This is a genomic window from Cupriavidus sp. H18C2 (assembly GCF_049393795.1).
Classification (GTDB): Bacteria; Pseudomonadota; Gammaproteobacteria; order Burkholderiales; family Burkholderiaceae; genus Cupriavidus; species Cupriavidus pauculus_C.
Genome location: NZ_CP186010.1, coordinates 111354 through 332800, shown reverse-complemented (window position 1 = coordinate 332800; position 221447 = coordinate 111354). Strand labels below are relative to the sequence as shown.

Below are 221447 nucleotides of genomic sequence, written 5' to 3'. Positions count from 1 at the left end.
CGCCGGCCTCCGGCTGCTGCTGAGCCCCCCGCCCCCGCAACCGCATCCCGAGGCAGCCATGTCCGACAACAAGACGTACAACGTGCTGGTGCTCTGCACCGGCAACTCCGCCCGCAGCGTGATGGCCGAGGCGCTGTTCAACGTGCTGGGCAAGGGCCGCTTCCGGGCCTACAGCGGCGGCAGCCAGCCGACCGGCCGGGTCCATCCGATGGCGGTCGACCTGTGCCGGTCCATCGGCTACGACACCGCGAACCTGCGCAGCAAGGGCTGGGACGAGTTCGCCCAGCCCGGCGCGCCGCAGATGGACTTCGTCATCACGGTCTGCGACCAGGCCGCCGGCGAGACCTGTCCGATCTGGCCCGGCACGCCGATGACCGCGCACTGGGGCTTCATGGACCCGGCCGCCATTCAGGGCTCCGACGACGAGAAGCGCAAGGTCTTCGACCAGGTCTTCCGCCAGATCCTGAACCGCGTCACGCTGTTCGTGAACCTGCCCCTGCACGTGCTGGACCGCAACGCCATCCACCGCGAGATGCGGGCCATCGGCGCACAGCCGCCCGCGGCGGGCGCGTGAGCCTGCCGCAATAAAAAAACCCCGCGAGTCGCGGGGTTCTTGTCTTTCCGTGGCAGCCGGGGCCGCTTCAGAACGGAATATCGTCGTCCATATCCTCGAAGCCGTTCGACGACTGTTGCTGGCGACGCTGGCCGCCCTGCTGGCCGCCGCTGCCACCAGCACCGCCGCCGCCCTGGCCGCGGCCGCCGCCGTAGCCGGCGCCACCGCTGCCGCCTTGCGATTCGCGGCTGTAGCCGCCGCCACCACCGCCACCGCCGCCGTAGCCGCCCTCGTCACCGCCGCCACCGCCGCCCTGGCGGGCGCCCAGCATCTGCATCTGGTCGGCGACGATTTCGGTGCTGTACTTGTCCTGGCCGGACTGGTCCTGCCACTTGCGGGTGCGGATGCGGCCTTCGATATAGACCGACGAACCCTTGCGCAGGTATTGGCCGGCGATCTCGGCCAGCTTGCCGAAGAACGCGATGCGGTGCCATTCGGTCGCTTCCTTGAACTCGCCGCTCTGCTTGTCCTTGTAGCGGTCGGTCGTCGCGAGCCGGATGTTGGTGACGGCGTCGCCGCTGGGCATGTAGCGGGTTTCCGGGTCGGCGCCCAGGTTGCCGACGAGGATGACTTTGTTGACCGATGCCATGGTGAAGATCTCCAAGGACCGCGCCCTTTCAGCGCGGCGTTAAACGTAGTGCGAGGTTCGCGGGATGAATGGCGGCGCGACGGGCGCAGGAACGCCCAGGGATGCCGCCCGTTAACGACATCACGCGCCGTCCGGAGAGACCGTCGGGCGCGTGTCGAATGCTACCGCCTGTATCGGGAAAAAGCGTTTCGGGCTGTTGCGGAGACTTTAAAAAGTGTGTCTAAGCCGCCACGGCCGGGCCGGCTTCCTGCTTGCGGGCCGGCGGCGCCTTCATGCTCCAGGCGATTATAAGCCAGAGCAGCAGCACGGCCGCGCAGCCCACGAACACTGCCGGGCGGCCTTCGTGCTTGAGCAGCCAGCCGCCCGCCACGCCGCCCAGGAACAGCCCCAGCGCCTGCGTGGTGTTGTAGATGCCCAGCGCGGCACCACGGCTGGCGGCCGCATAGCGCGACACCAGCGACGGCTGCATGGCCTCCAGCACGTTGAACGCGACGAAGAACAGCAGCAGCACGCCGGCGATCGGCCAGAGACCGTGCACGGTGGCGAACAGCAGCTGCACGGCCGTCATCAGCGCCACGGACGCCAGCAGCACCGGCCGCACCTTGCCGTAGCGCTCGGCGGCCATCATCGGCCCGAGCATCAGCAGGAACGACACCAGCACCACGGGCAGGTACACCTTCCAGTGCTGGTCCAGCGGCATCCCGGCGTCGGCCAGCATGGCCGGCACCACCATGAACATCGCCACCTGGCTGGCGTGCAGCGCCAGCACGCCCACGTTCAGGCGGATCAGGTCGGCGTTGAGCAGCACCTGCCGGAACGGCAGTTGCACCGGATGCGGCGGCGGCGGGGCTGGCACCAGGAAGATCGTCACGCCGATGGCCAGCACGCCCAGCACCGCCATCAGGCCGAAGATGCCGGGCATGCCGATGGCGTGCAGCAGCGGCGATGCAATCACCAGCGACAGCGCGAACGTCAGCCCGATGCTGCCGCCCACCATCGCCATGGCCTTGGTGCGATGGCGCTCGCGCGTCAGGTCGGCAATGCAGGCCGTGATGGCCGCCGAGATGGCGCCCATGCCCTGCAGCGCGCGGCCCACGGTGATGCCGGTCAGCGTATCGGCAAAGGCCGCCACCAGCCCGCCGGCCACGAACAGCAGCAGGCCGGCCACCATGACCGGCTTGCGGCCCACGCGGTCCGACAGCCAGCCCAGCGGGATGTGCAGGAACGCCTGCATCAGGCCGTAGATGCCCATGGCCAGGCCCACGCGCTGGGCGTCGTGCCCGTCGGGCAGCGTGCGCGCGAATTCGGCAAAGACGGGCAGGATCAGGAACAGGCCCAGCATGCGCAGGGCGAAGATGCTGGCCAGCGACAGGCTCGCGCGCAGTTCGCCGCGCGTCATGCGGTCGCGCAGGGTCTCGGCGGGGGCCGGGTCGGCGGCAAGGCTAGGAGAAGAAGGCGGGATCGACGGCATCGCGGTCGTTGGTGGAATTCTGGTCCGGTCGCCGCATCGGCAGCCCGGCAGCTTCGATCAGGCCGGTGCCCGCGAGTTGCCAGGTACCGCCATGTCTGGCGTGGCGGACATTGATCGGCCCGCCGCCGCCGTGACGCCAGCGCCGCTGGCGGCCGGGCGCCCGGGCGGGGCCGTCTGGCGCCGGGCAACCCCGGAAACCGAAGTTCGGTATATTAGCAGGTTTGCTTCTCGCGCTTTCCCGGTCACGTGCAGTGCGGGCGGGACCCGGAAAAGTGCGCGGCAGCGGGCTGGCGGCCGCGTGCGGCGGGCCATTCCAGGCGTCGGGCAAGGCACATCGAATTTCCGCGGGCACGGCCGGCATGCTGCTGGCCGCGGCCCACCGGGCGAACGAACGGGATATGGAAGAAATCAAGATCCGTGGGGCGCGCACCCACAATTTGAAGAACATCAACCTGGACCTGCCGCGCAACAAGCTGGTGGTGATCACGGGCCTGTCGGGCTCGGGCAAGTCCTCGCTGGCGTTCGACACGCTCTACGCCGAGGGCCAGCGCCGCTACGTCGAATCGCTGTCCGCCTACGCCCGCCAGTTCCTGCAACTGATGGAAAAGCCCGACGTCGACCTGATCGAGGGGCTGTCCCCGGCGATCTCGATCGAACAGAAGGCCACCAGCCACAATCCCCGCTCCACCGTCGGCACCGTCACCGAGATCCACGACTACCTGCGCCTGCTCTACGCCCGCGCCGGCACGCCCTACTGCCCCGATCACCACATCGCGCTGCAGGCCCAGAGCGTCTCGCAGATGGTGGACGCCGCGCTGGCGCTGCCCGAGGACACCAAGCTGATGATCCTGGCGCCAGTGGTCTCGGACCGCAAGGGCGAGCACACGGACCTGTTCGATGCCATGCAGGCGCAGGGCTTCGTGCGTTTTCGCATCCGCTCGGGCGGCGGCACCGCGCACGAGGCGGCCGCCAAGGTCTACGAGGTGGACAGCCTGCCCAAGCTCAAGAAGACCGAGAAGCACTCGATCGACGTGGTCGTGGACCGCGTCAAGGTGCGCGCCGACATCAAGCAGCGGCTGGCCGAATCGTTCGAAACCGCGCTGCGGCTGGCCGACGGCCGCGCCATCGCGCTGGAGATGGACACGGGCCACGAGCATGTCTTCAGCTCGCGCTTTGCCTGCCCGATCTGCTCGTATTCGTTGCAGGAGCTGGAGCCGCGGCTGTTCTCGTTCAACAACCCGATGGGCGCCTGCCCGAGCTGCGACGGGCTGGGCCAGATCACGTTCTTCGACCCGAAGCGCGTGGTGGCCTTTCCGAACCTGTCGCTGGCCTCGGGCGCCATCAAGGGCTGGGACCGCCGCAACCAGTTCTACTTCCAGATGCTGCAGAGCCTGGCGGCCTATTTCGACTTCGACACCGAGACCGCGTTCGAGGACCTGCCCGCCGAGGTGCAGCAGGTGGTGCTGCAGGGGTCGGGCGAGCAGGAAATCCCGTTCACGTACATCAACGAACGCGGCCGCACCACGGTGCGCGAGCATGCGTTCGAGGGCATCATCCCGAACCTGGAGCGCCGCTACCGCGAGACCGATTCGGCGGCCGTGCGCGAGGAACTGGCCAAGTACCAGAACAATCAGGCGTGCCCGGTCTGCCACGGCACGCGGCTGCGCACCGAGGCGCGCCACGTCAAGATTGGCGAGGACGCGCAGGCGCGGGCCATCTACGAGATCAACAGCCTGCCGCTGCGGGACGCGCTGACTTGGTTCCTGACGCTGAACCTGCACGGCGCCAAGCGCGAGATTGCCGACAAGATCGTCAAGGAGATCTCGGCGCGGCTGAACTTCCTCAATAACGTGGGGCTGGACTACCTGTCGCTGGAGCGCAGCGCCGACACACTGTCGGGCGGCGAGGCGCAGCGCATCCGGCTGGCGTCGCAGATCGGCTCGGGGCTGACCGGCGTGATGTACGTGCTGGACGAGCCGTCCATCGGCCTGCACCAGCGCGACAACGACCGCCTGATCGGCACCCTCAAGCATCTGCGCGACATCGGCAACTCGGTGCTGGTGGTGGAGCACGACGAGGACATGATCCGCGCGTGCGACTACGTCGTCGACATCGGGCCGGGTGCCGGCGTGCATGGCGGGATGATCGTGGCCGAGGGCACGCCGGCGCAGATCGAGCAGTCGCCGGCGTCACTGACGGGCCAGTACCTGTCCGGCCAGCGCACGATCGAGGTGCCGAAGCAGCGCGCCGCGCCCGACGAGGAGCGCATGCTGCGCATCGTCAACGCCACGGGCAACAACCTGCGTAACGTGTCGGCCGAGATTCCGGTCGGGCTGCTGACCTGCATTACCGGTGTCTCGGGATCGGGGAAGTCGACGCTGATCAACGACACCCTGTACAACGCCGTGGCGCGCCACCTGTACGGCTCCACGGCGGAGCCGGCGCCGCACGACCATATCGACGGGTTGGAGCATTTCGACAAGGTCATCAACGTCGACCAGAGCCCGATCGGCCGCACGCCGCGGTCGAACCCGGCCACCTACACGGGCCTGTTCACGCCGATCCGCGAGCTGTTCGCGGGCGTGCCGTCGGCCAAGGAGCGCGGCTACGACCCGGGCCGGTTCTCGTTCAACGTCAAGGGCGGGCGCTGTGAGTCGTGCCAGGGCGACGGCGTGATCAAGGTGGAGATGCACTTCCTGCCCGACGTCTACGTGCCGTGCGACGTCTGCCACGGCCAGCGCTACAACCGCGAGACGCTGGAAGTGCAGTACAAGGGGCGCAATATCTCCGAGGTGCTGGACCTGACCGTGGAACAGGCGCACGAGTTCTTCAGCGCCGTGCCCGTGGTGCGCCGCAAGCTGCAGACGCTGCTGGACGTGGGGCTGGGCTATATCCGGCTGGGCCAGTCGGCCACCACGCTGTCCGGCGGCGAGGCGCAGCGCGTGAAGCTGTCGCTCGAACTGTCCAAGCGCGACACGGGCCGCACGCTCTACATCCTCGACGAGCCGACCACCGGGCTGCACTTCCACGACATCGAGCTGCTGCTCAAGGTCATCCAGAAGCTGCGCGACCACGGCAACACGGTCGTGATCATCGAGCACAACCTCGACGTCATCAAGACCGCCGACTGGCTGATCGACATGGGCCCCGAAGGCGGCGCCGGCGGCGGCCAGGTCATCGCCAAGGGCACGCCGGAAACGGTAGCGGCCAGCAAGGCCAGCTTCACCGGGAAGTATCTGAAGCCGTTGCTGAAGCGGGGATAAGGGGGCCGCTCCAGTCCCTTCTTTCTCCCCTCTCCCGCCTGCGGGAGAGGGGTCGGGGGTGAGGGCCGGCGGTGCAAGCGTCAACTTGTCGCAATTTGCACCTCAACGCCCTCACCCCCAGCCCCTCTCCCGCGTGCGGGAGAGGGGAGCTAGTCCTCAGCCCCCCCCGCGGGGCCTACCGCACTTCCGCCACGTCCCCCACGCCGCCAGGCGTGTCTTCCTTCATCCGGCTGCGGTTCATCAGGCCCGCCTGTTCCAGCACCGGGTACGCCGTGGCGCAGAACAGCGAGTTCAGGCGCTTCAGTTCGCTGATGACGTCCAGGTGCAGCGAGCTGGTCTCGATGCTTTCGGCGGTCTGCACGGCCACGCGCTGCAAGTGCGAGCGGGCGTACTGGCGTTCCAGGTCGCGGAAGTTGGCCTTCTCGGCCATCAGCTGCTGGGCGCTGCGGATGTCGCCGGTCAGGAAGACCGACAGGCCCAGCCGCAGGTTGCCGACCACCCGCCGATGCATCTCGGCAATTTCCTCCATGCCGGCCTCGGAGAACGACAGGTTGTGCGCGATCTTCTTCTCGCGGGCGTCCATGATGACCCGCTCGATCAGGTCGCCCGCGTGCTCCAGGTTGATGGTCAGCGAGATGATCTCGGTCCAGCGCTGGCCGTCGCGCTCGTCCAGCGCCTCGGTGCTGATCTGGGTCAGGTAGAGCTTGATGGCCGTGTAGAGGTCGTCCACCTCGTTGTCGATGCGGCAGGTGGCGTTGGCCAGCTTCAGGTCGTTGGTGCGCAGCACGCGCAGCAGGTTGTCCAGCATCTGCTCGATGCGGTCGCCGATGCGCAGCACCTCGCGGGCGGCGTTGGAAAGCGCCAGCGTGGGCGTGGACAGCGCGGCGGCGTCCAGGTGGCGCGGCGTCACCTGGCTGTCGCCGGTATTGCGGCCCGGCAGGATCGCCTCGCACAGCCGCGCCAGCGGCCCGGTGGCGCCCAGCAGCAGCACGGCCAGCGCCACGTTGAACAGCAGGTGGAAGTTGACGACCAGCCGCTGCGGGTCCGTATCGACCAGCGCCAGCAGGTCCTGCGCCTGGATCAGCAGCGGCAGCGCCACCAGGCAGCCCACCAGCCGCGACAGCAGGTTGCCCAGCGTCACGCGCTTGCCGGGCTGGTTGTTGCCCGAAGTGGTCAGCAGCGCCGAGATGCCCGAGCCGAGGTTGGCCCCCAGCACCAGCGCCAGCGCCACGGGAATCGACACCACGCCCGCCTTGGCCAGCGCGCCGCAGAACAGCACCACGGCCAGGCTCGAATAGCAGAGGATGGTCAGGAAGGCGCCGATCAGCATGTCCAGCGCGGCGTCGCCGGTCAGCGTGCTGAACAGCACCTTGACCCCGGCGGCCTGCACCACCGGCCGCGTGGCGATCGAGATCAGTTCCAGCGCCAGCGTGATCAGCCCCAGGCCGATCAGCACGCGCCCCACGTGGCCGGCCTTGCTGCCCTTCCACGACAGATGCAGGATCACGCCGACGAAGATCAGCAGCGGCGACAGCCAGGACAGGTCCAGCGAGAACACCTGCACCATCAGCGCCGTGCCCACGTTGGCGCCCAGCATGATGGCCAGCGCCGGCGCCACGGCAATCAGGCCCCGGCCCACGAACGAGCTGACGATGACGGCGGTGGCGTTGCTGCTCTGCACCAGGCCGGTCACGCCCAGGCCGGCCGCGAACGCCTTGAACCGGTTGGAAACGCTGACCGACAGCACCTGGCGCAGGTTGGCGCCGTACACCCGGAGGATGCCGACCTTGACGATGTTGGTGCCCCAGACCAGGAGCGCCACGCCGGAGAGAAGATGAAGCAGTACGCCCATTGCGCGTCCCTTCGTGACCGGTGCCGGCTGGCGAGGCTTGGCAAGCGAAAAAGGGCGGCCCGCCCGGTCATCGCGATGTTATCAATGGGGCATTATGCGCCGCGCGGACATGTGGGGCAATGACACCCAGGTCTGACGGGGCCGCGGCGTTGCGTGCCGGTCAATGCCCTTCGAACTTGCAGACCGTGAACAGCGGCAGCCCGGCCGCGTGCAGCAGCTTCGAGCCGCCCAGCTCGGGCAAATCGACGATGGCCGCGCCCTCCACCACCGTGGCGCCCAGCCGCTCCAGCAGCTTGCGCCCGGCCATCATCGTGCCGCCGGTGGCAATCAGGTCGTCGATCAGCAGCACGCGGTCGCCGGCCTTGCAGGCATCGGCGTGGATCTCCACCGTGGCGCTGCCGTACTCCAGCTCGTACTCCTCGGCCACGGTCTGGAACGGCAGCTTGCCCTTCTTGCGGATCGGCACGAAGCCCAGGTTCAGCTCGTAGGCGATGATCGACCCCAGGATGAAGCCGCGCGCGTCGATGCCGGCCACGAGGTCGAGCTGCTGGTCCATGTAGCGGTGCACGAACACGTCGATCAGCACGCGCAGGGTCTTGGGGTTCTGCAGCAGCGGCGTGATGTCGCGGAACTGCACGCCGGGCTGCGGCCAGTCCGGCACGGTGCGGATGCGGTCACGCAGGTAACCGGTGACATCGCCGAGGTCGGGGGACTGGATGATGGAATCTGCCATGGGGAATCTGTAGGAAAGGATCATGCGGTAACGGGCTACCACCCGCGCCGCGCCGGGCCGCCGCACAATGGCCGGGCTGCCCGGGCGGCCGCAACCCGTAACCATACAGGAGACAGCTATGGCAAAGAAGATTCTGATGCTGGTGGGCGACTTCGCCGAGGACTACGAGACCATGGTGCCGTTCCAGGCACTCCAGATGGTGGGCCACACGGTCCACGCGGTCTGCCCGGACAAGAAGGCCGGCGACCACTGCGCCACGGCCATCCACGACTTCGAGGGCGACCAGACCTACAGCGAAAAACGCGGCCACAATTTCACGCTCAATGCCACGTTTGCCGATGTCCAGCCGGCCAGCTACGACGCGCTGGTGATCCCGGGCGGCCGGGCGCCCGAGTACCTGCGCCTGAACGACCGCGTGATCGAGATCGTGCGCCATTTCGCCCAGGCCAACAAGCCGATCGCGGCGGTCTGCCACGGCGCCCAGCTGCTGGCCGCCGCCGACGTGCTCGAAGGCCGTACCTGTTCGGCCTATCCGGCCTGCGCCCCGGAAGTGCGGCTGGCCGGCGGCACCTATGCCGACATCCCGGTCGACCAGGCCCACACCGACGGCAACCTGGTGACGGCGCCCGCCTGGCCGGCGCATCCCGCGTGGCTGGCGCAGTTTCTTGCCGTGCTGGGAACGCGGATCGTAGAGTAGAGGCTTCCGAACGCGGCCGGTCCGGCCGCTGCGCACGGGAGTGGCCGCATGTGTGAAATCTTTGTCCGGGCCAATCCGGACTCGTACCAGACCCAGTCCCGCTCGCTGCGCCTGCACGGCGTGGCTACCAGCATCCGGCTGGAAACGCTGTTCTGGGAGGTGCTGGAGGAGCTGGCCCGGCGCGACGCGATGAGCGTCAACCAGTTGCTGGCGCGCCTGCACGACGAACTGGCCGAATATCGCGGCGAGGCGTCGCTGTCTGCCAACTTCGCGTCCTTTCTGCGCGTGTGCTGCATGCGCTACCTGCTACTGCAGAACGAGGGACGCATTCCGGCTGATCCCCATGTGCCGATCCGGTCGCTCGACGCCCGCGCGGTGCTCGACAGCCTGCCGGCATCGTGGGTCGACAACGGCGGCACCCGCCGCCCCACCCCCGCAATCGCCGAGGCCCGGCGCACGGGCTCGGCCTGAGCCCGCCCGCCTACTGCTGTGACAGCCGGACTTCGGCAGACTCCAGCGCCTCGGGCGTGCCACGCAGCACGATGATGTCGCCCGGTTCCAGCACGGTCTCGGGCTGCGGATCGAACGCGCGGATGCCGCGCCGGCGCACCGCCGTCACCTCCACGCCAATCCGCTCCAGCCCCAGCGCGCCCAGCCGGCGGCCCACCGCCGTGTGCTCGGGGCCCAGCGACACCGAATGCAGCCGCACGGTATCGCGCTCGACCATGTCTTCCTCGTCGTCGCGCCCGTGGAAGTAGCCGCGCAGCAGGCTGTAGCGCGCATCGCGGGCCTGCTGGACGCCGCGCACCACGCGGCGCATCGGCACGCCCAGCAGCACCAGCGCGTGGGACGCCAGCATCAGGCTGCCCTCGATGATCTCGGGCACCACCTCGGTGGCGCCGGCCTTCTGCAGGGTGTCCAGCTCCGAATCGTCCACGGTCCGGACGATCACCGGCATGGCGGGCTCCAGTTCCTGCACGTGATGGAGCACTTTCACGGCCGACGGCGTGTTGGCGTAGGTCACCACGACCAGCGCCGCCCGGTGGATACCGGCCGCGATCAGCGATTCGCGCCGGCCGGCGTCGCCATAGACCACGGTATCGCCAGCGGCGGCGGCCTCGCGTACGCGGTCCGGGTCCAGGTCCAGCGCCACGTAGTTGATGCCCTCCCGCTCCAGCATGTGCGCCAGGTTCTGGCCGCTGCGGCCGTAGCCGCAGATGATCGCGTGCTTCTCGGTCTGCAGGCTCTGGGCGGCAATGCGCGTCATGTTCAGCGACTGCATCAGCCATTCGTTGGCGGCAAAGCGCAGCACGATGGCGTCGCTGTACTGGATCAGGAACGGCGCGGCCAGCATCGACAGCAGCATCGACGCCAGGATCACCTGGATCAGCACCGGGTCCACCAGCCCCATGCCGTCGATCTGGTTCAGCAGCACGAACCCGAACTCGCCGGCCTGCGCCAGCCCCAGGCCCGTGCGGATGGCCACCCCCTGGCGCGAGCCGAACAGCCGCGCCAGCCCGGTAATCAGCACCAGCTTGAACACGATGGGGATGACCAGCAGGCCCAGCACCAGCCAGACGTGGTCGAACACCACGCGCACGTTCAGCAGCATGCCGATGGTGACGAAGAACAGGCCCAGCAGCACGTCGCGGAACGGCTTGATGTCTTCTTCCACCTGATGGCGGTAAGGCGTCTCGGAGATCAGCATGCCCGCCATGAACGCGCCCAGCGCCATCGACAGGCCCAGCCGCTCGGTCAGCGCCGCCATGCCCAGCGTCACCAGCAGCAGGTTCAGCATGAACAGTTCCTGCGACCGGCGCGCCGCCACGATGTGGAACCAGCGGCTCATCAGGCGCTGCCCCACGAAGAAGATCAGGCTCAGCGCCACGACGATCTTGACCGTGGCCAGGCCCAGCGCGGCGGCCAGGTCGCCCGGATCGCGCGACAGGGCCGGGATGATGATCAGCAGCGGCACCACGGCCAGATCCTGGAACAGCAGCACGCTGATGATGTTGCGGCCGTGCTCGCTTTCCAGCTCCATCCGCTCGGACAGCATCTTGACGACGATGGCCGTCGACGACATGGCCAGCGCCCCGCCCAGCGCCACCGACGCCTGCCAGGACAGCGGGAACAGCCAGCTGAACAGCCAGCTCGCGGGCACCACCGCCAGCATCGACAGCGCCACCTGCGACCCGCCCAGCCCGAACACCAGCCGCTTCATCGCCCGCAGCTTGCTCAGGCTGAACTCCAGGCCGATCGAGAACATCAGGAAGACCACGCCGAATTCGGCCAGGTACTTGGTCTGGCCGGTGTCGCTGGCCAGGCCCAGCGCGTGCGGGCCGATCAGGATGCCCACCGCCAGGTAGCCCAGCATGGGCGGCAGTTGCAGCATGCGGAACGCCACCACGCCGAAGACGGCGGCGGCCAGCAGCACGAGGGTCAGTTCCAGCGGAGAATGCATTCGGCAGGCTTTGGAAACACCGGCCGGGCACGCGCCTGAGCCGGCATCGGCACCCCGCCGGCAAGAGACGGCAAGCGCGGCGGTCGTCATGGCGGCCGGGCGGATCGCCGGGCCAGACGCCATCGCATTCGTTGGTATACTCCAGCGCCATGATAGCCAATTTCGATGCGGATCGAGCACTCGCGCTCGCTCGCCACACCCTTCAGATCGAGGCCGACGCCGTTTCGGCGCTGGCCGGCCGGCTGACGCCCGCGTTCACCAAGGCGGTCGAGATGATTCTCGGCTGCACCGGGCGCGTGGTGGTCTCCGGCATCGGCAAGTCCGGCCACATCGGCCGCAAGGTGGCCGCCACGCTGGCCTCCACCGGCACGCCGTCGTTCTTCGTCCACCCGGCCGAGGCCAGCCACGGCGACCTGGGCATGATCACGCGCGACGACGTGCTGATCGCGTTCTCGAACTCGGGCGAGACCGCCGAACTGCTGTCGATCGTGCCGATCGTCAAGCGCATCGGCGCCGGCTTGATCTCGATCACCGGCAATGCCGGGTCGAACCTGGCCAAGCTGTCGGACGCCCACCTGGACGGCGCCGTCGCGCAGGAAGCCTGCCCGCTGAACCTGGCCCCTACGGCCAGCACCACGGCCGCGCTGGCCCTGGGCGACGCGCTGGCGGTGGCCGTGCTCGACGCGCGCGGCTTTGGCGAGGAGGATTTCGCCCGCTCCCATCCCGGCGGCGCGCTGGGCCGCAAGCTGCTGACCCACGTGCGCGACGTCATGCGCACCGGCAACGCGGTGCCCGAGGTGCGCGAAAGCACGCCGCTGGCCCAGGCGCTGATGGAAATCACGCGCAAGGGCATGGCCATGACCGCCGTGGTGGACCCCGATGGCCGCGCCATCGGCGTGTTCACCGACGGCGACCTGCGCCGCCTGCTGGAAACCCCGCGCGACTGGAAGACCGTGCCGATCGGGGACGTCATGCACCATAACCCGCGCACGGTAAACCAGGACCAGTTGGCCGTGGAAGCCGTGCAGATCATGGAAACGAACCGCATCAACCAGCTACTGGTCGTCGATGGCGACGGCCGCCTGGTGGGCGCGCTCCATATCCATGACCTGACGCGCGCCAAGGTCATCTGAACGATGCCGGACTTCCTGTCCAGACTCACCGGAATGGTCATGCGGCTGCTGCCGCTGCTGCTGATGGCCATCGTCGCCGGCAGCACGTTCTGGCTCGTGCAATTGAACTCACCGCGCGAGGACGCCGAGCAGTCGCGCGCCAAGCGCCACGAGCCCGACTACTGGATGGAGCGCTTCTCGGCCACCGAGCTGGCCGAGGACGGATCCACCAAGCTGCGCTTCACCGGCGTCAGGATGATCCATTTCGAGGACGACCAGACCTACGAGGTGACCACGCCGGCCATGCGCTCGTACGAGGCCGACCGGCCGCCCGTGACTGCCAATTCCGACCGCGGCGTGATGAACGCCGAGGGGTCGGTGATCGACCTGTACGGCAACGCCTTCGTCATCCGGCAGGCCGGCGCCGATCCGTCGAAGGACCCGCGCATGACCGCCGCCTCGCAATACTTCCAGTTGCTGGTCAACGACGACATCGTCAAGACCGACAAGGCCGTGGAGCTGACGCGCGGCCCGTCGGTCATGACCGCCAACGGCATGATCTTCAACAACGTCACCCGCGAAGTACAATTGCTGGGCAACGTACGCGGCACGATCATCATGAACCCGCCGCAGGGGCAGACCAGGACCCAGTGACGCCGGCAGCCGCCCACGCGGCGGCGCGCCCTGGTCGCCGTCTTCATCTCATCATTCGCCAAACATGACCGCATCCCTGACGACATCGTCCTGTCGCCGCCTCGCGCCCGCCCTGCTGGGCGCCCTTGCCGCCATCGGCCTGACGCTGGCCGCGCCGGCCTTTGCCGAACGCGCGGACCAGGGCAAGCCGCTGGTGCTGGAGGCCGACAACGCCAGCTACGATGACGTCAAGCAGATCTACACGCTCACCGGCAACGTGGTGCTGACCAAGGGCACGATGGTGCTGAAGTCGGACGCCGCCGAGCTGCGCACCGACCCCGAGGGCTACCAGTACGCCATCGCCACCGCCAAGCCGGGCCGCCAGGCGTACATCCGCCAGAAGCGCGACGGCGTGGACGAGTACATCGACGGCTGGGGCGACCGCATCGAATACGACGGCAAGTCGGAGGTCAACAAGCTGATCGGCCATGCCCGCGCGGCGCGCGTGTCTGGCGCGGGCGCGAAGATCATCGACGAGATCCGCGGCGCGGTCATCACCTACGACAGCCGCAACGAGTACTACACGGCCACGGGCGGCGACAACAACACGACCGCCGGCAACCCGTCGGGCCGCGTGCGCGCGGTGCTGTCGCCGCGCACCGATGCCAGCGCGCCCGCCGCGGCCGGCCCGCAGCTCGACCTGCGGCCGTCGGCCACGCCCGCCAAGCCCTAACGATTGACCAGCCAGTCCCTGATGAACGATACCGCCACGCTCGCCGCCGCCGCCCCGTCCTCCGCATCGGCCGTCCGCACCGACAGCAGCACGCTGGTCGTGCGCCACCTGAAGAAGCGCTACGGCACGCGCACCGTGGTCAAGGACGTGTCGCTCGACGTGAAGAGCGGCGAGGTGGTGGGCCTGCTCGGCCCCAACGGCGCGGGCAAGACCACGTCGTTCTACATGATCGTGGGGCTGGTGGCGCTGGACGAAGGCGACATCGTGCTGGACGACGTGCACATCAGCGGCCTGGCGATCCACGAGCGCGCCCGCATGGGGCTGTCGTACCTGCCGCAGGAAGCGTCGGTGTTCCGCAAGCTCAACGTCGAGGAGAACATCCGCGCGGTGCTGGAACTGCAGGTCGACAACGGCAAGCCGCTGTCCAAGGCCGAGATCGAGCGCCGGCTGGATTCGCTGCTCGACGACCTGCAGATTGCCCACCTGCGCAACAACCCGGCGCTGTCGCTGTCCGGCGGCGAGCGGCGGCGCGTGGAAATCGCCCGGGCGCTGGCGTCGTCGCCGCGCTTCATCCTGCTGGACGAGCCGTTCGCCGGCGTGGACCCGATTGCCGTGGGCGAGATCCAGCGCATCGTCAGCTTCCTGAAGGCGCGCAACATCGGCGTGCTGATCACCGACCACAACGTGCGCGAGACGCTGGGCATCTGCGACCACGCGTACATCATCAGCGAAGGCACCGTGCTGGCGGCCGGCCAGCCCGAGGAAATCATCGCCAACGAGTCGGTCCGGCGGGTCTACCTGGGCGAGAATTTCCGCATGTAAAGCGCGGCCCCGCGCCGCCCGCAGGTCATTTTTACCGCACCTGCACACGGCTTTTCCAAAGCCGTTTCCGATCAGCGAAGCCGAAACGATAGGTTCTAGCAAATTCCGTTCCAACAACGGAAAGATGCGCATAGAATAGGTCGCATGAAACCTTCGCTTCAGCTCCGACTCTCCCAGCATCTGGCCCTGACGCCGCAACTGCAGCAATCGATTCGGTTGCTGCAGCTTTCCACGCTCGAACTCCAGCAGGAGGTGGAACAGGCCCTCACGGAAAACCCGCTGCTCGAACGCGAGAACGACTGGATCGAAAGCCCGCTGCGGGTGGCCGCGGACGGGTCCGTCAACCTCCAGAGCGCCCCGGCGCCGGCCCCCGCCGAGCCCCAGGCCAACGGCGACGACCGCACCGATCGCGCCGCTGGCAGCGAGGACGAGGGTTTTGGCGATTCGGGCAGCGAGGACTACGGCAACGACTGGAGCCTGGACGACTTCGCGCGCCGCCCGCAGGGCGACGAGGACGAGAAGACGCCGATGCAGTTGCGCGACGCCGATCCCACGCTGCGCGAATACCTGATGGAGCAATTGACGCCCCTCAAGATCTCGGCGCGCGACAAGGGCCTGGCCATCTTCCTGATCGAATCGCTGGACGACGACGGCTACCTGAGTGCGTCACTCGAGGAAATCTGCAGCGAACTTCCTGAAGAACTCGAGTTCGAACACGATGAAGTGCACGCGATGCTGACGCTGCTGCAGAGCTTCGACCCGCCTGGCGTGGGCGCCCGCAATGCCGCGGAATGCCTGAGCCTGCAACTGAAGCGGCTGCAGCATCCGCAGCGCGAGCTGGCCCTGACCATCGTCAACCAGCACCTGGAACTGCTGGCCGTGCGCGACTACACGCGGCTCAAGAAAGCGCTCCAGGTGGACGAAATAGCTTTGAAGGCCGCGCACGAGCTGATCCGTTCGCTGGCGCCGTACCCGGGACATGCGTACAGTCGTCCCGAAGCGGATTTCGTGGTGCCGGACGTGTTCGTGCGCAAGAGCGGCAGCGGCTGGATCGCCCAGTTGAACCCCGACGTGATGCCGCGGCTGCGGATCAACGACATGTACGCGCAGATCCTGCGCGGCGCGAAGGGCGAGGCCGGGGCGGCCGGGCTGCAGCAGAAGCTGCAGGAAGCGCGGTGGCTCATCAAGAACATCCAGCAGCGATTCGACACGATCCTGCGGGTGGCGCAGGCAATTGTGGAGCGTCAGAAGAACTTTTTTTCGCACGGCGAAATAGCGATGCGACCCTTGGTTTTGCGGGAAATAGCCGATACACTCGGTTTACATGAGTCGACCATTTCCCGGGTGACGACGAACAAATACATGGCCACGCCGATGGGTACTTTCGAGTTGAAGTACTTCTTTGGCAGCCACGTCTCCACCGAGACGGGCGGCGCGGCCTCATCCACGGCGATCCGCGCGCTGATCAAGCAACTGATAGGAGCCGAAGACCCCAGGAATCCTCTTTCCGACAGCCGCATCGCCGAATTGCTGGGCGAACAGGGCTTTGTGGTCGCACGCCGCACGGTGGCCAAATACCGCGAAGCGCTGAAGATCCCCGCAGTGAATCTCCGCAAGTCTTTGTAGCCGAGCCGCAACCGCCTGCCTGGTGCGGCTCTTTCAGAAGGAGAAGCGCTATGAACTTCAAGATCAGTGGACACCACCTCGACATCACGCCGCCGCTGCGTGAGTATGTGGAAACGAAACTGGAGCGAATTGTCAGGCATTTCGATCAGGTCATTGGCGTGAGCGTGCTGCTATCGGTCGACAACCACAAGGAAAAGGACAGGCGTCAGTACGCGGAAATCAATCTGCATCTCAAGGGCAAGGACATCTTCGTCGAAGCGCACCATGAAGACCTGTACGCCGCGATCGACTGTCTGGTCGACAAGCTCGACCGCCAGGTGATCCGCTACAAGGACCGGGTGCAGGGACATGACCGCGAGGCGGTCAAGTACCAGATGGCCGCCGCCCAGCTGCAGCAACAATAGGCTGGCAAACCCGACTGCCCCTTGAGGCGGACGCTAGCGTCCCCGAGAGGACTGATAGGAAGAGAGCAAAGCCGCGCATCTGCGCGGCTTTTTTGATGTCCGGACCGCGCGCGCCGCGTTACCTTGGCGCCACGTCCGGCGCGCCCCGGCAGCCGGGGTGTTCGCATCCGACGCCGCTCGGTGTATGCTGCGCCATACAAGAACGACAGGCAGAACGGTCCCGGTGTACCGCACCGCATGCCGCATGGCGATCAGCCGGCGGCGCGGCGGGGCAGCCGGGTGGGCTAACCGGCCGGTTCGTCGACGGCAACGACCGCGACGCCGGCGCTGCAGTGCACAAGCGCGCTGTGGCCCTGCTCTATAATGGCCGGACGCTCCAATGCGGGCGTCCATAGCACTCGAATCCTGAATTGCCCCATTCCGGCGGGACGGCGACGACACGCCGCATCGCCACCCTGACTTCTCGTGCATCGCCCATGAATCGTTTGGCCAAATTGCTGCCACCCGGCAACATCCATCTCGACGTCACCGTCACCAGCAAGAAGCGGGTCTTCGAGCAAGCCGGGCTCCTGTTCGAGAACAACCATGGCGTTGCCCGGGCCACCGTGACGGACAACCTTTTCGCACGCGAATCGCTGGGCTCCACCGGCCTGGGCGCCGGCGTGGCCATTCCGCACGGCCGCATCAAGGGGCTCAAGCAGCCGCTGGCCGGCTTCATGCGCCTGGCCGAGCCGATTCCGTTCGAATCGCCCGACGGCAAGCCCGTGTCGCTGCTGATCTTCCTGCTGGTGCCCGAACAGGCCACCCAGCAACATCTGGAAATCCTGTCGGAAATCGCGCAGTTGCTCTCGGACCGCGAAATGCGCGAGGGCCTGGCCACGCTGCCCACGCCCGAGGCGGTGCACCAGTTGCTGACCGAATGGCACCCGTGACGACCCGCAGGCCGGCCCGGCGCGCCGCCTGAAGCCACACCCGCCCCCCAAGTAGAAAGTCATCCCGCATGGAACTCACCGGCGTCACCTCGCAGTCGATCTTCGACGACAACGCAGCCGACATCAAACTGTCGTGGGTCGCCGGTCTCGAAGGGGCCGACCGTGCCTTCGACGTCGAATTCGCCCGCGAAGCCACCTCGGCCGCCGACCTGGTCGGCCACCTGAACCTGATCCACCCGAACCGCATCCAGGTGCTGGGCAAGCCGGAGATCCAGTATTACCAGCGCCTGGACGACGAGCCGCGCAAGCGCCAGATGGGCGAGCTGATCCTGCTGGAGCCGCCGTTCCTGGTCGTGGCCGACGGCATGGAGCCCCCGCCTGACCTGGAACTGCGCTGCACGCGCTCGTCCACGCCGCTGTTCACCACGCCGGTGTCCTCGGCGGCCGTGATCGACCACCTGCGGCTCTACCTGTCCCGCATCTCCGCGCCGCGCGTGACCATGCACGGCGTGTTCCTGGACATCCTGGGCATGGGCGTGCTGATCATGGGCGAATCGGGCCTGGGCAAGAGCGAACTGGGCCTGGAGCTGATCTCGCGCGGCCACGGCCTGGTGGCCGACGACGCCGTGGACTTCGTGCGCCTGGGCCCCGATTTCATCGAAGGCCGCTGCCCGCCGCTGCTGCAGAACCTGCTGGAAGTGCGCGGCCTGGGCCTGCTCGACATCAAGACGATCTTCGGCGAGACGGCCGTGCGCCGGAAGATGAAGCTCAAGCTCGTGGTGCAACTGGTGCGCCGCAACGACGGCGAGTTCGAACGCCTGCCGCTCGATTCCCAGTACCTGGACGTGCTGGGGCTGCCGATCCACATGGTCAAGATCCAGGTGGCGGCCGGCCGCAACCTGGCCGTGCTGGTCGAAGCGGCCGTGCGCAACACGATCCTGCGCCTGCGCGGCATCGACACGCTGCGCGACTTCATGGACCGCCAGCGCGCCGCCATGCAGGCCGACGTCGTTTCCCGCAGCCAGGGCCGGCTGCTCTGACCGCCCCCCGCCTTGCCCGCCCGGACGCCCGCTGCCCAGCGGGCGTTTTCATTTGCTTACAAGCCCTGCGCGGCCGGCGTCAACGCGCTGTGGACCGTCATCGTTTTGTGCTGTAATGGGCATCGAGCCCATTTCCGCCAGCCAGACCCACGGCGCGCGGCCACGATGTGTTTCACAGAGGAGAGAAGCATGAAGAAGCTGATCGCGATGTGTGTGCTGGTGACCCCGCTGTTCGCCACGGGCGCGTTTGCCCAGAGCGCGTCGGCGCCGGCGGCCGAGAAGTCCGGCAAGACGGCCCAGCAGGAAAAGATGGCCGCCTGCGCCAAGGCCAACAAGGGCAAGAAAGGCGACGAGTACAAGAAGGCCCAGAGCGAATGCCTGTCCGGCAACGGCCCGGCCGCCGCGGCCGAGCCCAAGACGCAGCAGGACAAGATGTCGGCCTGCAGCAAGCAGAACAAGGGCAAGAAGGGCGACGAGTACAAGAAGGCGATGAGCGACTGCCTGTCGGCCAAGCCGGCGGCCTGAGCCCCGTCCCGCCGCCCCGGATCCGGCGGCTTTCCCGCGAACATGGCGAATCTCCCGTGATTCGCCATGTTCGCGTCAGCCGGCTGTCATGACGCAGCCACCATGCGGTGCTATCCTTGCGTCGCTATGCGGATCATTCTCATTACCGGAATTTCCGGCTCCGGCAAGTCTGTCGCCCTGAACGTCCTGGAAGATGCAGGCTACTACTGCGTCGACAACCTGCCCGCCCAGTTCATCCCCGATCTCACCGCCTACCTGGCCGACCAGGGCTACACGCACCTGGGCGTGGCCACCGACATTCGCAGCCGCGAGTCGCTGGCGCGGCTGCCGGACACGGTGCGCGAGCTGTCGGCGCATCACCAGGTCCAGGTGCTGTTCCTGACGGCGAATACCGACGCGCTGGTGCAGCGCTATTCGGAAACGCGCCGCCGCCATCCGCTGTCGACGCGGCTGGAATCGGGCAGCGGCGCCGAGGCGGAGGCCGCGGCCAGCACGTCGCTGATCGAGGCCATCGAGATGGAGCGCGAGCTGCTGAGCCCGCTGGCCGAATCGGCACACCGCATCGACACCAGCAACGTGCGCACCAACACGCTGCGTAGCTGGGTCAAGGAGCTGATCCGCGTGGACAGCACCAGCGGCCAGTCGCTGACGCTGCTGTTCGAATCGTTCGGCTTCAAGCACGGCGTGCCCAGCGATGCCGACCTGGTGTTCGACGTCCGCTCGCTGCCCAACCCCTACTACGACCTGGCGCTGCGCCCGCTCACCGGCCGCGACGCCCCGGTGGTCGACTTCCTGCAGAGCCAGCCGATGGTGCTGGCGATGGCGGAAGACATCCGCGCCTACGTGGAGAAGTGGCTCCCGAGTTTCATTGCCGACAACCGCAGCTACCTGACCGTGGCCATCGGCTGCACCGGCGGCCAGCACCGCTCGGTCTTCATCGCCGAACGGCTCGCCAACTATTTCCGGGCCCATGGTAATGTGCTGGTCAGACACCGCGAGTTGGCCCCGGCCGGCTGACATGCGGGCTTGAAGGGCGGCCGCCACGGCCCGCCCGCCACTGGAGCGGCCAACGCATGTCGACTCTTCCCTCCGGCACCGCACCCACCGGCACCGTCCTTGACGCGCTGCCGCTGTTCCCGCTGAATACGGTCCTGTTTCCCGACGGCCGCCTGCCCCTGCGCATCTTCGAAAAACGCTATGTCGACATGGTGCGCCAGTGCATGCGCGAGGACGCGCCGTTCGGCGTCTGCCTGCTGGCCAGCGGCGACGAGGTGGCGCGGCCCGGCGTGGATGCCGTGCCCGAGGAAATCGGCTGTCTGGCGCAGATCGTCGACTGCAACATGGAGCAGCTTGGCGTGCTGCTGATCGAAACGCGCGGGCGGCAGCGCTTTCGCGTGCTGTCCCATGCCACGCGCGACGACGGCCTGATCGTCGCCCAGGCCGAAGTCCTGCCCGACGACATCATCGACTGCAAGCTGGAGCTGCTGAGCGAGTGCCTGGACGCGCTGCGCCGCATCGTCGCCTCGCTGCACAGCGAGCAGCCCGACAAGTCCAAGCTGCCCTTTGCCGAACCCTATCTCTGGGACGACCCGAGCTGGGTGGCCAATCGCCTGTGCGAACTGCTGCCCGTGCCGCTCAAGGCCAAGCAGATGCTGATGGCACTGCCCGACGCCGGCATGCGCATCGAGATCGTGCACCGCTACATGCGGCAGCACCACATCGTCTGATCCGGGCGGCGCCGCCGCCTTCCGCTAGAACAGCCCGATGCGCGCCTGGTCTTCCAGCAGGCGCCGCACCGGCGCGGGCGTGCCCAGCGCATCCAGATCGTCCAGCGACAACCAGCGGCTGTCCGCATCGAGGCGCGGGGCCGCGGCCGTCAGGTCGACCCGGATCGCGCGGATCAGCAGCCGGAAATGCGTGAACACGTGCGTCAGCTCGCCGGCCAGGTACGCCCGGGCCGGCTCGCCAAACGGCCGCACCGCTTCCAGCGCGGCGTCCTCGGCCGCCTCGGCGTCGAACGGCACGGCGTCCAGCGCGATCTCGGGCAAGCTCCAGAGCCCGCCCCAGATGCCGCTGCCGGGCCGCAGGCGGACCAGCACGTCGCGCCCATGGCGGACGATCAGCATCACCGTGCTGCGTTCCGGAATTGCCGCGCGCGGCTTGGGCGTCGGCAGCACGGCGGTCAGGTTGTCGCGGCGCGCCACACAATCGGCCGACAGCGGGCAGTTGGCCGCATCGGCCAGGCACGCCGGCTTGCCGCGCGAGCAGATCGTGGCGCCCAGGTCCATCAGGCCCTGGGTGTAGGCAACCATGTCCTCGGCCTGATCCGGCCCGGCCGGCGGCAGCGCCTGGCCGGCCAGCGTCCACATGCGGGTCTCGATGGCGCGCTCGCCCGGGTAGCCGTGGATGCCGAACACGCGCGCGAACACGCGCTTCACGTTGCCGTCGAGGATGGGAGACCGCACGCCGGCGCTGAACGCGGCGATGGCCGCCGCCGTCGACCGGCCGATGCCCGGCAGCGTCACGAGTACGTCCGGATCGGTCGGAAACACGCCGCCGTGGTCGTCCATGACCGCCTTGGCGCAGCGATGCAGGTTGCGCGCCCGCGAGTAGTAGCCCAGCCCGGCCCACAGCGCCATGACCTGATCGGCCGGCGCCGCCGCCAGCGCGGCCACCGTGGGCAGCGCGGCAACGAACCGCTGGAAGTATTCGATCACGGCCGCCACCTGCGTCTGCTGCAGCATGATCTCCGACAGCCAGATGCGATACGGATCGCGCGTGTTCTGCCACGGCAGGTCGTGCCGCCCGTGCGTACGCTGCCACCGGACCACCCGCATGCCGAAATCGGGCGGTACGGCGATGGCTTCCGGGGTCACGGGAACGGCGGCTGGCTTGCGGGGCATTGCGGTGTCGGGAAATGAAAAACGCCGCGCGGGAGGCGGCGTGACATGATACAGCGTGCAATGGCGGCGGCCGCCGGCTGCGCGATGGTGGCGCCCCTCTCCCGCAAGCGGAAGAGGGGAAAAAACCCACCCCGCGCTCAGGCCGCCCTGACCGCCTCTTCCACCGGCGCTTCCACCAGCTTGCGCGTGAACTGCTCGATCTTTGTGCTGCGCTCGTCCAGGCCGTTGAGCACTTCCTCCAGTTCGGCGATGCGGCTTTCCAGCGTGTCGGTGGCTTCGTGGATCCGTTCGATCGAATCCACGCGGCGGCGCAGCTGCTTCTGGTGCTCGCGCACCTGGGCTTCCAGCGGCGTCATCACGGACTTGAGCCAGATCTCGATGTCGCGGTTCAGGTCGCGGAAGTTCTCCAGCACGCGGCTGGCCATCGTCGCAAACGCGTTCTGGACCAGTTGCGGGCGCGACCGCGTCAGCATGTTGACCGTGCCGAAATGGGCGTTGACCAGCGCCAGCGTCTCCTGCAGCTCGGCCGTGTAGCGCGACGTCACGAACTGCATTGGCGACGGCAGCGTGAAGCCGTGCTCGGCGTTGAAGCGGCGGTACATGCTTTCCACAAGCTGGTGCAGCTCGGCGATCTTGCGGTCGGCGTCCTGGATCAGCCCGGTCAACTGGGCGAACAGTCCTTCCATGTCCTCGCGCAGGCCGCGCGAGAAGAAGCGCTCCTTCATCTGCTCGCGGCGGTCGCGCATGGTGCGCCGCACGTCGCGCAGCTGCAGGCTCTTGATGATGTCGGCGCTATGCCGGCCGAACACCAGCCGCAGCGCCTGGAACTTGGCGATGCTCTGCTCGAACTCTTCCTTCTCGCTCTGCACGCGCATCAGCATGTGCTTGACCATCGCGTGGTTCTTGCCGCGCAGGCCGCGCAGCTCGAAAAGCTGCTCCACGATGTCGCGCCGGCGGCTCTGCAGCAGTTGCTGGGCGCCGCGCGACATGTCCTGCACCAGCCGCTGCACCTGGTCCGACACGATCTCGCGCCGCTGCGGGATCAGCTGGTCCGACAGCACGTGCTCGAACTGCATCAGGTTGCTGCGTACCAGCATCGGCTGGTCGTGCGTGACCTTGGCCACCAGACCCTTCTGCGCCGACACCGGATACACGCGGCGCTCCTCGATACCCAGCGTCTGGGCGGTCGAGCGCACCTGGCGCGCAATCTCGTCGGCAATCTCCGGCGACGACTTGAGCGGGTCCCACAGCCCGTCGATCTTGTTGAGCACGGCCAGGCAGCCGCGGCGGTGCCCGGCGCCCACGTGACTGCGCCAGAGCGCGAGGTCGCTCTTGGTCACGCCGGCGTCGGCGGCCAGCACAAAGACCACCACGTGCGCGTCCGGGATCAGCCGCAGCGTCAGTTCCGGTTCGGTACCAATCGCGTTCAGGCCCGGCGTGTCCAGGATCACCAGCCCCTGGCGCAGCAGCGGATGGGGGAAGTTGATCACCGCATGGCGCCAGCGCGAGATCTCGACCATGCCGTCGGCATCGACCGAGTAGGCGGCGTCGGGGTCGTTCTCGTTGTACAGGCCCAGCGACTCGGCCATCGACGGCGTCACGCGCGTGGTTTCCACCACGTGCTGGAACGCGGCCAGCATGCCCTCGGGCGACGACGGGTCCAGCGGCACCGTGGTCCAGTGCGATCCGGACGCGCCGGGCTCCATGAAATCGGCGGTGGATGCGTCCTGCAGCCGCGTCTCGATCGGCAGCAGCCGGATGCACGGCGGCTCGTGTTCGTCGTAGCGCAGCTCGGTCGGGCACATCGTGGTGCGGCCCGCGGACGACGGCAGGATGCGGCGGCCGTAGTCGGCAAAGAAGATCGCGTTGATCAGCTCGCTCTTGCCGCGCGAGAACTCGGCGATGAACGCCACCTTGAGCCGGTCGCTCTTGAGCACGCTCTGGATGCGTTGCGCGCGATCGTCGGCAGTGGCGTCATGGAGGTCGCACTGTTGCAGCCAGGACTGGAATTCCGCAAGGGACTGAAGGACCCCGGTTCTCCAGGCGCCATATTGTTCGAATTGATGGGCGAGGCTCGTCATGGCGGTTCGCTGTTTCGGCTCTTTATGGTTTTGGGCGCATGCCGCGCCTGTGCCGGGTGGTTCCGTTGACCCGCGGACCCGGTGTCAGGCGCCCTGCCGGCCTGCCCTGTCGAAGTGGCATAACCGGCAGTTTTTGTAACTTTTTATGTCTGCGCACACGATACAGGTTTCTGGCCGGATTTTGTGGAATTCGCGTCCCTTGGCCGGCAACTGTGTCGGGAGTGTTGCGCCGAGCCATCGGCGCAATATGGCAACGCCGTGTCGCCATCGGATTGCCATGTTCTGGCGCCTTGCGAATCGGCCGATGTGTCGTGCGATTCACCCGCCGCTCGGCGCCTTGGGCGGCGCCTCGGCGTTGGCTCAGTGCTGGCAGTGCGGACAGTAGAACGTCGACCGCTGGCCCTGCACGATCTGGCGGATCGGGGTGCCGCAGACGCGGCACGGTTCGCCGGCGCGGTCGTAGACCAGGCAGTCGAGCTGGAAGTAGCCGGTGCTGCCGTCGCTGCCCACGAAATCGCGCAGCGTGCTGCCGCCCCGGGCGATCGCCTCGGTCAGCGTCTCGCGCACGGCGGCGGCCAGTTTCTCGTAGCGCGGCAGGCTGATGCGGCCCGCCGGCGTGGTCGGCCGGATGCCGGCGCGGAACAGGCTTTCGGAACAATAGATGTTGCCCACGCCCACGACGATATCGCCGGCCAGCAGCGCCTGCTTAATCGCCACCGAGCTGCCGCGCGTGAGCCGGTGGAACCACGCGCCGTCGAAGCGCGGGTCGAACGGCTCGATGCCCAGCCGCCGCAGCAGCGGGTGCTCGGGCAGCGACGCCTCGGGCAGCGGCGTCCAGATGATGGCGCCGAAGCGGCGCGGGTCGCGGAACCGCAGCACCATGCGGGCGCCGGCGTCGGCGGAACCTGCCGGATCGGCCGGCACCAGTTCGAGGTCGAGATGGTCGTGCGCGCCGGCGGCCGGCGCATCGGGATAGACGCGCAGCGTGCCCGTCATGCCCAGATGCACGAGCAACCACCCGGGCGCGGCGTCATCGCCATCGGCATCCGGCCGGGCGTCCGCCGGCAGGCATTCCAGCAGCAGGTACTTGCCGCGCCGTTCGATGCGGCCGATCACGCGCCCGGTCAGGCGCGCCTCCAGCTCGGGCTCCACGGGCCAGCGCAGCCCGCGGTGACGCACGGTCACCCCGGCGATGCGGCGGCCCACCACATGCGGCAGCAGTCCGCGCCGCGTGACTTCGACTTCCGGTAGTTCTGGCATACGCCCCTGTCTTTCCGTCCGGATTTGCGCCCGGCACCACCGCCCCGCAGAACCTATGGGGGGCTTTCACGCTCCAAGCACGCAGGGATGCCTGCCCCCGCGCCGCCCGTGTGCGGGTTCCCATACGTAAGCGCCCCGCAAGGCAAGCAGCGCATTGTAGCGGCAGGCTACAATGCCTCCATCCATTCCTACGCCCCCGTGCGCCGGAGCTTTGATTCATGCCGGACCAAATCTTGCCCTCTCAGGCCATGCGCCCGGAAGCCATCCCCATGACTGCATTCCGCATCCGTCGCCATGCGCGCGCCCTGGGCGTGGCCGCGTGCCTGGCCATCGCCCCGCTGGCCCATGCCGCGTCCGCCACGGTGGCGCAGAACGACGACGAGGCCATCGAGGTTCCGGCGCCGTCGTCGGCGGCCCGCGCGGCGCGCACCCCGCTGCCCAACGTCGCGCTGACGCCTGACATCCTGTACCGCGTGATGGCGGCGGAAATCTCGCTGCAGCGCGGGCTGGTCGGCCCGGCCTACCGCACCTATATCGACCTGGCGCGCGAGACGCGCGACCCCCGCCTGGCGCAGCGCGCCACGGAGATCGCGTTCAACGCCCGCGTTGCGCAGCAGGCGCTGGACGGCGCCCGGCTGTGGTCCGAACTGGCGCCCAAGTCGCCGGCCGCGCGGCAGGTCCTGTCGACGCTGCTGGTGCTCAACGGCCGCTGGGAAGATGCCGAGCCGCTGCTGGTGCAGCAACTGGCCGCGGCGCCGGCGGCGCATCGCGGCGAGGCCATCCTGCTGCTGCAACAGCAGATGTCGCGCACCAGCGACCCGGCCGGCGCGGTGGGCGTGCTCCAGCGCATCACCGCCAACGACGGCAAGCTGGCTGAAACGCACCTGGCCCTGGCGCGCGCCCGCGAGGCCGCCGGCGACAACGCCGGCGCGCTGGCCGAACTGGACCAGGCGCTGCGCATCAAGCCCGACCTGGAGCCCGCCGCGCTGATGGCCGCCGAGCTGCAGGCCGAATCGGCCACGGACAAGTCGATCGACGTGCTCAAGCGCTTCCTGGCCAAGTCCCCGCAGTCGGTGAATGGCCACATCACGCTGGCCCGCCTGTACCTGCAGAAGAACGACATGCCGGCCGCGCGCGCCGAGTTCGAGGTACTGCGCAAGGTGGCGCCGAACGACCCGCGCGTGCCGCTGGCGCTGGGGCTGACCAGCCTGCAGGCGCGCAGCTACGACGACGCCGAGCGCTACCTGAAGGAATACCTGCAGATGGCCGAGAAGTCGCCGGCCGCCAATCCCGACGTCGCGTTCCAGTACCTGGCCCAGATCGCCGAGGAAAAGAAGGATTACGCGGGTGCCATCGGCTGGCTGGACCGCATCGAGGACAGCCGGCTGGCCACGGCCGCGCAGGCCAAGCGCGGCCAGCTGCTGGCGCGCATGGGCAAGCTCGACGACGCGCAGGCCGTGTTCGGCGAACTGCTGGCCGATGCCGAGGACATTCCCGACCCGGGCCAGCGCAAGCAGCGCATGACGGCGATCCGCCAGGCCGAAGTTGGCGCGCTGCTCGAAGGCAAGGCCTACGACCGCGCCCGCAAGGTGCTGGACGAGCGCGTGAAGCTGGAGCCCGACAACGCCGACTGGCTCTATGAGCTGGCCATGCTCGACGAGCGCGAGAAGCGCTACGACAGCATGGAGCGCGGCCTGCGCAAGGTCATCGCGCTGCAGCCCGAGCAGAAGCAGGGCTACAACGCGCTGGGCTATTCGCTGGCCGACCGCAACGAGCGCCTGCCCGAGGCCCGCAAGCTGCTGGAGCGGGCATCCGAGCTGGGTCCGGACGATCCGTACATCATGGACAGCCTGGGCTGGGTCAAGTACCGCCAGGGCGAACTGCAGCCCGCGGCCGACCTGTTGAAATCGGCCTACTCGAAGGCGCCCGAGGCCGAGATCGGCGCCCACCTGGGCGAGGTGCTCTGGCAGCTGGGCCAGCACGAGGAAGCCCGCAAGACGTGGAACGAGGCCGCCAAGGTGGAGCCCGAGAATCCCACGCTGATCGACACGCTGCGCCGCTACAACCAGAACCTGCTGCTGTCCAAGTAGCCGGCCTTGCGTATCATGCCGATTGCCGCCCGGGCCCCGCGCCCGGGCGCGTCGTTCTGACGGCCCCGGCCGTTTTCCGATTCCTTCCCGACCACTACCCGCGAACGTCGCACATGCTCCGATCCCGACGCCTGGCCCTGCTTTGCGTGGCCGCCCCGTTCTGGCTTGCCGCGTGCAGCACCATCACCCCGTCCCGCAACTTCGACGCCGGCGAAGCCGCCCGCAGCGAGCAGTACACGGGCCGCTTTGCCGCCAACTACACGCGCTACGGCCGCAGCGAGGGCGTGCAGGGCAGCTTCCGCTGGGAAGAACAGGGTCGCAACGTGCGACTGGACCTGGTATCGCCGCTTGGCCAGACGCTGGCCGTGGTCACCAGCACGCCGTCCGGCGCCACGCTCGACCTGCCCAACGAGGCGCCGCGCAACGCGCCCGAGGTGGACAGCCTGATGGAGCAGGCGCTGGGCTTCTCGCTGCCCGTATCGGGCATGCGCGACTGGCTGCACGGCCGCCCCGCCGCTGGCCGGCCCGCCAGCGTCACGCGCGACGCGAACGGCCGCCCGGACACGCTGAAGCAGAATGGCTGGACCGTGCGCTACGTGGCGTGGCAGGAGCCCGCCGAAGGCGCCGCCCCGGCGGCCGCGCAGCCGCGCCGCATCGACATGGCGCGCGACGGCAACGAAGCGCCGCTGTCCGTGCGGCTCGTGATCGATCCCAAGTCCGAACAATGATGCAAACCGTGACCGCCGGCGCCGCGCTGCCGCCCCCGGACCTGCGCGACTGCCCCGCGCCGGCCAAGCTCAACCTGTTCCTGCACGTGACGGGCCGCCGCCCCGACGGCTACCACACGCTGCAGACCGTGTTCCAGTTGATCGACTGGTCGGATACGCTGCACTTCCGCCGCCGCGACGACGGCGTGATCGCCCGCGCGACCGACATCCCCGGCGTGCCGGCCGACACCGACCTCGTGGTGCGCGCGGCCCGCGCGCTGCAGCAGGCCAGCGGCACGCATTTCGGCGCCGACATCGCCATCGACAAGATCCTGCCGATGGGCGGCGGCATCGGCGGCGGATCGTCCGACGCAGCCACCACGCTGCTGGCGCTGAACCACCTGTGGGGCACGGCGCTGCCGCGCGCCGATCTGATGCGCATCGGACTGGCGCTGGGCGCCGACGTGCCCGTGTTCGTGTTCGGCCAGAATGCCTTTGCCGAAGGGGTGGGCGAGGAACTGACGCCGGTGGCGCTGCCCGCCAGCTGGTTCGTCGTTATCCATCCGCGCCAGCATGTACCGACTGCGGCAATTTTTTCGGACGAACGCTTGACAAGAAATTCCCCGATCTCTATAGTTGCGGACTTCGCTGCTTGCACAAACAAATTCGCTTTCGGTCGCAACGACTTGCAAGCGGTAGCAACAGCGAAATTCGGCGAGGTTGCCCGAGCCCTTGAGTGGCTGACAGAATACAGTCCGCATGCAAGGATGACCGGTTCCGGAGCCTGTGTTTTTGCCCGTTTCGAAGACGAGGCAGAGGCGCGGAAGGTGATGGAAAGGTTGCCGCCCGAGTGGGACGGCAGGTGTGTGAGAAGTTTGTCGCAACACCCGCTCGCAACGTTCGCATAGCAGGTTTTCGTCTGGCGACGGACCGCAGTCAGGTTCGCCGAGAGACGACAAAGGTTGTGTAGGGGAGTCGCCAAGTTGGTCAAGGCACCGGATTTTGATTCCGGCATTCGAAGGTTCGAATCCTTCTTCCCCTGCCATTACTTCCTATAGTGTCCAAACGGACATGCAGAACTCGCTACCGGCACCGGCCGGTAGCACAAAGCTCCCCCAGCAGCAAGACAGGTGCCCCGAATGAGCGTCGAAGGCTTGATGGTATTTACCGGCAACGCCAACCCTAAACTCGCGGAGGCTGTCGTACAGCACCTCGGCATCCCGCTGGGCAAGGCACTTGTGGGCCGATTCTCCGACGGAGAAGTCCAGGTCGAAATCCAGGAAAACGTTCGCGGCAAGCACGTCATCGTGCTGCAGTCGACCTGCGCGCCGACCAACGACAACCTGATGGAACTGATGGTGATGGTCGATGCCCTGAAGCGCGCCTCGGCCCGCAGCATCACCGCCGCCATGCCTTACTTCGGCTATGCCCGCCAGGATCGCCGCCCGCGTTCGGCGCGCGTGGCCATCTCGGCCAAGATCGTGGCCAACATGCTGGAAGTGGCCGGCGTCGAGCGCGTCCTGACGATGGACCTGCACGCCGACCAGATCCAGGGCTTCTTCGATATCCCCGTCGACAACATCTACGCGTCCCCGGTGCTGCTGGGCGACCTGCGCGAGAAGAACTACGGCGACCTGCTGGTGGTGTCGCCTGACGTCGGCGGCGTGGTGCGCGCCCGTGCGCTGGCCAAGCAGCTCGACTGCGACCTGGCCATCATCGACAAGCGCCGCCCGAAGGCCAATGTTTCCGAGGTGATGAACATCATCGGCGAAGTGGCCGGCCGCAACTGCGTGATCATGGACGACATGATCGACACCGGCGGCACGCTGTGCAAGGCCGCCCAGGTGCTCAAGGAGCGGGGCGCGCTGAAGGTGTTCGCCTACTGTACCCACCCGGTGCTGTCCGGTGGCGCCGCTGCCCGCATCGCCGCGTCCTCGCTGGACGAAGTGGTGGTCTGCGACACGATCCCGCTGTCGGACGAAGCGCGCCAGTCGGGCAAGATCCGCCAGGTCTCCACCGCCCCGCTGCTGGCCGAGACCTTCACCCGGATCGTCAAGGGCGACTCGATCATGTCGCTGTTTGCCGACCACTGAGCGGCAAGCTGGCGCAAGGCAGGCGAAAGCCTGCTAGAATCTTGGGCTTTACCGCATTGGCCACCTTCAGGGTGGCCAATGTGATTCATGCGGTACGGTTTAGTTGCCGTATCGCCTAGTCGAGGCTGTCTGGTCGCGGACAGCCTTCTTCACATCTGGAGTTGGACATGAAAGTAGTAGCTTTCGAACGTAGCGTACAGGGTACGGGTGCGAGCCGCCGCCTGCGCAATTCGGGCAAGACGCCCGGCATCATCTACGGCGGCGCCGCCGAGCCGAAGATGATCGAACTGGATCACAACGCCCTGTGGCACGCCCTGAAGAAGGAAGCGTTCCACTCGTCGATCCTGGACCTGGAAGTGGCTGGCAAGAGCGAGAAGGCCCTGCTGCGCGCCTTCCAGATGCACCCGTTCAAGCCGATGGTGCTGCACGTCGACTTCCAGCGCGTGTCGGCGTCGGAAAAGATCCACGTGAAGGTGCCCCTGCACTTCATGAACCAGGAAACCGCTCCTGGCGTGAAGCTGGGCCACGGCATCGTGAACCACATCCTGAACGACCTGGAAGTGTCGTGCCTGCCGGCCGACCTGCCCGAGTTCATCGAAGTGGACCTGGGTGCTGTCGAGCTGAACCAGACCATCCACCTGTCGGACCTGAAGCTGCCGAAGGGCGTGACCGCCATCACCCACGGTGATGACAACCCGGCCGTGGCGAACATCTCGCTGCCGGCTGGCGCCCAGTCGGCCGAAGCCGCCGAAGGCGAAGGCGAAACGCCGGCTGCCTAAGCTGCCAGCGTTGCCAGCAAAGACCGCCGGTTCGCCGGCGGTTTTTTTTCGTGCGCGGTTTTCGCGTATCCTTCACGCCTGCTTTCCGCTTTCTTCCACGCATGATCAAGCTCATCGTCGGCCTCGGCAACCCCGGGGCGGAATACGAGGCCACCCGGCACAACGCCGGCTTCTGGTTCGTCGACCAGCTCGCCCGCATGGGCAGCACTACGCTCCGGGTGGAAGGCCGCTTCCACGGCCTGGCCGGCCGCGCGCGGCTGTGGGACCAGGACGTCTGGCTGCTCAAGCCGTCGACGTTCATGAACCGCTCAGGCCTGTCGGTGGTATCGCTGGCGCGCTTCTACAAGATCCTGCCCGACGAGGTCCTCGTGGCGCACGACGAGATGGACCTGCCGGCCGGCGCGGTCAAGCTCAAGCGCGGCGGCGGCTCGGGCGGCCACAACGGGCTCAAGGACATCTCGGCCCACCTGACCACCCAGGAATACTGGCGCCTGCGCATCGGCGTGGGCCATCCGCGCAACGCGCCGGGCGGCGCGGCCAGCGGGCGTGAGGACGTCGTCAATTTTGTGCTCAAGCCGCCACGCAAGGAAGAGCAGCAGGCCATCGACGAGGCGATCGACCGCAGCATCGGCCCGATCGGCGTGCTGGCCCGCGGCGAGAGCGAGCGGGCGATGATGGAACTGCATACCGGGCGCTAGAGGCCGGGACGTGGCGTTTTCATCCCCTGGACGAGCGCGGAACGGAAAAAACCCCGCCAGCCTTGCGGCTGCGCGGGGTTTTCCTTTTTCTGCTTGTGGGGGCCGGAACGAAGGGGCCGGATGTCTCTCCGGCTTCAGGCCACGTGCTTGGCGGCGGTCAGCAGCCGGTAGCGTTGCATCAGCACCTCGTGCGATTCGATGCGGTTCGGATCCTTCGGGATGCAAGCCACAGGGCAAACCTGCTGGCATTGCGGTTCGTCGAAGTGGCCGACGCACTCGGTGCACTTGTTGGGGTCGATCTCGTAGATCTCGGGCCCCATCGAGATGGCTTCGTTCGGGCACTCGGGTTCACAAACGTCGCAATTGATGCAGTCGTCGGTGATCAGTAGCGCCATGATGGTTCCTTCCAGCAACCCCGCCCATGCCCGAACTGGCCACGTCGACGGGATCGAAGGTCGTATTTTATTCCGGTTTGCCGATCTTCTCGTTAAGCCAGCGCTCCACGGAGGGGAAGACGAACTTGCTGACGTCGCCGCCGAGCACGGCAATCTCGCGCACGAACGTGCCGGAGATGAACTGGTACTGGTCAGACGGCGTCAGGAACATCGTCTCGACGTCGGGCAGCAGGTAGCGGTTCATGCCCGCCATCTGGAACTCGTACTCGAAATCGGACACCGCGCGCAGACCGCGGACGATCACCCGCGCATTGTTCTTGCGCACGAAATCCTTGAGCAGGCCCGAGAAGCCTTCCACGCGGACGTTCGGGTAGTGCCCCAGCACTTCGCGGGCGATGCCGATCCGTTCCTCCAGCGAGAAGAACGGGCGCTTGTTGGGGCTGTGCGCCACGCCGACCACGAGTTCGTCGAAGATATTCGACGCACGACGGACGAGATCCTCGTGTCCCCGGGTCATGGGATCAAAAGTACCGGGATAGACGGCGACGACCATGTTTCCTCCTTAGGGCTGCCCGCTGGCGGCCTTCCCCTGCGGGAGACCGCTTTCGAATACTGGCTGCGCGACGGGCGTTGGACAATCAACAGCGGCGTAGTGTAACCCCAATTGCCGCTTTTGGAAGTCCGCCCGGCCGCATTTTTGCCGCATTGCAGCAGAGGCGCAAACGCTTGTCCGGCGCGGCAATCCGCCTGGCAGTCGTCATATGACTGGCCCCGGCGCGACGCCCTTCGCTCAGTCGGCGCCGTGGCCCTCGCGACGCTGCAGCAGATGGAAATGGACGGCCCCGGCGCGCGCCTGGCGGACGACCTCCAGCGACGCCGGCACCGGCGCATCGGCGCCGACCAGCGCCTTGTCCGATTCCACGTACACCACGCCGCCCGGCCGCGTCAGCCGCGCGGCGTGTTCCAGCGCCGGGCCGATCCAGTCCTCGGCAAACGGCGGGTCCAGGAACACCACGTCGAAGCTGTCGGCCGGCATCTGCGCGGCGGCGGCGAACGCGTCGGCCTGGACCACGCGTATCTGGGACGCATCGAGCTTGTACTGGTTGTCGCGCAACTGCTTGGCCACGCGCGGATTGGCTTCCACCAGCGTCACCGTGGCCGCGCCACGCGAAGCGGCCTCGAAACCCAGCGCGCCGGAGCCGGCGAACAGGTCCAGGCAGGCCAGCCCGGTCAGGTCCTGTCCCAGCCAGTTGAACAGCGTTTCACGTACGCGGTCCGGCGTGGGCCGGAGCCCTTCGGCCTCCAGTACCGGCAGCAGGGAGCGTTTCCAGCGGCCGCCGATGATGCGCACCTGGGCCGGTGTCTGGCGGGGCTGGCGGGACAGAGAAGTTCGCCCGCGCGGAGCGGGCGAAGGTCGGGATTGCGAATTCATGCCGTGATTGTAGAGCGTGGCGGACGCCGGCACAGCGGCGCCGCGTGCCCTCGCCCACCATCCGCCCCCGACATCACTTTTCCGGCCCGGCGACGATCACGGTCGCCAGCGCGTCCGGATGCACGTGGCGCTGGAAGGCCGCGCGCACCTGGTCGCGCGTGACCTTGTTGATCTGCGCGGTCCACGTGTCCAGGTAGTCCAGTGGCAGGCCATACCAGCCGATGTTGGCCACGTTGGTCAGGAGCTTGCGGTTGCTGTCGATCCGCAGCGGAAAACCGTTGACGAGGTTGTCCTTGGCCGCCTTCAGCTCGGCATCGGTCGGGCCATCGGCCACGTACTTCGCCAGGATCTGGCGCACCAGGCCCAGCGCCTCGTTGGTGTTTTCCTTCTTGGTCTGCAGCGTGACGCTGAACGGCCCCGGCTGCCTGGACGGCGCGAAATAGCTGTCCACGCCGTAGGTGAGTCCCCGCTTCTCGCGCACCTGGTCGGTCAGCCGCGAGCTGAAGCCGCCGCCGCCGAGCACGTAGTTGCCGACCAGCAGGGCGAAGTAGTCCGGATCGCCGCGCGCGATCGACGGCGCGCCAATGGCCACGCTGGCCTGCTGGGCCGGATGCGGAATGCGCTTCTCGCTGGCCGGGATCGACATCTGCACGTCAGGCAGCTTGGGCGGCGCGGCGCCCTCGGGCAGCCCGCGCGTCATGTCCTCGGCGATCTGCTCGGCCTGCTTGCGGTCGATGGCGCCGATCAGCGTGACCACGGCGCGCTTGGCCGTGTAGTTGTCGCGCCAGAACTTGAGCAGGTCCTCGCGCGTGATCGATCCCACCGACTCCGGCGTGGCCGACACGCCGTAGGGATGGTTCGGGTACATCGCCTTCGACAGCGTCTTGTCCGCAATCACGCCCGGGCGCGTGTCGCCCTCGCGGATGGCCGTGATCAGGCGCTGCTTCTCGCGCGCGACGACGTCGTCCGGGTAGGACGGCGCCTTGATCAGCTGCGACGCCAGCCGCAGCGACTGCTCGCGCTCGGGCGACGTGGTCAGCGTCCGCAGCCCGATGCCGCCGCGGTCGCCGCCGGCCGCGCCGCCAAAGTCGGCGCCGGTATCGGCAAAGGCATCGGCAATCTGGGCCTCGTTGCGGGCGGGCTGGCCGTTCTGGGCGCTGCTGCCCTTGTCGAGCAGCGCGGCGGCCAGCGTCGCCAGGCCGGCCTTGCCGGGCGGGTCGTAGCGGCTGCCGGCGTCGAAGTCGATGTTGACGTCGAGCATCGGGATCGACGGGCTCGGCACGAAGAAGACCTTGGCGCCGGTGGACGCCGTCCAGCTTTCGATGGGAATGGCCGCGTGAGCCACGGTGACGGCCAGCAGCGCGGCCGCCCCGCAGGCCGCGCCAGCCAGGCGGCGCAGCAGGCGCGGGGACGCAATCGTCATGACGGACAGGGACATCGCTGCTTCTCTCCTCAGTGACGCAGGCCTTCGGGCGCTGCGGTCTTGGGCTTGTTGGGGTCGATCGGCTGCGGCAGCAGCGTGGCCACGGTCAGGTTGTCGTCGCTGAAGTACTTGCCGGCCACGGCCTGCACCTGCGCCGGCGTGACGGCCTTGATCTTGTCGAGCATCCGGTCGATCTGGCGCCACGAGATATTGGAGATTTCGGCCACGCCGATCTCCATGCCCTGGCCGAAGACCGAGTCGCGCTTGTAGATCTGGCCGGCCACCACCTGCGCCTTGACGCGCTTCAGTTCTTCCTCGGACACCCCGTTCTTGGCGATGCGCTGGATCTCCTCGCGCAGCGCCTTCTCGATTTCCTCGGTGGTGTGGCCGTTGGCCGGCGTGCCGTCGAGCACGAACAGCGACTCGTTGCGGTTGATGCTGTCGTAGCCGACGTTGACGTCGTCGGCCAGCCGCTGCTGGCGCACCAGTTCGCGCGTCAGCCGGGCGTTATCGTAGCCGTTGAGCACGGCCGACAGGACTTCCAGCGCGTACGGGTCGACGTCCTTCTCCACGTCGTGCAGGCGCGGCACCTTGTAGGCCAGCACGATGTACGGGTTCTCGGCCGGCGCCTTGACCCAGATGCGCTTGATGCCCTGCTGCGGCGCCTCAAGCTGCGTCTTGCGCAGCGGCAGCGGCCGCGGCTTGAGCTTGCCGAAGTAGCGCTCGGCCATCGCGCGCACCTCGTCGGCCTTCACGTCGCCGGTCACCACCAGCAGCGCGTTGTTCGGCACGTACCAGGTCTTGTACCAGTTCTGCACGTCCTCGACGCGCATGTTGACCAGGTCGTCCATCCAGCCGATGACCGGATGGCGGTACGGCATCGCCGTGTAGACCGTCGCCAGTAGCTGTTCGTAGACCTTGCCGCGCGGGGAATCGTCGGTGCGCAGGCGGCGCTCTTCCATCACCACCTTCATCTCGCGCTCGAATTCCTCCTTCTTGATGATGAGGTTGGCCATGCGGTCGGCCTCCAGTTCCATCATCTTGGGCAGGTACTGCTTGGCGATCTGCTGGTAGTAGAGCGTGAAGTCGCGGTTGGTCAGCGCGTTCTCGCGGCCGCCCAGCAGCGCGATCTGGCGCGAGAACTCGCCGATCGGCACCTTCGGCGTGCCCTTGAACATCATGTGTTCGAGCATGTGCGCCACGCCCGTGGTGCCGCTGACCTCGTCGCTGCCGCCGGCGCGGTAGTAGATCTGGTGCGCCACGGTGGGCGCCCGGTGGTCTTCCTTGACGATGACCCGCATGCCGTTGGCCAGGCGGAATTCCGTGGTGCCGGCTTCCGTCTGGCCCACCTTGCCCGCCGTCGCCATGCCGGACGGCGGCCCCTGCGGCGTGGTGGCCCGGGCGGCTTCGCCCTGCGCCTGCGCCATGGCGGTGCCCGCCAGCGGACCGGCAAGGGTGGCAACGATGAGGGTGGAGATCAGGCGCCGGGAGAATCGGGCGGCGCCGGTGGAGGGCGAAACGATGCGGGCGGCGCCCGCTCCGGACAAGTCAGCGCAATGGTTCATGCGACCCCGTCTGCTAGAATTTTGGCGATTGATTCTACCGGGGTATTGACCCCTTTCCCAATGTTTAGTTTCTGGAAGAAGCGCAAGGCCGAGCCGGCTCCCGCGCCCGTCGAGCCGCCGGTTGCCGCGCCGGAACCCGTGTCCGCGCCCGCCCAGGCTCCGGTCCCGACGCCCGCCCCCGCGCCGGCCCCGCTTCCCGCGCCCGCTCCGGTGCCGGTGCCAGTCCCCGTTCCGGTGCCTGTGCCGATGCCGGCGCCGGCCCCCGCACCCCAGCCGGCGCCAAGCCCTGTGCCGGTTCCCGTCCCGGTCCCGGTGCCCGCGCAGGTCCCGCCGCCCCCGCCCGCCCCGGTCGCCTACGAGCCGCCAGCGGTCGAGGAACTCGAACTGGTTCCCCCGCCCGCACCCACGCCCGAGGCCAAGCGCGGCTGGATGACGCGCCTGAAGGCGGGCCTGTCGAAGACGAGCCGCAACATCGGCGTGCTGTTCGTCGGCGTGAAGGTCGACGAGGCCCTGTTCGAGGAACTGGAAACCGCGCTGCTGATGTCCGACGCCGGCGTGGAGGCCACGGAATACCTGCTCGACCAGTTGCGCCGCCGCGTCAAGAACGACCGCATCGAGACGGCCGAAGGCGTCAAGACCGCGCTGAAGGACCTGCTGGTGGAGCTGCTCAAGCCGCTGGAAAAGACCATGGAACTGGGCCGCGAGCAGCCGCTGGTGATGATGATCGCCGGCGTCAACGGCGCGGGCAAGACCACCAGCATCGGCAAGCTCTGCAAGCACTTCCAGTCGTACCACCAGTCCGTGCTGCTGGCCGCCGGCGACACCTTCCGCGCCGCCGCGCGCGAGCAGCTGACGATCTGGGGCGAACGCAACAACGTGACCGTCGTCGCCCAGGAAAGCGGCGACCCCGCCGCCGTGATCTTCGACGCGGTCAACGCCGCCCGCGCCCGCAAGATCGACATCGTGATGGCCGACACGGCCGGCCGCCTGCCCACCCAGCTCCACCTGATGGAAGAGCTGAAGAAGGTCAAGCGCGTGGTCGGCAAGGCGATGCCTACCGCCCCGCACGAATGCCTGCTGGTGATCGACGCCAACACGGGGCAGAACGCGCTGGCCCAGACCCGCGCTTTCGACGACGCCCTGGGCCTGACCGGCCTGATCGTGACCAAGCTGGACGGCACGGCCAAGGGCGGCATCCTGGCAGCCATCGCCCGCCAGCGCCCGATCCCCGTCTACTTCATCGGGGTGGGCGAAAAGGTGGAAGACCTGCAGCCCTTCCGGGCCGAGGAGTTCGCGGAAGCGTTGCTGGGGTGAGACGGCCGCCCGCTGGCGACGCGCACCGGCAAGAAAAAACCCCGCCTTGGCGGGGTTTTTTCTTGGCAGTCTGATTTCGGGCCCCTGTCGATGGTTTGGGAATCCGTCATTCTTCGTTATTGCACAGCCGAGTCCATATCAAGTGGTGGCTCGAACGCGGCCGTATCATCGGTCCAGCCGTATATGGCGCCGCCACACCAGACGCGAAAATTGAAAAGCACCTTCATATTGGCCTGGAACGCCCGGCATCGCGTGCCAGGCGGCACGACATGGACAGGCGCGTCACGACCGAGCATGCCTTCAAAATGCCTGTACAGGGGAACCGGCTTTGCCGTCACGCGCCCCGGGACATCGAGGACATAGCCGCCCAGGTAAAACCATGCGCCGAGGGCAAGCACGGTCGCCGCCGCTAGTTTGGCAAATCTACCAATTGTCCGACGCACCACCTTGATAACCTTTGGGATAAAACCTTCTTTCAATAAGCCGATCCGATTCCGGCACGGTGTCTCCCGATAGTCGAAGGCCACCACCCTAATCCGCCTGCCGGAAGCCTTCCCTGCGCTATCGCAACCCTGCGCCACGTGGCAAGAAAAAGCCCGGCATCGAGCCGGGCTTTTTGTCGCTCACATCAGAAAACCGCCAGATCGCCTCACTCGCTATCCGGCTGTGCTCCCGGTGCCGCCTTCTGGAACGCGTCCAGTTCCATGCAGTTCGCGTGGATGCGGGCGATGGTCGGGAACGGGGTCAGGTCGATGTTGAAGCGTTGCGAGTTGAAGACCTGGGGTACCAGGCACAGGTCGACCAGCGTCGGCGTATCGCCGAACGCGTAGCGGCCAACGTGGCCGAGTTGCGACAGGTTGATTTCCAGCGATGCAAAGCCCTGTTCGATCCAGTGGCGATACCAGGCGTCCTTGGCGTCGTCCTCCACCTTCAGCGTGTGCTTGAGGTACTTGAGCACGCGCAGGTTATTGAGCGGGTGAATCTCGCAGGCGATTTCCTGGGCCAGGCCGCGCACGATGGCGCGGTCGAACGGGTCGCGGGGCAGCAGTGCCGGCTCGGGGTGGGTCTCGTCGAGGTATTCGATGATGGCCATCGACTGGATCAGCGGACGGCCGTCCACCACCAGCGTCGGCACCACGCCGTCGGCGTTCAGGGCCCGGTACTCGGGCTTGAGCTGCATGCCGCCGTCCTTGAGCAGGTGCACGCCCTTGTAGTCGTAGGGCAGGCCCTTCAGGTTCAGGGCGATGCGGACGCGGAACGAGGCCGAGCTGCGGAAGTAGCTGTGGAGTGCCAGCATGGCCTTACGCCACCTTGACGGTCAGGTCGCCCACGCCCTCGATGTGGCACTGCATGACGTCGCCCTTGACCACCGGGCCCACGCCTTCGGGGGTGCCGCTGTAGATCAGGTCGCCCGGCTGCAGTGCGAACAGCTTCGACAGGTACGACACCATCTCCGGCACCGACCAGATCAGGTCGGACAGATCGCCGCGCTGCTTTTCCACGCCGTTCACGGCCAGCGTCACGGCGCCCTTCTGCGGATGGCCGATGGCGGACACCGGCACGATCGGGCCGATCGGGGCCGACTTGTCGAACGCCTTGCCGGTTTCCCAGGGCCGGCCGGTCTTCTTCGACTCGTTCTGCAGGTCGCGGCGGGTCATGTCCAGGCCGATGGCGTAGCCGTAGACGTGGCTGGCGGCCTGGTCCACAGGGATGTCGGTACCGCCCTTGCCGATGGCGACGACCAGCTCCACCTCGTAGTGGCAGTTGCCGGTGCCCGGCGGGTACGGGAAGGTGCCCTCGGCGCCGTCGGCCACGTAGCTGACGGCGTCGGACGGCTTGCAGAAGAAAAACGGCGGTTCACGGTCGGGGTCCGAGCCCATTTCGCGCGCATGCGCGGCATAATTGCGACCCACGCAATAGACCCGGCGCACGGGGAAGCTTGCATTGCTGCCACGCACCGGTACGCCCACGGGGGCCTGCGGGGCAAAGACGAACTCGGTCATCCAACTCTCCTGCTTTCTATTTTTGATGGGACGCCACGCCGGTGCATTCGGCTTCTCCCCGGTGTCAGGGGTTGGGCGGCGCGGCAGGGGCCAAGCATACACCCGGCGTCCGGCGGCATACAGGGGGTGCAGACCCGGCGCGAATCTTGCATATTGCACTGCAACTTAGCGACCGCCATGACCCGCCGCCATCCGCCCCCACCTGCCAGTCCGCCGCCGGCCGCGGGACCCCGCATCCTGCGCATCCTGCTGGTGCGGGACCCGCACGACGCCGATCCGCTCAACGTGGAGACCATCCGCGCCGGACTGGCGCAGGCCGGCTTCACCGCGGTGCAGACCGTCGAGGCGGACCTGCGTCTGCCCGACGTGATCGCCGCCACGCTGCCGGACCTCGTCATCATCGCGTCCGAATCGGCCGCCCGCGACACGATCGAGCATGTCTGCGTGTCGACCCAGCACGCGCCGCGGCCCATCGTCCTCTTTACCGACAACGACGACGCCCAGCGCATCAAGGCCGCGCTGTCGGCCGGCATCACGGCCTATATCGTCGACGGGCTGCGCGCCGAGCGCGTCAAGACCGTGCTGGACGTGGCCTACGCCCGCTTCGAACTGGACCAGCAGCTCCGCGCCGAGTTGGACGCCACCCGGCTGCAGCTTGCCGAGCGCAAGACCGTCGAGCGCGCCAAGGGCCTGCTGATGGAGGCGCGCGGCATCAGCGAGGACGAAGCGTTCAAGCGCCTGCGCTCGATGGCCATGGAACGCGGCATCAAGCTGGCCGACGCCGCCCAGCGTGTGATCGACGTAATGGGCTGACGCCCGCCCTGCCCGGACTTGTGCATGCACAAGCCGGGTGCCGCACCACTTTCCCCCGCCGCACTGCCACGATCCCGCCGCCACCCCGGCGCGTGCCGGGCCATGCCCGCCGCATGCACCGTCCGCAGGCTTTGCGCCTCCGGATGGGGAAAACCGCCGCCTGACCAGGAATTTGTGCACCGCAACGAGCATGGCATGGCGCTTGCGTGATTGGCATCCAAGGCCAACGACGGCCGGCAGTCCCGAGCCTCACCCCGTAGCACCGGCATCACCGGCATCACCACAACATGACTGCACGCGGATCAACGACGACCCGCGCGGCATCGGACAACGGCGTCCTGCACCGTCCCCGGCCTCTCATCGACGATGGCCGGCGGCGGTCGGGACGCCTTTTTTCATTTCGGAGCCCTTGCAATGCCCTCTCGCCTCAAGATCGCCAAGCCAGACGTCGCCGACAACGCCGCCGCCGACCACGCCCCCGCCAGCAACGGCCGCCGCCGGGCGCTGGCCACCATCGCCGGCGCCAGCGTGATGACGCTGGTGGACCCGCTGGTGCGCAGCGGCGCCTGGGCGGCCGGCTCCGACGCGCCGGAGAAGACCGAGGTCAAGATCGGCTTCATCCCGCTGACCGACTGCGCCTCGGTGGTGATGGCGTCCACGCTGGGCCTGGACAAGAAGTACGGCATCAAGATCACCCCGAGCAAGGAGGCGTCATGGGCGGCCGTGCGCGACAAGCTCGTCAACGGCGAGCTGGACGCCGCGCACGTGCTCTACGGGCTGATCTACGGCGTGCAGCTCGGCATCGGCGGCCCCAAGAAGGACATGGCCGTGCTGATGAACCTGAACCACAACGGCCAGGCCATCACGCTGTCGCAGAAGCTGGCCGACAAGGGCGTGCGCGACGGCGCCAGCCTGAAGGCGCAGATGGCGAAGGAAAAGCGCGAGTACGTGTTCGCCCAGACCTTCCCCACGGGCACGCACGCGATGTGGCTCTACTACTGGCTGGCGGCCAACGGCATCAACCCGATGCAGGACGCCAAGGCCATCACCGTGCCGCCGCCGCAGATGGTGGCCAACATGCGCGTGGGCAACATGGACGGCTTCTGCGTGGGCGAACCCTGGGGCGCGCGGGCGATTGCCGACAAGATCGGCTTCACGGCCGAGACCACGCAGTCGATCTGGAAGGACCACCCGGAGAAGACGCTCGGCACCACGGCCGATTTCGTGCAGAAGCACCCGAACACGGCGCGCGCGATGGTGGCGGCCATCCTGGAGGCGTCGAAGTTCATCGACGCGTCGGCCTCGAACCGCCGCAAGACCGCCGAGACCATCGCCGCCAAGTCCTACGTCAACACCGACATGGACATCATCCTGGACCGCATGCTGGGCCGCTACAGCAACGGCCTGGGCAAGACCTGGGACGACCCCGACGCGATGAAGTTCTACCAGGACGGCCAGGCCAACTACCCGTTCCTGTCCGACGGCATGTGGTTCCTGACCCAGCACAAGCGCTGGGGCCTGCTCAAGGACCATCCGGACTACCTGGCCGTGGCGCGGCAGGTGAACCGGATCGACATCTACAAGCAGGGCGCCGCCGCGGCGCAGGTGCCGCTGCCCAAGGGCGACTTCCGCACCGCGAAGCTGATCGACGGCGTCACCTGGGACGCCACCAAGGACCCGAAGGCGTACGCCGACGGCTTCAGGATCAAGGCAGCCGCCCTCTGATCCCGACTACTCACCGCTCTTCGGAAAGGAGCTTGCCGTGAACGCCATCGCCTCGACGTCTCCCAAGGGTGCTGCCATGGACGCAGACGCCATCGACCCGGAAGCCAAGGAGCACACGCGCCGCCGCGCGCAGGAACTGGCCGCCCAGGCCCGGCTGGCCGCGCGGCGCGATGCCGTCGCGCGCGGCGTCCTGGGCTGCGTGCCGCCGCTGGCCGGCTTCGTGCTGTTCCTGCTGGTCTGGCACGGCATCGCCACGCTGATCCCGGCGCTGCCCACGCCGGGCGCCACGTGGAACGCGGCCGTGCCGCTGTTCTCGGACCCGTTCTATCGCAACGGCCCCAACGACCAGGGCATCGGCTGGAACGTGCTGGCGTCGCTGGCGCGCGTGGCGGCCGGCTTTGGCATGGCGGCCGTGATCGGCATCCCGGCCGGCTTCCTGCTCGGGCGCTTCGCGTTCCTGAACGCGATGGCCGCGCCGGTGATCAGCCTGCTGCGGCCGGTGTCGCCGCTGGCGTGGCTGCCCATCGGCCTGCTGCTGTTCAAGGCGGCCAACCCGGCGGCCATCTGGGCCATCTTCATCTGCTCGATCTGGCCGATGATCATCAACACGGCCGTAGGCGTGACGCGCGTGCCGCAGGACTACCTGAACGTGGCGCGCGTGCTGGACCTGTCCGAGTGGACGGTCTTCCGCAAGGTGCTGTTCCCGGCCGTGCTGCCGTACATGCTGACCGGCGTGCGGCTGTCCATCGGAACCGCGTGGCTGGTGATCGTGGCCGCCGAGATGCTGACGGGCGGCACCGGCATCGGCTTCTGGCTCTGGGACGAGTGGAACAACCTCAAGGTCGAGCATATCGTCATCGCCATCTTCATCATCGGCGTCGTGGGCCTGGTGCTGGAGCACCTGCTGCTGGCCCTGGCGCGCCGCTTCAGCTACGGCAACAACTGACCGGGGAGCCACCACATGGAACGATCTGTCAGCATCGAAGGCGTCGGCCAGACGTTCAAGACGCGCAAGGGCCCGTTCGTGGCGCTGCGCGACATCGACCTGTCCATCGCCGAAGGCGAGTTCATCACGCTGATCGGGCACTCGGGCTGCGGCAAGTCCACGCTGCTGAACCTGATCGCCGGGCTCACGCTGCCCACGGCCGGGGCGTTGATCTGCGCCGGCCGCGAGATTGCCGGGCCGGGCCCCGAGCGCGCCGTGGTGTTCCAGAACCATTCGCTGCTGCCGTGGCTGACCTGCTTCGAAAACGTCCACCTGGGCGTGGAGCGCGTGTTCGGCGCCACCGAGAGCAAGGCCCAGCGCCAGGCCCGCACGCACGACGCGCTGGCGCTGGTCGGCCTGACGCACGCGGAAGCGAAGTATCCGCACGAGATCTCGGGCGGGATGAAGCAGCGGGTGGGCATTGCGCGGGCGCTGGCGATGCAGCCGAAGGTGCTGCTGATGGACGAGCCGTTTGGCGCGCTCGACGCGCTGACCCGCGCCCACCTGCAGGACGAGCTGATCAAGATCGTCGCGCGCACCCGGAGCACGGTGGTCATGGTGACCCACGACGTGGACGAGGCCGTGCTGCTGGCCGACCGCATCGCCATGATGACCAACGGCCCGGCGGCCACCATCGGCGAGATCCTGGCCGTGGACCTGCCCCGGCCGCGCGACCGCGTGGCGCTGGCCGACGACCGCACCTACCACGCGTGCCGCACGGCGGTGCTGGACTTCCTGTATCGCAAGCAGCGCAACCCCGCGCTGCAGGAGGCCGCCTGAGCACGCCCCGGGCCGCCGCGGACGCGATCCGGCGCGCATCGTGGGCTATCATGAACCCCAAACCCACCCCACGATTCCCCGCCGCACCATGACTACCGCATCCGCTGCGCCCGAGTCCGCCCCGTTCTCGGCGGCCAAGTACATCAAGGAAATCGGCCGTGGCGTCAATGGCGCCCGCGCGCTGCCGCGCGAGGACGCCCAGGTGCTGTTCGACGCGATGCTGGCCGGCCGTGTCTCGGACATCGAACTGGGCGCCGTGCTGATGGCGTACCGCATCAAGGGCGAAGCCCCGCACGAACTGGCGGGCATGCTCGAAGCCGCGCACCGGCACTGCCAGCCGCTGGCCGCGCCGCCGGACAAGCCCGTGGTGGTCATCCCCAGCTACAACGGCGCGCGCAAGCAGCCAAACCTGGTGCCGCTGCTGGCGATGCTGCTGGCGCGCGACGGCGTCCCCACGCTGGTGCACGGCGTGCGGGCGTTCCATGGCCGCGTGACGAGCCTGGCCCTGTTCGAGGCGCTGGGCGTGCCGCTGTGCGCGACCACCGGCGCCGCGCAGGACCAGCTGCGCGCTGGCGCCAACCCGCTGGCCGTGCTGCCGATCGACGTGCTCTCGCCCCCGCTGGCGGCCCTGCTGGAAAAGCGCGCGATCATCGGCCTGCGCAATTCGTCGCACACGATCGTCAAGATGCTGCAGCCGGTGGGCGCCCACACGCCGGCCGAGGCGCTGCGGCTGTACAGCTACACCCACCCCGAGTACCGCGAGACGCTGACCGACTATTTCTCGCACGAGCCGGCCAACGTGCTGCTGGGCCGGGGCACCGAGGGCGAGGTGGTGGCCGACGCGCGCCGCAGCACGCGGATCGACTGGCTGCACGACGGGCATCAGCGGACGATGGTGGACCCGGTGGGCGGCTCCATCGGCGAGGTGCCGGCGCTGCCGGCCGGGACCGACGTGGCCGACACGGCGGCGTGGATCCGCAAGGTACTCGATGGCGCCGAGCCCGTGCCGGCCCCGATCGCCACCCAGATCGCCACGATCAAGGATTGCCTGGCGCAGGCCACGCGCGTCGCCTGGGCCAGCCCGGTCTGAGCGGCGGCCGGCGGGCCGGGGGCTTTTGGGGCCCCTAGCGCCGCACCGGCAGCGGAATCCGCTCGGTCTCGCCGGGCACGTGCGGAAACTTGTCGTCCTGCCAGCGCTGGCTGGCTTCCTCGATGGCTTCCTTGCTGCTGGCCACGAAGTTCCAGAAGATGAACCGGCGGCCGTCGGTCGGATCGCCCCCCAGCAGCATCACGCGCGACGGCAGCGTCGCGGTAATCGTCACCGGCTCGCCCGGCGTCAGCACCACCAGGTGCTCGGCGGGTAGCGTCTCGCCGTCCATTTCCAGGTTGCCTTCCACCGGGTAGATGCCACGCTGCACGTGCTCGGGCGGGATGACCAGGGTGGCGCCAGCATCCATCTCGATGGCCACGTACAGCGTGCGGCTGTAGACCCGCACCGGCGATTCCGCGCCGAATGCATCGCCGGCAATCACCGTCATCCGCACACCCGGCAATTCCAGCTTGGGCAGCGTCGCGCCCGGATGGTGGTGGAACGACGGCGGATCATTCTCATGCGCCTTCGGCAGCGCCACCCACGTCTGGATGCCGTGCACGCGCGGGCCGGCTTCGCGCTCGTCGTCGGGCGTGCGCTCGGAATGAACGATGCCGGTGCCGGCCGTCATCCAGTTCACGTCGCCGGGGCGAATCACCTGCTCGCTGCCCAGGCTGTCCCGGTGCAGGATCGCGCCCTCGAACAGGTAGGTAACCGTGGCCAGTCCGATATGTGGATGCGGGCGCACATCCATGCCGTGGCCGGCCTCCATCACCACCGGGCCCATGTGGTCGAAGAAGATAAAAGGCCCGACCGTCTGGGTCGTGGCAGCGGGCAGCAGGCGGCGAACGGTGAACTCGCCGATGTCCCGCACATGGGGTTTCAGCAAGTGTTCGATAGCAGACATGAGAACGTCTCCGGGGAATGGTGCAATGCGACTGGCCGATGTGGCTGCCAATGGGCTTCAGTGTAGCGAATCCCGCAATTCACCATCCCGCAAATGCGAGGAAATCATCGGAAACCGATGGGTGCCGCGCCCCTCTAATCTTTCTGTCGAGCGGGCCCATGGCCCGGGAGGCCTTGTCAGGACTAGGGCTTGGCGAAATTGTGATGGCAACTTACCGCTATCAACAACCCGGTTTTAATCGGGTGGAACTATCAACCCCATAGGCCTTCTAACTTAGCACTCGTCCGGTTCGAGTGCTAATATGCGTTGCAATGCGGTGTCCTTCCGGGACACACCGGCAACCCACCGCCGGATGCGAAAGGAGTCATAGTGAACGCAGTCTTGTCTGCCGATCCCACCCAAGTTTCCCGCCGTCTGCCGACGGCGCCCCAGAGTGCTGCCGCGAACAGCCTTGCGCTGACGTTTCCGGGCACGCTGGGCAATCTGGAAAGCTACATCCAGGCGGTACATCGCATCCCGATGCTGACGCCCGAGGAAGAGCTTCGCCTGGCGCGCGACCTGCGCGACAACGAATCGGTCGATGCCGCGCGCCGCCTGGTGATGTCGCACCTGCGCCTCGTGGTGTCCATCGCCCGCCAGTACCTGGGCTACGGCCTGCCGCACGCCGACCTGATCCAGGAAGGCAACATCGGCCTGATGAAGGCCGTGAAGCGCTTCGACCCCGAACAGGGCGTGCGCCTGGTGTCGTACGCGATGCACTGGATCAAGGCCGAGATCCACGAATACGTGCTGAAGAACTGGCGCATGGTCAAGGTGGCCACCACCAAGGCCCAGCGCAAGCTGTTCTTCAACCTGCGCAGCCACAAGCAGGGGCTGCACACCTTCACCCCCGAGCAGGTAGAAGCCGTCGCCCGCGAGCTGAACGTCAAGCCCGAGGAAGTGATGGAGATGGAAACCCGCATGGCGGGTGGCGACATGGCGCTGGAAGGCCAGGTCGACGACGGCGAGGAGGAATTCGCGCCCATCGCCTACCTGGCGGACAACCATAACGAGCCGACCAAGGTCATCGAGGCCAAGACGCGCGACCGCCTGCAGGTGGAAGGGCTGGAAGAGGCGCTGGGCAAGCTCGACCCGCGCAGCCGCCGCATCATCGAGGCGCGCTGGCTGGACGTGAACGACGACGGCTCGGGCGGCGCCACGCTGCATGAGCTGGCCGACGAATTCGGCGTGTCCGCCGAGCGCATCCGCCAGATCGAGGTGGCCGCGATGAAGAAGATGAAGGGCGCGCTGGCCGCGTTTGCCTGATCCTTCCGGGCCACGCGCCCCATGCAAAAGGCCGGTCGATTGACCGGCCTTTTTGTTTGCCTGCGCGCCGCAGCGCGCCGCACCCCGCCCCGGTCAGGACATCAGCGCCTTCAGGTCGTGCGCTATCGGCTCGGGGCCCTGGCCGTGGCGGATGAACAGCCGGAGCTGGCCGTTCTGGTCGAACACGTAGCTGCCGGCGGAATGGTCCATCGTGTAGTTGTTGGGCGACGTTCCCGGCACCTTGGCGTAGTAGACCTTGAAGTCCTTGGCCAGCTTCTTCAGCGCGGCTTCGTCGGCCGGGCGCAGGCCCAGGAAGCGGGCGTCGAAGGCCGGCACATACTGGGCCATCAGCGCCGGCGTGTCGCGCTCCGGGTCCACGGTGACGAACAGCACCTGCACCTTGTCGGCGTCGGGGCCCATCTGCTCCATGACCTGCTTCAGCTCGACCATCGTCGTCGGGCAGACGTCCGGGCAATGGGTGTAGCCGAAGAACATCAGCACCACCTTGCCCTTGAAGTCGCCCAGCGTGCGGGTCTTGCCCGCGGGGTCCAGCAGCGCGAAATCCTTGCCGAAGTCGCTGGCGCCCGAGATGTCGACGTTCTTGAACGACGGTTTCGGCTGGCCGCAGGCCGCCAGCAGCGCGGTGCAGAGCGCCAGCAGGCAGAGGCGGCGGAACGTGGCCAGAAGGCCGGGGGCGGGAGTCGGCATGCGTGGAGGCGGGTAGGAGGGAAGACGCCCGAAAGTATCGCCGATCACATCGGCCATGGCTTCCGGGCGCGGCAAGATGCCGCAGGACCGGCGGGTCAGACCTGCGGCACGAACTTGAAGTAGTGATCCACCAGCAGCGCCGCGAACAGCAGTGACAGGTACAGGATCGAATAGCGGAAGGTGCGCTGCGCCAACTGGTCCGAATAGTTGCGGAACAGCTTCCAGGCATAGCCCAGGAACACCAGCCCGAGCCCCAGCGCGGCCGCCAGGTAGATGTAGCCGCTCATGCCATAGACGAACGGCAGCAGCGTGGCGGCGATCATGACCAGCGTGTACAGCAGGATGTGCAGCAGCGTGTAGCGCTCGCCGTGGGTGATCGGCAGCATCGGCAGGCCCGACTTGGCGTAGTCGGCGCGGCGATAGAGCGCCAGCGCCCAGAAGTGCGGGGGCGTCCACGTGAAGATGATCAGCACCAGGAACCACGCCTCGGCCGGTACGGTGCCCGCCACGGCGGCCCAGCCCAGCGCCGGCGGCATGGCGCCGGACAGCCCGCCGATGACGATGTTCTGCGGCGTGGCCGGCTTCAGCAGGATCGTGTAGACCACCGCGTAGCCCAGGAACGTGGCAAACGTCAGCCACATCGTCAGGTCATTGGCAAAGACGTGCAGCAGCCACATGCCGGCGCCGCCCAGGATGGCCGAGAACACCAGCGTCTGGGCCGTCGTGATCTCGCCCGTGGCCGACGGCCGCCACGCGGTGCGGCGCATCAGCGCGTCGATCTTCTGCTCGACCAGGCAATTGATGGCAAACGCGGCACCGGCCAGCAGCCAGATGCCGGCGGCGCCGCCGATCAACACGGACCACGGCACCATGCCGGGCGTGGCCAGGAACATGCCGATGACCGAGCAGAACACGGCTAGCTGCGTCACGCGCGGCTTGGTCAGCGCGGCATATTGGCGGGCTAGGTGTCGTAATCGGCCCACGGAGGAATGGGGATGGGTAGCGGTAACCACGGGGGGCATCTTGTCTTTCATGTGGCGCGCGCCGCCACGGCGGGTTGGGCGGCGGCGCCGGCGGAGCGGGTCGCGAGGCCGATATTGTAGTTGAGACGGAGCAACAGCATCAGGAGCAGCGCCGCCCCGCCGTTATGGGCCACGGCGGCCACCAGCGGCCAGTCGAACACGATGTTCGACATCCCGGTGGCCAGTTGCAGCGCCAGCACGGCCAGCAGCCACTTGCCGTGGCGCGACAGCCCCTCCAGCCGCCGCGCGCGCAGGCCGAACCAGAGCAGGTAGCCCAGCACCACGAACGCAAAGCCCCGGTGCACCCAGTGGATGGCCACCAGCGCCGCGTGCGGAATGTAGGCGCCGTCGGCGGTCATGCCCAGCTGGCGCCACAGCGTGAAGCCGTGCCGGAAGTCCATCTCGGGCACCAGTTGGCCGTTGCAGAGCGGAAAATCGGTACAGGCCAGCACCGCGTAGTTGGTGCTCACCCAGCCGCCCAGGAAGATCTGGATCACCAGCAGCACCAGCCCCAGCACACCGGCCCAGCGCAGCGCCGCGGCCTGCGGCGCCACCGGATGCGGCGCTTCGTTGCGCGAGCCGAGCCAGATCAGCGACGCCAGCAGCAGCATCGCCAGCATCAGGTGCGTGACCACGATGATCGGCTGCAGCTTCATCGTCACGGTCAGCGCGCCGAACAGGCCCTGCACGCAGACCAGCACGAACACGCCGGTGGCGTACCACGGCGACTGCTTCAGTTCCCGCCGCCGGACCCACGCCAGCACCATCAGCGAGATGATCAGCACGCCCACCGCCATGGCGAAATAGCGATGGATCATCTCGATCCACGCCTTGGCCAGCGTCACCGGGCCGCTCGGCAGCGCGGTCTCGGCCGCCCGGATCGGCTCCATCGCCGCGTGCGGGTTGGAATGGCCGTAGCAGCCCGGCCAGTCGGGGCAGCCCAGGCCGGAGTCGGTCAGCCGGGTGAAGCTGCCGAACATGATCAGGTCGAGCGTCAGGAACGCCGTGATCCACACGAGCCTGCGGTATTTGTCGCGGCTGCCGCGCACCATCACGTAGGACAGCGGCAGCAGGGCGATCAGGATGCCAATGATGGCGAGCTGGAGCAGCATTTCGGTACAGCCAGGTCAGACAGAGGAATGGAGCGGTCGGCCCATCAGCCGATGCGGGAATACTTGAGCAGCTTCTTCAGGTCGCCGCTCATCTTCTTGGGGTCGGGGTCCTTCGGCCAGCGCATCATCAGGTTGCCGAGCGGGTCGACCAGGTAGATCGTGTCCTCCACGCGCCCGTCGGGCGCCGCCGGCAGCCATTGCGCGATGGCGGCGCGGTCCATGCGCAGGAATCGCACGCCGGCATAGGGTTCGTTGTAGGCGTCGACGAGCCGGCCGTCCACCTTGCCGGCGTCCTGGATCAGCCAGACCGGCACGATCCGCTCGCGGCCCTCGCCCTGCCCGGCCCGGATCTGGCGCATCGTGAACAGCTTGCGCGCGCAGGCTTCGTCGCAGGCGGCGCCGTCGGTCATCAGCATCAGCCACTTGCCGCGCAGCGACGCCAGCGGCAGCGCGTCGCCGCGTTCGTCCACCAGTTGCACGGGCGGCATCGGGCGCTGCGGATCGACCAGCGCGCCGTAGTTCGTCGATCCGCCGGTCGGCTTGATCACGTAATAGGTGAAATACGAGAACAGCACCGGCGACGCGCAGACCAGCAGCAGCATCAGCATCTGCAGGCGGCCGCGGCGCGTGCGCGCGTCGATGCGGGGGTCGGGCGTGGCCGAGGGGTCGGGCTGCGACATGGGAGGCGTCTGTACGTTCATCGTTCGATCATTCGATTGGTGGGTCCGGCGTCGTTCTGCCGGCCTGCCTGCGGTTCATCCTGCCGGTCTTCGCGCCGGGCCCTGCGCCAGCCCAGCACCGCCACCAGCACCACGGTCAGCCCGGCCAGGCCGAACCACTGCGCGGCGTAGCCGAAGTGGCGGTCCGCGCCCAGGTCGGCCGGCGCCCAGTCGCGCGCCAGGCCGTCGCCTGTGTCGGTGGCCTGCTGCACCACCACGGGCAGCAGCGGCGCCCCGATCTCGCCGCCAAACGCGGCAAGGTCGATATTCTGACGTATCTTGCGGCCGGCCTCGGCCGACGGGGCCTGGCCCAGGCTGTAGACGCGCGGCACGGCGGCCAGCGCGATACCGGCCACCGACACCTCGCCCGCCGGCGTGGCGAACGGCGCGATGCGGGTGCGGTCCTGGGCGTCGCGCGGCAGCCATCCGCGCAGCACCAGCACGTGCCCGCCATCGGCCAGCCGCAGCGGCGTGAGGACCAGAAATCCCGCGCGGCTGTCGGTGCCGTTGCCGTGCGGGCGGTTGTCCAGCAGCACGGTGTGCGCCGCCTCGAACGTGCCGCGCGCCACCACGCGGCGGTCCACCAGCGCGCCGTCATCGGCCTGCCCGGCCCGCAGCGCCACCGGGGCCTGCGCGGCCAGCGTGGCCAGCCGCGCGGCGCGGTCGGTCTTCTCGTGGCCGCGCCGCAGCTGCCAGTTGCCCAGCGCGCAGGTCACGGCGATGACCACCAGCGCGGCCACCGTCGGCACCGGGCCCGGCGCGCGCCAGCGCCTGCGGGTCGTCACGGGTGTTCTCCGTGGGGCACGGTGCGATAATGGGCGCTCGCCGAAAAGAGCCCCCCCATGCGCTTCGTCATCATCGTCGCCTTCATCCTGATCATCGGCAGCCTGGCCTCCGCGCTGTTCTTCATGATGCGCGACCGCGGTCGCACCCCCAACATGATGCGCTCGCTGATGCTGCGCGTCGGCTTCTCGGTGGCGCTGTTCCTGTTCATCCTGTTCTCGCACTGGATGGGCTGGATCCAGAGCACCGGCATCCAGATGTCGCCCTGAGCCGGGCCCAAGAAAAAAGCGCCGCGAAGGATGGCTCCCGCGGCGCTTCTCGCTTGTCTTGCAACGCCGCCGTCGGGCGGCGGCCCCTGCATTACAACCAGTACACGACCACGTACAGCCCAAGCCAGACCACGTCCACGAAGTGCCAGTACCAGGCTGCGCCTTCGAACGCGAAGTGGTGGTCCGGCGTGAAATGGCCCTTGAGCACGCGGCCCAGCACCACGGCCAGCATGATGGCGCCCATCGTCACGTGGAAGCCGTGGAAGCCCGTGAGCAGGAAGAACGTCGAACCATAGACTCCCGACGTGAGCTTCAGGTTCAGTTCCTGGTAGGCGTGCATGTATTCGTAGACCTGCAGGCACATGAACAGCGCGCCCAGCAGGATCGTCAGCACCAGGCCCTGGATCACCTGGTTGCGCTTGCCGGCCAGCAGCGCATGGTGCGCCCAGGTCAGCGTCACGCCCGAGGTCAGCAGCAGCGCCGTGTTGATCGTCGGGATCGGCCACGGGCCCATGGTCTGGAACGACTCCACGGTGCCGGCCGGGCCGGTGTGGGGCCACACGGCCGCGAAATCCGGCCAGATGATCTTGTTGTTCAGGTCGCCCAGCCACGGCATGGCGATGGTGCGGGCGTAGAACAGCGCGCCGAAGAATGCCGCGAAGAACATCACCTCGGAGAAGATGAACCAGCCCATCGACCAGCGGAACGACACGTCGATGTTCTTGCCGTACAGCCCGCCCTCGGACTCGCCGATGGCGTCGCCGAACCAGCTCTTGAGCACGAACAGGAACCAGATCAGGCCGAAGCCGCAGACATACGGCGCCCACGGCTGCCCGTTGACCCAGCCGGCGGCTCCCGCACCGGTCAGCAGCAGCCCGAACGCCGCCGTGATCGGATGGCGCGACGGGCCCGGCACGAAGTAGTACGGGGCGTTTGCGCGATTCGCACTCATTCTTCTATCTCCAGCTCAAAGTCTCGATTCATGTTATCCGCCCGTCCGGCCCCGACATCTGGCCGGCGGCGTGCTCGCTTTGTATCTGCTGCCCTGCTATGCCTGGCTGACCACGGCGCGCACGATGACGATCAGCACCGCCACGAACACTGCCGCCGCCATCAGCCCGGCGATGATCACGTGCACCGGGTTCAGGCGCGCCATGTCCGACTCATGCTCCGACCCCTTGCGCAGCCCGATGAACGACCACAGCACCGCCCGCACCGTCTGTGCGAACGACGCCTTGCGGTGCACCGGATCGTCCGTCGCCATGGCCCGGCCCCCCTCAGCCGCCCTGGGCCGCCGCCGCGGCGCCGGCTTCCGGGGCCTGTGCCACCGGCGTGCCGATCTCGAAGAACGTGTACGACAGCGTGATGTTCTTCACGTCCTTCGGCAGCTTCGGATCGATCACGAAGACCACCGGCATCTCGCGCGCCTCGTTCGCCTTCAGCGTCTGCTGCTTGAAGCAGAAGCACTCCACCTTCCGGAAGTACTCCGTGGCCTGCTTGGGCGCGTAGCTCGGGATCGCCTGCGCCGAGATGTCGCGCGGCTGGCCGTTCGCCACCTCGTAGACAATCGTCGTCAGCTCGCCAGGGTGCACTTCCATCGAATGCCTGACCGGCCGGAACGCAAACGGCCCGCGCGTGTTCGAATCGAACTCCACGGTGATCGTGCGGCTACGGTCCACCTGCGTGTTGCGCACGGCGTTGCTGGCGCCGTACAGGTCACGCGTGGTCACCACGTTGATGCCGGTGAGGTCGCAGATGGCCCGGTACAGCGGCACCAGCGCGTAGCCAAAGCCGAACATCAGCGTGACCACCACCAGCAGCCGCATCAGCATGCCGCGGTTGAACCGCTTCTCCAGGGCCTTGTCCTGCGCTTGCACGGCGTTGTCTCCGGTCTTGTCCGTCTTGCTGCTCGGGTCAGCCGCCAAGGAACTTCATCTTGGCCACGAATCCCAGGAAGAAGACCATCACGATGGACAGCAGGATCCAGCCCAGGCGCCGGTTGGCGGCTTTCTGGCTGGCTTCGCGTGCCTGCTGCGATGGGCTTTTTGCTGAGGGCTGCATGTCTTTCTGTCTCGATGCGGCCGGACGCCCCGCGGGCATCCGGCCTCGTCACTGCGGATTACTTCACCACCGGGGGTTCCTCGAAGGTGTGGAACGGGGCCGGCGACGGCACGGTCCATTCCAGCCCTTCGGCGCCATCCCACGGCTTGTCGCCGGCGGCCGCGCCACCGCGGTACGACGGCAGCACCACGGCAAAGAAGAAGTACACCTGCATCAGGCCAAAGCCCAGCGCGCCCAGCGAGGCCACGGCGTTGAAGTCCGTGAACTGCGTCGGGTAGTCCGCGTAGCGGCGCGGCATGCCGGCCAGGCCCAGGAAGTGCATCGGGAAGAAGGTCACGTTGAAGAAGATCAGCGAGCCCCAGAAGTGGATCTTGCCGCGCATTTCGTCATACATGAACCCGCTCCACTTCGGGCCCCAGTAGTAGAAGCCCGCGAACAGCGCGAACAGCGAGCCCGCCACCAGCACGTAGTGGAAGTGCGCCACGATGAAGTAGGTGTCCTGCAGCTGGATGTCGATCGGCGCCACGGCCGGCATCAGGCCCGTGAAGCCGCCAATCGTGAACACGAAGATGAAGCCGATGGCGAACAGCATCGGCGTCTCGAACGTCATCGAGCCGCGCCACATGGTGGCGATCCAGTTGAAGATCTTCACGGCCGTGGGCACCGCGATCAGCATCGTCGCGTACATGAAGAAGAGCTGGCCCGTCACCGGCATGCCCGTGGTGAACATGTGGTGGGCCCAGACGATGAACGACAGGATCGCGATCGACGCCGTGGCGTACACCATCGAGCTGTAGCCGAACAGGCGCTTGCGCGCGAACGCCGGCACGACGTGCGAGACGATGCCGAACGCCGGCAGGATCATGATGTACACCTCGGGGTGCCCGAAGAACCAGAAGATGTGCTGGTACATCACCGGGTCGCCGCCGCCGGCCGCCGAGAAGAAGCTTGTGCCGAAGTGGCGGTCGGTCAGCACCATCGTGATGGCGCCGGCCAGCACCGGCATCACGGCGATCAGCAGGTACGCCGTGATCAGCCACGTCCAGCAGAACATCGGCATCTTCATCAGCGTCATGCCCGGGGCGCGCATGTTGAGGATGGTCACGATGATGTTGATCGAGCCCATGATCGACGACGCGCCCATGATGTGCATGGCGAAGATGGCCATGTCCATGCCGGGGCCCATCTGCACCGACAGCGGCGCGTAGAGCGTCCAGCCCGCGGCGGTGGCGCCGCCCGGCACGAAGAACGAGCCCACCAGCAGCAGCGCGGCCGGCGGCATCAGCCAGAAGCTGAAGTTGTTCATCCGTGCGAAGGCCATGTCCGAGGCGCCGATCTGCAGCGGGATCATCCAGTTCGCAAAGCCCACGAATGCCGGCATGATCGCGCCGAACACCATGATCAGGCCGTGCATCGTGGTGAACTGGTTGAACAGTTCGGGGCGGAAGAACTGCAGGCCCGGCTCGAACAGCTCCAGGCGGATCAGCAGCGCCAGCACGCCGCCCGACAGCAGCATCGTGAACGAGAACAGCAGGTACAGCGTGCCGATGTCCTTGTGGTTGGTCGCGAACAGCCAGCGGCGCCAGCCATGCGGATGATCGTGCGCATGGTCATGATCGTGGCCGTGATCGTGCGCGTGGTCGTGCGGATGGCCCAGTGTCTCCGGGGTAGCGGTACTCATCGCAATGACTCCATCAATTCCTGAATGCGGGGCTGCCGCGGGTCAGCCCGCGACGCGGTTGCCCGCGAGGCTGGCCTGCTTGTCGTTGGACGTGGCCGGCTTGCCGGCCTTGGGGGCCGCGTCGCCAGCGCCGGCTTGCGCGCCGCCGCCCTCGGGGAACTTGCCCGCGCGAGCGTTCACGAAGTCCGCCGGCTGGATCACTTCACCGGTCTTGTTGCTCCAGCTGTTGCGGGTGTAGGTCATCACGGCCGCCAGCTCGGTATCCGAGAGCTGCTTCCACGACGGCATGCCACCCTTGCCTTCCAGCAGGACGTGCATCTGGCCGGCCTTCGGGCCGGTGACGACCTTGGAGCCGTCCAGCGCCGGGAACGCGCCCGCGCCCTTGCCGTTGGGCTGATGGCAGACCGCGCAGTTGGCCGCGTAGACCTTCTCGCCGCGCACCTTGATCTCGTCCATCGTCCAGGTCTTGTTGGGATCGTCGGCGGCCGCGGCCATCAGCTTCTTGCGGTCGTCCACCCACTTGGTGTACTCGGCGTCCGAAACCACGCGCACCACGATCGGCATGAACGCGTGTTCCTTGCCGCACAGCTCGGCGCACTGGCCGCGGTAGATGCCGGTCTTCTCGGCCCGGAACCACGTGTCGCGCACAAAGCCGGGGATGGCGTCCTGCTTGACGCCGAAGGCCGGGATCATCCAGGCGTGGATCACGTCGTTGGCCGTGGTGACGATGCGGATCTTCTTGTTGACCGGCACCACCAGCTCGTTGTCCACCTCCATCAGGTAGGTGTTCGACTTTTCCTGCTGGTTGTTGATCTGCTCACGCGGCGTGGTCAGCGTGGAGACGAACGAGATGCCCTCGCCCGGCCCCTTCAGGTAGTCGTAGCCCCACTTCCACTGGTAGCCGGTGGCCTTGATCGTGATGTCCGAGTTGGTGGTGTCCTTCATCGCCACCACGGTCTTGGTGGCGGGCAGCGCCATCGCGATCACGATCAGGAACGGCACGATGGTCCAGACCACTTCCACGGTGATGCTTTCGTGGAACGAGGCCGACTTCGCGCCCTTGCTCTTGCGGTGCTTGAAGATGGAATAGAACATCACGCTGAACACCGCGATGAAGATCACGGTGCAGATGATCAGCATCATCCAGTTCAGCCAATGAATCTGTTCGGCGATTTTTGTAACGGGTTCGGTCAGGTTGAGCTGTCGGACGGCGGGGCCGCCCGGCATGTCACTGACCGCGGAGGCCGCCTGGCTGACAAGCAGGGACGCGCCTGCCAGACATGCTGCGGATGCCTTCTTCCACATTTTCATTGTTTATCTACCCAATTTACAGATTCAAATCTGTCCCCGCCCTGCCCTGCCCGGCGTCCGGGATGGACGCCATGCAGGGCCGCCGCGAGTTCCTGCGCGAACTTGCGCCGCCGGTACGGGTCCAGATACGACCCCACCCGCACGGTGCGCCTGTCCGACCGCAGAACCACGAGCGCCCGGAACGATTCACCCAGTTCAATCCGCACCCACTGTGGATTGAAGACTTCCCGCGTGACCCGACTGGCGCTGGCTGTCTCCACGACCAGCATGCCGTCGGTCACACTCACGCGTTCATAATCCGTCGCATGGCGCGCATACGCCAGCAGGGCAATCCCCAGCCCGGCCAGTTCCAGGCCGGCGAACGGCAGCACGAGCCAGGCCCCTAGCCACACGGCCATCAGCGCCGATATGGCAATCGAGAAACATGCGATGGAGAAGTAGAACCAGCCAACCTGGCGTGGGGAAAGCGAACAATTCCGCTTCATCAGCCAGTCGATATCCGGCAAGGGGGTGCGTCCGTCGAGATTTCCGCCGGAGTCACCTACTGCCGTCTGGAATGCGATACCCAAGTCTTGCATCGCCAACCACTCTGCATCGGATGCACACCCGGGACGAAATCCGCCTCAGGGGAGCACGTGCGAAGTGCATGCCGGGGCGTTCTTGTGCCAGGGGACCACTGCGACAAACCGGCCCATTATATGGCGCTTCGCATACCTGAACAACATAGGATTTGACCGAAGTGCTTGCGCTGTTCAAGTATTTGTGCATGACCTTCAAGCCCCCGATAGGCAACACAAACGATGCGGCCCGATTGTCGGGCGACCGGGCTGCCCGCGCGCGTCAGCGGCGCGGCGGGGTGCGGCCGATCCTGTCGACCGGGATGATGGCGCGACCCTGATCGTCGGTTGCCTGCTTGCCGCGCGCCGGAATCTTCCAGGCATGGCCGTAGACAATCTCGAACGTCAACGGGATCACGCCATCCGGGTTACGTAGCCGGTCCAGCGCGGCCAGCACGGCGCGGTGCCAGCGGCGCCCGCGCAGGCCGGCGACGCCCGGGCGGCGCATGCCGCCGAACGCCTGCACCTCGCGCAGCAGCTTCTCGGGCGTCTCGTAGGTGATGGTCAGCGTTTCCATGTCCATGACCGGCGTGGACCAGCCGCTGTGCACGAGCATGTCGCCAATGTCGTGCATGTCGACGAAGCGCAGCGTATGGGCGTCCAGGTCCACCTCGGCAAACGCGGCGCGCAGCTCCTTGAGCGTGTCCGGGCCGAACAGCGAGAACATGACCAGCCCGTCGTCGGCGCTCACGCGGTGCCATTCCGGAAACACGCGATGGGGCTCGGGATGCCAGTGCAGCGCCAGGTTCGACCAGAGCAGGTTGAAGCTGGCCGGCGCGAACGGCAGTGTGGCAAGATCGCCCTGCACCAGGTCGAACATCGGGCGCTTGCCCAGCAGGCGGCCGATCCAGCCTGGCCGGCGCTGCGGGTCGCGCTGGCCGGCCTGTTGCAGCATGGCGCCGGAGATGTCCAGGCCGGCGATCTGCGCGTCGGGAAACCGCGCGCGCAAGCCCGCCAGGCCCTGGCCGTGGCCGCAGCCGATATCGAGCGCACGCCGCGGCGCCAGCCGGACCACTTCCATCCGCTCCTGCATGCGCTGGCCAATCTCGCCCAGCAGGAAATCGAGCTGGCCGAAGCGCGGGCTACGGCGGTCGAACGCAAGCCGGGTCAGCCGCGCGGGCGGCAACCAGGCATCAGGAGAATCGGTGGCATGCAGGGACACGGACGGACAGGGCAGCAAGGGTCGGATCGGCAGGTGCGGCAAACTGCCGCACCATCGGGCGCCACGCGGGGCGGGCCGCCGGAAGTATACGCGCCGGGGCTCCCGCGCGCCCGAAGGGTCTTTGCCCGGCATGCGGCCCACCTGTGGCGCGCGCTGCTGCCATCGGCCTGCCTGGCCTGCACGGCCGTGCAGCGCGACGTGGTCTGCGCCGCTTGCGCCGCCCGCCTGCTGCAGCCCGTGCCGCGCTGCCCCCGCTGCGCCACGCCGCACAGCCACGGCCCGTGCGGCCAGTGCGCCGACGACGATCCCATCGACGCCACGCTGACGCTGGGCGACTACACCGCGCCGTTCGACCGGTTGATCCTGCAGTTGAAGTTCGGCGGCCAGTTGCCCGCCGCCGCGTGGCTGGCCGAGCGGCTGGCCCACGCCATGCGCGACCACGCCCTGCCCGACCTGCTGGTCCCGATTCCGCTGTCGGCGTCGCGCCTGGCAGAACGCGGCTTCAACCAGGCGTGGGAAATTGGCCGGCCACTGGCGCGGCGGCTGGGCGTGCCGGCGTCACCGTCGATGCTGTGGCGCCTTCGCGATACCGCCAGCCAGCGCACGCTCGACCTGCCCGCGCGCCTGGCCAACCTGCGGCAGGCGTTCTCGGTCAGCCCCGCGGCCCGGCTGGACGGGCTGCACATCGCCCTGGTCGACGACGTGATGACCACCGGCGCCACGCTGCGCGAGGCCGCGCGCGCCCTGAAGGCCCACGGCGCCGCCCGCGTCACGGCCGTGGCGGCGCTGCGCACACCGTGACACGGCGCGGCGCCCGCGGTAAGCTGCGGACCGGTTTTTTGCAGGCCATCCCATGTTCCACGTCGTCCTTGTCGAACCCGAAATCCCGCCGAACACCGGCAATGTGATCCGCCTGTGCGCCAACACCGGCGCGCAGCTTCACCTGGTCAAGCCGCTCGGGTTTCCGCTGGAAGACGCCCGGATGCGGCGCGCCGGCCTGGACTATCACGAGTACGCGACCATGCGCGTGCACGATAGCTGGGACGCGCTGATGGCCGCCGAGCAGCCCGACCCCGCGCGCATGTTCGCGCTGACCACGCACGGCTCCACGCCGTTCGGCGAGGTCAGCTTCCAGCCTGGCGACTGGTTCGTGTTCGGATCGGAAACACGCGGCCTGGCACCCGAGCGCCGCGAGTGGTTTCCCGCCGCGCAGCGCATCCGCCTGCCGATGCGCCCCAACAACCGCAGCCTCAACCTGTCCAACACGGTCGCCGTGGTGGTGTTCGAGGCCTGGCGCCAGCACGGCTTCGCGGGCGGCGCCTGAGCCGGCCCGCCCCGCCGGCCGTCAGTCCTCCGGCTGCACGTTGGCCGCGCGAATCACCTTGTCCCACCGCGCCTTCTCGGTGACCATGGTCTGCCGCAGCGACGCCGGCGCCGTGCCGGCCGGCACGAAATACTGCGCGCGCATCCGCTCCCGCACGTCGTCGCTGCCGATGATCCGCACCAGTTCGCGGTAAAGCCGGTCGACGATCGGCGCAGGCGTGCCGGCCGGCGCCAGGATTGCCTGCCACGAGATGGCCTCGAAGCCCGGATAGCCCGATTCCGCCACGGTCGGCACCGACGGCAGCACGCCCGTGCGCCCCGCCGACGTCACCGCCAGCACACGCAGCTTGCCGGCCGTCACCATCGGCATGGCAATGGCCGGCACCATGAACCCGGCCTGCACCTGCCCGCCAACCATCGCCGTCGTGATCTGCGGAAAACCGGCATACGGCACGTGCTGCAGGTCGATGCCAGCCGCCGCCTTCAGCTGCTCCATCGCCAGATGGGCCGCGCTGCCGTTGCCCACCGAGCCATAGTTCAGCACGCCCGGCCGCGCCTTCGCCAGCGCCACGAACTCGCGCAGCGTGTGGGCGGGCAGCCGGGCATCGACCACCAGCACGTTGGGCGACGTGGCCACCAGCGTCACCGGCGCCAACTGCTTCATCGGGTCGTAGCTCAGGTGCCGGTACAGCGACGGCGCCGTCACCAGCGGGCCGTTGATCGTGAACAGCAGCGTGTAGCCGTCGGGCGCCGCCTTGGCGACGAGCCCGGTGCCGATGTTGCCGCCCGCGCCGGGCCGGTTTTCCACGACCACCGGCTGGCCGAGCACGGCCGCCAGCTTCTCCGTGACGATCCGCGCGATCAGGTCCGGCGACGATCCGGCCGGGAACGGCACGACCATGCGGATCGGACGGGCCGGCCACGCGGCATCGGCAAAGGCGGGCAGCGAAGCGGTGGCGGCGGTGGCCGCGAGAATGCGAAGGGCCTGACGGCGACTGGCCATGATGGTCGGCTTGGACAAGGGCAGGAAAAGGGCAGGAAAAGGACGGCCGGCGCGGCACGCCGGCGTGGCGGGATGGCTATTCGTCGCGCGCGTCGCGCTGCAGCAGCCGCGCCACCGCATCGGCAACGGGCAGGCCGTCGAACAGCACGGCGCAGACCGCGCGGGTGATCGGCATCTCCACGCCATGCCGCGCCGCCAGCGCCGCCACGGCCTGGGCGCAGCGCACGCCCTCGGCCACGTGGCCCAGGTCGTGCAGGATCTGGTCCAGCGTGCGGCCCGTGGCCAGTTGCTGGCCGACGCGCCGGTTGCGCGACAGGTCGCCGGTGGCGGTCAGGATCAGGTCGCCCATGCCGGCCAGGCCCATGAACGTCTCGGTGCGTCCGCCCAGCGCCAGGCCCAGCCGCGTCATCTCGGCCAGCCCGCGCGTGACCAGCGCGGCGCGGGCGTTCAGCCCCAGGCCCAGCCCGTCGCTGGCGCCCGTGGCGATGGCCAGCACGTTCTTCACCGCGCCGCCCACTTCCACGCCGATCAGGTCGTCGCTGCCATAGATCCGCATCGCATGATGGTGGAAGGCCAGTTGCGCCAGGTCGGTCAGGTCGTGCGTGGTGCCCGCCACCGTCAGCGCGCAGGGCAGCCCCTGGGCGACTTCCCGGGCGAAGCTGGGCCCGGTCAGCACGCCGTAGCGGACGTCGTCGGCAGCGCCGCCCAGCGCGTCCAGTTCCTCGCGCACCATCTGATGCGGCAGCGCGTGGGTGTCGGCCTCGAAGCCCTTGCACAGCCAGAGCATCGCCAGCGGCCCCTTGCGGCGCCCGGCCAGCCGCCGCGTCATCTCGCGCAGGCCGGACACCGGCGTGGCCACCACGATCAACCCCTGCGGATCGCCGAGCGCGTGGTCGACGGCCGCGTCGAAGTCGGGCTGGCACGCCAGCCGGGGCGACAGCGTCACGCCTGGCAGGTACGCGGCATTGGTGCCCGTGGCGGCCAGGGCGGCAAGCTGGTCCGCGTCGCGGCCCCACAGCACCACGTCATGCCGGCTGTCGGAAGCGGCGTGGCTGGCCAGGGCGGTGCCCCATGCGCCGGCGCCCAGGATGGTCAGTTTCATGGCAGGTCCGAGGGATGGGTGGATGGGTGGATGGGTGGAAGGTCCGATGAAGGCGCGGTGTGCCCGAAGGTGTGCCCGCACGTGTGCCGGAAGTATGGACGCCCGCCGGCCACATCGGAAATCAGAAAACGGAAACGGGGCCGCAGCCCCGTTTTTCAGCAGATCCGGCCGCGGCGCGGATCAGTGGCGCGCCTGGCTGCCGTCCGGCAGCACGATGCCCGACTCGCCGGCCTGGCCCTGCGCTTCTTCCATCGCGGCCTGCAGGCGTTGCTCGTACAGCGCCTGGAAGTTGATTTCCGACAGGTGGATCGCCTGGAAGCCGGCGCGCGTGATCACGTCGGCGATGTTGCCGCGCAGGTACGGGTACAGGATGGTCGGGCAGGCGATGCCCAGCAGCGGGTCCAGCTGTTCGGCCGGCACGTTGCGGATGTCGAAGATGCCGGCCTGGTGTGCTTCCACCAGGAACGCCACCTTGTCCTGCACCTTGGTCGTCACGGTGCCCGTCACCACCACCTCGAAGATGCCTTCCTGCAGCTGGGCGGCACCCACGTTGACCTGCACTTCCACCGACGGGGCTTCCGATTCCAGGAAGATGGCCGGGGAGTTCGGCTGTTCGAGCGACATGTCCTTCAGGTACACGCGCTGGATGTTGAAGAAGGGCTGGTCGTCCTGCTGGGTGGCTTGTTGCTGGTCGCTCATGAAAGGCTTCCGGATGGATCGGTTTGGGCGCGCTGCGCCATGCGCCGCCAGGTGCCGGGGCCCCCGTGGCGGTCTGGAAAGCGCATATGGTACATGACGCCGATGGCGAATTCACCGTTCGGCGGCGGAATCAGAATCGTCCCATGGCGGGACCCGGCCCGGCGGCGCGTGGCGGGCCGCCCGGTGGCGCCTCAGGCGGCCAGCAGCGGCACCAGGCCGCCCTGGCGGTCCAGCGCCGAGAGGTCGTCGAAGCCGCCCACGTGGGTGTCGTCGATATAGATCTGCGGCACGGTGCGACGACCCGTACGGGTCATCATTTCCTCGCGCTTGCCGGGCTCGCGGTCGATCAGGATCTTCTCGATCGTCTCGACGCCGCGCTGCTTGAGCAGGCGCTCGGCCATCTGGCAATAGGGACACACTACCGTGCTGTACATGACGACGCGGGCCATGCGGAATCTCCTTGACTGCAAAAAGCCGCGGCGCGGCACCGCCCAGGGCAGTGCCGCGCCGCGCGCTGCATGTTGAATGGGGCTGTTACTTGATGACCGGCAGGCCGGCCTGCTGCCAGGCAGCCATGCCGCCTTCCAGCGCGTAGACCTCACTGTAACCGGCTTCCTTGAGCGCTGCTTGGGCCTTGCCCGAGCGCTGGCCGGTCTGGCAGACGACGATGATGGGGGTCGCCTTGTCCTTTGCAAGGCCGGGGGCGCGGCCGGCAATGTCGGCCAGCGGCGCGCTCTTTGCCTGCGGCAGGTGGCCCTTGGCGAACTCGGCCGCGTCGCGTACGTCGACGACCACGGCGTTGCGCCGGTTGATGAGCTGCGTGGCCGCAGCCGTGTTGACGCGCTTGCCGCCCGTACCGGCCTTGATCTGCGGCCAGGCCAGCAGGCCGCCCGAGACCACGGCGATCGCGATCAGGGCCAGGTTGTTGTAATCGGCGAAGAAATTCACGTTGGCATTCCGTTGGGTTGGGTCGGCGGCATTATAAAATACGCGGTTTCGCGCCAGCGCCGATTATTTCGGGCGGCGCCTGCCACGCCCGGCGTGACGCCGGCGCCGCGCGCCGCAGCTTACTCACTACCCTGGAAGCAGCAGCATGTACAAGCTCGTTCTCATCCGCCACGGCGAATCGACGTGGAACCTCGAAAACCGCTTCACGGGCTGGGTCGACGTCGACCTGACCGACACCGGCGTGGCCCAGGCCCGCCAGGGCGGCCAGCTGCTCAAGGAAGCGGGCTTCGCCTTCGACGTGGCCTACACGTCGGTGCTCAAGCGCGCCATCCGCACGCTCTGGCATGTGCAGGACGAAATGGACCTGATGTGGATTCCGGTGCGCAACGAATGGCGCCTGAACGAGCGCCACTACGGCGCGCTGGCCGGCCTGAACAAGGCCGAGACGGCGAAGAAGTACGGCGACGACCAGGTGCTGGTGTGGCGCCGCAGCTACGACACCCCGCCCCCGGCGCTGGAGCCCACCGACGAGCGCGCGTCGTACAACGATCCGCGCTACGCCAATGTGCCGCGCGAGCAGTTGCCGCTGACCGAATGCCTGAAAGACACGGTGGCCCGCGTGCTGCCGCTGTGGAACGAATCGATCGCTCCCGACATCAAAGCCGGGAAGCGCGTGGTGATTGCCGCCCATGGCAACAGCATCCGCGCGCTGGTGAAGTACCTGGACCAGATCTCGGATGACGATATCGTCGGCCTCAACATCCCCAATGGCACCCCGCTCGTCTACGAGCTGGACGCCGACCTGCGCCCGCTGCGCCATTACTACCTGGGCGACCAGGACGCCATCGCCGCGTCGCTGGCCGCCGTGGCCAACCAGGGCAAGGCCCGCTGAGGCACCGTGCGCGGCCGTGCCGCCCCGCCCGGCCCCCGGGTAGGCGCGGCCCGGCCATGTGTGGCCGCCCCCACCCAGGCCGGGTGGCCCGCAGGTCTTTTTCCGCGCACCCTCTTATACTGTCGGTCAATCCGCGCCGGACACCGCCCGTGCGGCCCGGGTTTATCCTTTCGCACCACCCACAAAAGTTCAGGCAGCCCTCATGCGTAAGACGCTCAAGAACATTAGCCTTGTCTCAGTCGGTGTCGTAGCCGGCGTGCTGGCCACGCTGCAGATCTCCGCGACCGCGCAGAACAGCTCCGGGCCGCTGCCGCTGGACCAGTTGCGGCTGATGTCCGATATCTTCGGGCAGATCAAGCGCGAGTACGTGGAGCCGGTGGACGACAAGAAGCTGCTGACCGAGGCCATCAAGGGCATGGTCGCCAGCCTGGACCCGCACTCGGCCTACCTGGACGAGAAGGACTTCAAGGAACTGCAGGAAGGCACCCGCGGCCGCTTTGCCGGCCTGGGCATCGAGATCTCGCAGGAAGAGGGCCTGGTCAAGGTCATCAACCCGATCGAGGACACCCCCGCCTTCCGCGCCGGCATCCAGCCCGGCGACCTGATCACCCGGATCGACGACAAACCCGTGCGCGGCCTGCCGCTGGAGCAGGCGGTCAAGCGCATGCGCGGCGAACCGGGCACCAAGGTCACGCTGACGATCTACCGCAAGAGCGAGGAACGCACGTTCCCGGTCTCGATCACGCGCGCCGAGATCCGCGTGCAGTCGGTCAAGACCAAGATGCTCGACAACAACACCATCGGCTGGGTGCGCCTGACGAGCTTCCAGGAGCGCACCGTTGCCGACCTGGGCCGCCGCCTGAAGGACATGGCGGAGAAGAACCCGAACCTGAAGGGCATCATCCTGGACCTGCGCAACAACGGCGGCGGCGTGCTGCAGGGCGCCGTGGGCGTGGCGGCGGCGTTCCTGCCGGACGACGCCACCGTGGTGTCGACCAACGGCCAGGTGCCCGACGCCAAGCGCGTCTACAAGGCGACGTTCAACAACTACCGCCTGTCGTCGCTGGAGGACGATCCGCTCAAGGACCTGCCGCCGCAGTTCAAGAAGATGCCGATGATCGTGCTGACCAACGCCTACTCGGCGTCGGCGTCCGAGATCGTGGCCGGCGCGCTGCAGGACCACAAGCGCGCGCTGATCATGGGCAAGACCACGTTCGGCAAGGGTTCGGTACAGACCGTGCGCCCGCTGACCAACGACACCGGCATCAAGCTGACCATCGCGTACTACTACACGCCGTCGGGCAAGTCGATCCAGGCCAAGGGCATCCGCCCGGACATCCCGGTCGACCAGAATCCCGAAGGCGATCCGGATGACGCACTGATCACGCGCGAGATCGACACCGAGCGCCACCTGCATAACAAGCAGGAATCGGAAGAGCCGGAAATGAACGAGCGCGAGCGCCGCCGCGTGGATGAACTGCGCCGCCTGGAGGAAGAAAACTCCAAGAAGACGCCGGAAGAGCGTGAGAAGGATCGCAAGAAGAAGCCGGTGGAATTCGGTTCGGCCGACGACTTCATGCTCCAGCAGGCCATCGCCCAGCTCGACGGCAAGCCGGTGCAGCGTTCGAAGTCGCGCCTGGAAGCCACCGGCACCGCCGGCAAGCCGGACACCAAGGAAGAAAAGGCCGGCAAGCCCGCGGCCAAGCCGGCCGCCAAGCCCGCTCCGGCGCCGTCCAAGCCCGCGCCGGCCAGCCAGCCGCCCGCGAGCGCGCCGATCGGCCAGCCCCTGGGCACGCCCACCGGCCAGAAGTAGCGGCGTCAGGCCGCGCGCCCCGGCGCGCGGCACGCCACCATCCTGCGGCCCGCGGTATTGCACCGCCGGGCCGTTTTTGCTGGAAGCCGAGCCATGAACGACGATCAGCTGCTGCGCTACTCGCGCCATATCCTGCTGGACGAACTGGGGATCGAAGGCCAGGAGCGCCTGCTGGCCGGCCATGCGCTGGTCATCGGCGCGGGCGGGCTGGGCGCGGCCGCGCTGCCCTACCTGGCGTCGGCCGGCGTGGGCCGCATCACCATCGTCGATGACGACGCGGTGGACCTGACCAACCTGCAGCGCCAGATCCTGCACACCACGGCCAACGTCGGCCGCCCCAAGGTGGAATCGGCCCGCGAAGGGCTGCTGCGGATCAATCCCGACATCGCCGTGCAGACGGTGGCCCGGCGCGTGGGCGATGCCGAACTGGACGCCCTAGTGGCGAACGCCACCGTCGTGCTGGACTGCTGCGACAACTTCGCCACGCGCCAGGCGGTGAACCGGGCCTGCCTGAAGCACCGCAAGCCGCTGGTATCGGGCGCGGCGCTGCGGTTTGACGGCCAGGTCAGCGTCTACGACCTGCGCGACCCCGAGGCGCCGTGCTACGGCTGCCTGTTCCCGCCGTCCGAGCCAGCCCCCGAAGCCGCGTGCGCGACGATGGGCGTCTTTGCGCCGCTGGTCGGCATGGTCGGCACGGTGCAGGCCGCCGAGGCGCTCAAGCTGCTGACCGGCGTGGGCCAGACGCTGGCCGGACGGCTGCTGATGGTCAATGCGATGACGATGGAATGGACGACGATGCGCCTGGCGCGCACGGCCGGCTGCGAGGTCTGCGGCGGACGGCACTGAGCCGCGGCGCCTTCGCGCCAAAAAACAAGGCGACCAGGCGGTGGAGCCCCCTCCCCGCGTGGTCGCCTTTTTTCGTTTCCAGTCCGCGATCGGTCTGGATGAAGACAAGAATCCGAATGAGAACGGTTATTCACCTGGTCCGCACCCGGGCGTGGCGCCATGCCGCGCCACGCGCCTGAGCGGGCCGCGCCTGCCTGTGGCGGCAGCGGCCGGGCCCTGCCGGCGGCTTACTGCTCGCCCGGCTCCATCTGCGACTGCAGGTAGTTCTGCAGGCCGACCTTGTCGATCAGGTCCAGTTGCGCTTCCAGGTACTCGATATGCTCTTCGGTGTCCGTCAGGATATCGACCAGGATTTCGCGGCTGACGTAGTCGCCGACCGATTCGCAGTACGCAATGCCTTCCTTGACCGTGGCGTGGGCGGTCTGCTCCAGCTTCAGGTCGCACTTGAGCATTTCGGGCGTGTCTTCGCCCAGCAGCAGCTTGTGCAGGTCCTGCAGGTTCGGCAGGCCGTCCAGCATCAGGATGCGGTCGATCAGGCGGTCGGCGTGCTTCATCTCGCCGATCGATTCCTTGTACTCGACGTCACCGAGCTTCTTCAGGCCCCAGTGGCGGTACATGCGTGCGTGGAGGAAATACTGGTTGATCGCGGTCAGCTCGTTCTTGAGCTGGGCGTTCAGGTGCTGGATGACTTTCTTGTCACCTTTCATAGGGGGCTCCGGTTGCAGACAACGATGGACCCGGCGTACGAGAGGCGACTCAGCAAATAGACAAGCGCGCGAAATGACAAAACGCGCCGCGGAGCCAGTCCGTGGGCGCGCTTCTCAATTCACGCGTTGTTCGGTGAGATTCTGCTTAACGGATCACGCCACCAGCGCGGTGCGTTGATCGTTCGCGACTGCCGGGTCACGAGCCTCCATTATGGCATGTGACGCAGCCGGCGAACAGGCCGGAATCTCGACGACCTGGATGGTCGACAGCTTGGAGGCCTTCATCGTCTGCACGGCTGCAACGCCTTCGCAGAGCACCTGGCTCGCGCAGTCGCGGCAGCGGCCGCAGCAGGTCCCGACGCCCAGCGTCTCGGCCAGCTCGTCCAGCGTGGTCACGCCAAGATGAGCGGCACCATGGATCTCATGGTCGGTAACCTGATTGCAGATGCAGACGTACACAACTACCTCCTGGGGGCTGCGTCGGCACCGGCATGCCGTACGCGATGGAAGGCAGAATAACAGAGATCGAAAATGATAACAATTCCCATTAAACGCGATGCGCCGGCCTCTGCACGCGTGCCATGGCCAAGCATCCTGCAAGGACTTTCAGCGCCACTTTTCGGGAGAAAAGTGCCGTTTTCGACGCCGATTCGGCCGACCAATACCCCTCGCCGGTTCAGGGTTGTTGCGGCGCCGCGTCAGCCTTGCAACTGCTTCAGGGCCACCGCCAGCTCGTCGGGCTCGTAGCAGGCCAGGATCTGGTCGACCACCTTGCTCAGGCGCCCGCAATCGGCGTGGATGACCTCCTGCTTCACGCGCAGCAGCTGGGCCGGGTGCATCGAGAACTCGCGCAGCCCCATGCCCAGCAGCAGCCGGGTCATGGCCGGGTCGCCCGCCATTTCCCCGCACACCGCCACCGGCACGCCCGCGTGGTTGGCGTCGCGGATCGTCCGGGCGATCAGTTGCAGCACGGCCGGGTGCAGCGGGTCGTAGAGGTGCGCCACCGCGTTGTCGGCACGGTCGATGGCCAGCGTGTACTGGATCAGGTCGTTGGTGCCGATGGACAGGAAATCCATCCGCTTCAGGAACAGCGGCAGCAGCAGCACGGCCGCCGGGATCTCGATCATCGCGCCGATCTTGATGCCCGGATCGTACGGCTGGCCGCGCGCGTCCAGCTGGCGCTTGGCCTGGGCGATCAGGTCCAGCGTCTGGTCGATCTCGCTGGCGTGGGCCAGCATCGGGATCAGCAGCCGCACCGGGCCGAAGGCCGACGCCCGCAGCAGCGCACGCAGCTGGGTCAGAAACATGGCCGGCTCGGACAGCGACCAGCGGATTGCCCGCAGCCCCAGCGCCGGGTTCAGCGCGGTCTCGAATTCGTCGGCTAGGCCGTCCAGCGGCTTGTCGGCGCCCACGTCGATGGTCCGGATCGTCACGGGCAGGCCGTGCATGGCCTCCACGGCGTTGCGGTAGGCCAGGAACTGCTCTTCCTCGTCCGGCATCTCGCTGCGCCGGTTCATGAACAGGAATTCAGAGCGGAACAACCCCACGCCCACCGCGCCGGCCGACAGCGCCGCGCCGGCGTCCTCGGCCAGTTCGATATTGGCAAGCAGTTCGATCTCCAGCCCGTCCAGCGTCACCGCCGGCATGTGCCGCAGCCGTTGCAGCCGCTTCTTTTCCAGCGCCCGCTCGCTCTGGCGGTGCCGGTATTCCTCCAGGATGATGGCCGACGGGTCGACGATCACCAGCCCCGCGTCGCCGTCGATGATGATCCAGTCGTCCTGCCGGATCAGCTCGCTGGCGCTCTTGACGCCCACGGCCGCCGGGATGTCCAGGCTGCGCGCGACGATGGCCGTGTGCGACGTGCGCCCGCCCAGGTCGGTCACGAACCCGTGGAACATCGTGTGCTTGAACTGGAGCATGTCGGCCGGGCCGATGTCGTGGGCCACCACGATCACGCCGGGCGCCGCCTCGCCGTCGGGCGCCAGCGCGGGCACCGGGGCCGGCGCCAGCACCGGCGCGCCAGCCAGCACCTTCAGGATGCGCTCCACCACCTGCTGGATATCGGCCTTGCGCTCGCGCAGGTATTCGTCCTCGATCTCGTCGAACTGGCGCATCAGTTCCTCAAGCCGCGTGGTCAGTGCCCACTCCGCGTTGTAGCGGCGCTGCAGGATCAGCGTCTCGGGCTCGCGCGACAACGCCTCGTCGTCCAGGATCATCGTGTGGACGTCCAGGAACGCGCCCATTTCCTCGGGCGCGTCGCGCGGCAGGTCGCGCTTCAGGACCGCCAGTTCCGCCCGCACGGCCGCGCGCGCCGCGCGCAATCGCTCCACCTCGGCATCGAGCCGGTCTTCGTCGACCAGGTAGTGCGATACGTCCAGCGCCGCCGGCGCGAGGATATGGGCCCGCCCGATGGCGACCCCACGAGAAACCGGAATGCCGTGCAAGGCAAAGGGCATGACCCGCTCCGTCAGGAACGTTGAGGAATTCTGTTAAGGGCGCCGGGCCTCACTCGCCTTCGCCAAAGCGGTTGGCGATCAGCGCCAGCAGCGCGTCCATCGCTTCCTGCTCGTCGGGGCCGTCGGTCTCGATCGTGACCGTCGAGCCAATGCCGGCGGCCAGCATCATCACGCCCATGATGCTCTTGGCGTCGACCTGGCGCCCGTTGCGGGACATCTTGACCTGGCTGTTGAAACTGCCCGCCAGTTGCGTGAGCTTGGCGGACGCGCGGGCATGGAGCCCGAGCTTATTGATGATGGTGGTGTCCCTCTGCAGCATATTTATCGGGATGGTTTGCGGTTTGGTTCTGGACGGTGGTGGTGCCAATCTGCAGCACGCCCTGCGCGCCGCCGGCCAGCGCCTTGGTGGCAAGCTGGTCGAGCTTTTCGGCCCGGTAGCAGATGGCGCGCACAAGCATGGGAAGGTTCACGCCAGCCAGCACTTTCACGCGGCCGGGTTCGGCCAGGCGGGCGGCGATGTTGGCGGGCGTTGCGCCAAAGATGTCGGTCAGCACCAGGGCACCGTTTTCCTCGCAGACCGCTGCCAGGCTGCGCTGCGCGTCGGCCAGCACGGCAGCCGGATCGGCATCGGCCACGACGTCGATTGCCTCGACCCGGGGCGGCTGGCCACAGTAGACGTGGGCAGCGCAATCGCGCAGCGCCGAAGCCAGCGGCGCATGCGCGATGATCAGAATTCCTGCCATGATGGTGAATCCGTTGGATTGCCTCGGATTGTAGCAGGCAGCCCCCCGGCCCTCCCCGCGATTTGGTACGCCCGCCGGACTGTGGTGCCGTCGCATCATGGCGGCACCGGTCCGGCCGATGTCAGCGCCGCTCGCTGGCCACCGCCTCTTGGAGCGCGTCGATGAACATCGCGCCAACGTTGAAGCCCGTCTGCTGCGTGATTTCCTGGAAACAGGTCGGACTCGTCACATTTACCTCGGTCAGATAGTCGCCGATCACGTCCAGCCCCACCAGCAGCAGGCCCTGCTTCCACAGGCCCGGCGCCAGCGTCTCGGCGATCTCGCGGTCGCGCGCGCTCAGCTCCTGGGCGCGGCCGATGCCGCCCGCCGCCAGGTTGCCGCGAATCTCGCTGCCCTGCGGGATGCGCGCCAGCGAGTACGGCACGGGCTTGCCGCCAATCAGCAGGATGCGCTTGTCGCCTTCCTTGATCGCCGGGATGTAGCGCTGGACCATCAGCGTGCGGGCGCCGTTGTTGCCCAGCGTCTCGACGATGGCCCCCAGGTTCATGCCGTCGGCGCCCACGCGGAAGATGCCCATCCCGCCCATGCCGTCCAGCGGCTTGACGATGATGTCCTGGTGCTCGGCGTGGAAGGCCCGGATGCGGCCGGCGTCGCGCGTGACCAGCGTCGGCGTGACGAACTGCGGATACTGGCCGATCGCCAGCTTCTCGGAATGGTCGCGGATGGCCTGCGGCCGGTTGAACACGCGCGCGCCTTGGCGTTCGGCCAGTTCCAGCAGCCAGGTGCTGGTCACGTATTCCATGTCGAACGGCGGGTCCTTGCGCATCAGCACCGCGTCGAACGTGGCCAGCGGCAGCACGGCGGCCTCGCCCAGGCGGAACCAGTCGTGCGCGTCGTCGAGCAGTTCGAGCGGCCGGACCACGGCTTCCACCACGTCGGCCGCCAGCGAAAGCTGCGACTGCAGGCAGAAGAACAGTTCGTGCCCGCGCGCCGCCGCCTCGGTCATCATGGCGTAGGTGGAATCCTTGTAGGTCTTGAAGGTTTCCAGCGGATCGGTGATGAAGAGGATGCGCATGATGGCTCGTCGCGTTCGGCGTCAGGTGAAAAGGACCGGCCCGGGCGTGCCGGGCCGTGTGCGGGCATGACCGGCGGGCCGGCGCCCGGGGATCAGAGGATCGGGTTCGGGTCGGTCTTCTCGAGTTCCAGCGACGCCGCCAGCAGCGCCAGCCGCGCCACCACGCCATACATGTAGAAGCGGTTCGGCACGGCCGCGCCCGGCTTGGCATGGCTGTCCGGAATACCGTTCGGCGCAAAGGCCAGCGGCACGAAATGCATGCCCGGCGCGTTCAGGTTCTCGTCGTTGCCGCGGCCGGTGTGCACGCGGTAGAAGCCGCCCACCACGTAGCGGTCGATCATGTAGACCACGGGCTCGGCCACGGCCTCGTTGACCTTCTCGAACGTGTGCACGCCTTCCTGGATGATGACGTCGGAGACCTCCAGGCCCTCCTTGACGACGCTCATCTTGTTGCGTTCCTTGCGGTTCAGGCCCTTGACCTCGGCCGGGTCTCGCACGGTCATGATGCCCATGCCGTAGGTGCCCGCATCGGCCTTGACCACCACGTACGGCGTTTCCTTGATGCCGTACTCGCGGTACTTCTTGGCGATCTTCTTCAGCACGCCTTCCACGGCATCGGCCAGTTCTTCCTCGCCAATCCGCTCGTGGAAGTTCACGCCCGACTGGCGCGCGAAGTACGGGTTCACCATCCACGGGTCGATGTCGATCAGCTTGGCGAACTTCTTGGCCACTTCGTCATAGGCCGCAAAGTGGCTGCTCTTGCGGCGCGTGGACCAGCCCGCGTGCAGCGGCGGCAGCAGGTACTGCTCCTGGATGTTCTCCAGCACCGGCGGGATGCCGGCCGACAGGTCGTTGTTCAGCAGGATCGAGCACGGGTCGAAATCCTTGAGCCCCAGGCGGCGGCCCTTGGAGCCCAGCCGCGCCAGCGGCTCCACGACCAGCGTCTGGCCATCGGGCAGTTCAATCGGGGTAGGCTCGGTGATTTCCTCGGACAGCGACCCCAGCCGCACGTTGAGCCCGGCCTGGCGCATGATCAGCGACAGCCGCGCCACGTTCTGCAGGTAGAACATGTTGCGGGTGTGGCGCTCGGGAATCAGCAGCAGGTTCTTGGCGTCCGGGCAGATCTTCTCGATCGCGGCCATGGCGGCCTGAACGGCCAGCGGCAGCATTTCGGGGGCGAGGTTGTTGAAACCGCCCGGGAACAGGTTCGTGTCGACGGGCGCCAGCTTGAAGCCGGCATTGCGCAGGTCGACGGAACAATAGAACGGCGGGGTATGTTCCTGCCATTCCAGCCTGAACCAGCGCTCGATGGACGGGGTGGCGTCCAGGATCTTCTTTTCCAGCTCGAGCAGCGGACCGTTCAGCGCGGTGATGAGGTGCGGGACCATATCCATCCTAAGGAATCAGCTTTATTGTCCGCCCCGATTGTAAGGGAACGGCTATCACCCTGCTGGCTCCGGCCGCATAACCATATGCGGCGGCCGGCTTTGGGGATGGGGAGATGGGGACGATGGCCCGATTTCAAAGGCCGGTGCGGCCCGGCGCGGCGCCGTGGGCCGTAATGGGCATAAAAAAAAGCGCGGCATCACGCCGCGCTTTCAAATGGCCTGACAGATACGGGGAGCGTTCTGCAGGTGGAGGAAACTGCCTCATTGGCACTCTAGGCCCGCGCCCCCTTAAAGACAATTGAGACTTTTTAAGATCCGATTTAAGCACCCTGCGAATATCGCCGGGGCAACATCTGTATCGGGTCGCCAGCGGGCCCAACGCCGGCGAAAGTATCGCCTAATCCACATCAACGCCGGCTAACGCACGACTTCGAGCCGGTCGACCTCCACGTGCGGCTGCCCGATGACCTTACGCTCGAATTCGCCGGTCAGCCTGACCTCGCGCTTGTCGTCAATCGCCGGATGGTGTCCGGACAGCAACTGGTGGTCGATCTCGACACGCATCTTGCCGGTGGCATCGGCAAACTCGTAGTCCTCGCCGCCCAGGTGCCGGACGATCCGCCCCTGCAGCAACACCTGCTGGTCGTCACGGCCCTGCGCCAGCAGGTCCTTGACCGTGGTGGTGGTAGAGACAGCGCCCGGCCCCGCGTACTGCGCCTGTGCGGCGGCGGACGCCAGCACGGCGCCGGCGACAAGGATCCATCTGGAGAATCGTGGCATGGCTGGTACCTCCATGTGGTGGATGGGGGACGCCCGACCACCATACGCCGGCCCGCCACGCCCGGTCTTGATCCAATAAAAAAGCCCCGGCACATGGCCGGGGCTTGAGGTGTATCAACTCAAGCCAGTAAGGCCCTACCCGGCGACACCCGCCGCCACCGCATCACCCGACAAGGTCCGCTTCCATGCGGACCTTTTCTTTTTTGTTCCAACATCGCAAATTTTCGTGTTTCTGCGATTTTTGCCAGGACAGTCCGCTGCTAGTTTCCGGACCCTGCACGCCACGCTTCTCCGCGCGTGTGACATCTGCCGGCGCGAGGGTCGGCCAGTTTCCTACTTGGCATAAAAAATCGCAGCATGGGTCGAAGTTCGGTTTATTGGTTGAGCCGCGCCATTCCAGCGGCGGGCGTGTGGTGGGGCGGACTGGCGCTGGCGCAGGTGCCGCCCGACGTCGCGGATGCGGTGCGCCGGATGCAGCGCGAGCAGAGCCAGCAGTTACAGCGGGAGCGCAGTGTCGAAGACGCCAGCGAGCGTGCCCGTCAGGTTCAGGCGCCCACCGTGGCGCTGGAAAGCGGCGCCCGCCCTTCGGACGCGTTCTCGGCAGACCTTCCCGCGGAGTCAGCGTGTTTCGACATCGCCACGTTGCTGCTCGAAGTACCGGCACAGATGTCGCCTGAGACCCAACGCCTCGGCGCCAGCGCTTTGCCGATGGACCCTTTCCGCTTCGCACAAGACTACCTCGACCGCTTCGCGGGCCAGTGCATCGGCCGCGAAGGCATCAACACCATCGTCCGCCGGCTCGGCGCCCAAATTCTCGGGCGTGGCTACACCACGACGCGCGTGGCCGTGCCGGCACAGAACCTGGCTTCCGGCACGCTGCGCCTCACGCTGATACCCGGCGTGATCCGGCAGATCCGCTTCGCCGACGCGGCTACGCGTGGCACGTGGCGCACGGCCTTCCCGGCGCGCCCGGGCGACCTGCTCGACATCCGCGACCTCGAACAAGGTCTCGAACAGATGAAACGCGTGCCGAGCCAGGACGTAGAAATGCAGATCGTGCCCGCCGAGCTGCCCGGCGAATCCGATGTCGTGATCACGGTGAGACGGCAGAAACCGTGGAAGCTGGTGGCCGGATTCGACGACAGCGGCAGCCCGGGCACCGGCAAGCTGCAAGCCAACGCCTCGGTGGGCATCGACAATCTTCTGGGGCTGAACGACCTGTTCAACCTCGGCGGCAGCCACGATGCCAACACTGGCCAGGGCGGTCGCGGCACCTGGGGCGCCAATGCCAGCTACTCGGTGCCCTGGGGCAACTGGACCTTCGGCGCCAGCGCCAGCACCTATCAGTACTTCCAGCGCATCGCCGGCCACAACGAGACGTTCGAGTCGAGCGGCGATTCCAGATCCGCCGAGCTGAAGGCCCAGTACCTGCTGCAGCGCGACCAGTTCCAGAAGAACACGCTGCAGTTCCGGCTGGGCAGGCGGTGGAGCCACGCGTTCATCGCCGATACCGAGATCCTGAACCAGCAGCGCAACACCACGTTCGCCGAGCTGGCGTGGCTGCATCGGCGGCAATTGGGCCCGGCCCAGCTCGATCTGCAACTGGCCTACCGCTTTGGCGTGCCGTGGTTTGGCGGCCAGACGCAGGTCCGCACGCTGGAACCCGACGCGCCAGGCCTGCGCAACAGGTTTCTCTATCGCGTGGCGGTGCTCGATGCCACGCTGGCCGTGCCGCTCAGCCTGCCCGTGGGCGATTCGCGCCGTCTGCCGCTGCGCTACGTCACCACGGTTCATGGCCAGTACACCGGGCAAGCCACGTTCTCCAGCGAGTTCCTGTCGATCGGCAACCGCTGGACCGTGCGCGGCTTCGACGGTGACCTGACGCTGGCCGCCGAGCGCGGTGCCTACTGGCGCAACGACCTCGAAGTGCCGCTCGGCGGCAGCGGCTACACCGCCTACCTGGCGCTCGACGCGGGCACCGTGGGCGGTCCCAGCGCTGCATGGCTGGCTGGCCGCACGCTGGCCGGCACCGCCGTGGGCCTGCGCGGCAGCCCGTTCCGGGGCCTGTACTTCGATGCCTTTCTCGGCTGGCCGCTCTACCAGCCCGACACCTTCCCGACCCGCAAGCCGACCGGTGGCTTCTCTGTCTCCTATCAGTACTGAACGCGGCCCGCAGCGCGCCTGAATCGTCGATCATGAACAGCAATCGCTATCGCCTGGTTTTCAACAAGATGCGCGGCATGCTCGTGGCTGTTGCCGAGTGCGCGGCATCGCGCGGCAAGTCCGCCGGGGGCCAGTCTGGAGCGCGTGCCGCGCCGGCCTCGCCCGTGCTCGCGACGCTGCGTGCCATCGCCTGGAGCGCACTGCTGCTGCTCGGCGTGGTGCACGGGGCGGCGGCCCAGATCGTGGCCGACCCCGCCGGGCGGGGGCCGGGCGTGACCACGGCACCGAACGGCGTGCCCCTGGTCAACATCAACCGGCCTTCGGGCGCCGGGGTGTCGCACAACCAGTACCAGCAGTTCCCGGTCGATGGCCGGGGCGCGATCCTCAACAACGGCGCCGCCATCAGCCAGACCCAACTCGGCGGCCATGTGCCCGGCAACGCCAACCTTGGCACGAGCGGCCCGGCCCGGATCATCCTGAACGAGGTAACTGGCGGCAGTCCGTCCCGGCTCAACGGTTTCGTGGAAGTGGCGGGCCAGCGTGCCGATGTGGTGATCTCGAACGGCAATGGCATCTCAGTGAACGGCGGGGGCTTCATCAACGCCAATCGGGCCACGCTGACCACGGGCGCACCGGTATTCGGGGGCGATGGCAGCCTGGCCGCCTTCCGGGTCACCCGCGGCGGCATCCAGGTGGAAGGGACAGGCTTCAACGGCTCGGGCCTGGAGCAGGTGGACCTCGTGGCGCGCTCGGTCACGCTGAATGGCAAGCTCTGGGCCGACAGCGCCAATGTGGTCTCCGGAGCGAACCGCGTGGACTACCCGGGCCTTGGCGTGCAGGTGATCGAAGGAGAGGGGGCGCGGCCCACCGTGGGCATCGATGTGGCCAGCCTCGGCGGCATGTACGCCAACCGTATCCGGCTGGTGGGCACCGAGGGTGGCGTCGGCGTACGCAACGCGGGCACCCTGGCGGCGCAGGCCGGCGATTTCTCGATCGACAGCGCCGGGCGCGTGGTGCTTGGCGGAACCACTTCGGCCACCGGCGCGCTCACGGTGCGCGGCGCGCAGGGTATCGATAACCGTGGCTCGACGGCCGCTGGCGACGCGATGACGCTGGCCAGTGACGGCTCGGTCGATAACACTGGCACCTTGATTGCCGGCGGCGATCTCGCCCTGGCGGGGCAGACGCTGCACTCGACTGGCACGCTTGCGGCAGGCATCGACGCGAACGGCAAGGCCAGCCAGTCCGGCAGCCTGCGCCTGAAGGCGGGGAGCGTCGCCACGGCGACTGGCGACAACCTCGCCGGCCAACGCGTGGAGATCGATGCGGCCCGCATCCAGCTCGGCGGCAGCCGGACCCAGGCCGGGGCCGATATCGCCCTGACGGCGCGCAGCGGCGGCGTGGGGTTGGCCGGCGCGCGCGTGTACGCAGCGGGCAGGCTGGAGGCCGAAGCGCGCGGATCGATCGACACGCGCGGCGCCCAGGTTGCGGCGGCCACGATCGACGCGAAGGCATCAGGCGACATCGACAACTCGGGCGGCACGCTGGAGGCAACCGGCTCGCTGGACGTGGAAGCCGGCGGCAAACTCGCCAATGCCAACGGCCGGATCATCAACACCGGCACGGGCAGCACGCAGGTGGCGGCCGCGACGATCGACAACACGGGCGAGGCCATGCTGGGCGGCAATGGCGATGCCAGCATCCGGGCGGATCGGATTGCCAATACCGCCGGGGGGCAACTGGTATCGGGCGGTGCGCTCGCCATCGCGGCAGGCGAGTCCTTCGACAATGCCGGCGGCAAGACCTACGCCGGCACCGGCCTGGCGCTTGACGCGCAGGACGCGGCCGTCAGTAACGATGGCGGCAGCCTGGCGGCCGGCACCAGTGCGGTGCTGCGTGCAGGCAGCCTGAGCAACGCGGGCGGCAAAGTCCTCGCGGACGCCGATATCGCGCTCGAAACCGGCCGGCTCACGGGCCCCGGCACGATCCATGCCGGCCGTGATCTCGCACTGACGCTTGGCAGCGCCTATGTCAATGCCGCCGGCAACGTGCTGAGGGCAGAGCGGAACCTGACAATCAAGGCGCACGGGGCGTTCACGAACCAGGCGCGGCTGGAAGCGGTACGGGGTTTGCAGCTCGACGCCGCGCGTATCGACAATCAGGCCGACGCCGTCATCCACGCCGGCACCACCACGCTGACCACGTTGGGGGCGCTGAGCAACGCGGGCCGTATCGAGGGCGATACGCTGACCACCTCCAGCGCCACGCTCGCGAACAGCGGCACCATGCTCGCCGATGTGCTGACCAGTCAGGCGGAGCGCATCGGCAACGATGGCCCCCATGCCGTGATGGCGGCTACCGGCGTGCTGAACCTGTACGGCAGCGCGCTGGTCAGCAACACCAACGGCGCCACGGTCTACAGCCTCGGCGATATCAACATCGCCGCCGATGGCGAGCGCGACGAGCGGGGCCTGCTGAAGCGCCGCACCGCGCGGGTGGTCAACGACAGCAGCACCATCGAGGCCGGCAGCAGCAGCGGCGTGGTGGAAATCGCCGCGCAGGAACTGGTCAATCAGCGCCCCGCGCCCGTGGTGGAGAGCGACACCACCACCGAGACGAAGCACGAGCGGAAGCGCGAAAAGTACGTGCATTGCGCCACGTCCAACGCCTACCCGCAGATGGGATGTACTTGGGCGGTCTGGGCCGGGCCCTACAAGACGCCTGTCGACGGCACGTTCGACGCGGTGCAGATTGTCTCGCACGATACCGGCAAGAAGCGGCTGGTCGTCAACATCAACGGCGTGGCGACCCGGATCGACTACAACACGCTGACGGAGACCGATGGCGTGCTGGCCGTGAACTACTGGGACGGCTACGACCGCGACATCCACTACGACCCGGCCAGCGAGTACGCCACGCGCAACGACGCGCGCAAGAACTGGCAGCGGGTGGAGATCGCCCGGGACACCACGACCACCACCACTACGGAGCGCGACGCCAATCCCGACCAGCGCGGCGCCAACCTGATCAGCGGCGGGGGCATGATACTGGCCAACCTCGGCACGCTGACGAACGCCTACAGCCAGATCGCCTCGGGCGGCGACATGCTGATCGGCGACATGGAACAGTCGGGCGATGTCGCCTCCGGCCAGTTCGGCTCCACCAAGGTCGTCAACACGGGCCGCACGCTGTTCGAACGCACGCGCCATGACATTGTCTCGACCTACGCCTGGAACAAGGAGATCGACAAGGACGTGGGGCCGGTGGTGCAGCCGAGCATCATCGAAACGCCGAAGGAAGTCGGCTCGATCGGCGGCACGATCACCGCCGGAAACAGGCTGACGATATACGGCGGCGGCATCCGCAACGAGGACGTCGGCAAGCTGGACCCGCTGGCCGGCACGGGCAGCACCGGCCTGCCGGGCATCGATGGCGGGGCCACGGGCGGCACGGCGTCGCTGGCCAATACCCCGTTGACGCTGCCGTCGAACGGGCTGTTCCACTATCGCAGCGACCCCGACGCCACGTACCTGATCGAGTCGGACCCGCGTTTCGCCAACTACGGCAACTTCCTGTCGTCGGACTACATGCTGGGTCTGCTCGGCATCGATCCATCGCTGACGCAGAAGCGCCTTGGCGACGGCTTCTACGAGCAGAAGCTGATCCGCGACCAGATTACCGAACTGAGCGGCCGCGTGTACCTGGCCGGCCATGACAATGCCGAGGACCAGTACACGGCATTGATGGCGTCGGGCGTGCAGGCAGCACAGCAGTTCAACATCCTGCCCGGCATGGCGCTGACCGCCGCGCAGATGTCGGCGCTGACCACCGACATTGTCTGGCTGGTCTCCGAGACGGTCACGCTGCCCGATGGCGGCAAGCAGAGCGTCATGGTCCCGCGTGTCTACCTGGCGCAAGCCAACGCCGCGGACCTGAAGCCCAACGGGGCATTGATCGCCGCCGAGGATATCGAACTGCGCGAGTCGGGATCGATGCGCAACAGTGGCGTGATCGACGCCGGCAGCCGGCTGTCGATCGGCGCCGCGCAGGACCTGCACAACCGCGGCGGCACGCTGCGCAGCGCGGGCGTGGCGGCGATCACGGCGGGTCGCGACATCGTCAACGAGTCAGGCCAGATCCGGGCCGACCAGCTCGGGCTCGTGGCCGGCCGCGACATTCGCAACGAGACGCTGTTCGACCAGCAAGGCGTGACGCACGCGGTGGGCAACGCGAAGGCGTCGGCGAGCCTGTTCGGCAGGCCGGCTCGCATCACCTCGACCGGGGACCTGCTGGTCTCCGCCGGGCGCGATGTCAGGCTGGCGGGCGCCACGCTGGCAGCCGGCGGAAACGGCACGGTGGTGGCCGGCGGACAGTTGACGCTCGACGCGCTGGCCGGCCGGACGGCGCAGTCGGTCTATGAGAGCCCGAGGCAGAACAGCGCCGACAGCGAGGTGCGGCACGCCGTGTCGAGCCTCCGGTCAGGCGGCAGCCTTGCCACGAGCAGCGGCGGCGACACCACGCTGCGTGGCGCCCAGGTGCAGGCTGGGGCGGACCTGACGATGATAGCCGGCGGTGACTTCGTCGCCCAGGCCGTGACCGACGAGCGCACGCACGACAGCGTCGGCCGCAGCCGCAAGCACCAGCGCGAAGAACACAGCCGCGACCAGACCACGGTGGGTGTATCGATTTCGGCGGGCGGCAACGCCACGCTGGCGGCCGTGAAGGCCGGCGACAACGGCGGCGGCGTCAAGCGCACGGACGGCAAGGGCAACGTCGAACTGATCGGTGCGACGGTCACGGCCGGCGCCGATGGCAAGGGCGAAGGCGCCCTGACGGTAGTGGGTGACCGCAACGTCACCGTGGCCGAAGCGCGCGAGTTGCACGACAGCAGCCTCGATGTCAGCTCGCGCAGCGGCAGCTTCGTGCGCCGCACGTCGAAGAATGCCAGCACGAGCAGCCGCGCCGACCTCGGCGTGGGCAGCACGCTGTCCGGCGATTCCGTCAAGATCCAGGCCGGCCACGACCTGCTGGTGCGCCAGAGCCAGATTGCCGGCACCACCGGCGTGACCCTGCGTGCCACCGAGGGCAACGTACTCGTCACGGCCGGACAGAACATCCGCGAGGAAAGCCAGTCGCAATCGCGCAAGACCTCGGGCGTGTCCGGCTTCGCCGGGCAGGGCGGCATCGGCGTGGGCGTAGGCAGCAGCCGCGCCAGCAGCGCGAGCCATACGCTGGCCGTCACCCAGAGCGACGCGCGCAGCATGGTCGGCGCCAGCAACGGCAACGTGGTGATCGTGGCCGGCAAGGACGCGGCGATCATCGGCAGCGATCTCGTGGCTGGGCGCCATGCCGCCGAAGCCGATCCAGCGGCGGGCAACATCGATATCCAGGCGAAGAACGTGATGGTCGCCGAGGGCGTGGATCGTATCGCGCAGGATGCCAGCGCCAGCCGCAGGTCGAGCGGCCTGTCGGTGGCATTGGTGGGCACGCCGTTCGACACCTACAAGAACCTCGACGCGGTGCACAAGGACGGCAGCGCCGTGTCCCGCGCGCTTGGCACCGTCAAGGAACTGGGCGCCTCGGCGCTGACCACGCCCCAGATCGCCGTGTCGGCCGGAAGCCAGCGCAGCAGCAGCGAGTTCTCCAGCGTCGCCACGGTCAGTAGCGGCAGCAGCCTGACGGGCGCCGGCAACGTTCGCGTCCGCGCAATCGGCAGCGGAGAGACCGATGCTGCCGGCAAGGCGCTCGACGGCAATATCCTCGCCTCGGGCAGCACCATCAGCGCTGGCGGCGCTGCGCTGCTGGACGCCGAGCGCGGCGTGACGATACAGGCCTCGACCGACACCTACAGCGAGCGCAGCAGCGCCCGCAACAGCGGCTGGAAGATCAGTGGCGCCTCGCCCTCGCTCGGCGACGTGGCCCGGCATATCGGCGGCGGACCGAACAACAGCGGCGTGGGCATGGTGCCTTTCGGCACCGAGCGCGCCAGCAGCAGCGGCGGGGTTGCCAGCAGCCGGCAGAACGCCAGCATGGTGACGGGCAATACCGTCGGCATCAAGGCACGCACTGGCGACATCACGCTGACAGGCAGCGGCCTTGCAGCCGAGGGCGACATCGGCCTGTCGGCTGCCCAGGGCAAGATCGACATCCTGTCCGGCCAGGACACGCTGTCACAACGCAGCGACAGCGCCAGCCGCAAGATCGGCGACCTGGGCGGCACCGGCTACGCGGGCACGGTGGGCATGCGCAGCGAATCGCGCCATGCGGACGGCACGCAGGCCACGCAGAACATGATCCGCAGCCAGGTGGTCAGCCAGACCGGCAACGTGACGATAGTGGCGAAGGACGACATCACCGCGCGCGGCGCCGACATCGCCGCCGGCAACGACCTGACGATGATCGGCCGCAACGTCGTGCTCGACCCCGCCGAGGATGCGGCGAGCCTGAACGAGCGCCACCGCGTGAGTCAGTACGGCACCACGCTCGCGCTGTCCGGCTATACGGTCACGGCGGCGCAGGCCGTCGAGAACGCCGCGCGGGCGGTGGAGGAGAAGAAGGACGGCCGCGTGGCGACGCTGTACGGCGTGCAGGCCGGCCTGGCCGTGGCCAATGGCGTGCAGGGCATTCAGGCGGTGACCAGCGGTGGCACCAGCCCCACCGCCGCGATCAAGGTGACGGCGGGCGTGGGCGGCGGCAGCCAGTCGAGTGAATCGCGCAGCCAGTCGAACACGTTCCAGGGCACGACGGTGAAGGCCGGCAACGCCGTGGCCATCGTGGCGACCGGATCGGGCGGCAAGGACGCGGACGGCTTTGCCGGCGACGGCACCATCAGCGGCCGTGGCGTCCAGATCAGCGGCAGGACGGTGGACCTCAGCGCCGCTCGGGATGTCGATCTGGAAAGCGCCCGGGACCGCACTAGCCTGGACAGCCGCAGCAGCGGCAACAACGCCAGCGTGGGCGTGGGCTTCGGCATCGGCGGCGACCAGAACGGCTTCACCCTCGAACTGGCCGCGAGCCAGCAGCAGGGGAACGCGCGGGGCAACTCGGTGACGAACCGCAATGCCAGCGTGACGGCCGCCGACAAGCTGACCGTCACGAGCGGCCGCGACGCCAATCTCCGGGGCGCACAACTGATCGCCGACACCATCGGCGGCTCGGTGGGCCGCGATTTCAACATCGAGAGCCGCCCGGATACCGACGACTTCACCTCGCGCGAAACGTCATCGGGCATGCAGGCCAGTATCTGCGTGCCACCGTTCTGCGTCGGCACGACCGTCAATGCCAGCGGCACCCACACGCAAGGCAAGACCGACAGCACCTACAGCGCGGTCAGGGAACAAAGCGGCATCTACGCGGGCCAGGGCGGCTTCGACATCGAGGTCAAGGGCAACACCGACCTCAAGGGCGGCATCCTCGCCAGCACGGCCGACCCGGAGAAGAACCGCCTGGTCACCGGCACGCTGACCACAAGCGATATCGACAACCACGCGTCGTACACGAGCGGCTCGTCGACGTTCGTCGGCAGCTACAGCGGCGGCAAGAGCGTGCCGGCCGACACCCCCGACGTCGGCCCGGTCGCCCCGGCCCAGGTGAAGTGGGGCGGCGACAGCAACCTGCTGCAGGGCGTGGCCGGCAGCCTCGCGGCCACTGCCGCCGGCAACGCCCAGAAGGACCTCGGCGGCGACGCGTCGGGCAAGACGAAGAGCGCCATTGCCGCCGGCACGGTCAAGATCACCGACGATGCCGCACAACTGGAAAGGACCGGCCAGACCGCCGACGAAACCCTCGCCAACCTGAACCGCGACACCGAAAACGCGAACGACAGCATCGACAAGATCTTCGACGCGCAGAAGGTCAAGGACCAGCAGGACCTGAACGGGATCAAGAGCGAGGTGGCGCAGCAGGCGGCGCCTTTGATTTACAACAAGGTCGGCGATGTGCTGGTAGGCAGCTCCCCCGGGACCAAGGCCGCCGTCCACGCGCTGGTGGGCGGCCTGATGGCCGAAGCCATCGGTGGCAATTTCACCGCCGGCGCGGCTGGCGGCGCAGCCGCCTCACTGGCCATGGAGGCGTTCGGCCAGGCCCTGCTCGACCAGAAAGACCTCAGCGGGTCGGACCGCAAGGCGCTGGTGCAACTGGCCGGGGCAATCGTGGGAGGGGCTGCGGGAGGAATTGCGGGCGGGACGGTTGGAGACGCGGCGGCCGGGGCGAATGTGGGGAAGGTGGCGACGGAGAATAACTACCTGAACCATACGCAAAAACGGGATCGCGCCGAAGCCATGGCCGCCTGCGCGGACAAAGCCTGCCGGGACAAAGTCCGCGCCGAATACGCCGCCGAATGGAAGAAGAACAAGCGGGAAGTGACGGACTGTTCGACGCAGTCAGAATGTCTGACGCTCGCGCGGGACCTGCGATTGGAACAACAGGCCCAGGGCGAGAGAATGGCCGAACTCCAGGAAAAAGGGCCTGGCAATTGGTCAGACGCAGAGAAGACCGAGTACGCTGATCTACGGTTCGGCGATGCCAGCCTGAATCAATTGCGAACCGTCGCTATCGCCAATGCAAACAAGCTGGCTGGCGATGAGCCGATGGACCCGCAAGAGGTCGCCCGGCTGGTGGCGGATGTTGGGATTGGGGCGGCAGCGGGGATTGGTGGATCAACCACTCCCAAGAATCTTGCCTATCAAGCGGCTCCGTATCACGGGTCCACTGACAACCCGATTAAGAGCCGCGGTCCTGTCAATGGACAAGACGCGCTCGAGAAATCTGTACGGGTAAAAGGGACATCGCCACGACGTGTAGGATTTGATTCGAAAACCGGAGAATTTGTGGTATTCGATCGCACGTTGGGGAATGTTTACCATGGCCACGTCCGCGCATGGGACGATCTTGGCGTCGATATGCAGAATGCTTTGGTTAGAGCAGGCTATGTGAATCGGAAGGGAAAAGTAAAATGACGATGAAGTATCAAGATATTATGGAAATTCCGAAGTCCCAGGTAGACCTCGCATTGGGATCTAATTTGCCGGAGACAGTTGCGAATGCTTGCCTTAGCATTGCTCACTTCGAGAAAGACTGGAAGTGGGTTCTGGAGAGACTGTGCGGGGTCGCCAATGATGTAAGCCAATTGAGTTCATTGAGGAATCTCGCCGTCACCTGTATTGGACACGTCGTGCGGACAAATCCCACAGCGAACACTGACATTATGAGGCACATTCTTGAGCAGTTCGCAAATGACCCAAAAATTTCTGGGGCAGCATCGGATGCCCTGGATGACCTAAAAATCTTCGGCGGTAGAATCGATGCAGATAACGGATAAGCTTTTTCTGCTGGTTATCGTTTTATCTGGATCAATGCATCATGCAGCCGGTGTCATGTGGAATATGTTCGGGTGGATCATACTGAAAGTCCCCGTCGGGAAATGTTGGGGTGGTTGGTATTTTCGATAAAAAAATCATAATCAGAAGCACTTAGCGAATGAGGCTTCAAGGCGCCGGTGTAACAGCCGCAGCGATCAAACACCACCCTCTCCCCCGGCGCCGGCACGATCATCGCCTCCGGTGCCGGGGCGGCGGCGGGTGGTTCCACGCACGATGCCGCTGCAGCGGGGGCGGTTGGGGGGCTGGGTACTCAGTTCAATTGGCTGATGCATGTCCCCAAGGACCCGGGTATTCCGCCGACTCCGGCTGACCGTCAGGGGCAGAAATCTCCACCAGGAAAGCCGATTGACGGTGGCGGGGAGCGCGTGCTCACGGGCACCCCGGACGAGTCAGCGGCGAACAACAAGCTTCCGATGTATCAACCCATAGCCGATGCTGTCGATCGGTTGAAGGAGGCGGGTGATCTGCTTTCCAAAGTTGCTGGCGGTGTCTTGCCCAATCCGGTTGAGCCGGTGGAGGGGTTGGGGGCGATTTTCAGCGACCCTGGAAAGTACGATGTACTTACGAACCCCCAGGCAAAGGAAATTGTAGTCGCCAATGGTTGGTCTAAAACTAGTCCGGATAACGTAAAGAAAGCGGCAGGAGATTATCCAGTTTTTTATAATCCGAAGGATGGTTCGTACTATTCGCCGGATAAGACGGGTCGTCGCGCGGATAATGCATGGAAGATATTTGATGAGAAGGGAAATAGACTAGGTACGGCGATCTGGGATGGTAAACAGATGGTGCGCGTTTCGAAATGATAAGGTGAGTATAATTAATAAAATTCCGTTGATTCCACCGATAAAATTCGACGAGGATTCGACTCCGAGTTTCGATGCGGCTTTTACATGTCGTCGAGTCTCGTATTTTGATCATTTTCTAAGTGTCGCGGAAAATTGTAACTATATATATTATGAGTTGGCAAAGAGAAGTAACACTCTAGCTTCGTATTATGTGGCAGAGGATAGATTAATGTATTTATGGAGCTTTTTTGCAGGCCAAGGCAAGAACTTCACGATTCGATCTGGACGCATTTGTGAACTTGGAGATCTTGAAGACACAATAAAACTTGGCAAAGAGGTAATGCGAGAAATCGACGGATATTCTGTCTGCTTCGACGGCGCTGGGGTTATATGGGAGCCGGCGTATGACTTGACACATCTACTATGGCTCCCTAAAGGCGCCTCATGGACCACTGTCGAGAAATCGGTGGGTGCTTCAGGGCTCTACCTCTTGGATTAGAGCCTTAGGCCCGTTGTGGTTGCTCCCCCCGTGCCGGCAATGCCCAGACAGACCTTGGCGGCGACGCCTCCGGCGAGATCGGGAGCGCCATCGCGGCGGGCACGGTGCAGATCACCGACGAGGCCGGCCTACTGGCCAAGGCCGGCCAGACCGCCGACGAAACCCTCGCCAACCTGAACCGCGACACCGAAAACGCGAACGACAGCATCGACAAGATCTTCGACGCGCAGAAGGTCAAGGACCAGCAGGACCTGAACGGGATCAAGAGCGAGGTGGCGCAGCAGGCGGCGCCTTTGATTTACAACAAGGTCGGCGATGTGCTGGTAGGCAGCTCCCCCGGGACCAAGGCCGCCGTCCACGCGCTGGTGGGCGGCCTGATGGCCGAAGCCATCGGTGGCAATTTCACCGCCGGCGCGGCTGGCGGCGCAGCCGCCTCACTGGCCATGGAGGCGTTCGGCCAGGCCCTGCTCGACCAGAAAGACCTCAGCGGGTCGGACCGCAAGGCGCTGGTGCAACTGGCCGGGGCAATCGTGGGAGGGGCTGCGGGAGGAATTGCGGGCGGTTCGGTTGGAGACGCGGCAGCCGGGGCGAATGTGGGGAAGGTGGCGACGGAGAATAATTATCTGAACCACGTGGATCGCGAAGCCTTCGAGAAGGCCGCGGCCGCCTGTGGATCCGCCAATCCCAAGGCATGCCAGCAGGCGGAAATCTACGCCGAGCAGGACCGCAAGAACGACGAAAACCTAGCCGCCTCAGTGAACCGCTGCGAGCCGGGGGAAGATTGCAACGGCGTCGCGAGTTTCATTCTCGATCAGATGCAGGCGGCCGGATGTGGAACGAACTCATCCAGCGTCGATTGCAATAAGCTCGGTACGGCTTGGCTGGTGGCGCAGTCGAAGGCGCAGAGGCTGGAGGAGCCTCCGTTTGCATCGGAAGACCTGATTGGTCGACCAATCGGGTGCCTTTGTTAGCGGATGGAAGTTGAGTCCAGGAACCACACAGTTCGAGAGTTTTATAAGGAATGGTGTATTGCGATGAGTGTTGAACTCATAGACTGCTCACGTCAGTTCGTGTGTGGGAAAATAGAAACTGGAAAATTCGTCGACACATTTACGGAGAAATGGCGGCATGAACGTGATCTAGGGTTGCTTGAGGTGGATCCTCCAAACATTAATAGTGCTCTATCAACAATCTTCTGTTTGGTTGATCTGTATAATCCCGAGGCCGATCGCGAGGAGTATGAACTCGACAGCGCAGAGTTACTAAATAGGGTTGCGAACGTTCTCCGTAATCTTGATTCAGACGCGTGACAGGAGGTGAGCGGCAGTGCTATTCGACTGTAGAACCTGCTCCAGTTCTTGCCATCGTTCGTATCAACCCCCCTATCTCTGGCGGCGGTGACCTCGTCATTCGGTTCTCGTTCATCCAGAATGGCGGGCGGCGAATTTGTAAAACACTATCGAACTCTTTAATACCGGCATATCCGGTAGCGAGTTTCGTAGGAGTCATTATTCTATAGGTCTATGTGGAAGTGGGTTCTAAATATAGATGGCTCAATAAATGAGAAGAAAATGATGGGCGCAAGAGGAAGGAGGTTAGGTAAATGAAGTTTTTAGAAAACATTAAAGAAGTAATTGCACAACTAGCAAATTCGCGTGGTACTAGCATCGGCAAGATGCAGGATGATTGGGGGCTGGACTATACGAGAGATATGGATGTCGATTTTACGACAGATATGATAGAGCTCATGGAATTAATGCGCGTGCATCAAGAGGCCATAGCAAAAGGTGATTTGCTGACGGCTCGATGCGCTCTCGTGGAGGCGCAAGGATTCGCGCACAATATCAGTTCATTGTTCTACGCGCTGAAACAAGACCTCCTGCGGGCAGCCGAGGACGGACTTAATCGTACAGGAATGAAGAATCTGGATTGGCCTGAACTTCCGGATCGGTTTGAATACTCGCCGACATACCGGCTTCGAGAGGCAGAGAAGCTCATTTCATTTAACGGGAAGATGTATAAAAGGGATACCACATGTCATGAGTGGCGAGAGTGCCAATAAGTGGAGGATTTATTTTTAGACTGCTGATCAGCAGGGTGGAAGATCGCGGTGATTCCATGGACAGCGCACGGTCTCCGTTCTAACCTCTGGCCCCAGTAGATTATTACATCAATAATTTGAAACCCGATCCGGGGCGACGGTCGATCTCTCTGGATATTTCCAAGACCGGACGTCCGGTGCAGACGTGACGATTTGAGACGCGGCAGCCGGGGCGAATGTGGGGAAGGTGGCGACGGAGAATAACTACCTGAACCATACGCAAAAACGGGATCGCGCCGAAGCCATGGCCGCCTGCGCGGACAAAGCCTGCCGGGACAAAGTCCGCGCCGAATACGCCGCCGAATGGGAGAAGAACAAGCGGGAAGTGACGGACTGTTCGACGCAGTCAGAATGTCTGACGCTCGCGCGGGACCTGCGATTGGAACAACAGGCCCAGGGCGAGAGAATGGCCGAACTCCAGTGTGAATTCAACCGGTCAACGCAACGGTCTGATGGAATCGTTCTGCAGGTGTGTCGAAGTTTAATGTCTTTCGCGGCCGTTCATTGAGTTGCCTCGCTATGCCGTTGAGCTTTGCCTGGGAATAGATGGAGAGATCAGTGCCTTTTGGGAGGTACTGCCTCAAGAGGCCATTTGTGTTCTCGTTGGAACCGCGTTGCCAGGGATGTTGAGGGTCGCAGAAGTAGACCTTGATGTCGGTCGAGACGGTGAAGCGCTTGTGATCGGCCAGTTCTTTGCCACGATCCCACGTCAGGGATTTGTACAGTTCTTGTGGCAGCTTTCCAGCATGTTTGATCAGCGCGTTGACGACCGTCTCTGTGTCTTTGCTGGAGACCTTGAGCAGCATCACGAACCTCGTCTGACGCTCGACCAAGGTTACTATCTGGCTGTTGGCACTGCCGAAGAGCAAGTCTCCTTCCCAGTGGCCTGGTATCGCGCGGTCTTCAACGCTCGCAGGCCGCTCGCTTATTGAAACGGCATCACGGATTCTTCCGCGCTCATCGGTCTTCGCCGAGTAGTTCCGTGCGTGACGCATGATCCGGCACCGCCTCAGATGTGCGAGCAACTCCTTCTTTAGGGCGCCGCGGGCCTGGACATAGAGGCTACGGTAGATGGTCTCGTGTGACACCTGGTAGTCCTTGTTGACCGCATAGTCATGCTTGAGCCAGCCAGCAATCTGTTCCGGAGACCACCGCATCTTCAGTTTGGCCGCCACAACCTGTGCCAGCGCAGGATTTCTGACGAGCTTACAGGTCTTCGGACGGAGCGCGCGAACCCAGGCGAGTTCATCGGCTTGACTTGCGCGATAGCATTGGCTGCCGCCATTGCGCCGCAACTCCCGGCTAATGGTCGATGGGGCGCGCCCGAGCCGGCAGGCGATCGATCGGACCGACAGACCCGCCACTACCGAGCGAGAGATTTCTTCCCGTTCGGCGAGGGTCAGGGCAAGCCTGGAACGGTGTCGCGGTGACGGTTGAATGCCGCCGGACTTCGCCAGAATCCCTTGTACTGATGAATGGTACCGATCAAACAGCCGGGCGATCTGGTGAAGCGTGTCCCCTTTTCGCCACCGCTCCCACATTAGTGCCTTCTGAGTCTCGGTGTAGTAAATCCGGCGCCTTTGTTTCATTTGCAGCACCTCCACGGCTTACGCAGTGTCTAGTGTTGCATCGACCCATTGAATCCACGAGGAAAAAGGGCCTGGCAATTGGTCAGACGCAGAGAAGGCCGAGTACGCAGATATACGGTTTGGCGATGCCAGCCTAAATCAATTGCGAACCGTCGCTATCGCCAATGCAAATAAGCTGGCAGACGATGAGCCCATGGACCCGCAAGAGGTCGCCAGGCTGGTGGCGGATGTGGGGATTGGGGCGGCAGCGGGGATCGGGGCGACCGATAAATATTCCCCGAACGCCGCTAGGGTTGACAATATGAGGCAGCTCCTCTCCAGTGATGGATTTGGTTCTCAGTTGAACGGCGGGTCACGCGGAACGCCCAGAATTTACAAACGATCCAGGATATTCGTGGCGACAAAGGGCGTTGGTGAAAAGATTCGCACCGGCGATCAATTTTATATTGACAGCGCGCATATGAACCACCTTGAAGTCTTCGATAATAAGGGAAGGATTAGGGTCGTGCTTAATCCGGACGGCTCAGTCAATGAAGTTAAAACCGTGAAGGCAATAAAGGAAGGCAGGAGATTAAAATGAATAGTGGTAGCGGTTTTGAATCCATTCGGATTGCATTGTTGGATTTGGCATTATCTCGCGGTTTAGTTGAAGACCAGCTACGACAATTTGATGAGATGACGGGGAAATCTGATTGGACGTTGATTTTGAGTGACGATCTCGACAGAGCTTTTGAGAAAGATGTAGAACATTTGATGCGAGCAATGAAGTTGTTTGCTTTGGCTAGCCGTAAGAATGATGAACTTACTCAGTGTGTCGCCTTGATACGGGCTTCGATTTTTGCACACAAGTTGGAGGGATTTTTTGATGATCTGATGAGCGATTTGCGACGCGCCGCGACCAATCCAGATATGAGATGGCCAGAGATTCCAGACGGTTATAGTATTCCCGAGGAATATGGCTATGTTGAATAATTTTAGTGAAATGAAGGCGGAGACTCATTGAGAATGGTAATTCATTCGATACCCGCCCCGTAACTGGATCCTAACTCCTTTACAGCCAGTGGAATATTGCGAAACCGATTTTCCGAGGTTGCTTCGATGGCTACGTGAGTGCGAAGTGCAATAGTCAGATGACGATGAATATCAGGACATAGCGAGGATTTCACAGCGTCCGAGATGCAACTAGAAAGGCGCCGGTTTTTTTAGATCCTAATACGGGCGTTTATTTTTCGCCAGACAAGGCAGGCCATCGAGCGGACGAAGGATGGAAAGGCTATGACAAGCATGGAAGAAGGCTGGGAACGTACGTATGGGATGGAAAAGAGATGATTCGTGTAAGCAAGTAAAAAGGATGGTCATGAACCCCGGATCGATATTGAACCTAATTAAGTTCGACAAAGACTCATTTTTAAGTTTGGAGGATAATTTTTTACACAGAAGGGTCTCCTATTTCGATCATTTCTTAAGCAATGATGAATTTGACGAATGTCAATTTTTGTATTATCAGCTAGCCTTAGAAAGCGACGCGCTTCCTTCGTATATGGTGGCGGAAGAACGCTTGTTGGATCTCTGGGAGCGCCTTGCACGGGCAGGGAGAAACTTTACGCTCGCAGACGGGCGTGTCGACAAGATTCCAAGTTTGACCGAGACGATGGCGATCGGTATGAATGTGATGCGAGAAACAGGGGGTTGCTCGGTGTGTTTCGACGGTGCTGGCGTCGTGTGGGAGCCTTCTTTTGATTTGACGCATCTAATTTGGATGCCGAAGTCCTGGAGCTGGGAGTATGTCGAACAGATGGTGAACTCATCTGGACTTCATTTTTTGGATTGATGATGGCCGCATTTGTTTGAGAGTGTCGTCCGGAGACTAGAACGGATTCACGCTGGAACTGGCCGCGAGCCAGAACAAGGCGAAGGCGGACGGCAAATCGGTGACCCACCGGAACACCAGCGTCACGGCCACCGACAAGCTGACGATCATCAGCGGCCGCGACGCCAACCTCAAGGGCGCACAACTTATCGCCGACACCATCGGCGGCTCGGTGGGCCGCGATTTCAACATCGAGAGCCGCCCGGATACCGACGACTTCACCTCGCGCGAAACGTCATCGGGCATGCAGGCCAGTATCTGCGTGCCACCGTTCTGCGTCGGCACGACCGTCAATGCCAGCGGCACCCACACGCAAGGCAAGACCGACAGCACCTACAGCGCGGTCAGGGAACAAAGCGGCATCTACGCGGGCCAGGGCGGCTTCGACATCGAGGTCAAGGGCAACACCGACCTCAAGGGCGGCATCCTCGCCAGCACGTCGGACCCGGAGAAGAACCGCCTGGTCACCGGTACGCTGACCACAAGCGATATCGACAACCACGCGTCTGACCGAGGACGCTGTACGTCAATCTACGAGAATAATTTTGACTGATGAAGAAATCAGAAATCCAGAGGTGGTAAAAACGTTGACTAGCGATGGTTCAAATATTGCGGATTGGGGAAAATATACAACTCGCTCTATCCGATCGAATGGACAATCATTGCAGGTTCATTTTTATATGAATAATGCAACAGGAAAGATCGACTACGAAACTTCAGATTTCAAAGTTAAAGGAGTGGTGAATCCGTGATAGTCAAATACAAAGGTGGTCGTGGCTATGTTGGCGCAGTCGATCCATATTTTACAGTTGGTAAAGAATATATTGCATTGGGAATGTCATTCCGCACCGATGGGCGTGAGTCTACGGTTTCCATCCTATGCGACGAAGATCGAAGCCCAGTTCTAATTGAGTTGGCGTATTTCGATATTGTCGATAGTTCTATACCACCTAACTGGGCGGTTATCCCATTCGAGGCAGTGGGATATGGCCTGAGACCAACCGAATTCGGAGGAGATTTTTGGGATAGGTTTTATGATGGCGACCTACGTGCCGGATCGGTGTTATCCGAGGTTGTCCGGAGAGCCGAGAAATTTCATGGATGGAGTTCTCGGCCTTCGGCCAATGACTAACCGCATACTCTTTTGGAGAGGTAAGGGGAGCCGTGTATGACTTGACGCACCTGCTTTGGATTCCAAAAGGCGCTTCGTGGACCACAAGGAACAGTTTATGGCGATTTCAGGGCTGTACCTCTTGGAGTACGGCTCGGCCCGGAATGGATACCACGGCATCGGGTTGGCAATGGAATAAATTGCAACTTATTGCAGATTTTGATTCCGAGAAACCCGTCACGGGCCAATTGGTAGAACCAAAATCAATCCCGAGGAAGAGTACGCCGTAGTGTTATGACGATAATTTTCGATAAAGATAAATGTGAGCATCTCGACGAATGTATATCGTTGCTGGAAGACATGGTCGAGGGCCGTGTTTCGTATATTGAGGGTGCTGATGCGATGATCCGCTGGTTTGAAAGCCAAGGATTATCGATCTTCGACTCCAAGGATTTTTATATGTTCTTGCTGATTCAATCGGAAACTGATGCCTTACCTAGGCACGCGCAACGCAAGTTCTGGTCGGAACAGGCACTCAAGGATCCAGGAACCACACATTTCGAGAATTTTATAAGGAATGGTGTATTGCGATGAGTGTTGAACTCCTAGACTGCTCACGTCAGTTCGTGTGTGGGAAAATAGAAACTGGAAAATTCGTCGACACATTTACGGAGAAATGGCGGCATGAACGTGATCTAGGGTTGCTTGAGGTGGATCCTCCAAACATTAATAGTGCTCTATCAACAATCTTCTGTTTGGTTGATCTGTATAATCCCGAGGCCGATCGCGAGGAGTATGAACTCGACAGCGCAGAGTTACTAAATAGGGTTGCGAACGTTCTCCGTAATCTTGATTCAGACGCGTGACAGGAGGTCAGCGGCAGTGCTATTCGACTGTAGAACCTGCTCCAGTTCTTGCCGTCGTTCGTATCACCCCCCCTATCTCTGGCGGCGGTGACCTCGTCATTCGGTTCTCGTTCATCCAGAATGGCGGGCGGCGAATTTGTAAAACACTATCGAACTCTTTAATACCGGCATATCCGGTAGCGAGTTTCGTAGGAGTCATTATTCTATAGGTCTATGTGATTTGAGAGGCAGTCAACTGCCCCCATCCCCAAAACTTGCATTCTCTCCCTCAAAACACCACCCTCTCTCCCAGCGCCGGCACAATCACCGCCGTTGCCGCCCCCACCCCCAAGGCGCCGTCCGACATATGTTGTTTTCAGATAACTCCTACCTTCGTTGGCAAATCGCTGTAGATTCGGCTCTTTTCTCTGCTGTTCTGGTGCTGGGAAATGACCCAGAAGTATCTGGGTCAGCATCGGATGCCACATGAACCACTTAGAAGCATTCGATAAATTTGGAAGTTTTAAGATGGCAATAAATCTCGATGGCACAATCAACCCCCTTAAGACCGAGAAGGCAAAGTTGGAAGGGAGAAAGTTGAAATGAGTCAAGATGCTGATTTTGACATGATTCGCGTTAGATTACTTAGTTTGGCGAGGTCGCGAGGTATTGGCGATGCGCAGTTACAGCATTTTGATCCTGAGACCGGCCGTTTCGATTGGAATATTGACTGGGCAGATAATCTTAATGAGATATTCAAGGTGAATGTAGCCACTTTACAGGAGGCCATGAAGCTCTTTGATTTATCGACGAAAAAGGGAGATATGCTAGCTCAGCGCGCCGCGTTAGTCAGCGGTTCGGTTGCCGCGCATAGCTTAAAGTCTTTCTTCGAAGCTTTAATGGACGATCTTCATCGTGCATCAAGCGATCCTGCGATGGGGTGGCCAGATTTTCCAGACGATTATAAAATCCCTGAGGAATATGAAAAGCGCGACTGATAAGACGAGTGGATTGGATATGAGCCATTGGGGGCAATAATCCCACTCGCCCAGATCGGCATTAATACATTCGATAGAGACAAATGGGCGCATGTCGATGAATGTATCCCCGGAACGCCTCGTTGATCCAATAAAAAAGCCCCGGCACATGGCCGGGGCAAAACTCCTGAGAGAAGATTCCCAATCAGCTCTCCAGCACAACCCTGTTGTGGATATCAGGCTTCATAGGCCGTTTCGCCGTGCGACGTGATATCCAGGCCCTCGCGCTCCTCTTCTTCCGGCACGCGCAGGCCAATCAGCATGTCCACCAGCTTGTAGGCAACCAGCGCGACCACGCCCGACCACACCACCGTGGTCAGCACGCCTTCGAACTGGATCCAGAGCTGGCCGGCGATCGAATAGTCGTCCGCCACCTTGTTGGCCACGTAGTCGTAGATGCCCACGCCGCCCAGGCTCGGGGCCGCGAACACCGCGGTCAGCAGCGCGCCGACGATGCCGCCCACGCCGTGCACGCCGAACACGTCCAGCGAGTCATCCATGCCCAGCATGCGCTTCAGGCCGCTCACGCCCCACAGGCACAGCAGGCCGGCCACAAGGCCCATCACGATCGAGCCCATCGGGCCGACGAAGCCGGCGGCCGGGGTGATTGCCACCAGGCCGGCCACGGCGCCCGAGGCACCGCCCAGCATCGACGGCTTGCCCTTGCCGATCCACTCGCCGAACGTCCACGACAGCACGGCGGCGCAGGTGGCCAGCAGCGTGTTGACGAACGCCAGCGCGGCGCCGCCGTTGGCTTCCAGGCCCGAGCCGGCGTTGAAGCCGAACCAGCCGAACCACAGCAGCGATGCGCCCACCATCGTGAACGTCAGGCTGTGCGGGCGGATGGCTTCGCGGCCAAAGCCGATGCGCTTGCCGAACATGAACGCGCCCACCAGGCCGGCCACGGCGGCGTTGATGTGCACCACGGTGCCGCCCGCGTAGTCGAGCGCGCCCTTCTGGAACAGCCAGCCCGACTTGGCCGTGGCCGCGGTGGCGGCGGCGGCATCGGTGTAGGCGTCAGGACCCGGCCAGAACCAGACCATGTGGGCCATCGGGATATAGGCGAACGTGAACCAGAGCACCACGAACACCAGCACCGCCGAGAACTTGGCGCGCTCGGCAAAGGCGCCGATGATCAGGCCGCAGGTGATGCAGGCAAACGCGCACTGGAACGCGAAGAACACCAGTTCCGGGATCACCACGCCCTTGCTGAACGTGGCCGCCACGGCGTCGACGTTCAGGCCCTTCATGAATAGCCGGTCCGTGCCGCCGAAGAACGCGTTGCCTTCCGTGAACGCGAAGCTGTAGCCGTAGATGGCCCACAGGATCGCCACCAGCGAGAAGATCACCAGGCACTGCATCAGCACCGACAGCATGTTCTTGGACCGCACCAGGCCGCCGTAGAACAGCGCCAGGCCCGGCAGCGTCATCAGGATCACGAATGCGGTGGCCACCAGCAGCCAGGCCGTGTCGCCCTTGTTGGGCACCGGGGCCGGCGCGGCGGCCGGTGCGGCTTCTGCCGGGGCCGCGGCCGCGGGCGCTGCCGCAGCGGCTGCCGGGGCGGCAGCGGGGGCGGCGGCCGCTGCCGGGGCCGATGCCTCGGCGGCGGGCTTGTCCTGCGCCACGGCATGGGTGGACAGGCCGAGACCGGCCGTGCCGAGCGCCAGCGCCATCGCGCCAGCCGTCAGGAATCGCTTGAACCAGGTTTTCATGTGTCTAACCTCTGTCTCTCGTAGTTCTGGTGTCACAGCGCATCGCCGCCGGTCTCGCCGGTGCGGATGCGGATGACCTGTTCGACGGGCGCGATGAAGATCTTGCCGTCGCCGATCTTGCCCGTGCGGGCCGACTTCTCGATTGCCTCGATGGCGCGCTCGACCACGTCGTCGGGTACCGCCACCTCGATCTTCACCTTGGGCAGGAAGTCGACGATGTACTCGGCGCCCCGGTACAGCTCCGTGTGGCCCTTCTGGCGGCCGAAGCCCTTGACCTCGGTCACGGTGATGCCGGACACGCCCACGTCGGAGAGCGCTTCACGCACCTCGTCGAGCTTGAACGGCTTGATGACTGCAATGATGAGTTTCATTGGGATTCTCCTTGGGGGCGGCTTGTCGGGTCATGCCGCCCGGCTCCGGATGTGTGCTGTTTGGAATCAGAAAGTCTTGGTAATGGATGCCCACGCCGCGGCCTTGCCCAGATAGCGGCCCCGGTTGGCGCTGGTGTAGAACGACTCCTTGGCGTTGGTGTCGACATAGGCCACGGACAGCGCAAAGCCCTTGCCCAGGTCCTTGGTCAGGCCGATCTTCCAGTCGGTGTACGACGCGTCGCTGTGGTGCGTCACGCCCTGGTAGCCCACGTGGGCGTTCAGCGTCAGGTCCCAGAAGTTCAGCGGCACGTTGGCGGTCAGGTCGACGTAGTAGCTGTTCTTGCTGTCGTCGATGCCGAACAGGTTGGTCACCGCGTGCGAGTACTTCAGGAACACCGGGCCCCAGCCGATGCCGGCGTAGAGCTCGGTCGTGTACGGCCGCGTGGTCGTGTAGCCGCCCGGGTAGAAGTACTCCAGCACGCCCACGTCATAGTTGAATTCCTGGCCGCCCAGCGCGAACTTGTTCTTGTAGCCGCCGTAGAAGTCCATCTCGATCGGCGCCGACACCGACGAATCGGCGTCTTCCAGCCAGCTGATGCTTGAGTTCCAGTTGCCGATGTAGAAGCCGCTCTCGTGCGCGTAGTCGAACCCGCCCTGGATGGCCGGACGCAGGTTGGTCTGGCTGATGCCGCGATAGCGATAGTCGGAAACCACCGACACGTTGGCCGTGAAGGTGTGCGGCGATGCCGGCTCCGCGGCCGGTGCGGCTGCAGGCGCGGCGGCGTCCGGGGCGGTCTGGGCCAGTGCCACCGGGGCTGCCAGGCTGAGCAGAAGGGCAGCGGCGCTGACTGCGAGGCTCGACGTCTTCATCTGGTTCTCTCCTTTTCCTTGAAATCTTCGCGGGCTCGTTCTTGAGGGACTGCTGCTTGCCTTGATGGCTTGTTGCTTTTGGGTCTTGACGCTCCTGGCTCTGGTACTGCAACTGCCGTGCCAGGGCAGGCGCCCCGTGGCGGCGCACGGACGCGAACAGTTGGGAGAGGTGGCCGGGCGCCCGCTTCTCCACCCGGCGGGGCGGCCCGCGGGCGGCGCCGCGGCGGGCAAAAGGCGTTAAAAGATGTGTCCGGGCCTTGCTGGCGCTTTCATGGCGGCCGATCACGCGCCATAATCCGCGTCATGAAGGGTCAAGTGCTGCGCGCTTGGCGTCCCGCCGGCCAGACCGGGCCCGGGCACGGTCGACCGGGTCGCCGCGCCCCACTCAGGTGCATCGACCGGGGATACCGGTGTGCGGGAGGACCGCCCCGGACGCCCCATGGCGGTGCATCGCGGGTGCCAGGCGGCGTAGCCGCCGCCGGCCGCTGACCCGAACGATCCAAATTGGTCAACACAGGAGCTTCACCATGAAACCGACCGATCTCTTCAACGACCTGCAGCAGAAGGTCAGTGAAGCGCTGCGCAACTCGCCGGCCAAGGACATCGAGAAGAACGTCCGCAGCATGATGACCCAGGGCTTTGCGCGCCTGGACCTCGTCACGCGCGAGGAATTCGACGTGCAATCGCAGGTGCTGGCGCGCACCCGGGCCCGGCTGGAGGAGCTGGAAGCGCGCATCGCCGCGCTGGAAGCCCGCGGCAGCGGCGGCATCCCGCCCACCCCTGGGGTATGAGCCCCGGCGCCCAGCCACCCACGCATCGCCAGAAAGGCCACCGGATTCCGGTGGCCTTTTTCTTTAACACTTCCGCAAACGTATGAGCCTCGCAGTCCTGCGCAGCCGCGCGCTGAACGGCATCGACGCGCCGCCCGTGTCCGTCGAAATCCACCTGGCGAATGGCCTGCCGGCCTTCAACATCGTCGGGCTGGCCGACACCGAAGTCCGCGAAAGCCGCGAGCGCGTGCGGGCGGCGCTGCTGAACTGCGAGTTCGAATTCCCGAACCGCCGGATCACGGTCAACCTGGCGCCGGCCGACCTGCCCAAGGAGTCCGGCCGCTTCGACCTTGCCATCGCGCTGGGCATCCTGGCGGCCAGCGGCCAGTTGCCGGCCACCGCGCTGGACGGCTTCGAGTTTGCCGGGGAGCTGTCGCTGGCCGGCGACCTGCGGCCCGTGCGCGGCGCGCTGGCAATGGCGATGGGGCTGGCACGCGACAACCGCGCCCGGTTGGCGGCCGGCGAGCCCGCGCGCGCGTTCATCGTCGCCACCGACAACGGCCCGGAAGCCGCACTGGTCGATGACCTGACCGTCCACGCCGGCGCCACGCTGCGCGACATCTGCCACCACGTTGGACTACTGCCCGAGCACCCGCTGCCCCGCGCCCGGCCGGCCCCGCCCGCCACCGACCCCGGCACCACCCCCGACATGCGCGACGTGCGCGGCCAGCTACAGGCCCGCCGGGCCATGGAAGTAGCCGCCGCGGGCCAGCACTCGGTGCTGCTGGTGGGCCCGCCCGGCACCGGCAAGTCGATGCTGGCGCAGCGTTTTCCGGCCCTGCTGCCGCCGATGACCGAAACCGAGGCGCTGGAAGCCGCCGCCGTGCTGAGCCTGACCCCGGGCGGCTTCCAGCCGTCGCAATGGGGCCGGCGCCCGTTCCGCAGTCCGCACCACACGGCCAGCGGCCCGGCCATGGTGGGCGGCGGCGGCAATCCGCGCCCCGGCGAGATTTCGCTGGCGCACCACGGCGTGCTGTTCCTCGACGAACTGCCCGAGTTCGACCGGCGCGTGCTCGAAGTCCTGCGCGAGCCGCTGGAAACCGGCCACATCACCATCTCGCGCGCCGCCGCACAGGTCGACTTTCCCGCCCGCTTCCAGTTCATCGCCGCCATGAACCCGTGCCCATGCGGCTACCTGGGCCATCCCACGCGCATGTGCCGCTGCACGCCCGACCAGGTGCAGCGCTACCAGTCGCGCATCTCCGGCCCGCTGCTGGACCGCGTGGATCTACAGATCGAAGTGCCCGCCCAGAACCACCGCGACGTGCTGGACGGCCCGCCCGGCGAACCCAGCGCCGCCGTCCGTGCCCGCGCCATGGACGCCCGCGCGCGCCAGATTGCCCGCCAGGGCACGCCCAACAGCGAACTGTCCGGCCGCCAGATCGACGCCCACTGCCCGCTGACCACCGACGCCCAGGCCCTGCTGCGCGGCGCCATGGAAAAGCTGGCCTGGTCCGCCCGCGCGTACTTCCGCGTACTGAAGGTCGCCCGCACCATCGCCGACCTGGCCGACGCCGACACACTCGACGCCGGCCACGTGGCCGAGGCCATCCAGTACCGGCGGGTGCTGCGGACGGGCTAAAAAACGCTCGGAAACAAAAAAGCCCGCGAAAGCGGGCTGATGTCCTTACACCGGCGGTTCCACCGGCGGCGGGGGTGGGTCCTCGATGGGTGCCTGGTCCGGCGGGAAGCCGGGGGGCGGGGGTTCGCCGGGGGGCGGTTCCCGGTGGGCGTTCAGGCCGGCATCGCGCATCTGGGTCTCCATGAATTCCAGGTCACTCCCATTGAAGCAAAGGCCGGCGCACTATGCCAGCGGCTTGCGGCTTACGCGTGGTGCCGGCGCACGAAGAACAGCGCCGTGCCCACCGCCACCAGCACGCCACCAAAGAAGCGGTTCTGCCAGCGTACGGCGCGCGCGTTGCGGAACAGGCCCTGCATCCGCGATGCCAGCAGCGCGTAGCCGTGCATCACGATCAGGTCCACGCAGCACATCGTGGCCGCCAGGATGGCGAGCTGGATGGCCAGCGGGTGGCCCGGGTCGATGAACTGCGGCAGCACGGCGACCATGAAGATGATGCCCTTGGGGTTGGTCACGTTGGTCAGCAGGCCCGTGGCGAAGCGCCGGCGCCGGCTCATCCCGGCCACGCGCACCGTGCCCGGCTGGCCGCCGGGGGCGTCGGCCGGGGCCGTCTCCACCCGGGCGCGCCATTGCTGGACGCCCAGGTAGATCAGGTACATCGCGCCGATGGTCTTGACCACCAGGAACGCCTGCTCGGACGCCAGCAGCAACGCGCCCAGCCCGCCGCCGGCCACCAGCAGGATGATGACCAGCCCGGTCTGCAGCCCCAGGATCGTCGTCGACGTCTTCTTCAGGCCATACGACAGCCCATGGCTCATCGACAGCACCGCGCCGGACCCCGGCGATACCGCGATCACCCAGCACGCGGCGAAATAGGCCAGCCACACTTCCCAACGCATCACTGCACTCCTCGATCCAGAAAAATGGTCAAAACGGATGAAAGCCGGTCAGGAACTGTTCGACCTGCTCGGCCTGGCGCGTATCGCGCGCGGCGTCGCCGGCTTCCAGCACCACGGCCTGGTAGACCCGTGCGCCCGACGCCACCAGCCGGGCGGTCAGCCGGCGCGGCGCCTTGTCCTGCGGCGAAACACCGGCGACGGTCAATTCCATCCCGTCGAGCGACACCGGCGGCTGGGCGGCCGACATCACCGTGACCGGCCGCGCGCTGGCCGGCTGGCCCGGCTGGGCGCCCAGGTTGGCCAGCAGCCCGGCCTGCATGGCGTCCAGCGCCTCGCGCCGCAGCGCGGCGTCGTCGCTGGGCAGCGTCACCACGCCCACGGCGAACAGCGTGCCGTCGATATTGGCCGCCTCCATCGTCATGGGCAGCTTGCGCCCCGCGATCGACACGTCGCGGGCCGCATTGGTCGGCTTGGCCGGATACAGCGCCGCGTACTTGCCGTCGCTGGACACGATCGTGCGCCAGTCATAGCGCGGCGTGCAGCCCGCGAGCGCCAGCCAGGCGGCGGCCAGCAGCAGCAGGTGGCGCAGGCCGGGGCGGAAATGGGACGGGAACGGGGTCGGGGGCATCGGCAAGGTCGGCGCGATCGGGCGCAAGCCGCTATTATCCGGGAAGCCGCCCGGCCGCGCATCGCGCACGTTGCACCCGATGCCGCTGGCGGGCCGCCGCAAGTTCGTGAGGTGCCCATGTCCGTACGCCCCCTGCCCCGTTTCCTGTCTTCCGCGTTCGCCGCCGTGGCGCTGCTGGCCTGCGCCGGCGCCGCTGCCGCCACCGCCCACCTGCCGCCCGTGACCGATATCGGCGCCCAGTCCGCCGCGGCCGCGCGGCATGGAGAGCCGCTGGTGGTGCTGGTCAGCCTGCCCGGCTGCAGCTACTGCGACACGGTGCGGCGCAACTACCTGGGTCCGCAGCTCGCGGCCGGCGAGATTGCCGCGCGCGAGATCGACATGACCGCCGACACGCCGATCCGCGACGCCGACGGCACGATGACCACGGCCCGCCAGTGGGCCAGCGCGCGCAATATCTCGGTGGCGCCGACCGTGCTGTTCCTCGACCGCAACGGCCGCAACCTGGCCGCCCCGCTGCGCGGCATGCAGGCCGATTTCTACGGCGCCTACCTGGAGCAGGCCATCGACGAGGCACGCGCCAAGGTGACCGCCAAGTCCGCCGCCCGCCCCTGAACCGGCCAGCGCGGCGAATTGCCGCAGCCGCGCACCGCCGCCCCGGCCGCGCTGCCGACGGCGGCGCCCGGCGGTAGAATGGCCGCTGTCCGCCGCCGGCTTCCGGGCCCTGGCCCCCAACCCCGTCATCCCATGTCCAATACCGCAACCCCCGCCCGCCCCGCGCGCAAGCGCTGGCCCATCGTCGCCGCGATCGTGATCGCCGCGGTGCTTGGCGTCTTTGGCTACCGGGCGATGACCCCGGCCAGCAGCGTCCCAGACGCCACCTTCACGCTGCTGTCGGGCCAGAAGGTCAGCACCGGCGACCTGAAGGGCAAGGTCTACCTGGTCAACTTCTGGGCCACGAGCTGCGTCACCTGCGTCAAGGAAATGCCGCAGATGATCGACACCTACAAGCAATACAAGGACAAGGGCCTGGACTTCGTGGCCGTGGCGATGAACTACGACCCGCCGATGTATGTGGCCAACTACGCCAGGACGCGCGAGCTGCCGTTCAAGGTGGCGATGGACTCGGACGGCTCGGCGGCCAAGGCGTTCGGCGACGTGCAACTGACGCCGACCACGTTCGTCGTCGACAAGAACGGGAAGATTCTCAAGCGCTACGTCGGCGAGCCCGAGTGGGACGCGCTGCATAAGCTGCTGGACGGCGCGCTGGCCAGCGCGGCCTGACGTAGCCGCCCCCCGAGCCAAAAAGGTGCCCATGCGGCACCTTTTTTGTTGCGCAGGCGCGCCGCGGGCGTCTGCGGCTTGCCAGCCAAAGCTGTATGGATATACAGTGGGCGCCAGATTTTTCTCATCCCGCCCAATCCCATCGCGCCGTGTTGCCGGATCTCGTCCCCGAAGTTGCCCCGGATAACGCCCCGGAAGCCGCCCCCGATGCCCACGCCCCGGCCGGGGCCGGTTCGTCCGAGGCGTCCGAGGCGCCCGCCTATCTGTCCAAGCTGAACCCGGAACAGCGCGCCGCCGTGACGTACGCGGGCGACGCCCCGCTGCTGATCATCGCCGGCGCGGGGTCGGGCAAGACCAATACGCTGGCGCACCGGGTGGCGCACCTCGTGGTCGGCGGTGCCGATCCGCGCCGTATCCTGCTGCTGACGTTCTCGCGCCGCGCCGCCGCCGAGATGGGGCGCCGCGTCGAGCGCATCGTCGAACAGGCGCTGGGCATCCAGTCCGGCGCGGGCCGCGCGGCGCTGCAGTGGTCGGGCACGTTCCACGCCATCGGCGCCCGGCTGCTGCGCGAGTACGCCGAGACGCTGGGCCTAGCGCCGACCTTCACGATCAGCGACCGTGGCGACTCGGCAGACCTGATGCACGTGGTGCGTCACGACCTGGGGCTGTCCGAGCAGGCGTCGCGCTTCCCGCGCAAGGAAACCTGCCTGGCGATCTATTCGCGCGTGGTCAACACCCAGTTGCCGATCGACGTGGTGCTCAAGACGCAGTTCCCGCGCTATGCGATGTGGGCCGACGCGCTCAAGACGCTGTTCGCCGCCTACGTCGAGGCCAAGCAGAAGCAGCAGGTGCTGGACTACGACGACCTGCTGCTCTACTGGGCGCAGGCGATGACCGAGCCCGCGCTGGCGCGCGACATGGGCGCGCGCTTCGACCACGTGCTGGTCGACGAATACCAGGACACCAACGCGCTGCAGGCGTCGATCCTGCTGGCGCTGAAGCCCGACGGCCGCGGCCTGACCGTGGTGGGCGACGACGCCCAGTCGATCTACGCCTTCCGCGGCGCCACGGTGCGCAACATCCTTGATTTCCCCGCGCAGTTCACGCCGGCCGCGCAGCAGGTGACGCTGTCGCAGAACTACCGCTCCACGCAGCCGATCCTGCAGGCCGCCAATGCCGTGATCGGGCTGGCCGCCGAACGGTTCACCAAGGACCTCTGGTCGCTGCGCGAGTCGGCGGAAAAGCCGGGCGTGGTGGTGGTGAACGACGAGGCCGACCAGGCGCGCTACGTCGTCGAGCAGATCCTGGCGCGCCGCGAGGCCGGGCTGGCGCTGATGCAGCAGGCCGTGCTGTTCCGCGCGGCCGACCACAGCGCGCAGGTGGAGATCGAACTGGCGCGCCGCAACATCCCGTTCGTGAAGTTTGGCGGCCTGAAATTCCTGGAATCGACCCACGTCAAGGACGTGATGGCCGTGGTGCGCTGGCTGGAAAACCCGCGCGACCGCATGGCCGGCTTCCGCACGCTGCAACTGCTGCCCGGCATCGGCCCCAAGACGGCCGCGCGCGTGCTGGAAGGGCTGGAAGCGGCCACCGAGCCGCTAGTGGCGCTGGAGGCGTTCGAAGCCCCGCCCGCGACCGCGCCCGCCTGGCACGACCTGCTGGCGCTGGCGCGCACGCTGATGGCGCCGGCGTCGCCGTGGCCGTCGGAGTTCGAGCAGGTCATCGCCTGGTACCAGCCGCATCTGGAACGCATGCACGACGACGCCGCCGCGCGCCAGGCCGACCTGCAGCAGATCGAGCGCATCGCCGCCACGTACGCCTCGCGCGAGCGCTTTCTGACCGAGTTGACGCTGGACCCGCCCAGCGCATCGAGCGACGAATCGGGCGTGCCGTCGCGCGACGAGGACTACCTGATCCTGTCCACGATCCATTCGGCCAAGGGCCAGGAATGGAAAGCCGTCTACGTGCTCAACGCCGTGGACGGCTGCATGCCGTCGGACCTGGCCACCGGCACCACCGAGGAAATCGAGGAGGAACGCCGCCTGCTGTACGTGGCCATGACGCGCGCGCGCGACCATCTGGACGTGGTGGTGCCGCAGCGCTTCTACGTCCACAACCAGGTGGGCTTCGGCGACCGCCACGTCTACGCGTCGCGCACGCGCTTCCTGCCGAACCGCGTGATGCCGAATTTCTACAGCCGGTCCTGGCCGCCCCCGCCCATGCCCGGCGAAGGCCAGCCCAAGCCCGCGCTGCCCCAGGTCGACCTGGCTAGCCGGATGCGGGGGATGTGGAAGTAGCGGGGAGCCAGGCCAACGTTTTCGCTGAGTTTTCGCTGGGTTTTCGCTCCCCTCTCCCGCCTGCGGGAGAGGGGTTGGGGGTGAGGGCCGGGGTGTCGGGATGCCACGGCGGCTGTTTGCACCGCCTGGCCCTCTCCCCCGGCCCCTCTCCCGCGATGCGGGAGAGGGGAGCAAACCTGGGAGCCAGGCCAACGTTTTCGCTGGGTCTTCGCTCCCCCTCTCCCGCCTGCGGGAGAGGGGGTTGGGGGAGAGGGGCCGGCGTGTCGCGATGCCACGGTGGCTATTTGCACCGCCTTGCCCTCTCCCCCGGCCCCTCTCCCGCGATGCGGGAGAGGGGAGAAACCCGGGAGCCAGGCCAGCGTTTTCGCTGGGTTTTCGCTGAGTTTTCGCTGAGTTTTCGCTCCCCTCTCCCGCCTGCGGGAGAGGGGTTGGGGGTGAGGGCCGGCGTGTCGAGATGCCACGGTGGCTGTTTGCACCGCCTGGCCCTCTCCCCCGGCCCCTCTCCCGCGATGCGGGAGAGGGGAGCAAACCTGGGAGCCAGGCCAACGTTTTCGCTGGGTCTTCGCTCCCCTCTCCCGCCTGCGGGAGAGGGGAGCAAACCCGGCAGCCCCTACAGCCCGTACCGCTTGATCTTGTCGTACAGCGTGGCCTTGCCGACCTGTAGCAGGTCGGCTGCCTGGCTGACCGCGCCGCCGGTGCGGGCCAGTGTGTCCGCGATGACGGCGCGTTCGTAGCGTTCCATGCGCTCGCGCAGCGGGGTGGTTTCGTCGGCGGATTCGGTGCGGGCGGCCTGGCCGCCTTCGGGCACGCCCAGCACCAGCCGGTCCGCCGCGTTGCGCAGTTCGCGCACGTTGCCGGGCCACGGGCGCTGCATGAGCTGCTGGCGCTGCATTTCCGACAGGATCGGCGCGGGCCGCTGGTAGCGCACGGCGGCCACCAGCATGAAATGCTCGAACAGCGGCACGATGTCCTCGCGGCGGTCGCGCAGCGGGGGCAGCGGGATCGTGACCACGTTCAGCCGGTACAGCAGGTCCTGCCGGAACGCGCCCTGCGCGACCAACCCCTCCATGTCGCCCTTGGCGGCGGCGATGATCCGCACGTCGATGGGCAGCGACGCGTTCGAGCCCAGCCGCTCCAGCGTGCCCTCCTGCAGCACGCGCAGCAGCTTCACCTGCAGCGCCAGCGGCATGCTTTCGATCTCGTCCAGGAACAGCGTGCCGCCCGACGCATGCTCCAGCTTGCCGATGCGGCGCTTGCCGGCGCCGGTGAACGCCCCGGCCTCGTGGCCGAACATCTCGGACTCGAAGATGGCCTCGGGCACGGCACCGCAGTTCAGCGCGATGAACGGCGCATCGCGGCGCGTGGACAGCGCGTGCAGGCTGCGCGCCACCAGTTCCTTGCCCGTGCCGGTCTCGCCGTTGATCATCACCGGCACGTCGGTCTCGGCCACGTTGGCGATCAGGTCGCGCACCTGGGCCATGGCCGGAGACCGGCCGATGATCCGCGTGCCGGCGGCCGGCCCGGCCAGTTCGCGGCGCAGCGCCACGTTTTCCAGTTCCAGCGCGCGGCGCTCCAGCGCCCGGCGCACGGTGTCGGTCAGGCGGTCGGCGCCGAACGGCTTCTCGATGAAGTCGTAGGCGCCTTCGCGCATCGCCTGCACGGCCATCGTGATGTCGCCATGGCCGGTGACCAGGATCACGGGCACGCCCGGCGCCACGTTGCGGCAGTGGTGCAGCAGGTCCAGCCCGCTGGCGCCGCCCAGCCGCACGTCGGTCACCAGCACGCCCGGGAAGTCGGCCGCCAGGTGCGGCATGGCCGCCTCGGCCGATGGCAGCGCCAGCACCGCGAACCCGGCCAGTTCCAGGCTCTGCGCCGTGGCCTGCCGCACCAGCGGCTCGTCCTCGACAAACAGCACCCGCAGCCCGTCTTGCATCGCAATCATGTCCTTTATCCCCATCACAGCGCGCTACGCCGCCACCGGCTGGCGCGCCCGGCGCAGCGTCACCACGAATTCCGCGCCGCCGCCCGCGGCATTGCCTGCCACGAGCTGGCCGCCGAATTCGCGCACGATCGACGACGAGATCGCCAGCCCGAGCCCCAGCCCCTGGCCGATCTCCTTGGTCGTATAGAACGGTTCGAACAGGTGCGGCAGCGCGTCCGGGGCGATGCCGGTGCCGTTGTCGTGCACGGCAATGCGCACGCGCTCGGCGTCGGCGTCGATGTCGATGCCGACGCGCCCGTCGGGGCGGCCCTGGGCGGCGATGGCGTCCAGCGCGTTGCCCACCAGGTTCAGCAGCACCTGCTCCAGCTTCAGTTCGTCGGCCCAGACGGCCAGGTCGCCCGCGTCGCCGTCCAGCCCGCGCACCGTCAGCGCCACCGGCCCCAGGCGCGGCGCGATGAGCTGCAGCACATGGTCCACCGCCGCGCGCACGGCCACCGCGTGGCGGCGCGGGCGCGCCTTGCCGGCGAACAGCTTCAGCTGGCCCGTGATCTTGCCCATCCGCTCGGTCAGGTCGGCGATGGCCGACAGGTTGCCCGTGGCGGCATCAAGCTGCCCGCGCTCCAGCAGCACGCGCGTGTTGTCCGAAAACGTGCGCAGCGCGGCCAGCGGCTGGTTCAGTTCGTGGGTGATGCCGGCGGCCATCTGGCCCAGCGCGGCAAGCTTGCTGGCCTGCACCAGTTCGTCCTGCGTGGCGCGCAGCTCGCTTTCGGCGCGGGTGCGCTCGGCCACCTCGGCTTCGAGTTGTTCGTTGATGGCCATCAGGTCGGCGGTGCGGGCTTCCACGCGCCGCTCCAGCTCGTCATAGGCGGCCTCCAGCAGGCGCCGGCTGTAGAGCATGTCGCGCGCGCGCTGGCGGCGCTGGCGCAGGTTCACCAGCAGCAGGCAGACGCACGCGTAGGCCAGCGCCGCGCCGATCGTCGCACTGCGGGCGTTGGCCAGCACCGGGTCCAGCGGGGCCATGACCTGCATGTTCCAGCCGGCCGGGCCTACCGCGCGGCTGATCTCCAGGTAGCGGTCGGCGCCGCCGCCGGACAGTTCGGCCAGGCTCCAGCCGATGCCGTCGATGCCGTCCGGCGCGGCCTCCGACGCGGCGGCATCGGCGCCGCCCCGGTCCGTCGGCCCCACGCGCACAAGCCGCTGGTTGTCCGCCAGCGTGTTGCGCGCCAGCCAGCGCATGACCGGTGATGTCAGCGGCTGCAGCGGCAGCGGCGTGACGTCGACATCGTGGTACTGGCGCGTGCGGTGCATTTCGGCCTGCAGCGCGGGCGGCAGCGGGCGCAGCGTGCGGTACTGCCAGCCCGGCACCGACGACAGGAAGATCACGCCGTGGTCGTCGGACACCATCAGCGGCTCGCCACGGCCCGAGCCGGCGCGCTGGAACCACTCCAGGTTCAGCTTCACGACGGTCACGCCAATCACCTTGCCGCCGGCCTCGATCGGCTGGGCGATGTAGTAGCCGGGCTCGTCGCTGGTGACGCCAATGGCGTAAAAGCGGCCCACCTGGCCGCGCGAGGCCATCTGGAAGTACGGGCGGAAGCGGTAATCGGTGCCGACGAAGCTGCCCGGCTCGCCGTGGTTGCTGGCGGCCAGCGCCAGCCCGTTGGCGGCAATCACGTAGGTGGCCGACGCGCGGGCGCGGCCGTTCACCTCGGACAGGTAGTCGTTGACCGCCGCAATGCGCGCGGCGTCCTGCGGCGCGGCCAGCAGCGCCCGCACCGACGGGTGCAGCGACACCAGCGCGGGCAGGAATTCGTAGCGGTCCAGCGTGGATTCGAGCGTGCCGGCGTAGCGGTCGGCCCGCATGGCGGTGGACTGTTGCAGCGCGGCGATTCCGCGCTGGACGGACACCAGCCACGTCAGCGCGCACAGCGCCAGCAGGCCCGCCACCAGCAGGACGGCAAAGCGCCACCAGCGCGCGGGGTTCTCCGGCGCGTGCACGGAGCCTGGCGCAGCGGAATCGTGCACGGCAAGGAAGTCGTCGGAATGGGGCATCGGCGCGCGGGGGAGCTGTCGCGCCGATGATACTCGCTGGCCGGCGCCCGGGTGGGGCCGGCCAGCGGGATGCGGGCCCGGGCCAGCCGCGCCCGGCTGGGGCCGCCCGGCGGGGGTGCCGGCGGCGGGCCCGGAGGTCACGTCAGGCGTTGGCGTCTGCCAGTTCGACGCTGTCATCGCCGCCCCCACGCAGCACGCGGTTCAGGCGGGCGCGGTCCAGCTCGCGTTCCCAGGCCGACACCACCACGGTGGCCACGCCGTTGCCGATGATGTTGGTCAGCGCGCGGCATTCGCTCATGAAACGGTCGATGCCCAGGATCAGCACCATGCCGGCCACCGGGATGGTCGGCACCACGGCCAGCGTGGCCGCCAGCGTGATGAAGCCGGAACCGGTGACGCCGCTGGCGCCCTTGGACGTCACCATGGCCACGGCCAGGATGGTCAGCTGCTGCAGCAGCGTCAGTTCGATGCCAGTGGCCTGCGCGATGAAGATCACGGCCATCGTCATGTAGATATTGGTGCCGTCCAGGTTGAACGAGTAGCCCGTGGGCACCACCAGCCCCACCACCGACTTCGAGCAGCCCAGCTTTTCCATCTTCTCCATCAGGTGCGGCAGCGCGGCCTCCGACGAGCTGGTGCCCAGCACGATCAGCAGCTCTTCCTTGATGTACGCGACAAAGCGGATGATCGAGAAGCCCGTGAAGCGCGCCACGGTACCCAGCACCACCAGCACGAACACGATGGCGGTGAAGTAGAACGTGCCGATCAGCTTCAGCAGCGGCACCAGCGAGCCCAGGCCGTACTTGCCGATGGTGAACGCCATGGCGCCGAACGCGCCGATCGGGGCCACCTTGGTGATCACGTGGACGATGTGGAAGAAGACCTTCGACACCTGGTCGACCATCTCGTGGATGACGCGCGCGCGGTCGCCCACCACGGCCAGCGCCGAGCCAAAGAACAGCGAGACCAGCAGGATCTGCAGGATGTCGCCGTTGGCGAACGCGCTGAAGATCGTGTCCGGGATGATGTGCATAAAGAACTCGACCGTGCTCTGGCCGTGCGCCTTCGACACGTACTGCGAGATCGACTTGGTGTCCAGCGTGGCCGGGTCGATGTTGAAGCCCACGCCGGGCTTGAGCACGTGCGAGGCAACCAGGCCGATCAGCAGCGCGAACGTGGAAACCACCTCGAAGTACAGCAGCGCCTTGCCGCCCACGCGGCCCACCTTCTTCATGTCGCGCATGCCGGCGATGCCGGACACCACGGTACAGAAGATGATCGGGCCGATGATCATCTTGATCAGCTTGATGAAGGCGTCGCCCAGCGGCTTCATCTCCACGCCGGTGGTCGGCGCGAAATGGCCGAGCAGGATGCCGATGGCGATGGCCGCCAGCACCTGCACGTACAGGATCTTGTAGAAGGGTTTCCTCATGATGTCTTCCTCGGTGTTTTGACCGGTGCCGGACGCTCGGCGGCGTCCACGTTGCGCGCCTGGGCCCGGAGGAGCCGGGGGGCGCGTCTGGACGTAACTATTTGCAACGGCCGTGCCACGCGGCGCGACGCGGCCAACTCGTTGATTTGCAAGGAAAGCGAGGCGGCGGTACGGCCCCGGCGCTCCGGGATTCCGGAATTCCGGTATGACCGGCTCCGGGGATCCGGACGCGGGGCGGGCGCCCGGCCGGCAGGGTTTCGGCCGAAAAGTGTCGCCGGAGGCATCCGCCACGCCCGACCGGGGCCCGGCGGGTGGCATCCGGCATCGATCGATGGCGGCCATTCCGGATTTCCGGGCACCGGCGCGGCGGGGAACGCGTGGCGCGAGCACGTATAATTCCGACCTTCCCCGATTCACGCCGTGTCCCGGTGCCCGCTCCATGGCCCCGGCGCCGCGCAGTTCCGTTCGCCGCCATGAGCAGCTACTACAAACACCACGTTTTCTTCTGCCTGAACCAGCGCGACGACGGCAAGGCCTGCTGCGCCGACCACAACGCCCAGGCCATGCAGGAATACGCCAAGAAGCGCTGCAAGGCGCTGGGCATCGCCGGCGCCGAGGGCCGCGTGCGGATCAACAAGGCCGGCTGCCTGAACCGCTGTGAACTCGGCCCGGTGCTGGTGGTCTACCCCGAGGCCGTCTGGTACACGTTCGTCGACGAGCAGGACATCGACGAGATCATCGACAGCCATCTGGTCAACGGCAAGCCCGTTGAGCGCCTGATGGTGGATCGCTGAAGCCGCGTACCCGCCAGGCCGTACCGGGTCCGATGCCCGGTTTTTTGTTGTGCCGTTGTTCCTCCTGCCCCGTCACCATGAACGCGCATACCCAGGTCACCACCATCGCCGGCCCCGTCGGCGCCATCGACATCTCGATCGATCTGCCCCAGAACGAACCCGTGCGCGGGCTGGCGCTCGTGGCGCACCCGCATCCGCTGTTCGCCGGCACCAAGGACAACAAGGTGGCCCAGACGCTGGCACGCACGTTCGTGGCGCTGGGCTACGCCACGGTGCGGCCGAACTTCCGCGGCGTGGGCGGCACGGCCGGCGAGCATGACCAGGGCATTGGCGAGCAGGACGACCTGCTGGCCGTGATCGACTGGATGCGCACCCAGACCGCGTGGTCGGCCGACGTGGCCGCGCTGCCGCTGGCGCTGGGCGGGTTCTCGTTCGGCAGCTTCGTGCAGACGCACGTGGCGCGCCGCCTGGCCGAAGCCGGCACGCCCGCGCAGCGGCTGGTGCTGGTGGGCACGGCCACGAGCCGCTGGGACGTGGCCACCGTGCCGGCCGACACCATCGTGATCCATGGCGAGCAGGACGACACCGTGCCGCTGGCCAGCGTGCTGGACTGGGCGCGCCCGCAGGAGCTGCCGGTCATCGTCATTCCCGGCGCCGACCACTTTTTTCATCGCAAGCTGCACCTGATCAAGCAGCTTGTCGTCAGCGCGTGGGAACGGTGAACCGTCCCGCCCGCGCTTCTCTTTTTCTCGTTGGATAACCGCATATGCTGAACAGAGCCACGCCGCACTTCGCATCCGCCCTTGCTCCCGTCGCCGTTGCCGCGACGCTCGCCGCCGCGCTTGCCGCCGCCCCCGCCGCCGTGCTGGCGCAGGGCGTGCCGATGCCGCAGGTGGCCGCCAAGTCCTGGATGCTGTACGACGTGACCAGCGGCCAGGCCCTGGCCGCCCAGAACGCCGACTTGCGCATCGAGCCCGCGTCGCTGACCAAGCTGATGACCGCCTACCTGGCGTTCGAGGCGCTCAAGGAAAAGCGCCTGACGCTGGACCAGACCGTGACGCCCACCGAGATCGTGCGCAAGGTCAAAAGCGATGAGTCGCGCATGTTCATCGAGGCCGGCAAGCCGGTCACCGTCAACGACCTGCTGCTGGGCCTGATCGTGCAGTCGGGCAACGACGCCGCGCTGGCGCTGGCCGAGGCCGTGGGCGGGTCCGAGGACGGCTTTGTCGCGATGATGAACCGCGAGGCCCAGCGCATGGGCATGAAGGGCACGCACTTCACCAACACCGACGGCGTGCCCGACCCGAACCACTACACCACGGCGGTGGACCTGGCCACGCTGACCACGCGCCTGATCAAGGACTTCCCCGAGTACTACGCGATGTACTCGCAGAAGGAGTTCACCTATAACAAGATCAGGCAGCCCAACCGCAACCGCCTGCTGTACATCGACCCGACCGTGGACGGCGTGAAGACCGGCCACACCAAGTCCGCCGGCTACTGCCTGATCTCGTCGGCCCAGCGCCCGCTGGCCAACGTGCCGAACGGCCAGCGCCGCCTGGTGTCGATCGTGATCGGCACGGCGTCCGAGCAGATCCGCACGCAGGAAAGCCTGAAGATCCTGAACTACGGCTTCCAGTTCTTCGACACGCTGCGCCTGTACGACAAGGGCCAGGTGCTGGCCACGCCCGACATCTACAAGGGCCGCGCTAGCACGGTCAAGATCGGCGTGGCCAACGAGACGTTCGTCACGGTGCCCAAGGGCACGGGCGGGCGCCTGAAGCCGGTGCTGGAGCGCCAGGAGCTGCTGATCGCCCCGATCGCGGCCGGCCAGCAGGTGGGCACGGTCAAGCTGATGGACGGCAACAACAAGGTGGGCGAATTCCCCGTGGTGGCGCTGGAAGAAGTGCCCGAGGCCGGCTTCTTCGGCCGGCTGTGGGATACGATCCGCCTCTGGTTCAAGCGCAAGTAACGCCTCAGGTGCTGACATGACGACAGATTCCAAAGACGGTCCGCTGATCCCGGGCGACATCCCGCCCGAGCAGTCGCTGATCGAATATCCGAGCGATTTCCCCATCAAGGTCATGGGCGCGATGCAGGACGGCTTTGCCGAGGCCATCGTGACGCTGCTGCAGGAGTTCGACCCGAACTTCCACGCCGGCAAGATGGAGATGCGCCCGTCCCGCAACGGCAACTACCTGGGGCTGACCGTGACTGTCTGGGTCACCAGCCGCGACCACCTGGACAGCGTGTACCGCGCGCTGACGTCGCACCCGATGGTCAAGGTGGTGCTGTAGCCACATGAACGTCATCACCCTGAAGCCGGGCAAGGAAAAGTCCTTGCTGCGGCGCCATCCGTGGGTCTACGCCACGGGCATCGCCTCCACCGAGGGCCGCTGCGAGCCGGGCGCCACCGTGGTCATCCGCAGCGCGGACGGCCGATTCCTGGCGCGCGGCGCCTACAGCCCGGAGTCGCAGATCCGCGCGCGCGTGTGGACCTTCGACGAGAACGAGCCGGTGGACCACGCCATGTTCAAGCGCCGCGTGGCGGCCGCCATGGCGCACCGCAAGCGCTGGGTGCGCGACACCGACGCCGTGCGCCTGGTGTTCGGCGAATCGGACCGCCTGCCGGGCCTGATCGTCGACTACTACGGCCAGGGCGAGACCGGCCAGCTCGTCTGCCAGTTCAACGCCGCCGGCGTGGAGCAGTGGAAGGACGCGCTGGTGCAGGCGCTGGTCAAGGAAACGGGCTGCCCGAACGTCTACGAGCGCTCCGACGCCGCCGTGCGCCAGCGCGAGGGCCTGGAGCTGGTGACCGGCGTGCTGGCCGGCGCCGAACCGGACCCGCAGTTGTCGGTGACCGAACACGGCGTGCGCTACTACGTGGACGTGCGCAACGGCCACAAGACCGGCTTCTACGTCGACCAGCGCGACAACCGCAAGCTGGTGGGCGACCTGGCCGAGGGCCGCGAGGTGCTGAACTGCTTCTGCTACACGGGCGGCTTCTCGCTGGCCGCGCTGCGCGGCGGCGCGAAGGCGGTCACGTCGATCGATTCGTCGGGCGAGGCGCTGAAGATTGCCGCCGGCAACGTGACGCTGAACGGCTTCGACCCGGACCGGGCCACGTGGCTGGACGCCGACGTCTTCAAGACGCTGCGCGAATTCCGCGCCGAGGGCCGCCAGTTCGACCTGATCGTGCTGGACCCGCCCAAGTTCGCGCCATCGGCCCAGCACATCGACCGCGCCGCGCGGGCCTACAAGGAGATCAACCTTGTGGGCATGCAGCTGCTGCGGCCGGGCGGCCTGCTGTTCACGTACTCGTGCTCGGGCGCCATCAGCATGGAGCTGTTCCAGAAGATCGTGGCCGGCGCCGCCACCGACGCCCGCGCCGATGCCCGCATCCTGCGCCGGCTGTCGGCGGGCACCGACCACCCGATGTCGGCAGCCTTCCCCGAAGGCGAATACCTGAAGGGCCTGCTGCTGGAGAAGGTCTGAGCCCCGGATTTACCGGAACTGCCTCGGAACTGTCTTCTGGTGGTCACATACGCCCTCTAACATTCGTCTCGCGGTAAGGCATTGGCAGGTGCCTGACCGTCTCTTCTTATCAGTCTTCGTGGTAATCACCCCGCTCTTGCAGCGGGGTTTTTTTTGGGCGTGGGGCAAGCTGATCGCGCCTTGTTGCCTCCCCTCTCCCGCGCGCGGGAGAGGGGCCGGGGGAGAGGGCCGGCGGTGCCAATTGCCACAGGTCGGCAAGCAGAGCCTCGACGCCCTCTCCCCCAACCCCTCTCCCGCAGGCGGGAGAGGGGAGCCAGGGTGGCGGGACCGGCGATGCCCGGCCCATAGACCCTTGCCTCTACCCCCGTCCACGCCGGCGGAAACTCCCTATAATCGAACGACCGTGCATTTCGAAGAGAGTTGAGGAGACCTCCATGCCTGCCGCCAAACATATTCCGCCGGCCCTGCAGAACCTGGCCCTGCCCGTCATCGCGTCGCCGATGTTCATCGTCAGCTATCCGGAACTGGTGCTGGCGCAGTGCAAGGCCGGCATCGTCGGGTCGTTCCCGGCGCTGAACGCGCGGCCGGCCGAGTTGCTGGACGAGTGGCTGACGCAGATCGGCGACGAACTGGCGGCGTTCCGCGCGGCCAACCCCGGCAAGCCGGTGGGGCCGGTGGCCGTGAACCAGATCGTGCATGCGTCCAACGCGCGGCTGGAGCACGACGTGAAGGTCTGCGTGGAGCACAAGGTGCCGATCTTCATCACGTCGCTGCGCGCGCCGGTCAAGGAGATGATCGACGCCGTGCACAGCTACGGCGGCATCGTGCTGCACGACGTCATCAGCATCCGCCACGCCGAGAAGGCCATCGAGGCCGGCGTGGATGGCCTGATCCTGGTGGCGGCCGGCGCCGGCGGCCATGCCGGCACGCTGTCGCCGTTCGCGCTGGTGGGCGAGGTGCGCAAGATCTTCGACGGCCCCATCGCGCTGTCGGGCTCGATTGCCACCGGCGACGCCGTGCTGGCCGCGCAGGCCATGGGCGCCGACTTTGCTTACGTGGGCACCCGCTTCATCGCCTCGCAGGAAGGGCACGCAAGCGACGCGTACAAGCAGTCGATCACCAGCTCGGCGGCGTCGGACATCATCTACACGAACCTGTTCACGGGCGTGCACGGCAACTACATCCGCGAAAGCATCGTCAATTCGGGCCTGAACCCGGACGACCTGCCCGTGGCCGACAAGAGCAAGATGGATTTCTCCAGCGGCAGCTCCAAGGCCAAGGCGTGGAAGGACATCTGGGGCGCCGGCCAGGGCGTGGGCCAGATCCACGACATTCCCACCGCCGGCGAGATCGTGGCGCGCATGAAGGCCGAGTACGATGCGGCGCGGGCGCGGCTGGGGCTGGTAGCATAGGGCCGTCCGCGCCCTTGCCCTGAACCGTTGCCGCTGCCCGACCCCGCCCCATCGACCCGCCCGCCAGAATCGATCACGCACCGCGAGCGCGTGATCCGCGCGTTCTGGGTGACGTGCGGCGCCATCAGCCTCGTGCTCGGTTTCATCGGCATCTTCCTGCCGCTGCTGCCGACCACGCCGTTCGTGCTGCTGGCCGCCGCCTGCTTTGCGCGGGGCTCGGAAAAATTCCACAACTGGCTGATCACGCACGAGCGCTTCGGGCCGCTGGTGCGCGACTGGCAGGCCCACCGCAGCATCCCGTTCCGGGCAAAATGCCTGGCGCTGTCGATGATGTGGACGTCGATGGGCATCACGGCGTGGCTGCTGCGCGCCCGGCCCGTGTCGTCGCTGACGCTGATCGCCATCGGCATCGGCGTGACGGTCTGGATGGTGCGCCTGCCCACGCGGCCGCCGGGCGGCTATCCGCAGGCGGCCGACCGCTCGTCTTCCCAGTCCTGATTCAGTCGTAGCGGCGCGCGTCCTCGATGGACCGGCCGTCCTGCGGCAGCGATCCCGCCGCCACGAAACGTACCTCGCCGCGCAGCCGCATGACCTCGCGCATCGACTCGGCCACGGCGCGCGCCAGGCCCTCGTCGTCGCGCGTCGCGTCGCAGTGCAGCGTCATCACGTCGGCGCCCACGGTGCCAGTCACCACGAGTCGCGCCGCGCGGATCTCGGGATGGCGCCGCACCACATCGGCCACCTGCCCCGGATGGACGAACATGCCCTTGACCTTGGTGGTCTGGTCGGCCCGCCCCAGCCAGCCCTTGAGCCGGATATTGGTGCGTCCGCAGGGGCTGGCGCGCTGCGCGGAATCGGCGACGATGGCCGACAGGTCGCCGGTGCCGAAGCGGATCAGCGGGTAGTCGCCGTTGCCCAGCACCGTGACCACCACCTCGCCCACCTCGCCCTCGGGCATCGGCTGGCTGCCGCCGGGTTCGACGATCTCCACCAGCACGCCTTCGTCGACCACCCAGCCGTCGCCGCCGTCGGTCTCGAACGCGATCAGCCCGACGTCGGCCGTGCCGTACATCTGCCGCGCCGTGACGCCGTGGTCGCGCAGCCAGCCGCGCAGCGCGGGCGGGCAGGCTTCGCCCGACACCAGCGCCTTCGACAGGCTCGTGCACGGCTGGCCCAGTTCCTCGCCCCGCTCGATCAGCAGCTTCAGGAACGACGGCGTGCCCGCGTAGGCGGTGGGCTGCAGCGCGGCCAGCGCCTGCACCTGCGACTCGGTCTGCCCCACCCCGGCCGGGAACACGCAGCAGCCCAGCCGGTGCGCGCCGGCTTCCATCATCATCCCGGCCGGCGTGAAGTGGTACGAGAACGTGTTGTAGACCAGTTCGCCCGACCGGAAGCCGGCCGCGAACATGGCGCGCGCGGTGCGCCACCAGTCGGCGCCGTGGCCGTCGGGCTCGTGGATCGGCCCCGGCGACTGGAAGATATGGCGCAGGCCGCCCAGCGGCGTGGCGTTGAGCCCGCCCAGCGGCGGCGCCCGGCGCTGGCGCGCGGTCAGATCGGACTTGCGGGTGACGGGCAGTTGCGCCAGCGCCTGGCGCGAGCCGATGTCCCGGGCGTCGATGTCGCACAGCACTTCGGCAAAGTACGGCGCGTGGGCCTGGGCGTGGGCCACCTGGCGGGCCACGGCGGCCAGCAGCGCGGCCTCGCGCTCGGCGGGCGCGCGCGTTTCCAGCAAATCGAAATAATCAGCCATGTCGGTGCCCCCGGAGGTTCAGGCCAGCCAGCGCTTGCGGCGGCGATAGCTCTTGACGTCGCGGAACGACTTGCGCGGCGCGCCTTCGGCGTCGTTGGCGGCCACGCCCAGGTAGAACTCCTTGACGTCCTCGTTGGTGCGCAGCGACTCGGCGTCGCCATCCATCACCACGCGGCCGTTCTCCAGGATGTAGCCGTAGTCCGCGTAGCGCAGCGCCACCATCGTGTTCTGTTCGGCCAGCAGGAAGCTGACCCGCTCGCGCGTGTTCAGGTCGCGCACGATCTCGAAGATTTCCTCGACGATCTGCGGCGCCAGGCCCATCGACGGCTCGTCCAGCAGGATCATCGCCGGCTTCGCCATCATGGCGCGGCCGATGGCGCACATCTGCTGTTCGCCGCCCGACGTGTAGCCGGCCTGCGACTTGCGGCGCGTCTTCAGGCGCGGAAAGTAGGCGTAGATCTTTTCCAGTTCGTCGCGCGTCTGGCCACGGGACAGCCCGCGCGTGTAGGCGCCGGTCAGCAGGTTTTCCTCGATGGTCAGGTGGGCAAAGCAGTGTCGGCCCTCCATCACCTGGATCACGCCGCGCCGGACCAGGTCGTTCGGCGTGAGCTGGTCCACGCGCTGGCCGCGGTACTCGATGGAGCCCTTGGTGACGTCGCCGCGCTCGGCGTGCAGCAGGTTGGAGATCGCCTTGAGCGTGGTGGTCTTGCCCGCCCCGTTGGCGCCAAGCAGCGCCACGATGCGGCCCTCTGGCACATCGAGCGACACGCCCTTGAGCACCAGGATCACGTGGTCGTAGATGACCTCGATGTTGTTGACCGAGAGGAGGGTCATGGTTCTTCGTCCCTATCTTTGGATTGCCGCCCCTCGCCCGACCTGCGGGCGCGAGGCGGCAGCCAGGATCACATCGACGCCTACGACTTGGCGCACGCCGGCGTGATGCCCTTTTCCTTCGCGTACTGCGCGGCGGTGGCCTTGAACAGCGGGTGGATCAGGTTCTTGTTGCCCTCGATCCAGTCGGACACCGTGACCCACTTGGTGCCGTCCCACTGCTGGATCTTCACCTTGCCCGAGCCCTCGTGGTTGTCGCAACTTGTCTTGATCTCGGGCAGCAGGCCCGTGGCGCCAAGCTGCTGCAGCCGCGCGTTGGTCAGATTCAGGTTCTCGAACGCCCAGCGCATCTCGTCGCCGGTCATGACCTTGCCCTTGCCGAACCTGGCTTGCGCCACGCGGATGGCCTCGACGGTCACCACGGCCGCCGACACCCCGCGGTTGTAGAGCACCGAGCCCACCTTGTTGCGGTCCTGCATGTTGCCCTTGTTGGCGCCGTAGACCACCTTCTCGATGTCGGCAATCACCGGCACCGACTTGCCGGCCACGTTCCAGGTGGCGCTCATGTAGCCCTTGGCGGCGTCGCCGGCCGGCACGGTGTCTTCCTCGGACCCGGCCCACCACGAGCCGATCATCTTCTCGCGCGAGAAGCCCACCTTCTGCGCGGCCTTCAGCGCGGTCTGGTTCATCACGCCCCAGCCCCAGAAGATCACGTAGTCGGGGTTTTCCTGGCGGATCTTGAGCCACTGGGCGCCCTGCTCGTTGCCAGGGTGCGCCACCGGGATCTCGACCAGGTTGAACTTGCCCAGCCTGGCCTCGGCCTGCAGCGCCACGATGGGCTCCTTGCCGTAGGCCGAGTCGTGGTACAGGTAGACGATCTTCTTGCCCGCCAGCGACCCGCCGCTCTTCGACGCCAGGTACTTGACGATGGCCGACACCTGCATCTGGTACGTGGTGACCAGCGGGAACGCATACGGGAAGACCGAGCCGTCCACGGCGTCGGTGCGGCCGTAGCCCATCATCACCAGCGGCACCTTGTCGGCGGCGGTCTTGTCGACCAGCGCGTACGAGATGCCGGTCGACATCGTGTGGTAGGCCGTGCCCTTGCTCTGGGCGTTCTTGGCCTTGAGCCGCTCGTAGCACTCCACGCCCTTGGCGTTGTTGTACTCGGTCTCGCACTCTTCCCAGGCCAGCTTCACGCCGCCCACGCCGCCGTCCTTCAGGTTGACGTAGTTCAGGTAGTCGACGAACCCGCCATAGAACGACTGCCCGTTGGCCCCGTACGGCCCCACGCGGTAGCTGGGCAGCGCCACGAACTGCTCGTTGGCCTGGGCCAGCGCCGGCAGCGCGGGCGCCAGCAGGGCAGCGGCGACGCTGACCACCAAGGCGGCGCGCTGCATGTTGCGGAACACGGTTGTCATGACAGTCTCCTTCGCCTCGGACGGGCGTTGTGATGGGTACGTCTACGGTTAGTGCGGGAATGGCCAGAGGCGCAGCTTTTCCTTGGCGATCTGCCAGAGCCGGGCCAGGCCATGTGGCTCGACGATCAGGAAGAAGATGATCAGCCCGCCGAACACCATGAGCTGGATGTGCGAGACTGTTGCGTTCGTGAACGGCAGGTGCAGCAGCGCGGCCAGCGCCGGCAGCACGTTGTCCAGGAAGATCGGCAGCAGCAGGATGAACGCCGCGCCCAGGAACGACCCCAGGATGCTGCCCACGCCGCCGATGATGATCATGAACAGGATGCGGAACGACAGGTCCAGCGAGAAGCCGTCCGGCTCCACCGATCCCAGGTAGCAGAACGCGTACAGCGCGCCGGCCACGCCGCAGTAGAAGGAACTGACCGCGAAGGCCAGCAGCTTGGTGCGCATCAGCGGGATGCCGATCACCTCGGCCGCCACGTCCATGTCGCGCACGGCCATCCAGGCGCGGCCCGTGGCCGAGCGCACGAGGTTCTTGGCCACCATTGCCAGCACCGTGACGATGGCCAGCACGAACAGGTACTTGCGGACCGGCGTGTCGATCGGCAGCCCGAACAGGTCCAGCCGCTGCGCCGTGATCACGCCCGACGAGCTGTTGTTGGACAGCCACGGGAACTTGGTCAGCGCCCAGACCACGAAGAACTGCGCCGCCAGCGTGGCCACGGCCAGGTAGAAGCCCTTGATCCGCAGCGACGGCAGCCCGAACGCCACGCCCACCAGCGCCGCCGACAGCCCCGCCAGGATGAACGTCAGCAGCACCGGGATACCCTCGATGCGCAACTGGAAGTTGTACGCGGCGTAGGCGCCCACGGCCATGAACGCCGCCGTGCCCAGCGAGAGCTGCCCCGCGTAGCCGGTCAGGATGTTCAGCCCCAGCGCCGCCAGCGAGAAGATCAGGAACGGCGTCAGGATGGCGCTGAACCAGTACTCGCTGCCCGTGAACGGGATGACGACGAACGCCACCGCCATCAGCAAACCAAAGAAAATACGATCTTGCCGGATCGGGAAGATCTGGCTGTCGGCAACGTAGCTCGTCTTGAACTGGCCGGATTCGCGGTAGAGCATCTTGGGCCTCCGTCAGACGCGGTCGATATGCTTCTCGCCGAACAGCCCTTCGGGCCGCACGAGCAGGAACAGCAACGCAAACACATACGGGAACCAGCCCTCGATCCCCCCGAAGTTGCCGCCGAACATCGACTGGAACACGGGCGGGATGTAGATCTCGGCCAGCTTCTCGGACGCGCCGATGATCAGCCCGCCGACGATGGCGCCCGGCACCGACGTGAAGCCGCCCAGGATCAGCACCGGCAGCGCCTTGAGCGCGGTCAGCGTCAGCGCGAACTGCACGCCGTTGCGCGACCCCCACAGCATGCCCGCCACCAGCGCGACAAAGCCCGCCACGCCCCAGACGATGGCCCAGATGTTCTGCAGCGGAATGCCCAGCGACAGCGCCGCCTGGTGGTCGTCGGCCACGGCCCGCAGCGCGCGGCCCACCTTGGTGTACTGGAAGAACAGCGCCAGCACCGCCACCAGCACGGCCGCGATCAGCGCGGCGGCCAGGTCGAACTTGGAGATGACGATGTTGAAGCGCGTCAGGATCGACTCGATCGGTTCGTCGACGATGCCAAGCTGGATCGGCCGCACCTCGTTGCCGAACAGCAGCGGCCCCAGCCCCTCCAGGAAGAACGACAGGCCGATGGTGGCCATGAACAGCGTGATCGGCGGCTGGTTGACCAGCTTGCGCAGCACGAACCGCTCGGTGCTCATGCCCACCACGATCATGACGATGAACGCGCCGATCACGGCCGCCCACATCGGCATGCCCTTGTCCATCAGCCCCACCACGGCCAGCGCGGCAAAGTAGACCATCGCGCCCTGGGCAAAGTTGAATACCCCGGACGCCTTGTAGATCAGCACGAAGCCCAGCGCCACCAGCGAGTACATCAGGCCCGACAGCAGGCCGCCGATCAGGATTTCGAAGAAGAAGGTCATGGTCCGTGGCCTTTCAGTGCGAGGTGCCCAGGTAGGCCTTGATCACGTCGGGGTTCGACTTGACCTCGTCGGGCGTGCCGTCGCCGATCTTCTTGCCGTAGTCCAGCACCACGACGCGGTCGGAGACGTCCATCACCACGCCCATGTCGTGCTCGATCAGCACGATGGTCGTGCCGAACTGGTGGTTGACGTCCAGGATGAAGCGGCACATGTCCTGCTTTTCCTCGACGTTCATGCCGGCCATCGGCTCGTCCAGCAGCAGCATCGACGGCTCGGCCGCCAGCGCGCGCGCCAGCTCCACGCGCTTCTGCAGCCCGTACGGCAGCCGGCCCACCGGCGTCTTGCGGATGGCCTGGATCTCCAGGAAGTCGATCACTTCCTCCACCTTGCGGCGGTGGCGCACCTCCTCGGCCCGCGCCGGCCCCCACCAGAGCGCGTGGGCGAACAGGCCGGTGCGGAACTGCGTGTTGCGGCCGGTCATGATGTTGTCCAGCACGGTCATGCCCTTGAACAGCGCGATGTTCTGGAACGTGCGCGCAATGCCCTGGCGCGCCGCGGCGGTGGGGTGCATCTGCCGACGCTCCTCGCCCCGGAACACGATGCGGCCCTGCTGCGGGTGGTAGACGCCGTTGATCACGTTCAGCATCGAACTCTTGCCCGCGCCGTTGGGGCCGATGATGGCGCGGATCTCGTGCTCGCAGACGTCGAACGAGATATCGGTCAGCGCCTTCACCCCGCCAAACGACAGCGAGATGTTCTGCAGGTCCAGGATCACGTCGCCGCGCATGCGGGCCTGCGAGGTGGTGTCCGCGCGGTGCGCGTCGCCGGGGCGCGGGCCGTCGCCGGGCGCGCCTTCCGTATGCCCGGCCGGGCTGATCGCGCCGGGCGGGACCATCGTGCCCGCGGCGTCCACGCGCGCCATGCCGCCCTGCCATGCTGTCCGGGTTGCCGTCATCTGTGCTTCTCCCTGTCCCATGGCTCAGGCCGCGCGCGCCCCGCCCACGGGCGGGAAGCGCTTGACGTCAACCAGCTTCAACGTGGCCGACACGCTGCCTTCGCGGCCGTCCTCGAACTTCACGCGCGTGTCGATGAACTGTTCCGGCTTGCCCGCGTACAAGGCGTCCACCAGCACGGCGTACTTCTCGGCGATGAACCCGCGCCGCACCTTGCGCGTGCGCGTGAGTTCGTCGTCGTCGGGGTCCAGCTCCTTGTGCAGGATCAGGAAGCGCGCCACCTGCGAGCCGGCCAGCATCGCGTCGGCCGCCAGGTCGGCGTTCACCTGCTCCACGCACTCGGCGATCATGGCGATGACCTCCGGCTGGGCCGCCAGGTCCACGTAGCCCGCGTACGGCAGGTGCCGGCGCTCGGCCCAGTTGCCCACGGCATCGAAATCGATGTTGATGAACGCGCAGACGCGGTCGCGGTCCGTGCCGAACGCCACGGCTTCCTTGATGTACGGGAAGAACTTGAGCTTGTTCTCGATGTACTTGGGCGCGAACATCGATCCGTCGGCCAGCTTGCCGACGTCCTTGGCGCGGTCGATGATCTTCAGGTGGCCGTCGGCGTCGATCACGCCGGCGTCGCCGGTCATGAAGTAGCCCTCGTCGTTGATTGCCTCGCGCGTGGCGTCGTCGCGCTTGTAGTACGCCTTGAGCAGGCCCACGCCGCGCACCAGCACCTCGCCGTTGTCGGCAATGCGGATCTCCATGCCGGGCGCGGCCGGGCCCACGGAATCGAACTTGACCTGGCCGTCCGGCTGCAGGCACACGTACGCGCAGGTCTCGGTCTGGCCGTAGAACTGCTTGAGGTTGATGCCGATGGAGCGGTAGAAGCGGAACAGGTCCGGGCCGATGGCCTCGCCGGCCGTGTAGCCCACGCGGATGCGGCTCATGCCCAGCACGTTGCGCAGCGGGCCGTAGATCAGCGCCTCGCCCAGCGCGTAGCGCAGGCGGTCTGGCGCGGACACCGGCCGGCCGTCGAGGATGTCGGCGCCGCAGCGGCGCGCCACGCCCATCGCCCAGTCAAACAGCTTGCGCTTGAGCCAGCCCGCGTCCTCCATGCGGATCATCACCTGCGTGAGCAGCCCCTCGTAGATGCGCGGCGGCGCGAAGTAGTAGGTCGGGCCGATCTCGCGCAGGTCGGTCATCACGGTCTCGCGCGACTCCGGGCAGTTGACCGTGAAGCCGGCCACCATCGCCTGCGCGTAGGAGAACAGGTTGTCGCCCACCCAGGCCATCGGCAGGTACGACAGCACGTCGTCGTCCGGTCCCAGCCCGTCGAACTGGCAGCCGTTGCGCGCCGCGCCGATCAGGCCCGCGTGCGCGTGGCACACGCCCTTGGGCTTGCCGGTGGTGCCGGACGTATAGAGGATGATCGCGGTGTCGTCGGGCTGGCCGGCCTGCACCTGCGCGTCGTAGAAGCCAGGGTTGGCGCGGTCGTACTCGCGGCCAAGCTCCTGCACGCGCTCGTACGACAGCAGCGACGGGTGATCGTAGTCACGCAGGCCGCGCGGGTCTTCGTAGATAAGGTGGCGCACGGTGCGGCCGCGCGTGGCGAGCTGCGCCTCAACTTCCAGCAGCTTGTCCACCTGCTCCTGGTCCTCGACGATGGCGAACTCGATCTCGGCATCGTCCAGCACGTAGACCATCTCGCCCGCGATGGCGTCCTGGTGCAGCGGCACCGGCACGCCGCCCAGCGCCTGCGCGGCGGTCATCGCCCAGTACAGGCGGGGGCGGTTGTCGCCAACCACGGCCAGGTTCATGCCCCGGCGGAAACCCAGCGCGGCCAGCCCGCACGCCAGCGCGCGCACTTCCGCCGCCGCCTGCGACCAGCTATAGGTCTGCCAGATGCCGAGGTCCTTTTCGCGATAGGCCGGATGGTCTGGCCGCTGCAGGGCATGCGCCTGCAGCCATCGCGGGAAGGTCGTTGCCGACGTGTCCTGCATCGCTGTCTCCTCTCCCCTGCGGATGGCGTAGGGGCCATGCCGGGTATCAAGCCGCCAGACCGGTGTCTATACTGGGCGTTTCGCGGGGTTGCCGCACCGCGTCACGCCCGCCTTGCCTGGTTGGGTGAGGATTGCTGGCAGGGCCGGTTCCGTGTGATCGTAAGATAGCCGATGCCTTTTCCCCCGGTTGTCGCGCCGGCGACAATTCCGGGTTAATCCCTACGGGAGCCCCATGTCCAACGCTTCGTGCCACGACTTCATCGACCGCTGCGCCTGGGCCGTCGACCTGAGCCCCGACCAGCGCGACCGCGTCAAGCGCGTGGCCACCGTGCGCGAGTACGCACAGGGCGACTACGTCTGTCACAAGGGTGAAATGGCCGAGCACTGGCTGGGCGTGGTTGAAGGCATCGTCAAGATCACCACGGTGTCGCCGTCGGGCAAGTCCGTCACGTTCACCGGCGTGCCCACCGGCGGCTGGTTCGGCGAAGGCGCCGTGCTCAAGCAGGAAATCCGCAAGTACGACGTGATGGCGCTGCGCCGGTCACGTATCGCTTTCGTCCCGCGCGAGACTTTTCAGTGGTTGCTGGATACCAGCCTGCCGTTCACGCGCTTCCTGCTGATGCAGTTCAACGAGCGCCTGGGGCAGTTCATCGCGGCAGTGGAGTACGAGCGGCTGCGCGACATCGATTCGCGCGTGGCGCGCGCGGTGTCGTCGCTGTTCAACGAACACCTGTACCCGGGCATCGGATCGACGCTGGAAATCTCGCAGGAAGAAATCGGCCTGCTGGCCGGCATCTCGCGCCAGCGCGCCAACCAGGCGCTCAAGGTGCTGGAACAACAGGGGCTGGTGCGCGTGGACTACGGCGTGATCGACGTGCTCGACCTGGAGGGGCTGCGGCAGTATGGGGAGTAGCGGTGTGTACTTGCCGGGTTCTGCTCCCCTCTCCCGCGCGCGGGAGAGGGGTTGGGGGTGAGGGCCGGCGTCCCCAGCTGCCACGGTGGCAGCTTGCACCGCCTCACCCTCTCCCCCGGCCTCTCTCCCGCCTTGCGGGAGAGAGGAGAAAACCAGGAAACCCGGCTTACTTCGAGTACACGTACACCCCGCGCCCCGTCTTCCGCCCCAGGTATCCCGCCGCCACCATTTCGCGCATCAGCATGGCCGGGCGGTATTTCGGGTCGGCGAACTCGGTGTAGAGCACTTCCATCACGGCCAGCATCGTGTCCAGGCCGATCATGTCGGCCAGGGCCAGCGGGCCGATGGGGTGGTTGCAGCCGAGCTTCATGCCTTCGTCGATTTCCTCGGGCGACGCCAGGCCCTCGCCCAGCACGCAGAACGCCTCGTTGATCATCGGGCAGAGGATGCGGTTGACCACGAAGCCGGGGCTGTTCTTCACCGTGATCGGGTACTTGCCGAGCTGCCGCGCCAGCGCCTCCACGTCGGCGTGGGCCGCGTCGCTGGTCTGCAGGCCGCGGATCAGTTCCACCAGCGCCATCAGCGGCACCGGGTTGAAGAAATGCATGCCGATGAAACGGTCCGCGCGCGACGTCACCGCCGCCAGCTTGGTGATCGAGATCGACGACGTGTTCGACGCGATGATCACGTTCGGCCCGGCGATTGCGTCGATCTGCTTCAGGATCTTGACCTTGAGATCGTAGTTCTCGGTGGCGGCCTCGATGACGATGTCGGCGCGCTTCAGGTCGTCATACGACGTGCTGCCCTGGATACGGGCCAGCGCTGCCGCCTTGTCGGCCTCGGTGGCCTTTTCCTTCTTGATCAGGCGGTCCAGGCTGCCCGCCACCGTGGCGATGCCCTTTTGCACGGCGGCGTCGCTGATGTCGACCATCACCACATCGAGCCCCACCACCGCGCACGCCTGCGCAATGCCATTGCCCATCGTGCCGGCACCCACGATGCCTACTGTCTTGATTGCCATGACTGCTTCCTTGCTCTATCGGAGGGTTGTAACGGATTCGGATCGGATTACCGCTTCGCCAGCGTGGCGGCCAGCCGCTCGGCGTGCGCCTTGAGCACGTCCATGCTGGCCTGCTCGCGGGCGTGGCCGCGCAGGGCCTGGCTGGCGTAGCGCGGCACGATGTGGAAGTGCACGTGCGGCACGGTCTGGCCGGCGGCGGCGCCGTTGAACTGGCTGATGACGATGCCGTCGGGCGCGAAGGTTTCGCGCACCGCGCGCGCCACGATCTGCGTGGTGCGGATGGCGGCGGCGGCGCCGGCCTCGGACAGGCCGAACAGGTCCACGGCGGCCTCCTTGGGCACCACCAGCGTGTGGCCGTCGGACTGCGGCATGATGTCCAGGAACGCGATCGTGTCGGCGTCCTCGTACACCTTGAAGCTGGGAAGTTCGCCGCGCAGGATGCGGGCAAAGATATTCTGGCTGTCGTACTCGGATTGCATGGCGGTTTTACGAAGTTCGCGGTTCGGGAGGGACGTGCGGAAACGCCGAGTTTAGCCCCAGCGTCCCGCCGCGTGAACCACCCGCCCGCGCGATTTCCGCCTACATGTTGCGCCGGTACTGCCCGCCCACCTCGAACAGCGCGTGCGTGATCTGCCCCAGCGAGCACACGCGCACCGCGTCCATCAGCACCGCGAAGACATTGCCGTTGTCGATCACGGCCTGGCGCAGGCGGTCCAGCATGGCGGGCGCGTCACCGGCATGGCGCGCATGGAATTCCGCCAGGCGGGCAAGCTGGCTCTGCTTCTCGTCCTCGCTGGACCGCGCCAGTTCCAGCGATTGTGGCGTCGGGTCGCCATTCGGGTTGCGGAATGTGTTCACGCCGATGATCGGCAGCGTGCCGTCGTGCTTGAGCTGCTCGTAATACAGCGATTCCTCCTGGATCTTGCCGCGCTGGTAGCCGGTCTCCATCGCGCCCAGCACGCCGCCGCGTTCGGCAATGCGCTCGAACTCCTGCAGCACGGCCTCTTCCACGAGGTCGGTCAGTTCCTCGATCAGGAAACTGCCCTGGTTCGGGTTCTCGCAGCGGGCCACGCCCCACTCGCGGTTGATGATGAGCTGGATCGCCAGCGCCCGGCGCACCGATTCGGCCGTGGGCGTGGTGATCGCCTCGTCATAGGCGTTGGTGTGCAGCGAGTTGCAGTTGTCGTAGATGGCAATCAGCGCCTGCAGCGTCGTGCGGATGTCGTTGAAGTCGATCTCCTGCGCGTGCAGCGACCGGCCCGACGTCTGGATGTGGTACTTGAGCTTCTGGCTGCGCTCGTTGGCGCCGTACTTGTCGCGCATCGTCACGGCCCAGATGCGGCGCGCCACGCGGCCCAGCACGCTGTACTCGGGGTCCATGCCGTTCGAGAAGAAGAACGACAGGTTCGGCGCAAAGTCGTCCACGTGCATGCCGCGCGCCAGGTACGTCTCCACGTAGGTGAAGCCGTTGGCCAGCGTGAACGCAAGCTGCGAGATCGGGTTGGCGCCGGCCTCGGCGATGTGGTACCCGGAGATCGACACCGAGTAGAAGTTGCGCACCTGGTGGTGCACGAAGTACGCCTGGATGTCGCCCATCACCTTCAGCGAGAACTCGGTGCTGAAGATGCGCGTGTTCTGGCCCTGGTCCTCCTTGAGGATGTCGGCCTGCACCGTGCCGCGCACGTTCTGCAGCACCCAGGCGCGGATCTTCGATTCCTCGTCCGCGGTCGGCTCGCGGCCGTTGTCGGATCGGAATTTGTCCAGATTCTGGTCGATGGCGGTGTTCATGAACATCGCCAGGATGGTGGGCGCCGGGCCGTTGATCGTCATCGACACCGACGTGCTGGGGCTGGTCAGGTCAAAGCCGTCGTAGAGCACCTTCATGTCGTCGAGCGTGGCGATCGACACGCCCGAGTTGCCCACCTTGCCGTAGATGTCCGGCCGCTCGTGCGGGTCCTCGCCGTACAGCGTGACCGAGTCGAACGCGGTGGACAGCCGCTTGGCGTCCATGCCCTCGGAGACGAGCTTGAAGCGCCGGTTGGTCCGGAACGCGTCGCCTTCGCCCGCGAACATGCGCGTGGGGTCCTCGCCCTCGCGCTTGAACGCGAATACGCCGGCCGTGTACGGAAAGCTGCCCGGCACGTTCTCGCGCATCAGCCATTTCAGGATCTCGCCGTCGTCCTCGAAGCGCGGCAGCACCACCTTGCGGATCTTCGTGCCCGACAGCGTGGTGGTGACCAGCCCCGTGCGCAGCTCCTTGTCTCGTATTTTTACGATGTACTCGTCGCCGCCGTAGGCCGCCTGCATCTGTGGCCACATGGCCAGCAGCTTGCGCTCGACGGCGCCCAGCGCGGCGTCGCGCTCGCCGGCGAGCGATTCCAGCGCGCCGCCGTCGGCATCGCTGCCCGACGCCTTGAGCATGCCGCGCGCCGCGCGCAGTTGCTGGCGCTCGCGGGCCAGCCGGCTCTGCTCGGCCACGCGGCGATGGTAGGCGCGCACCGTATCGGCCAGCTCCGCCAGGTAGCGGCTGCGCGCCGGCGGCACGATCACGTTCTGGCCCGTGGAAATACGCCCGGCCAGCCTGGGCAGGCCGCCCGGCTGCAGCGCCAGCCCGTGCCCGGCCAGCGCCTGCGCCAGCCCCTGGTACAGCATGGTCACGCCGTCATCGTTGAAGCGCGATGCCTGGGTGCCGTAGACCGGCATGTCCTCGGCCTTGCTGTGCCATTGCTCGCGGTTGCGCTGCACCTGCTTGGCCACGTCGCGCCAGGCGTCGTGGGCGCCCTTGCGGTCGAACTTGTTGATCGCCACGAAATCGGCAAAGTCGAGCATGTCGATCTTTTCTAGCTGACTGGCCGCGCCAAACTCGGGCGTCATCACGTACAGCGACAGGTCCACGTGCGGCACGATGGCCGCGTCGCCCTGCCCGATGCCCGACGTCTCCACGATCACCAGGTCGAAGCGGGCCGCCTTGCACGCGGCAATCACGTCCGGCAGCGCCTGCGAGATTTCCGAGCCGGCCTCGCGCGTGGCCAGCGACCGCATGAAGATGTTCGGGTGGTTGATCGCGTTCATGCGGATGCGGTCGCCCAGCAGCGCCCCGCCCGACTTGCGCCGCGACGGGTCGATCGAGATCACGGCGATCGACAGCGCGTCGTGCTGGTCCAGCCGGAAGCGGCGGATCAGCTCGTCGGTCAGCGACGACTTGCCCGCGCCGCCCGTGCCCGTGATGCCCAGCACCGGCGTGGTGGCGGCCCGCGCGGCGTCGTGCAGCGCGCCAACCAGGCCGGGGGCGGCCTGGCCGTTTTCCAGCGCGGTGATGAGCTGGGCCAGCGCGCGGCGGTCGCCTTGCGACACGGGGTCGAGCGTGGCCGGCGCGTAGCGCGTCAGGTCGATGTCGCAGCGCTGCACCATGTCGGCGATCATGCCCGCCAGGCCCATGCGCTGGCCGTCCTCGGGGCTGTAGATGCGCGCCACGCCGTACGCCTGCAGCGCGCGGATCTCGTCCGGCACGATCACGCCGCCACCGCCGCCGAACACCTGGATGTGCTCGCCGCCGTGCTCGCGCAGCATATCGATCATGTACTGGAAGTATTCGACGTGGCCGCCCTGGTAGCTGGAGATGGCGATGCCCTGCACGTCCTCCTGCAGCGCGGCGGTGACCACCTCGTGCACGGACCGGTTGTGGCCCAGGTGGATGACCTCGCAACCGTGCGACTGCAGGATGCGCCGCATGATGTTGATCGACGCGTCGTGGCCGTCGAACAACGACGCCGCGGTGACAAAGCGCACCTTGTTGGCCGGGCCGCCGGCCTGCGCCGCCTGCGGCCGGGCGGCCGCCGTCCTGCTCACATCCGAAAGATCAGTCATTGTCTCCACCGCTCTGTTATGTGGCTGGCTGCCCGGTGTGGCTGGCTGGCGTGCCGGCGGTTCTGGCGACCGCGCTCACAGGGGCCGGACGATTATATGACGTTTACGTTAACGTAAGTCCAGGGACGCGGGTAAGCACCGATCGTCTCTGCCGGCATCGTCTCACAGCGGGGTACGGAGCAGAAGGGCCCGGAGACCGCCCCTGCGCCGCGGGAGGTCGGCGCAGGCGGGATGGCGGTTCCGGATCCCAGGAGAAAGCGGGGGTGGCGGGCGGCGCGCCGGGGTCAGGCGTGCACGCGCGGGCAGTCGCCGAAGGCGTCGGTCTTGCGTTCGCCCCAGCGGCGCGCCAGTTGGCGGATGACGAATACCGCCCGGCGCAGCGACCACGGCGCCGGCGTCTCGGCAAGCTGGAAGCGCGCGGCGCCGCCGTCGGCCGACAGCCAGACGCGGTCGCCTTCGGTCAGCACGTGGGTATCGCCGGCGCGCAGCCAGATATCGCGCGGATGGCCTTCCACGGTCAGCCACAGGCTGCCTTCCAGCGCGGTCACGCTCTGGCCGTGGCGGGCGCGCCAGCCCACCGGCCGGCCGGTTTCGTCGAGTTCGAATGTCCTGAGTTCACGCATCGGTGTCTCCTTGCCTTGCCCGGCGCAGCCGCTCTGGATCAAGGGATCGGGCGGATTAGGGGGCGCTGCGCCATGGCCACATTTATCCACGGCGGCGACTACAATCCCATGCACAGTTCCGAACAGTTTTCGTTGGACTGTTCAGTAGTTTCGACTGACACTTGCCGCCCCCGTCACTTATGCAACTCGTAATCGACCCATCCACGGGCGTCCCGCTGACCGAGCAGATCGTGCTGGGCGTGAAGACGTGGATCAGCTCCCGCGAGGCCGCGCCCGGCGCGCGCCTGCCATCGATCCGCGCGCTGGCCGCCGAGCACCGGATCAGCCGCTTCCCGGTCATCGAGGCGTACGACCGGCTGGTGTCGCAGGGGCTGGTCGATTCGCGCCAGGGCTCGGGCTTCTACGTGGCGGAGAGCGCGCTGACCGGGCGGCAGGGCCGGGGCTGGTCGGACCCGAGCCTGGCCGAGGACCTGTCCGAGCACATCATCGACCAGTTCCACCACCCCAGCGGCATGCTGAAGCTGGCCGGCGGGTTCGTGCCCGAGGAATGGCGCGACGTGGAGGGCCTGACGCAGGCCATCCGCCACATCACGCGGCATGACATCGACAGCGTGATCCACTACGCCACGCCGCTGGGCCACCCGGCGCTGCGCAAGCACGTGCTGACGCGCGTGCGCCAGGTGGGCATCGAGGCCGACCTGACGCAGGTGCTGATCACCTCGGGCGCCAGCCAGGCGCTGGACCTGATCGTGCGCCACCTGCTCAAGCCCGGCGACACGGTGTTCGTCGAGGACCCCGGCTACTACAACCTGTTCGGCCTGCTGCGCATGCACGGCGTGCAGCTGGTGGGCGTGCCGCACACGCCGAACGGGCCCGACCCCGAAGCCTGCGAGCGGCTGCTGCGCGACCACAAGCCCAAGCTGTTCTTCACCAACAGCGTGCTGCAGAACCCCACCGGCTCCACGCTGTCGCCGCCGGTCGCGTTCCGGCTGCTGGAACTGGCGCGGCGGCACAACTTCCGGTTCGTCGAGGACGACATCTTCTCGGACTTCCAGCTCAACTTCACCGACCGGCTGGCCACGCTGGACCAGCTTGAGCACGTGATCTACATCGGCGGCTTCTCGAAGACCGTGTCGGCGGCGCTGCGGGTGGGGTACCTGGTGGCGGACAAGACGCTGATCAAGGACCTGATCGACGTGAAGGTGCTGACCAGCGTGGCGGGATCGCACTTTGCCGAAGCCGTGACGGCGGCGATGCTGGAGCGCGGCGCCTACCGCAAGTACGTGGAACGGCTGCGCGTGCGCACGCGCGAGGTGACGGCCGGCGCGGTCAAGATCCTGGGCCAGTACGGCTGGGAAGTGTTCTGCGAGCCGGCCGGCGGCAACTTCCTGTGGGCCCGCGCGCCCGGCATCGACGATTCGCGCGAGCTGGTGGCGATGGCCGAGACCCAGGGCATCGCGCTGGCGCCGGGCCATTTCTTCCGGCCCGGCGGCGAGACGTCGGCCTGGGTGCGCATCAATTCGGCCTATGCCGGCGAGCCGCGCTCGCGGGCGTTCTTCGAGCAAGCGGGCCGCCGCTGATCAGCCCTGGGCGTCGCCGCCGTGGTTGTGCAGCACGGCGTTGCGGCGCGAGTAGGCAAAGTAGACCACCAGCCCCAGCGCCAGCCAGCACAGGAACGCGATCCACGTGAGCGCCTGCAGGTGGGCCATCAGGAACACGCAGAACGCCACGGCCAGCAGGGGCACCACGGGCACGCCGGGGCAGCGGAACGTGCGCGGCAGGTGCGGATGGGTGCGGCGCAGGACCAGCGTCGCCACCGCGATCAGCGTGAACGCCGACAGCGTGCCGATGTTGATCAGCTCGGCCAGCACGTTCAGCGGCACGAAGCCGGCAATCGTGGCAAAGACGATGCCCACGGTCCACGTGGCCTTGAACGGCGTGGCGTGGACGGGATGCACCTCGGAAAGCTTCTCGGGCAGCAGGCCGTCGCGCGACATCGCAAAGATGATGCGCGTCTGGCCGTAGGTCATCACCAGGATCACCGTGGTCATGCCCAGGATGGCGCCCAGGTCGACAAACCCGGCCACCCAGTTCTGCCCGGCGTACTGCAGCGCCAGCGACACCGGATGGTCCACGCCCGCGAACTTGGCGAACGGCACGATGCCGGTCATGATGGCCGACACGGCCACGTACAGGATGGCGCAGACCGCCAGCGAGCCGACGATGCCGATCGGCAGGTCGCGGCCGGGGTTGCGCACCTCCTCGGCGGCCGACGTCACCGCATCGAAGCCGATGAACGCGAAGAACACCAGCGCCGCCGCATTGAAGATGCCCGACAGCCCGAACGGCGCGAACGGCTGCCAGTTGGCCGGCTGCACGTGCCAGACGCCCACGGCGATGAACAGCAGCACCACGCCCACCTTGATCGCCACCATCACGTTGTTGAGCCGCGCCGACTCGCGCACGCCGTACGACACCACCCAGGTAATCGCCAGCATGATCAGGATGGCCGGCAGGTTGACCACGGTCTCCACGCCCGGCACCGCCCCCGGCGCGGCGGTCAGCGCGGCCGGCAGCCGGATGCCGAAGCCGGCGATCAGCGACTGGAAGTAGCCCGACCAGCCCACCGACACGGCCGACGTGGCCAGCCCGTATTCCAGCAGCAGGTCCCAGCCGATCATCCACGCGACGATCTCGCCCAGCGTGGCGTAGCTGTAGGTGTAGATCGAGCCGGACACAGGAATTGCCGACGCAAACTCTGCATAGCACAACGCTGCAAAGCCACAGGCCATGGCCGCGATCACGAACGACACGGTCAGCGCCGGCCCGGCCGTCAGCGCGCCCGTGCCGGTCAGCACGAAGATGCCGGTGCCGATGATGGCGCCGATGCCCATCAGCACCAGATCCACGGGGCCCAGCACCTTGCGCAAGCCGTCGTGCTCGCTGACGTCGAGCATCGATTCAATGTTCTTGGTGCGGAATAGGCTCATGAGGGGCTCCGGGCGGTCAGTCGGGTGCATCGGGTGCATTGACTATAGGTTGTACCAGTCGCGCCGGCGGCCGGAACCGCACATCTCGTGGAAGGCGGGGGCCGCCGGCGAGGGCGCGATGATACACGGGGCCGCCGGCCAACAAAAAGCGCTCCACGAGGGAGCGCTTGCTGGGTCGGGGCGGAGGGTGCCGCCCTACTTCGCCACCGGCATCGTGAACTCGGCGCCCTTGGCGATGCTGTCCGGCCAGCGCTGCATCACGCTCTTGTAGCGCGTGTAGAAGCGCACGCCTTCCTCGCCGTAGGCGTGGTGGTCGCCGAACAGCGAGCGCTTCCAGCCGCCAAACGAGTGCCACGCCATCGGCACCGGGATCGGCACGTTGATGCCGACCATGCCCACCTGGATCTGGCGCGCGAACGCGCGGGCGATGCCGCCATCGCTGGTGTAGCACGACACGCCGTTGCCGAACTCGTGGGCGTTGATCAGGTCCACCGCCTCGGCAAAGTCGTGCACGCGCACCACCGACAGCACCGGGCCGAAGATCTCTTCCCTGTAGATCGTCATGTCCGGGCGGACGTTGTCGAACAACGTGCCGCCGACGAAGAAGCCGTTCTCGTGACCGTCCACCTTGTGGCCGCGCCCGTCGGTCACCAGCGTGGCGCCCTCGGCCACGCCCTGGGCGATATAGCCCTCGACCTTGGCCTTGTGCGCGGCCGTGACCAGCGGGCCCATCTCGGCGTCGCCTTCCATGCCGTTGCGGATCTTCAGCGACGCGGCGCGCTCGGCCAGGCGCGGCACCAGCCGGTCGGCCACGTCGCCCACGGCCACCGCCACCGAGATCGCCATGCAGCGCTCGCCGGCCGATCCGTAGGCGGCGCCCACCAGCGCGTCCACGGCCTGGTCCAGGTCCGCGTCCGGCATCACCACCAGGTGGTTCTTGGCCCCGCCCAGCGCCTGCACGCGCTTGCCGTGCTTCGTGCCTTCCGTGTAGATGTACTCGGCGATCGGCGTGGAGCCGACGAACGACAGCGCCTGCACGTCGGGGTGGGCCAGCAGCGCGTCGACGGCCACCTTGTCGCCCTGCACCACGTTGAACACGCCGTCGGGCAGGCCGGCCTGCTTGAGCAGGTCGGCAATCAGCAGGCTGGGCGACGGGTCGCGCTCCGACGGCTTCAGCACGAACGTGTTGCCGCAGGCCAGCGCCACCGGGAACATCCACATCGGCACCATGACCGGGAAGTTGAACGGCGTGATGCCGGCCACCACGCCCAGCGGCTGGCGCAGGTTCCAGTTGTCGATGCCGCCGCCGATGTTGTCGGTGAAGTCGGTCTTGAGCAGGTTCGGGATGCCGCAGGCAAACTCCACCACCTCGATGCCGCGCGTCACCTCGCCGCGGGCGTCGGAAAACACCTTGCCGTGCTCGCGCGTGATCAGCGCGGCCAGGTCGTCGTGGTGCTTGTCCAGCAGTTCCTTGAACTTGAACAGGATGCGCGCGCGGCGCAGCGGCGGCGTCTCGGCCCAGGCCGGCCAGGCGGCCTTGGCGGCGGCCACCGCGGCGGCCACGTCGTCGGTGCTGCCCATGGCCACGCGGGCCGCCACGGCGCCGGTGGCCGGGTTGAACACGTCGGCAAAGCGGTCGGCGCCCGCGCGCTGCACGGTGCCGCCGATGTAGTGATGGATTTCGGCGATCTGCCGGTTTTCTGCGATGTTCACTGCGGTCTTCCTCTGGTGTGCCGGCGGGTCTTTACTGGATGCTCTGCAGCGCCTGCCTGACGGTGTCGAAGAGCTGGTCGATCTCGGCCTCGGAAATGATCAGCGGCGGCGAGAACGCCAGGATATCGCCGGTGTAGCGCACCAGCACGCCCAGCTCCAGGCATTTCAGGAACGCCTCGTAGGCGCGCGCGCCCGGCGCGCCGGGGCGCGATTCCAGCTCCACGCCGGCCACCAGCCCCAGGTTGCGGATGTCCTTGACGAACGGCGCGTCGCGCAGGGCAGCAGCAGGATGGCGCCGGTGGTCTCGCGGCGCTCGGCCGCCTCGTGGGCGCGCGCCACGTCGGCCAGCGGAAAGCGGGCGCCGATGTCGACCTTGACGTGGCCGGCCGCGATGGCGTCGAACAGGTCCTTCGCATTGGCGCGGAAGCGCGCGGTATCGGCGTTGTGCGGAAACACGGACGGGCGCGTCAGGAACAGGCAGCCCTTCTTGTTCAGCAGCTCGGGCTCGATGGCCGGCGCCGGGCCCGACGCGGCGCCGTACAGCACCACCATGCCGAAGGTCTGCGCGCAGTCCAGCGACCCCAGGAAGGTGTCCTTGCCCACGGCGTCGTAGACCACGGTCACGCCCTGGCCGCCGGTGGCATCGCGCACCTGCTTGACCCAGTCGCCATGGCTGTAGTCGATGGCCACGTCGCAGCCAGCCGCCTTCGCACGCTCGCACTTGGCCGCCGAGCCCGCCGTGCCGATCACGCGCGCCCCCAGCGCCTTGGCCCAGCCGCTGAGGATCTGGCCCACGCCGCCGGCGGCGGCATGCACGAGCACCGTGTCGCCGGGCTTGACCGCGTGGGTATGGCGCACCAGGTACTGCGCGGTCATGCCCTTGAAGATCGTGGCGGCGGCCTGTTCGTCGCTGACGGCATCGGGCAGCTTCACGAGCCGGTCCACGGCCACGTTGCGGCCCTCCGCATAGGCGCCCAAACCCGCGTTCATGTACGCCACGCGATCGCCCACGGCCACGTCGGTCACGCCTTGCCCCACGGCCTCGACCACGCCGGCCGCCTCGAAGCCCAGGCCCGTGCCGGCGGGCAGCGGGTACGTGCCGCGGCGCTGGTAGATGTCGATGAAGTTGAAGCCGATCGCGGTATGCCGGACGCGCGCCTCGCCGGGCACTGGCTCGGGCAGTTCGACGTTCTCCAGCCGCATGACCTGCGGCAGGCCGAATTCGTGGAGGCGGATGGCGCGGACGGTGGCTGGCATGGGGTCTCCTCGATTTGGCAGAAAGTGAAGGCCCGATTATTGACGCTTTTGCGAATCCCTGCCGGCCGCGCCTACGCCAGTTCGGCGCTCATGCAGAGCGCGCTGGTATTGCGCAGGCGCAGGAATTCCTGGCTTTCCAGCACCTCGGGCGGCAGCTTCGAGGCGTGGATCAGCGAGAAGCCGTAGCGCGCGAAATAGCTGGGACAGGTGGAGGTCAGCAGCACGGCGCGGCGGCTGCCGTTGGCCCGCGCGCGCATCATCACCGCGTTGACGAGGTGGCTGGCCACGCCCTGGTCGCGCCATTCGCGCAGCACGGCCACCGAGCGGACGATGGCCGTGTCGCCGAACAGCTCGGCGCAGGCGCAGCCCACCAGTTGCGAATCCATGACAGCCACGTGGAACTCGCCCACGAGCCGCGGCAGATCGTCCACCGGCAGGCCGCACCGCTCAAGAACGGCCCCGATGGCGGGCGCATCCGACGGCTGAGCCATGCGGATTCGCAGGTCTTTAATCATTTGGAGCCTCTGTTTCTCTCATCACGTTGCGACGGATACGCCATGGAAGCCCTGCATGGTGAAACCGGGTGCGCCGCGGGCCGATAATGTTTGGCCCGGCAGTCATACGACGACGCGCGCGTCCGAGAGCGGTGAAATGCTGACGATTGGTGCGCGTGCGCCCCACAGTATCGCAATCGCGGCCGGGATTCCAGAGGGAAATCACCGGATGCGACGCGTGCCACGCCTGGTGAAACCGGGAGCATGAAATGCGCCAGGGCGGGCGTGAGTATCGCTATCGTTCATGACGGCGAAACGCGCGTCAGCGAACTGGAAACCGAAAGGGAAAACCGCAGGGAAATGGAGGCGGGGATCCGGAATCGAACCGTCGTAAACGGCTTTGCAGGCCGTCGCATAACCACTCTGCCACCCCGCCCCGGGGAGAAGACGGACCGAGCGGGCCGTCCTGTGGTGCGGGGCGCAGTGTAGCCCAAGTGGAAAAAGTCTGCAGGGCGCGGCGCGCCTGGCCGGCCGGCTAGCCCTCGGGGCTGCCCATCGCCGACTGCAGGTAGTTCTGCAGGCCGACCTTGCGCACCAGTTCGAGCTGGGTCTGCAGCCAGTCGACGTGGTCCTCGGTGTCGTCGAGGATGTCGGTCAGGATGTCGCGCGACACGTAGTCGCTGACCGATTCGCAGTACTTGATCGCCTCCTTGAGGTTGGCCTGCGACACCAGTTCCAGCTTCAGGTCGCAGCCGAGCATTTCCTCGGTGTTCTCGCCGATCATGAGCTTGTCCAGGTCCTGCAGGTTCGGCAGGCCGTCGAGCATCAGGATGCGTTCGATCAGGCGGTCGGCGTGCTTCATTTCCTCGATCGACTCGTCATACTCGTGCTTGCCCAGCGCCGTCAGCCCCCAGTGGCGATAGATGCGGGCGTGCAGGAAATACTGGTTGATCGCGGTGAGTTCGTGCTTGAGCTGGCCATTCAGCAACTGGATGACCTTTTTGTCGGCTTTCATGACGGCTGCCCCTAAAATGCCTGGCGGTGATTTTCCATGGTAATGGGCGAGACCGGAACTTCAAGCCCGGCGCGGCTTTCCAGCCATTTGGCGCGCAAATAAATTATGTTTCGCGCGATTATGCAAGTGATACTGATTTCGATTTCGGCAAAATAAAAGCGCCTCCGGCGGAGGCGCTTTCACTGGCATCGGGCAGTGCCGTTGCCGCAGCGATTATTCGCCGCTGGCGCGATAACGGTTGCGCAGGTCGCGGATCAGGTCGTGGTTGCGCAGCACGCCCTGGTACTGGCGCTCGATCAGCGCGCGGATATCGAAGCTCAGGTCGGTTTCCTGCAGCGCGTCGGCGTACTTTTTCTTGGCGACGTCCTCGCCCTTCTCGGTTTCTTCCAGGATCGCCAGGTCGGTGCGGTCCGACACCGCCGAGCGCAGGCTCACCCAGCCGCGATGCAGCGCGCCGGCCACGCTGCCGTGATCCTCGGGCTTGCCGCCCAGCGCCACCACCTGGCTCTGCAGCTCGCGCACGGCGGCGCCGCATTCGGTCGCGCGGCTGGAGAACAGCGTCTTCAGCTCGGGATTCTTCGCGTCCTCGGCCGCCTTGCGGAAGCCTTCCTCGCCGTCGCGCGAAACTTCGATCAGGTCATTGAGTACGGACACATTGTTGTCAGCCATAACGAACTCCTCTCATCGTGCGCGGCACCCCCGGTGCCACGGCGCATGGAACATCCCGCAGCGGCGCTGAAGGCCGCGCGGTCCTTGGTTCCAAGATAGAAGAGCCGCCTCGCGCAGGCTGTCGGGACGCCTCGCAAGCCGATGTCGGTCTGCGCCTACAGGCGCGGCATGACGCGGGATTCAGTCCAGCAGGTGTCCCATGCGCGACCGCTTGGTCGCCAGGTACTTTTCGTTCTCGGCGTTAGACGGGACGATATGGCGCATCTGCTCGGTCACCTTGATGCCGGCGTCTTCCAGCGCCTTGATCTTGACCGGATTGTTGCTCATGAGCCGCACGGAATTGACACCCCACTGGCGCAGGAAGTCGGCAGCAAACGCATAGGTGCGGGAATCGATGGCCTGGCCGAGCGCCAGGTTGGCGTCCACGGTGTCGAGTCCGCCATCCTGCAGCGCATACGCGCGGATCTTGTTCGACAGCCCGATGCCACGGCCCTCGTGGCCACGCAGGTACAGCAGCACGCCGCGGCCTTCCTCGGCAATCTTCTTCATGGCCAGGTCGAGCTGTTCGCCGCAATCGCAGCGGCAGGAGCCGAACACGTCGCCGGTCAGGCACTCCGAATGCAGCCGCAGCAGCACGTCATCGCCCGAAATATCGCCCATCGAGAGCGCAAGGTGTTCGGTACCGGTATCCAGGCCCTGGAAGGCATGGGCGGTGAATTGGCCATAGCGGGTCGGCAGCCGGGCGGAGCCGATCAGCTCACTTTCTAGGTCTTTCATATTGATTTCGCTGGAGGCGCCATGGGGCCCGCGCGGCATGATGCAGGCACGGGGCAGGCGCGCCACGCGGCGCCGATTGGGAGAGGCGCGAACGCAGCATGCCGGCAAGGATACCGCGAAATGCATTCCGCCATCCCTGGCGGGGTTATCTGCCAAGCCCTTGCGCGCCACACCATCGGCCGGTAGCGGCAATGAAAAAGGGCCGCCCGAAGGCGGCCCTTGTGCCGGGTAGACCCTGGCGCGGCCCCGGCCCTTACTCCACCGTCACCGACTTGGCCAGGTTGCGCGGCTTGTCCACGTCCGTGCCGCGGGCGCAGGCCGTGTGGTAGGCCAGCAGTTGCAGCGGCACCACGTGCAGGATCGGCGACAGCGCGCCGTAGTGCTCGGGCATGCGGATCACCTGGATGCCATCCGACGACTGGATGTGCGTGTCCGAGTCGGCGAACACGTACAGGCGGCCGCCGCGGGCGCGCACTTCCTGGATGTTGGACTTCAGCTTTTCCAGCAGCGCGTCGTTCGGGGCCACCGTCACCACCGGCATGGCCTCGGTCACCAGTGCCAGCGGGCCGTGCTTCAGTTCGCCGGCCGGGTAGGCTTCGGCGTGGATGTACGAGATTTCCTTGAGCTTCAGCGCGCCTTCCAGGGCGATCGGGTAGTGCAGCCCGCGGCCCAGGAACAGCGCGTTTTCGCGGCGAGCGAAGTCTTCGGACCAGGCGATGATCTGCGGTTCCAGCGCCAGCACGCCGTGCAGCGCGGCCGGCAGGTGGCGCAGGTTGGTCAGCGCGTCGGCTTCTTCCTGCTCGGTCAGGTGGCCGCGCACCTTGGCCAGCGCCAGCGTCAGCATGTACAGCGCGGCAAGCTGCGTGGTGAACGCCTTGGTCGATGCCACGCCGATCTCGGTGCCGGCGCGCGTCAGGAAGCGCAGTTCGGTCTCGCGCACCATGGCGCTGGTGGCCACGTTGCAGACCGCCAGCGTGTGCTGGTGGCCCAGCGAGCGGGCGTGGCGCAGCGCGGCCATCGTGTCGGCCGTCTCGCCCGATTGCGAGATCACCACCACCAGCGCGCGCGGGTTCGGCACGGTGTCGCGGTAGCGGTATTCGCTGGCCACTTCCACCTGGGTCGGGATCCGGGCCACCGACTCCAGCCAGTACTTGGCCGTGCAGCCCGAGTAGTAGCTCGTGCCGCAGGCCAGGATCAGGATGCTGTCGATGCCGGCGAACACCTCGGCGGCGGTCGGGCCGAACAGTTCCGGCGTGATCGCGGCGATGCCTTCGAGCGTGTCGCCCAGCGCGCGCGGCTGCTCGAAGATTTCCTTCTGCATGAAGTGGCGGAACGGGCCAAGCTCCACGGCGGCGGCGTGCGCCTCCACCACGCGCTCCTCGCGCACCACCTCGATGTCGTTGATGTCACGGATCGTGGCGCCGGCGCGCGTCAGCTCCACGACGTCGCCCTCTTCCAGGTAGATGATCCGGTTGGCGGTGCCGGCCACGGCCAGCGCGTCGGATGCCAGGAACGACTCGTCGTTGCCCAGCGCCACCACCATCGGCGACCCGGCGCGGGCGCCGACCACCACGTCGGGATTGTCCTTGGCCACCACGGCGATCGCGTAGGCGCCGTGCAGGCGCTTGGTCACCACGCGGACCGAGCCGAACAGGTCGCCGCGCGTGGCGCTGCTCGGGTACGTGTACGCCTGGTGGATCAGGTGCGCCACCACTTCGGTGTCGGTCTGCGACTCGAACCCGTAGCCCACGGCGCGCAGCTCGTCGCGCAGCGGCTCGTAGTTCTCGATGATGCCGTTGTGCACCAGCGCGATGGTCTCGTCCGAGAAATGCGGGTGGGCGTTGACCGTGTCGGGCTTGCCGTGCGTGGCCCAGCGCGTGTGCGCGATGCCCAGGTGGCCGCCCAGGCCCGACGCCTGCGTCTGCGTGTCCAGGTCCGCCACGCGCGACACGGTGCGGGCGCGCTCCAGGATCGCGTCGCGCACGACGGCCACGCCGCACGAGTCATAGCCGCGATATTCCAGGCGACGCAGCCCTTCGATCAGGACGGGAACGATATTGCGGTGCGAAACCGCGCCGACGATGCCACACATAGCTGAACCCCTTTATTTTTTCGGTTGCTTGACCGGACGCTGCCAGGCGTCGATCGTCATCTGCTTGGCGCGCGACAGCGTGAGCTTGTCGGCCGGCGCCTCCTTCGTCAGCGTGGTGCCCGCGCCGATCGTGGCGCCGCGGCGCACCACCACGGGCGCCACCAGCTGCGTATCGGAGCCGATGAAAACATCGTCCTCGATGATCGTGCGGTGCTTGTTCACCCCGTCGTAGTTGCAGGTGATGGTACCCGCGCCAATGTTCACGCGCTGGCCCACCGTGCTGTCGCCCACGTAGGCCAGGTGGTTGGCCTTGCTGTGGTCGGCAATCTGGCTGTTCTTCACCTCGACGAAGTTGCCGATGTGCACGTCCTGGCCCAGCTCGGCACCCGGGCGCAGCCGCGCGTACGGACCGATGCGGCCGTCCGGCCCGATCTTTGCTTCCTCGAAATGGCAGAACGGTTGCACACGCGCGCCGGCGCCGATGGTGGTGTTGCGGATCACGCAGTGCGCACCGATGTGCACGCCATCGTCCAGGTGCACGCGGCCTTCGAACACGCAGCCCACGTCGATGGTCACGTCGCGCCCGCAGGTAAGCTGGCCGCGCACGTCGATGCGCGCGGGGTCCAGCAGCGTGACGCCCGCTTCAAGCAGACGTTGGGCGATGTTGCGCTGGTGGATGCGCTCGATCTCGGCCAGCTGGACCTTGCTGTTGACGCCCAGCGTCTCCCACAGCGCGGCGGGCTGGGACGACACGATCTCCACGCCGTCCGCGGCGGCGCGTGCGATGGTATCGGTCAGGTAGTACTCACCTTGCGCGTTGTCGTTGCCCAGCGTGGCAAGCCAGTTGCGCAGGTGGCCAGTCGGGCAGACGATGATGCCGGTGTTGATCTCGCGGATCGCGCGTTCTTCGTCGCTGGCGTCCTTCTGCTCGACGATCCGGACGATGTTGCCGGCGGCGTCGCGCACGATGCGGCCGTAGCCGGTGGGATCGGCCATCTCGACGGTCAGCACGCCCATGCGCTCGCTGCCGGCGGCCTGCACGAGGTGTTGCAGCGTGGCGGCCGACGTCAGCGGCACGTCGCCGTACAGGACGAGGGTAGGCTGGGCGTCATCGAGCAGGGGCAGTGCCTGCATCACGGCATGGCCGGTGCCCAGTTGCTGCGCCTGCTCGGCGAAGGCGACATCGTCGGCGGCCACGGCCTGGCGTACGTGCTCGGCGCCATGGCCGACCACGACGACGAGCCGGGACGGCGCGAGCGTACGGGCAGTATCGAGCACATGTGCCAGCATCGGCTGGCCGGCGACCGGGTGCAGTACCTTGGGCAGCGCGGAGTTCATGCGCTTGCCCATGCCCGCGGCAAGAATGACGATATTCACAAGGAGGTTCCTAAGTGAGTGTGTCCGAGAAAAATCTGAAGAATCCGAGCCTGGGAGCGCTATGGCAGATGGCGCTGAACCGTTGCCAGCATTGGGCTGGCGGGCGATTCGCGAGCCCTGGGAAGATGCGCGCCGATTCTAGCATGCGTGCCTGCGCCGCATTGGGACGATCACCTGGCGTTACGGTTGTTCACATTTGGTCACGCCGCGTTTTTGCATGGTTTGCAGCATTTACCATGGTCGCGGCGTTGGCCGGCTGCAACGCGATGAAGCTCGGCTACCAGCAGGGCGACCGCCTGGCCTACTGGTGGGTGGACCGTTATGTCGACGTCTCCGACGCCCAGGAGCCGCCGACCAAGGAGGCCATCGCCCGCTTCTTTGGCTGGCACCGCCGCGCCCAGTTGCCCGAGATCGAAAAGGTGCTGACGCGGGTGCGCGGCGAGGTGTCCGGCCCGGTGGACGCCGGCATGATCCGGCAGGTCCAGCAGGACACCAACCGCCTGGGCCGCCAGGCGTTCGAGAACGCCGTGCCGGACCTGGCGGACCTGCTGCTGACGCTGACGCCGGACCAGATCAAGCGCATGGAGGCCAAGTTCGCGGAGAGCAACGCCAAGTACCGCAAGGAATTCCTGAAGCCGGACCCTGCGGCGCGCACCGAGGCGCGGTTCGACAAGATCATGGACTATTCCAAGCTGGTCTACGGCAACTTCTCGACCGAGCAGGAGCAGGAAATCCGCGCGGCGATGGGGCCGTACATGCAGGGCGCCGAGGCCCGCTACGCCGAGCGCGTGAAGCGGCAGCAGGAATGGGTGGAGATTGCCCGCGAGGTGTCCACCAACCATCCGCCCAAGGCCCAGGTGGAAGACATGCTGCGGAAGTACGCCGACCACTGGCAGCGGCCGTCGGCCGGCGAGCAGCGCAGCACGTCAGCCGGCGTGGACCTGACCGTCAAGATCGCCAACATGACCACGCCCGAGCAGAAGGCCCACGCCGTGAAACGCTTCGACGGCTGGATCGCGGACACGCGATCGCTGATGCGTGGCGGCGGGGAATCGTCGCAGGCGGCGAAGTAGGCGGGTCAGGGAGCCGGCTGGCGGTGTTTGGCTCCCCTCTCCCGCATGCATGAGAGGGCAGAAACATCCCAGCAGAGATCAAGCGGCCGTCGGCCGCTCCTCCGCCTTGTCCTTCCCGATGCGGTCGAAGCGGACGAACTCCATCCGGTTCGGCTCGACGTTGCCGGTGAACTGCAGCGCCTGCTGGCTGTAGGTGGTCTCGCCGAACAGCGACGCCTCGTCGACCTTGGCCAGCCCGGTGGCCAGCCCCGTGAACGGGAACAGGTCGGTGTCGGCCAGGTGCGACGGCACCACGTTGCGCAGCGCCGAGAAGATGTTGTCGATGCGGCCCGGGTGCTCGCGCTCCCACTGCTGGATCATCTCGTTGACCTTCTTGCGCTGCAGGTTTTCCTGCGAGCCGCACAGGTTGCACGGGATGATCGGGAACGCCATGGCGCGCGCGTACGACGCGATGTCCTTCTCCGAGCAGTACGCCAGCGGCCGGATCACGATGTGCTGGCCGTCGTCGGTGGCCAGCTTGGGCGGCATGGCCTTCATCTTGCCGCCGAAGAACATGTTCAGGAAGAACGTGTTGACGATGTCGTCGCGATGGTGGCCCAGCGCGATCTTGTTGGCGCCCAGTTCCTTGGCCGTGCGGTAGATCACGCCCCGGCGCAGCCGCGAGCAGAGCGAGCAGGTCGTCTTGCCCTCGGGCACCTTCTCCTTGACGATCGAATACGTGTCCGCCTCGACGATCACATATTCCACGCCCAGCGACTTCAGGTATTCGGGCAGGATGTGCTCGGGAAACCCGGGCTGCTTCTGGTCCAGGTTCATCGCGATCAGCTTGAACTGGATCGGCGCCCGCTTCTGCAGCGCCGTCAGCACCGACAGCATCGTGTACGAGTCCTTGCCGCCGCTCATGCAGACCATGACGGTGTCGCCGTCCTCGATCATGCCGAAGTCGCCGATGGCCTTGCCGGTCTGCGACTGCAGACGGGTTTCAAGCCGGTAGAAGTTAGCCGAGTGACTCATAAGACGTACCTGTGACGGGGCCGGCGCTGAACAATGGCCGGGCGCCCGAAAGAAATGCCGGGATGGACGGGGCGATATTCTACTAAACCGGCCCGTCCGCCGGGTTGTGCGTCCGCAGGCGCCGGTCCCGGCTGGCCGTCCTCAGCCCTGCTTGATGTGGAACACCTCTACGCCGACCGACTCGCAGTCCGGGTAGACGTCGGGCTTTTCCGTCGACACGCGCACCGCGCGCACCTTCGGATGCTGCAGCATGGCGCGCGCCACGTCGTCGCACAGCGTTTCCTGCAGGTGGATATGGCCCTGCGCCATGCGGGCGGCCACGGTGTTGCGCATGAAGTCGTAGTCGACCACTTCCTCCAGCCGGTCGGCCTGGGGGGTGGTCTCGGCCAGCGACACGAACAGGTCGATGTTCACCAGCACGCGCTGCTCGCCCTTCTTCTCGAATTCATGCACGCCGATGTTGATCTGCACTTCGAAGTTGCGCAGGAACATGCGGCGGCAGTCTTGCAGGCTGGGATGGGAAAGGGCGGCAAAGGTCATGGCAGGGTCGATCGAGGTACGGCTCATTCGGTCAGGAACATCACGTCGCGGGCCAGCGGCATCAGGTGCTGGCCACCGTCGACGTACAGCGTGGTGCCGGTCACGGCGCGCGCGCCGGCCAGGTAGGCCACGGCGTGGGCGATGTCGTCCGGCGTGCTGGACTTGCCCAGCGGCGTCATCGCGTGGGCGCGCACAAAGCCCGGATCGGACTGGTCGCCCGACACCAGCGTGATGCCCGGCGCCACGCCCACCACGCGCAGCCGGGGCGCCAGCGCCTGGGCCAGCTGCACCGTGGCGGTCTGCAGCGCGGACTTCGACAGCGTGTACGACAGGAAGTCCGGATTCAGGTTGTTCAGCTTCTGGTCCAGCAGGTTGATCACCACGCCGCGCTGCTCGGTCTGGTTGCCATCGGCGCCGAGCGCCTTGTGCATCTCGCGGGCCAGCAGCAGCGGCGCCGCCACGTTGGTGCGCATGTGGGTGTCGAGCGAGCCATACGAGAAGCTGGTCGCCACGTCGTACTGGAACAGCGACGCGTTGTTGACCAGGCACGTCGGCACGCCGATCTCGGCGGCGCACGCCGCGATCAGCCGGGCCGTGGCGGTCTCGTCGGCCAGGTCGGCCTGCAGCACGGCGGCCCGGCGGCCCAGCCCGCGGATCTGCGTGGCAAGCGCCTCGGCCTCGTCGCGCGATCGGTTGCAGTGGACGGCGACGTCCCAGCCCTGCATGGCGAGCTCCAGCGCGATGGCCCGGCCCAGCCGGCGCGCGGCGCCGGTCACCAGCGCCACACCGCGCGAGGGGACGCCGGCGGCGCCCTGAGTATTCGAATCTGGCATTGCTACAATTCGCGGTATGCAGAAAGTCGCTAGTCTACCCCTTCCCTCCGCCGACGCGCTCGGTGCCTCGCAGGCCCTCTCCACCGTCATCGGCGACGCCATCGCGGCGGCCGGCGGCTGGATCGGCTTCGAACGCTACATGTCGCTGGCGCTCTACGCCCCGCGCCTGGGCTACTACAGCGGCGGCGCCGCGAAGTTCGGCCGGGGCGCCGACGACGGCAGCGACTTCATCACCGCCCCCGAACTCACGCCGTTCTTCGCCCGCACGCTGGCCCGGCAGTTTGCGCCGCTGATCGGCCAGGCGCTGCCGCATGTGATGGAATTCGGCGCCGGCACGGGCCGGCTGGCGGCGGACCTGCTGCTGGCACTGGAAGCCGAAGGCGCGCTGCCCGATACCTACCGCATCGTCGAGCTGTCCGGCGAACTGCGCGCACGCCAGCAGGACACGCTGGCCCGCCGGGCGCCGCACCTGGCCGCCCGCGTGCAGTGGCTCGACGCGCTGCCGGACGCCTTCGAAGGCGTCATCGTCGGCAACGAGGTGCTCGACGCCATGCCGGTGCGGCTGTTCGCCCGCATCGGCGGCCGCTGGCACGAACGTGGCGTGGTACGCCAGGGCGACACCTTCGCGTTCCAGGACCGCCTGCTGGCCGACGCCGCGATCCCGGCCCGGCTGGCCGCCATCGAAGGCGACCACGACGTGGTCACCGAGACCCACGACGAGGCCGAAGGCTTCGCGCGCGCCGTTGGCGCCCTGCTGGCGCGTGGCGCGGCGTTCTTCATCGACTATGGCTTTCCGGCGTCGGAGTACTACCACCCGCAGCGCGTGGGCGGCACGCTGATGTGCCACTACCGCCATCACGCCCACCCGGACCCGTTCCTGTACCCCGGGCTGCAGGACATCACGGCCCACGTGAATTTCACCGGCATCGCCGAGGCGGCATCGGACGCCGGCCTGACCGTCGCCGGCTTTGCCTCGCAGGCCCGATTCCTGATGAACGCCGGCATCACCGACCTGATGATGTCGCTCGACCCATCGGACGCCGCCAGCTTCCTGCCGCAGGCCAACGCCGTGCAGAAGCTGCTCAGCGAGGCCGAGATGGGCGAGCTGTTCAAGGTCATCGCGCTGACGCGCGGCATCGACGACGCGCTGCCACTGGCCGGCTTCTCGCGCGGCGACCGCAGCTACGCACTCTGACCGGGGCCCCCATCATGATGCGCTGGACCCTGACCATCTTCCTCTGCGTGATCATCCTGTCGGCCGCGCTGCCCTGGCTCCAGAAACTCGGCCTGGGCCGCCTGCCCGGCGACGTCCGCTTCCGCGTATTCGGCCGGGAATACGTACTGCCATTCGCGTCGACGATCCTGCTGTCGCTGGTGGCACTGGTGATCGGGAAGCTGCTGTAGCGGGAGGTGTTTTCGCTCCGCTCTGCCGCCTCGCGGGACAGGGGTTAGCGGAGAGGGCCGGCCGTGACATCACCGCACGCCCCGTTTTGCTCCCCTCTCCCGCATCGCGGGAGAGGGGTTGGGGTGAGGGCCGGCCGTGAAATCGCCGCAAGCCCCGCTTTGCTCCCCTCTCCCGCATCGCGGGAGAGGGGTTGGGGGTGAGGGCGTTGAGGGTCTGCTTGCCGACCACATCGCATATTGGATCGCTGGCCCTCACCCCCGGCCCCTCTCCCGCAGGCGGGAGAGGGGAGAAAACAAAGCGGAAGAGCAACCTATGCCGGACCCGGCCAACCCACCAGCCACCGGCAACCAGCCACCGGCACCAGCCATCAGCGTCCTACCCCGCCACCCCCAGCCTTTCCGCCACTGCCGCGATGCGGGCCTTGTGGACTTGTTCCTTGATCTGGTCCACGCGGTCGGCGCATGCCTTGGCGATGGCGCCGGCGTCGACCGATGCGGCGGCGTCGCGGGCGGTCATCAGGCGGTCCGCCTGCGGATAGTCGCGGTCTTCGAAGCCCAGCCGGCCGCGGGCGTCGGCCTCGCAGGCGCGCAGGGCCTCGGCGAAGCGGTCGGGCTTGCGCAGCGCGTCGCAGCGCTCCACCAGCCGCGTCAGCGCAGCGGCGCCGAACTCGCCCGAGCGGTGGATGTTGCCGTGCTCGCGCGCCACCAGCACCGCCAGTTCCCGGCAGTCGTTCGGTACGCGCAGCCGCCGGCAGACGTCCTCCAGCAGCGCGACGCTGCGCTGCTCGTGGCCGATATGGCGCGGCAGCACGTCCTGGGGCGTGGTGCCCTTGCCCAGGTCATGGGTCAGCGCGGCGAACCGCACCGGCAGCGAGAATCCGCGCCGGGCAGCGTAGTCCAGCACCATCATCACGTGCACGCCGGTATCGACCTCGGGATGGTAGTCGGCCCGCTGCGGCACGCCCCACAGCCGGTCCAGCTCGGGCATCAGCCGCGCCAGCGCGCCGCAGTCGCGCAGCACGTCGAACATGCGCGATGGCCGATCTTCCATCAGCCCGCGCGCCAGTTCCTGCCAGACGCGCTCGGGCACCAGCGCGTCGACCTCGCCCAGTTCCACCATCCGGCGCATCAGCGCGACGGTCTCCGGGGCCACGGTGAAGTCGTGGAAGCGCGCCGCAAACCGCGCCGCGCGCAGGATGCGCACCGGGTCTTCGGCAAAGGCGTCCGACACATGGCGGAACACCCGCGCCTGCAGGTCCTGCCGGCCGTTGAACGGGTCGATGATCTCGCCGACGAGGTTGTCCTGCGCGTCCACGGCCTGCGCCATCGCGTTGATGGTCAGGTCGCGGCGCGCCAGATCGTCCTCCAGCGTCACGTCGGGGCCGGTATGGAACGCAAACCCCTTGTAGCCGACCGCCGTCTTGCGCTCGGTCCGCGCCAGCGCGTATTCGGCGCGCGTCTGCGGATGCAGGAACACCGGGAAGTCCTTGCCCACCGGCTTGTAGCCGGCCGCCTCCATCTCGGCCGGCGTGGCGCCGACCACCACGTAGTCGCGGTCCTGGCTGGGCTTGCCCAGCAACTGGTCGCGGATGGCCCCGCCGACGGCATACACCTGCATGGTCATCCCGTGACGATGATCGCGTCGGGCCGCTCGGGGCGCAGGCGGTACGGTTCGTCGGCCGGCACGAAATCGCGCTCCTCGCGCGCGGCGGCCACCCATTCCTGCATCGCGGGCAGCGCCAGGATGAAATCGGCGTATGCCTTGGCCGCTTCGGGCAGGTGCACGCCGTACGTGGCAAAGCGGCTCACCACGGGCGCGTAGAACGCGTCGGCCACCGTGAAGGTGCCGAACAGGAACGGCCCCTTGGCGCCGTGGCGCGCGCGCAGGTCGGTCCAGATGGTGGCGATGCGGTCGATGTCCTGCTGGACGGCCACGTTCCAGCCCAGGCCCGGCAGCACGGCGGTCACGTTCATCGGCATCTGGTTGCGCAGGTTGAAGAAGCCCGAATGCATCTCGGCGCAGATCGAGCGGGCCACGGCGCGGTCGGCCGCGTCGGCCGGCCAGAGCTGAAGCTGCGGAAAGCGCTCGGCCACGTATTCCGAGATCGACAGCGAATCCCAGACGGTCAGGTCGCCGTCGACCAGCGCCGGCACCTTGCCGGCCGGCGAGTAGCGCGCGATTTCCTCGTTGAACGCCTTCGTGAACAGGCGCAGCGGGATTTCCTCGAAGTCGATGCCGGCCTGGCGCAGCAGCAGCCAGGGACGGAGCGACCAGGACGAGTAGTTCTTGTTGCCGATGACGAGCTTCATCGCGGATTCCTTGGGGGCGGACAGGGAAGGGGCGGGCGCCGGCGCGCGGCCTGGCGCCCTGGACCAGACATTCTATCGACGCGCCGGACGGTCTCCAAACGAATTAGGCTCGCAAGCCTGTGAGCCGCAGTCACATCGGCGGCGGTCCGGCCGGCCGTCAGCGGTGGACGCTGCCGCGCATCGACTGCAGGAACGTGTCGCGGTTGCGGCCCGCCAGCACGTCGGTCATCACTGCTTCCAGGCTCACCGGCTGCACGCCAAGTTCCGCCGCCATCGGCTGGCCGAGCACGTTGTCCAGCCGCATCGAGTCCAGGTTGTCGCGCGACAGCACCGTGCCGCCGGGCATGTGTTCCAGCACCGCCGCCTGCATGCGCGCCAGCGCGTCGGGCAGCGCGATGATCGGGCGCGGATGGCCCGACGCGCGGCCGGCAAACTTGACCAGTTCCTCCAGCGTGTACACCTGCGGGCCGCCCAGCTCGTAGGTCTGCCCGATCGTCGCGCCGTTGGCCATGGCGTTGACGAACGCCTGCACCACGTCCATCACGAATACGGGCTGGAAGCGCGCATGGGCGCAGGCCAGTGGCACCACCGGCGCCACGTGCTGCAGCTGGGCGAACAGGTTCAGGAAATGGTCGTCGGGGTCGAACACGACGGACGGGCGGAAGATCGTCCAGTCCAGCCCGCTCTCGCGCACGATGCGCTCGCCCTCGCCCTTGCTGCGCAGGTACATCGACGGGCCTTCGGGGGCCGCGCCCAGCGCGCTCATATGGATCAGCCGCCGGACGCCGGTGCGGTTGCACGATTCGACAATCTGGCGCGGCAGGTCGACGTGCGCGGCCGCGAACTGCGGGCCGTAGGGGTCGCCGCGGTCGCCGTGCAGGATGCCGACGAGGTTGACCACGATGCCATCGACCCCGAGCGGCCCGATCGCATCGTCCAGCGACGCCGCATCCGCCAGCCCCAGCTCGGCCACCTCCACGCGGGGCAGCAGCAGCAGGTGCTGGGCGTGCTCCACGCTGCGCGACCCGACGACGATGCGGTCGGGCGCGATGGGACTGTCGGGATTGGCCGCCGGATCAAGCGGCGCGCCGGACGCGGACGCCGCGCCGGCCAGGCGGGATACGAGGTGGCTGCCGATGAAGCCGGCGCCCCCGATGACTAGAACGTTGCTGGTCTTCATACATGGGCTCCGATAATCGCGTGTCGGTCACGGGACGCTGCATCCGTTGCGCGCGTCCCGGACCGCGGAGCCCGCCGCCGGCCGGCGGCGCCGGTCAGGGCAGGCTGGTCGTGGTGACCGTGGACGGCGCGACCACCCCCAGGCGATCCTTCAGCGACTGGGGCCGGCCACTCATCAATGCAGCATAGTACGTGGCGTTGGAAAGCACATTCTTGACATAGTTGCGCGTTTCCGTGAACGGGATCGTCTCTGCAAAGATCGCGCCTTCCACGGGCCGCATCAGGCTCGAACGCCACGCCTTCGGGCGTCCCGGGCCGGCGTTGTACCCGGCGGATGCCAGCGTCCATGAACTGTCGAGGTCCGTCAGCACCATGCTCATGTAATTTGTACCAAGCATGATGTTGACGGTCGGGTCGCTCATCATCGACGGCGAGAAGTCCGTCATGCCGATCTTCCGGGCCACGTACCTGGCCGTGGCGGGCATGACCTGCATCAGCCCGTGCGCCCCGGCCGACGACCGCGCGTTCATGATGAAGCGCGATTCCTGGCGGATCAGCCCGTACGCCCAGGCCATGTCCAGCCCCACGTCGTCAGTGGCGCGCTGCATGATGTCCCGGTAAGGCATGGGAAAGCGCTGGGCGAAGTCGTGCTCCACCTTGGTGCGGTCCGACGTGTTGACGGTACGGTCCAGCAGCTCGATCTTGCGCGCGTACTCGGCCGCGGCCAGCAGCTCGCGGTCGGTCATGCCGCGCAACTCCCAGTTCCACTCGCGGTTGCCCTCGAAGCGCAGGTTCATGTCGTAGAACTTCTGCGCGCGCTGGAAGCCCGGGCGGGTGCGCATGGCCATCGCCTCGGCGTCGCTGACCGTGGTGCGGGCCGGCAGCGAGATCCGGTTGCCCAGTTCCTCGCTGGCAAGCTGGCCGTAGAAGTTGAACTGGCCGGCGATCGACTGGAACTGCGTCTGCGCGTCCTGCGTGCGGCCCTCGGCCTTCAGCGCGCGGGCGTACCAGTACGTCCACGCCGCGTCCTTGGCGCGCAGCTCGGGGCGCATCAGCTCCACCGACTGCCGCACCTGCTTCCAGTCGCCCTGGCGCAGCGCCGCGCGCACGCGCCACTCCTGCGTTTCGTCGGACAACCACTGGTTGCCGCCCAGGTCCATCTGGCGGCGGTAGTACTGCGCCGCTTCCGGCATCAGCTTCTTGGCGGCGAACTGGCCCACCACACCCCACGCCGCGCCCTGCTCGTCGCGCGACAGCGTGCCGACGATGGTGCCCAGGTAGGCCGACGCCTGCGCCGGATCGTTGCGCGCCATCTTGACGATGGTTGCCAGCGGGTCGCTGTCCACGCGCGCGTCGGGCACGGCGGCGGCGATCTTGGCAGCCAGCGTCGTGTAGTTCTGCTCCAGCGCCTGGCGTGCCTGAAACGCCACATCGCTGCGCTGGATCTGCTGGCTCTGCAGCAGGTAGGTCACCAGGTCCACGCAGCCGTCGCCGTAGTAGCGCGGATCGACCAGCACCGCGCGCGCCTCGGCGGCCACGTTCTGGCCCTTGAGCGCCTTGGACAGCAGCGCGTAGCACTCCACCTGCGTGTCGTCCTTGAGCACGAACTGCGGATACTGGATGTCGAAGTTGGCCCAGTCGCGCTTCTTGCCCAGCACCAGCAGCCAGTCATTGCGCATGCGGTCGGCAATGGCCTCGCCCTGGTAGCGCTGCAGGAACGCGGCCACCTCGGCGTCCGGGGCGTCGATGCGCGCCTGGCCGCCCGTGTCGAACATCTGCGGCTTGATGCGGAAGTATTCGACGTACGACGGAATCGGGTAGTCGACCAGCGTGGCCGAGATGGCGGCGGCGCGGTCGGGATCGTTCTTGCGGGCCGCCTCGCGCAGCGCCACGAAGGCGTCGTCGGGATTCGACGGAATCACGGTCGAGGCAGCAGGCTGCTGCGGAGCCGGACGCACCGGCGCCGGCTTCTTCTGGGCAAACGCCGGCGTCGCCAGCAACGCGCCCGCGAACGCGAGCCAGGCAATGCGGCCCGCGCGGCGCAGATATACTCCCTTCGGCATGCTTTGCTTATCCCTCATGTGGTCGCGCGTGCCCATCCTCAAGCCGGGCACGCCGTGTTCGTTTGTCTCAGATGTCTGATCGCCGGCCATTATTGCACGCCATGCCCCCGACCCAAGCCCCGGACAACGGCCCGGACGCCCGCCAATTCCCCCCCGACACCGACCGCCGCACCCTGCGGCGCGACCTGCTGGCGCTGCGCGCCGCGCTGCCCGACCGCGCCGCCTGCGACGCCGGCATCGACCAGGCCCTTGGCCCCCTGCTGGAACGTCTGGGCGTGCGCCGGATCGGGTTCTACTGGCCGATCCAGCAGGAATTCGACGCCCGCGCCACGGTGACCCGCTGGCTCGCCGGCCTGCCCGGCCGCACGGCCGCACTGCCCGTGGTCTCGGCCCCCGGCACCCCGCTCGACTTCCACGCCTGGACGCCGGACACGCCGATGCGCGCCGGCCACTACGGCATTCCGGTACCCGACGGCACCGACGCCGTGACGCCCGACGCGCTGCTCATTCCCTGTGTCGGTTTCAGCGCCGACAAGTTCCGCCTGGGCTACGGCGGCGGCTTCTACGACCGCACGCTGGCCGCGCTGGCCGCCCAGGGCGCCACGCCGGTGGCCATCGGCATCGGCTACGAAGCGTGCCGCATTCCGCTGGCTGCGCAGGCGCACGACCTGCCGATGGACTGGGTGGTGACGGAACGGGGGGTTTGGTAGGGGGGCCAGCCGACTGACGCCGCTGGCTGGCGCCCCTCTCCCGCGAAGTGGGATAGGGGCTGGGGGTGAGGGCGTCGAGGATCTGCTTGCCGACCGGTGGCAGTTTGAAGCGCCATGCCCTCACCCCCGACTCCTCTCTCGCGCGCGGGAGAGGGGAGAAAACCGGGGGCCTGGGCCCAGCCCTTACAACTTCAGCCGCTGCCAGATTGCCTTGGTGGCGGCGGCCGTGTTCAGCGTGTAGAAGTGCAGCCCCGGCACGCCGGCGGCCAGCAGGCGTTCGCACAGCGCGGTGACCACGTCCAGGCCGAAGGCGCGGATCGATTCCTTGTCGTCGCCGAACGATTCGAGCTTCTTGGCCACCCAGCGCGGCACTTCGGCGCCGCACATTTCCGAGAACCGCATCAGTTGCGAATAGTTCGTGATCGGCATGATGCCGGGCACGATCGGCACGTCCACGCCCACGGCGCGGGCGTCGTCGACAAACCGGAAGTAGGCGTCGGCGTTGAAGAAGTACTGCGTGATCGCCGAGTTGGCGCCGGCCTTGACCTTGCGGGCGAAGTTGTCCAGGTCGTGGCGCGGCGAGCGGGCCTGCGGGTGGTATTCGGGGTAAGCCGCCACCTCGATATGGAACCAGTCGCCGGTCTCGGCGCGGATGAATTCCACCAGCTCGTTGGCGTAGCGGAACTCGCCGATCTCGCCCATGCCCGACGGCATGTCGCCGCGCAGCGCCACGATGTGGCGGATGCCGCCCTGGCGGTAGGCATCCAGGATGGCGCGGATATTCTCGCGCGTGGAGCCCACGCACGACAGGTGCGGTGCGGCCTCGATGCCCTCGCGCTGGATCTCCAGCACGGCGTCCAGCGTGCCCTGCTGCGTGGTGCCGCCGGCGCCGAACGTCACCGAGATGTACTTGGGCTGCAGCGGCGCCAGCTGGGCGCGCGTATTGCGCAGTTTCTCCGCGCCCTCCGCCGTCTTGGGCGGGAAGAATTCGAAGCTGTAGTAGCGGTCAGTCATGGTTGGCACGCCGCGCGGGCGGCGCCCCTTTTGGATACGGTCGCGCTTCAGTCCCGGTCCCCGAGCAGCACGCTCGCGAGGATGGTGGAAATCACGCTATAGAGAATCGAGCCCAGCAGCGCGGAGCCGAACCCCTGGACGACAAACCCCTGCAGCAGGTTGCCGACGAACAGGAACAGCAGCGCGTTGATGATGAAGATGAACAGCCCCAGCGTCAGCAGCGTGACCGGCAGCGTCAGGATGACCAGGATCGGCCGGATCAGCGTGTTGACGAGGCCCAGCACCAGCGCGGCAACCATCGCCGAGCCAAAGCCGCCGAGTTCGATGCCGCTGAGCAGGTAGCTCACGAGGAACAGCGAGGCGGCGTTGATGATCCAGACAGCCAACAGTCTCATTGCGACTCCTTTGTTCTTGGGATGGAGGACACCGGCGGGGAGCGGCCAGGCGCCCCTCCCCGCCCCCGCTCCCGACGCGCGGGAGACGGGTGCAAACCGCGGGGCCAGCCCCGGCGATCAGTAGCGGTAGTGGTCGGCCTTGTACGGGCCTTCCTTCTTCACGCCGATGTAGGCGGCCTGCTGCTCGGTCAGCTCGGTCAGTTGCGCGTTCAGCTTCTTCAGCTGCAGGCGCGCCACCTTCTCGTCCAGGTGCTTGGGCAGCGTGTAGACGCCCACCGGGTACTTGTTGCTGTCGCGCTCGGCCCACAGTTCGATCTGGGCGATGGTCTGGTTGGCGAACGAGCTGCTCATCACGTACGACGGGTGGCCCGTGGCGCAGCCCAGGTTCACCAGGCGGCCCTTGGCCAGGATGATGATCTTCTTGCCGTCCGGGAACTTCACGTGGTCCACCTGCGGCTTGATCTCGTCCCACTCGTACTTCTCGATGGAGGCGATGTCGATCTCGTTGTCGAAGTGGCCGATGTTGCAGACGATGGCCTGGTCCTTCATCCTGGCCATGTGGTCGTGCGTGATCACGTGGTAGTTGCCGGTGCAGGTCACGAAGATGTCGCCGTGCTCGGCGGCGTAGTCCATCGTCACCACGCGGTAGCCTTCCATGGCGGCCTGCAGCGCGCAGATCGGGTCGATCTCGGTCACCCAGACCTGGGCCGACAGCGCGCGCAGGGCCTGGGCGCTGCCCTTGCCCACGTCGCCGTAGCCGGCCACGACGGCGATCTTGCCGGCGATCATCACGTCGGTGGCGCGCTTGATGCCGTCCACCAGCGATTCGCGGCAGCCGTACAGGTTGTCGAACTTGCTCTTGGTCACCGAGTCGTTGACGTTGATGGCCGGGAACTTCAGTTCGCCGCGCTGGGCCATCTGGTACAGGCGGTGCACGCCCGTGGTGGTTTCCTCGGTCACGCCGCGGATGGCGGCCAGGTTGCGGCTGTACCACGCGCCGTCCTTGGCCAGCTTTTCCTTGATCGCGGCGAACAGGTAGGTTTCTTCCTCGCTGGTCGGCTTGGCGATGACCGAGGCGTCCTTCTCGGCGCGGGCGCCCAGGTGCAGCAGCAGCGTGGCGTCGCCGCCGTCGTCCAGGATCATGTTCGGCGTGCCGCCGTCGGCCCAGTCGAAGATGCGGTGCGTGAAGTCCCAGTATTCCTTGAGCGACTCGCCCTTGAACGCGAACACCGGCGTGCCCGACGCGGCAATGGCGGCGGCGGCGTGGTCCTGGGTCGAGAAGATGTTGCACGACGCCCAGCGCACGTCGGCGCCCAGCGCCTGGAGCGTCTCGATCAGCACGGCGGTCTGGATGGTCATGTGCAGCGAACCGGCGATGCGGGCGCCCTTGAGCGGCTGGGCGGCGGCAAACTCGTCGCGGATCGCCATCAGGCCGGGCATCTCGGTCTCGGCGATGGCGATTTCCTTGCGGCCCCAGGCGGCCAGGCCGATGTCGGCGATCAGATAGTCTTGCTTCAGGTCAGTCACAGCGTTCATGAGTCACTCCGGTGTAAGAGTGGCACGCGAACGGAACGGGAGGATGGCGGACGCGCCATGCGGCGGCTGGCAAACGCAGCCGGATCGGGCATGACGGGCAGACAGGTCGACTCGCGCCCCGTGCGAAACCACGGAACAGCGAGCGCCGTTGAGACATTCCGAGCCTGGCGGACGACAAGGCATCCGTTGCAACGCTCCTCGGAGTGGCGGTATTGTAGCGTGCCTGTTCGCGGCAAGCTGGCCGAATCGCCAGATTTTTTCCGCTTTTTTGTTTCCGACTGCTCCCGCCCTGCACATGCTCCCCACGCCACCCCGCACCCTGACCATCGCCGGTTCCGACTCCGGCGGCGGCGCCGGCATCCAGGCGGACCTGAAGACGTTTGCCGCGCTCGGCTGCTTTGGCATGAGCGCGATCACGGCCATTACGGCCCAGAACACGCTGGGCGTGACGGGCGTGCACGCCATTCCGGCCGAAATGGTGGCGGCCCAGATCGACGCCGTGGCCGACGACATCGGGGTGGACGCCGCCAAGACCGGCATGCTCGGCACGGCGTCCATCGTCGAGGCCGTGGCCGGCGCGGTGGACCGGCATGGCATCGCCCGGCTCGTGGTGGACCCGGTGATGATCTCGACGTCGGGCGCGACGCTGTCCGACGATGCCACCAGCCAGGCCATGGTGCGCCTGCTGTTCCCGCGCGCGATGCTGGTCACGCCGAACCTGCCCGAGGCGTCGTACCTGCTCGGGCGCCGCATCGCCCGCCGCGCCGACATGGAAGCCGCCGCGGCCGAACTGCTGGCGATGGGCTGCCGGGCCGTGCTGCTCAAGGGCGGCCACCTGGAGGACGACGGCCCGGCCGCCGCCGGCCTTGACGACCTGCTGATGCTGGCCGACGGCACCGTCCGTGTATTCACGCATCCGCGCATCGACACCCCGAACCTGCATGGCACCGGCTGCACGCTGGCGGCGGCCATCGCGTCGCAGCTCGCGCGCGGCGACGCCCTGCCCGACGCCGTGGGCACCGCGCTCGACTTCGTGGCCCAGGCCATCGCGGCGGGCGCGCACCTGCGCCTGGGCGCCGGCAACGGTCCGCTGAACCACGGCTTCGCGCCGCGCGTGCTGGGCTGAACCGCGATGCAGACGCTACAGGACATCGACCTGCGCCACGATCCCGCCGCGCGCTGGTACGTCAAGGATGAAACGGTGCAGGTGACGTTCGCCGCCGAACCGGGCGAGCTGGCCAGCCGCGAGGGCCCCAACCGCTACCGGGTGGCCGACGCCATCGTGACCGGCGCCACGGGCGACCGCTGGGTGGTGTCGCGCGACCGGTTCGACGCCCGCGACGTCGCGGCGGGGCCGCAAGCGCATGGCGAGCCCGGCCCGTATCGCAACCAGCCCGTGCCGGTGCTGGCCAAGGCCATGCCGCAGCCGTTCGCCATCGCCCGCTCGGCCGGCGGCGACGTGCTGACCGGCAAGCCCGGCGACTGGCTGATGCAGTACGCGCCCGGCGACCATGGGATCACCGAGCGCGCACGGTTCGAAGCGGTGTACCGCCCGGCCCCGGGCGGCGATCCGGCGGCCTAGTTCCCGCCGGCCAGCTGCACGAGCTTGAACGACGCCCGGGCCACGCAGCAGACCGTGCCCGACGCGTCGCGAGCCTCGCCCTCGCAGAACGCGATCTTGTTGCCCCGGCGCATCGTGCGCGCCTCGAACGTCAGTTCCCCGCGCGCGGCGGCCAGGAAATGGGTCGACATGTCGATCGTGATGACCCCCACGTCCAGCGGCGCATGCGACCGCGCCGCGCCACTCAGCGTGAAATCGAGCACCGCCATCAGGGTGCCGCCGTGCACGTCGCCCCGGCTGTTCACCACATGCGGATTGGCCGGCAGCCGCGTGCGGCACAGCCCGTCTTCCATGTGCACCGGCTGCAGGCCCAGCAGCCGCATCAGCGGAATCTCGATACCGAAATAAGGCTTGTCCGGCGTACCCGGCGCCGCGGGGATGATCTCGTTCACTGCTGTTTCCTCTCGTGCGGGTTCCGTATGGCGGAACCTCGATCCTTTGGTGACTGGACGGAGAGCATATGCGGATTCGTCGGCAGCCGGAAGCCAGGCTGGCCGGTTAGCGGACAAAGGATGGGGGGCGGTGACAGGGCCGGATCGGCCTTGCAGGACAGGAATCGGGGGAGACGGACACGTTCGCGCCCCTCTCCCGCAGGCGGGAGAGGGGCCTGGGGTGAGGGCCAGCGGTACAAACTGCCACCACCCCAACAAGCAAAACCCAACAAACCCTCAGCCAAACGCCCCGATCAACCCGGCCACCGCCGCCGGCACATCGTCGGCCTCGGTGATCGCGCGCACCACGGCTGCGCTGCCGACGCCCACGGCCAGCACTTCGCGCAGGTTGTCGGCGTTGACGCCGCCGATGCCGACCAGCGACGGAATCACCGGCTGCATCAGTTTCACGTAGGCCTGGAAGCGGCCCATGCCCTGCGGCTGGGTGGGCATGACCTTGGTGGTGGTCGGGAAGATCGCGCCAAGGGCGAGGTAGCTGGGCTGGATGGCCGCCACGCGCAGCATTTCGGCGTAGCCGTGCGTCGACACGCCCAGGCGCAGGCCCGAAGCGCGGATGGCGTCGAGGTCGGCGTCGTCCAGGTCTTCCTGGCCCAGGTGGATGCCGTAGATGCCGCTGTCGCCGCCGCAGGCCGCATGGTGGTCGATCGCCACGCGCCAGTGGTCGTTGATGAACAGGCGGGACGCCGAGCCCTTGGCCGCGTTGGCGGCCCGGACCACTTCGGCGCGCACGGCGGCGGCATCGTCGGACTTGAAGCGCAACTGCACGGTCGGCACCTGCAGCGGTACCAGCCGCTCGATCCACGCGGCGGTGGGCATCACGGCGTAGAGGCCCAGGTCCGGCGGGCACGGGGCGAAGGCGGCGGGCGGCTGGTCCGGCGACGCCAGCGCGGGCTGCCGCACACGCGGGAAGCGGCCGAAATCGGCGGGCCACGCGGTGCTGCCCGGCTGCCAGGCGCGTGCGATGCACAGCGCGTCGTGGGCCGGGAAATGCAGCGACAGCGCCGCGGTCAGCACGGCCACGAACGCCGGCGAGTGCGGCGCGCCGTCATCGGCGTCCGATGCCAGCACCCAGGTGCCCATCCACGACCGCACGGTGTCGATCCAGCGGCCGCCCTCGCGCACCGTGGCAATCAGCACCGCATTGGCGCCGGCCACGCGATCGACCGCCGCTGGCGGCGCCTCGCCCTCGGCCAGCAGCACGTCGTGGCGGCCCAGCGTGGCGGGCGCGTCGGCCAGCGTCCACGCCTGCCACGGCGTGGCGTCGTGCCCGAACACCGGCGCGTAGCGCCGCGCCAGATCCTCGAACAATGCGGCGTCGATGGCCGCGGCTACGCCCTGGCGCGTCATGCGCGGTCCTCCGCGCCCTCGGCGTGCCAGAACGGCATGCCCACCACCGGCGTGCTGGCCTGCGCCACCTCGCGCTCGGGCATCGGACCGGCCAGGTAGGCGGTGCGCCCGGCCTCCACGGCCAGCGCAAACGCGCGCGCCATGTTCACCGGATATGCGGCCTGCGCCACGGCCGTGTTCAGCAGCACGCCGTCGTAGCCCCATTCCAGCACCTGCGCCGCGTGCGACGGCAGGCCCAGCCCGGCGTCGACGATCAGCGGCGTATCGGGCAGGCGGTCGCGCAGCGTGCGCATGGCGTGCGGATTCACCGCGCCCCGGCCCGTGCCGATCGGCGCGGCCCACGGCATCAGCGCCTGGCAGCCCACGTCCAGCAGGCGCCGGCACAGCACCAGGTCCTCGGTGCAATACGGCAGCACCTTGAAACCTTCCTTGACCAGCGTCTCGGCCACGGCCGGCATGTTCAGCGTGTCGGGCTGCAGCGTGTAGTCGTCGCCAATCAGCTCCAGCTTGATCCAGTCGGTCTCGAACACCTCGCGCGCCATCATGGCCGTGGTGATGACCTCCTGCGCGGTGAAGCAGCCGGCGGTGTTGGGCAGCACCGGCACGCCCAGCGTGCGCAGCATCTGCCAGAACGTGTCGCCGCCCAGCGTCTGGCCGTCGCCACTGCCCACCGCCGTCTGGCGGCGCAGCGCCACGGTGATCATGGCCGGGCGCGACGCCTCCACGGCCGCCTGCAGCGTGGCCGGCGACGGGTAGCGCGCGGTGCCCAGCAGCAGCCGGGAGTTGAACGATTCCCCGTACAGCACGAACGGATCGCGCAAGGTTTCAGTCGGTTCGAATGTCATGGTGTGGTCAGCCTCCCGTCACGGGTTGCACGAGGTCGATCTGGTCGCCCGCGTTGAGCGCGGTGGCCGCATGGGCGGCGCGCGGCACGAACTGGCCGTTCACGGCGGCCGCGAACGGCGGCGCGATGGCCGCGGCCGTCACGGCGTCCGCCAGCGTGGCGGCGTCCGGCAGGTCCAGCGGTTGGCCATTGAGCAGGATTTTCATGGTCGGGGGTTCGGGTTAATGCAGCGTGCCGCCGGACGCCTCGGACCGCGCGCGCCGCCCGGGCGATGCCGGGTCGGACACGGCCTCGATCATGCCGGGCCAGCGCAGCGCGGCCGGCACGGCGTGGGCGGCCGGATCGGCGTCCAGCATCGCGCGCACCACGTGGCAGGCGGCCTCGGTCACGGCCGGCGCGATCAGCCAGCCGTGGCGGTACAGGCCGTTGACGCGCACCACGCGGGCCTGCTGGTCCACGCGGATCGCGGGCAGGTGGTCGGGCCGGGTCGGGCGGCGCTGGACGTTGAGCTCCAGCACGCGCGCCTCGCCAAAGGCGGGATGCAGCGAATGGGCCGCCGACAGCAGCTCCAGCGCAGAGCGCACGCTCATCGGCGATTCGTCCTCGCTTTCCAGCTCGGTGGCGCCAATCACATACAGGTCGTTCGGCTTCGGCGCGATGTAGATCGGGTAGCGCGGATGCAGCAGGCGCACCGGGCGGTGCAGCTTCACGTCCGGCGCGTGGACGCGGACAACCTCGCCACGCAGCCCGCGCAGCCCCGGCAGCGCCTGGCCGCCGGCCGCGCCGGCTTCGGCCCATGCCGCGCGGGCACCCAGGCCCCGGCAGTCCAGCACCACGCCGGCGTGGATGCCCAGCGCGGGCAGCGCATCGGCGTCGATCTCGCCCGCTTCCCACACGCAGTGCAGCCCTTCCTCAATCGCGCACGCCAGCAGCGCGCGCATGGCGCCACGGTTGTCGAGCTGGCCTTCGCCCTGCAGCAGCAGGCCCTGCGGAAAGCGGCCCGCCAGCGCGGGTTCCACCTGGCCAACGCCATTGCCGTCCAGCGCGCGCAGCCGCGCCTGCACCAGTTCCGGCGGCGCCACGGCGCGCATGCGGCCCGTGAACAGCGACACCTCGCTGCGGTCACGCGCGTGCCAGACCAGCAGCGTGCCGTCTTCCTGGAAGAACACCGGCTCGGGCAATTCCTGCAGCCAGGTGCGCCACAGGTCGACGCTGGCGATGCCCAGGTCGACAATGCGCCGTTCGGCGATGGCTGATTCCGCCAGCGGCGCCAGCATGGCCGCGGCCACGTGCGCGGCCGATCCGCTGCCGTCGGGGCCGCCCCGCTCCACCAGCGCCACGCGGGCACCGGCGCGCACCAGTTGCCAGGCGGACAAACGTCCGGCCAGGCCGGCGCCGAGGATGGCGACATCGAAGGACTGTACTGCTGTCATAAGCTTGCTTGCCGGCGGCGTTGGCATCCTGCGTGGCGCCGCCGGCCTCCTGTTGGGTGAATACCGCCGCGCCGCGTGGGGGCGCCGCGCGCGGGACTCTGTACTGCGGTACTGCGGGGCGGGACGCCGCATGGGCGCCCGCCCGTCCTGCAAGGTACGGCGTGGATGGGGCTTACGAGTAGATCTTGGCGCCCGACTTGACGAACTCGATCGACTTTTCCTCCATGCCGCGCTGGGCGTCCGGCAGCGACGCCGCGTAGTCGCGCACTTCCTGCGTGATCTTCATCGAGCAGAACTTCGGCCCGCACATCGAGCAGAAGTGGGCGATCTTGGCGCCTTCGGCCGGCAGCGTCGCGTCGTGGAACGACCGCGCGCGCTCCGGGTCCAGGCCCAGGTTGAACTGGTCTTCCCAGCGGAACTCGAAGCGTGCCTTGGACAGCGCATTGTCGCGCAACTGCGCGCCGGGCCAGCCCTTGGCCAGGTCGGCGGCATGGGCGGCGATCTTGTAAGTGATGATGCCCTCGCGCACGTCTTCCTTGTCCGGCAGGCCCAGGTGTTCCTTCGGCGTGACGTAGCACAGCATGGCGGTGCCCATCCAGCCGATGTTGGCGGCGCCGATGCCGCTGGTGATGTGGTCGTAGCCCGGCGCGATGTCCGTGACCAGCGGCCCCAGCGTGTAGAACGGGGCTTCGTAGCAGTGCTTCAGTTCCTCGTCCATGTTGGCCTGGATGCGCTGCAGCGGCACGTGGCCCGGGCCCTCGATCATCACCTGCACGTCGTGTTCCCACGCCTTGGCGGTCAGCTCGCCCAGCGTGCGCAGTTCGCCGAACTGGGCGTCATCGTTCGAATCGGCGATGCAACCGGGGCGCAGGCCGTCGCCGAGGCTGAACGACACGTCGTACGCCTTCATGATTTCGCAGATCTCGTCGAAGTGCGTGTACAGGAAGTTTTCCTTGTGGTGCGCCAGGCACCACTTGGCCATGATCGAGCCGCCGCGCGACACGATGCCCGTCACGCGGTCGGCCGTCATCGGCACGTAGCGCAGCAGCACGCCGGCGTGGATGGTGAAGTAGTCCACGCCCTGCTCGGCCTGCTCGATCAGCGTGTCGCGGAACATTTCCCAGGTCAGGTCCTCGGCGATGCCGCCGGTCTTGTCCAGCGCCTGGTAGATCGGCACCGTGCCGATGGGCACCGGCGAGTTGCGCAGGATCCACTCGCGGGTCTCGTGGATGTGCTTGCCGGTGGACAGGTCCATGATCGTGTCGGCGCCCCAGCGGATCGACCACACCATTTTTTCCACTTCCTCGGCCAGCGACGACGTCACGGCCGAGTTGCCGAGGTTGCCGTTGATCTTGACGCGGAAGTTGCGGCCGATCGCCATCGGCTCCAGCTCTGTGTGGTTGATGTTGGCGGGGATGATGGCGCGCCCGGCGGCCACTTCGCGGCGCACGAATTCCGGCGTCATGTCCTCCGGACGCAGCGGCAGCGCCGCACCCAGCGCGTTGCCCGGGTGCTGGCGCAGCAGGGCCTTGTACTCGGGCTTGTCGTACAGCGCCTGGAGATTCAGCGATTCGCGCAGCGCCACGTATTCCATCTCGGGCGTGATGATGCCGCGGCGCGCGTAGTGCATCTGCGACACGTTGGCGCCGGCCTTGGCGCGGCGCGGGTTCGTCAGCTGCGAGAAGCGCAGGTGGGCGGTGGCCGGGTCATTGGCGCGCGCCTGGCCGTATTCCGACGACAGGCCCTGCAGCACCTCGGTATCGCCGCGCTCGGCAATCCACTGGGCGCGCACCGGCGGCAGGCCGGCCTTCAGGTCGATATGGACGTCCGGGTCGCTGTACGGGCCCGAGGTGTCGTAGACGGGAATCGGCGGGTTGGCCATCTCGCCCTTCTCGGTGCGGGTGGCCGTCTGCAGGATCGTGCGCAGCGGCACGCGGATGTCGGGGCGGCTGCCCACGAGGTAGGTCTTGCTGGAAGCCGGGTAGGCGAATTTCTGGTCCAGATCGCTTTCCAGCGATTCGAACGATGCGGCGGGGGCAGTACGGGCCATGGGTGTCGTCCTCTCTCTTGCGGGGATGGACGAAACCAGGAGCCCTGTGAGACCGGCCCGCGCGGCTGGCAGCCGGCGGCGGCGTCCCGGTGCGGCAATTCGCGGAATTCCCGCGGGACAGGAGCAATTCGGTTTTGTGAAACTTCCCACGCCGGTACTAGCCGGATCGGGTTCGAAGGGACTCTCTCAGCGCGCCCGGCCCATCCGGACGGCACCCCTGTTTCATCCAACGGGGTGAATTTAAGCACAAGCCCCACCGGGGCGCCAGCCGAAATCTGTTGCGTCAGCCGTGCGCACCGGTATCGAAATCATGCTGCCATGCAGCAAGACCGGCGCGGATCGGCGGCGCGCGGGGGCCCATTCGCAACCGATTGGCGCCCGCGTGCCCGAGGGTTGCCTCGGTATTGCGAACCGCCGAGTTGCCGTACCATGGCCGCAGCCCGCCCCGTGCCGAGACGCATTGCGGACCCAGGAGATGCCATGACCGCCACATCCGTTGCCGACGCCGGCAGCGCGCAGACCCACAGCGTGTTCAACCAGGTGCCCGACCTGGCCGACTACAACCTGTTCGCGTCGGACCCCGGGCTGCGCGCGGCGCTGGACCGGCTGGGCGGCGGCTGGCATGCCGACGCGCTGGACGGCTACGGCGCGCGGCTGGGCGAACCCGAGGTGCAGGCCTGGGCCGCCGACGCCAACCGCTACGCGCCCGAGCTGCACACCCACAGCCGCACCGGCGAGCGCATCGACACCGTGCAGTTTCATCCCGCCTGGCACCAGTTGCTGGCGCTGCTGCGCAGCCAGCAGTTGCAGGCGCTGCCGTTCGCGCAGCCGCGCCCCGGCGCCTGGGCGGCGCGCACCGCCGGCTACTTCCTGCAGGCCCAGGTGGAATCGGGCTCGCTGTGCCCCACGACGATGACGTTCGCGAGCATCCCGGTGCTGTCCAAGGAGCCGGCGCTGTTTGGCGACCTGGCGCCGCGGCTGTTCGATACCGGGCACGACGCCCGCGACCTGCCCTGGCGCGACAAGACGGCCGTGATGATCGGCATGGGCATGACCGAGAAACAGGGCGGCTCCGACGTGCGCGCCAACACCACGGTGGCGCTGCCGGTACGCGGCGACGGGCGCGGGGCCGAATATGCACTGACCGGCCACAAGTGGTTCTTCTCGGCGCCGATGTGCGACGCGCACCTGGTCGTCGCGCGGATGGGCGCGGCCGACGGCCCGCTGTCGTGCTTCTTCGTGCCGCGCTTCCGCGACGACGGCAGCAAGAACCCCATCCTGATCCAGCGACTCAAGGACAAGCTCGGCAACCGCTCCAATTCCAGCAGCGAGGTGGAATTCCGCGGCACCACGGGCATCCTGATCGGCGAGGAAGGCCGCGGCATCCCGACCATCATCGAGATGGCCACCAACACCCGGCTCGACTGCGTGATCGGCAGCGCCGCGCTGCTGCGGGCCGGGCTGGTGCAGGCGCTGCACCACGCGCGCCATCGCATGGCATTCGGCCGCGTGCTGGCCGACCAGCCGCTGATGCGCAACGTGCTGGCGGACCTGGCGCTGGAATCCGAGGCCGCCACGCAGATGATGATGGCGCTGGCCCACGCGTTCGAGCACGCCGACGCCGACCCGCTGGCCGCCGCCTGGAAGCGCGTGATGACGCCGGCCGCCAAGTTCTGGATCTGCAAGCGCGCGCTGGAAGCCACCGGCGAGGCCATGGAGGTCTGGGGCGGCAACGGCTACGTGGAGGAAGGCCCGATGGCGCGGCTGTACCGCGAGGCGCCGGTCAATTCGATCTGGGAAGGCTCGGGCAACATCATGTGCCTGGATGTGCTGCGCGCGCTACAGCGCAATCCCGACGACGGCGCGCGGGTCCTGCAGGACCTTGCGCGGCTGTCCAACGGCGACGCGGCGGTGCGGGCCGAACTGGCGTCGCTGCAGGCCATGCTGCACGGCCCGGCGGAATCGCTCGAAGGCAGCGCCCGCCGCCTGGCGCAGGGGCTGGTGCTGACCGCGCAGGCCGCGCTGATGATCGCGCACGCGCATCCGGAGTCGGCCGCGCAGTTCGTCGCCAGCCGCCTGGGCCGCCAGCACGGCCGCGTGTTCGGCACGCTGGATGCCGATAACGCCACCCTGCAGCGCATCGCAACGCGCGCCTGGCCGGCCTGAAGGGCGCCGGCGGCACCGCTGTGCGGAAATCGCACAGCGGTTGCTGCAAGGCACCATGGGCCGCTTCAGCAGTGACGGCCCCTGCCGTAAACGTTGTGGCGACGGGCTCCCCGCCCGCCTGCGAAAACCAAGTCGCCCACAACGGACGGCCGCGCCAAGCAACGCGGGCCGCCACCCCCTCATGAATATCAGCAAACGCCTGCTTCTCACGCTGTCCCTGGCTTTACTCGCCCTGTTGTTCGTCGGCCTTGGCGGTATCTGGCAGATGAACGAGTCCGAAGAACGCTTCGAATACTTCAACGACAACACGCTCGCCAGCGTGCGCGACCTGAACAACCTCAGCGGCGCGCTGGCCAGCGTCCGCGTGTCGCTCTACCGCCATGCGATGACGGCCGACATCAAGGCCAAGGCCGACGCCGAGGCCATGCTCGACAAGGCCAACCAGCGCTTTGACGCGCTGCTGGCCAAGTACGAGCGCGACGACATCTCCGACGACACCGACCGCAAGCTGCTGGAAGCCGACCGCGCGGCCATGAAGGCGTACCGCGACCAGTTCGGCCCGTTCCTGGAGAAATCGCGCAACAACGATTTCGAGGCCACCCAGCAGATGATTACGAGCGGCCCGGTGCACGTGGCGTCGTCGGCCGTCCGCAAGGCGCTCGACGAACACCTGGAGTACAACACCAGGCTCGGCGACGAGGCCGTGGCCCGCAACAAGGCACGGCACCAGACGTCGGTGCGCGTGTTCTCGGCCGTGATCGTCATCGCCGTGGCGCTGACCGCGTTCCTGGCGCTGGGCCTGTACCGTCGCATCCGCGGCAGCCTGGCGGAAATCCAGGGCACGCTGGCCCACGTCAGCCAGACGCTGGACCTGGACCACCGCGCGCCGGTGGACCGGCTCGACGAGATCGGCCTGACCGCGCAGTCCTTCAACGCGCTGATCGACCGCGTGGCCGGCACGCTGCGCGAAGTGCGGCGCTCGACCGATTCGGTCAGCGTGGCGGCGGCGCAGATCGCGGCGGGCAACGTCGACCTGTCGTCGCGCACCGAGCAGCAGGCCGCGTCGCTGGAAGAAACCGCGTCGAGCATGGAGCAACTGACCGCCACCGTGCGGCAGAACGCCGAGAACGCGCGCCAGGCGTCGTCGCTGGCATCGAACGCCGCGCTGGTGGCAGACGAAGGCAATCATTCGGTGCAGCAGATGGTGGGCACGATGGGCGCCATCAGCACCAGCTCGGAGCGCATCGCCGAGATCACGAACCTGATCGAGGGCATCGCCTTCCAGACCAACATCCTGGCGCTCAACGCCGCCGTGGAAGCAGCACGCGCCGGCGAACAGGGCCGCGGCTTCGCGGTGGTGGCCGGCGAGGTGCGCAGCCTGGCGCAGCGGTCGTCCAGCGCGGCCAAGGAGATCAAGGAACTGATCGAGGCGTCGGTGGACACGGTACGCACCGGCTCCACGCAGGCCGAGGAAGTCGGCAAGACCATGACCGACATCCGCCAGGCCGTAAAGCGCGTGTCCGACATCATCGCCGAGATCTCGGCCGCCTCGCAGGAACAGAGCGCCGGCATCGACCAGGTCGGCCACGCCGTCGGCCAGATGGACCAGGTCACGCAGCAAAACGCCGCCCTGGTCGAAGAAGCCGCCGCCGCCGCGCAATCGCTGGACGAACAGGCCGGCCGCCTGCGCGACATGGTGGGACAGTTCCAGATGCGGGGGTGACGGGTGGCGGGTCGCGATTTGCACCGCTGGCCCTCTCCCCCGGCCCCTCTCCCGCGTGCGGGAGAGGGGAGACAACACAGGGGCTTCAGACTGGGCATCCGGCTTCAGACTGGGCGTCGACCGCTGGTTTGCTCCCCTCTCCCGCGCCAGCGGGAGAGGGGCTGGGGGTGAGGGCGTTGAGCGTCTGCTTGCCGACTGGTCGCGGTTTGCACCGCTGGCCCCCTGCCCCCGCGTGCGGGAAAAAACCCCCAACCCTCAATCCGCCACCGCCGCCTCCCTGATCCGTAGCGTCACGTGTGGTGCGTAGCGGATCAGATCGTGGGCGCGTTCGCCGATCATGATGGCGGGGGCGTTGGTGTTGCCGCCGATCAGTGTCGGCATGATCGAAGCGTCAACCACGCGCAGCGCCTCGACGCCGCGTACGCGCAACTGAGGGTCCACCACCGCCAGCGCGTCCATGCCCATGCGGCAGGTGCCCACCGGGTGGTAGATCGTGTCGGCGTGCTCGCGGATCCAGGCGCGCGCGGTGTCGTCGTCGGTGCCATCCAGCCGCAATGCGTCGGAATACAGCTCCCGGCCGCCGAAGCGGGCCAGCGGTGGCTGCGTGACGATGCGGCGCACGATGCGCAGCCCCTCCAGCAGGTCATCCATGTCCTGCGGATCGGACAGGTAGCGCGGATCGATGCGCGGCGCGTCGCGCATGTCGGCGGATGCCAGCCGCACCTCGCCCCGGCTGCGTGGGCGCAGCACGCAGACGTGGCACGAATAGCCATGGCCCAGATTGACGCGCCGCATATGGTCGTCGGCCATGCCGATCACGAAGTGCAGCTGCAGGTCCGGCTCGGGCAGCCCCGGCCGGCTGCGCACGAACGCGCCGGCCTCGGCGAAGTTCGACGTCATCATGCCGCTGCGGTCGCGCCGGTAGCGCAGCCATTCGCCGATCAGCCGCCGCGCGCCGCCCAGCGACACGCCGAACAGTTCCGGCGCCGCCACGCGCTTGTGGACGATCACGTCCAGGTGGTCCTGCAGATTGCCACCCACGCCGGGCAGGTCGTGCACCACGGCCACGCCGTGCTCGCGCAGGTGCGCGGCCGGCCCCACGCCCGACGCCATCAGCAGTTGCGGCGATCCGAACGCGCCGGCCGACACGATGACCTCGCGGCGCGCGCGCAGCACCACCTCCTGGCCGTCGCGCCAGGCCAGCACGCCCACCGCGCGCCGGTGCTCGAACAGGATGCGCAGCACCTGCATGCCCGTCATCACATGCAGATGGCTGCGCCCGCCGTTGCAGTGCCGGTCGCGCGCGTTGCCGCCGTGCAGGTAGGCCCGGGCGGCGTTCCAGCGCTCGCCGTTGTGCTGGGTCACCTGGAACCAGCCCGCGCCCTCCTGTTCCTCGCCGTTGAAGTCGTCGTTGCGCACGATGCCCGCCATCTGCGCGGCATCGATGAAATGCTGACCGAACGGATTCGGCGAGCGCAGGTCGCTCACGTGCAGCGGGCCGGTGCCGCCGTGCAGCGGATCGTCGTCATGGCCGGCCACGCGCTCGTTGCATTCGGCGCGGCGGAAGTACGGCAGCACGTCGTCCCACGACCAGCCGTCGCAGCCGGCGGCCGCCCAGTCGTCGTAGTCGGCCGGGCGCCCGCGCATGTAGATCATCGCGTTGATGGCCGACGACCCGCCCAGCCCGCGTCCGCGCGGCTGGAAGCCTCGCCGCCCGGCCAGGCCGGCCTGCGGCACCGTCTGGAAGCCATAGTTGCGCGCGCCGGCGCGCGGCAGCATGGCCGCGCAGCCGGCAGGTGTGCGTACCAGCACATGGTGGTCGTGCGCGCCGGCTTCCAGCAGCGCGATGCTGTCGGCGCCGCTGTCGGCCAGCCGGCCCGCCAGCGCGCAGCCGGCCGATCCGGCCCCCACCACGAGATAGTCGAAAGTCGTTTCCATCTGTCTCCCCGCGTGTGCCCGGTGCCGGTGCCCTGCCCCGGCGGACCATGCCGGGAAAAATCCAGTTTAGGCGCTGCCGCCAGCCGGGTGAAGCGGGGCAACCCCGACACCCGCGCCGCCCGCGCGCGCTGCCGCACGCCGGCGTTTGGGAGCCATCCTCCATTGATATAACGGGCGGGCTGGCATATGGTGCGCGATGGCCCATGGAATACGGGTCGCGCCAACCGAGGAGACCGCCGATGAGAGAAGTGCCCGCCATGTCCACGGTGTTCAACGCCATGCACGCGGCGTCGCGCCACGACCAGGCGCCGGCCTGGGCCCTGCGCGCCGACCGGCTGCGCCGGCTCAAGGCGCTGGTGCGCGACCACCACGACGCCATCGCCGCGGCCATCCATGCCGATTTCACCAATCGGCCGCGCCAGGAAACGGCGCTGCTGGAAGTGTTTCCGAGCCTGTCCGGCATCGATGACGCACTGCGGCACGGCAAGCGCTGGATGCGCGTGCGCCGGGCGAAGACCGGTCTCTGGTTCCAGCCCGGCAGGTCGCGCCTGATGCCCCAGCCGCTGGGCGTGGTCGGCATCGTCGTGCCATGGAACTACCCGCTCTACCTGACCATCGGGCCGCTGACCGGCGCGCTGGCGGCGGGCAACCGGGCCATGATCAAGCTGTCCGAGTACACGCCGGCGTTTTCCGAGCTGTTCGCGCGGCTGGTGCAGGCGTCGTTCGCGCCCGACGAGGTGGCCGTGGTCAATGGCGATGCCGACATGGCCGCCGCGTTCACCGCGCTGCCGTTCGACCACCTGCTGTTCACGGGCTCGACGAGTGTCGGCCATAACGTGATGAAGGCCGCCGCCGCCAACCTGACGCCGGTGACGCTGGAACTGGGCGGCAAGTCGCCCGCGATCATCGGCCCGGGTGCCGATTTCGAGCGCGCCGTGGAGCGCATTCTGGTGGGCAAGCTGCTCAACGCCGGCCAGACCTGCATCGCGCCCGATTACGTGCTGGTGCCCGACGCCCAGCGCAACCGCCTGATCGACGCCGCGCGCCGCGTGGTGACGCGGCTCTACCCCGACATCGCCCGCAACCCCGACTACACGAGCATCATCAGCCCGCGGCATTTCGACCGCCTGGTGTCGCTGGTGGACGCCGCGCAGGCCGCCGGCGCCCGCGTGGTGCCGCTGACCGATGCCGCGCCCGACGCCGCCGCGCGGCGCCTGCCGCCCGTGCTGCTGGCCGATGTGCCGGACGACCTGCGCGTGATGCAGGAGGAAATCTTCGGGCCGGTGCTGCCGGTGGTGGGCTACGCCAGCCTGGACGACGCCCTCGCGTACGTCAACGCGCGGCCGCGCCCGCTGGCGCTGTATGTGTTCGACAAGGGGGGCGACGTGGTGGACCGCGTGATGCGGCAGACCGTGGCCGGCGGCGTGACCGTCAACGACACGCTGTTCCACATCGCGCAGGACGGCCTGCCGTTTGGCGGCGTGGGGCCGAGCGGGATGGGCTGCTATCACGGCCAGGCCGGCTTCGAGACGTTCTCGAAGCTCAAGCCCGTGTTCTACCAGTCCGGGCTCAACGGCGCCGGGCTGCTCAAGCCGCCCTATGGCGCACGGTTCGCGTCGATGCTCAAGCTGCTGATGCGCTAGCCCCGCGCGGGGCCGGCGCTCAGGCCGCCAGCATCGGCCGGCCCAGCATGCGGGACAGCACCGCTTCCGGCGAATGGGTCCGGTCGCCGATGGCGGCCGGGTCCAGGTAGATCGTCTGCTCCATCATCGCCTTGCCGCGCATGGCCGCGTGCAGCAACTGGTCGCTGAACACGATCCAGGTGGCGCCCGGCGGGAAGTGGAATTCCTGCTGCGGCACGGTCTTCTGGTAGTCCAGGTCGGCCTTGGCAAGGTCGTGGAGCTGCAGCATCCGGTGGTCGTACTCGCTGCGCGCGCGCTTGGTGATGTGCAGCGTCTTCATCAGCCATGCCTGCCCGGGCCACATGCCGTGGGTCCTGGGCACGAACTTCTGCGCAAAATCGCCGAACGGCTCGCCCACGCGCCACACGCGCGGCGCCTCGGGATCGATGTTGTGGAACACGCGCAACAGCCGCTTGCCGAGCATCGGATTGGACGGGAAGGCGTCCACGTGCAGCCGCGTGTCGTCCTTGCGCCAGCTCACCGGGCGGCCGGCAATCTCGCTCGGACGCAGCGACGTGCCCGCGCGCGTCATATGCCCCGCGTACTCGGGAAACAGCGCATGGATCAGCGACTCGCTCGACGTGGCGTAGCGGTGGATCAGGCTGTACAGGTCGGCCAGGTCCTGCTCGGTCCCGGCCGCGCCGCGCACGGCCCGCTCGTCGGCGCGCAGGTTGATGTTCTTCGACTTGCCGTCCGAGTAGCGCGGGTCGAGAAAGCGTTCCTCGCCCGGCTGGAACTGGAACCGCAGGTGCGGGAAGTACAGCACGGCACCCTGCTCCAGCCCCCGGCGCAGCGCGGCACGCGTCTCGGGCGCTACCTCGGGTGACCAGTCGGTATAGGGCTGGGTGCGGATCAGGTCCAGGGCCATGGCAGTGTCTTGAATCTCGAATTCAGGTTGACCGGATTCTACTCCGCACGGGCGCCGCCGCCCGCGTGGCGCCGGGGCAACAAAAAACCCCGCGGGTCCCAGGGGGACCGGCGGGGTCGTCGGCCACCGCAGCCGGCGGACCGGCGGGTGGCCTGGCGCCCAGGCGCTTACAGGCCGGCGGCGGCGCGCAGCGCGGCGGCCTTGTCGGTGGCTTCCCACGAGAACTCCGGCTCCTCGCGGCCAAAGTGGCCGTAGGCGGCGGTCTTCTCGTAGATCGGGCGCAGCAGGTCCAGCATCTGCACGATGCCCTTCGGACGCAGGTCGAAGTGCTCCAGCACCAGTTCGGCAATCTTCTCGTCGGAGATCTTGCCGGTGCCTTCCGTGTACACGGTGACGTTGATCGGGCGGGCCACGCCGATTGCGTAGCTGACCTGCACCTGGCACTGGCGCGCCAGGCCGGCGGCCACCACGTTCTTGGCCACGTAGCGGGCGGCGTAGGCGGCCGAGCGGTCCACCTTCGACGGGTCCTTGCCCGAGAACGCGCCGCCGCCGTGCGGCGAGGCACCGCCGTACGTGTCGACGATGATCTTGCGGCCGGTCAGGCCGCAGTCGCCCTGCGGGCCGCCGATCACGAACCGGCCGGTCGGGTTCACCAGGTACTTGGTGTCCTTGAGCATGTCGGCCGGCAGCACCGGCTTGATGATTTCCTCGATCACGGCTTCGCGGATCTGCGCCTGCGAGATGTCCGGCGAGTGCTGGGTCGACAGCACCACGGTGTCCACGCTGTGCGGGCGGCCGTCCACGTAGCGCACGGTCACCTGCGACTTGGCGTCCGGGCGCAGCCAGGGCAGGCGGCCGTCGCGGCGCAGCTGCGACTGGCGCTCCACCAGGCGGTGCGAGTAGTAGATCGGGAACGGCATCAGTTCCGGCGTCTCGTCGCAGGCGTAGCCGAACATCAGGCCCTGGTCGCCGGCGCCCTGGTTCAGGTAGTCGTCCGAGGCGCGGTCCACGCCCTGGGCGATGTCGGGCGACTGCTTGTCGTACGCCACCAGCACGGCACAGCCCTTGTAGTCGATGCCGTAGTCGGTGTTGTCGTAGCCGATGCGCTTGATGGTGTCGCGGGCGACCTGGATGTAGTCGACATTCGCGGTCGTGGTGATTTCGCCTGCCAGCACCACGAGGCCGGTATTGCAAAGGGTCTCGGCCGCCACACGGGCGTACTTGTCCTGGGACAGGATGGCGTCCAGGACAGCGTCCGAAATCTGGTCAGCGACTTTGTCGGGATGGCCTTCGGAGACAGATTCCGAAGTAAAGAGGAAATCGTTCGACACGATCTGGTTTCTCCAGGTTGGCTATTGCGTGCCACCCTTTGAAACGGTGCGGCGACGCTTTAGCGGTATTTTCAGGCCACCCGGGTAGAGCGGCATCGCCCCGCAAGTTGTCAGTTAACTCGGCGATGGCGGGTATTATACCGGCCTGCCGCATCTGTTGCAGCCTGCCGTGCTGAACGGATTAACGGCCGCATCGGCTGGCGGTTTTCGAATGCCCTTGCGGCGATTCAGGTTTTTCTGATGCCTCTGCTTTATCGGCCGATTTTGCGATCGACATGACCTTCCTGTTCTGGCTCATTTCCCGCCTGCCCCTGCGGCTGCTGCACGCGATTGGCGGCGCCCTGGGACTGCTGGTGGCCCGCCTGCCCGGCCGCTACGGGCGCCGGCTCGTGGAGAACTTCCGGCACGCCTACCCGCAGGCGACCGACGCGATGATCGCCGAGTCCGCGCGCCACACCGGCCGGCTCATCATGGAGATGCCGTACTTCTGGAGCCGCCGCAAGCTGACGGTGCGCACCGACGGCTTCGACGCGATGTGGGCCGAGACCGGCCGGCTCGGCGCGGCCGGCAACGGCGTGATCATCCTGACCCCGCACCTGGGCTGCTTCGAGGTGCTGCCCCAGCACCACGCGCTGACGCGCCGCGTCACGTGCCTGTTCAAGCCGCCCCATCAGCCGTGGCTGCGCGAGTTCATCGAGCGGATGCGCACGCGGCAGGACATCGCCATGGCGCCCGCCACGCCGCGCGGCGTGCGGATGCTGGTCAAGGCGCTCAAGCGCGGCGAAGCGGTCGGCATCCTGCCCGATCAGGTGCCAAGTGCCGGCGAGGGCACCTGGGCGCCGTTCTATGGCAAGCCGGCCTATTCGATGACGCTGGTGCACCGGCTGCAGCAACTGACGCGCGCGCCGATCGTCGCCGTCTTTGCCGAGCGCCTGCCGCGCGGCGTGGGCTACCGGGGCCACCTGCGGGTGCTGTGCGACGGCGGCATGCTGCCCGACGACCCCGCGCAGGCATCGGCCGCGATCAACGCCGCGATCGAGCAGTTGATCGCGATCGATCCGACCCAGTACCTGTGGGGCTATAACCGCTACAAGCATCCGGCCGGCGCCGGACTGCCGCCCGCCATGGCCGACGCCGGCGCGGCGGTCACCAACGACGAGAATCAATGAGCCGCTTTCTTACCTGGCTCGGCATCGGCCTGTTGACGGTGCTGGGCAAACTCCCGTACGCCTTTGTGGCCCGCTTTGGCGAGGCGCTCGGCAGCGTCCTCTACCTGGTGCCGAACCCGCGCCGCGAGGTGGTCCGCGCCAACCTGCGCCTGTGCTTCCCGGACCACAGCGACGCCGAGATCGACGCGCTGGCGCGCGAGAGCTACCGCAAGGTGTTCCGCAGCTTTGCCGAAGGCGGCATCTTCTGGACCTGCGGCGAGGCCAAGATGCGCGAGTTGGTCCAGATCAAGGATCACGGCAACCTGCTGGCGCTGGACGGCCAGCCCCACATCCTCGTGACGCTGCACCTGTCCGGGCTGGAAGCGGGCGCCATCCGCCTGACCATGCACCTGCGCGACCACGTGGGCCGCTCGGGCGCGTCGCTGTACACCGTGCAGAAGAACAAGCTGTTCGACGACTTCCTGAAAGTGGCGCGCGGCCGCTTTGGCGCCAACATGATCTCGCGCAATGACAGCGTGCGGAACATCCTGCGCGTGCTCAAGAAGGGCGAGGCCCTGCAGTTGATCTCGGACATGGATTTTGGCGAGCGCGACTCCGAGTTCGTGCCGTTCTTCGGCGTGCAGGCGCTGACGCTGACTGCGGTGTCGCGGCTGGCGCGGCTGGCCGGCGCCAAGGTGGTGCCGATCTATACCGAGCAGCTGCCCGACTACCAGGGCTACGTGCTGCACCTGCTGCCGCCGTGGGACAACTACCCCGGCGAGAGCGTGACCGACGACACGCGCCGCATGAACGCCTTCTTCGAGGAAGCCATCCGCCCGCGCGTGGCCGACTACTACTGGGTGCACAAGCGCTTCAAGCACCGGCCGCCCGGCGAACCGGACATCTACTGACTACAATCGGCACCATGAAACTCCAGTTCACCAAGATGCACGGCGCCGGCAACGATTTCATCGTGCTGGACGGCATCCACCAGAAGCTCGACCTGACCGAAGCGCAATGGCGCGCGCTGGCCAGCCGCCACTTCGGCATTGGTGCCGACCAGATCCTGATTGTGGAGAAATCGTCACGCGACGACGTCGACTTCCGCTACCGGATCTTCAATGCCGATGGCGGCGAGGTGGAGCACTGCGGCAACGGCGCCCGCTGCTTCGTACGCTTTGTCACCGACAAGGGCATGACCGACAAGCGCTCGGTGCGCGTGGAGGTGATGAACGGCGTGATCACGCTGACGCTGCAGGACGACGGGCAGGTCACCGTGGACATGGGCGCGCCGGAACTGACGCCGGCGCGCGTACCGTTCCTGGCCGACGGCCTGCCCACGCGCACCGAAGGCGCCGACACGCTCTACGGCCTGGAGATCAACGGCCGTACCGAATGGATCTCGGCCGTGTCGATGGGCAACCCGCACGCGGTGCAGGTGGTGGACGACGTCGAGCAGTTTCCCGTGCTGCAGGACGGCCCCGTCATCGAGCACCACAAGGCGTTCCCGAACCGCGTCAACGCGGGCTTCATGGCCATCGCCGACCGCCACACGATCAACCTGCGCGTCTTCGAGCGCGGCGCCGGCGAGACGCTGGCCTGCGGCACGGGCGCCTGCGCGGCCGTAGTGGCCGGCATCCAGCGCGGCCTGCTCGATTCGCCGGTCACGGTCCACACCCACGGCGGCGACCTGACCATCGCGTGGCAAGGCCCCGGCCAGCCCGTGCAGATGACCGGCCCCGCCACCACGGTGTTCGACGGCACCATCGACCTCGACGCGCTCGGCGATTGACGCCACCAGCGGCTTGCCCGACCATGGCGGATCGAACGCACGGTCACCGGGAGCGCGCATGACGCTGGACGATTTTCGTATCACCGCCGGCAAGGGTTTCAAGCTGGCGAACTTCGACGCGGGCGGCAAGCCGCTGTCCACGGGCAGCAAGGCTTCCGACGAGGCGCGGCTGGGAGAGCTGGCCCAGCAGCTCGATGCCGTGCAGGACGTCTTCTACGCCGAGCACCGGCACAAGCTGCTGATCGTGCTGCAGGGGATGGATACCAGCGGCAAGGACGGCACCGTGCGATCGGTGTTCCGCAGCTTCGATCCGCTGGGCATCCGCATCGCCAGCTTCAAGTCGCCGACACCCGAGGAACTGGCGCGCGACTACCTGTGGCGGGTGCACGCGCAGGTGCCGCGCAAGGGCGAGATCGTGATCTTCAACCGCAGCCACTACGAAGACGTGCTGATCACGCGCGTGCATGGCTGGATCGACGACGAAGAATGCAAGCGCCGCTACCGGCAGATCCGCGAGTTCGAGCAAATGCTGGTGGAAACGGGCACCACGATCGTCAAGTGCTTCCTGCACATTTCGAAGGACGAGCAGAAGCAGCGGCTGGAGCAGCGCATTGCCGATCCGCAGAAGCACTGGAAGTTCGACATGCAGGACCTGGCCGAGCGCAAGTTCTGGAAGGAATACCAGCGCGCCTACGAGGACGCCATCGCGGCCACGGCCACGCCGCAGAGCCCGTGGTACATCGTCCCGGCCGATTCGAAGAGCCACCGCAACCTGGTGGTCGCGGACATCCTCAAGACCACCTTTGACCAACTGCGGCCCGACTACCCGCCACCCAAGCCGGAACTGGCCAAGGTGGTCGTCGAGTAGCGGCGCGCGTCAGGTGTCGCCGTTGCCGCGATGTACGTCGTGGGTGACGAACGGGCGCTCGGCGCTGGGCATCGCCAGCCAGTGGGGGTGCTTCAACGTGTCGCGGATATCGTCGAGCCCGCTGGACCAGTGCTCGTGCATCGTCAACACGCCAAACTGGTAGTCCTTGGCGCTGCCTTCGAAGGTCTTGTCGCGGTAGATGAGCTGGATCACGTTGCGGCGCGCGTCGCAGGCGTGGTCGGCGGCGCGGCGGAACCACGGGTCGTCGCGCTTCGAGGGCGGCACCAGCGCCATCAGCTCGCTGAGCATCCGGCGGTAGTTCTGCTGCTCGCGCATGTAGTCGGTGATCGCGCGGGTGCGGCTGGAATACTGGATGTCCTTCTGGCGCTCGGCCACGTCCAGCAGGTTGTGCGGCAGCTTGCCGCGCGCGCTCCACAGATCGACCTGGAAGATCAGCGCGTCGCGCCGCGGCTGTGCGGCCAGCACCTCCTGCAGCGGCGTGTTCGAAACCAGCCCGCCGTCCCAGTAGTACTCGCCATCGATCTCCACGGCCGGAAAACCGGGCGGCAGCGCGCCCGACGCCATGAAATGCTCGGCCCGCAGCGTCATGCGCGTGTTGTCGAAGTACGCGAAGTTGCCGGTGCGCACGTTCACCGCGCCCACCGACACCCGCATCTCCCTGGGCCGGTTGACCCGGTCGAAATCGACAAACCGTTCGAGCGTGGCCTTGAGCGGCGCGGTGTCGTAGTAGCTGGCGCTGCCCGGATCGTCGAAGCGCGCCCAGAGGTCCGTGATGGCGCGCGGCGAGAAGAAGCCGCGCTGGCCTTCCAGCAGCGCGCGCGTGGCGTTGAGGCTGTCGAACCAGACGCGCATCGGCTCCGGCCACAGCGGCGCGGCTTCCGTCAGCAGGTCCAGCGGCAGCCCCGGCAGCCACGGCTGGGCGCAGATGTATTCCCAGAACGCGCGAAGCTGCGCGACGCGCGTCTCAGGCGGATTGCCGGCGATCACCGCCGCGTTCAGCGCGCCGATCGAGATGCCCGCCACCCAGTTCGGATGGATGCCGCCCTCGGCCAGCCCCTGGTAGACGCCGGCCTGGTACGACCCCAGCGCCCCGCCGCCCTGCAGCACGAGCGCGCGGATGCCATAGGCCTCGTGGGCAGGACCCTCGTGCGGCGGCGCGTCCGGCGCGCAGTGTTCCAGCGGTAGCGCGGCCTTGCGGCGCGCCGGGCGTTTCGCCTCGGCCGGCGTGGCCGCGGCGGGCGCGGAATCCTGCGGTGGCGGCACCTGCGCGCCCATTTCGCGCTGGATCGCCTGCCTCGGGGGCCGCGCCTGCCCGCTCACGTCCGTTGTTTCCGTCCTTGCCTTCGCCGCGCCTTGCCGCGCCACGCGTTTTGTCGCCACGCCGTTGCTCCGCTGAATGACCGCCGGGAATGTTTCGTCCACCAAAGAAAAAGGCCCCGTGCGGGGCCCTGGTTCCAGGTCAGACGCCGTACTTCTGACGATAGGCCGCGACAGCGTCGCGAGAGTTCCCCAGCGCGGGGTCCTGCGAGGCATCCAGGTACGCCAGCAGGTCCTTGAGCGTGGCGATGGCGATGACCGGCACGCCGTACTCGCGCTGCACGTCCTGGACGGCCGAATGGGTGCCGATGTCGTCGGCGGTGCCGCTCTTTTCCATGCGGTCCAGCGCGATCAGCACCGCCGCCGGCTCCGCGCCGGCCGCGCGGATCATCTGCATCGACTCGCGCACCGAGGTGCCGGCCGAGATCACGTCGTCGACGATCACCACCTTGCCCTGCAGCTTCGCGCCAACCAGCGTGCCGCCTTCGCCATGGTCCTTGGCTTCCTTGCGGTTGTAGGCAAACCCGACGTCGCGGCCCATGCCGGCCAGCGCCACCGCCGTGGCCGATGCCAGCGTGATGCCCTTGTACGCCGGCCCGAACAGCACGTCGAACTGCACGCCCGAGTTGATCAGGGTCTTCGCGTAGAATTGCGCCACCTGGCCCAGCATCGCGCCCTGGTTGAACAGCCCGGCGTTGAAGAAATACGGCGACTTGCGGCCGGCCTTGGTCACGAATTCGCCAAAGGACAGCACGCCCGCGTCCAGCGCAAAGCGGATGAAGGTCTGGCTCAGGGCGTCCGGCGTGGTCTGCTGCGTCATCTTTTCTCTCTGAATTCAAAATTTCCCGAGATGTTACGGATTATCAGCGCCAACCTCAACGGCATCCGCTCGGCCCACAAGAAGGGCTTCTTCGACTGGATGGGCAAGCAGGACGCGGACATGGTCTGCGTGCAGGAACTGAAGGCCCAGCAGGCCGACATGACCGACGCCTTCCTGGCGCCACATGGCTACCACGGCTACTTCCACTACGCCGAGAAGAAGGGCTACAGCGGCGTGGGCCTGTACACGCGCCACCAGCCGGAGCGCGTGGTGACCGGGTTCGGCTGCGCCGAGTTCGACGCCGAAGGCCGCTACGTCGAGGTGCAGTATCCGCACCTTGCGGTGATCTCGGTCTACGTGCCGTCCGGCTCCAGCGGCGAGGAACGCCAACTGGCGAAATTCCGATTCATGGAAGCGTTCCTGCCCCACCTGCTCCAGCTCAAGGCCACCGGCCGCGAGATTGTGCTGTGCGGTGACGTCAACATCGCGCACAAGGAAATCGACATCAAGAACTGGAAGGGCAACCTGAAGAACTCCGGCTTCCTGCCCGCGGAACGCGCGTGGATCGGCGCGCTGTTCGACAGCCACGGCTACGTCGACGTCTTCCGCCAGCTCGACCCGCGCCCCGAGCAGTACACGTGGTGGAGCAACCGCGGCCAGGCCTATGCCAAGAACGTCGGGTGGCGTATCGATTACCACCTGGCAACCGCCAGGATCGCCGCCACGGCCAAGGCCTGCGCCATCTACAAGGACGAGAAGTTCAGCGACCACGCGCCGCTGTCGATCGACTACGATTTTCCGTTGTGATGCCGGCGTGACCCCTGGCGCGGCGGCCGGCGGGTGGCCGTGCCTGCGTCATGCGTCAGATGGAGCGCGGTTCCTCCAGCAGGTCCGGGTGCGGAACCGACTTGGCGATTTTTCGCCACGACGGAACTGCGCCAGATCGCAACGGCGGTTTTGGCGTAAACCCCACGTCCGGCCCCCAACCTCGCTACAATGCAGGTTCTCGTGCGACACGCACTTCGTGTCCGGCAGCTCTACGTTAAGAGCATCGACCTCTGTTGAGACAAGGAGAAGGCTTTGGCCTGAACCGTCCAATCTCAACCATTTCTTGCTTTGACAAGCCCGGCCGCAAGGCTGGAGCGAGTCCATGTGTTGTGGGAAGGCCAGCGTATCGGTCAACTCGCAGCTTGCTATTTGCTGGATGGATTTCCAGCCATTGCCCAAAGGTGGGGACGCTCGCCTTTGGGCAGATTCCCTATAAACGCCCCTCCAAGGAGGGTGCGGGCGGACGTGCGACGGCTGTTTTTGTTGCGCAAAAGCCACATAGCATTTAAACCGATCCAGCAGGATCGGCGCTACGCCTTTGGGACGGAGACATGAGCCCGCAAGGGCCCCTCTTCCGTCAAGCGCCTGCCGACATGGCGGCACTCAAGTAATGAAGTGAGGTTTCCCCGGAGCGTATAGCTCTGCGCGTTATGGTTCGGTCGAGTACGCCCGCGAGGGTGCCTCGATAGAGAACCTGTCATGCGACTGACAGTAGCCTAGGGAGACATGCGTCGCTGGTAACGGCGGGGTATGAAGCTCTCCTGACAACGTAGCCCCCGCAAGGGTGCGTCCCTATCGTGAGATAGGGGCGTAGAGACTCCGAGCAGCAATGGGGTCGAGGAGCCAGGCTGACTGGTATGGGTAATGTAAGTGAACTGCTGTTAAACACCGTGAGCATTGCTGTGCCAAAGCTGCTGATAGGCACTAACCAAAAGGTACGTGGTCGGATATTCCGCTGAGAACTCGGGATACGTCGTCAACAGACCACCGGTGGAGAGGCAGGCCCTAACCCGGTCTTGTAACGCGCAGGGAACGTGGTAAGCCCGTATGGCTGCCGGAGCGCAGTATGGCTCTGGCAGGCGAACCGCAAGGAACGCTGTCGGCTGTGCGGGTATGGGAGGTTGGAAAAAGCGAACGCCGGGTTGTAATGATCCGGATAGGGGTTGAAACATCATCCCACGCGAAAGCGGGCAGACTTCCAACTGGTCTTTCGTCGCAAGACGGCTGACTGAACTCGCTTGTTTAATTTTCTTCCCTTGGGGGGTGACATGCCCCTCAAGGGGCATGTTGTCTCTGCTGTTTGGGGAAGTCCTCAAGATAGGAGAGCAGCATGGAAGCATTGATCCGCGAGGATGAATCTGCGCCCTCCGGCATTCCGCAACGATGGGGCGACATCAATTGGCGCTGCGTCGACCGGAATGTCCGGGCAATGCAGATTCGAATTGCGAAGGCGACACAGGAAAGGGATTGGCGCAGGGTGAAAGCCCTGCAACGGTCTCTGACCCGCTCGTTCTCCGCCAAGGCATCGGCGGTACGACGAGTGACGGAGAACCAAGGTAAGCGGACGGCAGGTGTCGACCGCGAGCTCTGGGACTCGCCTGAAGTTCGGTGGCAAGCCATCGGACGGTTGAAGCGCCGGGGGTATCGACCTCTGCCACTGCGGCGGGTCTTCATTCCCAAAGCTAATGGAAAGGAACGCCCTCTGGGTATTCCGACCATGTTGGACCGGGCCATGCAGGCGCTGTATCTGCTGGCGCTGGAGCCGGTGTCCGAGGGGACAAGCGATCCGAACTCTTATGGGTTCCGGATCAATCGATCCACGGCGGATGCCATGTCCCAGCTTTTCGTCTCTTTATCCCAAAAGGCTTCGGCCCAATGGGTACTAGAGGCGGATATCCGCGGGTGCTTCGACCACATCAGCCATGACTGGCTGGAGCGCAATGTCCCAATGGACAAAGCAATCCTTCGGAAGTGGTTGAAAGCTGGCGTGGTATTTCAGGGCCAGTTTCAGGCGACCGAAGCCGGTACGCCACAGGGGGGCATTATTTCCCCAACCTTGGCAAACGTGGCGCTAAACGGGTTGGAACGGCAACTGGTGGAGTTCTTACGGACGACACTGGGCGTCAACAACGCGAAGCGGCTCAAGGTCAATGTTGTACGTTACGCGGACGACTTCGTAATCACCGGCAACACGCCGGAGGTATTAGCTAACGAAGTGAAACCGTGGGTAGAAAGGTTCCTAGCAACACGGGGGCTTTCACTGTCCACGGAGAAAACGCGGATCGTCAGCATAGCCGAGGGTTTCGACTTCCTCGGGTGGAATTTCCGGAAGTACTCGGGAACGCTGCTCATCAAACCGAGCAAGAAAAACGCGCAAGCGTTCTACCGCAAGGTGAAGGAGGTCATCAGCGCCAATAAGACGGCAAAGCAGGAGAATCTTATCCGCCTGCTGAACCCGATGCTGAGAGGCTGGGCACAGTATCACAGTCCAGTTGTGGCGAAAGAGTCGTTCAACAAAATGGAGCGCAGTATCTTCCGCGCTCTGCTCTGGTGGGCGAAACGGCGGCACCGAGGAAAGAATGCCGAATGGGTGCGGAAGAAGTACTTCGCGTCGTTTGGCGATCGGAACTGGGTGTTCGGGACCGAGTTTGTGGAAGATGATGGGGAACGGCGTTGGCAGGAGTTGTACTCGCTTGCCAGCACGCCCATTAGAAGGCACAAGAAGATTCGAGGGGAGTTCAACCCCTTCGATCCAGCGCAGGAAATGTATGGCGAAAATCTACGCCGGGACCGCATGTTGGAAAACATGTCTCACCGGAAACAGTGGATCAAGCTGTATGTCGACCAGCGGGGCTTGTGCGCGGTGTGTCAGTGCAAGATAACCAAAGAGACCGGGTGGGATGACCACCACATCGTCTACCGGGCCCACGGTGGGTCGGACGCTCTAGGAAATCGAGTATTGCTGCATCCGAACTGTCATATCCAGGTACACCAGCACGGTAGAACCGTTGTGAAGCCGGTGTTTGATGTCTCTTGAGCACTTTGTGAAGGCTTGAGCCGTATGCGAGGAAACTCGCACGTACGGTTCTTAGGGGGGAGCAGGCCAGCAATGGTATGCTCCTACCCTCCCGCCCCCCAGGACAGGAGACTCTTCGCATTTTTCACAGTGAGTCCGCCATGGTTTTCAAAGTGTTCGTCGATGGTCAGGAAGGCACCACGGGTCTCCGGCTGCTTGACTATCTCTCGGGTCGCTCCGATGTTGAGCTGCTGCGCATTGCCGATGACAAGCGCAAGGACCCGCAGGAGCGCGCACGCTTCCTGAACGCCTCGGATGTCTCTTTCCTGTGCCTGCCGGACGTTGCCTCGCGCGAGGCCGTCTCGCTGGTCACGAACCCCGATACCTGCGTGATCGACGCCAGCACGGCGTTCCGTACCGCCGACGACTGGGCGTATGGCCTGCCCGAGCTGACGCGCGGCCAGCGCGACAAGATCCGCGCCAGCAACCGCATCGCGGTGCCGGGCTGCCACGCCAGCGCCTTCGTGCTGGCCGTGCGCCCGCTGGTGGAAGCCGGGCTGATGCCGGCCGACTACCCGGTCTCGGCGTTCTCGCTGACCGGCTACAGCGGCGGCGGCAAGTCGATGATTGCCGAGTTCGAGGCGGGCGGTAACCCGAAGCTGATGAGCCCGCGTCCGTACGCGCTGGGCCTGGCGCACAAGCACCTGCCGGAAATGCGCGTGCAGGGCGGGCTGGCGCGGGCGCCGATCTTCAACCCGATCGTCGGCAACTTCCTGAAGGGCCTGTCGGTGACGGTGCCGGTGTACCCGTCGCTGCTGTCGCGCCAGGCCGATGCCGAGGCCATCCTGGACATCTACCGCAAGCACTACGAAGGCGAGCAGTTCGTGCGCGTGCACCCGTACAACAGCGACGAGAACCTGGACAAGGGCTTCTTCGACGTCCAGGGCAGCAACGACACCAACCGCGTGGACCTGTTCGTGTTCGGCAACGCCGACCAGCTCAACCTGGTGGCGCGCCTGGACAACCTGGGCAAGGGTGCCGCCGGCGCGGCCGTGCAGTGCATGAACGTGCGCATCGGCGCCGACGAGGCCACGGGCCTGGCGGCCTGAGCGCGGCGGCGACGCGGGAAGGCGCCCCCTTCCCGGCCCGCAAAACAAAACCGGCTCCTCGGAGCCGGTTTTTTCATGGCTTGAGCGGCCGCATGCGGTCCTCGTCGCCGGCGTCGACCGGCGCGCCGCCCAGGTTGGCCATGTTCGGCTGGTAAGGCGCGAGTTTTTCCATCGGCATGTTCATGCTGCTGGCGTACAGCGGCAGCACTTCCTTCATGTGCGCCTCCAGCACGGCGATGCGGGTGCGGCCGGACGGATGGGTCGACGTGAACTCGTCGCCGGCCTGCAGGAACTTGCCCATCTTCTGCCAGAGCGTGATGGCCGCGCGGGGGTCGTAGCCGGCGCGGGCGGCGATATCCATGCCGATCAGGTCCGCCTCGGTTTCCTCCGCGCGCGAGAACCGAAGCGACAGCATCCTGGCGTTCGAGCCAATATCCATGTTGCCCAGGTTGCCAAACCCGGTGAGCTGGGACACCACGTTGGCGCCCAGGTTCGAGATCTCGGCCTGCGCCGCGCGCTGGCGCGCGTGCTCTTCCAGCGCGTGGGCAATCTCGTGCCCCATCACCACGGCCACTTCGTCGTCGGTCAGCTTCAGGTCGTCCAGCAGCCCGGTGTAGACGGCCATCTTGCCGCCCGGCATGCAGAACGCATTGACCTGCTTGGCGCGGATCACGTTGATTTCCCACGGCCAGCGGCCGGCGCGCGGATTCCAGAGCACGGTCTGCGGCAGCAGCCGGATGCCGATCTCGCGCAGCCGCCGCACCTGCGGGTGGTCGTCGTCCAGCAGCGTGCGGCGCGCGATGGCTTCCTGCTTGACCTGCTCGTACTCGCGGGCGGCCTGCTGGTCGATGACCTCCATCGGCACGATCTCGCGTACTTTCGAATAGCGGCGCTCCACGCGCACGCCGTCGTCGGGCGCGGCCACCAGCGCCACCTCCTGGGCCAGGGCGGGCAGCGCCATGGCACAGGCCACGGCGGCGAGCATGGGACGCAGGCAGGACTGGCGCATGATCTGGGGCAGGATGGGATGAACGGGCGGCCGGCGCGCGGGCAGGCGCGGATACGGCACCAAGCGTACGTGAAAAGTCCGCGGGGCGGCGCGGACGGTGATGCAATAATACACGCCAGCCCCGGCGCCACCCCATCATGAATTTCCATACCTACCTCGACATCTTCCGCAACCGCCGCATCGGCGCCATGCTCACGCTCGGCTTTGCCTCGGGCCTGCCGCTGGCGCTGACATCGGGCACCCTGCAGGCCTGGATGACCGTGGAAGGGCTCGACATCAAGACCATCGGCTTCTTCTCGCTGGTGGGGCAGGCGTATATCTTCAAGTTCCTGTGGGCCCCGCTGATGGACCGCTACACGCCGCCGCTGCTGGGGCGCCGGCGCGGCTGGCTGCTGGTGACGCAGCTCGGGCTGGTGGCCAGCATCGCGGCCATGGCGTTCTGCCCGCCGCAGCAGGCCCTCTGGACGCTGGCCGCGCTGGCCACGCTGGTGGCCTTCCTGTCGGCGTCGCAGGACATCGTGTTCGATGCCTACAGCACCGACGTGCTGCGCCCCGCCGAGCGCGGCGCCGGGGCGGCCGTGAAGGTGCTGGGCTACCGGCTGGCGATGCTGGTGTCGGGCGGGCTGGCGCTGTATCTGGCGGACCGCGTGCTCGGCTGGTCGAACATGTACCTGCTGATGGCCGGGCTGATGGGGGTTGGGCTGCTCACGCTGTTCTGGGCGCCCGAACCCGATGCGCCGGCGCGCGCGCCGCGTTCGCTCGAAGAGGCCGTGCTGGGCCCGCTGCGCGACTTCTTCGGCCGGCAGGGCGCGTGGTGGCTGCTGCTGCTGATCGTGCTCTACAAGCTTGGCGACGCCTTCGCGGGCAGCCTGTCCACCACGTTCCTGATCCGCGGCCTGGGCTTCGATCCCGGCCAGGTCGGCATCGTCAACAAGACGCTGGGCCTGGCGGCCACCATCCTGGGCGCGCTGTTTGGCGGATCGCTGATGGTGCGGCTGGGGCTGTACCGGTCGCTGATGCTGTTCGGGCTGCTCCAGGCCGGGTCGAACCTGGGCTACTGGATGCTGGCCGTGACGCCGCCGCACCTGTGGACGATGGCCGCCACCATCGCGGTGGAAAACATCTGCGGCGGCATGGGCACGGCCGCGTTCGTGGCGCTGCTGATGACGCTCTGCAACCGGTCGTTCTCGGCCACGCAGTACGCGCTGCTGTCGGCGCTGGCGTCGATCGGGCGCGTCTACGTAGGCCCGACGTCGGGCTACATGGTCGAAGCCTGGGGATGGGCGCCGTTCTACCTGGGCACGGTCGTCGCGGCGCTGCCCGGCGTGGCGCTGCTCTGGGCGATGCGCGGCACCGTGCATCGCTACGAGGCCCAGGCGCGCGAGCCGGCCGAAGCCGCCGTGGCGCGCCCGGCCTGAGGGTCATTCCTTGTAGTAGACGATCTGGTGCGAGCTGGCCAGCAGGTCGCCGTCGGGGCTCCAGATCTCGGCGGTCTGGTCGAAGAAGCCCTGCCGGAACACGCGCGCCTGCGCGCTGCCCAGCACGTGGCGGTGGCCCAGCGCGGCCAGCGTGGCCGCATCGGCGTGGAAATAGGTGGTCAGCGACACGGTGCCGGCCGGCACGAAGCCCGCGCGCTTGAGGAAGATGCGCGGGTAGAAAGCGTCGCACCAGGCCGCCATGGCGGCGTAGTCCGGCGTGCGCGGCGGCTGGTCGCGGAGCCAGAACTGCGTCAGGCTGTCCGGATGCTCGGTGCCGGGCTCGGTCGTCGGCTTGGCGCCGCGCACGGCGCGCATGTCGTAGCTGCCCAGCCATTTCACCGGGGCAAAGCCGCCCATCGGGGGCAGCGCATCGGCGGCCGGCACGGCCGGCATCGTCGCCTCGCCACAGCGCCAGGTATCGCGGCGCACGGCAAACACGGCGCTGCCGGTGGTCGTGATCTCGCCGTTCTGCAACAGTTCCAGGTGCCAGTGCTGGGTGGACCGGTTGGTCCGCGACGGCCGCGCCACCACCTCGAACGCGCCCTCGGCAATCGGCCCGGCAAAGTTGACGGTCAGCGCGCTGGGGTCGCCCAGCCGCTCGGGGTGGCGCAGCGCGGCGCTCAGCATGACCGCCGCCGTGGCGCCGCCAAACGGCCCGATCATGTTCCAGTAGGCCTGGCTGGTATGGCCGCGAAAGCGATGCTCGCCGGCCGGTTCCAGTTGCAGGGCTTGGTCGAGCGGATGCAGGGGCGCTGATGTCATGGGGGCAACCTCGGGCAGGAAAAACGTACGATCGTTCGCTAACTTGCGTACGGTATGCCCGCCAGAGGCTTGCGTCAAGCTAGGGACGTGCCGGGGCCGCCGCCTGGGTCAGGCCGCCGCCACCCGGTACACCGCCAGGCTGCCGCGCCAGTTGACGCCCCAGTTCACGGTCACGCCCTCGTGCATCACCACGCGGTCCAGCACGCGCAGGCCCACCTTGGGCGCCAGTTCCTCGAAGTCGCGGATCGTCAGCACCCGTACGTTGGGCGTGTTGTACCACTGGTACGGCAGCGATTCGGACACCGGCATGCGGCCCTGGAACACCGACAGCCGGTGCGGCCAGTAGCCGAAGTTCGGAAACGAGACGATGCACTCGCGGCCCACCCGCAGCGTGTCGCGCAGCACCTGGGCCGTGTTGTGGATGGTCTGCAGCGTCTGGGACAGGATCACCGTGTCGAAGCTCTTGTCCTCGAACAGCGCCAGCCCGCCCTCCAGGTTCTGCTGGATCACGTTGACGCCCTTCTGCGCGCAGGCCAGCACTTCCTCGTCACGGATCTCGATGCCGTACGCCTTCACGTCCAGCTCGTCCTGCAGCACGCGCAGCAGGCTGCCGTCGCCGCAGCCGGCGTCCAGCACGGTCGAGTTCGGCTCCACCCAGCGGGCAATCGCCCGAAAGTCCGGACGCAGCGCGAGGATGTTGGGATTGGCGGCGGCGTTCATGCACCGATCTCCTCGGCAATGCGTGCGTAGTAGGCGCGCATCAGGTTGTGGTAGCGCGGGTCTTCCAGCAGGAAGGCATCGTGGCCGTGCGGCGCGTCGATCTCGGCGTAAGACACCTGCCGCTTGTTGTCGAGCAGCGCCTTGACGATCTCGCGGCTGCGGTTCGGTGCAAAGCGCCAGTCGGTGCTGAAGCTGACCACCAGGAACTTCGCGTGCGTCTGCGCCATGGTCCTGGTCAGGTCGCCCTGGAAGGCCAGTGCCGGGTCGAAGTAGTCCAGCGCGCGCGTGATCAGCAGGTAGGTGTTGGCGTCGAAGTATTCGGCGAACTTGTCGCCCTGGTAGCGCAGGTAGCTTTCCACCTGGAACTCGACGTCGAACGAGAAGCGGATGTCCTCGGCCTTCAGCGTCCGGCCGAATTTCTCGGCCATGTCCTCGTCGGACAGGTACGTGATATGGCCGATCATCCGCGCCACGCGCAGGCCGCGCTTGGGCTTGACGTTGTGCGCGTAGTAGTTGCCGCCGTGGAAGTCCGGGTCGGACAGGATGGCGCTGCGCGCCACCTCGTTGAACGCGATGTTCTGCGCCGACAGCTTCGGCGTGGACGCCACCACGATGCAGTGCCGCAGCCGGTCCGGGTACATCAGGCTCCAGGCCAGCGCCTGCATGCCGCCCAGGCTGCCACCCATCACGGCCGCGAATTGCTCGATGCCGAAGTGGTCGGCCACGCGCGCCTGCGCGTTGACCCAGTCCTCCACCGTCACCACCGGGAACAGCGCGCCATACGGGGCGCCCGTGGCCGGGTTGGTGCTCATCGGCCCCGTGGACCCGAAGCACGACCCCAGGTTGTTCACGCCGATGACGAAGAAGCGGTCGGTATCGAGCGGCTTGCCCGGCCCCACCATGTTGTCCCACCAGCCGATATCGCGCGGATTGTCGGCGGCGATGCCGGCCACGTGGTGCGACGCGTTCAGCGCGTGGCACACCAGCACGGCGTTGCTGCGCGCGGCGTTGAGCGTGCCGTAGGTCTCGACCATCAGGTCGTAGCCGGCAAGCTGGGTGCCGTTGCGCAGCTTCAGGGGTTCGGCGAAATGCAGGCGCTGGGGCGTGACGACGCCGACGGAGTCGGTCGGCACGTCTAGCACGCCAGCGGGAGGAGCGACATCGGTCATGGAACAGGCCCGCGTGAAATCAGCGGGCATAAAAAAACCCGACCGGCCAATGCGTGGGATTCGCAGCCAAGTCGGGCTTCTCGCGGGGTTCCGCGTGTCAGCGCTTCGGGCGGAAACAGCATCCGCGAGGCACCAACCCAACCTCTTTAGCCGCATTTATATTGGCAACCGGAGAGACGTCCTCCCGCTGCCGCGCGCCCGCAAGCCAGTCATCAAATCGGCGCGACCCGCACATTATAGTGCAAAGCGCGCGCCGTGCTCATGCCGGCCTGCCAGCCGCCGCGGCGCGGCCCGCGTTCAGCCCAGCAGCACGCGCAGCTGGGCGTCGATGTTGTCGCCCGGCAGCTTGCGAAAGCCGCTGCGCGCGTAGCGGTGCCAGTGGCCCTGCACCGTGGCCGTGATCAGCGCCACGCGCACGGGGATGTCGGCGTCGGCCGGGAACGCGGCCTGCGTGACCGCCACCTTCAGGCACTGCCGCAGCGACGCCTCGATGCGGTCGATCATCTGGTTGATCCGTTCCTGCAGCCGCTCGTGCTCGCCCACCAGCGCCTCGCCGGTCAGCACGCGCGTCATGCCCGGGTTCTTCTCGGCAAAGTTCAGCAGCATCCGCACGATGGCCTGCACCTGCCGCAGGCCGTGTTCCTCCTGCGTGGTGATCTGGTTGATCAGGCCGAACACCGTCTGCTCGATGAAGCCGATCAGCCCTTCGAACATCTGCGCCTTGCTGGCGAAGTGCCGGTACAGCGCGGCCTCGGACACCGACAGCCGGGCGGCCAGCGCGGCCGTCGTGATCTTTTCCCCGCGCGGATGTTCGAGCATGCCGGCCAGCGTCTGCAGGATCTGGATGCGGCGTTCGCCCGGGCGCGGGCGCTTGCGGGCCGGCGCCTCCGGATCGATGGCCGCCTGGGCCGGTTGGGCAACTGGCATGGCTGCCCCTGCCTCGCGAGCGATGGTTTGCGTCATGACCCGATTCTCCGCTTTTGTCGTAGGAGTTGATGCATCAATTGTACTTTTATGTCCACATATCCCGGGCGATTCACCACGCGCGCGCGCACCCTGGGGGTGGCAGCGGCCGCCATCTGTGGCGCCGTTGCCGCAGTCGGGCCCGGCTGCCCGGCCGACGGGTCCTGGCTCTCGGCCGCCACCAGCGTCACCGAGCGCTCCTGGGCGGCGTGACCCACATGCTGCCGATCCTCGGCAGCCAGCGCTGACTTCGTGGCCGCATCGCGCGCCGCGCCGGCCTGCGCCGGCACCACGTGGGGCCGCGACGGCGCCAGCGTGCGCAGGAAGCCGGTCACCCAGGCCGTCCGGATGCCCAGCCCGGCGTACGCCTTCAGGTGCGAGACCGTGTCTTCCACCAGCACCACGCGGCGCGGCGCCACGCCGGTCTGGGCCAGCAACCGGCGCAGCATGCGCCGGTCAGGCTTCGGACGCAAATGGCCGTGCACCCACATGTCCTCGATGGCCACCACCCGCTCGAAATACCGGTCGATGCCGGCCACCGCCATCACGGCCAGCGCGTAGTCGCGCGGCGCGTTGGTGACCAGGATCTTGCGCCCCGGCAGCCGCCCCAGCGCCGCCGCCAGGCCCCGACGCACGCGCACCATGTCGGCCAGTTCGGGGAAATGGTGCGCCGCGCGCAGGAAGTCGGCCGGGTCCACCTGATGGTGGCGGATCATGCCGAGCAGCGTGGCGCCGTAGCGCTGCCAGTATTCCACCCGCACGCGGCTGGCCGTAGCCTCGTCGCTGCCCAGCACGCGCGCCACGTAGGCCGTCATCAGCCGGTTGATGGACGGGAAAATGGCGTGCGAGGCGTCGTGCAGCGTGTTGTCGAGGTCGAACAGCCAGACCGTGCGGCCGCCGTTGTCGCCGGCCGCGCCGCGCAGCAGGTGCCGGCGCGGGCGATGGCGCGGGCCCTCGGCGGACGATTGGCGGCGAGCGCGGTCCCTGCCGCGACGCTGGGTGGGCTGTCGGATGAACACGCCGGGATTGTGAACCTGAATGGGAAGGGACGGGAACCCGCGCAGCGCGGGCCCCCGGGGGAAATGCGCTCAGTGCGAGCGGATCATCGTGCCGAACGCCTGTTCGGTCAGGATTTCCAGCAGCAGCGAGTGCTCGATGCGGCCGTCGATGATGTGGACCGAATGCACGCCGCTCTTGGCGGCATCGAGCGCCGACGAGATCTTCGGCAGCATGCCGCCAGAAATGGTGCCGTCGGCGAACAGTTCCTCGATCTCGCGCGCCGACAGGTCGGTCAGCAGGTTGCCCTTCTTGTCCATCACGCCGGGGATGTTCGTCATCATGACGAGCTTCTCGGCCTTCAGGATCTCGGCCATCTTGCCGGCCACCACGTCGGCGTTGATGTTGTACGCCTGGCCATCGTCGGAGAAGCCGATCGGCGAGATCACCGGGATGAACGCGTCGTCCTGCAGCGCCTTGACCACGGCCGGGTTGATCGCCTCGATGTCGCCCACGTAGCCGATGTCGATGAACGTGCCCGGGTTCTCGCGGTCGGGCATCTGCAGGCGCTTGGCGCGGATCAGCCCACCGTCCTTGCCCGTCAGGCCCACCGCCTGGCCGCCGTACTGGTTGATCAGCATGACGATGTCCTGCTGGACCTCGCCGCCGAGCACCCATTCCACGACTTCCATCGTTTCCTCGTCGGTCACCCGCATGCCCTGGATGAACGTGCCGACCTTGCCCACCTTCTTCAGCGCCTCGTCGATCTGCGGGCCGCCGCCGTGCACCACCACCGGGTTCATGCCCACCAGCTTCAGCAGGATCACGTCGCGCGCAAAGCCGTGCTTGAGCTTTTCCTCGGTCATCGCGTTGCCGCCGTACTTGACCACAATGGTCTTGCCGTGGAACTTGCGGATGTAGGGCAGGGCCTCGGCAAGGATTTCGGCCTTGAGGGCGGGGGCGATGGCCGCTACCGACGTGGTGGCAGGCCCAGGATTGTCAGCGTTCATGGCTTCGGACATTCCGTGTGATCTGGAGCAGGTATCATGACGAACCGTCCGCCGCAGGACGGCGATACGGGGCGACCCGGCAATGCGGGCAGGCGCCGATTCTACAAGAAACCGGCGGCGGCATTGCAACTGCGGCAATGCAACAAGGATACACGCCATGACCGACCCGTCGACGATCCAGGCCGGGCGCCTGCTGCCCGTGGAGCGTTGCAGCGCCTGCGGTGCGGCCTTCGTCTGCGGGTACGCGGCGGGGCTGCCCGAATGCTGGTGCGCCAGCCTGCCGCTGCTGCCGGCGCGCCAGATCGTGCCGGGCCAGCACTGCCTCTGTCCGGACTGCCTGAAACGTCGCCAGTCTGAGACACCTCCTAATCCGTCGTGAATTTTTTCGCGCCTGCGGTTACGCGAATGACAAAACGGGCCCACTCCGGTTTAACATTCGCGTCATGAATAGCCTTCGTGGAATCGACCTCAACCTGCTGGTGGTGCTGGAAGCACTGCTGGCCGAACGCCATATCTCGCGCGCGGCGCTGCGGCTTCAGCTCAGCCAGCCGGCCGTCAGCCATTCGCTGGCGCGGCTGCGGCAGTTGCTGGACGATCCGCTGCTGGTGCGCGGCCAGGGCGGGCTGGTGCTCACGCCCCGGGCCCACGAACTGACCGCCCCGCTGGCCGAGGCGCTGGCGCAGGTGCGCATCCTGCTGGGGCCGGGCGGATTCCAGCCGGCCACGGCGCGGCGCTCGTTCCGCATGGCGATGTCCGACTATGGCGAACTGGTGGTGCTGCCGCGGCTGCTGCGCGCGCTGCGCCGGGCGGCCCCCAATATCGACCTGGTGGTCACGCAGGCCAGCCGCGAGACGATGACGGCCCAGATTGCCGACGGCGAGCTGGACATCGCGCTGGGCGCCTTTGCGTTCGAGCCCGAGGGCGTGCGCACGGCGGTGCTGTTCGACGACGACTTCGCCTGCGCGGTCGATGCCGCCACGGTGCGCGACACGGGCCGGCTCGACCACGTGGCCTACCTGGCGCGCTCCCACGTGCTGGTGACCGCCGCCACCGAGCGCGGCGAGGCCATCGACGCGGCGGTGACGCGGCTGGGCGGGCGGCGCAAGATCGCCTGCTCGGTGCCGCACTGGAGCGTGGCGCCGGCGCTGATCGTCGGCACCAACATGGTCCTGACCACGGCGCGGCGCAGCCTGGAAGCGCTGGCCGACAGCCGCCTGGCGATCTTCGAGGCGCCGTTCACGATCCCCGGCTTCACCTACAGCATGATCTGGCCCGAGAAGGCCGACGCCGACCCGGGCCACACCTGGCTGCGCGAGCGCGTGCGCCAGGCCGTGGCCGCGCCCGAGGACGAGGACGCGGCGGCCATCAGCCTGCGCGGCTGAGCGGCGCGCGGCCGCCGGGCAATCCCGGTGCTCAGTGCTTGTGCTGCATGTGGCCGGCCGGCTGGGCGGCCGGCGCGGTCACGTCGCGCACCTCGGCCTTGACGGTCTGCTCGGTCAACTTGCCGTTCTGCTCGAACTTCAGCGTGATAGGCACCGTGTCGCCGGCCTTGAGCTGCTGCTTCAGGCCCATCAGCATCACGTGGTAGCCGCCCGGCTTGAGCTGCACGTCCTGCATCTTCGGCAGGTCCAGCGACGGCACTTGCCGCATCCGCATCACGTTGTTGTCCATCTTCATCTCGTGCAGCTCGGCCGACGCCACCGGCGACGACACGCCGACCAGCTTGGCCGCATCGTGCGCATGGATCGTCATGAACGCGCCGGACGCGGTCTGCGCCGGCACCGTGCCGCGCACCCAGGCGTCGGTGACGTCGACCTGGGCCATGGCCTGGGCGCTGGCCAGCAGGCCGGCCAGGCCAAGGGTGACGATAGCGGCGGCACGCGCCGCGCGGACTTTGGCTTGCATGGGTAACCTTTCCACGATGGGGCTCGAAGGGGGCATTTCAGGGGCGATCATTAGACCACGGCGCGCCGGACGTCGTCCTGCCGCGCCACGCAACCGGGTAGTCTGGCAGCACCGCCGCCGCGCCTGAATGCGGCACGGTGTCGCATCGCGGGCAGCCGCGCGCAGCATTGCTACACTCGCGCCATGCCTGCCCAGATCGACCTGTCCCCCGCCCCGCCGCCCGCCATCTTCGGCGTGCCGGCGCAACGTCACAGCCTTGTCAGCCTGCGCCGCCTGTGCTGGCTGCGCTGGGCGCTGCTGGCCGGGCAGGCGATGCTGCTGGTGTCGTGCGAATCGGCCGCCGGCATCATCCTGCCGTACCAGCCGCTGCTGTTCCTGTTCGCGGTGCAGGCCGCCTTCAACCTGTACACGGTGGCGCGGCTGCGCTGGCATGCCACGCGCGGCACCATGCCCGGCGACGGCGAGCTGATGGTGCAGATGCTGGTCGATCTCAGCGCGCTGTCGGCCATCCTGTTCTACACCGGTGGCGCCACCAACCCGTTCGTGTCGTTCTACCTGCCCGGGCTGGCCATCGCGGCGGCCATCCTGCCGTGGCGGCTGGTGGTGGTGCTGGCGCTGTACGCGCTGTCCTGCTATTCGCTGCTGCTGCTGGAATACCTGCCGCTGCACCTGCACAACCCCGACAACGCGGTGAACTACCACCTGGCCGGGATGTGGCTCAACTTCGTCGCCAGCGCGGTGATGATCGCGTTCTTCGTGGCGCGGCTGTCGAACGTGCTGCGCCAGCGCGACGCCCAGCTCAACCAGGCCCGCGAGCTGCTGCTGCGCGAGGCGCGCGTGGAGGCGCTCAACGACCAGGCCGCCGCCGTGGCCCACGAGATCGGCACGCCGCTGGCCACGCTGGCCGTGATCGCCGGCGAACTGCGTGCCGATGCCGCGGACGCCGCGCGCGGCGAAACCCCGGTGGCCGCCTACCTGCCCGACCTGCGCACCATGGAGCAGCAGCTAGACCTGTGCCGCACGATCCTGGCGCGGCTGCGCGAGGACAACGAGACGCTGGCGCCGCAGCGCATCGACGGCTGGATTGCCGCGTTCGTCGAACGCTGGCAGCTCCGGCATCCGCAGGCCAGCCTGCAGGCCGATGTCTCGCCCGACGCCGGCGCGCGGGCCGTGGACACCGCGCGCGTGAGCCAGATCCTGACCATCGTGCTGGACAATGCCGCGCGCAGCCAGCAGGCCGCCGGCGGCGCGCCGGGCCAGGCCCCGCCGCTGGCGCTGGACGTGACGCGCACCGCCGAGGCGCTGGTCTGGCGCGTGACCGACCACGGCAGCGGCATCGCGCCGGACCTGCGCGCCAAGCTGGGCGAGGCGCCGGTGACCAGCCGCCACGGCGGCCAGGGCATCGGCCTGTACCTGGCGCAGAGCGCCGCGCGCCAGCTCGGCGGCCGGCTGGCGTGGCGCGACAACCCCGCCGGCGGCACCGTGACCGAACTGCTCCTGCCCCTGGCCACGGCCGGGCAGGCGCCCCTCCCTACCTCCGCCTACGAATCGTGATGACCGACGCTCCCGCCAACGTGCCCACCGACGCCCCCGCGGGCACGCCCTTCCTTGTGATCGATGACGACGAGGTGTTCTCGGGCACGCTGGCCCGGGCGCTGACGCGGCGCGGCTATGCGGTGCAGGTGGCGCACACCGGCAGCAGCGCGCTGGCCATGGCGGCGCGCACGGCCTTTGCCTACGTCACGCTGGACCTGCACCTGGGGCCGCCTCCCGAGGCCAGCGGCACGGCCGCCGAGTCGGGGCTGCATTTCGTGGCGCCGTTGCGGCAGGCGCTGCCCGACGCGCGGATCCTGGTGCTGACCGGCTACGCGAGCATCGCCACGGCCGTGGCGGCCGTGAAGCAGGGCGCCGACGAATACCTGGCCAAGCCGGCCAATGTCGACTCGATCCTGACGGCGCTGATGGCGGGGATTTCGGAGGATGCGGCCGAGGCCGCGCTGGAAGAGCCGGTGCCGCTGTCCGTGGCGCGGCTGGAATGGGAACACATCCAGCGCGTGCTCACCGAGCACGGCGGCAATATCTCGGCCACGGCGCGGGCGCTGAACATGCATCGGCGCACGCTGCAGCGCAAGCTCGGCAAGCGGCCGGTATCGCGCTGATCGCGCTACCGGCCGACCGGCGCGCGCCGGCGGGGCATCGACAAACGGATCAGAGGCGAAGCTGGACGTAGTCCCAGCCCAGGTCGTCGTCGTTCGACGCCTCGGCCATGCGCGCGGCGTCGCGGGCGTGGCGGTCGGCCAGCGTGACGAGCGCGCCGGACGCCATCGCTTCGGCCGCCACGGCGGCGCCGCGGCCGGTCGAATCCACGGACCTGGCCGACTTGGCCGACCTGGCAGGCGTGACGGACTCGGCCGGCATGGCCGCGGCGGTGGCCGTCGGCAGCATGGCGGGACGGATGCAGAGAAAGACGGTGGCGGCCGTGATGGCGCCGACCACGGCGGCGGTGGCCATGGCAACGCGGCGTTTTCGCACGCGGTTGCTCTTGAAGAAGGTGGTGCGCAAGGCAGACTCCCGGTAGGTATTTGTGCAGAATGCGGTGGCTCCCGCATCGGTCCATCGACCAACAAGGTGCGCAAGGGTCTCATCGGCGCAGGGCCGGACGCCAGCATGCTTACCAATGCTTACGCGGGTTACGGGGCCGAGATCGCGCGGCCCGGCGCTGAAACACGGCCGACTTGTTTGCCGGTGCCGCGCCACTGCGGCACCACGCCGCAGGGTGGCCATCGCGGCCCGCCGCTAGACTGACGCACTTTCCGTCCATCTACGTTCCGCCATGATCTTCCGCACGTTCATCGCCCTGCTGCTGGCCGCCGCCGCGTCGCTGGCCTCGGCCCACATCGTCTTCGAACAGAAGCAGGCCAGCGCGGGCAGCTACTTCAAGGGCGTGCTGCTGGTGGGCCATGGCTGCCAGGGCAGCGCGACCAAGGCCATCACTGTCACCGTCCCGGACGGCGTGCAGGGCGCGCGTCCGCAGCCCAAGCCCGGCTGGCAGCTCGACGTGCAGCGCGCCAGACTGGCCAAGCCCTACACCTCGCACGGCCGGACCATCGAGGACGACGTGCGCACCATCCGCTGGTCCGGCAACACGCTGTCCGACCAGCATTTCGACGAATTCCAGGTGCTGATGAAGCTGCCCGAGCAGGCCGGCAAGCTCTATTTCCCCGTGGTGCAGGAATGCGAGAACGGCAGGTCCGAGTGGACCCAGATCCCGGCCGATGGCCAGAACCCGCGCGAGCTGAAGTTGCCCGCCCCGGCGCTGGAACTCGTCGCCCCGGCCGGCCACGCGGGGCACAACCACTGACCGACGCGCGCGGCAGATTCGCCCTAACAAAAAAAGAGCCGGACCCTCGTCCGGCTCTTTTGCGTGGGCGATGACGCCGCGTTACAGCACGTAGCGCGACAGGTCCTCGTTGCCCGCCAGGTCGCCCAGGCGCTCGTCCACGTAGGCGGCGTCGATGGTCACCGTGGCGCCCGACGACTTCGTCGCGTGGAACGACAGGTCTTCGAGCAGGCGCTCCATCACCGTGTACAGCCGGCGCGCGCCGATGTTCTCCACCTTCTCGTTGACCGAGAACGCAATCTCGGCCAGCCGGCGGATGCCGTCCGGCGCGAACTGCAGGTCCACTTCCTCGGTCTTCAGCAGCGCCTGGTACTGCTTGGTCAGGCTGGCGTCGGTCTGCGTCAGGATGGCCTCGAAATCCTGCACGGACAGCGATTCCAGCTCCACGCGGATCGGGAAGCGGCCCTGCAGTTCCGGGATCAGGTCGCTCGGCTTGGACAGGTGGAACGCGCCCGACGCGATGAACAGGATGTGGTCGGTCTTGATCATCCCGTACTTCGTGTTGACCGTGGTGCCTTCCACCAGCGGCAGCAGGTCGCGCTGCACGCCCTGGCGCGACACCTCGCCGCCGCCCACGTCGCTGCGGCTGGCGATCTTGTCGATCTCGTCCAGGAACACGATGCCGTTCTGCTCCACGTTGGCGATGGCCTTGTGCTTGAGCTCTTCCTCGTTGAGCAGCTTGGCGGCTTCCTCGTCGATCAGCAGCTTGAACGCTTCCTTCACCTTCATCTTGCGGCGCGCCTTCTTGCCCTGGCCCAGGCCTGCGAACATCGTGCGGATCTGCTCGGTCATGTCCTCCATGCCCGGCGGGCCCATGATGTCCATGCTCGGCAGCGCGGCGGCCACTTCCAGCTCGATGTCCTTGTCGTCAAGCTGGCCTTCGCGCAGCTTCTTGCGGAACACCTGGCGCGTGTTCGAATCCTTGTCCTCCTGCTGCTGGAAGCCGATGTCGCGCGGCGGCGGCAGCAGCACGTCCAGCAGGCGGTCCTCGGCCGCGTCCTCGGCCTTGGTGCGCACCTTCTTCATCTCGGACTCGCGCGTCTGCTTGACGGCCATCTCGGCCAGGTCGCGCACGATGGTGTCCACGTCGCGGCCCACGTAGCCCACCTCGGTGAACTTGGTGGCCTCGATCTTGATGAACGGGGCGTCGGCCAGCTTGGCCAGCCGGCGCGCGATCTCGGTCTTGCCCACGCCCGTGGGCCCGATCATGAGGATGTTCTTCGGCGTGATTTCCTGGCGCAGCGGCTCTTCCACCTGCTGGCGGCGCCAGCGGTTGCGCAGCGCCACGGCCACGGCCTTCTTGGCCTTGTTCTGGCCGATGATGTGCTTGTCGAGTTCGGAAACGATTTCCGACGGGGTCATGGTTTGCGACATGGGAATCCGTTGGCGCGTCAGTCGAGGCTCTCGATGACGAAGTTGGTGTTCGTGTAGATGCAGAGTTCGCCGGCGATGGTCAGCGCTTTCTCGACCACGTCGCGCGGGGCCAGCTCGGTGTTCTCGACCAGCGCCTTGGCAGCCGACTGCGCGTACGCGCCGCCCGAGCCGATGGCCGCGATGCCGCCCTCGGGGTCCAGCACGTCGCCGTTGCCGGTGATGACCAGCGTGGTGTCCTTGTCGGCCGTGATCAGCATGGCCTCCAGGCGGCGCAGCGCGCGGTCCGAGCGCCAGTCCTTGGCCAGGTCCACCGCCGCGCGGGTCAGGTTGCCCTGGTACTTTTCCAGCTTCGCCTCGAAGCGGTCGAGCAGCGAGAATGCGTCGGCCGTGCTGCCGGCAAAGCCGACCAGCACCTTGCCGTTGTAGATGCGCCGGACCTTGCGGGCCGTCCCCTTCATCACGATATTGCCGAGCGTGACCTGTCCGTCACCGCCGAGCGCAACCTGGTTGCCGCGCCGGACGCTGACGATGGTGGTGCCGTGATACCGTTCCATGGTGCCTTTGCGTGAGAGGTGTCAGCCGGGTAGGTGGCGCCACATGACGGGCTTTCAAGAGCGGCCGGTGGCGGGCACGGTCTTCCAATATAGGAAACGGTCGGACACGGCGCGGCGCCCGGCGGTTCCGCACGGGCGCGCTGGCGCACCGGCGGATGCGGCGGCCCAATGAAAAAGGCCACGCGTCGCTCGCGTGGCCCTGGCGTGGCTTCGGGGGCACCGGCCGGGCGGCCGGCGCATCCGTGGCAACTCAGTCGGCGTACACCCCTGCCTTCTTGATGACCGGCGTCCACTTGTTGATCTCGGACGCCAGGAACGTGCGCAGCGATTCCGGCGTGGCGCGCTGGGCCGGCACGGCCTCGGCGCCCAGTTCGGCCATCTTGGCGCGGAAGGTCGGGTCTTGCACCGACTTCTGCAGCGCGGCCGACAGCTTGTCGATCACCGGCTTCGGCGTGCCCTTCGGCGCGTACATCGCGTGCCAGATCTTCACTTCCACGCCCGGCAGGCCCTGCTCGGCGGCCGTCGGGATGTCCTTGAACGCTTCCACGCGGCGCGACTGCATCGCGGCGTACGGCTTCAGCGACCCGGCCTTGAGCTGGCCGGCGATGTTGGTGGTCTGGTCGCACATCAGGTTGACCTGGCCGCCCAGGATGTCGGTCAGCGCCGGGGCCGTGCCCTTGTACGGCACCGTGGTCAGCTCGGTCTGGATGGCGCTCTGGAACAGCAGGCCGCACAGGTGCGACGCCGAGCCGATGCCGGCGTTGGCCAGCGACAGCTTGCTGGCGTTGGCCTTGATGTACGGCAGCAGTTCCTTGAACGTGGCCGGCGGCAGTTGCTTGTTGCCCACCAGCACCATCGGTACGTCGGCCAGTTCGCCGACCATCTCGAAGTCCTTCAGCGGGTCGAAGCCCAGGTTCCGGTACAGCGCCGGGGCGGTGGACATGCCGATATGGTGGATCAGGATCGTGTAGCCGTCGCCCTTGGCCTGCGCCACTTTCTTGGCGCCGATGGTGCCGCCGGCACCGCCCAGGTTCTCGATCACGATCGTCGTGCCCAGGTGCTTGGACATGATGGCGGTCAGTTCGCGCGCCACCTTGTCGGTCGGGCCGCCCGCGGCGAACGGCACCACTGCCTGCACCGGCTTGCTACCCGGATATTCCTGAGCCTGGGCCCCCGTGAAGGCACCCACGCCGGCAACGGCCAGCGCGGCTGCGATATGCATTGCAACTCGTTTCATTACGTCTCTCCTGTTCCTTCTGGGATTCCCCGTTCCAACGCCGCGCCTGCCGCCGGCACCGCGCGATGCGCAGCGCCGGAACGCGTCGATCCATATCGGAAAAACGCGCTGACCATCGGCAGGATGTATGGGTGGCATGCAGCGTCAAACCCCGCCGACAGGCGGAGCCGGAGGTGGATGTTAGCAACGCGGAACAAGCGGCAGGTATAGGGGCTAACCCGCGAGAATGTGGCGTTTCTAACGCGAATGTAATGAAACTGGGATTTTCTTCCCGCAGCGTGTTGGCGGCCTGCGAAGGGCATCCGCAAGTCGCCTTGCGTGCGTCGCTCTATATATATAAGCACGTCGCCGCCATCCGAAAAAAGACCCTGCTTGTGCAACTGAATTGCAACTCGTGAGGGCCTATGGTTAAATCGCCCGCATGAACCGCCCCACCCCCCATCCGGACGCCGACACCGGGCACGGTGCCGCCCCCGCCGACAGCGCTGGCAGCGTCGATGCGGCGCAGTCGCGCCTGCGCCAGTTGGGCGCGCGCGTGACGCAGCCGCGCGTGGCCATCCTGGCGTGCCTGATCGACGCCGAGGCGCCGCTCACGCACCAGGCCGTGATCGACCGCCTGCCCGCCGATGGCGACGTGGACCGCGTGACCGTCTACCGCGTGCTGGACTGGCTGGTGGACCAGGGGCTGGCGCAGAAGCGCGCCGGCAACGACCGCGTGTTCCGCTTCACGCTGGTGGAACACGAGGCCGCGCGCGCCGAAGTCCATCGCCAGCACAGCCACTTCCATTGCACGCGCTGCGACCGCACGTACTGCCTTGAGGCGGCCGGCAAGTCCGTGGCGCCCAAGGTGCCGAGCGGCTTTGCGGTGGAACACGTCGAACTGACCGTCAACGGCGTCTGCGCGGCCTGCGGCAAGGCGCCGGGCGGCCATGGTGGCGGCAGCGATCACTGATTGAACCGGGGCGGCGCCGTTGCCGCCCTGTCTTACCGGCTTACCGGCTTCCTCCTCGGAGCACAACAACATGTCCAAACTCGTCCCGGTCACGATCCTTACCGGCTTCCTCGGCAGCGGCAAGACCACGCTGCTCAAGCGCATCCTCAACGAGCAGCACGGCATGAAGATCGCCGTCATCGAGAACGAGTTCGGCGAGGAAAACATCGACAACGAGATCCTGGTGCAGGACGGCCGCGAGCAGATCGTGCAGATGAGCAACGGCTGCATCTGCTGCACCATCCGCGGCGACCTGGTCCAGGCGCTGTCAGACCTGATCACCCAGCGCGACGAAGGCAAGCTCGACTTCGACCGCGTGGTGATCGAGACCACCGGCGTGGCCAACCCCGGCCCGGTGGCGCAGACGTTCTTCATGGACGAGGAAATCGCGTCGCGCTACCTGCTGGACGCCGTCATCACGCTGGTCGACGCCAAGCACGGCAACGTCCAGCTCGACAAGCAGGAAGAAGCCCAGCGCCAGGTAGGCTTTGCCGACGCCATCTTCATCACCAAGTCGGACCTGGTGACCCCGGCCGAGGTGGACGACCTGCGCCACCGCCTGCAGCACATGAACGCCCGCGCGCCGATCCGCGCGGTGAATTTTGGCGAAACGCCGATCGACACGATCTTCGACCTGCGCGGCTTCAACCTGAACGAGAAGCTGGAGATCGACCCCGACTTCCTGCGCGCCGACGAGCACGACCATTCGCACGAGCACGGCGAGCACTGCGCCACCGACTGCGGCCACGACCACGCGCACGGCCACGGCCACGGCCATGCGCACGACCATCATCACCATCACCACCACACGGACCGCATCGCGTCGTTCGTCTTCCGCAGCGACAAGCCGTTCCACTACGGCAAGCTGGAGGAATTCCTGTCGGGCATCCTGTCGGTCTACGGCGAGAAGCTGCTGCGCTACAAGGGCGTGCTCTATATGGAAGGCGTGGACCGCAAGGTGGTGTTCCAGGGCGTGCACCAGCTGATGGGCAGCGACATCGGCGCCAAGTGGGAGGACGAGACGCCCGGCACCAAGATGGTCTTCATCGGCGTGGATCTGCCCCGCGACGCCATCCTGAAGGGCCTGGCCGCCTGCCTGGCCTGATTTCCCGCCCGGGTGCGTCCGCCGCCGCCCGGCGGCCGGACGCACTGCCGCCCCGCCGCCGCCCGCCACCCTCCCGTCGGGTGGGGAATACCGGGAAAACTCCTGTCTCTTGTCGGTCTTTCTCCCATATCTCCGAAAAATTTGTTCAAGTACAATAGGCCGGATTTGATACCGACGGCGCACCTCCGGGTGCCAGCGGTATTTGCAGGGCGGCGGTCGTCGTCAGCATGAGGCGGGGCCGCCGGCAGGCGCGGTCGTTGGCTTCGTGCGGAGACCGCCCTCCGCCTGGGGCCCCACGATCGGAGCGCCGTCACTCTTCGACGCGTTGAGAGAGGTGTCCCCATGACAGCCGCAACAAAGACCAAGGAAAGCCGCAGCAAGACAGGTACCGCTGCGGCGGAGACGCTCAAGGCTTCGCCCGAAAAGGCGACGCCAGCTCCCCGCGGCAGTACGGCGCACGCCGATGCGGGCGAGGCCAAGGGAGGCACGCGAAGCAGCAAGACTGCAGCCAGCCAGAGTGAAACAGCCGCCCCGCGCAAGCGGGCGGCCACTGCACCCGAGCGGACGAAGACGCCGCCGGTCGCATCAACAAGAGAATCAGCAGGAACCATGAGCAGCAACAAACTTCTGACTGAAGCTGAAATCCTGAAGATGAGCGACAAGGATTACATGAACGAGGCGCAGCTTGCCTTCTTCAAGAATCGCCTTGAGCAGCTTCGCGATGAAATCCTCAAGAATGCGGACCAGACCACGGAGCACCTGCGCGAAACGGTCATCGTGCCGGATCCGGCGGACCGCGCCACCATCGAGGAAGAACACGCCCTGGAACTGCGCACGCGCGACCGCGAGCGCAAGCTGCTGAAGAAGGTGGAACAGTCGCTGCAGCGCATCGAGTCCGGCGACTACGGCTGGTGCGAGGAAACCGGCGAGCCGATCGGCGTGCCGCGCCTGCTGGCCCGCCCCACGGCCACGCTGTCGCTGGAAGCCCAGCAGCGCCGCGAACTGCGCCAGAAGCTGTTCGGCGACTGATTGCCCTGGCGGCCCGACGCGCCGTCATCGCCCGCGCGGCCCGGTCATCCGGGCCGCTTTGCCTTTCTGGCGGCGCGTTTTGCCTTTGTGGCGTCACGGCGACGGCACTACCATTGCGAAAGGCCGCTGCTATGCCCGCTACGGCCTTTCTGTTACAGTCGCAACTTTGTTGCAATAACCGGCCCTTCCCACCCATGCCCGCTCGCCTGCCCGTCACCGTGCTGTCCGGATTCACCGGCGCCGGCAAGACCACCGTGCTGCATCGGCTGATGTCGCAACCTGGCGTGCGCGTGGCCGTGGTGGACAGCCGTGCCGACCTGCTGGCGGAAGTGGATCGGCTGGCCCAGACCGGCCAGTACGACTTCGCGGTCATCGAGGCCGATCCGACCGACGAGCCGCTGGGCATCGCCGAAGGCTTTGCGTTCGAGGACGCCCACGGCGAACAGGCGCCCGGCGTGGCCCACCTGGACACGCTGGTGACCGTGGTCGATGCCAGCCGCTTCCTGACCGACTTCCACGACGCCGATTTCCTGTCCGCGCGCGGCCTGGCCGCCCACGATGACGACGACCGCACCGTGGTGGACGTGCTGATCGAGCAGGTCGAGGTCTGCGACGTCATCGTCATCAACAAGATCGACCTGGTCGATGCCGGCCAGCTTGGCCGCCTGCACGTGGTGCTGCGCGCGCTGAACCCGCGCGCCGCCATCGTCGACGCGAGCCAGGGCAACGTGCCGGCCGCGCAACTGCTGGGCACCGGCCGCTTCGACATGGAAGCCACGCCCAACGCCGCCGGATGGCAGGCCGCGCTGCAGGGCGACGCGGTGCCCGACGCCGCCGGCATCGCCACGCTGGTCTATCGCCGGCGCCGGCCGTTCCACCCGCAGCGGTTTGCCGACCTGATCCACACCGAATGGATGCGCGAGCATGGCGACGTGCTGCGGTCCAAGGGCCTGTTCTGGCTGGCCAGCCGCATGGATATCGCCGGCGACTGGAGCCAGGCCGGCGGCGTCTGCCGTCCCGGCGCGGCCGGCGCGTGGTGGGCCGCGATCGATCCCGACGAATGGCCGGCCGAGGGCCTGGCCCGCGCCGCCATCGACGCCGACCTGCTGGAGGACGGCCTGCCCGCCGAACACGGCGACCGCCGCCAGGAACTGGTGCTGATCGGCGCCGACCTGGACGTGCCCGCGCTGGAAGCCCGGCTCGACGCCTGCCTGCTGACCGACGAGGAAATGGCGGCCGGCCCCGATGCCTGGGCGGCCTATCCGGACCCGTTCCCGGACTGGGGCGATGCGTTCGACGACGATCACGACCATGATCACGGCCACGACGGCCATCGGCACGACCATGGCGACGGACCGTGCGACTGCGGGCATGCGCACTGATTTCCCGCTCCTCTCACGCTGGCGCGCGCGCGGCATCGGCTTCTGGCCGGCGCTGTGGCTCGTGGCCTGCCTGCTGCTGGCGCAGCACGCCGGGCTGGTGCACCGCGTGGTCCACGGCGGGCTGCCCAATGCCGCCGCGCCGGCGGCCGCCATCGTGCCCGTCGCCCAGCATGCCGCGGGCGACACCCACGGCGAACCGTTTTCGCTGAAGCTCGGCCTCCACTCGTGCGTGCTCTTTGACGGCGCGACGATGGCCGACGCCCATGCCGGCGGCTTCACCCCGCCGCCGCTCGTCTTCGGCAAGCCGGTCAAGCCGGCCAGCCTGGCGTACCGCTGGCCGGACCTGCCGGCCGCCCGCCCGTTCCACTCCCGCGCCCCACCGGCCGCCTTCGCATTCGCCTGAACAGCCGGGCACGCGGCGCCATGCCGCGCGTCCGCGCATGCCTGAACGGGCGCGCCCACGCCATGCGTGGCGCCGCGCCCGCCCACCGAATCCGAAGCATCGCGAGCCATGTCCTCGAACAAGAACCTTTTTCCGGCGGTGCGCCGCACCCCGCTGGCGGCGCTCGCCGCCCTGATCGCCGCTGGCCTCTCCTCGCACGCCGTGGCGCAGGATGCCACCCCGGCCGCCCCGGTGGCGCCCATGGCCCAGCCCGCCTCCCCGCAGACCCTCAAGGAAGTGGTGGTCACGGCCAACCCGCTCGGCAGCGACCTGAACGACATGGTCGCGCCCGTTTCCACGCTGGGCGGCGACGCGCTGACCGTGCGCCAGGCCAGCACGCTGGGCGAGACGCTGAACAGCCTGCCTGGCGTGACGTCGAGCTACTTCGGCCCCAACGCCAGCCGCCCCATCATCCGCGGCCTGGACGGCGACCGCATCAAGGTGCTGCAGAACGGCGGCGCCACGCTGGACGCGTCCACGCTGTCCTATGACCATGCGGTGCCCATCGACCCGCTCGTCGCCGAGAAGATCGAGGTGGTGCGCGGCCCGGCGGCGCTGATGTACGGCGGCAACGCCGTGGGTGGCGTGGTCAACGTGATCGACAACCGCATCCCGCGCGACCCCATCACCGGCGTGACCGGCGCGGCCGACGTGAGCGGCACCATCGGCGGCGACAAGGGCCGCAACGCCAGCGGCCTGCTCGAAGCCGGCAACGGCAGGTTCGCCGTGCACGCCGACGCCTTCGTGCGCCAGACCAGCGACCTGCGCATCCCCGGCTACGCCCGCAGCGGCAACCTGCGCGCCACCCAGCCCCTGCCCGAGGGCGAGACCGAGCCGTACGGCAAGATCCCGAACACCAACGCGCACCAGGAAGGCGGCTCGATGGGCGGCGCCTACACGTGGGCGGACGGGTTCGTCGGCGCCAACTGGTCGACCTACCGCAACGACTACGGCACCCCGGCCGAGGAAGCCGCGCGCATCAAGATGCGGCAGGACCGCTTTGCCGTGGAAGGCGAATCGCGCAACCTGGCCGGCAGCACCAACGGCATCTTCCAGTCGGTCAAGGGCAAGTTCAGCTACACCGACTACGAGCACCGCGAGATCGAGGACGGCGAGACCGGCACCACGTTCAAGAACCACGGCTGGGACGCCCGCATCGAAGCCACGCACGGCAAGATCGGCAACATGACCGGCGTGATCGGCACCCAGTTCGGCCACACCAACTTCTCGGCGCTGGGCGAGGAAGCGTTCGTGCCGTCCACCGCCACCGACAACGCCGCGTTCTTCGTGTTCGAGGAACTGCCGCTGATCCCGTCCGGCGACCTGAAGCTGAACTTCGGCGGCCGGCTGGACCACAGCCGCGTCAAGGCCACCGCCAACGGCAACGACCGCTTCAGCGACGCCGAGCGCAGCTTCAACGCCGGCAGCGCGTCGGCCGGCCTGCTCTACAAGCTCAACCCGGTCTGGACGGTGACGTCGAACCTGTCGTACACCGAGCGGGCGCCCACGTTCTACGAGCTCTACGCCAACGGCCCCCACCTGGCCACCGGATCGTTCGAAGTGGGCGACCCGAATGCAGCCAAGGAGCGCGCGACGTCGATCGACCTGGGCGTGCGGTTCAAGCAGGGCGACCACAGCGGCAGCGTGTCCGGCTACTACAGCCGGTTCCAGAATTACCTGGCGCTGCTGAACACGGGCGCCTACCGCGACAGCGAAGGCAACGTGGTGGCCGCCGGCAGCGACGGCGCGCTGCCCGAGCTGACCTACCTGGGCGTGCCGGCCACGCTGTACGGCTTCGAGGCCGAGGGCAAGACCCGCCTGCTGAACAAGCTGCTGACCACCAGCGACACGCTCGACTTCGAAGCCCGCGCCGACTACGTCCACGGCGAAAACCGCAGCAACGGCGAACCGCTGCCGCGCCTGTCGCCGCTGCGCCTGGGCGGATCGCTGGTCTACGCCGCCGGCGCCTGGGGCGCCCGCGTCAACGTCGACTGGAACGCCCGCCAGAGCCGCGTGCCGTCCGGCGACACGGCCACCGACGCGTACACCATGCTCGGCGTGGCGCTGACCTACAAGGTCAAGCTGTCCGGCACCCAGACGCTGTTCTACGTGCGCGGCGACAACCTGACCAACACCGAAGCCCGCAGCGCCACGTCGATCCTGCGCGACATCGCCCCGCTGCCAGGCCGCAGCGTGCGAATCGGGATGCGGACGCAGTTTTGATTGGGGGGTGAATGGTGGTGGGCGGCGGGTTTTCTCCCCTCTCCCACACCGTGGGAGAGGGGTCGGGGGAGAGGGCATGGCGGTGCAAATTGCCAATGTCGCATCTTGAGCAGCCGGCCCTCTCCCCCAGCCCCTCTCCCCGCATGCGGGAGAGGGGAGCAAGACACGGCGCCGGGATGCCTTGCGTCGGCAGGCCACGGCGATCCCCCCACCATCACCCCCTACCGCCCCCCCCTCAAATGACTCAGGCACCAGCGAATACACGGCGGCCGCCACGGGCCGGCCGCGCAGGATCAGGCGGTTGCGGGCGATGCATTCGAACTGCGCACCGATCTTTTCGGCGACGGCGCGGCTTGCGAGGTTGGTCTCGACGGCCACGATCTCCAGGCGCGTGAGCGCCAGCGCGTGGAAGCCGTGGCAGGCCATCATCGCGGCGGCGCCCGACGCCAGGCCGCGACGCTGGCGGCTTTGCCGGATCCAGTAGCCCAGGTTGCCCAGGTTGTCCTCGCGGCGGATCTGGTTGATGGCCACGCCGCCGTACAGCTCGCGCCCGTCCGGCGAGAACACGCCGATGTCGTACGCGGCGCCCTCGTCCATCATCGCCGCGCAGCGGTCGAACCACTCGCGGGCGTCGTAGATGCCGTAGTCCGGGCGCGCCCAGGGCATCCAGAGGCCCACCGTGGGCATCGATTCCCGCACGGCCATCACGAACTGCGCCTCGTCGCTGGCGCGGAACGGGCGGAGCAGAAAGTCCTGGCTGCGCAGCGGCTGCATGGTCAGCCCGCGTCGACGACCCGCTCGCCCTCGCGCCGCAGCGCGCCGGCGCGCTCCAGCGCCTGCAGCGTCTGGTCGAACAGCGCGTCGAGCGGCTCCCCGGCCAGAAAGCGGGCGTGTATGCGGTGCATCAGCGGCGTGGCCCGGAACCACGCGTACAGCGCGTTGCGGGACAGCGCCTGCGCCTCCAGCAGCCGGAACTTCACGAGCACGCGCATCGCGTGGGTGGCATTGCGCAGCGGATCGCCGCGCAGGTAGTCGAGCCGGCTGCGCGCCCGCGCCACCGCGCCGGTCACGTCGCCAAAGACGGCACCGTGGCCGGGGATCACGATGCGGGCGCCGAGCGTGTCGATGCGCGCAAGGATGGCGGCCTGCTCGGCAAAGCCGCTGTCGCCGTCCAGTTCCGGAAAGATCACGCCGAAGCCGTTCTCCCAGAGCGCATCGCCCGAGATCAGGATGCCGTGCGCCGGCGCGAACAGCATGACCGCGTGCGGGTCGTGGCCCGGCGCGGCGATCACCTGCCAGTCGATGCCGCCCAGCGTCAGCGTGTCGCCGTCGTGCAGCACCGCATCGAACGTGAAGCGGTCGCACTGCTGGCCGGTGGCGTCGAATGTCAGCGCCTCGGCGTCCCAGGCGGACACCGCGGCGGCCTCGGCGGCCGGGATGGCCGTGCGCGGCTGCCAGCGCCGCTGCAGCGCCGCGTTGCCGCCGCAATGATCGGAATGGAGATGGGTATTGACCACGCGCCGCAACGGCCGGCCCTGCAGTGCCGCTTCCACCAGTGCCACGGTCTGCGCGGCGTGCGTGACGTAGCCGGTATCGACCAGCGACGTGTCGCCGCTGGCATCGTCGACGAACAGCACGTTGTTGGCCGACAGCCAGCCACGTTCGAACACGCGCATCGTGGCGGGCAGCGCCAGGGCGGTCATGCCGCGTTGTCCTCGCACAGCCGCGCCACGCGGGCGGGCAGCAGCGCCCAGATGCGCCGCCGCTGCGCGTCGTCGGCGCCGGACCAGCCGGCGATCTCGTCGATGGTGCGCAGGCAGCCTTCGCAGAAGCCGCTGTCGCGGTCCATCTTGCAGACGCTGCGGCACGGCGACGGCACTGGCGAGACGATCTGCGCCGCCGCCGCGCCGCGCACCATGTCGGCCAGCAGCCGGCGGCGGGCGGGCGTCATGCCGGGGCCTGCTGCTGCGCCACGTCGGCCACGTCAGCACCGGTCATGGCCTGCAACTGCTGGGGTGTCAGGTTGAAGACCGCGTGCGGATGCCCGGCGGCGGCCCAGACGCTTTCGTAGCGGAACAGGTCGGCGTCCAGCAGCATCACCGGCTTGACCGCGTGGCCGATCGGGCAGACGCCGCCAATCGCGTAGCCGGTCTTCTCGCGCACGAACCGGGCGTCGGCCTTGCCCAGCGCGCCCACGCGCGCGGCCACCTTGGCCTCGTCCACGCGGTTGCTGCCGCTGGCGATGACCAGCACCGGCGCGTCGTCCTCCACGCGCCGGAAGATGATCGACTTGGCGATTTCGGCCACGGTGCAGCCCAGCCCGGCCGCGGCCTCGGCGGACGTCCTGCCGGTGGCCGGCAGCATCACCACCGGCCGGTCATGGCCGATGCCGGCCAGCAGGTCCGCCACGCGCTGCGCGGATTCGGGGAGCGAGTTGTCGCCCATGCTTGCAGTCCTCCCTGGTTCAGACGCAGACGGTGGCGTCCGCCGCCGCCGCCCACTTGGTCAGCAGTGCCTTGCCCACGCGCGAACTGTTGGCGCGGCCGATGGCCTGCGAGATGAAATCGCCGGCCCGGACCACCGCCTCCAGGTCGATGCCCGTGTGCAGGCCCATGCCGTGCAGCATGTACAGCACGTCCTCGGTGGCCACGTTGCCGGTGGCGCCCTTGGCATACGGGCAGCCGCCCAGCCCGGCCACCGATGCGTGGAAGATGCCGATGCCCACTTCCAGGCTGGCCAAGATGTTCGACAGCGCCTGGCCATAGGTATCGTGGAAATGGCCCGACAGCCGGTCCATCGCGAATTCGGCCGATGCGGCGCGCATCACCTCCTGCACCCTGACCGGCGTGCCGACGCCGATGGTATCGGCAATGTCGATCTCGTCGCAGCCCAGCTCGCGCATCCGGCGCACCACGTCCACCACGGCGCTCACGGGCACCTCGCCCTGGTACGGGCAGCCCAGCGAGCACGAGATGCTGCCGCGCAGGCGGATGCCGGCTTCCTTGGCGGCGGCCGCCACCGGCTCGAAGCGCGCGATCGATTCGGCAATCGAGCAGTTGATGTTCTTCTGCGAGAACGCCTCGCTGGCCGCGCCGAAGATCACCACCTCGTCGGCGCCGGCAGCCACGGCGCCCTCGAAGCCCTTCATGTTCGGCGTCAGCACCGAGTACAGCGTGCCCGGCCGGCGGGCGATGCGCGCCATGACCTCGGCGCCGTCGGCCATCTGCGGCACCCATTTCGGCGACACGAACGACGCCGCCTCGATGTTGACAAAGCCGGCGTCGGTCAGCTGGTTGATCAGCGCGACCTTCACGTCGGCCGGCACCATCGCCTTTTCGTTCTGCAGGCCGTCGCGCGGGCCCACTTCGACGATCTTCACGTACTGGGGGATAGTCATGGTTGTCTCCTCGTTTGCCGGTTCGGCGCCGCTCAGTAGCCGCGCCCCAGGTCCACCACGCCGGCGATGGGCTTGCCCGCGGCGAGCAGGCGGATCTTGCCGGCGATCTGGGCGATGCTGTCCTCGCGCAGCGTCAGCGCCGAGATATGCGGGGTGATGGTGATGCGCGGCTCCTGCCAGAACGGATGTTCGGCGGGCAGCGGCTCGGTGCGGAACACGTCCAGCGTGGCGCCGGCGATCTGCCCGTCCTGCACGGCAGCCAGCAGGTCCGCTTCCACCAGGTGCTGGCCGCGCGCCACGTTGACCACGTAGGCGCCCTTGGCCAGGCGGTAGAGCAGCGCGGTATAGATGATGTCCTCGGTCTCGGGCGTCAGCGGCAGCACGTTCACCAGTACCTTGAGCCCGTCCAGGAACGCGCCTTGGCCGTCGGTGCCGTGGAACGACTGCACGCCGTCCACCGCCTTAGGCGACCGGCTCCAGCCGCGCACCGGAAAGCCGAAACCGGCCAGCGTGCGCGCGATATGGGCACCCAGCGCACCGATGCCCATCACGCCGACCGTGAAATCGGCACGGCGGTGGGGCTTCAGGAATTTCCACGTGCCGGCCCGCTCCTGCGCGTCGTAGGCATCGAGCTTGCGGAAGTAGCGCAGCACGGCCGCCGTGACGTACTCGCCCATCTGGGCCGCCATGCCGGCGTCATCGAGCCGCACGATCGGCACGCCGGCCGGCAGCGCGTCGGGGGCCGTGTCGCGCAGCCGCAGGATGCCGTCCACGCCGGCGCCGAGATTGAAGACCGCCTTCAGGTCCGTGCGTCCGCGCAGCATCTCCAGCGGCGGCCGCCACACTACGGCGTAGTCGGCCGCCTGGCCCTGGCTGTCTTCCCAGGTCAGGCACTGCGCCTCGGGCAACGCCTCGGCAAATCCCTCGATCCACGGCGCGTAGCGGCCATCGGGCACATACAACTGCAACTTCATCTCGACTCCATTGTGTCTTGCGGGGCTATGAGCGGGAATTATGCGCGCATTTGCGGGCCGCGGCGGGGGGTACTGCAGGGCGGGATGGTGCGATGCCGCGCCCGTCGCACGCTTGCGGGCGCTGCCGCGGCTGGAACCGCCTGGCTCTCTCCCCCGGCCTCTCTCCCGCCTTGCGGGAGAGGGGAGCAAGAAGCCTCCGGGCTAGTGCGATTGCGCCTGCCTTGGTAAGGCCCCGGCCCCGCTCAGGCCACCGCTTCCGCCGCCGCGAAGGCCAGCAGCTGCGCGCCTTCGGCCACCTGTTCGCCGACGCCGTAGAGCACCTCGCTGACCAGGCCGTCGGCGGGGGCGTGGATGGTGTGTTCCATCTTCATGGCCTCCATGACCAGCAGCGGCGTGCCGCGCGTGACCTTGCTGCCCGGCTCCACCATCACGGCGATGACCTTGCCCGGCATCGGCGCGGTCAGCTTGCCGCCCTCGCCTTCCGATTCGCCGGCGTGGGCCAGCGGGTCCAGCCAGGCCACCACGGTGTGGCGGCCGGCGTGGAACACGTGGAAGGTGTCGCCCTCGCGGTGTACCTGCCCGTGCGTGCGGCGCGTGCCCAGGTCGACGCGGATGTCGTCGGCATTGAACGTGTAGGCGAACGGGGCCGCCTGGTCGGCGTAGATCAGCGTGCTCTTGCGCGTGTCGCGGGCGTCGCCCTTGAGCACGACTTCGAGCTTGTGCCCCGCACCTTCGAAATGCAGCGTGCGCGTGTCGCGCCCGTTCAGGCGCCAGCCGCCGGCCTGCGTCCACGGCGAGTGGCGATCAGCTTCGTCCACGCGGCGCTCGCGCGCCTCGCGCTCCAGCAGCGCGGCCACGGCCAGTGCGATGGCCTCGATGCCCACCGACTTCTGCGGCGGGAACAGCGTGGCCTGGTTGCGCTCGATCAGCCCCGTGTCCAGGTCGGCCGTGCGGAAGGCGTCGGACTTCACCAGCCGCTGCAGGAACGCGACGTTGGTCGACAGCCCCACCACGTGGTAGCCGGCCAGCGCCTGCGCCATGCGCGACAGCGCCTCGTCGCGGTCGCGGCCCCAGACGATCAGCTTGGCGATCATCGGGTCGTAGAACGGACTGATCGCGTCGCCCTCGCGCACGCCGGCGTCGATCCGCACGCCGGCCGGGCCATGGGCGTCGCCGCCACGCATGAACTGCACCGCCGGCGGCGTGCGCAGGAAGCGCAGCGTGCCGGTGGACGGCAGAAAGCCCTTGTCGGGGTTTTCGGCATAGATGCGCGCCTCCAGCGCGTGGCCGTCGATACGCAACTGGTCCTGCGTCAGCGGCAGCGGCTCGCCGGACGCCACGCGCAACTGCCATTCGACGAGGTCCTGCCCGGTGATCATCTCGGTCACCGGATGCTCGACCTGCAGCCGCGTGTTCATCTCCATGAAGTAGAACGAGCCGTCCTGGTTGGCGATGAACTCGACGGTGCCGGCGCCCACGTAGCCCACCGCGCGCGCGGCGGCCACGGCGGCCTCGCCCATCGCGCGGCGGCGGTCCTCGGTCATGCCCGGGGCCGGTGCTTCTTCCAGCACCTTCTGGTGGCGCCGCTGCACCGAGCAGTCGCGCTCGAACAGGTAGACGCAGTTGCCGTGGGTGTCGGCAAACACCTGGATCTCGATGTGGCGCGGCCGCGTCAGGTACTTTTCCACCAGCACCTTGTCGTCGCCGAAGCTGGCCGATGCCTCGCGCTTGACCGACGCCAGCGCGGCCTCGAACCCGTCGCCCGCCTCCACCACACGCATGCCCTTGCCGCCGCCACCGGCGCTGGCCTTGAGCAGCACCGGGTAGCCGATGCGGTCGGCCTCGCGCCGCAGCAGCGCGGCGTCCTGGTCCTCGCCGTGGTAGCCGGGCACCAGCGGCACGGCCGCCTTTTCCATCAGCTGCTTGGCGGCGCTCTTGCTGCCCATCGCGTGGATGGCGTCGGCCGGCGGGCCGATGAACACGAGCCCGGCCTCGGCGCAGGCGCGCGCAAAGTCCTCGTTCTCGGACAGGAAGCCGTAGCCCGGGTGGATGGCCTGGGCGCCGGTCTCCTTCGCCATCTCGATGATGTGGTCCGCGCGCAGGTAGCTGTCGCGCGCGGCCGAGCCGCCGATATGCACGGCCTCGTCGCAGAACGCCACGTGCCGGGCGTCGGCATCGGCGTCCGAGTACACCGCCACGGTGCGGATGCCCAGCCGGCGGCACGTAGCCGCCACGCGGCAGGCAATCTCGCCACGGTTGGCGATCAGGATCTTGTTGAACATGGCTCCTCCCTTGTCTCCGGTAAGGCGAGCCCTGCTCCGTCGGACCAGCGGTACTGCGTCCCCCTGGCGTCGGTTACCCCGCGTAGCCTTCCGCGCGGATATCCAGACGGGCCAGCAGCGCGCGGTCGCGCTCTGCCTGGGGATTGCCGGTCGTCAGCAGCTTCTCGCCATAGAAAATGGAATTGGCGCCGGCCATGAAGCACAGCGCCTGCAACGCTTCGTCCATGGCCTCGCGGCCGGCGGACAGGCGCACCATCGCGCGCGGCATCGTGATGCGTGCCACGGCAATGGTGCGGACGAATTCGAACGGGTCCAGCGCCTCGGTGCCGGCCAGCGGCGTGCCTTCCACCTGCACCAGGTTGTTGATGGGCACCGACTCCGGGTACGGGTCCATGTTGGCAAGCTGGGCAATCAGCCCGGCGCGCGCCGCGCGCGACTCGCCCATGCCGACGATACCGCCGCAGCACACGTTGATGCCCGCCTCGCGCACGTGGCCGATGGTGTCCAGCCGGTCCTGGTACGTGCGCGTGGTGATGATCTTGCCGTAGAACTCGGGCGACGTATCGAGGTTGTGGTTGTAGTAGTCCAGCCCGGCGTCCTTGAGCCGCTGCGCCTGTTCGGCCTTGAGCATGCCCAGCGTGACGCAGGTCTCCAGCCCCATCGCCTTCACCTCGCGCACCATGTCGATCACGGGCTCCAGGTGGCGGTCCTTCGGGCTGCGCCAGGCGGCGCCCATGCAGAAGCGCGTGGCGCCGTTGGCCTTGGCGGCGCGGGCGGCGTCGAGCACGGCGTCCAGCTCCATCAGCTTCTCGGCCTTCACGCCGGCCTCGTGGTGCGCGCTCTGCGGGCAGTAGCCGCAGTCTTCCTCGCAGCCGCCGGTCTTGATCGACAGCAGCGTGGAAAGCTGCACCATGTTCGGGTCGAAGTGCTCGCGGTGCACCTGCTGCGCGCGGAACAGCAGGTCGTTGAACGGCAGGGCAAACAGCGCGGCCACGTCGTCCACGCGCCAGGCGTCGTCCGCCTTCGCGGCGGCGGCGGCGGCGAGGTTGCGGGCCGACTGGCGCAGGGCGTCGGCGGAGATGGTGGCAACGGCCTGGCTGTCGTTGGTCCGGGTGTTCTGGGTGTTCTGGGTGTTCTGTGCGATCTGGGTCATTTTGTCTGGCGAATTCGGTTTGTCGGGCGCGGGTCAGGCGTGACGCGGCGCGCCGGTTTCGGCGGAGGGACCGGGCAGCGGGCTGGCAAACAGCGGCGCGAGGTCCAGGTGCTGGGCGGCGGCGGCCGGGGCCACCTGCCAGGGCAGCTCGCCCAGCAGCGGCGCGTCCAGCGCGTCCTGCAGCGTGACGATGTTCTCGGTGGGCAGCAGCATGTCCGGGTCGATGCGGTTGGCGATCCAGCCGGCCAGCTTCAGCCCGCGCGCACGTACCGCCTCGGCGGTCAGCATCGCGTGGCTCAGGCAGCCCAGCCGCACGCCCACCACCATGATCACGGGCAGGTCCAGCATCACGGCCAGGTCGGCGGTGGTCCACCGCACGGCGCCCACGTCCAGCGGCACCACAAAGCCGCCCACGCCCTCCACCACCACGGCGTCGGCCTTGCGGCGCAGCACCTCGAAGGCGTCGCGGATCGGGCCGCGCGTGATGCGCTCGCCCTCCAGCGCGGCGGCCAGGTGCGGCGACGCCGGCGTGCGGAAGAAGAACGGGCACATCTCTTCCTGCGGCACGATCACGGAGCCCGCCGCGCGCAACTGGTCGACGTCGTCGTTCTGCCAGCGGTCGTCCAGCCATTCGCCGCCGGCCGCCACGGGCTTCATGCCCACGGTGCTGTAGCCGGCGCCGTGCAGCGCGTGCAGCAGCGTGGCCGTGGCGTGCGTCTTGCCCACGCCGGTGTCGGTGCCCGTGACAAAGCAGGCAAAGCGCGCGGGGCGGTGGGTTCGGATGGCGGTCATGCGGCCTCCCGTAGCACCTGCGGCGTGGCGCGGGCGATGGCGTCGAGCAGGCGCGCCACGTCGGCCGCCGTATGCGACGCCGACAGCGTGATGCGCAGCCGCGCCGTGCCGGCCGGCACCGTGGGCGGCCGGATCGCGCCCACGCGGATGCCTTCGGCCTCCAGCGCGGCGGACAGCGCCAGCGACGCGGCGTTGTCGCCCACGATCAGCGGCTGGATCGCCGTGTCGCTCGCGCCCAGCGTCCACCCTGCCTGCGCGGCCAGCCCCGCCAGCCCGGCGCGCAACTGCGCGATCAGGTCGGCCAGATGGGCGCGGCGGCTGCGGCCTTCCTCGCCGCCGATGATCTCCAGGCTCGTCAGCAGCGCGTGCGCCACGGCCGGCGGCGCGGCCGTCGTGTAGATATACGGGCGCGCCGTGTTGACCAGGTGCTCGACGATGGTCTCGTGCGCGGCCACGAACGCGCCGGCCACGCCGGCCGCCTTGCCCAGCGTGCCGATGTAGATCAGCCGCTCGGAGCGCAGCCCCAGGTGTTCCAGCACGCCCCGGCCGTGCGCGCCGAGCGCGCCAAAGCCGTGCGCGTCGTCGACCACGATCCACGCGTCGTGGCGCTCGGCCAGCGCCAGCAGCGCGGCCAGCGGCGCGATGTCGCCGTCCATGCTGAACACGCTGTCGGTGACAATCAGCTTCAGCGTGCCCTGGCTGGCCTGCAGCAGCGCGTCCAGCGCCTGCACGTCGCCGTGCGCATAGCGTTGCACGTCGGCCCGGGCCAGCCGCGCGCCGTCGATCAGCGACGCATGGTTC

The 221447-nt window shown here is 67.5% G+C and carries 207 protein-coding genes, 2 tRNA genes, 3 pseudogenes and 2 riboswitches (2 of these 214 cut by a window edge); of the genes and pseudogenes, 94 read left to right on the top strand and 118 right to left on the bottom strand.

The window, feature by feature from the left end; genetic code table 11:
* Positions 1 to 23: the end of an ArsI/CadI family heavy metal resistance metalloenzyme gene (locus EPAKOI_RS01585; protein ID WP_423192793.1), read on the top strand. Its footprint begins 475 nt before the window's first position; only the last 23 of its 498 coding nucleotides appear in the window; its start codon lies beyond the left edge, outside the window; the stop codon is at positions 21 to 23.
* A 35-nt stretch (positions 24 to 58) separates the two neighbouring features.
* Positions 59 to 574, top strand: coding sequence for an arsenate reductase ArsC (locus EPAKOI_RS01580; protein ID WP_124682512.1), 516 nt, complete (start codon positions 59 to 61; stop codon positions 572 to 574).
* 67 nt (positions 575 to 641) lie between these two features.
* Here the strand turns inward: EPAKOI_RS01580 and EPAKOI_RS01575 are convergent, their stop codons facing one another.
* From EPAKOI_RS01575 to EPAKOI_RS01565, 3 genes are all read right to left on the bottom strand, one after another.
* The gene (locus EPAKOI_RS01575) at positions 642 to 1202 is read right to left on the bottom strand and encodes a single-stranded DNA-binding protein (protein ID WP_124682517.1); all 561 of its coding nucleotides are present in this window, start codon (positions 1200 to 1202) and stop codon (positions 642 to 644) included.
* A 220-nt stretch (positions 1203 to 1422) separates the two neighbouring features.
* Entirely contained in the window at positions 1423 to 2673 is a 1251-nt protein-coding gene (locus EPAKOI_RS01570; RefSeq protein ID WP_124682518.1) for an MFS transporter, read from the bottom strand.
* Positions 2645 to 3034 (bottom strand): hypothetical protein, encoded by a 390-nt coding sequence (locus tag EPAKOI_RS01565; RefSeq protein ID WP_423192792.1) that lies wholly within the window; start codon positions 3032 to 3034, stop codon positions 2645 to 2647. The genes EPAKOI_RS01570 and EPAKOI_RS01565 overlap by 29 nt, the downstream gene beginning before the upstream one ends.
* A gap of 37 nt (positions 3035 to 3071) precedes the next feature.
* On the opposite strand from EPAKOI_RS01565, the gene uvrA reads away from it, so the two are divergent.
* Positions 3072 to 5936 (top strand): excinuclease ABC subunit UvrA, encoded by a 2865-nt coding sequence (gene uvrA / locus EPAKOI_RS01560; protein ID WP_313837606.1) that lies wholly within the window; start codon positions 3072 to 3074, stop codon positions 5934 to 5936.
* Positions 5937 to 6111: 175 nt separating this feature from the next.
* On the opposite strand, the gene EPAKOI_RS01555 is transcribed toward uvrA, so the two are convergent.
* Both EPAKOI_RS01555 and EPAKOI_RS01550 read right to left on the bottom strand, forming a co-directional pair.
* A complete protein-coding gene (locus EPAKOI_RS01555) occupies positions 6112 to 7788 on the bottom strand; it encodes a Na/Pi cotransporter family protein (protein ID WP_423192791.1) in 1677 nt (558 codons plus the stop codon).
* Between the two features lie 160 nt (positions 7789 to 7948).
* Complete coding sequence (locus EPAKOI_RS01550; protein ID WP_124682522.1) at positions 7949 to 8521, bottom strand: adenine phosphoribosyltransferase; 573 nt, start codon at positions 8519 to 8521, stop codon at positions 7949 to 7951.
* 118 nt (positions 8522 to 8639) lie between these two features.
* Here EPAKOI_RS01550 and EPAKOI_RS01545 point away from each other — a divergent pair, with 118 nt between their 5' ends.
* Both EPAKOI_RS01545 and EPAKOI_RS01540 read left to right on the top strand, forming a co-directional pair.
* Positions 8640 to 9218, top strand: coding sequence for a DJ-1/PfpI family protein (locus EPAKOI_RS01545; RefSeq protein ID WP_124682523.1), 579 nt, complete (start codon positions 8640 to 8642; stop codon positions 9216 to 9218).
* 48 nt (positions 9219 to 9266) lie between these two features.
* Positions 9267 to 9689: a ribbon-helix-helix domain-containing protein gene (locus EPAKOI_RS01540; RefSeq protein WP_423192790.1), complete on the top strand. Its 423-nt coding sequence runs from the start codon at positions 9267 to 9269 to the stop codon at positions 9687 to 9689.
* Positions 9690 to 9699: 10 nt separating this feature from the next.
* On the opposite strand, the gene EPAKOI_RS01535 is transcribed toward EPAKOI_RS01540, so the two are convergent.
* On the bottom strand, positions 9700 to 11679 hold the full coding sequence (locus EPAKOI_RS01535; protein ID WP_124682524.1) for a monovalent cation:proton antiporter family protein: 1980 nt from the start codon (positions 11677 to 11679) through the stop codon (positions 9700 to 9702).
* A gap of 149 nt (positions 11680 to 11828) precedes the next feature.
* Between EPAKOI_RS01535 and EPAKOI_RS01530 the strand changes: the two genes are divergently transcribed.
* From EPAKOI_RS01530 to EPAKOI_RS01480, 11 genes are all read left to right on the top strand, one after another.
* Positions 11829 to 12812 carry a KpsF/GutQ family sugar-phosphate isomerase gene (locus EPAKOI_RS01530; protein ID WP_124682525.1) on the top strand — a complete coding sequence of 328 codons (984 nt, stop codon included), beginning with the start codon at positions 11829 to 11831 and terminating at the stop codon, positions 12810 to 12812.
* Positions 12813 to 12815: 3 nt separating this feature from the next.
* The gene (gene lptC, locus EPAKOI_RS01525; RefSeq protein ID WP_124682526.1) at positions 12816 to 13445 is read left to right on the top strand and encodes an LPS export ABC transporter periplasmic protein LptC; all 630 of its coding nucleotides are present in this window, start codon (positions 12816 to 12818) and stop codon (positions 13443 to 13445) included.
* Between the two features lie 64 nt (positions 13446 to 13509).
* Positions 13510 to 14157, top strand: coding sequence for a lipopolysaccharide transport periplasmic protein LptA (gene lptA / locus EPAKOI_RS01520; RefSeq protein WP_124682527.1), 648 nt, complete (start codon positions 13510 to 13512; stop codon positions 14155 to 14157).
* Positions 14158 to 14178: 21 nt separating this feature from the next.
* Positions 14179 to 14979, top strand: a complete 801-nt coding sequence (lptB, locus tag EPAKOI_RS01515) for an LPS export ABC transporter ATP-binding protein (RefSeq protein ID WP_124682528.1) — start codon at positions 14179 to 14181, stop codon at positions 14977 to 14979.
* Between the two features lie 144 nt (positions 14980 to 15123).
* Complete coding sequence (locus EPAKOI_RS01510) at positions 15124 to 16605, top strand: RNA polymerase factor sigma-54 (RefSeq protein ID WP_124682529.1); 1482 nt, start codon at positions 15124 to 15126, stop codon at positions 16603 to 16605.
* A 50-nt stretch (positions 16606 to 16655) separates the two neighbouring features.
* Complete coding sequence (hpf, locus tag EPAKOI_RS01505) at positions 16656 to 17009, top strand: ribosome hibernation-promoting factor, HPF/YfiA family (RefSeq protein WP_019449655.1); 354 nt, start codon at positions 16656 to 16658, stop codon at positions 17007 to 17009.
* 476 nt (positions 17010 to 17485) lie between these two features.
* Positions 17486 to 17941 carry a PTS IIA-like nitrogen regulatory protein PtsN gene (ptsN, locus tag EPAKOI_RS01500; protein ID WP_066739687.1) on the top strand — a complete coding sequence of 152 codons (456 nt, stop codon included), beginning with the start codon at positions 17486 to 17488 and terminating at the stop codon, positions 17939 to 17941.
* Between the two features lie 68 nt (positions 17942 to 18009).
* The gene (gene hprK, locus EPAKOI_RS01495; protein WP_124682530.1) at positions 18010 to 18981 is read left to right on the top strand and encodes an HPr(Ser) kinase/phosphatase; all 972 of its coding nucleotides are present in this window, start codon (positions 18010 to 18012) and stop codon (positions 18979 to 18981) included.
* 189 nt (positions 18982 to 19170) lie between these two features.
* A complete protein-coding gene (locus EPAKOI_RS01490; protein WP_124682531.1) occupies positions 19171 to 19506 on the top strand; it encodes a PsiF family protein in 336 nt (111 codons plus the stop codon).
* Positions 19507 to 19632: 126 nt separating this feature from the next.
* Entirely contained in the window at positions 19633 to 20523 is an 891-nt protein-coding gene (gene rapZ / locus EPAKOI_RS01485) for an RNase adapter RapZ (RefSeq protein ID WP_124682532.1), read from the top strand.
* A 56-nt stretch (positions 20524 to 20579) separates the two neighbouring features.
* Positions 20580 to 21233 (top strand): LON peptidase substrate-binding domain-containing protein, encoded by a 654-nt coding sequence (locus EPAKOI_RS01480; protein ID WP_313837589.1) that lies wholly within the window; start codon positions 20580 to 20582, stop codon positions 21231 to 21233.
* Between the two features lie 24 nt (positions 21234 to 21257).
* On the opposite strand, the gene mutY is transcribed toward EPAKOI_RS01480, so the two are convergent.
* The 3 genes from mutY to mutM form a co-directional block, all read right to left on the bottom strand.
* The gene (mutY, locus tag EPAKOI_RS01475; protein WP_423192789.1) at positions 21258 to 22409 is read right to left on the bottom strand and encodes an A/G-specific adenine glycosylase; all 1152 of its coding nucleotides are present in this window, start codon (positions 22407 to 22409) and stop codon (positions 21258 to 21260) included.
* 137 nt (positions 22410 to 22546) lie between these two features.
* Positions 22547 to 24490, bottom strand: a complete 1944-nt coding sequence (locus EPAKOI_RS01470; RefSeq protein ID WP_124682535.1) for a dynamin family protein — start codon at positions 24488 to 24490, stop codon at positions 22547 to 22549.
* Between the two features lie 360 nt (positions 24491 to 24850).
* The gene (gene mutM, locus EPAKOI_RS01465) at positions 24851 to 25750 is read right to left on the bottom strand and encodes a bifunctional DNA-formamidopyrimidine glycosylase/DNA-(apurinic or apyrimidinic site) lyase (protein WP_423192788.1); all 900 of its coding nucleotides are present in this window, start codon (positions 25748 to 25750) and stop codon (positions 24851 to 24853) included.
* A 269-nt stretch (positions 25751 to 26019) separates the two neighbouring features.
* Between mutM and EPAKOI_RS01460 the strand changes: the two genes are divergently transcribed.
* The 7 genes from EPAKOI_RS01460 to pth all read left to right on the top strand — a co-directional run bounded on the left by EPAKOI_RS01460 (position 26020) and on the right by pth (position 32117).
* Entirely contained in the window at positions 26020 to 27840 is a 1821-nt protein-coding gene (locus EPAKOI_RS01460; RefSeq protein WP_423192787.1) for a tetratricopeptide repeat protein, read from the top strand.
* A gap of 113 nt (positions 27841 to 27953) precedes the next feature.
* Positions 27954 to 28568, top strand: a complete 615-nt coding sequence (lolB, locus tag EPAKOI_RS01455; protein WP_124682538.1) for a lipoprotein insertase outer membrane protein LolB — start codon at positions 27954 to 27956, stop codon at positions 28566 to 28568.
* Entirely contained in the window at positions 28568 to 29455 is an 888-nt protein-coding gene (gene ispE, locus EPAKOI_RS01450; RefSeq protein ID WP_172966004.1) for a 4-(cytidine 5'-diphospho)-2-C-methyl-D-erythritol kinase, read from the top strand. Before lolB ends, ispE begins: the two co-directional genes overlap by 1 nt.
* Positions 29456 to 29515: 60 nt before the next feature.
* Positions 29516 to 29592, top strand: a tRNA-Gln gene (locus EPAKOI_RS01445).
* Between the two features lie 94 nt (positions 29593 to 29686).
* Positions 29687 to 30640, top strand: a complete 954-nt coding sequence (locus tag EPAKOI_RS01440; RefSeq protein ID WP_124682540.1) for a ribose-phosphate pyrophosphokinase — start codon at positions 29687 to 29689, stop codon at positions 30638 to 30640.
* 167 nt (positions 30641 to 30807) lie between these two features.
* Complete coding sequence (locus tag EPAKOI_RS01435) at positions 30808 to 31419, top strand: 50S ribosomal protein L25/general stress protein Ctc (protein WP_124682541.1); 612 nt, start codon at positions 30808 to 30810, stop codon at positions 31417 to 31419.
* Between the two features lie 101 nt (positions 31420 to 31520).
* Positions 31521 to 32117, top strand: a complete 597-nt coding sequence (gene pth / locus EPAKOI_RS01430) for an aminoacyl-tRNA hydrolase (RefSeq protein ID WP_423192786.1) — start codon at positions 31521 to 31523, stop codon at positions 32115 to 32117.
* 134 nt (positions 32118 to 32251) lie between these two features.
* On the opposite strand, the gene EPAKOI_RS01425 is transcribed toward pth, so the two are convergent.
* The 5 genes from EPAKOI_RS01425 to EPAKOI_RS01405 all read right to left on the bottom strand — a co-directional run bounded on the left by EPAKOI_RS01425 (position 32252) and on the right by EPAKOI_RS01405 (position 36932).
* A complete protein-coding gene (locus tag EPAKOI_RS01425; RefSeq protein WP_124682543.1) occupies positions 32252 to 32512 on the bottom strand; it encodes a YfhL family 4Fe-4S dicluster ferredoxin in 261 nt (86 codons plus the stop codon).
* A gap of 67 nt (positions 32513 to 32579) precedes the next feature.
* A complete protein-coding gene (gene coaD, locus EPAKOI_RS01420; RefSeq protein WP_124682544.1) occupies positions 32580 to 33065 on the bottom strand; it encodes a pantetheine-phosphate adenylyltransferase in 486 nt (161 codons plus the stop codon).
* A 237-nt stretch (positions 33066 to 33302) separates the two neighbouring features.
* On the bottom strand, positions 33303 to 33944 hold the full coding sequence (rsmD, locus tag EPAKOI_RS01415; protein WP_172966005.1) for a 16S rRNA (guanine(966)-N(2))-methyltransferase RsmD: 642 nt from the start codon (positions 33942 to 33944) through the stop codon (positions 33303 to 33305).
* A 73-nt stretch (positions 33945 to 34017) separates the two neighbouring features.
* A complete protein-coding gene (locus tag EPAKOI_RS01410) occupies positions 34018 to 35382 on the bottom strand; it encodes a M16 family metallopeptidase (protein ID WP_423192785.1) in 1365 nt (454 codons plus the stop codon).
* Positions 35383 to 35396: 14 nt separating this feature from the next.
* Positions 35397 to 36932: a M16 family metallopeptidase gene (locus tag EPAKOI_RS01405; protein WP_124682546.1), complete on the bottom strand. Its 1536-nt coding sequence runs from the start codon at positions 36930 to 36932 to the stop codon at positions 35397 to 35399.
* 60 nt (positions 36933 to 36992) lie between these two features.
* Here EPAKOI_RS01405 and ftsY point away from each other — a divergent pair, with 60 nt between their 5' ends.
* Positions 36993 to 38246 (top strand): signal recognition particle-docking protein FtsY, encoded by a 1254-nt coding sequence (gene ftsY / locus EPAKOI_RS01400; RefSeq protein WP_423192784.1) that lies wholly within the window; start codon positions 36993 to 36995, stop codon positions 38244 to 38246.
* Positions 38247 to 38362: 116 nt separating this feature from the next.
* On the opposite strand, the gene EPAKOI_RS01395 is transcribed toward ftsY, so the two are convergent.
* The 3 genes from EPAKOI_RS01395 to EPAKOI_RS01385 all read right to left on the bottom strand — a co-directional run bounded on the left by EPAKOI_RS01395 (position 38363) and on the right by EPAKOI_RS01385 (position 40249).
* Complete coding sequence (locus EPAKOI_RS01395) at positions 38363 to 38773, bottom strand: hypothetical protein (RefSeq protein WP_423192783.1); 411 nt, start codon at positions 38771 to 38773, stop codon at positions 38363 to 38365.
* Between the two features lie 122 nt (positions 38774 to 38895).
* Positions 38896 to 39540, bottom strand: coding sequence for a maleylacetoacetate isomerase (gene maiA / locus EPAKOI_RS01390; protein WP_423193470.1), 645 nt, complete (start codon positions 39538 to 39540; stop codon positions 38896 to 38898).
* Positions 39541 to 39547: 7 nt separating this feature from the next.
* Positions 39548 to 40249 carry a fumarylacetoacetate hydrolase family protein gene (locus EPAKOI_RS01385; RefSeq protein WP_313837566.1) on the bottom strand — a complete coding sequence of 234 codons (702 nt, stop codon included), beginning with the start codon at positions 40247 to 40249 and terminating at the stop codon, positions 39548 to 39550.
* 177 nt (positions 40250 to 40426) lie between these two features.
* Here EPAKOI_RS01385 and EPAKOI_RS01380 point away from each other — a divergent pair, with 177 nt between their 5' ends.
* The 5 genes from EPAKOI_RS01380 (at position 40427) to ybiB (ending at position 45642) form a co-directional block, all read left to right on the top strand.
* Entirely contained in the window at positions 40427 to 41062 is a 636-nt protein-coding gene (locus EPAKOI_RS01380; RefSeq protein ID WP_124682551.1) for an ANTAR domain-containing response regulator, read from the top strand.
* Positions 41063 to 41476: 414 nt separating this feature from the next.
* Entirely contained in the window at positions 41477 to 42787 is a 1311-nt protein-coding gene (locus tag EPAKOI_RS01375) for a CmpA/NrtA family ABC transporter substrate-binding protein (RefSeq protein WP_124682552.1), read from the top strand.
* Positions 42788 to 42824: 37 nt separating this feature from the next.
* Positions 42825 to 43733: a nitrate ABC transporter permease gene (ntrB, locus tag EPAKOI_RS01370; RefSeq protein WP_253699962.1), complete on the top strand. Its 909-nt coding sequence runs from the start codon at positions 42825 to 42827 to the stop codon at positions 43731 to 43733.
* 15 nt (positions 43734 to 43748) lie between these two features.
* On the top strand, positions 43749 to 44552 hold the full coding sequence (locus tag EPAKOI_RS01365; protein ID WP_423192782.1) for an ABC transporter ATP-binding protein: 804 nt from the start codon (positions 43749 to 43751) through the stop codon (positions 44550 to 44552).
* An 88-nt stretch (positions 44553 to 44640) separates the two neighbouring features.
* Complete coding sequence (gene ybiB / locus EPAKOI_RS01360; protein ID WP_423192781.1) at positions 44641 to 45642, top strand: DNA-binding protein YbiB; 1002 nt, start codon at positions 44641 to 44643, stop codon at positions 45640 to 45642.
* Positions 45643 to 45676: 34 nt separating this feature from the next.
* On the opposite strand, the gene EPAKOI_RS01355 is transcribed toward ybiB, so the two are convergent.
* Positions 45677 to 46549, bottom strand: a complete 873-nt coding sequence (locus tag EPAKOI_RS01355; protein WP_423192780.1) for a pirin family protein — start codon at positions 46547 to 46549, stop codon at positions 45677 to 45679.
* 369 nt (positions 46550 to 46918) lie between these two features.
* On the opposite strand from EPAKOI_RS01355, the gene rpoH reads away from it, so the two are divergent.
* Positions 46919 to 47854: an RNA polymerase sigma factor RpoH gene (rpoH, locus tag EPAKOI_RS01350; protein ID WP_124682556.1), complete on the top strand. Its 936-nt coding sequence runs from the start codon at positions 46919 to 46921 to the stop codon at positions 47852 to 47854.
* Between the two features lie 93 nt (positions 47855 to 47947).
* Here rpoH and EPAKOI_RS01345 read toward each other — a convergent pair whose 3' ends face one another.
* The 5 genes from EPAKOI_RS01345 to EPAKOI_RS01325 form a co-directional block, all read right to left on the bottom strand.
* Positions 47948 to 48562, bottom strand: a complete 615-nt coding sequence (locus EPAKOI_RS01345) for an SCO family protein (RefSeq protein ID WP_313837557.1) — start codon at positions 48560 to 48562, stop codon at positions 47948 to 47950.
* 95 nt (positions 48563 to 48657) lie between these two features.
* Positions 48658 to 49584 carry a heme o synthase gene (gene cyoE, locus EPAKOI_RS01340; RefSeq protein ID WP_409559024.1) on the bottom strand — a complete coding sequence of 309 codons (927 nt, stop codon included), beginning with the start codon at positions 49582 to 49584 and terminating at the stop codon, positions 48658 to 48660.
* An 8-nt stretch (positions 49585 to 49592) separates the two neighbouring features.
* Positions 49593 to 50696 (bottom strand): COX15/CtaA family protein, encoded by a 1104-nt coding sequence (locus EPAKOI_RS01335; RefSeq protein WP_124682559.1) that lies wholly within the window; start codon positions 50694 to 50696, stop codon positions 49593 to 49595.
* Positions 50697 to 50740: 44 nt separating this feature from the next.
* Positions 50741 to 51397, bottom strand: coding sequence for an SCO family protein (locus EPAKOI_RS01330; protein WP_423192779.1), 657 nt, complete (start codon positions 51395 to 51397; stop codon positions 50741 to 50743).
* Positions 51394 to 52200 carry an SURF1 family protein gene (locus tag EPAKOI_RS01325; RefSeq protein ID WP_423192778.1) on the bottom strand — a complete coding sequence of 269 codons (807 nt, stop codon included), beginning with the start codon at positions 52198 to 52200 and terminating at the stop codon, positions 51394 to 51396. Before EPAKOI_RS01325 ends, EPAKOI_RS01330 begins: the two co-directional genes overlap by 4 nt.
* Positions 52201 to 52257: 57 nt before the next feature.
* On the opposite strand from EPAKOI_RS01325, the gene EPAKOI_RS01320 reads away from it, so the two are divergent.
* The gene (locus EPAKOI_RS01320; RefSeq protein ID WP_124682561.1) at positions 52258 to 52467 is read left to right on the top strand and encodes a twin transmembrane helix small protein; all 210 of its coding nucleotides are present in this window, start codon (positions 52258 to 52260) and stop codon (positions 52465 to 52467) included.
* A gap of 91 nt (positions 52468 to 52558) precedes the next feature.
* Here EPAKOI_RS01320 and EPAKOI_RS01315 read toward each other — a convergent pair whose 3' ends face one another.
* From EPAKOI_RS01315 to EPAKOI_RS01280, 8 genes are all read right to left on the bottom strand, one after another.
* The gene (locus EPAKOI_RS01315) at positions 52559 to 53419 is read right to left on the bottom strand and encodes a cytochrome c oxidase subunit 3 (protein WP_124682562.1); all 861 of its coding nucleotides are present in this window, start codon (positions 53417 to 53419) and stop codon (positions 52559 to 52561) included.
* A 96-nt stretch (positions 53420 to 53515) separates the two neighbouring features.
* The gene (locus EPAKOI_RS01310; protein WP_124682563.1) at positions 53516 to 53731 is read right to left on the bottom strand and encodes a DUF2970 domain-containing protein; all 216 of its coding nucleotides are present in this window, start codon (positions 53729 to 53731) and stop codon (positions 53516 to 53518) included.
* A 13-nt stretch (positions 53732 to 53744) separates the two neighbouring features.
* A complete protein-coding gene (locus EPAKOI_RS01305; RefSeq protein ID WP_313837547.1) occupies positions 53745 to 54344 on the bottom strand; it encodes a cytochrome c oxidase assembly protein in 600 nt (199 codons plus the stop codon).
* Between the two features lie 37 nt (positions 54345 to 54381).
* Positions 54382 to 54528 carry a cytochrome oxidase small assembly protein gene (locus EPAKOI_RS01300; RefSeq protein ID WP_313837545.1) on the bottom strand — a complete coding sequence of 49 codons (147 nt, stop codon included), beginning with the start codon at positions 54526 to 54528 and terminating at the stop codon, positions 54382 to 54384.
* A 58-nt stretch (positions 54529 to 54586) separates the two neighbouring features.
* Positions 54587 to 56209 (bottom strand): cytochrome c oxidase subunit I, encoded by a 1623-nt coding sequence (gene ctaD, locus EPAKOI_RS01295; protein ID WP_423192777.1) that lies wholly within the window; start codon positions 56207 to 56209, stop codon positions 54587 to 54589.
* A gap of 42 nt (positions 56210 to 56251) precedes the next feature.
* On the bottom strand, positions 56252 to 57520 hold the full coding sequence (gene coxB / locus EPAKOI_RS01290) for a cytochrome c oxidase subunit II (RefSeq protein WP_124682566.1): 1269 nt from the start codon (positions 57518 to 57520) through the stop codon (positions 56252 to 56254).
* The gene (locus EPAKOI_RS01285; RefSeq protein WP_124684984.1) at positions 57517 to 58098 is read right to left on the bottom strand and encodes a DUF2244 domain-containing protein; all 582 of its coding nucleotides are present in this window, start codon (positions 58096 to 58098) and stop codon (positions 57517 to 57519) included. The genes coxB and EPAKOI_RS01285 overlap by 4 nt, the downstream gene beginning before the upstream one ends.
* A gap of 262 nt (positions 58099 to 58360) precedes the next feature.
* Positions 58361 to 59299, bottom strand: coding sequence for a methyltransferase domain-containing protein (locus tag EPAKOI_RS01280; protein ID WP_423192776.1), 939 nt, complete (start codon positions 59297 to 59299; stop codon positions 58361 to 58363).
* Between EPAKOI_RS01280 and EPAKOI_RS01275 the strand changes: the two genes are divergently transcribed.
* Together EPAKOI_RS01275 and trmL are read left to right on the top strand one after the other, a co-directional pair.
* A complete protein-coding gene (locus EPAKOI_RS01275; RefSeq protein ID WP_423192775.1) occupies positions 59288 to 60100 on the top strand; it encodes a ComF family protein in 813 nt (270 codons plus the stop codon). The two genes, EPAKOI_RS01280 and EPAKOI_RS01275, sit on opposite strands and share 12 nt — an antisense overlap.
* A 52-nt stretch (positions 60101 to 60152) precedes the next feature.
* Positions 60153 to 60623, top strand: coding sequence for a tRNA (uridine(34)/cytosine(34)/5-carboxymethylaminomethyluridine(34)-2'-O)-methyltransferase TrmL (trmL, locus tag EPAKOI_RS01270; protein WP_124682568.1), 471 nt, complete (start codon positions 60153 to 60155; stop codon positions 60621 to 60623).
* 21 nt (positions 60624 to 60644) lie between these two features.
* Here the strand turns inward: trmL and EPAKOI_RS01265 are convergent, their stop codons facing one another.
* From EPAKOI_RS01265 to EPAKOI_RS01245, 5 genes are all read right to left on the bottom strand, one after another.
* Positions 60645 to 61625 carry a tripartite tricarboxylate transporter substrate binding protein gene (locus EPAKOI_RS01265; RefSeq protein WP_313837537.1) on the bottom strand — a complete coding sequence of 327 codons (981 nt, stop codon included), beginning with the start codon at positions 61623 to 61625 and terminating at the stop codon, positions 60645 to 60647.
* 76 nt (positions 61626 to 61701) lie between these two features.
* Entirely contained in the window at positions 61702 to 62727 is a 1026-nt protein-coding gene (locus EPAKOI_RS01260; RefSeq protein WP_423192774.1) for an NAD(P)H-dependent glycerol-3-phosphate dehydrogenase, read from the bottom strand.
* Between the two features lie 180 nt (positions 62728 to 62907).
* Entirely contained in the window at positions 62908 to 63426 is a 519-nt protein-coding gene (gene secB, locus EPAKOI_RS01255; protein ID WP_124682571.1) for a protein-export chaperone SecB, read from the bottom strand.
* 191 nt (positions 63427 to 63617) lie between these two features.
* On the bottom strand, positions 63618 to 63875 hold the full coding sequence (grxC, locus tag EPAKOI_RS01250) for a glutaredoxin 3 (RefSeq protein WP_124682572.1): 258 nt from the start codon (positions 63873 to 63875) through the stop codon (positions 63618 to 63620).
* Positions 63876 to 63960: 85 nt separating this feature from the next.
* Positions 63961 to 64374, bottom strand: coding sequence for a rhodanese-like domain-containing protein (locus EPAKOI_RS01245; RefSeq protein ID WP_124682573.1), 414 nt, complete (start codon positions 64372 to 64374; stop codon positions 63961 to 63963).
* Between the two features lie 145 nt (positions 64375 to 64519).
* Here EPAKOI_RS01245 and gpmA point away from each other — a divergent pair, with 145 nt between their 5' ends.
* The 3 genes from gpmA (at position 64520) to EPAKOI_RS01230 (ending at position 67925) form a co-directional block, all read left to right on the top strand.
* Positions 64520 to 65266 (top strand): 2,3-diphosphoglycerate-dependent phosphoglycerate mutase, encoded by a 747-nt coding sequence (gene gpmA / locus EPAKOI_RS01240; protein ID WP_313837530.1) that lies wholly within the window; start codon positions 64520 to 64522, stop codon positions 65264 to 65266.
* A 202-nt stretch (positions 65267 to 65468) separates the two neighbouring features.
* Entirely contained in the window at positions 65469 to 67079 is a 1611-nt protein-coding gene (locus EPAKOI_RS01235; RefSeq protein ID WP_124682575.1) for a S41 family peptidase, read from the top strand.
* Positions 67080 to 67172: 93 nt separating this feature from the next.
* Positions 67173 to 67925: a HesA/MoeB/ThiF family protein gene (locus EPAKOI_RS01230; RefSeq protein WP_423192773.1), complete on the top strand. Its 753-nt coding sequence runs from the start codon at positions 67173 to 67175 to the stop codon at positions 67923 to 67925.
* A 227-nt stretch (positions 67926 to 68152) separates the two neighbouring features.
* Here EPAKOI_RS01230 and bfr (EPAKOI_RS01225) read toward each other — a convergent pair whose 3' ends face one another.
* The 8 genes from bfr (EPAKOI_RS01225) to EPAKOI_RS01190 all read right to left on the bottom strand — a co-directional run bounded on the left by bfr (EPAKOI_RS01225) (position 68153) and on the right by EPAKOI_RS01190 (position 75074).
* Entirely contained in the window at positions 68153 to 68632 is a 480-nt protein-coding gene (gene bfr, locus EPAKOI_RS01225) for a bacterioferritin (protein WP_423192772.1), read from the bottom strand.
* Positions 68633 to 68785: 153 nt separating this feature from the next.
* Positions 68786 to 69091 (bottom strand): (2Fe-2S)-binding protein, encoded by a 306-nt coding sequence (locus EPAKOI_RS01220; RefSeq protein WP_124682577.1) that lies wholly within the window; start codon positions 69089 to 69091, stop codon positions 68786 to 68788.
* Between the two features lie 239 nt (positions 69092 to 69330).
* On the bottom strand, positions 69331 to 71088 hold the full coding sequence (gene ptsP / locus EPAKOI_RS01215) for a phosphoenolpyruvate--protein phosphotransferase (protein WP_124682578.1): 1758 nt from the start codon (positions 71086 to 71088) through the stop codon (positions 69331 to 69333).
* A gap of 49 nt (positions 71089 to 71137) precedes the next feature.
* Positions 71138 to 71407, bottom strand: coding sequence for an HPr family phosphocarrier protein (locus tag EPAKOI_RS01210; protein WP_019449710.1), 270 nt, complete (start codon positions 71405 to 71407; stop codon positions 71138 to 71140).
* A complete protein-coding gene (locus tag EPAKOI_RS01205; RefSeq protein WP_124684986.1) occupies positions 71376 to 71831 on the bottom strand; it encodes a PTS sugar transporter subunit IIA in 456 nt (151 codons plus the stop codon). Before EPAKOI_RS01205 ends, EPAKOI_RS01210 begins: the two co-directional genes overlap by 32 nt.
* A gap of 121 nt (positions 71832 to 71952) precedes the next feature.
* Positions 71953 to 72906 carry a glutathione synthase gene (gene gshB / locus EPAKOI_RS01200; RefSeq protein WP_423192771.1) on the bottom strand — a complete coding sequence of 318 codons (954 nt, stop codon included), beginning with the start codon at positions 72904 to 72906 and terminating at the stop codon, positions 71953 to 71955.
* A gap of 92 nt (positions 72907 to 72998) precedes the next feature.
* Positions 72999 to 74294, bottom strand: a complete 1296-nt coding sequence (gene gshA / locus EPAKOI_RS01195) for a glutamate--cysteine ligase (RefSeq protein WP_124682581.1) — start codon at positions 74292 to 74294, stop codon at positions 72999 to 73001.
* 417 nt (positions 74295 to 74711) lie between these two features.
* A complete protein-coding gene (locus EPAKOI_RS01190) occupies positions 74712 to 75074 on the bottom strand; it encodes a NirD/YgiW/YdeI family stress tolerance protein (RefSeq protein WP_124682582.1) in 363 nt (120 codons plus the stop codon).
* A 381-nt stretch (positions 75075 to 75455) separates the two neighbouring features.
* Between EPAKOI_RS01190 and EPAKOI_RS01185 the strand changes: the two genes are divergently transcribed.
* The 8 genes and pseudogenes from EPAKOI_RS01185 to EPAKOI_RS01150 form a co-directional block, all read left to right on the top strand.
* Positions 75456 to 77237 (top strand): ShlB/FhaC/HecB family hemolysin secretion/activation protein, encoded by a 1782-nt coding sequence (locus EPAKOI_RS01185; RefSeq protein ID WP_423192770.1) that lies wholly within the window; start codon positions 75456 to 75458, stop codon positions 77235 to 77237.
* 32 nt (positions 77238 to 77269) lie between these two features.
* Positions 77270 to 86194, top strand: coding sequence for a hemagglutinin repeat-containing protein (locus tag EPAKOI_RS01180; RefSeq protein ID WP_423192769.1), 8925 nt, complete (start codon positions 77270 to 77272; stop codon positions 86192 to 86194).
* On the top strand, positions 86191 to 86556 hold the full coding sequence (locus EPAKOI_RS01175; protein ID WP_124682585.1) for a hypothetical protein: 366 nt from the start codon (positions 86191 to 86193) through the stop codon (positions 86554 to 86556). The genes EPAKOI_RS01180 and EPAKOI_RS01175 overlap by 4 nt, the downstream gene beginning before the upstream one ends.
* A 327-nt stretch (positions 86557 to 86883) precedes the next feature.
* Positions 86884 to 87420, top strand: a complete 537-nt coding sequence (locus tag EPAKOI_RS01170) for a hypothetical protein (protein ID WP_423192768.1) — start codon at positions 86884 to 86886, stop codon at positions 87418 to 87420.
* A gap of 585 nt (positions 87421 to 88005) precedes the next feature.
* Complete coding sequence (locus EPAKOI_RS01165) at positions 88006 to 88872, top strand: VENN motif pre-toxin domain-containing protein (protein ID WP_423192767.1); 867 nt, start codon at positions 88006 to 88008, stop codon at positions 88870 to 88872.
* Between the two features lie 3 nt (positions 88873 to 88875).
* Positions 88876 to 89211 (top strand): colicin immunity domain-containing protein, encoded by a 336-nt coding sequence (locus EPAKOI_RS01160; protein WP_423192766.1) that lies wholly within the window; start codon positions 88876 to 88878, stop codon positions 89209 to 89211.
* 293 nt (positions 89212 to 89504) lie between these two features.
* A complete protein-coding gene (locus tag EPAKOI_RS01155) occupies positions 89505 to 89963 on the top strand; it encodes a hypothetical protein (protein WP_423192765.1) in 459 nt (152 codons plus the stop codon).
* 196 nt (positions 89964 to 90159) lie between these two features.
* Positions 90160 to 90510, top strand: a pseudogene (locus tag EPAKOI_RS01150) (VENN motif pre-toxin domain-containing protein); the annotation flags it as partial.
* Here the strand turns inward: EPAKOI_RS01150 and EPAKOI_RS01145 are convergent.
* Positions 90431 to 91591 carry an IS30 family transposase gene (locus EPAKOI_RS01145; protein ID WP_423193469.1) on the bottom strand — a complete coding sequence of 387 codons (1161 nt, stop codon included), beginning with the start codon at positions 91589 to 91591 and terminating at the stop codon, positions 90431 to 90433. The pseudogene EPAKOI_RS01150 and the gene EPAKOI_RS01145 sit on opposite strands and share 80 nt — an antisense overlap.
* Before the next feature lie 193 nt (positions 91592 to 91784).
* Here EPAKOI_RS01145 and EPAKOI_RS01140 point away from each other — a divergent pair, with 193 nt between their 5' ends.
* The 8 genes from EPAKOI_RS01140 to EPAKOI_RS01105 all read left to right on the top strand — a co-directional run bounded on the left by EPAKOI_RS01140 (position 91785) and on the right by EPAKOI_RS01105 (position 96415).
* A complete protein-coding gene (locus EPAKOI_RS01140; protein ID WP_423192764.1) occupies positions 91785 to 92171 on the top strand; it encodes a hypothetical protein in 387 nt (128 codons plus the stop codon).
* Entirely contained in the window at positions 92168 to 92563 is a 396-nt protein-coding gene (locus EPAKOI_RS01135) for a hypothetical protein (RefSeq protein ID WP_423192763.1), read from the top strand. The genes EPAKOI_RS01140 and EPAKOI_RS01135 overlap by 4 nt, the downstream gene beginning before the upstream one ends.
* A gap of 385 nt (positions 92564 to 92948) precedes the next feature.
* Complete coding sequence (locus EPAKOI_RS01130; protein ID WP_423192762.1) at positions 92949 to 93422, top strand: hypothetical protein; 474 nt, start codon at positions 92949 to 92951, stop codon at positions 93420 to 93422.
* A 52-nt stretch (positions 93423 to 93474) separates the two neighbouring features.
* Complete coding sequence (locus tag EPAKOI_RS01125) at positions 93475 to 94014, top strand: hemagglutinin repeat-containing protein (protein ID WP_423193468.1); 540 nt, start codon at positions 93475 to 93477, stop codon at positions 94012 to 94014.
* A complete protein-coding gene (locus tag EPAKOI_RS01120; RefSeq protein ID WP_423192761.1) occupies positions 94007 to 94213 on the top strand; it encodes a hypothetical protein in 207 nt (68 codons plus the stop codon). The genes EPAKOI_RS01125 and EPAKOI_RS01120 overlap by 8 nt, the downstream gene beginning before the upstream one ends.
* Positions 94214 to 94920: 707 nt before the next feature.
* On the top strand, positions 94921 to 95166 hold the full coding sequence (locus EPAKOI_RS01115) for a hypothetical protein (protein ID WP_423192760.1): 246 nt from the start codon (positions 94921 to 94923) through the stop codon (positions 95164 to 95166).
* On the top strand, positions 95163 to 95438 hold the full coding sequence (locus EPAKOI_RS01110; RefSeq protein WP_423192759.1) for a colicin immunity domain-containing protein: 276 nt from the start codon (positions 95163 to 95165) through the stop codon (positions 95436 to 95438). Before EPAKOI_RS01115 ends, EPAKOI_RS01110 begins: the two co-directional genes overlap by 4 nt.
* Before the next feature lie 581 nt (positions 95439 to 96019).
* Positions 96020 to 96415, top strand: coding sequence for a hypothetical protein (locus EPAKOI_RS01105; protein ID WP_423192758.1), 396 nt, complete (start codon positions 96020 to 96022; stop codon positions 96413 to 96415).
* A 215-nt stretch (positions 96416 to 96630) separates the two neighbouring features.
* On the opposite strand, the gene EPAKOI_RS01100 is transcribed toward EPAKOI_RS01105, so the two are convergent.
* The 3 genes from EPAKOI_RS01100 to EPAKOI_RS01090 all read right to left on the bottom strand — a co-directional run bounded on the left by EPAKOI_RS01100 (position 96631) and on the right by EPAKOI_RS01090 (position 99407).
* The gene (locus EPAKOI_RS01100; RefSeq protein WP_313837497.1) at positions 96631 to 98166 is read right to left on the bottom strand and encodes an ammonium transporter; all 1536 of its coding nucleotides are present in this window, start codon (positions 98164 to 98166) and stop codon (positions 96631 to 96633) included.
* Between the two features lie 32 nt (positions 98167 to 98198).
* The gene (locus EPAKOI_RS01095) at positions 98199 to 98537 is read right to left on the bottom strand and encodes a P-II family nitrogen regulator (RefSeq protein WP_124682595.1); all 339 of its coding nucleotides are present in this window, start codon (positions 98535 to 98537) and stop codon (positions 98199 to 98201) included.
* A gap of 66 nt (positions 98538 to 98603) precedes the next feature.
* Positions 98604 to 99407, bottom strand: a complete 804-nt coding sequence (locus tag EPAKOI_RS01090; RefSeq protein WP_124682596.1) for a TorF family putative porin — start codon at positions 99405 to 99407, stop codon at positions 98604 to 98606.
* Between the two features lie 527 nt (positions 99408 to 99934).
* Here EPAKOI_RS01090 and EPAKOI_RS01085 point away from each other — a divergent pair.
* Both EPAKOI_RS01085 and EPAKOI_RS01080 read left to right on the top strand, forming a co-directional pair.
* Positions 99935 to 100198 (top strand): accessory factor UbiK family protein, encoded by a 264-nt coding sequence (locus EPAKOI_RS01085; RefSeq protein WP_124682597.1) that lies wholly within the window; start codon positions 99935 to 99937, stop codon positions 100196 to 100198.
* 82 nt (positions 100199 to 100280) lie between these two features.
* A complete protein-coding gene (locus EPAKOI_RS01080) occupies positions 100281 to 101819 on the top strand; it encodes a YifB family Mg chelatase-like AAA ATPase (RefSeq protein ID WP_423192757.1) in 1539 nt (512 codons plus the stop codon).
* Positions 101820 to 102061: 242 nt separating this feature from the next.
* Here the strand turns inward: EPAKOI_RS01080 and EPAKOI_RS01075 are convergent, their stop codons facing one another.
* The gene (locus EPAKOI_RS01075) at positions 102062 to 102715 is read right to left on the bottom strand and encodes a LysE family transporter (RefSeq protein ID WP_423192756.1); all 654 of its coding nucleotides are present in this window, start codon (positions 102713 to 102715) and stop codon (positions 102062 to 102064) included.
* Between the two features lie 28 nt (positions 102716 to 102743).
* Positions 102744 to 103343 carry a hypothetical protein gene (locus EPAKOI_RS01070; RefSeq protein WP_423192755.1) on the bottom strand — a complete coding sequence of 200 codons (600 nt, stop codon included), beginning with the start codon at positions 103341 to 103343 and terminating at the stop codon, positions 102744 to 102746.
* A gap of 117 nt (positions 103344 to 103460) precedes the next feature.
* Between EPAKOI_RS01070 and EPAKOI_RS01065 the strand changes: the two genes are divergently transcribed.
* The 3 genes from EPAKOI_RS01065 (at position 103461) to EPAKOI_RS01055 (ending at position 106921) form a co-directional block, all read left to right on the top strand.
* On the top strand, positions 103461 to 103955 hold the full coding sequence (locus EPAKOI_RS01065; protein WP_423192754.1) for a thioredoxin: 495 nt from the start codon (positions 103461 to 103463) through the stop codon (positions 103953 to 103955).
* A gap of 132 nt (positions 103956 to 104087) precedes the next feature.
* Positions 104088 to 104624, top strand: coding sequence for a TlpA disulfide reductase family protein (locus EPAKOI_RS01060; RefSeq protein ID WP_124682602.1), 537 nt, complete (start codon positions 104088 to 104090; stop codon positions 104622 to 104624).
* Positions 104625 to 104719: 95 nt separating this feature from the next.
* Positions 104720 to 106921 carry an ATP-dependent helicase gene (locus EPAKOI_RS01055; protein WP_423192753.1) on the top strand — a complete coding sequence of 734 codons (2202 nt, stop codon included), beginning with the start codon at positions 104720 to 104722 and terminating at the stop codon, positions 106919 to 106921.
* Positions 106922 to 107531: 610 nt separating this feature from the next.
* On the opposite strand, the gene EPAKOI_RS01050 is transcribed toward EPAKOI_RS01055, so the two are convergent.
* The 3 genes from EPAKOI_RS01050 to EPAKOI_RS01040 all read right to left on the bottom strand — a co-directional run bounded on the left by EPAKOI_RS01050 (position 107532) and on the right by EPAKOI_RS01040 (position 112347).
* Positions 107532 to 108854, bottom strand: a complete 1323-nt coding sequence (locus EPAKOI_RS01050) for a sigma-54-dependent transcriptional regulator (protein ID WP_124684990.1) — start codon at positions 108852 to 108854, stop codon at positions 107532 to 107534.
* A gap of 33 nt (positions 108855 to 108887) precedes the next feature.
* Complete coding sequence (locus tag EPAKOI_RS01045; protein ID WP_313837483.1) at positions 108888 to 110915, bottom strand: sensor histidine kinase; 2028 nt, start codon at positions 110913 to 110915, stop codon at positions 108888 to 108890.
* Positions 110916 to 111057: 142 nt separating this feature from the next.
* Positions 111058 to 112347, bottom strand: a complete 1290-nt coding sequence (locus EPAKOI_RS01040; RefSeq protein ID WP_423192752.1) for a dicarboxylate/amino acid:cation symporter — start codon at positions 112345 to 112347, stop codon at positions 111058 to 111060.
* A 473-nt stretch (positions 112348 to 112820) separates the two neighbouring features.
* Here EPAKOI_RS01040 and EPAKOI_RS01035 point away from each other — a divergent pair, with 473 nt between their 5' ends.
* The 7 genes from EPAKOI_RS01035 to EPAKOI_RS01005 all read left to right on the top strand — a co-directional run bounded on the left by EPAKOI_RS01035 (position 112821) and on the right by EPAKOI_RS01005 (position 118546).
* On the top strand, positions 112821 to 113141 hold the full coding sequence (locus EPAKOI_RS01035; protein ID WP_124682606.1) for a (2Fe-2S) ferredoxin domain-containing protein: 321 nt from the start codon (positions 112821 to 112823) through the stop codon (positions 113139 to 113141).
* A 77-nt stretch (positions 113142 to 113218) separates the two neighbouring features.
* Positions 113219 to 113863, top strand: a complete 645-nt coding sequence (locus EPAKOI_RS01030) for an alpha/beta hydrolase (RefSeq protein WP_423192751.1) — start codon at positions 113219 to 113221, stop codon at positions 113861 to 113863.
* A gap of 44 nt (positions 113864 to 113907) precedes the next feature.
* Positions 113908 to 115113, top strand: a complete 1206-nt coding sequence (locus EPAKOI_RS01025; RefSeq protein WP_124682608.1) for a D-alanyl-D-alanine carboxypeptidase family protein — start codon at positions 113908 to 113910, stop codon at positions 115111 to 115113.
* A gap of 16 nt (positions 115114 to 115129) precedes the next feature.
* On the top strand, positions 115130 to 115438 hold the full coding sequence (locus EPAKOI_RS01020; RefSeq protein WP_124682609.1) for a DUF493 family protein: 309 nt from the start codon (positions 115130 to 115132) through the stop codon (positions 115436 to 115438).
* Between the two features lie 4 nt (positions 115439 to 115442).
* Positions 115443 to 116636: a class I SAM-dependent rRNA methyltransferase gene (locus EPAKOI_RS01015; protein WP_124682610.1), complete on the top strand. Its 1194-nt coding sequence runs from the start codon at positions 115443 to 115445 to the stop codon at positions 116634 to 116636.
* 434 nt (positions 116637 to 117070) lie between these two features.
* Positions 117071 to 118048, top strand: coding sequence for an NAD(P)H-dependent flavin oxidoreductase (locus tag EPAKOI_RS01010; protein WP_124682611.1), 978 nt, complete (start codon positions 117071 to 117073; stop codon positions 118046 to 118048).
* 27 nt (positions 118049 to 118075) lie between these two features.
* Positions 118076 to 118546, top strand: coding sequence for a YbaN family protein (locus EPAKOI_RS01005; RefSeq protein ID WP_313838990.1), 471 nt, complete (start codon positions 118076 to 118078; stop codon positions 118544 to 118546).
* A 1-nt stretch (position 118547) separates the two neighbouring features.
* Here EPAKOI_RS01005 and EPAKOI_RS01000 read toward each other — a convergent pair whose 3' ends face one another.
* The 7 genes from EPAKOI_RS01000 to EPAKOI_RS00970 all read right to left on the bottom strand — a co-directional run bounded on the left by EPAKOI_RS01000 (position 118548) and on the right by EPAKOI_RS00970 (position 127046).
* The gene (locus EPAKOI_RS01000; RefSeq protein ID WP_423192750.1) at positions 118548 to 119798 is read right to left on the bottom strand and encodes a phenylacetate--CoA ligase family protein; all 1251 of its coding nucleotides are present in this window, start codon (positions 119796 to 119798) and stop codon (positions 118548 to 118550) included.
* Between the two features lie 18 nt (positions 119799 to 119816).
* Positions 119817 to 120632: an ABC transporter ATP-binding protein gene (locus tag EPAKOI_RS00995; RefSeq protein ID WP_124682613.1), complete on the bottom strand. Its 816-nt coding sequence runs from the start codon at positions 120630 to 120632 to the stop codon at positions 119817 to 119819.
* 80 nt (positions 120633 to 120712) lie between these two features.
* Positions 120713 to 122050, bottom strand: coding sequence for an ABC transporter substrate-binding protein (locus EPAKOI_RS00990; protein WP_313838987.1), 1338 nt, complete (start codon positions 122048 to 122050; stop codon positions 120713 to 120715).
* Positions 122051 to 122098: 48 nt separating this feature from the next.
* The gene (locus EPAKOI_RS00985; RefSeq protein WP_423192749.1) at positions 122099 to 123175 is read right to left on the bottom strand and encodes a branched-chain amino acid ABC transporter permease; all 1077 of its coding nucleotides are present in this window, start codon (positions 123173 to 123175) and stop codon (positions 122099 to 122101) included.
* 12 nt (positions 123176 to 123187) lie between these two features.
* Positions 123188 to 124102, bottom strand: a complete 915-nt coding sequence (locus tag EPAKOI_RS00980) for a branched-chain amino acid ABC transporter permease (RefSeq protein WP_124682616.1) — start codon at positions 124100 to 124102, stop codon at positions 123188 to 123190.
* Between the two features lie 13 nt (positions 124103 to 124115).
* Entirely contained in the window at positions 124116 to 125057 is a 942-nt protein-coding gene (locus tag EPAKOI_RS00975; RefSeq protein WP_423192748.1) for an ABC transporter ATP-binding protein, read from the bottom strand.
* Positions 125058 to 125081: 24 nt separating this feature from the next.
* Positions 125082 to 127046 carry an AMP-binding protein gene (locus EPAKOI_RS00970; protein ID WP_423192747.1) on the bottom strand — a complete coding sequence of 655 codons (1965 nt, stop codon included), beginning with the start codon at positions 127044 to 127046 and terminating at the stop codon, positions 125082 to 125084.
* A gap of 232 nt (positions 127047 to 127278) precedes the next feature.
* Between EPAKOI_RS00970 and EPAKOI_RS00965 the strand changes: the two genes are divergently transcribed.
* A complete protein-coding gene (locus tag EPAKOI_RS00965) occupies positions 127279 to 127959 on the top strand; it encodes a Crp/Fnr family transcriptional regulator (RefSeq protein WP_423192746.1) in 681 nt (226 codons plus the stop codon).
* Between the two features lie 166 nt (positions 127960 to 128125).
* Here EPAKOI_RS00965 and EPAKOI_RS00960 read toward each other — a convergent pair whose 3' ends face one another.
* The 4 genes from EPAKOI_RS00960 to EPAKOI_RS00945 form a co-directional block, all read right to left on the bottom strand.
* The gene (locus EPAKOI_RS00960; RefSeq protein ID WP_313838984.1) at positions 128126 to 128980 is read right to left on the bottom strand and encodes a 3-hydroxybutyryl-CoA dehydrogenase; all 855 of its coding nucleotides are present in this window, start codon (positions 128978 to 128980) and stop codon (positions 128126 to 128128) included.
* 47 nt (positions 128981 to 129027) lie between these two features.
* A complete protein-coding gene (locus EPAKOI_RS00955; RefSeq protein WP_423192745.1) occupies positions 129028 to 129459 on the bottom strand; it encodes an HIT family protein in 432 nt (143 codons plus the stop codon).
* 100 nt (positions 129460 to 129559) lie between these two features.
* Entirely contained in the window at positions 129560 to 132847 is a 3288-nt protein-coding gene (gene icmF / locus EPAKOI_RS00950) for a fused isobutyryl-CoA mutase/GTPase IcmF (RefSeq protein ID WP_423192744.1), read from the bottom strand.
* A 284-nt stretch (positions 132848 to 133131) separates the two neighbouring features.
* Positions 133132 to 133470 (bottom strand): DUF2917 domain-containing protein, encoded by a 339-nt coding sequence (locus EPAKOI_RS00945; RefSeq protein WP_423192743.1) that lies wholly within the window; start codon positions 133468 to 133470, stop codon positions 133132 to 133134.
* A gap of 179 nt (positions 133471 to 133649) precedes the next feature.
* On the opposite strand from EPAKOI_RS00945, the gene EPAKOI_RS00940 reads away from it, so the two are divergent.
* Positions 133650 to 135050 (top strand): PLP-dependent aminotransferase family protein, encoded by a 1401-nt coding sequence (locus EPAKOI_RS00940; RefSeq protein ID WP_124682624.1) that lies wholly within the window; start codon positions 133650 to 133652, stop codon positions 135048 to 135050.
* Here the strand turns inward: EPAKOI_RS00940 and EPAKOI_RS00935 are convergent, their stop codons facing one another.
* The 11 genes and pseudogenes from EPAKOI_RS00935 to glmU form a co-directional block, all read right to left on the bottom strand.
* Entirely contained in the window at positions 135051 to 136460 is a 1410-nt protein-coding gene (locus tag EPAKOI_RS00935; protein WP_124682625.1) for an amino acid permease, read from the bottom strand.
* Between the two features lie 195 nt (positions 136461 to 136655).
* Positions 136656 to 138173 carry a CoA-acylating methylmalonate-semialdehyde dehydrogenase gene (locus EPAKOI_RS00930; RefSeq protein ID WP_124682626.1) on the bottom strand — a complete coding sequence of 506 codons (1518 nt, stop codon included), beginning with the start codon at positions 138171 to 138173 and terminating at the stop codon, positions 136656 to 136658.
* Between the two features lie 31 nt (positions 138174 to 138204).
* A pseudogene (locus EPAKOI_RS00925) lies at positions 138205 to 138450 on the bottom strand (aminotransferase class III-fold pyridoxal phosphate-dependent enzyme); the annotation flags it as partial.
* Positions 138339 to 139430, bottom strand: a complete 1092-nt coding sequence (locus EPAKOI_RS00920; protein ID WP_423192742.1) for a quinone oxidoreductase family protein — start codon at positions 139428 to 139430, stop codon at positions 138339 to 138341. The pseudogene EPAKOI_RS00925 and the gene EPAKOI_RS00920, both read right to left, overlap by 112 nt.
* 71 nt (positions 139431 to 139501) lie before the next feature.
* The gene (locus EPAKOI_RS00915) at positions 139502 to 139945 is read right to left on the bottom strand and encodes a GNAT family N-acetyltransferase (RefSeq protein WP_124682632.1); all 444 of its coding nucleotides are present in this window, start codon (positions 139943 to 139945) and stop codon (positions 139502 to 139504) included.
* A gap of 340 nt (positions 139946 to 140285) precedes the next feature.
* Positions 140286 to 140360 (bottom strand) — tRNA-Cys (locus tag EPAKOI_RS00910).
* A gap of 99 nt (positions 140361 to 140459) precedes the next feature.
* Positions 140460 to 140939 carry a bacterioferritin gene (bfr, locus tag EPAKOI_RS00905; protein ID WP_313838964.1) on the bottom strand — a complete coding sequence of 160 codons (480 nt, stop codon included), beginning with the start codon at positions 140937 to 140939 and terminating at the stop codon, positions 140460 to 140462.
* Between the two features lie 213 nt (positions 140940 to 141152).
* Positions 141153 to 141608: a PA2169 family four-helix-bundle protein gene (locus EPAKOI_RS00900; protein WP_124682634.1), complete on the bottom strand. Its 456-nt coding sequence runs from the start codon at positions 141606 to 141608 to the stop codon at positions 141153 to 141155.
* Between the two features lie 180 nt (positions 141609 to 141788).
* A complete protein-coding gene (ribA, locus tag EPAKOI_RS00895) occupies positions 141789 to 142385 on the bottom strand; it encodes a GTP cyclohydrolase II (RefSeq protein ID WP_124682635.1) in 597 nt (198 codons plus the stop codon).
* Positions 142386 to 142638: 253 nt separating this feature from the next.
* The gene (gene glmS, locus EPAKOI_RS00890; protein WP_124682636.1) at positions 142639 to 144477 is read right to left on the bottom strand and encodes a glutamine--fructose-6-phosphate transaminase (isomerizing); all 1839 of its coding nucleotides are present in this window, start codon (positions 144475 to 144477) and stop codon (positions 142639 to 142641) included.
* Between the two features lie 12 nt (positions 144478 to 144489).
* Complete coding sequence (gene glmU, locus EPAKOI_RS00885) at positions 144490 to 145854, bottom strand: bifunctional UDP-N-acetylglucosamine diphosphorylase/glucosamine-1-phosphate N-acetyltransferase GlmU (protein WP_124682637.1); 1365 nt, start codon at positions 145852 to 145854, stop codon at positions 144490 to 144492.
* Between the two features lie 236 nt (positions 145855 to 146090).
* On the opposite strand from glmU, the gene EPAKOI_RS00880 reads away from it, so the two are divergent.
* Entirely contained in the window at positions 146091 to 146927 is an 837-nt protein-coding gene (locus EPAKOI_RS00880; protein WP_253699977.1) for a DUF6279 family lipoprotein, read from the top strand.
* Positions 146928 to 147005: 78 nt separating this feature from the next.
* On the opposite strand, the gene ttcA is transcribed toward EPAKOI_RS00880, so the two are convergent.
* From ttcA to EPAKOI_RS00865, 3 genes are all read right to left on the bottom strand, one after another.
* A complete protein-coding gene (ttcA, locus tag EPAKOI_RS00875; protein WP_124682638.1) occupies positions 147006 to 147941 on the bottom strand; it encodes a tRNA 2-thiocytidine(32) synthetase TtcA in 936 nt (311 codons plus the stop codon).
* A 141-nt stretch (positions 147942 to 148082) separates the two neighbouring features.
* Positions 148083 to 148481, bottom strand: coding sequence for a dihydroneopterin aldolase (locus tag EPAKOI_RS00870; protein WP_124682639.1), 399 nt, complete (start codon positions 148479 to 148481; stop codon positions 148083 to 148085).
* 23 nt (positions 148482 to 148504) lie between these two features.
* Positions 148505 to 149314 (bottom strand): SDR family oxidoreductase, encoded by an 810-nt coding sequence (locus EPAKOI_RS00865; protein ID WP_172966008.1) that lies wholly within the window; start codon positions 149312 to 149314, stop codon positions 148505 to 148507.
* A gap of 16 nt (positions 149315 to 149330) precedes the next feature.
* Here EPAKOI_RS00865 and EPAKOI_RS00860 point away from each other — a divergent pair, with 16 nt between their 5' ends.
* Together EPAKOI_RS00860 and EPAKOI_RS00855 are read left to right on the top strand one after the other, a co-directional pair.
* A complete protein-coding gene (locus EPAKOI_RS00860) occupies positions 149331 to 150509 on the top strand; it encodes a class I SAM-dependent methyltransferase (RefSeq protein ID WP_423192741.1) in 1179 nt (392 codons plus the stop codon).
* Positions 150510 to 150523: 14 nt separating this feature from the next.
* Positions 150524 to 150718, top strand: a complete 195-nt coding sequence (locus EPAKOI_RS00855; RefSeq protein WP_124682641.1) for a DUF2905 domain-containing protein — start codon at positions 150524 to 150526, stop codon at positions 150716 to 150718.
* Positions 150719 to 151094: 376 nt separating this feature from the next.
* Here the strand turns inward: EPAKOI_RS00855 and EPAKOI_RS00850 are convergent, their stop codons facing one another.
* The 4 genes from EPAKOI_RS00850 to EPAKOI_RS00835 all read right to left on the bottom strand — a co-directional run bounded on the left by EPAKOI_RS00850 (position 151095) and on the right by EPAKOI_RS00835 (position 156270).
* Positions 151095 to 152336, bottom strand: coding sequence for a multifunctional CCA addition/repair protein (locus EPAKOI_RS00850; RefSeq protein ID WP_423192740.1), 1242 nt, complete (start codon positions 152334 to 152336; stop codon positions 151095 to 151097).
* Between the two features lie 2 nt (positions 152337 to 152338).
* Complete coding sequence (locus EPAKOI_RS00845) at positions 152339 to 153028, bottom strand: glutathione S-transferase family protein (RefSeq protein WP_423192739.1); 690 nt, start codon at positions 153026 to 153028, stop codon at positions 152339 to 152341.
* Between the two features lie 157 nt (positions 153029 to 153185).
* Entirely contained in the window at positions 153186 to 154208 is a 1023-nt protein-coding gene (locus EPAKOI_RS00840) for a complex I NDUFA9 subunit family protein (RefSeq protein ID WP_423192738.1), read from the bottom strand.
* Positions 154209 to 154302: 94 nt separating this feature from the next.
* Positions 154303 to 156270, bottom strand: coding sequence for a transglycosylase SLT domain-containing protein (locus EPAKOI_RS00835; protein ID WP_423192737.1), 1968 nt, complete (start codon positions 156268 to 156270; stop codon positions 154303 to 154305).
* Positions 156271 to 156371: 101 nt separating this feature from the next.
* Between EPAKOI_RS00835 and EPAKOI_RS00830 the strand changes: the two genes are divergently transcribed.
* Complete coding sequence (locus tag EPAKOI_RS00830) at positions 156372 to 156980, top strand: 5-formyltetrahydrofolate cyclo-ligase (RefSeq protein WP_423192736.1); 609 nt, start codon at positions 156372 to 156374, stop codon at positions 156978 to 156980.
* A 183-nt stretch (positions 156981 to 157163) separates the two neighbouring features.
* On the opposite strand, the gene metF is transcribed toward EPAKOI_RS00830, so the two are convergent.
* The 3 genes from metF to ahcY form a co-directional block, all read right to left on the bottom strand.
* Positions 157164 to 157994 carry a methylenetetrahydrofolate reductase [NAD(P)H] gene (gene metF, locus EPAKOI_RS00825; RefSeq protein ID WP_124682647.1) on the bottom strand — a complete coding sequence of 277 codons (831 nt, stop codon included), beginning with the start codon at positions 157992 to 157994 and terminating at the stop codon, positions 157164 to 157166.
* Positions 157995 to 158041: 47 nt separating this feature from the next.
* Entirely contained in the window at positions 158042 to 158389 is a 348-nt protein-coding gene (locus EPAKOI_RS00820) for a phage holin family protein (protein ID WP_124682648.1), read from the bottom strand.
* A gap of 117 nt (positions 158390 to 158506) precedes the next feature.
* A complete protein-coding gene (ahcY, locus tag EPAKOI_RS00815) occupies positions 158507 to 159925 on the bottom strand; it encodes an adenosylhomocysteinase (protein ID WP_124682649.1) in 1419 nt (472 codons plus the stop codon).
* A 133-nt stretch (positions 159926 to 160058) separates the two neighbouring features.
* Positions 160059 to 160131: riboswitch (S-adenosyl-L-homocysteine riboswitch) on the bottom strand.
* An 89-nt stretch (positions 160132 to 160220) separates the two neighbouring features.
* Here ahcY and thiD point away from each other — a divergent pair.
* Positions 160221 to 161051: a bifunctional hydroxymethylpyrimidine kinase/phosphomethylpyrimidine kinase gene (gene thiD / locus EPAKOI_RS00810; protein ID WP_423192735.1), complete on the top strand. Its 831-nt coding sequence runs from the start codon at positions 160221 to 160223 to the stop codon at positions 161049 to 161051.
* A 6-nt stretch (positions 161052 to 161057) separates the two neighbouring features.
* A complete protein-coding gene (locus EPAKOI_RS00805; RefSeq protein WP_423192734.1) occupies positions 161058 to 161507 on the top strand; it encodes a PGDYG domain-containing protein in 450 nt (149 codons plus the stop codon).
* Here EPAKOI_RS00805 and EPAKOI_RS00800 read toward each other — a convergent pair.
* The 6 genes from EPAKOI_RS00800 to thiC all read right to left on the bottom strand — a co-directional run bounded on the left by EPAKOI_RS00800 (position 161504) and on the right by thiC (position 167672).
* The gene (locus tag EPAKOI_RS00800; protein WP_124682652.1) at positions 161504 to 161938 is read right to left on the bottom strand and encodes a PaaI family thioesterase; all 435 of its coding nucleotides are present in this window, start codon (positions 161936 to 161938) and stop codon (positions 161504 to 161506) included. The genes EPAKOI_RS00805 and EPAKOI_RS00800 overlap by 4 nt on opposite strands.
* 276 nt (positions 161939 to 162214) lie before the next feature.
* On the bottom strand, positions 162215 to 163345 hold the full coding sequence (locus tag EPAKOI_RS00795; RefSeq protein WP_423192733.1) for a thiamine phosphate synthase: 1131 nt from the start codon (positions 163343 to 163345) through the stop codon (positions 162215 to 162217).
* Complete coding sequence (locus EPAKOI_RS00790) at positions 163342 to 164190, bottom strand: thiazole synthase (protein WP_124682654.1); 849 nt, start codon at positions 164188 to 164190, stop codon at positions 163342 to 163344. The genes EPAKOI_RS00795 and EPAKOI_RS00790 overlap by 4 nt, the downstream gene beginning before the upstream one ends.
* Before the next feature lie 7 nt (positions 164191 to 164197).
* On the bottom strand, positions 164198 to 164395 hold the full coding sequence (gene thiS, locus EPAKOI_RS00785; protein ID WP_124682655.1) for a sulfur carrier protein ThiS: 198 nt from the start codon (positions 164393 to 164395) through the stop codon (positions 164198 to 164200).
* A gap of 15 nt (positions 164396 to 164410) precedes the next feature.
* The gene (locus tag EPAKOI_RS00780; RefSeq protein WP_423192732.1) at positions 164411 to 165622 is read right to left on the bottom strand and encodes an FAD-dependent oxidoreductase; all 1212 of its coding nucleotides are present in this window, start codon (positions 165620 to 165622) and stop codon (positions 164411 to 164413) included.
* A 172-nt stretch (positions 165623 to 165794) separates the two neighbouring features.
* Complete coding sequence (gene thiC / locus EPAKOI_RS00775) at positions 165795 to 167672, bottom strand: phosphomethylpyrimidine synthase ThiC (protein ID WP_124682657.1); 1878 nt, start codon at positions 167670 to 167672, stop codon at positions 165795 to 165797.
* A 126-nt stretch (positions 167673 to 167798) separates the two neighbouring features.
* Positions 167799 to 167901, bottom strand: a riboswitch (TPP riboswitch).
* Positions 167902 to 168152: 251 nt separating this feature from the next.
* Here thiC and EPAKOI_RS00770 point away from each other — a divergent pair.
* Together EPAKOI_RS00770 and EPAKOI_RS00765 are read left to right on the top strand one after the other, a co-directional pair.
* The gene (locus EPAKOI_RS00770) at positions 168153 to 169838 is read left to right on the top strand and encodes an acyl-CoA dehydrogenase family protein (RefSeq protein ID WP_423192731.1); all 1686 of its coding nucleotides are present in this window, start codon (positions 168153 to 168155) and stop codon (positions 169836 to 169838) included.
* Positions 169839 to 170019: 181 nt separating this feature from the next.
* Positions 170020 to 171561: a methyl-accepting chemotaxis protein gene (locus EPAKOI_RS00765; RefSeq protein WP_423192730.1), complete on the top strand. Its 1542-nt coding sequence runs from the start codon at positions 170020 to 170022 to the stop codon at positions 171559 to 171561.
* Between the two features lie 255 nt (positions 171562 to 171816).
* On the opposite strand, the gene EPAKOI_RS00760 is transcribed toward EPAKOI_RS00765, so the two are convergent.
* Positions 171817 to 173499, bottom strand: coding sequence for a GMC family oxidoreductase (locus tag EPAKOI_RS00760; RefSeq protein ID WP_124682660.1), 1683 nt, complete (start codon positions 173497 to 173499; stop codon positions 171817 to 171819).
* A 239-nt stretch (positions 173500 to 173738) separates the two neighbouring features.
* Between EPAKOI_RS00760 and EPAKOI_RS00755 the strand changes: the two genes are divergently transcribed.
* Entirely contained in the window at positions 173739 to 175142 is a 1404-nt protein-coding gene (locus tag EPAKOI_RS00755) for a coniferyl aldehyde dehydrogenase (RefSeq protein WP_423192729.1), read from the top strand.
* A 19-nt stretch (positions 175143 to 175161) separates the two neighbouring features.
* Here EPAKOI_RS00755 and EPAKOI_RS00750 read toward each other — a convergent pair whose 3' ends face one another.
* Together EPAKOI_RS00750 and metK are read right to left on the bottom strand one after the other, a co-directional pair.
* Entirely contained in the window at positions 175162 to 176049 is an 888-nt protein-coding gene (locus tag EPAKOI_RS00750) for a Kdo hydroxylase family protein (protein ID WP_423192728.1), read from the bottom strand.
* 167 nt (positions 176050 to 176216) lie between these two features.
* Complete coding sequence (gene metK, locus EPAKOI_RS00745) at positions 176217 to 177380, bottom strand: methionine adenosyltransferase (RefSeq protein ID WP_124682663.1); 1164 nt, start codon at positions 177378 to 177380, stop codon at positions 176217 to 176219.
* A gap of 275 nt (positions 177381 to 177655) precedes the next feature.
* Between metK and EPAKOI_RS00740 the strand changes: the two genes are divergently transcribed.
* The 4 genes from EPAKOI_RS00740 to EPAKOI_RS00725 are packed head-to-tail and all read left to right on the top strand — an operon-like array spanning position 177656 to position 181188.
* Positions 177656 to 178549, top strand: coding sequence for a lysophospholipid acyltransferase family protein (locus EPAKOI_RS00740; protein ID WP_124682664.1), 894 nt, complete (start codon positions 177656 to 177658; stop codon positions 178547 to 178549).
* Positions 178546 to 179439, top strand: coding sequence for a lipid A biosynthesis lauroyl acyltransferase (locus EPAKOI_RS00735; RefSeq protein ID WP_124682665.1), 894 nt, complete (start codon positions 178546 to 178548; stop codon positions 179437 to 179439). Before EPAKOI_RS00740 ends, EPAKOI_RS00735 begins: the two co-directional genes overlap by 4 nt.
* A 14-nt stretch (positions 179440 to 179453) precedes the next feature.
* Complete coding sequence (dapF, locus tag EPAKOI_RS00730) at positions 179454 to 180320, top strand: diaminopimelate epimerase (protein WP_423192727.1); 867 nt, start codon at positions 179454 to 179456, stop codon at positions 180318 to 180320.
* A 58-nt stretch (positions 180321 to 180378) separates the two neighbouring features.
* Positions 180379 to 181188, top strand: a complete 810-nt coding sequence (locus EPAKOI_RS00725) for a polyphosphate kinase 2 family protein (RefSeq protein WP_124682667.1) — start codon at positions 180379 to 180381, stop codon at positions 181186 to 181188.
* A gap of 9 nt (positions 181189 to 181197) precedes the next feature.
* Here EPAKOI_RS00725 and EPAKOI_RS00720 read toward each other — a convergent pair whose 3' ends face one another.
* On the bottom strand, positions 181198 to 182484 hold the full coding sequence (locus tag EPAKOI_RS00720; RefSeq protein WP_423193533.1) for a DUF3734 domain-containing protein: 1287 nt from the start codon (positions 182482 to 182484) through the stop codon (positions 181198 to 181200).
* Between the two features lie 184 nt (positions 182485 to 182668).
* Positions 182669 to 183346, bottom strand: coding sequence for an orotate phosphoribosyltransferase (gene pyrE / locus EPAKOI_RS00715; RefSeq protein ID WP_124682668.1), 678 nt, complete (start codon positions 183344 to 183346; stop codon positions 182669 to 182671).
* 30 nt (positions 183347 to 183376) lie between these two features.
* Here pyrE and EPAKOI_RS00710 point away from each other — a divergent pair, with 30 nt between their 5' ends.
* From EPAKOI_RS00710 to argC, 3 genes are all read left to right on the top strand, one after another.
* A complete protein-coding gene (locus EPAKOI_RS00710; RefSeq protein ID WP_423192726.1) occupies positions 183377 to 184153 on the top strand; it encodes an exodeoxyribonuclease III in 777 nt (258 codons plus the stop codon).
* A gap of 1351 nt (positions 184154 to 185504) precedes the next feature.
* A complete protein-coding gene (gene ltrA / locus EPAKOI_RS00705) occupies positions 185505 to 187211 on the top strand; it encodes a group II intron reverse transcriptase/maturase (RefSeq protein ID WP_227458465.1) in 1707 nt (568 codons plus the stop codon).
* Positions 187212 to 187351: 140 nt separating this feature from the next.
* Entirely contained in the window at positions 187352 to 188299 is a 948-nt protein-coding gene (argC, locus tag EPAKOI_RS00700; protein WP_423192725.1) for an N-acetyl-gamma-glutamyl-phosphate reductase, read from the top strand.
* A 73-nt stretch (positions 188300 to 188372) separates the two neighbouring features.
* On the opposite strand, the gene EPAKOI_RS00695 is transcribed toward argC, so the two are convergent.
* On the bottom strand, positions 188373 to 189308 hold the full coding sequence (locus EPAKOI_RS00695) for a M48 family metallopeptidase (RefSeq protein ID WP_124684995.1): 936 nt from the start codon (positions 189306 to 189308) through the stop codon (positions 188373 to 188375).
* 137 nt (positions 189309 to 189445) lie between these two features.
* On the opposite strand from EPAKOI_RS00695, the gene EPAKOI_RS00690 reads away from it, so the two are divergent.
* Entirely contained in the window at positions 189446 to 190726 is a 1281-nt protein-coding gene (locus tag EPAKOI_RS00690) for a muropeptide transporter (protein WP_423192724.1), read from the top strand.
* 3 nt (positions 190727 to 190729) lie between these two features.
* Here the strand turns inward: EPAKOI_RS00690 and EPAKOI_RS00685 are convergent, their stop codons facing one another.
* The 6 genes from EPAKOI_RS00685 to argB all read right to left on the bottom strand — a co-directional run bounded on the left by EPAKOI_RS00685 (position 190730) and on the right by argB (position 196406).
* A complete protein-coding gene (locus EPAKOI_RS00685; protein WP_423192723.1) occupies positions 190730 to 191548 on the bottom strand; it encodes an acyl-CoA thioesterase in 819 nt (272 codons plus the stop codon).
* 108 nt (positions 191549 to 191656) lie between these two features.
* The gene (gene metW, locus EPAKOI_RS00680; protein WP_124682673.1) at positions 191657 to 192268 is read right to left on the bottom strand and encodes a methionine biosynthesis protein MetW; all 612 of its coding nucleotides are present in this window, start codon (positions 192266 to 192268) and stop codon (positions 191657 to 191659) included.
* Entirely contained in the window at positions 192265 to 193437 is a 1173-nt protein-coding gene (metX, locus tag EPAKOI_RS00675) for a homoserine O-succinyltransferase MetX (protein ID WP_124682674.1), read from the bottom strand. Before metX ends, metW begins: the two co-directional genes overlap by 4 nt.
* Before the next feature lie 297 nt (positions 193438 to 193734).
* Positions 193735 to 194400, bottom strand: a complete 666-nt coding sequence (slmA, locus tag EPAKOI_RS00670) for a nucleoid occlusion factor SlmA (RefSeq protein ID WP_124682675.1) — start codon at positions 194398 to 194400, stop codon at positions 193735 to 193737.
* Positions 194397 to 195419 (bottom strand): HAD-IA family hydrolase, encoded by a 1023-nt coding sequence (locus tag EPAKOI_RS00665; protein WP_423192722.1) that lies wholly within the window; start codon positions 195417 to 195419, stop codon positions 194397 to 194399. Before EPAKOI_RS00665 ends, slmA begins: the two co-directional genes overlap by 4 nt.
* 69 nt (positions 195420 to 195488) lie before the next feature.
* Positions 195489 to 196406, bottom strand: a complete 918-nt coding sequence (argB, locus tag EPAKOI_RS00660) for an acetylglutamate kinase (protein WP_124682677.1) — start codon at positions 196404 to 196406, stop codon at positions 195489 to 195491.
* Between the two features lie 157 nt (positions 196407 to 196563).
* Between argB and EPAKOI_RS00655 the strand changes: the two genes are divergently transcribed.
* Together EPAKOI_RS00655 and EPAKOI_RS00650 are read left to right on the top strand one after the other, a co-directional pair.
* On the top strand, positions 196564 to 196785 hold the full coding sequence (locus EPAKOI_RS00655) for a cysteine-rich CWC family protein (protein WP_423192721.1): 222 nt from the start codon (positions 196564 to 196566) through the stop codon (positions 196783 to 196785).
* Between the two features lie 64 nt (positions 196786 to 196849).
* Positions 196850 to 197788 (top strand): LysR family transcriptional regulator, encoded by a 939-nt coding sequence (locus tag EPAKOI_RS00650; protein ID WP_124682679.1) that lies wholly within the window; start codon positions 196850 to 196852, stop codon positions 197786 to 197788.
* Positions 197789 to 197819: 31 nt separating this feature from the next.
* On the opposite strand, the gene EPAKOI_RS00645 is transcribed toward EPAKOI_RS00650, so the two are convergent.
* A complete protein-coding gene (locus tag EPAKOI_RS00645) occupies positions 197820 to 198311 on the bottom strand; it encodes a copper chaperone PCu(A)C (protein ID WP_124682680.1) in 492 nt (163 codons plus the stop codon).
* Between the two features lie 183 nt (positions 198312 to 198494).
* On the opposite strand from EPAKOI_RS00645, the gene EPAKOI_RS00640 reads away from it, so the two are divergent.
* Together EPAKOI_RS00640 and EPAKOI_RS00635 are read left to right on the top strand one after the other, a co-directional pair.
* Positions 198495 to 199865, top strand: a complete 1371-nt coding sequence (locus EPAKOI_RS00640; protein ID WP_423192720.1) for an ATP-binding protein — start codon at positions 198495 to 198497, stop codon at positions 199863 to 199865.
* Positions 199865 to 200470: a response regulator transcription factor gene (locus EPAKOI_RS00635; RefSeq protein WP_124682682.1), complete on the top strand. Its 606-nt coding sequence runs from the start codon at positions 199865 to 199867 to the stop codon at positions 200468 to 200470. The genes EPAKOI_RS00640 and EPAKOI_RS00635 overlap by 1 nt, the downstream gene beginning before the upstream one ends.
* Positions 200471 to 200519: 49 nt before the next feature.
* Here the strand turns inward: EPAKOI_RS00635 and EPAKOI_RS00630 are convergent, their stop codons facing one another.
* Positions 200520 to 200822, bottom strand: a complete 303-nt coding sequence (locus tag EPAKOI_RS00630; RefSeq protein ID WP_423193532.1) for a hypothetical protein — start codon at positions 200820 to 200822, stop codon at positions 200520 to 200522.
* A gap of 322 nt (positions 200823 to 201144) precedes the next feature.
* On the opposite strand from EPAKOI_RS00630, the gene EPAKOI_RS00625 reads away from it, so the two are divergent.
* Entirely contained in the window at positions 201145 to 201672 is a 528-nt protein-coding gene (locus tag EPAKOI_RS00625) for a YcnI family protein (RefSeq protein ID WP_423192719.1), read from the top strand.
* Positions 201673 to 201753: 81 nt separating this feature from the next.
* On the opposite strand, the gene hslU is transcribed toward EPAKOI_RS00625, so the two are convergent.
* From hslU to EPAKOI_RS00610, 3 genes are all read right to left on the bottom strand, one after another.
* Positions 201754 to 203085 (bottom strand): ATP-dependent protease ATPase subunit HslU, encoded by a 1332-nt coding sequence (hslU, locus tag EPAKOI_RS00620; protein ID WP_124682685.1) that lies wholly within the window; start codon positions 203083 to 203085, stop codon positions 201754 to 201756.
* A 17-nt stretch (positions 203086 to 203102) separates the two neighbouring features.
* Positions 203103 to 203639, bottom strand: a complete 537-nt coding sequence (hslV, locus tag EPAKOI_RS00615) for an ATP-dependent protease subunit HslV (protein WP_423192718.1) — start codon at positions 203637 to 203639, stop codon at positions 203103 to 203105.
* Positions 203640 to 203889: 250 nt separating this feature from the next.
* Complete coding sequence (locus tag EPAKOI_RS00610) at positions 203890 to 204876, bottom strand: tripartite tricarboxylate transporter substrate-binding protein (RefSeq protein WP_124682687.1); 987 nt, start codon at positions 204874 to 204876, stop codon at positions 203890 to 203892.
* A gap of 421 nt (positions 204877 to 205297) precedes the next feature.
* Between EPAKOI_RS00610 and EPAKOI_RS00605 the strand changes: the two genes are divergently transcribed.
* The 6 genes from EPAKOI_RS00605 to EPAKOI_RS00580 all read left to right on the top strand — a co-directional run bounded on the left by EPAKOI_RS00605 (position 205298) and on the right by EPAKOI_RS00580 (position 212048).
* Positions 205298 to 205828: a Fur family transcriptional regulator gene (locus EPAKOI_RS00605; RefSeq protein ID WP_124682688.1), complete on the top strand. Its 531-nt coding sequence runs from the start codon at positions 205298 to 205300 to the stop codon at positions 205826 to 205828.
* A 70-nt stretch (positions 205829 to 205898) separates the two neighbouring features.
* Entirely contained in the window at positions 205899 to 206972 is a 1074-nt protein-coding gene (locus tag EPAKOI_RS00600; RefSeq protein WP_423192717.1) for a CobW family GTP-binding protein, read from the top strand.
* A 342-nt stretch (positions 206973 to 207314) separates the two neighbouring features.
* Positions 207315 to 208001, top strand: a complete 687-nt coding sequence (gene dksA / locus EPAKOI_RS00595; protein WP_253699984.1) for an RNA polymerase-binding protein DksA — start codon at positions 207315 to 207317, stop codon at positions 207999 to 208001.
* A 194-nt stretch (positions 208002 to 208195) separates the two neighbouring features.
* On the top strand, positions 208196 to 209383 hold the full coding sequence (locus EPAKOI_RS00590) for a GTP-binding protein (RefSeq protein WP_423192716.1): 1188 nt from the start codon (positions 208196 to 208198) through the stop codon (positions 209381 to 209383).
* On the top strand, positions 209373 to 209786 hold the full coding sequence (locus EPAKOI_RS00585) for a hypothetical protein (RefSeq protein ID WP_423192715.1): 414 nt from the start codon (positions 209373 to 209375) through the stop codon (positions 209784 to 209786). The genes EPAKOI_RS00590 and EPAKOI_RS00585 overlap by 11 nt, the downstream gene beginning before the upstream one ends.
* Positions 209787 to 209894: 108 nt before the next feature.
* A complete protein-coding gene (locus EPAKOI_RS00580; RefSeq protein ID WP_423192714.1) occupies positions 209895 to 212048 on the top strand; it encodes a TonB-dependent receptor in 2154 nt (717 codons plus the stop codon).
* 381 nt (positions 212049 to 212429) lie between these two features.
* On the opposite strand, the pseudogene EPAKOI_RS00575 reads toward EPAKOI_RS00580, so the two are convergent.
* The 10 genes and pseudogenes from EPAKOI_RS00575 to bioF form a co-directional block, all read right to left on the bottom strand.
* Positions 212430 to 212753: pseudogene (locus EPAKOI_RS00575) on the bottom strand (GNAT family N-acetyltransferase); the annotation flags it as partial.
* A 71-nt stretch (positions 212754 to 212824) separates the two neighbouring features.
* Entirely contained in the window at positions 212825 to 213751 is a 927-nt protein-coding gene (locus EPAKOI_RS00570) for an MBL fold metallo-hydrolase (protein WP_423192713.1), read from the bottom strand.
* Positions 213748 to 213999, bottom strand: coding sequence for a DUF1289 domain-containing protein (locus EPAKOI_RS00565; RefSeq protein ID WP_423192712.1), 252 nt, complete (start codon positions 213997 to 213999; stop codon positions 213748 to 213750). The genes EPAKOI_RS00570 and EPAKOI_RS00565 overlap by 4 nt, the downstream gene beginning before the upstream one ends.
* Positions 213996 to 214493: a YbaK/EbsC family protein gene (locus EPAKOI_RS00560; RefSeq protein ID WP_124682696.1), complete on the bottom strand. Its 498-nt coding sequence runs from the start codon at positions 214491 to 214493 to the stop codon at positions 213996 to 213998. The genes EPAKOI_RS00565 and EPAKOI_RS00560 overlap by 4 nt, the downstream gene beginning before the upstream one ends.
* Positions 214494 to 214512: 19 nt before the next feature.
* A complete protein-coding gene (locus EPAKOI_RS00555) occupies positions 214513 to 215445 on the bottom strand; it encodes a hydroxymethylglutaryl-CoA lyase (RefSeq protein ID WP_313838888.1) in 933 nt (310 codons plus the stop codon).
* A 32-nt stretch (positions 215446 to 215477) separates the two neighbouring features.
* Positions 215478 to 216419, bottom strand: a complete 942-nt coding sequence (locus EPAKOI_RS00550; protein ID WP_423192711.1) for a 2-hydroxyacid dehydrogenase — start codon at positions 216417 to 216419, stop codon at positions 215478 to 215480.
* A gap of 242 nt (positions 216420 to 216661) precedes the next feature.
* Positions 216662 to 218701 carry an acetyl/propionyl/methylcrotonyl-CoA carboxylase subunit alpha gene (locus tag EPAKOI_RS00545; RefSeq protein WP_423192710.1) on the bottom strand — a complete coding sequence of 680 codons (2040 nt, stop codon included), beginning with the start codon at positions 218699 to 218701 and terminating at the stop codon, positions 216662 to 216664.
* Positions 218702 to 218774: 73 nt separating this feature from the next.
* Positions 218775 to 219854, bottom strand: coding sequence for a biotin synthase BioB (gene bioB, locus EPAKOI_RS00540; protein WP_423192709.1), 1080 nt, complete (start codon positions 219852 to 219854; stop codon positions 218775 to 218777).
* A 33-nt stretch (positions 219855 to 219887) separates the two neighbouring features.
* Positions 219888 to 220646, bottom strand: a complete 759-nt coding sequence (bioD, locus tag EPAKOI_RS00535) for a dethiobiotin synthase (protein WP_313838881.1) — start codon at positions 220644 to 220646, stop codon at positions 219888 to 219890.
* Positions 220643 to 221447, bottom strand: the 3' portion of a protein-coding gene (gene bioF, locus EPAKOI_RS00530; protein WP_423192708.1) for an 8-amino-7-oxononanoate synthase. It continues 416 nt past the right edge of the window; 805 of the gene's 1221 nt are visible here — the last part of the coding sequence; its start codon lies beyond the right edge, outside the window; it ends in the stop codon at positions 220643 to 220645. Before bioF ends, bioD begins: the two co-directional genes overlap by 4 nt.

What these genes read in the sequence shown, in the direction of transcription:
- EPAKOI_RS01580 (WP_124682512.1), top strand. Translation starts at nt 59, where the DNA reads ATGTCCGACAACAAGACGTACAACGTGCTGGTGCTCTGCACCGGCAAC.
- EPAKOI_RS01575 (WP_124682517.1), bottom strand. Translation starts at nt 1,202, where the DNA reads ATGGCATCGGTCAACAAAGTCATCCTCGTCGGCAACCTGGGCGCCGAC.
- EPAKOI_RS01570 (WP_124682518.1), bottom strand. Translation starts at nt 2,673, where the DNA reads ATGCCGTCGATCCCGCCTTCTTCTCCTAGCCTTGCCGCCGACCCGGCC.
- EPAKOI_RS01565 (WP_423192792.1), bottom strand. Translation starts at nt 3,034, where the DNA reads ATGCCGGCCGTGCCCGCGGAAATTCGATGTGCCTTGCCCGACGCCTGG.
- uvrA (WP_313837606.1), top strand. Translation starts at nt 3,072, where the DNA reads ATGGAAGAAATCAAGATCCGTGGGGCGCGCACCCACAATTTGAAGAAC.
- EPAKOI_RS01555 (WP_423192791.1), bottom strand. Translation starts at nt 7,788, where the DNA reads ATGGGCGTACTGCTTCATCTTCTCTCCGGCGTGGCGCTCCTGGTCTGG.
- EPAKOI_RS01550 (WP_124682522.1), bottom strand. Translation starts at nt 8,521, where the DNA reads ATGGCAGATTCCATCATCCAGTCCCCCGACCTCGGCGATGTCACCGGT.
- EPAKOI_RS01545 (WP_124682523.1), top strand. Translation starts at nt 8,640, where the DNA reads ATGGCAAAGAAGATTCTGATGCTGGTGGGCGACTTCGCCGAGGACTAC.
- EPAKOI_RS01540 (WP_423192790.1), top strand. Translation starts at nt 9,267, where the DNA reads ATGTGTGAAATCTTTGTCCGGGCCAATCCGGACTCGTACCAGACCCAG.
- EPAKOI_RS01535 (WP_124682524.1), bottom strand. Translation starts at nt 11,679, where the DNA reads ATGCATTCTCCGCTGGAACTGACCCTCGTGCTGCTGGCCGCCGCCGTC.
- EPAKOI_RS01530 (WP_124682525.1), top strand. Translation starts at nt 11,829, where the DNA reads ATGATAGCCAATTTCGATGCGGATCGAGCACTCGCGCTCGCTCGCCAC.
- lptC (WP_124682526.1), top strand. Translation starts at nt 12,816, where the DNA reads ATGCCGGACTTCCTGTCCAGACTCACCGGAATGGTCATGCGGCTGCTG.
- lptA (WP_124682527.1), top strand. Translation starts at nt 13,510, where the DNA reads ATGACCGCATCCCTGACGACATCGTCCTGTCGCCGCCTCGCGCCCGCC.
- lptB (WP_124682528.1), top strand. Translation starts at nt 14,179, where the DNA reads ATGAACGATACCGCCACGCTCGCCGCCGCCGCCCCGTCCTCCGCATCG.
- EPAKOI_RS01510 (WP_124682529.1), top strand. Translation starts at nt 15,124, where the DNA reads ATGAAACCTTCGCTTCAGCTCCGACTCTCCCAGCATCTGGCCCTGACG.
- hpf (WP_019449655.1), top strand. Translation starts at nt 16,656, where the DNA reads ATGAACTTCAAGATCAGTGGACACCACCTCGACATCACGCCGCCGCTG.
- ptsN (WP_066739687.1), top strand. Translation starts at nt 17,486, where the DNA reads ATGAATCGTTTGGCCAAATTGCTGCCACCCGGCAACATCCATCTCGAC.
- hprK (WP_124682530.1), top strand. Translation starts at nt 18,010, where the DNA reads ATGGAACTCACCGGCGTCACCTCGCAGTCGATCTTCGACGACAACGCA.
- EPAKOI_RS01490 (WP_124682531.1), top strand. Translation starts at nt 19,171, where the DNA reads ATGAAGAAGCTGATCGCGATGTGTGTGCTGGTGACCCCGCTGTTCGCC.
- rapZ (WP_124682532.1), top strand. Translation starts at nt 19,633, where the DNA reads ATGCGGATCATTCTCATTACCGGAATTTCCGGCTCCGGCAAGTCTGTC.
- EPAKOI_RS01480 (WP_313837589.1), top strand. Translation starts at nt 20,580, where the DNA reads ATGTCGACTCTTCCCTCCGGCACCGCACCCACCGGCACCGTCCTTGAC.
- mutY (WP_423192789.1), bottom strand. Translation starts at nt 22,409, where the DNA reads ATGCCCCGCAAGCCAGCCGCCGTTCCCGTGACCCCGGAAGCCATCGCC.
- EPAKOI_RS01470 (WP_124682535.1), bottom strand. Translation starts at nt 24,490, where the DNA reads ATGACGAGCCTCGCCCATCAATTCGAACAATATGGCGCCTGGAGAACC.
- mutM (WP_423192788.1), bottom strand. Translation starts at nt 25,750, where the DNA reads ATGCCAGAACTACCGGAAGTCGAAGTCACGCGGCGCGGACTGCTGCCG.
- EPAKOI_RS01460 (WP_423192787.1), top strand. Translation starts at nt 26,020, where the DNA reads ATGACTGCATTCCGCATCCGTCGCCATGCGCGCGCCCTGGGCGTGGCC.
- lolB (WP_124682538.1), top strand. Translation starts at nt 27,954, where the DNA reads ATGCTCCGATCCCGACGCCTGGCCCTGCTTTGCGTGGCCGCCCCGTTC.
- ispE (WP_172966004.1), top strand. Translation starts at nt 28,568, where the DNA reads ATGCAAACCGTGACCGCCGGCGCCGCGCTGCCGCCCCCGGACCTGCGC.
- EPAKOI_RS01440 (WP_124682540.1), top strand. Translation starts at nt 29,687, where the DNA reads ATGAGCGTCGAAGGCTTGATGGTATTTACCGGCAACGCCAACCCTAAA.
- EPAKOI_RS01435 (WP_124682541.1), top strand. Translation starts at nt 30,808, where the DNA reads ATGAAAGTAGTAGCTTTCGAACGTAGCGTACAGGGTACGGGTGCGAGC.
- pth (WP_423192786.1), top strand. Translation starts at nt 31,521, where the DNA reads ATGATCAAGCTCATCGTCGGCCTCGGCAACCCCGGGGCGGAATACGAG.
- EPAKOI_RS01425 (WP_124682543.1), bottom strand. Translation starts at nt 32,512, where the DNA reads ATGGCGCTACTGATCACCGACGACTGCATCAATTGCGACGTTTGTGAA.
- coaD (WP_124682544.1), bottom strand. Translation starts at nt 33,065, where the DNA reads ATGGTCGTCGCCGTCTATCCCGGTACTTTTGATCCCATGACCCGGGGA.
- rsmD (WP_172966005.1), bottom strand. Translation starts at nt 33,944, where the DNA reads ATGAATTCGCAATCCCGACCTTCGCCCGCTCCGCGCGGGCGAACTTCT.
- EPAKOI_RS01410 (WP_423192785.1), bottom strand. Translation starts at nt 35,382, where the DNA reads ATGTCCCTGTCCGTCATGACGATTGCGTCCCCGCGCCTGCTGCGCCGC.
- EPAKOI_RS01405 (WP_124682546.1), bottom strand. Translation starts at nt 36,932, where the DNA reads ATGAACCATTGCGCTGACTTGTCCGGAGCGGGCGCCGCCCGCATCGTT.
- ftsY (WP_423192784.1), top strand. Translation starts at nt 36,993, where the DNA reads ATGTTTAGTTTCTGGAAGAAGCGCAAGGCCGAGCCGGCTCCCGCGCCC.
- EPAKOI_RS01385 (WP_313837566.1), bottom strand. Translation starts at nt 40,249, where the DNA reads ATGACCGAGTTCGTCTTTGCCCCGCAGGCCCCCGTGGGCGTACCGGTG.
- EPAKOI_RS01380 (WP_124682551.1), top strand. Translation starts at nt 40,427, where the DNA reads ATGACCCGCCGCCATCCGCCCCCACCTGCCAGTCCGCCGCCGGCCGCG.
- EPAKOI_RS01375 (WP_124682552.1), top strand. Translation starts at nt 41,477, where the DNA reads ATGCCCTCTCGCCTCAAGATCGCCAAGCCAGACGTCGCCGACAACGCC.
- EPAKOI_RS01365 (WP_423192782.1), top strand. Translation starts at nt 43,749, where the DNA reads ATGGAACGATCTGTCAGCATCGAAGGCGTCGGCCAGACGTTCAAGACG.
- ybiB (WP_423192781.1), top strand. Translation starts at nt 44,641, where the DNA reads ATGACTACCGCATCCGCTGCGCCCGAGTCCGCCCCGTTCTCGGCGGCC.
- EPAKOI_RS01355 (WP_423192780.1), bottom strand. Translation starts at nt 46,549, where the DNA reads ATGTCTGCTATCGAACACTTGCTGAAACCCCATGTGCGGGACATCGGC.
- EPAKOI_RS01345 (WP_313837557.1), bottom strand. Translation starts at nt 48,562, where the DNA reads ATGCCGACTCCCGCCCCCGGCCTTCTGGCCACGTTCCGCCGCCTCTGC.
- cyoE (WP_409559024.1), bottom strand. Translation starts at nt 49,584, where the DNA reads ATGCCCCCCGTGGTTACCGCTACCCATCCCCATTCCTCCGTGGGCCGA.
- EPAKOI_RS01335 (WP_124682559.1), bottom strand. Translation starts at nt 50,696, where the DNA reads ATGCTGCTCCAGCTCGCCATCATTGGCATCCTGATCGCCCTGCTGCCG.
- EPAKOI_RS01330 (WP_423192779.1), bottom strand. Translation starts at nt 51,397, where the DNA reads ATGAACGTACAGACGCCTCCCATGTCGCAGCCCGACCCCTCGGCCACG.
- EPAKOI_RS01320 (WP_124682561.1), top strand. Translation starts at nt 52,258, where the DNA reads ATGCGCTTCGTCATCATCGTCGCCTTCATCCTGATCATCGGCAGCCTG.
- EPAKOI_RS01315 (WP_124682562.1), bottom strand. Translation starts at nt 53,419, where the DNA reads ATGAGTGCGAATCGCGCAAACGCCCCGTACTACTTCGTGCCGGGCCCG.
- EPAKOI_RS01310 (WP_124682563.1), bottom strand. Translation starts at nt 53,731, where the DNA reads ATGGCGACGGACGATCCGGTGCACCGCAAGGCGTCGTTCGCACAGACG.
- EPAKOI_RS01300 (WP_313837545.1), bottom strand. Translation starts at nt 54,528, where the DNA reads ATGCAGCCCTCAGCAAAAAGCCCATCGCAGCAGGCACGCGAAGCCAGC.
- ctaD (WP_423192777.1), bottom strand. Translation starts at nt 56,209, where the DNA reads ATGAGTACCGCTACCCCGGAGACACTGGGCCATCCGCACGACCACGCG.
- coxB (WP_124682566.1), bottom strand. Translation starts at nt 57,520, where the DNA reads ATGAAAATGTGGAAGAAGGCATCCGCAGCATGTCTGGCAGGCGCGTCC.
- EPAKOI_RS01285 (WP_124684984.1), bottom strand. Translation starts at nt 58,098, where the DNA reads ATGCAAGACTTGGGTATCGCATTCCAGACGGCAGTAGGTGACTCCGGC.
- EPAKOI_RS01275 (WP_423192775.1), top strand. Translation starts at nt 59,288, where the DNA reads ATGCAGGGACACGGACGGACAGGGCAGCAAGGGTCGGATCGGCAGGTG.
- trmL (WP_124682568.1), top strand. Translation starts at nt 60,153, where the DNA reads ATGTTCCACGTCGTCCTTGTCGAACCCGAAATCCCGCCGAACACCGGC.
- EPAKOI_RS01265 (WP_313837537.1), bottom strand. Translation starts at nt 61,625, where the DNA reads ATGGCCAGTCGCCGTCAGGCCCTTCGCATTCTCGCGGCCACCGCCGCC.
- EPAKOI_RS01260 (WP_423192774.1), bottom strand. Translation starts at nt 62,727, where the DNA reads ATGAAACTGACCATCCTGGGCGCCGGCGCATGGGGCACCGCCCTGGCC.
- secB (WP_124682571.1), bottom strand. Translation starts at nt 63,426, where the DNA reads ATGAGCGACCAGCAACAAGCCACCCAGCAGGACGACCAGCCCTTCTTC.
- grxC (WP_124682572.1), bottom strand. Translation starts at nt 63,875, where the DNA reads ATGGCCCGCGTCGTCATGTACAGCACGGTAGTGTGTCCCTATTGCCAG.
- gpmA (WP_313837530.1), top strand. Translation starts at nt 64,520, where the DNA reads ATGTACAAGCTCGTTCTCATCCGCCACGGCGAATCGACGTGGAACCTC.
- EPAKOI_RS01235 (WP_124682575.1), top strand. Translation starts at nt 65,469, where the DNA reads ATGCGTAAGACGCTCAAGAACATTAGCCTTGTCTCAGTCGGTGTCGTA.
- EPAKOI_RS01230 (WP_423192773.1), top strand. Translation starts at nt 67,173, where the DNA reads ATGAACGACGATCAGCTGCTGCGCTACTCGCGCCATATCCTGCTGGAC.
- bfr (WP_423192772.1), bottom strand. Translation starts at nt 68,632, where the DNA reads ATGAAAGGTGACAAGAAAGTCATCCAGCACCTGAACGCCCAGCTCAAG.
- ptsP (WP_124682578.1), bottom strand. Translation starts at nt 71,088, where the DNA reads ATGCCCTTTGCCTTGCACGGCATTCCGGTTTCTCGTGGGGTCGCCATC.
- EPAKOI_RS01210 (WP_019449710.1), bottom strand. Translation starts at nt 71,407, where the DNA reads ATGCTGCAGAGGGACACCACCATCATCAATAAGCTCGGGCTCCATGCC.
- EPAKOI_RS01205 (WP_124684986.1), bottom strand. Translation starts at nt 71,831, where the DNA reads ATGGCAGGAATTCTGATCATCGCGCATGCGCCGCTGGCTTCGGCGCTG.
- gshB (WP_423192771.1), bottom strand. Translation starts at nt 72,906, where the DNA reads ATGCGCATCCTCTTCATCACCGATCCGCTGGAAACCTTCAAGACCTAC.
- gshA (WP_124682581.1), bottom strand. Translation starts at nt 74,294, where the DNA reads ATGGTCCCGCACCTCATCACCGCGCTGAACGGTCCGCTGCTCGAGCTG.
- EPAKOI_RS01190 (WP_124682582.1), bottom strand. Translation starts at nt 75,074, where the DNA reads ATGCCACGATTCTCCAGATGGATCCTTGTCGCCGGCGCCGTGCTGGCG.
- EPAKOI_RS01180 (WP_423192769.1), top strand. Translation starts at nt 77,270, where the DNA reads ATGAACAGCAATCGCTATCGCCTGGTTTTCAACAAGATGCGCGGCATG.
- EPAKOI_RS01175 (WP_124682585.1), top strand. Translation starts at nt 86,191, where the DNA reads ATGACGATGAAGTATCAAGATATTATGGAAATTCCGAAGTCCCAGGTA.
- EPAKOI_RS01170 (WP_423192768.1), top strand. Translation starts at nt 86,884, where the DNA reads ATGCATGTCCCCAAGGACCCGGGTATTCCGCCGACTCCGGCTGACCGT.
- EPAKOI_RS01160 (WP_423192766.1), top strand. Translation starts at nt 88,876, where the DNA reads ATGGAAGTTGAGTCCAGGAACCACACAGTTCGAGAGTTTTATAAGGAA.
- EPAKOI_RS01155 (WP_423192765.1), top strand. Translation starts at nt 89,505, where the DNA reads ATGAAGTTTTTAGAAAACATTAAAGAAGTAATTGCACAACTAGCAAAT.
- EPAKOI_RS01145 (WP_423193469.1), bottom strand. Translation starts at nt 91,591, where the DNA reads ATGAAACAAAGGCGCCGGATTTACTACACCGAGACTCAGAAGGCACTA.
- EPAKOI_RS01140 (WP_423192764.1), top strand. Translation starts at nt 91,785, where the DNA reads ATGGACCCGCAAGAGGTCGCCAGGCTGGTGGCGGATGTGGGGATTGGG.
- EPAKOI_RS01135 (WP_423192763.1), top strand. Translation starts at nt 92,168, where the DNA reads ATGAATAGTGGTAGCGGTTTTGAATCCATTCGGATTGCATTGTTGGAT.
- EPAKOI_RS01130 (WP_423192762.1), top strand. Translation starts at nt 92,949, where the DNA reads ATGAACCCCGGATCGATATTGAACCTAATTAAGTTCGACAAAGACTCA.
- EPAKOI_RS01110 (WP_423192759.1), top strand. Translation starts at nt 95,163, where the DNA reads ATGAGTGTTGAACTCCTAGACTGCTCACGTCAGTTCGTGTGTGGGAAA.
- EPAKOI_RS01105 (WP_423192758.1), top strand. Translation starts at nt 96,020, where the DNA reads ATGAGTCAAGATGCTGATTTTGACATGATTCGCGTTAGATTACTTAGT.
- EPAKOI_RS01100 (WP_313837497.1), bottom strand. Translation starts at nt 98,166, where the DNA reads ATGAAAACCTGGTTCAAGCGATTCCTGACGGCTGGCGCGATGGCGCTG.
- EPAKOI_RS01095 (WP_124682595.1), bottom strand. Translation starts at nt 98,537, where the DNA reads ATGAAACTCATCATTGCAGTCATCAAGCCGTTCAAGCTCGACGAGGTG.
- EPAKOI_RS01090 (WP_124682596.1), bottom strand. Translation starts at nt 99,407, where the DNA reads ATGAAGACGTCGAGCCTCGCAGTCAGCGCCGCTGCCCTTCTGCTCAGC.
- EPAKOI_RS01085 (WP_124682597.1), top strand. Translation starts at nt 99,935, where the DNA reads ATGAAACCGACCGATCTCTTCAACGACCTGCAGCAGAAGGTCAGTGAA.
- EPAKOI_RS01080 (WP_423192757.1), top strand. Translation starts at nt 100,281, where the DNA reads ATGAGCCTCGCAGTCCTGCGCAGCCGCGCGCTGAACGGCATCGACGCG.
- EPAKOI_RS01075 (WP_423192756.1), bottom strand. Translation starts at nt 102,715, where the DNA reads ATGCGTTGGGAAGTGTGGCTGGCCTATTTCGCCGCGTGCTGGGTGATC.
- EPAKOI_RS01070 (WP_423192755.1), bottom strand. Translation starts at nt 103,343, where the DNA reads ATGCCCCCGACCCCGTTCCCGTCCCATTTCCGCCCCGGCCTGCGCCAC.
- EPAKOI_RS01065 (WP_423192754.1), top strand. Translation starts at nt 103,461, where the DNA reads ATGTCCGTACGCCCCCTGCCCCGTTTCCTGTCTTCCGCGTTCGCCGCC.
- EPAKOI_RS01060 (WP_124682602.1), top strand. Translation starts at nt 104,088, where the DNA reads ATGTCCAATACCGCAACCCCCGCCCGCCCCGCGCGCAAGCGCTGGCCC.
- EPAKOI_RS01055 (WP_423192753.1), top strand. Translation starts at nt 104,720, where the DNA reads ATGGATATACAGTGGGCGCCAGATTTTTCTCATCCCGCCCAATCCCAT.
- EPAKOI_RS01050 (WP_124684990.1), bottom strand. Translation starts at nt 108,854, where the DNA reads ATGCAAGACGGGCTGCGGGTGCTGTTTGTCGAGGACGAGCCGCTGGTG.
- EPAKOI_RS01045 (WP_313837483.1), bottom strand. Translation starts at nt 110,915, where the DNA reads ATGCCCCATTCCGACGACTTCCTTGCCGTGCACGATTCCGCTGCGCCA.
- EPAKOI_RS01040 (WP_423192752.1), bottom strand. Translation starts at nt 112,347, where the DNA reads ATGAGGAAACCCTTCTACAAGATCCTGTACGTGCAGGTGCTGGCGGCC.
- EPAKOI_RS01035 (WP_124682606.1), top strand. Translation starts at nt 112,821, where the DNA reads ATGAGCAGCTACTACAAACACCACGTTTTCTTCTGCCTGAACCAGCGC.
- EPAKOI_RS01030 (WP_423192751.1), top strand. Translation starts at nt 113,219, where the DNA reads ATGAACGCGCATACCCAGGTCACCACCATCGCCGGCCCCGTCGGCGCC.
- EPAKOI_RS01025 (WP_124682608.1), top strand. Translation starts at nt 113,908, where the DNA reads ATGCTGAACAGAGCCACGCCGCACTTCGCATCCGCCCTTGCTCCCGTC.
- EPAKOI_RS01020 (WP_124682609.1), top strand. Translation starts at nt 115,130, where the DNA reads ATGACGACAGATTCCAAAGACGGTCCGCTGATCCCGGGCGACATCCCG.
- EPAKOI_RS01015 (WP_124682610.1), top strand. Translation starts at nt 115,443, where the DNA reads ATGAACGTCATCACCCTGAAGCCGGGCAAGGAAAAGTCCTTGCTGCGG.
- EPAKOI_RS01010 (WP_124682611.1), top strand. Translation starts at nt 117,071, where the DNA reads ATGCCTGCCGCCAAACATATTCCGCCGGCCCTGCAGAACCTGGCCCTG.
- EPAKOI_RS01000 (WP_423192750.1), bottom strand. Translation starts at nt 119,798, where the DNA reads ATGGCTGATTATTTCGATTTGCTGGAAACGCGCGCGCCCGCCGAGCGC.
- EPAKOI_RS00995 (WP_124682613.1), bottom strand. Translation starts at nt 120,632, where the DNA reads ATGACCCTCCTCTCGGTCAACAACATCGAGGTCATCTACGACCACGTG.
- EPAKOI_RS00990 (WP_313838987.1), bottom strand. Translation starts at nt 122,050, where the DNA reads ATGACAACCGTGTTCCGCAACATGCAGCGCGCCGCCTTGGTGGTCAGC.
- EPAKOI_RS00985 (WP_423192749.1), bottom strand. Translation starts at nt 123,175, where the DNA reads ATGCTCTACCGCGAATCCGGCCAGTTCAAGACGAGCTACGTTGCCGAC.
- EPAKOI_RS00980 (WP_124682616.1), bottom strand. Translation starts at nt 124,102, where the DNA reads ATGACCTTCTTCTTCGAAATCCTGATCGGCGGCCTGCTGTCGGGCCTG.
- EPAKOI_RS00975 (WP_423192748.1), bottom strand. Translation starts at nt 125,057, where the DNA reads ATGACGGCAACCCGGACAGCATGGCAGGGCGGCATGGCGCGCGTGGAC.
- EPAKOI_RS00970 (WP_423192747.1), bottom strand. Translation starts at nt 127,046, where the DNA reads ATGCAGGACACGTCGGCAACGACCTTCCCGCGATGGCTGCAGGCGCAT.
- EPAKOI_RS00965 (WP_423192746.1), top strand. Translation starts at nt 127,279, where the DNA reads ATGTCCAACGCTTCGTGCCACGACTTCATCGACCGCTGCGCCTGGGCC.
- EPAKOI_RS00960 (WP_313838984.1), bottom strand. Translation starts at nt 128,980, where the DNA reads ATGGCAATCAAGACAGTAGGCATCGTGGGTGCCGGCACGATGGGCAAT.
- EPAKOI_RS00955 (WP_423192745.1), bottom strand. Translation starts at nt 129,459, where the DNA reads ATGCAATCCGAGTACGACAGCCAGAATATCTTTGCCCGCATCCTGCGC.
- icmF (WP_423192744.1), bottom strand. Translation starts at nt 132,847, where the DNA reads ATGACTGATCTTTCGGATGTGAGCAGGACGGCGGCCGCCCGGCCGCAG.
- EPAKOI_RS00945 (WP_423192743.1), bottom strand. Translation starts at nt 133,470, where the DNA reads ATGCGTGAACTCAGGACATTCGAACTCGACGAAACCGGCCGGCCGGTG.
- EPAKOI_RS00940 (WP_124682624.1), top strand. Translation starts at nt 133,650, where the DNA reads ATGCAACTCGTAATCGACCCATCCACGGGCGTCCCGCTGACCGAGCAG.
- EPAKOI_RS00935 (WP_124682625.1), bottom strand. Translation starts at nt 136,460, where the DNA reads ATGAGCCTATTCCGCACCAAGAACATTGAATCGATGCTCGACGTCAGC.
- EPAKOI_RS00920 (WP_423192742.1), bottom strand. Translation starts at nt 139,430, where the DNA reads ATGCCAGCCACCGTCCGCGCCATCCGCCTCCACGAATTCGGCCTGCCG.
- EPAKOI_RS00915 (WP_124682632.1), bottom strand. Translation starts at nt 139,945, where the DNA reads ATGATTAAAGACCTGCGAATCCGCATGGCTCAGCCGTCGGATGCGCCC.
- bfr (WP_313838964.1), bottom strand. Translation starts at nt 140,939, where the DNA reads ATGAAAGCCGACAAAAAGGTCATCCAGTTGCTGAATGGCCAGCTCAAG.
- EPAKOI_RS00900 (WP_124682634.1), bottom strand. Translation starts at nt 141,608, where the DNA reads ATGGCTGACAACAATGTGTCCGTACTCAATGACCTGATCGAAGTTTCG.
- ribA (WP_124682635.1), bottom strand. Translation starts at nt 142,385, where the DNA reads ATGAAAGACCTAGAAAGTGAGCTGATCGGCTCCGCCCGGCTGCCGACC.
- glmS (WP_124682636.1), bottom strand. Translation starts at nt 144,477, where the DNA reads ATGTGTGGCATCGTCGGCGCGGTTTCGCACCGCAATATCGTTCCCGTC.
- EPAKOI_RS00880 (WP_253699977.1), top strand. Translation starts at nt 146,091, where the DNA reads ATGGTCGCGGCGTTGGCCGGCTGCAACGCGATGAAGCTCGGCTACCAG.
- ttcA (WP_124682638.1), bottom strand. Translation starts at nt 147,941, where the DNA reads ATGAGTCACTCGGCTAACTTCTACCGGCTTGAAACCCGTCTGCAGTCG.
- EPAKOI_RS00870 (WP_124682639.1), bottom strand. Translation starts at nt 148,481, where the DNA reads ATGACCTTTGCCGCCCTTTCCCATCCCAGCCTGCAAGACTGCCGCCGC.
- EPAKOI_RS00865 (WP_172966008.1), bottom strand. Translation starts at nt 149,314, where the DNA reads ATGCCAGATTCGAATACTCAGGGCGCCGCCGGCGTCCCCTCGCGCGGT.
- EPAKOI_RS00860 (WP_423192741.1), top strand. Translation starts at nt 149,331, where the DNA reads ATGCAGAAAGTCGCTAGTCTACCCCTTCCCTCCGCCGACGCGCTCGGT.
- EPAKOI_RS00855 (WP_124682641.1), top strand. Translation starts at nt 150,524, where the DNA reads ATGATGCGCTGGACCCTGACCATCTTCCTCTGCGTGATCATCCTGTCG.
- EPAKOI_RS00850 (WP_423192740.1), bottom strand. Translation starts at nt 152,336, where the DNA reads ATGCAGGTGTATGCCGTCGGCGGGGCCATCCGCGACCAGTTGCTGGGC.
- EPAKOI_RS00845 (WP_423192739.1), bottom strand. Translation starts at nt 153,028, where the DNA reads ATGAAGCTCGTCATCGGCAACAAGAACTACTCGTCCTGGTCGCTCCGT.
- EPAKOI_RS00840 (WP_423192738.1), bottom strand. Translation starts at nt 154,208, where the DNA reads ATGAAGACCAGCAACGTTCTAGTCATCGGGGGCGCCGGCTTCATCGGC.
- EPAKOI_RS00835 (WP_423192737.1), bottom strand. Translation starts at nt 156,270, where the DNA reads ATGCCGAAGGGAGTATATCTGCGCCGCGCGGGCCGCATTGCCTGGCTC.
- EPAKOI_RS00830 (WP_423192736.1), top strand. Translation starts at nt 156,372, where the DNA reads ATGCCCCCGACCCAAGCCCCGGACAACGGCCCGGACGCCCGCCAATTC.
- metF (WP_124682647.1), bottom strand. Translation starts at nt 157,994, where the DNA reads ATGACTGACCGCTACTACAGCTTCGAATTCTTCCCGCCCAAGACGGCG.
- EPAKOI_RS00820 (WP_124682648.1), bottom strand. Translation starts at nt 158,389, where the DNA reads ATGAGACTGTTGGCTGTCTGGATCATCAACGCCGCCTCGCTGTTCCTC.
- ahcY (WP_124682649.1), bottom strand. Translation starts at nt 159,925, where the DNA reads ATGAACGCTGTGACTGACCTGAAGCAAGACTATCTGATCGCCGACATC.
- thiD (WP_423192735.1), top strand. Translation starts at nt 160,221, where the DNA reads ATGCTCCCCACGCCACCCCGCACCCTGACCATCGCCGGTTCCGACTCC.
- EPAKOI_RS00805 (WP_423192734.1), top strand. Translation starts at nt 161,058, where the DNA reads ATGCAGACGCTACAGGACATCGACCTGCGCCACGATCCCGCCGCGCGC.
- EPAKOI_RS00795 (WP_423192733.1), bottom strand. Translation starts at nt 163,345, where the DNA reads ATGACGCGCCAGGGCGTAGCCGCGGCCATCGACGCCGCATTGTTCGAG.
- EPAKOI_RS00790 (WP_124682654.1), bottom strand. Translation starts at nt 164,190, where the DNA reads ATGACATTCGAACCGACTGAAACCTTGCGCGATCCGTTCGTGCTGTAC.
- thiS (WP_124682655.1), bottom strand. Translation starts at nt 164,395, where the DNA reads ATGAAAATCCTGCTCAATGGCCAACCGCTGGACCTGCCGGACGCCGCC.
- EPAKOI_RS00780 (WP_423192732.1), bottom strand. Translation starts at nt 165,622, where the DNA reads ATGACAGCAGTACAGTCCTTCGATGTCGCCATCCTCGGCGCCGGCCTG.
- thiC (WP_124682657.1), bottom strand. Translation starts at nt 167,672, where the DNA reads ATGGCCCGTACTGCCCCCGCCGCATCGTTCGAATCGCTGGAAAGCGAT.
- EPAKOI_RS00770 (WP_423192731.1), top strand. Translation starts at nt 168,153, where the DNA reads ATGACCGCCACATCCGTTGCCGACGCCGGCAGCGCGCAGACCCACAGC.
- EPAKOI_RS00765 (WP_423192730.1), top strand. Translation starts at nt 170,020, where the DNA reads ATGAATATCAGCAAACGCCTGCTTCTCACGCTGTCCCTGGCTTTACTC.
- EPAKOI_RS00760 (WP_124682660.1), bottom strand. Translation starts at nt 173,499, where the DNA reads ATGGAAACGACTTTCGACTATCTCGTGGTGGGGGCCGGATCGGCCGGC.
- EPAKOI_RS00755 (WP_423192729.1), top strand. Translation starts at nt 173,739, where the DNA reads ATGAGAGAAGTGCCCGCCATGTCCACGGTGTTCAACGCCATGCACGCG.
- EPAKOI_RS00750 (WP_423192728.1), bottom strand. Translation starts at nt 176,049, where the DNA reads ATGGCCCTGGACCTGATCCGCACCCAGCCCTATACCGACTGGTCACCC.
- EPAKOI_RS00740 (WP_124682664.1), top strand. Translation starts at nt 177,656, where the DNA reads ATGACCTTCCTGTTCTGGCTCATTTCCCGCCTGCCCCTGCGGCTGCTG.
- EPAKOI_RS00735 (WP_124682665.1), top strand. Translation starts at nt 178,546, where the DNA reads ATGAGCCGCTTTCTTACCTGGCTCGGCATCGGCCTGTTGACGGTGCTG.
- dapF (WP_423192727.1), top strand. Translation starts at nt 179,454, where the DNA reads ATGAAACTCCAGTTCACCAAGATGCACGGCGCCGGCAACGATTTCATC.
- EPAKOI_RS00725 (WP_124682667.1), top strand. Translation starts at nt 180,379, where the DNA reads ATGACGCTGGACGATTTTCGTATCACCGCCGGCAAGGGTTTCAAGCTG.
- EPAKOI_RS00720 (WP_423193533.1), bottom strand. Translation starts at nt 182,484, where the DNA reads ATGGGCGCGCAGGTGCCGCCACCGCAGGATTCCGCGCCCGCCGCGGCC.
- pyrE (WP_124682668.1), bottom strand. Translation starts at nt 183,346, where the DNA reads ATGACGCAGCAGACCACGCCGGACGCCCTGAGCCAGACCTTCATCCGC.
- EPAKOI_RS00710 (WP_423192726.1), top strand. Translation starts at nt 183,377, where the DNA reads ATGTTACGGATTATCAGCGCCAACCTCAACGGCATCCGCTCGGCCCAC.
- ltrA (WP_227458465.1), top strand. Translation starts at nt 185,505, where the DNA reads ATGGAAGCATTGATCCGCGAGGATGAATCTGCGCCCTCCGGCATTCCG.
- argC (WP_423192725.1), top strand. Translation starts at nt 187,352, where the DNA reads ATGGTTTTCAAAGTGTTCGTCGATGGTCAGGAAGGCACCACGGGTCTC.
- EPAKOI_RS00695 (WP_124684995.1), bottom strand. Translation starts at nt 189,308, where the DNA reads ATGCGCCAGTCCTGCCTGCGTCCCATGCTCGCCGCCGTGGCCTGTGCC.
- EPAKOI_RS00690 (WP_423192724.1), top strand. Translation starts at nt 189,446, where the DNA reads ATGAATTTCCATACCTACCTCGACATCTTCCGCAACCGCCGCATCGGC.
- EPAKOI_RS00685 (WP_423192723.1), bottom strand. Translation starts at nt 191,548, where the DNA reads ATGACATCAGCGCCCCTGCATCCGCTCGACCAAGCCCTGCAACTGGAA.
- metW (WP_124682673.1), bottom strand. Translation starts at nt 192,268, where the DNA reads ATGAACGCCGCCGCCAATCCCAACATCCTCGCGCTGCGTCCGGACTTT.
- metX (WP_124682674.1), bottom strand. Translation starts at nt 193,437, where the DNA reads ATGACCGATGTCGCTCCTCCCGCTGGCGTGCTAGACGTGCCGACCGAC.
- slmA (WP_124682675.1), bottom strand. Translation starts at nt 194,400, where the DNA reads ATGACGCAAACCATCGCTCGCGAGGCAGGGGCAGCCATGCCAGTTGCC.
- argB (WP_124682677.1), bottom strand. Translation starts at nt 196,406, where the DNA reads ATGAACGCTGACAATCCTGGGCCTGCCACCACGTCGGTAGCGGCCATC.
- EPAKOI_RS00655 (WP_423192721.1), top strand. Translation starts at nt 196,564, where the DNA reads ATGACCGACCCGTCGACGATCCAGGCCGGGCGCCTGCTGCCCGTGGAG.
- EPAKOI_RS00650 (WP_124682679.1), top strand. Translation starts at nt 196,850, where the DNA reads ATGAATAGCCTTCGTGGAATCGACCTCAACCTGCTGGTGGTGCTGGAA.
- EPAKOI_RS00645 (WP_124682680.1), bottom strand. Translation starts at nt 198,311, where the DNA reads ATGCAAGCCAAAGTCCGCGCGGCGCGTGCCGCCGCTATCGTCACCCTT.
- EPAKOI_RS00640 (WP_423192720.1), top strand. Translation starts at nt 198,495, where the DNA reads ATGCCTGCCCAGATCGACCTGTCCCCCGCCCCGCCGCCCGCCATCTTC.
- EPAKOI_RS00635 (WP_124682682.1), top strand. Translation starts at nt 199,865, where the DNA reads ATGACCGACGCTCCCGCCAACGTGCCCACCGACGCCCCCGCGGGCACG.
- EPAKOI_RS00630 (WP_423193532.1), bottom strand. Translation starts at nt 200,822, where the DNA reads ATGGCCACCGCCGCCGTGGTCGGCGCCATCACGGCCGCCACCGTCTTT.
- EPAKOI_RS00625 (WP_423192719.1), top strand. Translation starts at nt 201,145, where the DNA reads ATGATCTTCCGCACGTTCATCGCCCTGCTGCTGGCCGCCGCCGCGTCG.
- hslU (WP_124682685.1), bottom strand. Translation starts at nt 203,085, where the DNA reads ATGTCGCAAACCATGACCCCGTCGGAAATCGTTTCCGAACTCGACAAG.
- hslV (WP_423192718.1), bottom strand. Translation starts at nt 203,639, where the DNA reads ATGGAACGGTATCACGGCACCACCATCGTCAGCGTCCGGCGCGGCAAC.
- EPAKOI_RS00610 (WP_124682687.1), bottom strand. Translation starts at nt 204,876, where the DNA reads ATGAAACGAGTTGCAATGCATATCGCAGCCGCGCTGGCCGTTGCCGGC.
- EPAKOI_RS00605 (WP_124682688.1), top strand. Translation starts at nt 205,298, where the DNA reads ATGAACCGCCCCACCCCCCATCCGGACGCCGACACCGGGCACGGTGCC.
- EPAKOI_RS00600 (WP_423192717.1), top strand. Translation starts at nt 205,899, where the DNA reads ATGTCCAAACTCGTCCCGGTCACGATCCTTACCGGCTTCCTCGGCAGC.
- dksA (WP_253699984.1), top strand. Translation starts at nt 207,315, where the DNA reads ATGACAGCCGCAACAAAGACCAAGGAAAGCCGCAGCAAGACAGGTACC.
- EPAKOI_RS00590 (WP_423192716.1), top strand. Translation starts at nt 208,196, where the DNA reads ATGCCCGCTCGCCTGCCCGTCACCGTGCTGTCCGGATTCACCGGCGCC.
- EPAKOI_RS00585 (WP_423192715.1), top strand. Translation starts at nt 209,373, where the DNA reads ATGCGCACTGATTTCCCGCTCCTCTCACGCTGGCGCGCGCGCGGCATC.
- EPAKOI_RS00580 (WP_423192714.1), top strand. Translation starts at nt 209,895, where the DNA reads ATGTCCTCGAACAAGAACCTTTTTCCGGCGGTGCGCCGCACCCCGCTG.
- EPAKOI_RS00570 (WP_423192713.1), bottom strand. Translation starts at nt 213,751, where the DNA reads ATGACCGCCCTGGCGCTGCCCGCCACGATGCGCGTGTTCGAACGTGGC.
- EPAKOI_RS00565 (WP_423192712.1), bottom strand. Translation starts at nt 213,999, where the DNA reads ATGACGCCCGCCCGCCGCCGGCTGCTGGCCGACATGGTGCGCGGCGCG.
- EPAKOI_RS00560 (WP_124682696.1), bottom strand. Translation starts at nt 214,493, where the DNA reads ATGGGCGACAACTCGCTCCCCGAATCCGCGCAGCGCGTGGCGGACCTG.
- EPAKOI_RS00555 (WP_313838888.1), bottom strand. Translation starts at nt 215,445, where the DNA reads ATGACTATCCCCCAGTACGTGAAGATCGTCGAAGTGGGCCCGCGCGAC.
- EPAKOI_RS00550 (WP_423192711.1), bottom strand. Translation starts at nt 216,419, where the DNA reads ATGAAGTTGCAGTTGTATGTGCCCGATGGCCGCTACGCGCCGTGGATC.
- EPAKOI_RS00545 (WP_423192710.1), bottom strand. Translation starts at nt 218,701, where the DNA reads ATGTTCAACAAGATCCTGATCGCCAACCGTGGCGAGATTGCCTGCCGC.
- bioB (WP_423192709.1), bottom strand. Translation starts at nt 219,854, where the DNA reads ATGACCCAGATCGCACAGAACACCCAGAACACCCAGAACACCCGGACC.
- bioD (WP_313838881.1), bottom strand. Translation starts at nt 220,646, where the DNA reads ATGACCGCCATCCGAACCCACCGCCCCGCGCGCTTTGCCTGCTTTGTC.